This window comes from Streptomyces sp. NPDC058092 (assembly GCF_042884935.1).
Taxonomy (GTDB): Bacteria; Actinomycetota; Actinomycetes; order Streptomycetales; family Streptomycetaceae; genus Streptomyces.
Genome location: NZ_JBHVSY010000001.1, coordinates 428,392 through 651,552 on the forward strand (window position 1 = coordinate 428,392; position 223,161 = coordinate 651,552).

Below are 223,161 nucleotides of genomic sequence, written 5' to 3' on the forward strand. Positions count from 1 at the left end.
GCAGCCCATCAGGCTCCAGCCCAGATAGTCACCGAAGACCTTGGAGGCGGACTGGAACTCCGGGAGCTTCGCCCGGGTCTGGTCGACGGTGAACCGCTGCTTGGAGTCGGCGCAGTTGATGGCGGCGTTGGCGGCCATGGAGTTGTCGTAGCGGCCGTCCTCGGAACGGCCGTTCAGCGAGTCCGCGAGGGCGAGGAGCAGCGCGCCGTTCCCGCCGTCGGCCTCGTCCACTCCCTGCTCCAGCAGAGGCCAGGTTTCCTTGGAGTAGAGGGCGGTCGCGATGCCGGTGGTGGCCAGGGTCTGCGTCAGCTGCCGGGTCCCGAGCCCAGGGATCGACTTCTTCTCCAGCCGGGCGAGAAGGCCGGAGATGCCCTGCTCGACCTCCTTCCCGGTGGAACCGGGAAGCTTGCACGCGGCGCCGCGGTCCGCGCAGTCCTTGGTGAAGTTGTCCAGCGCGAGCTGGAACCCCTTGGCCTGGCCGAGCGAGGCCTGTGCGGAGTCCTGGGTCGGGTCGATGACCGCGTCCAGCACCGACCTGCCGACGTTCTTCGGGAACAGGTGGGCGTAGACGCCGCCCAGCTGGGTGCCGTACGAGATGCCGAAGTAGTACAGCTTCTTGTCGCCGAGCACCTGACGCATCAGATCCATGTCGCGGGCGGCGTTGGTGGTGCCGACGTAAGGGAGCTCCTTGCCGGAGTTCTTCTTGCAGGCCAGCGCGAACGTCTTGGTGTCCTTGACGAAGGCGTTCACCTCGGCGCGGGTGTCCGGGGTGCCGTCGGTCTCGTAGCGGGCGTCGAGCTGCCGGTCGGTCTCGCACTCCACGCCCGCGCTGCCGCCGACCCCGCGCGGATCGAAGCTGACCAGGTCGTAGCGGGTGCGGAGCTTGTCGTAGTCGGTGCCGAAAGCGGGCAGGGTGGAGACGCCGGAGGCGCCGGGACCGCCGAAGTTGAAGATGAGGGAGCCGATCCGTTTGTCCAGGTTCCTGGCCCTGGCCCGGATGAGCGCCAGTTCGATCGTCTCGCCGCCGGGCTTCGCGTAGTCGAGCGGGACCTTCATGAAGGAGCACTCCCAGGGCGTGCCGCCGGGCAGGGGCGACGGGGCCTTTCCGCTGCCCTGCTCGGGGGACGGGGCGGGGCAGGGCTTCCACGTCAGCTTCTGGGAGGCGAGGTCGCCGGAGCTGCTGCTCGCCTCGACGGCGTTCGCGGCGAGCGGGGAGCTCTGCGGCCCGTCCGGGCCGCCCTTGTCGCCGCTCTCCGAGCAGGCGGTGAGGGGAAGGAGCACGGTGACGGTGGCGGCGAGAGCGGCGGCACGCAGGGCGGGGGAGGTCCTCATGGCCCCATCGTGCGGCGGGAACCGGACCGTTGCACGGGCACCGGTCCAAGCGGGTGGCCGGGGGGCGCCCGGATCGCCCGACCGGCCTCACGGGCGGCCGACGACCTGAGGAAGAGCTCTCAGGACGGCTGAGGACCCGTCAGAGCTCGTCCGCGGCCGTACGCGCGTCGGAGTCCGTCTTCGTCCTGCGGGTCAGAGCTCGCCCTTGCGGGTCAGATGGTTGAAGCAGAGCCAGCCGGGAAGCACCGGCAGCCACAGCGTCAGCAGCCGGTAGAGCAGAACGGCCGGTGCCGCGACCTCCTTCGGCAGGCCGACCGCGATCAGCCCGAGTGTCAGCGCGCCCTCGACCGCGCCCATGCCGCCCGGTGTGGGCGCCGCCGATCCCAGCGCGTTACCGGCCAGGAAGACCACCGCGATGCTCGCGTAACTGAGATGCGGCACATCCGGGCCGCTGAACGCCCGGACCGACGCGTCCAGACACATCACGAACAGGCCGGTCAGCAGCAGCATCCCGCCGATGCCCGTCAGCAGCTTCTGCGGCCGCTGCACCACGTCGAGCATGCGCGGTACGACTCCGGCGAACAGCGACCGCACCCGTGTCACCACGAACTTCCGCAGGAACGGGACCGCCGTCACCACCAGCACCAGCACGGCGACCGTCAGCAGCCCGGCGATCACGGTCCTGGAAGGCGTGAGCGAGGACGGGGTCCTCTCGGTACCGGTCAGATAGCCGAACGCCGCCAGCAACAGGATGTGGCAGCCGAGACCGAACAGCTGCGAGGCGCCGACACTCGCCACGGCGAGCCCCGGGCGCACGCCGGCACGCTGGAGGAAGCGGGTGTTCAGTGCGACACCGCCGACCGCGGCCGGGGCGACGATCTTCACGAAGGACCCGGCGACCTGCGCCAGCACGGTCTTGCCGAACGGCACCCGTTCCGGCACGAAGCCCAGCAGGCTCATCGCCGCCGCGACATAGCTGAGGGCCGAGAAGCCGACCGCGGCCGCCACCCAGCCCCATTCCGCCTGCTCGACAACCGCACCGAAGTCCGCCTGGGTGACCTGCGAGATGAGGAAGTACGCGGCGATCGCGCCGGCGATGCAGCTGAGCAGGGTGCGCGCCTTGATGCGCTCCAGCCGGACCGGTTCGACCGGTGCCTGCGGCCGGATCAGCAGCACCTGCTGCCGCATCTGGGAGAGCAGATCCTCCTCGCGCGCCTCTTCCAGGGCGTCTTCCATGGCCCGCTTCTCGGCCTGCTTCTGGATACGGAGCGACTTGCGGGCGGCCTTGCGGGCCGCCTTGTGGTCGGTACCCGCGGCGGCGGTGGCGGGCTCCTGAGCCGCTGCCCCGTGTTCGAGTGCCCGGGCCCGCTTGGCCGCGTCCGACGCGTCGAGCACCGCCTCGCGCTCGCGCTGCGAGCGTTCCCGGGCGAGCCGGCGCAGGGTTGCCCGGGTGGAGCGGCTCAGCGCGATCGGCTGGAGCAACGGCAGACAGTCCGCTACGGCATCGGGCCCCAGCACCTCCAGCGCACCGGCCACGGCCCGCTCGGCGCCCACCCGCAGACCCGTGGTGGTCAGCAGCTGGGCGACGTCCATCCGCAGGACCAGATCCCCGGCCGCGATCTCGCCGCCGCGCAGATCGGTGACGAACACTTTGCCGGAACGGTCCACCAGGATGGCGTCACCGGTGAGCCTGCGGTGCGCGATCCGCCGCGACTGGAGTGCCTTCACCTGACGCCAGGCGCCGCGCACCAGCTCGTCGGTGATCTCCGAGTCCTCCAGTGCGTCCAGGGAACGGCCGCCGATGTGCTCGTACACGAGCATCACGGCGTCGGGCCCGAGTTCGGAGGTGGCGATCAGCTTGGGAGCGTTGGCTCCGGCGGCGATCGCCGCGTACGCGAGCAACGCCTCCTGCTCCAGCGCCTGGCGCAGCGACTGGATGGAACGGCGCTGGGTGATGCCGCGCAGCGTGAGCCTGCGCCACACCCGGTAGAAGAAGCCCTGGGCCTGCTGCTCGCGGTCGACGACCGTCACGTCGAGCGGTGGCCCGTCCTCCAGGGTGACCAGATAGCGGCGCCCCCGGTCGTTCTGGTCGCCGGAGTCGGGTGCGTCCTCGGCGCGCATCGCGGTGACCGGGTGGAAGCCGACATGGCGCAGACCGGCCATCAGGTGCTGACCGGTCGGCCGTACGTTGGGCGAGCCGACCGCGTACAGCGTGCCGTACGCCACGGTCCAGCCGATCAGCACGGTGAGGACGATCGAGAACGGGGTCGTGTAGCCGCCGACCAGCATGGCGAACGCGTCGAGCAGCAGCACCACCCACAGCACGACCCGCCAGCGCGGCCGTCTCGCCATCCCGACCGCCGTCATATAGGCGATCACGGGGGCGAGATAGCCGTGTACGGGATCGGTGAGCGCGTCACCGGGCTGCGGCTGGGTCAGGGCGTCCTGGATGGTGCCGGGGGCGGACTTGGCTACCCAGAGGTCGGCGGCGAGCGTGACACCGTGCGCCAGTACGGCGGCGAGCACGCCGTCCGCGATCCGTAGCCCGTCGCGTTTGATCAGCCGCTCGATGGCGAAGGCGACCGGAACGAGCAGCACGGCGATGCTGGATACCAGCCCGGCGATCTTGATCAGGATGTCGGGCGCCTGGCCGGTGCCCTTGTTGATGTCCTGTTCGAGGCCGGTGGTCGTGCCGTGGGCGAACGCGGCGATCGCGAACAGGATGACGATCGCCAGGACGCCGATGAGGAGCCGCATGAGATCGGAGGGGCGGTGCACCCGGGCGGGGAGCAACGGCTCGTCACCCGAGACGCGCTCGGCCTGCTCCGCCGCGGCGGCCGAGAGCGTCGAGCCGGTCAGGTGCTCGGGGACGTCCTGCCGCCCGGCACCGGGCGTTGTTTGCTGCGCGCCGGATGCGTCTTGCTCCGCTTGCTCCGCGCCGTGCTTTGTTTGCTCCGTACCCGGCGTACCTTGCTCCGCACCGGGCGTACCTTGCTCCGCGCCGGGCTCTTCTTGTTCCGCACCGGGCTTTTCGGCGGGCCCGTCCGGCACGTCCGAGTACGGCTCGGCGTCAGGGGCGTCCGCCGCCTTCGGTGGCTGCACGCCCTGCTCCTTCGTCGCCTCTGATTGGTCTTCGTGTTCTCGTATCACCGGTCACCGCCCGCACGATGGTGGCACGGCCCGGCGACAGAGGAGGGCATCAGGGTGCACTGCGCGGACACGCGAAGCGCAAGATACGCCCCTTTGCTTCCGCACGCACACCCCATGAACGGGCGCCCGCGGACCGGGCCGGGCTGTCGGTGGTGTACGGCAGGATGGGTCGGATGAGCCAACACCGGACGAGCGGCAACGGGACGAGCGACGACCGGGCGATCGACGAGCTGCCGGAGTACGCGGAGCGGGTCCTCGATGTCGCCGAGCTGATCCCGCCCGGCCGTGTCATGACGTACGGAGATGTCGCCGAGTGGCTCGGCGACGGCGGCCCGCGCCAGGTCGGCCGGGTCATGGCGCTGTACGGGGCCGCGGTGCCGTGGTGGCGTGTGGTGCGCGCCGACGGGGCGCTGCTGCCCGGCCACGAACTGCGGGCGCTGGACCACTACCGCGAGGAGAGCACCCCGTTGCGCGAGGCGTCGCGCCGTGCGGAGGGCCATCTGCCGCGCCTCGACATGAAGCGGGCGCGGTGGGACGGCGTCACCGGTCGCGCGGTCGCGGACGCGGACGCGGACAGGGACAGGGGTGGAGGTGCTCACATCTGACAGCTTCGGCCATTCGGGTGACCAATGGGCGGCGCCCGGCCCGGTGCGTGATGCGGAACACGACGCGTTGCGCGACGGCACTCCCGAGACGCGTGGTACCCGCGAGAGGTGTGGCACCTGCGACGCCTGTGGTACCTGCGATATCTGTGACACCTGCGACACCCGTGCCCCCGAACGTGACGAGGCACGCAGCGGACTCGCCCCGTACCGCGTCCCCGCTGGCGTAGCGTCGTCAGTTCCCAGCACGCACCGCACTCTCATCACCAGTACACCCGGTACGCGCACGCACAACCCGCGTGCACGCACGCACAACCCACGTACATCCAGTACACCCGACACGTACACCCAGTACACCCACCAGGACCGGCGACCCACGTGAGCTCCTCCTCCACCACCCGGCACAGTCCGCACCGTCAGGCACGGCAGCGGACCGCGGGCGCGTACCGACTGGTGCGCACCCCGCCCGGCTCCGTGGACCCCCCTCTCCTGGACGCGGCGCAACGCGCGGTGGTTGATCACCCCGGCGGCCCGCTCCTGGTGCTCGCCGGACCCGGCACCGGCAAGACGACCACGCTCGTCGAGGCGGTCGCCACACGTGTGACCTCGGGCACCGACCCGGCCCGCATCCTGGTCCTCACCTTCAGCCGCAAGGCCGCCGTGGAGCTGCGCGACCGGATGGCCGCCCGGCTCGGTGCCGCCCGCGGTCCGCAGGCCACCACGTTCCACTCCTTCTGTTACGCGCTGGTCCGCGCCCATCAGGACGCCGACCTCTTCGCCGAACCGACGCGGCTGCTCTCCGGGCCGGAGCAGGACGTGACCGTCCGCGAGCTGCTCGCAGGCCAGCTCGAACTGGAACGGGACGGCTTCCCGCGCATCCGCTGGCCCGACGAGCTGCGGGCCTGCCTGACCACGCGCGGTTTCGCCGACGAGGTACGGGCGGTGCTCGCCCGCAGCCGCGAGCTGGGTCTGGGCCCGGACGCGCTGGCCGACTTCGCCCGCCGCACCGGCCGTCCGGACTGGGGCGCCGCCGCCGCCTTCCTCGCCGAGTACCTGGATGTGCTGGACGCGCAGGGAGTGCTGGACTACGCGGAGCTGGTGCACCGGGCCGTCCTGCTTGCGGAGCGCCCCGAGGTGTCGGAGCTGCTGGCCGGGCGATACGACGCGGTGTTCGTGGACGAGTACCAGGACACGGACCCGGCGCAGGTACGGCTGCTGCGTGCGCTGGCCGGCAACCGGGGGAGCGCTCCGGGCGCCGGGGGCGGCCGGGAACTGATCGCCTTCGGTGACCCGGACCAGTCGATCTACGCGTTCCGGGGCGCCGATGTGAACGGCATCCTCGACTTCCCGGACATGTTCCGGCGGGCGGACGGCGCCCCGGCCCCGGTCGGCGTCCTCACCACCTCGCGCCGTTCCGGCGGACAGTTGCTGGCCGCCACCCGGCTGCTCACCCGCCGGATGCCGTTGACCCGGCTGCCCTCGGCGAAGGTCCGCGCCCACCGGGAGCTCGCCGCGGTCCGCGAGGGCGGCAGCGTGGAGGCGTACACCTATCCGACCGCCTCCGCCGAGCTGGACAACATCGCCGATCTGCTGCGCCGGGCGCATCTGGAGGACGGCGTCCCGTGGCAGGAGATGGCGGTGCTCGTACGGGCCGGAGGCCGCATGATCCCCTCCGTGCGCCGGGCCCTGACGTCGGCCGGCGTGCCCCTGGAGGTCGACGGCGACGACCTCCCCCTGCGCCACGAACCGGCGGTGGCCCCGCTCCTGACAGCCCTCCGCGCGGTCGCCACAGCGGCCCTGCGCCGGAGCACGCCGGGCGCGGAGGCTCCCGTTCCCGACCGGGAATCCGACCGGGAATCCGACCGGGAACCCGACCGGGAATCCGACCGGGAACCCGACAACCAGGAACCTGACGGGGAACCCGACCGCGATCTCGACGGGGAACCCGACAACCAGGAACCTGACGGGAAACCCGACCGCGATCTCGACGGGGAACCCGACCAGGAACCCGGCAGGCCCACCGGGGAACCCGACCAGAAACCCGGCAGGCCCACCGGGGAACCGCCCGCCCCCGAAGCGCCCTCCTGGCTGGACACCGAGACCGCCCTGACCCTCCTCACCTCCCCTCTCGGCTCCATGGACGCGGCCGACCTGCGCCGGCTCGGCCGGGCCCTGCGCGACGAGGAGCGGGCCGCCGGGAATCGCGTACCGGCGCCTTCCGGAGACCTGCTGGCGCGTGCGCTCGCCGAGCCCGAACGGCTTGTCGCCCACGATCCGGCGTACGCCCGCGGCGCCCAGCGCCTCGGCGCGCTCCTGCGCAAGGCGCGTGAGCTCCTCGAAGGCGGCGGCACCGCGGAGGAGGCTCTGTGGGAGCTGTGGGCGGGCACTCCGTGGCCGGGGCGGCTGGAGCGTGCCGCACTGCGCGGGGGCGCGGGCGGCCGCAATGCCGACCGCGACCTCGACGCCGTCTGCGCGCTCTTCGACACGGCGGCCCGAGCCGAGGAACGTACCGGCGGACGGGGCGCGCTCAACTTCCTGGAGGAGGTCGACGCCCAGGACATCGCCGCCGACACCCTGTCCAGGCGCGCGGTGCGCCCCGAGGCCGTACGGCTGATGACCGCGCACCGTTCCAAGGGCCTGGAATGGCGCCTCGTCGTCGTCGCAGGCGTGCAGGAGGGGCTCTGGCCGGACCTGCGCCGCCGCGGTTCGCTGCTCGAAGCGGACCGGATCGGCCGCGACGGCCTGGCCGAACCGCTCACCCCCGGTGCCCTCCTCGCCGAGGAACGCCGCCTCTTCTACGTCGCGGCGACCCGGGCCCGCGAACGTCTCGTCGTCACCGCGGTCAAGGCACCCGCCGACGACGGCGATCAGCCGTCCCGCTTCCTCACCGAGCTCGGCGTCGAACCGCGCGACGTGACCGGCCGACCGCGCCGCCCGCTCGCCGTCGCCGCGCTCGTCGCCGAACTCCGCGCCACCACCGTCGACCCCGACGCCTCCGACGCCCTGCGCGAGGAAGCCGCCCACCGCCTCGCCCGCCTCGCCGCGCTCACCGACGACGAGGGCCAGCCGCTCGTACCCGCGGCCCACCCCTACCGCTGGTGGGGCCTGTACGAGCCGACCCGCTCCACCGTCCCGCTCCGCGACCGGGACCAGCCCGTGGCCCTGTCCGGCAGCGCGCTCGACCAGCTCGCCAACACCTGCGCGCTCCAGTGGTTCCTCGGCCGCGAGGTGAAGGCGGACGCCCCGGCGACGGCCGCCCAGGGCTTCGGCAATGTCGTCCACGTCCTGGCCGACGAGGTGGCATCCGGGCGCACCCCCGCCGATCTGGCCGTCCTGATGGAGCGGCTCGACTCGGTCTGGGACGGCCTCGTCTTCGACGCCCCCTGGAAGTCCCAGCAGGAGAAGGAACAGGCCAGGGGCGCCCTCGAACGCTTTCTGCGCTGGCACGTCATGGACCGCGCCGGGCGCACCCCCGCCGCCAGTGAGCACGACTTCGACGTGACGCTGGAGGCGGGGGAGTACGAGGTACGCATCCGGGGCTCCATGGACCGCGTCGAACAGGACGCCGATGGCCGGGCGTACGTCGTCGACTTCAAGACCGGCAAACAGTCCCCGACCAAGGACGAGGTCACCCGCCACCCCCAGCTCGCCGTGTACCAGCTGGCCGTACGGGAAGGGGCGGTCGACGAGATCTTCGACGGGCGGCGCCCCGTGCCCGGCGGCGCCGAACTCGTACAGCTGCGCCAGCCCGCCCCCAAGAAGGAGGGCGGCGACGCCCTTCCCAAGGTGCAGGCCCAGGAGCCTCTCTCCGGTGAGTGGGTCCCCGACCTGCTGGCCACGGCCGCCGGACGGGTCCTGGACGAACGGTTCACGCCCACGACCGGCCAGCACTGCACGCACTGCGCCTTCCGCGCCTCGTGCAGCGCACAGTCGGAGGGCCGGCACATCCTGGAGTGAGACATTTCCTGTGGCTTGTCTTTGTCGGTGACGTCTCTTCGTCGGTGACGTCTCCGGTGGCCGTCTCGTCCGTCTCGTCCGTCTCGTCCGTCTCGTCCGTCTCGTCCGTCTCGTCCGTCTCGTCCGTCTCGTCCGTCTCGTCCGTCTCGTCCGTCCCGTCCGTCTCGTCCGTCTCGTCCGTCCCGTTTTCCCCGGACCGGTCCGGGGCGTGATCCGGATGCCCGTGGTGGGCGGGTGCGGGCCACCGGCCGGCCCGGACCGTCCGGCGGCCCCGGCACGTTGTCAGTGCGTCCGGTTAGCCTCGGTCGGGTGTCCTCACCTATCACTGATCCCGAGCAGCTGAAGGAGCTCCTCGGGATCCCGTTCACCCCGGAGCAGACGGCCTGCATCACAGCGCCGCCCGCCCCGCAGGTGATCGTGGCCGGAGCCGGGTCGGGGAAGACCACGGTGATGGCGGCGCGTGTGGTGTGGCTGGTGGGGACGGGGCAGGTGGCCCCCGAGCAGGTCCTCGGACTCACCTTCACCAACAAGGCGGCGGGCGAGCTCGCCGAGCGCGTCCGCAAGGCCCTGGTCGCGGCCGGGGTCACCGATCCGGACGCCATCGACCCGGACAACCCCCCGGGCGAGCCCAGCATCTCCACATATCACGCCTTCGCCGGCCGGCTCCTCACCGAGCACGGACTGCGCATCGGCCTCGAACCCACCACCCGCCTCCTCGCCGACGCCACCCGCTACCAGCTCGCCGCCCGCGTACTGCGCGAGGCGCCCGGCCCCTACCCGGCCCTGACCAGGTCGTTCCCCACACTGGTCAGCGATCTGCTGGCCCTCGACGCCGAGCTGGCCGAACATCTCGTACGCCCCGAACAGCTCGCGGAGTACGACACCGACCTGCTCCGCACGCTCGAATCGGCCCGGCTCACCAACGCCGAGCTGCGCAAGATCCCCGAGACGGCCCAGGCCCGCCGAGAGCTGCTGCAACTGACCCGCCGCTACCGCGAGGCCAAGAAGAGCCGCGACCTCCTCGACTTCGGCGACCAGATCGCGCTCTCCGCCGAGCTGGCCCTCACCCGCCCGGAGGTCGGCGCGATCCTGCGCGACGAGTTCCGCGTCGTGCTGCTCGACGAGTACCAGGACACCTCGGTCGCCCAGCGCCTGCTGCTCTCCGCCCTCTTCGGCCGCGGTCCGGAAGGTGGCGGCCCCCACGGCGGCGGCCCCGAAGGCGCAGCGGCCACCGGGCACGCCGTCACCGCCGTCGGCGACCCCTGTCAGGCGATCTACGGCTGGCGCGGTGCCTCCGTGGCCAACCTCGACGACTTCCCGCTCCACTTCCCACACGCCGACGGCACCCCCGCCACCCGCTACTCCCTCAGCGAGAACCGCCGCAGCGGCGGCCGGCTCCTCCACCTCGCCAATGGCCTCGCGGCCCCCCTGCGCGTCATGCACGAGGGCGTCGAGGCCCTGTGCCCCGCCCCTGGTGCCGAGCGCGACGGCATCGTCCGCTGTGCCCTGCTGCGTACCCACACCGAAGAGATCGACTGGCTGGCCGACTCGATCGCCCACCTCGTCACCACTGGCAAGGCGCCCGGCGAGATCGCCGTCCTGTGCCGCACCGCGGGCGACTTCCCGGAGATCCAGGCGGCGCTGGTGGCCCGTGACATCCCGGTCGAGGTCGTCGGCCTGTCCGGGCTGCTGCACCTGCCGGAGGTCGCCGACCTCGTCGCGGTCTGCGAGGTCCTTCAGGACCCCGGTGCCAACGCCTCCCTGGTCCGGCTGCTCACCGGCCCCCGCTGGCGGATCGGCCCCCGCGACCTGGCGCTCCTCGGCCGCCGCGCCCGCCTCCTCGTCCACCGCGCCGCCCACGGCGACGCGGACGACGCCGACCCGGACCGCCGCCTCGCCGAGGCCGTCGAGGGCATCGACCCGGCCGAAGTGATCTCGCTCGCCGACGCGCTGGACACCTTCCTCGAATCGGGCGGCGGCGTGGACGACGGGCTTCCGTTCTCCACCGAGGCCCGCATCCGCTTCGCCCGCCTGGCCGCCGAACTGCGCGACCTGCGCCGTTCACTGGCCGACCCCCTGATGGACGTGCTGCACCGCGTCCTCGCCACCACCGGCCTGGAGGTCGAGCTCTCCGCGTCGCCGCACGCCCTGGCCGCCCGTCGCCGCGAGACCCTCGCCAACTTCCTCGACGTGGCCGCCCGCTTCGCTGCCGTCGAGGGCGAGGCCACCCTCCTCGCCTTCCTGGGCTTCCTGCGGACCGCCGTCCAGTACGAGAAGGGCCTGGACAACGCCCTGCCCGGCGGCGAGAACACGGTCAAGGTCCTCACCGCGCACAAGTCCAAGGGCCTGGAGTGGGATGTCGTCGCGGTGCCCGGCCTGGTCACCGGCCAGTTCCCGAGCAGCCAGTCCCGCGACGCCTGGACTTCCCAGTCCAAGGTCCTCCCGCACGCCCTGCGCGGGGACACGGCCACCCTCCCCGTCCTCCACTCCTGGGACGCCAAGGGGCTCAAGGGCTTCAAGGAGGAGATGAAGGAGCACCAGCACACCGAGGAACTCCGCCTCGGATACGTCACCTTCACCCGGCCCCGCACCCTGCTGCTCGGCTCCGGCCACTGGTGGGGCCCGAGCCAGAAGAAGCCGCGCGGCCCGTCCGGCTTCCTGCACGCGCTGTACGAGCACTGCGTGGCCGGACACGGCGAGATCGAGGCCTGGGCGGACGAACCGGCCGAGAACGAGGAGAACCCGGCGCTCGCCGAGAGGGAGGCCGACCGCGCGTGGCCGCTTCCCCTCGACGACACCGCGTTGACCCGCCGCCGGGCCGCCGCGGACACGGTGATGGCGCATCTGGAGGCCCTGGCCGCGGCGGGCGGTGCGCTGCCGGATGCGCACGAGGCGCTGCCCGACGCCCCGGACCCGTGCGACGGCTCTGACGACGCCCCGTACGACGACGACCTGTTCCCCGGCGACGCCACGTTCCCCGGCGACGAGGCGTTCCCCGACGAGGCCGACGACTGGGACGCCCTGTCGACGGAACCCCCGCCGTCCCCGGCCCCCGCCCCCACTCCACACGCCCCCACTCCACACGCCCCCACTCCGCACGTCCCCGCGGCCCGCACCCCCGAACCCGCCGGGAAACGCACCCTCACCCCGGAAGAATCCCGCACGCTCGCCTCCTGGGACCGTGATCTCGACGCCCTCACCGGCGAACTGCGCCGCGCCCGCGCCACCGTGCGCGACGTCCTCGTGCCCGCGTCGCTCTCCGCCACCCAGCTGCTGCGTCTCGCCGACGATCCCGACGGCTTCGCCCAGGAGCTGGCCCGCCCGATGCCGCGGCCCCCGCAGCCCGCGGCCCGAAGGGGCACCCGTTTCCACGCCTGGGTGGAGTCCCGCTTCGAGGAGCTGCCGCTGCCCATGCTCGGGCCGGACGAGCTGCCCGGCGGCGACGGGAGCGACGCCGAGATCGCCGACGAGCGCGACCTCGCCGCACTCAAGGAGGCCTTCGAGCGCACCCCGTACGCCCGCCGCACCCCGTACCGCGTGGAGACACCGTTCCAGATCACGCTGGCCGGCCGGGTGATCCGGGGCCGTATCGACGCGGTGTACCGCACCGGGGACACGTACGAGATCGTCGACTGGAAGACCACCCGCACCAACACCGCCGACCCCCTCCAGCTCGCCGTGTACCGCCTGGCCTGGGCCGAGCTGCACGACCTGCCGCTCACCGCCGTGACCGCCACGTTCCTGTACGTACGCAGCGGAGAGACCGTCCACCCCACTCGCCTGCCGGGCCGGGCGGAACTGGAGCGGATCCTGCTGGACGAGCCACCTCCCACGGGGCACTAGGCTCAAGGCCATGAGCGAGACCCCGGACAGCGCCGTCCGTACGTACACCGAACAGCACCGCGCAGCCTTCCTCGACGACCTCGCCGACTGGCTGCGCATCCCGTCCGTATCCGCCCAGCCGGTCCACGACGGGGACGTACGACGCAGCGCCGAGTGGCTGTCCGCAAAGCTCAAGGAGACCGGTTTCCCGGTCACCGAGATCTGGGAGACGCCCGGCGCTCCCGCGGTCTTCGCCGAGTGGCCGTCCGACGACGCGGACGCCCCGACCGTCCTCGTCTACGGGCACCACGACGTGCAGCCCGCCGCCCGGGAGGACGGCTGGGACACCGACCCGTTCGAGCCGGTGATCCGTGACGGCCGTATGTACGGGCGGGGCGCCGCAGACGACAAGGGGCAGGTGTTCTTCCACACCCTCGGCGTCCGGGCCCACCTGGCCGCCACCGGCCGCACCGCCCCCGCCGTCAACCTCAAGCTGCTGATCGAGGGTGAGGAGGAGTCCGGCTCCCCGAACTTCCGCGCCCTGGCCGAGGAGCGGGCCGCCCGGCTCACCGCCGACGCCGTGATCGTCTCCGACACCGGCATGTGGGACGAGACGACCCCCACGGTCTGCACGGGCATGCGCGGCCTCGCCGAGTGCGAGATCGAGCTGTACGGCCCCGAACAGGACATCCACTCCGGGTCGTTCGGCGGTGCGGTCCCCAACCCGGCGACGGCCGTGGCCCGGCTCGTCACCGCACTGCACGACGCGGACGGCAGGGTCGCGGTCCCCGGTTTCTACGACGGCGTGACGGAACTCACCGACGCCGAGCGCGCGCTCTTCGCCGAACTGCCCTTCGACGAGGCGACCTGGCTGCGTACCGCCAAGTCCCGAGCGGCGTCGGGCGAGGCCGGCTACTCCACGCTGGAACGCATCTGGGCCCGCCCCACCGCCGAGGTCAACGGTATCGGCGGTGGATACCAGGGCGCCGGCAGCAAGACGATCATCCCGTCCTCCGCCCTGGTGAAGATCAGCTTCCGGCTGGTCGCGGGCCAGGACCCCGACCACGTCCAGCAGACCGTCAGGGCCTGGGCCGAGGCGCAGGTTCCGGCCGGTGTCCGGCACCGGATCACCTTCGCGCCCGCCACCCGCCCCTGCCTGACGCCGCTGGACCACCCCGCCCTGCAGGCCGTGGCCCGCGCCATGGGACGGGCCTTCGGCCAGAAGATCCTCTTCACCCGCGAAGGAGGCTCGGGGCCCGCCGCCGACCTGCAGGACGTGCTCGGCGCACCCGTCCTCTTCCTGGGCATCTCCGTACCGTCCGACGGCTGGCACGCGCCCAACGAGAAGGTCGAACTCGGCCTTCTGTTCAAGGGTGTGGAGACAGCGGCCCACCTCTGGGGCGAACTGGCCGCCGCACTCCGCTGAATCCTCTGAACACCCGATCCATCCGGGGGAGTAGGAAGCACCTGTGAGCACCTTCGACAACGCCACCACAGACCGGCCCATCGGTCTCACGGCGCCCAGCGGCATCGACCGGGCGGCGCACCACCGCCTCGACGAGGCCTGGCTGTCCGCCGCGTGGAGCCACCCGACCACCCGTGTGTTCGTCGTCTCCGGCGGACAGGTGCTGATCGACGACACGGCCGACGGCGGTACGGAGATCGTCATGACCCCGGCCTTCGAGGCCCCGGTCACCGAGACCCACCGCTACTTCCTCGGCACGGACGAGGACGGCATCAGTTACTTCGCGCTCCAGAAGGACTCCCTGCCCGGCCGCATGGACCAGCCGGCCCGTCCGGCCGGCCTGCGCGAGGCCGGGCTGCTGCTCGGCCCCCGCGACGCCGGCCTGATGGTGCACGCGGTGGCCCTGGAGAACTGGCAGCGCCTGCACCGCTTCTGCTCGCGCTGCGGCGAACGCACGGTCATCGCGGCGGCCGGCCACATCCGTCGCTGCCCGGCCTGCGGCGCCGAGCACTACCCGCGTACCGACCCGGCGGTCATCATGCTGGTGACGGACGACCAGGACCGCGCGCTGCTGGGCCGCCAGGTGCACTGGCCCGAAGGCCGCTTCTCGACGCTCGCGGGCTTCGTCGAACCGGGGGAGTCGATCGAGCAGTCCGTGGCCCGCGAGGTCTTCGAGGAGGCGGGCATCACGGTCGGCGAGGTCGAGTACATCGCCAGCCAGCCCTGGCCGTTCCCGTCCAGCCTGATGCTCGGTTTCATGGCCCGCGCGACCTCGTCGGAGATCGACGTGGACGGCGATGAGATCGAGGAGGCCCGCTGGTTCTCCCGCGAGGACCTGACGGCGGCCTTCGAGTCGGGCGAGGTCATGCCGCCGTTCGGCATCTCGATCGCGGCCCGCCTGATCGAGCTCTGGTACGGCAAGCCGCTCCCGAAGCCGGGCACGGCCGGCTGACGTACGGCTCACGGCATACGCGAACGCCCTCTCCGGTCGAGCAGCGGAGAGGGCGTTCCCGTGCGGCGTTCCCGTACTGCGTTCCCGTACTGCGGGAGTTACCGGATCAGACGGCGAGCGCCTGCTTCACCTGGGCCAGGGACGGGTTCGTCATGACGGCCTCGACACCCGTGGAACCGATCACCAGGACGGTGGGAACGGTCTGGTTGCCCCCGTTGGCCTTCTCGACGAAGGCCGCGGACTCCGGGTCCTGCTCGATGTTGATCTCGTTGTACGCGATGCCCTCGCGGTCCATCTGGCCCTTGAGCCGACGGCAGTAGCCGCACCACGTGGTGCTGTACATCGTCACAGTGCCCGGCATGTCTTCGCGCTCCTCTGTCTCGTCAGTCCGTCTCATCCGTCTCATCCGCCATGCGGAGAAGCTGGAAAGTGCGTCACCGCACGGAAGGGGAACGTACGTGAGGCAACCACCATTCCCGCGGCCACCCCCGTATCGGGCGGCAGGCCACCCTCGTATCGGGCCGCCCGCCCCGCATTAGTACGACAGATGCGGCCCCCCTGTGGACAACCTCCGCACCGGCCTCTTGCGACCTGGCAGCATGGCGGGGTGACAGCAGCAACGCATTCCTCCCTCTTCCCGCAGGTCCCCGAGTCGGCCGATGCCGTGCTCGACGGCCTGGACCCCGAGCAGCGCGAGGTCGCCACGGCCCTGCACGGCCCGGTGTGTGTGCTGGCCGGAGCCGGTACGGGCAAGACGCGCGCGATCACGCATCGCATCGCCTACGGGGTGCGTGCCGGAATACTCCAGCCGACGAGCGTGCTCGCCGTCACCTTCACCAACCGGGCCGCGGGCGAGATGCGGGGACGGCTGCGCCAGCTCGGCGCGGGCGGGGTGCAGGCGCGGACGTTCCACTCCGCCGCCCTGCGCCAGCTCCAGTACTTCTGGCCGAAAGCGGTCGGCGGTGACCTGCCGAGGCTGGTGGAGCGCAAGGTCCAGCTGGTCGCCGAGGCCGCGGCCCGCTGCCGCATCCGCCTCGACCGCAACGAGCTGCGCGATGTCACCAGCGAGATCGAGTGGTCCAAGGTCACCCAGACCGTGCCCGCCGACTACCCGGCCGTGGTCGCCAAGACCCAGCGCGACGCCCCGCGCGACCCGGCCGAGATCTCCCAGATCTACGCGATGTACGAGCAGCTGAAGCGCGACCGCTCGGTGATCGACTTCGAGGATGTGCTGCTTCTCACCGTCGCCATCCTTCAAGACCGCCATGACATCGCCGACCACGTCCGCCGTCAGTACCAGCACTTCGTCGTCGACGAGTACCAGGACGTCAGCCCGCTCCAGCAGCGGCTGCTCGATCTCTGGCTCGGAGACCGGGACACCCTGTGCGTCGTCGGCGATGCCAGCCAGACGATCTACTCCTTCACCGGAGCCACCCCCGACCACCTGCTGAACTTCCGCACCCGCCACCCCAACGCGACGGTGGTCAAGCTGGTCCGGGACTACCGCTCCACCCCCCAGGTCGTCCATCTGGCCAACGGGCTGCTCGGCCAGGCCCGCGGCCGCGCCGCCGAGCACCGGCTCGAACTGGTCTCGCAGCGCGAGCCCGGCCCCGAGCCCGTCTATACGGAGTACGCGGACGAGCCCGCGGAGGCCGAGGGCACCGCCCGCCGCATCCGCGATCTGATCGCCGCGGGTGTCCCGGCCGGCGAGATCGCCGTGCTCTACCGGGTCAACTCCCAGTCCGAGGTCTACGAACAGGCCCTGGCCGACGCGGGCGTGCCGTACCAGCTGCGTGGCGCCGAGCGCTTCTTCGAACGGGCGGAGGTACGGGAGGCGGGCGTCGCCCTGCGCGGTGCGGCCCGCGCGGGGGGCAACGACTCCCTGCTCGACGACGCGGAGGGGCTGTCGGCTGAGGTGCGCGCGGTGCTCTCCACCAAGGGGTGGACCACGGAACCGCCCGCGGGCTCCGGCGCGGTGCGCGACCGCTGGGAATCCCTGGCAGCCCTGGTCCGGCTTGCCGAGGACTTCGAACAGGCCAAGCCGGGCGCGACGCTCTCCGACCTGGTGGCGGAGCTCGACGAGCGGGCCGCCGCCCAGCACGCCCCCACCGTCCAGGGGGTCACTCTCGCCTCGCTTCACTCGGCCAAGGGACTGGAGTGGGACGCCGTGTTCCTGGTCGGTCTGACCGAGGGCATGATGCCGATCACCTACGCCAAGACCGACGAGCAGATCGAGGAGGAGCGTCGGCTGCTGTACGTAGGTGTCACCCGGGCGCGCCTCAACCTCTCGCTGTCGTGGTCGCTGTCCCGCTCGCCCGGTGGCCGCGCGGGACGCCGTCCGAGCCGGTTCCTGAACGGACTGCGCCCCGGCTCGGTGGCCCTCGGCGCGCGTAACGCGGCGGGTGGCGGCGGCGGGATCGAGCGGGGCCTCGGACCGGTCGCCAGGCGCGGCACACGCGGCCCTGCCCGGTGCCGGGTCTGCGGCAAGACCCTCACCGATGCGGGCGAGATGAAGCTGATGCGCTGCGACGACTGCCCCTCCGACATGGACGAGGCGTTGTACGAGCGGCTGCGCGACTGGCGGGCGGTCCGGGCGAAGGAGATCGGTCAGCCCGCGTTCTGCGTCTTCACGGACAAGACGCTGATGGCGATCGCGGAGGCGGTGCCGGGCAGCGCGGGCGAGTTGGCCGGGATCTCCGGGGTCGGCGCGCGGAAGCTGGACCGGTTCGGGACTGCGGTACTTGCCATTTGCGCAGGTGAGACGGTGGAGGAAGGGGTCGGGGACGCTGTTGACGAGGTGTGAGAAAAACTCGTCGAAAAAATAGTTTGCGCCCGCCCCAGTCATCACCATAGGTTCTTAACCACGGGAACAGCGACTTCTCTGAAGCCCTGGCCCTGTGCTGTACTTATACGAATACGTAGGACCGGTTGGCCGGTCCGCCCGAGACGCCGAGAGGAGGCGATTGAAGTGATCAGCATCATCGAGACCAACAAAGTGACCGATCTCTCGGTCGTCTCCGCCTGCTCGCTCGGCCTCGCCTGCTCTTCCGAGTCCTCCCTCCGTGGCACCGGTATGTCCGGCATTTCTGCCGCCAGCCCGCTGTCCCTGGCGAGCCTCCCCGTGCGGGAGCGCAATGAGCGACCGATCCAGGCACCGGCAGCAGCAGTAGCGAAGGGACAGGCCCAGGCCTATGCCTTTGCGGCCGTCGGTGCGGGAGCGGAATCCGGCGCCAAGAAGCAGATGACGCACCACCACACGATGTGGGCCTTCCGTGGGCCTGAACCCTGGAGTGATCCAGCCTGATTCACCATCAGGCCGGCGCCTTCAGGGCCGCGGAACCCCACTCGGGATCCGCGGCCCTTTTGTTTTGTCCAAACGGACGAGACAACCCGAAGGAGCCTCGGGACAAGCAGCACCCGGTACCAGCCGCCCCCCGGCCAACAGGCCGGAACGACCAGACGAGGACACCACCCACCGTGCAACTCGAAGCGCACGCCCCGTCCGTACCGCCTTCCGACACGATCCCGCCGCCCGGCCTCACGGAGGACTCCGCCTTGATCCCCCTCACTGCGCTCACCGCGCTCGACGACGCCATCGAGAACCTCGGCGTGCCCGTCCCCTGCCGCTCCTATGACCCGGAGGTCTTCTTCGCCGAGTCGCCGGCGGATGTCGAGTACGCCAAGTCCCTCTGCCGCACCTGCCCGCTCGTGGAGGCCTGCCTCGCCGGCGCCAAGGAGCGGCGCGAGCCGTGGGGTGTCTGGGGTGGTGAGCTCTTCATCCAGGGCGTCGTCGTCGCTCGCAAGCGGCCGCGTGGTCGTCCGCGCAAGAACCCGGTCGCGGCGTGACCGCCGTGCTGGGGGTCACGGCCCCCAAACCCATGAAGCGCCCCGGAACCATCGACCGTCCCCACACCCACGATCCCCGAAATCAGGCTCCAATGTCCGTCCCCACGAATGAGCCCGTCGGCTCCGCAACACCGAACGTCACGATCATCGGCGCGAACGACTCGCGTCAGAACAGGACCCGCGAGATGCAACTCATCCCAGAAGCCCTGGCTCGTGCGCATATGCACGACCGCCTGAGGGAAGCCGACACGCAACGCCAAGCCGTCCGCCTGGTCACCGCGCGCCGGATGCAGCGTCGGGCCGAGCGCGCCTCGATGCGCGCCCGCCGTGCGCTGGCCATGGCGGTCATGCACTAGTCAGGCCGGACACCAGCAGCACCCGCTGCCCGGCAGCCGCTCTGCCCGGGAGCAATCAGTACCCATAGTGAGTACCCCTTCCGCGGGGCCGGTCCGTTCGGACCGGCCCCGCGGTCGTGCTGTTCGGCCGTGCTGTGCGGTCGTGTTGTGTGGTGCCGCGCGGCACGGCAGCGACGGAGTTATCGTCACAAGGTGAACGAGGAGACTCATCACCGGATTCAGCAACCCCCGCAGAGGGACGCCGCAGTGGTCGCGTGTGCCCTGTGCGGCACCTCCGCCGACAGCGAGACCGCACCGCCGACCTGGATCTGTTCCGTGGAGAACGGCAGACGCCAGTACTTCTGCGAAGAGTGCGCCCGCACCCATATCAGGGCGATCGAGAGCCGTCTCGACTCCGCCTGGTGGTGACGCCCCGGGTGTGACGGCCTGGGACGTGACGGCCCGGGGTGTGAGGGTTCGGGCGTGACGGTCCGACCTCGGTACCTGGCCTGAAGGCCGGCTGCCCTATGCGCCGGCGGCCGCGTCGCCCGCCAACTCCTGTACCACGGGCTCCTGCTCATCCGCCGCAAGGAACCCGGGTACCCAGGACTCGAGTTCGTCGCGCAGCCGCACCGTCGCACCCAGCTGACACAGCACCCCGATCGTGCTCAGCGTCACCCGGTGTATCAGCAGATAGGCGGGCGGCAGATTCAACTGCTTGCCCAGCTGATGAGCGGGCGAGCGAGGATCCGCGATCCGCGCCGCCTGATTGCGCATCCAACTCCGGGTGAAGGTGAACTCCTCCACCTGCGCCGGTTCGATGATCGGGAGGAGATAGTCGAGCACCGCATCAGGGCCGAGGTCGATCGATTCCTTGACGAAACCCTCCTCGCGCAGCAGCTCGTACACTGCCTCCGCGTCACCCGCCAGCGCCAGCCGCAAGGAATCACCGATGGTCTGCGGCAGACCACCCGGCAACCGGTCCACCGTGCCGAAGTCCAGCACCCCGAGCCGCCACTGCCCGGCTTCGCCGGCCTCGTCGGTCACGCCTGTCTCACCGATTTCGCCGGTCTCGTCGTCCGGGGACAGCAGCCGGAAGTTGCCCGGATGCGGGTCCGCGTGCAGCAACCCGGTGCGCGCCGGCCCCGAGAAAAGGAAACGCGCCAGCAACTGACCGGCCCGGTCCCGCTGTTCCGGCGTGCCCTCCGCGATCACATCGGCCAGTGGAACACCGTCCATCCACTCCGTCACCAGCACCTGGTCGGACTGGTGCACGACACCGGGGATCACGACATCCGGATCGGCCGCGAACTCCTCCGCATGGACCCGCTGCGACCGTGCCTCCTGTTCGTAGTCCAGCTCCTCCGAGACCCGGTCACGCAGCTCCGTGATGAGCGGCTTGATGTCCATTCCCGGGATCAACGGGCCGAGCAGCCGGGCGAACCTGCTGAGCTGGGTCAGATCCGAGAGCAGCGCCTCTCCGGCGCCCGGATACTGCACCTTCACCGCCACATCCCGCCCGTCGTGCCACACCGCCCGGTGGACCTGACCGATCGAGGCGGCGGCCGACGGCTTGTCATCGAATGCGAGGAACAGCTCCCGCCAGTCCTTGCCGAGCCGCTCCTCCAGCACCGCGTGCACCGTGCCGCTGGGCAGGGGAGGCGCGGCTTCCTGCAGTTTGGTGAGCGCCGCCCGGTACGGTCCGGCGACCTCCTCGGGCAGCGCCGACTCGAAGACGGACAGGGCCTGACCCAGCTTCATCGCCCCGCCCTTCAACTCCCCCAGGACCTTGAAGAGCTGATCCGCGGTGCGCTGCTGGACCTCCCGGGCGACCAACTCCGCGGACTTCCCGCCGATCCGCTTGCCCAGGCCCCACGTGGCGCGGCCTGCGAAACCCAGTGGCAGGGCGGCCAACTTGGCGGTACGGGTGACCGCTTTCCGGGGTAGATCAGACATGAGCCCCTCCAAATCCCAGACTGCCGTACCGCGTGCGACGGTTACCCGGCCATTGTGTCGTGTACCGCGTCGGCCACGGAGGCGCGCTCCCCCTCAGTGTGCCCAGCCGCTCCGCAGCAGCAGCCGAGATGCGCCCCGATCCGCTCGGACCGCCAGTCCAACAGCGGCAGCGCGGCCTCCCAGCGGGTCCCCGTACTGGCCGGCAGCTCCCCGTCCAGAAAGGACAGCGCGTGGGCGGCCGCCAGACCGGCCACCGCCGCCGCCAGTCCCAGGTCGCAGGCCTGGACAGCGTTCCGCCGCCCGGACTGCCACTGCGAGAGCATCCTGGACCAGTCCTTGTCCCGCTCCGCACGCGTCAGCGCCAGACATCCCGCGCACGCCGTGCCCCCGGGCAGAACCAGGGGCCCGACCACTCCCGTCGCCTCCATCACTCCGGCATAGAGATGGGGAGTCCCCGAAGCGATCCACGGTTCCGCCGGGCGCGGGTCGGGGGCGTACACCGCGAGACCGTCACGAGGGGCGACCACGATCAGGGACAGCCCCGGCTCGCCACCCGCCGAGGCCTCAGCCGTCTCCGCCGTCCGGGGAGCCGAACCGGCAGCGGATCTGCGCACCAACTGCCGGGCCGCGGTGGCTCTGCGCTCCCCGACGGCTGTCGGTGGAAGCCCACCGGGTGAGACGTCCCACGGCTCGGTGCACCCGCCGTCCAGGACCTCCACCCTGCCCACCCCGGATCCGGACAGCACCGCCGCGATCGTGGCACCGACCCGCCCGGCACCCCGCACCTGTACCCGCATCGCCCGGCGGGCCGCCAACCGCCGCATCCCGCCACCCGGCTCGGGATGGACGACGGAGAGCGACGCCAGATCAGGGCGGTGCCGCTCCATGGCATCGGGCCGGTTCCGTAACGCATCGGTCTCCGGGCCGGCGGCCCGCACATCGTCGATCAGGCCGGCCTCCATCAAGCGGCCGACCAGTGTGTCCACTTGATGGTCCGACAGATCCAGTGCCCGGGCCTCTTCACGCAGCAGCGGCAGGCCGCGCGTACCGTCGAGCAGTTCCAGAAAACAGCCCATGGCGATATCCATCGGGCCGAGCTTCACCGCATGAGCGGCGGTCACCCCGAATTGCACGGTGCCCTGTCTGCACCACGCGCGGCGCAGTGCGGGCTTCAACATCGGATACACGCCTTCCCCCCGGTCTGTGTTCCATGATCTCTGTGCGTGGGCTGTGGCCCGGATCTCCGCGAGATCCGTTGCCAGAATGCAGGTCGGCGGCGAAGTGTGCAGAAAGTTATCCACAGGCATGGGGTATTAGTCGTTCAAATGGTGCATGGCGTGGAGTGGATCGCGCGCGAACCGTCCCGGAGGCGGGACTTCCCCCACTGCCACCGGGTAACGTCATGGCGTGCCCGCCGACCCGTCACCCGGACTCGCCGGGGAGACCCCCGCGCGCAGTGCCGGAACCCCTCAGCGCAGCGTGGTGGACCGTCCGCCCCGCGCCTCGGCAACGAGCGCGGTCGAGGTCCGCAGGAGCACCCGCCGCAGCAGAACGGTCTCCGCTTACCGGGAGGGTGACCGCACCATCGTGCTCATCCCCGCCCGGATGTCCGAGGCCGAGGAGCAGCGCTGGGTGAACGTGATGCTCGACAAGCTCGCGGCCCAGGAGAGCAAGCGCATCCTCGGCGACAGCGAACTGACCGAGCGCGCCGAGCGGTTGTCCGCCCAGTATTTCGAGGGCCGGGCCAGACCCGCGTCCGTGCGATGGGTGACCAATCAGAACACCCGATGGGGGTCCTGCACCCCGGCTGAGGGCAGCATTCGCCTGTCGCACCGGCTGCAGGGCATGCCCGAGTACGTCGTCGATTACGTACTGGTCCATGAGCTGGCCCATCTGCTCGTCCCCGGCCACGGTCCGCGCTTCTGGCGGCTGCTGGAGGCATATCCCCGCACCGAACGGGCCAGGGGATACCTGGAGGGTGTGGTGGCGGCCGACCGGCTGCCGCATCTGCCCGCCGCGCGCGGTGAGTGACGGTCAGCGGTTCTGTACCGGGTCTGTACCGACTTAGCTCAATGCCGGAGTTTGCGGTTAGCCTGGCGCGACGCATTCACATTCGGGATGGGGGACGGTCGTTACGCATGGCGAGGGAATTCCAACGCGGCCACAAGGCCAAGATCAGCGATCTCACACCGGGGACGGACCTGTACGTAGGTGTGCAGATCGCCGGCCCGGGACTGACCTTTGACATCAGCTGCTTCGGCCTCGATGCCAATGAGCAGCTCTCCGACGACCGGTATTTCATCTTCTTCAATCAACCTAAATCGCCCGAGGAGTCCATTCAGCTCCTCGGCGCCCAGGCCGGTGACACCGAGTCGTTCCGTGTCACGCTGGACCGCATCCCGGCGAACATCCACAAGCTGTCGTTCACCGCGACGGTCGACGGCGCCGGACAGATGTCCCAGGTCGGCCCCGGCTACATCCGGATCGTCGCGGGTGGCGAGGAAGTCGTCAGGTACGCCTTCAGCGGTTCGGAGTTCACCACCGAGCGTGCGGTGATGCTGGGCGACTTCTATCTGAAGGACGTCTGGCGGTTCGCCGCCGTGGGCCAGGGATTCGACGGCGGCCTCGACGCGCTGCTGAAGAACTTCGGCGGCGAGGTCGCCGAAGAGGCGCCCGCCGCACCTCAGCCGCAGGCCGCCGCCCCCTCGTTCGCCCCGCCCGCCCAGGCGGCCGCACCGGCACCCGCCCCGTCCTTCGGTGCCCCGGCCGCGCAGGCCCCGGTTCCCACGCCGCAGCAGCAGATGCATGCCGCGCCGACGATAGCGGCCCCGATGGCACCGCACGGCGGCATGGTGCCGCCGCCCGCCCCCGCCCCGGCTCGCTACGGACAGCCGCCCCAGCCGCCCCAGCAGCCGCAGTTCGGGCAGATCCCCGGTCAGCAGCCCGCGCCCGTCGCTCCGTACGGCCAGCAGGCTCCTGCCCCGTACGGCCAGCAGCCCCCCGGAATGCAGCCCCCCGGTATGCCCCAGGGCGTTCCGCAAGGGGTGCCGCAGGCCGGGGCCGGGCTTCAGGCCGCGCTCCAGCCGTACAAGGAGACGGCGACCGGGCAGCGTTGGACCCCGCAGAACCAGCAGCTCATGCGGGTCGACCTCACCATGGGCGGTACGCCCGTGCTCGCCCGTCAGGGCAGCATGGTGATGTACCAGGGCAAGGTCGACTTCGGTTACAAGGGCGCCGGTTTCGCCGGCCGCATCGTCGGCAACGCAACCGGCCAGGAAATGCAGCTGATGCGCTGCACCGGTCGCGGACAGGTCTTCCTCGCCGAGGACGGCTCCCATCTGCACGCCATCGAACTGCAGGGCGACGGCATCTGCGTCTCGGCGGAGAACGTCCTCGCCTTCGACGAGTCGCTGCAGCACGAGGTCCGCAGGATCGAAGGCCACGGCATCCCCGGCGGCGCCCTGTTCACCATGCAGTTCCAGGGCACCGGCACGGTCGTCGTCAAGACTCACGGCGTCCCCGTCGTCCTGCCCGTCACCCCGACCACCTTCGCCGACTGCAACGCCGTCGTCGCCTGGTCGTCGGCGGCCCAGGTGATCATCTCGAGCCAGGTCCGGCTGCGCCGCAACGCGTACCCGGGACACAGCGGCGAGACCGTGAACCTTCAGTTCCGGGGCGCCCCCGGCAACTTCATCGTCGTCCAGCCCTACGAGGTCTGAGGGAGCCCGTCATGAACCAGCAACTCGCGGGCTACGCCCCGACCCCCGTCACGGCCCGTATGGAGAACCACGGCCGCACGATGCTCAAGGTCGCCATGGCCACCGGCCAGGACCTCTACGCCCGTACCGGCTCGATGGTCGCGTACGAGGGCTTCATCCAGTACGAACCCAACCCGCCGGCCGTCCGTCAGATCGCCTCCCAGTGGATCACCGGCGAGGGTGCGCCGATCATGAAGTGCTCCGGCGACGGACTGCTCTACCTCGCCGACTACGGCGCCGATGTGGTCGTCATCAACCTCAACAACGACTCCCTCTCGGTCAACGGCACCAACGTCCTCGCCTTCGACGGCCATCTCACCTGGGGCGTGGAGCGGGTCAAGGGCCTCGCCAAGTTCGCCGGTCAGGGCCTGTGGAACGTCTGCATCTCGGGCACCGGCTGGGTCGCCATCACCTCGCGCGGCACCCCGATCGTCGTCGACTGCGGACGCGGCGAGGACGAGACCTACGTCGACCCGGACGCCCTCGTGGCGTGGTCCCCGAACCTCAAGGTGAAGGGCAAGCGCAGCTTCAAGGCCTCCTCGCTCATCGGGCGGGGCAGCGGCGAGGCGTACCAGATGGCTTTCTCCGGTCAGGGCATCGTCGTCGTACAGCCGAGCGAGGACAGTACCGACCGCCTGCGGATCCGGGACTGAGGGGGAGGGAGAACACACCATGCAGAGTCCGCTTTTCAGTTACACGGAACAGCAGTCCCAGGACCGGTACACCGTCCAGAACCCGCAGCTCCTGCGGGTCTCGCTGACCGGCCACGACGACGTCCTCGCCCGCAAGGGCGCCATGGTCGCCTACCAGGGACTGATGGAGTTCGACGGCGAGTACCAGTCGCACGGGCAGCGTCGCGCCCGCGCGAGTACCGGCGAGGGCCTGGAGCTGATGCGCTGCTCCGGGCAGGGCACCGTCTACCTCGCCAACCTCGCGCAGCACATCCACGTCGTGGACGTCGACCGCGACGGCATCACGGTGGACAGCGCCTACGTCCTGGCACTCGACTCCTCGCTGCACACCGAGGTCATCGCGGTGGACAGCCAGTACGGCATCTCCGGCACCGGCAAGTACCAGCTCAACATCTCCGGCACCGGCAAGGTCGCCCTGATGACCTCGGGTCAGCCGCTGATGATGCAGGTCACGCCGGACAAGTACGTCAACGCCGACGCCGACGCGATCGTCGCCTGGTCCAGCTCGCTGCGCGTGCAGATGCAGGCCCAGACACACTCCTCGGGCGTCTGGCGGCGGCGTGGCAACACCGGCGAGGGCTGGGAGCTCAGCTTCCTCGGCCAGGGCTTCGCCCTGGTCCAGCCGAGCGAGGTGCTGCCGCCGCAGAACCACGAGATCGGCCAGGGTGTCCGGGCGCAGTACGGCATGGGCCAGCACGGTGCCCACGGTCAGAACCAGAACAACGCCTGGAACTGAGCCGCCGCGCACCCGTACCACACCGGTAAGGGGCGGCCTCCCTGGAGACCGCCCCTTACCCGTGCCGCATGTCGTGCCTACTGGCGCTGCTCCAGCGCGGCGCGGGCACGCGTCATCAGGCGTACGACCGATGTGTCGGCCACCGACGCGACCTCGTCGTACGCGAACCAACGCAGGTCCAGCGACTCGTCACTGATCTGCTCCGTCGCGCCCGACGGCGCCAGCGCCGCGTACTGCACGTCCAGGTGCCAGTGACAGGGCGCGGGGATCCGGTGGCGGTCCAGCTTCACCGGTCCGCCCGCGAGCAGGGTCAGGCCTCTGATGCCGGACTCCTCGGTGGCCTCCCGCAGGGCCGCGGCGGCCGGCGTCGTGTCCTGCGGTTCGCAGTGGCCGCCCATCTGCAGCCACATCTGCAGCTTGCGGTGCAGGGTGAGCAGAACCCGGCCCCGATCCGGATCGATGACCAGTGCGCTGGCCGTCAGGTGTCCGGCTTCGCAGGCCTTCCACATGCCGTCGGAATGCTGAGCCAGGTGATCCAGATAGACCTGGCGCAGTTCCTCCTGGGCCGGGTCCACCGGGTTCTCGTACCCCTTCAGTACGAGAACGGCTTCGTCGTACAGGCTCACTGGTCGGTGTCGCCCTTGCCGTCGCCCTCGCTCTTTCGGTCGTCCGTTCCTCCGGAGCCCGACTCGCTCGTGCCGCCCGCTGCGGCCTCGGGCTTCTGCGGACCCTTCGCGGCCTCGCCGAGCATCTTGTCCAGCTCGGAGAAGTCCAGCTGCTCGTGGTGCACAAAGCCGTCCGGATCGTCCAGGTCCTGGGCGGTCGGCAGCATGTCGGGATGCTCCCACAGGGCGTCGCGGCCGTCGAGACCGCGGGCGTCCGTGAGCGACGCCCACAGGCGCGAGGCGTCACGCAGCCGCCGCGGACGCAGCTGGAGGCCGATGAGTGTGGCGAACGTCTGCTCGGCCGGCCCGCCGGAGGCGCGGCGCCTGCGCATGGTCTCGCGCAGCGCGTCAGCCGAGGTCAGACGGGACTTCGCGGCCTCGTGCACCACGGCGTCCACCCAGCCCTCGACCAGTGCGAGCGCCGTCTCCAGCCTGGCAAGGGCGGCCTTCTGCTCCGGGGTGTCCTCCGGCTGGAACATGCCCTGCTGAAGTGCGTCCTGCAGCTGCTCGGGCTGCGACGGGTCGAACTGGCCGACCACGTCCTCCAGCTTGCTGGTGTCGACCTTGATGCCGCGCGCATACCCTTCGACGGCGCCGAACAGATGCGAGCGCAGCCACGGAACATGGGCGAAGAGCCGCTGGTGGGCGGCCTCGCGCAGGGCGAGATAGAGCCGCACCTCCTCCTGCGGCACGCTCAGGTCCTTGCCGAACATCTCGACGTTCAGCGGAAGGAGCGCGGCCTTGCCCGCCGGGCCGAGCGGCAGCCCGATATCGGTCGAGCCGACCACCTCGCCCGCCAGCACACCGACCGCCTGGCCGATCTGCTGGCCGAACATCGCGCCGCCCATCGACCGCATCATGCCGATCAGCGGGCCCGCCATCGCCTGCATCTCCTCGGGCAGCACGTCACCCATGGCCAGACCGACGCGCTCGGCCACCGGGTCGACCAGCTTCTGCCAGGCGGGGAGGGACGCCTCGACCCACTCCGCACGGCTCCACGCCACGGTCGAGACCGAACCGGAGGGCAGCGACGTCACCCCGTCCAGCCAGAGATCGGCCAGCCGCAGCGCCTCGTCGACCGCGGACCGCTCGGACGGGCCGACGCTCACGTCCTTGGTGCCGTCCGGCGTGCCCTGCGAGACCGTCTGGCGGGCGATCTGCTTGGCCATGTCCCAGTTCACGGGACCGCCCTCGTAGCTCAGCATCTGGCCGAGCTGCTGGAAGGCCGCCCCGAGGTCGTTGGGGTTCATCGTGCCGAACATCGCCGCGAACGGGTTGTCCCCGCCCGCGCCGGGCCCGAAGCCGAACGGGTTCGCCGGCCCGCCCGAACCCTGCCCACCTCCGGTGGGGTCCTTCTTCTTGCCCTCGTCGCCGTTTTCCGGCTCCTCCGGCGGAAGGCCGAATCCGAATGGGGTGTCACTCACGGGTTTCCTCGGCTCGTAGGGCCGCCGGCTCGAACCGACGGCGACTGCCCGACATCACCATCCAGCGTAGACACCATAAGTCCGCTTGGGGCCTCAGTGCTCCGCCTGCTCCCGGCCTGCGGCAGGATGGACGCCACCTGGTACGTACGCGTCATTCGGGTACGTACTGAAGACAACCGCTGGAGACGCCCGGTGAGTTCCCCAGATCCTCAGGTTCGCGCAGCGCGAAACCTGTCCGACCCCTCGACCGAGAACAAGTCCGCAAAAAACCGCTCCAGGAGCCGTGGCCCCGTCGTCGCGGTCACCGGAGCCGCGGGGGGCGTCGGTGAGCTGCTCACCGCGCGCCTCGCGGCGTCCGAGGAGATCAAGCAGGTCATTGCCATCGATGAACGCCGCGGAGAGGTCTCCGAGGCGACCTGGCACATCCTCGACGTCCGGGACCCCGCCATCGCGGAGAAGCTGCGCGGCGCGGATGTCGTCGTGCACCTGGCACTCGATCTCGACCTGGAGACCGACCCTGCGGCCCGCACCGCCTACAACGTGCGCGGTACCCAGACCGTGCTGACGGCAGCCGCGGCCGTGGGGGTCCACCGGGTCGTCCTGTGCACCTCGGCCATGGTCTACGGGGCGCTGCCCGACAACGACATCCCGCTCGCCGAGGACGCCGAGCTGCGCGCCACGGCCGAGGCCACCGGCGTCGGCGACCTCCTGGAGATCGAGCGGCTCGGCCGACGCGCGCCCCGCGCCCACCCCGGACTCAACGTGACCGTGGTCCGGCCGACCGTCCTGGTCGGCGGTACGGACACCGCGCTGACCCGCTACTTCGAGTCGCCGCGCCTCCTGGTCGTCGCCGGATCGCGCCCCACCTGGCAGTTCTGCCATGTCGAGGACCTGGTCACGGCCCTGGAGTTCGCCGCGCTGGAGAAGATCGACGGCGAGTTCGCGGTCGGCTGCGACGGCTGGCTGGAACAGGAGGAGGTCGAGGAGCTCAGCGGCGTCCGCCGGATGGAGCTGCCCTCCGCCGTGGCCCTCGGCGCCGCCGCCCGGCTGCACCGGATCGGCCTCACCCCGTCCCCGGCGGGCGATCTCGCGTACACGATGCACCCCTGGGTGGTCAGCGTGAGCCGGCTGCACGACGCGGGCTGGCGCCCGGGCTGGACCAACGAGGAGGTGCTCGCGGCGCTCCTCGAAGAGGTGGAAGGCCGGCACACCGTCGCCGGACGCCGCCTCGGCCGCAAGGACGCGACCGCGGCAGGCGCCGCCGGTGCGACCGTGGCGCTGCTCGGCACGGCCGCCCTGGTCCGCCGGGCCCGCAAGGCCCGCCGCCGCATCTAGGGCCTTTCGTGTGGATCATGCCGGGCTCGCGTGCCCCGGCACCGCGCCGCGCCGCGTTGTCGTCGGTCTTCCCCAGCTCTCGGCTCCGCTCGACCAGGGGGAGACCCCATCGGGCTCCTTCCTCCGCCTTGCGATGCACGGCACCACGGTGACATCAGCCGCTCCGCGGCGGACCGCTCCCTGATCCGGCCTGATCCGAACGAAAGACCCTGAGGTCCCGGCAGACCGCGGACGTCCGCGGACCGCGGGACGTCTGTAGGAGACTCCAAGGCCAGGGTCGGTCCGCCGGTGGAAAACGCTATTCCACGATGTCGGTGCCGTACGGCACCATGGGCCCATGGCTCCCACCCACGACCACCCCGGCGAGCGGGCGGCAACCGACCCCGTCCGGCTGCTGGCGATTCGAGAGACGCCGCTGTCGGTCGACGAGATCTTCCGGGCCGTCGGGGACGACGCCGCGGGCGGCACGGCGCTCTTCGTCGGCACGGTGCGCAACCACGACGGCGGTCAGGACGTCGGTGCGCTCGGGTACTCCTGCCACCCCTCGGCGCAGGACGAATTGCGGCGGGTGGCCGAGAAGGTCGCCGCGGACTTCCCGGTCCGGGCACTGGCCGCCGTCCACCGTGTGGGTGATCTCCGAGTGGGCGACCTCGCCGTCGTCGTCGCCGTCTCCTGCCCGCACCGTGCGGAGGCGTTCGAGGCGTGCCGCAAGCTCATCGACGACCTCAAGCACGAGGTTCCGATCTGGAAGCACCAGCGGTTTTCGGACGGCACCGAGGAGTGGGTCGGCGCCTGCTGAGTGCAAGCCGATCGGGTGGTCGTCCGCCCCGATTTGCGTAACCGCACCCCTGCCGTGAGCGTTGGTCCTGCAGATGGTTAATCTGCTGATCGGTCAGTTGCGGTCGCTCACGGGGTAGGGAGGTCGTAATGGCAGCACTTGCCTGGTTGTTGATTCCGCTTTTCGCTGCGTTCGGCGCTGCGATATGGGGAAGCTGGGCCACCCGTAATCGTACGGCCGGTGATGTTTCAGAACTCGCCGGGTATGCCCGGTTCCGTGAGGCGATGGAGAAGTCGCACTCCGGTTCCGACGTCCTCTGACTTTTCAGCCTTTTCAGCGAACGTACGCAGTCGCCAATCCGCCTCGTGGCGCCGACTGCCGGCGCCCTCCGGCACGGCGCCATCCCCCATTCCCCGCCCCGTCCGGACCGGCCCCGACGGTGCACTGACAGACCCTTCCCGTACTGTCGTTCCATGCCACGCCGCACCGCGACGATGCTCGCCTCCACCCTCATCCTCATCGCGCTGCTCTGCGCAGGCGTGCTGATCAAAGTGCCGTATTCGGAGATGTCTCCCGGGCCGACGGTGAACACCCTCGGCAAGATCGACGGCGAGCCGGTCCTGCAGATTTCCGGGCACAAGACGTACCCGACGTCCGGCAACCTCAACATGACGACGGTCAGGGTCACCGGTGCCGACTACAACATGAACCTCGTCGAGGCCGTGTACGGCTGGCTGGCCCACGACAGCGTGGTGGTACCGCACGACACCCTGTACCCCGGCGGCAAGACCGAGCAGCAGTCGACGCAGGAGAACGCCGAGGAGTTCAGTCAGTCCCAGGAGAGCGCCAAGGTCGCCGCCCTGACCGAGCTGGGCATCCCGGTGTCGTCACGCGTCGTGGTCTCCACGGTCATCAAGGGCAGCCCCGCCCAGGGCGAGCTGCACGCCGGCGATGTGATCAAGCAGGTCGACGGCACGGCGGTGGAGCAGCCCGGGGACGTCGCGAAGCTCGTCACCCGCCACAAGCCCGGCGAGGACGTCACTTTCACGATCATCCCGGCGAAGACGGCACAGGAGGCCGAGAAGGCCGGCAAGGAGCCCGAGGGCACCCGGAAGATCGTCATCACCACCGCGAAGGCCCCCAAGGAGAACCGCGCGATCGTCGGTATCCAGGCCGGGACGGACCACACGTTCCCGTTCCGGATCGACATCAAGCTCGCCGATGTCGGCGGCCCGAGCGCCGGCCTCATGTTCTCCCTGGGCATCATCGACAAGCTGACGCCCACCGACCTCACCGGCGGGAAGTTCGTCGCGGGCACCGGCACGATCGACGACAAGGGCAAGGTCGGCCCGATCGGCGGCATCAACATGAAGCTGGTCGGCGCGCGTGACGCGGGCGCCAGGTACTTCCTGACACCGGACGAGAATTGCAGGGCCGCCGCCTCCGACACCCCGAGCGGACTCACGCTGGTGAAGGTGAAGACGATCGACGACGCGAAGAAGTCGCTGGAGAAGATCAAGGCAGGGGACACGGCCGGCCTGCCGAGCTGCTCGGCGGGCTGACCACGCCCTTCAGGTCCTGTCCGGCCGATCAAGGCCGGACAGGACCTCGGCGGTGACGCGGTGGGGTCAGGCCTCGAAGGTCGCGGCCAGTGCGTCGGCCAGTCCGGGCACCAGGCCGGCGCCGGTCCGCACCTCGCTCGGGGAGTCTTTCTCGCGAAGCCGTACGGCTGCCTCGCGCGTACCGTCCCTGAGGGCGGCCACCGTCATCCGCACCTCCTGGCGCTCCGGGTGCTTGGCGACCCACTTGGTCAGCTGGGCATCGCTGAGTCCCTCCGGTACGGAGGCCTCGGCGGACGGCGGCAGCATCAGCCGCTCCACCGTCATCGCGCATCCGACCACCGAGTCGGGCCAGGCGATCGTGGCGAGGAATTCGTCCAGGGCGGTGCCCGGCGGAAGCTCCTCCTGCTCGATGGGGGTGAGTGAGGTGGTCGGGGAGTCGGTGCTGTCGAGACCGAGCTGGGCGGCGAGGCCGGGCTCCTGGGTCCGCAGCCGGGCTGTGTCGACGAGAGCGAAGAGCCGGGCCGGCTGGTCCCAGCCGAGACCGGAGATGTACTCGTCGATTTCGAGTACGGCGACGGTGAGGGGGCTCGCGGCCATCGGGGGGCCTGAGGGGGAAACGTTGGGCATGGCCAACATCCTGCCTCCTTCCGCCCCGGGAGCGGGAACTAGGTAAAGCCTCAGTAAGTTGGATAGGTGGGCTCTACGATCGCTGGGCCCGCTTCACACGACCCGCGAACTTCGAGGTGCGCACGTTGGCTTTCCAGATGCCGGACCGCGGCGGAGGCCCGACCGGGCCACGGATCAGAGTCGGCCGCCCGTCCCGGCGCGCCCGTACCCTGCTCATGACACTTGGCGTCCTGGCGGTTCTCGCCATGGCGTTCGTCATGTTCGCCGGGTTCTGGACGGACTGGCTCTGGTACCGGTCGGTCGCCTATTCGTCCGTCTTCACCACCACCCTGTGGACCAAGATCGGGCTGTTCCTCGTCTTCGGACTGCTGATGGCGATCGCCGTCGGTCTGAACATCTGGCTCGCGCACCGGCTCCGGCCGCCGCTGAGCGCGATGTCCCTGGAACAGCAGAGCCTGGACCGCTACCGGATGAGCCTGGCCCCGTACAAGAAGTGGGTGCTGCTCGCGATCACCGCGCTCGTCGGACTGATCGCCGGAGCGTCCGCCTCCGGTCAGTGGCGTACCTGGCTGATGTATGTGAACGGCGTGGCGTTCCACCAGAAGGACCCCCAGTTCCATCTGGACGTCTCCTTCTACGCCTTCGACCTGCCCTGGTACCGCTTCCTGCTGGGCTTCGGCTTCGCGGCCACGGTGCTCTCGCTGGTTGCCGCCGCGCTGACCCACTATCTCTACGGCGGGCTCCGCATCACCAGCCCCGGCGCGCGGGCGACCGGCGCGGCCACCGGCCATCTGTCGGTGCTGCTCGGCGTCTTCGTCTCGCTGAAGGCCGTGGCGTACTGGCTCGACCGATACGGCCTGGCCGTGAAGTCCAGTGACTTCAAGGCCACGGACAACTGGACGGGCCTGCGGTACGTCGACGCCAACGCCTACCTTCCGGCGAAGACCATCCTGTTCTGCATCGCCGCGATCTGCGCCGTGCTCTTCTTCGCGACGCTCTGGCGCCGCACCTGGCAGCTCCCGATGATCGGCTTCGGTCTGATGGTGCTCTCGGCGATCCTGATCGGCGGGCTGTACCCGGCGATCGTGCAGAAGTTCCAGGTCCAGCCGAACGAGCAGGCCAAGGAAGCCCCGTTCATCCGGAAGAACATCGAAGCGACGCGTGACGCGTACGACATCGACAACGCTCAGGTCGACGACTACTCGGGCAAGAGCACGACGAACGACGACGCCAAGCTGCGCGCGAGCGCGGATACCGCCGCCAGTTACCGGGTGATGGACCCCAACGTCGTCTCCCCGGCCTTCCAGCAGCTCCAGCAGAAGAGGAACTACTACCAGTTCCCCAAGACGCTGGACGTGGACCGCTACAAGGACGCCGCCGGCAAGGACCAGGACACGGTCATCGGTCTGCGCGAGCTCAACCTCGACGGCATCCCCAAGCGCAACTGGATCAACGACCACTTCACCTACACCCACGGCTACGGCGCCATCGCGGCCAAGGGCACGACGACCGGCAAGAACCCGAAGGGTTCACCGGACTTCACCGAGTCCGGTCTGCCGACCTCGGGTGAGCTCGGCAAGTACGAGCAGCAGATCTACTACGGCGAGAAGACCGAGCAGTACTCCATCGTCGGCGGGCCCCAGAAGGAGCTCGACTACGAGGAGGACGGTGAGAAGACCACCAGCTACCAGGGCGACAGCGGGGTCAGTCTCTCCAACGCCTTCAACCGCGCCGCGTACGCGGTGGCGTTCAGCGAGCCGCAGATCCTCTACTCGGGGGCCATCGGCGACGGTTCGCGGATTCTCTACAACCGCACGCCCAAGGAGCGCGTCGAGGCGGTCGCCCCGTGGCTGACCATCGACGGCGACGCCTACCCGGCCGTGGTGAACGGCCGCATCCAGTGGGTCGTCGACGCGTACACCACCACCAACGGCTACCCGTACGCCTCGCGTACGACGCTCGGTGACACCACGGCCGACTCACTGACCACCAACCAGCGTGCGGTCGTCGCCCAGCAGAACCAGGTCAACTACATCCGCAACTCGGTGAAGGCCACCGTCGACGCGTACGACGGCAAGGTCAAGCTCTACGAGTGGGACACCGAGGACCCGGTCCTCAAGACCTGGCGCAAGGCGTTCCCGGGGACCGTCCAGCCCAAGGCGGACATCCCGCAGGAGCTCAGGGAACATCTGCGCTACCCGCAGGACCTGTTCAAGGTGCAGCGCGAGCTGCTCACCCGCTACCACGTCACCAACCCCGCCCAGTTCTACAGCGGCAGTGACGCGTGGCAGGTCCCGGACGACCCGACCAACAAGGAGTCCGGTGCCGTCCCGCCGTACTACCTGAGCATAAAGATGCCGGACCAATCGGCCCAGAAGTTCTCGCTGACGACGACGTTCACCCCGAAGGGGCGGCCCGACCTCGGGGCGTTCATGGCGGTGGACGCCGACGCGGCCAGTAAGGACTACGGCACGATAAGGCTGTTGAGAGTCACCACCACGGTGAAGGGCCCCGGCCAGGTACAGAGCGAGCTCAACGGCAACGACGACGTCGCCGAGTTCGTGAGAAACCTCAAGGGAACCGACTCCGACATCGAGTACGGCAACCTGCTGACGGTGCCCCTCGAAGGGGGCTTCCTCTACATCGAGCCGGTGTACACGCGCGGTGGCACGCAGAACTACCCGCTGCTGCGCAAGGTCGCCGCCTCGTACGGGTCGAAGACCGTCTTCGAGAACAGCCTCGGGGAAGCGCTCAATGCGGTCTTCGGGGTGACGGGCCCCGGCACCACCCAGCCGCCCACGGAGACCACCCGGCCACCGGGCGAGACGACGCAGCCGCCGGCCACTGGTGACGCGGCGCTGAAGAAGGCGATCGCGGACGCGCAGAAGGCCTATGCGGAAGGCGAGGCAGCCCTGAAGAAGCAGGACTGGAGCGCCTACGGCAAGGCCCAGGCGGATCTGCAGGACGCCCTGCAGCGTGCGGCGGCTGCCCAGCCCAAGTCGGGCAGTGAGAGCAGCGCCGGCGGAGCGAACAGCGCGAGTAATGCGAACAGTTCGCACGTTTCGGACAAAGCGTCCGAAGTTGGTAGTGGTGGCTGAGTGACTCGGTAAAGGCTCACCCTCGCACCGTGGTACGGTTTGAACACAACGGCGCGGGGTGGAGCAGCTCGGTAGCTCGCTGGGCTCATAACCCAGAGGTCGCAGGTTCAAATCCTGTCCCCGCTACTGAAAGACGAAGGCCCGGATCCTTTCGAGGATCCGGGCCTTCGTCGTGTCGCGGCGACATTCTTGTGCGGTGTGTGTGAAGGGCGGTTCGTGGGGCGCGAGTTGGGCCCGGACGTGTTTGACTTATCTCTCTGTGGGCATGTCGACAAAACGCTGAAGTGACCTCACTGGCCGCGATATACCAGGTGTACGCGGGTTACAGGTGGTGCGACGATGGTATTTATGGGGGACAGGGCAACTCTGTTGGAGACAGGGCGGTTTGTGCAGCACCGCGCTCATCGGCCGGATAGCGTGATGAATGCGGCTTTTGGTGTAGCCGCCGCGGAGAACGACGAGACCGCTGAGAACACTGGGGCCTCCGGGAACACTGAGACTTCTGGGATCATTGGGACGACCGAGACCGCCGAGACTGCGGGGTGTGCCGCGACCGTCGAGAGCGCAGAGAACACGGAGAGCACGGCGAGCGCCGGGGCCATGGAGGCTGCGGAAGGTTCCGGGCCCCAGGAGACCCGGGAGAGCCCGGAGAGCGCCGAGAGCGAGGCGCGCCACCGTCGCGCGGCCGACGCCGGGGACACCACGTCGATGAGCGTCCTCGGGGCCCTGCTGCTGCGCCGCGGTGATCTGGACGGCGCCGAGCCCTATCTGCGGGCGGCCACCGCCGACGGGGACCGGGCCGCGGCCAACAACCTCGGCGTCCTCCTCCACCAGCGCGGTTACGTCGACGACGCGGCCGGCTGGTGGCGTATCGCGGCCGTCGCGGGCTCCGCCGCTGCCGCACACGCCCTCGGTCGCCACTACCGGGAGCGCGGCGACGAGCCCGGTGCCGAGTACTGGCTGCGGCAGTCCGCCGAGCAGGGCCACGCGCTGGGCGCGTACGCCCTCGCGGACCTGCTGGAACACCGCAGCGACGTCGGTGCCGAGCGCTGGCTGCGCGCCGCCGCCGAGCAGGGACACCGGGAGGCCGCGTACCGCCTCGCGCGCATGCTGGACCGCAACGCCGCCGACGACCCGCACGACGCCTTCGGCCGCCCGGGGCTGGGCCCCGGCCTCGGCTCCGGGGCAGGCACGTGCGCCGCCGATCGTCCGGGTGTCGCCGGCCGCTCCGCGGCGCGCAGGGACGACGGCCCCGTGGCAGGTCCGGCGACCGGGCGCGTGGGCGAGGCCGAACAGTGGTACCGGCAGGCCGCGGCGCGCGGCCACCGGCGTGCCGCCCTGCACCTCGGCGCCATCCTCGAGCGGCGCGGCGAGCCCAGGGAGGCCGGCCGCTGGTACCTCATCTCCGCGAAGGCGGGCGAGGCACGGGCCGCCTGCGCGCTCGGCTTTCTGCTCCGTGACGCGGGCGACGAGGAGAGCGCTGCCGTGTGGTGGCTGCGCGCCGCCCAGGACGGCGACGGGAACGCCGCCAATGCCCTGGGTGCCCTGCACGCCGCCCGTGGCGAGCAGCAGACCGCCGAGCGCTGGTACCGCGCCGCCATGGACGCGGGTGACGTCAACGGCGCCTACAACCTGGGGCTGCTCTGTGCGGCGCAGGACCGTACGCCGCAGGCCGAGCAGTGGTACCGCCGCGCCGCGTACGCGGGCCACCGCGAGGCCGCCAACGCGCTGGCCGTACTCCTGCTCCAGGCGGGCGACGCGACCGGCGCCGAGCCCTGGTTCTCCAAGGCCGCCGAGGCGGGCAGCGTGGATGCGGCCTTCAACCTCGGCATCCTGCATGCCGGACGCGACGAGGACCGTGCGGCACTGGTCTGGTACGAGCGCGCCGCGGCGGCAGGCCACACCGAGGCCGCCCTCCAGGTGGGCATGGCCCTGCTGCACCGCGGCGAGGAGCAGGAGGCCGAGCGTCATCTGCGCTGCGCGGCGGGCGGCGGCAGCGCCGAGGCGGCCTTCCGGCTGGCCGGGGTGCTGGACTCGCGGCAGCCACCGCCCGGCCCTCCCGCGCTCGGCGAGCCGATGCCGGAGAAGACCGAGTGCGAGGAGTGGTACGAGCGGGCCGCCGAACAGGGACACCGCCGTGCCCAGGTGCGGGTCGGCATGCTCGCGGCGGCCCGTGGCGACGTGGACAGCGCGGCCCGCTGGTACCGCGAGGCCGCCGAGTCGGGCAGCCGCAACGGCGCTTTCAACCTCGGGCTGCTGCTCGCCCGAGAGGGCAGCGAGCGCGAGGCCGCGCTGTGGTGGAGCCGCGCCGCCCGCGACGGGCATGGCCGGGCCGCCCTGCGCCTGGCTCTGCTGGCCGCCCGCCGTGGCGAGCTCGCCGAGGGGCAGCGCTGGTGCGCGCGGGCGGTCGAGTTGGGCCCGGCAGAGGTCGCCGAGCGCGCCGCCCGGCTGCGCGAAGCGCTGCACCAGGAGCTCACCGCGTAAGGCCGAGCGATCGAGGCTGCGCGAGGCCGAGCGGCAAGGCCGGGTGACTCGGGCCGGTGCGGCCAGGTGGGTGAGCAGTGGGGCTCGGCGCGGGGCGGGGAGGCGGTCCGGCGCTTCCATGACGCCCCGTGCCGGACTGCCTCCCCGCCCCGCGCCGGAACTGATTTGCGCTGGTCCGGAGCGGTGACGTACTGTGGGGATCACAACGACGCGGGGTGGAGCAGCTCGGTAGCTCGCTGGGCTCATAACCCAGAGGTCGCAGGTTCAAATCCTGTCCCCGCTACTGAACGCAGAAGGCCGGATCCTCCAGAGGATCCGGCCTTCTGCGTATGCCCGTGCATGCCAGTCAGCGCGAGTGGCCCACCGCCTCCGTGTACATCGCCCGGTCCACGGCCTTCGCCTCCGGCACCGGGGCGCCTTTCGAGACACCCGCGTCCGCGTACGCCTGCTGCAGCCGGTCCGTCGTGCCCTTCCGAATCTCCCAGTCCATCCGCATCGACGGGGTCGACCGCAGCGTGGCCTCGTCGGTCTTCATCAGCTTCGCCAGTTCGGCGACGAACGCGGGGTCGGCCTTGTACGCGTCGGCGAAGTAGGTGTTCACCGTCCGGATGTAGGCGCGGAGGAAGGCGACGCCGGCGTCCGGGTCCTTGTTCAGCAGCGTCGGTCCGAAGAGCAGGCCGCCGAGCGGTTCGCCGAGCGGCTGGCCGCCCAGGAACGCGTACCTCTTGTCGCCGTCCACCTTGCGCCAGACCGGGTCGAGCAGCCAGGCGGAGTCCACGCCGCCGTTCTCCAGCGCGGTCAGCACGTCCGCGGAGCCGAGCTGTTGGAAGCCGATCTTGTCGAGGCCACCGCCGTGCGTCTTCAGGGAGGTGTCCATCGGGTAGGCGATGACCGAGCCCTTGCCGATCATCGTGCCCATCTTCCGGCCCGCCATATCGACGTGATCGGCGCTCTCGCCGTCCTTGAGACGCACCCACAGGCCGCTCTTGGAGGTGGGGTCGGGCGAGAAGTTCCCGGCCACCCACCTGATGTCGAAACCGCCGTTGATGCCGTTCATCACGGCCGCCTCGGGAGCCGCCCACTGGGCGTCCACATCGCCTTTGGCGAGCAGCGGCAGGGCGTCCGGGGTGGGCAGCACCTTCAGCTCGACGTCCAGCCCTTCCTTGGCGAACTCGCCCTTCGCCACCGCGACCTGGAGCGGAGCGACGTACTCCGCGCTCAGGGTGCCGGTGGCGACGGTGATCTTCCGCTTCTTCGCCAGGGGCCGGGCCGCCGGGGCCCCCTTGTCACAGCGGGCCGGTTTCCGGTCGGGGGCGAGGTCGGCAGGGTCGCTCCAGCTGCCGGCGCCGCAGCCCGCGACGGGTGTGACGGTGCGCGGCGCGGCAGCGGCGCCGTCGTCGGCGGAGTCCTTTCCGGCGCAACCTGCCGTGCCGAGCAAGGAAACCGTGATGAGTGCGACGGTGCAGGTCAAGGGGGTACGTGTACGCACAGTGCCTCCGTACGAAGAACGTGGGGTGAGCTGTTCAGGACTGGCCGCGGCCGCGGTCGCGCGGGGCCCACGGGGTGAGCAGCCGCCCGGCGATCCGCACCACTTCGGAGAAGACGACACCGAGGACCGCCACGCACACGATGCCGACGAACATCACGTCGTTCTGGAACAGCGCCCGGGAGTCGAAGATCAGATGGCCCAGCCCGTCGGCCGCCGCGATCTGTTCGGAGGCGACGATGACCAGTACGGCCACCCCCGCCGCGATCCGCGCCCCGACCAGGACCGCGGGCAGCGACGCGGGCAGCAGCACGTGCCGGAACATCTGCCAGGGCGAGGCGCCGAAGACCTGACCGGCGTCACGGTGGCCGACCGGGACGGCCAGCACGGCCGCCATGGTGGAGATCCAGACGAAGAAGAAGACGGTCGCGGCGACCAGAGCGATCTGCGGCCCCTCGCCGAGGCCGAACATATTGAGGAAGACCGGCAGCAGGGCCAGCTTCGGTACGACGTACAGGGCGTCGAGCAACGGCTCCAGCGCCGCCCGTACGAGGGAGAGCGAGCCCATCAGCAGCCCGAGCGCGTATCCCGCGACGGTGCCGATCGCATAGCCGCCGAGGACTCGCTTGAGCGTGGCCCACACATCCGGCCACAGTTCACCGGCGCCCGCCCGGTCCCAGCCGTCCGCCAGAATGGTCGAGGGGGCGGGGTAGACCCGTTCGTCGATCCAGGACTGTGCCGCGGCCAGCTGCCAGAGCAGCACGAGCAGCAGCGGTACGGCGACGGCGAGCGTGATCTCCAGGGCGCGGCGCCTGCGGTGGGTGCGCACCGGATGCAGCTCCTGCGGGCCCGGCCTGCGGATCAGCACCCCGTCGTCGGGTTTCGTGGCGTGCACGGTGGTGCTCATGCCGGAACCGCCTCCCTCCGCACCTCGCCGCGCAGCAGTTCCCACAACTCGCTCTTCAGCGCGGTGAACTCGGGCGCCGACCGGACCTCGCCGGTGCGTGGCCGGCCGAACGGCGGGCGGCGCTCGGCGATGATCCGCCCCGGTCTGGCGGACATCATCAGCACCCGGTCCCCGAGCACGATCGCCTCCTCGAGGCTGTGGGTGATGAAGAGGGTGGTGGTACGGGTGGTCTGGGTGAGGTCGAGCAGCTCGTCCTGGAGGATCGTGCGCAGCTGCGCGTCGAGCGCCGCGAACGGCTCGTCCATCAGCAGCATCTCGGGTTCGACGGCGAGGGCGCGGGCGATCGCGACCCGTTGCCGCATTCCGCCGGAGAGGGCGGCCGGATACGCCCCGGCGAAATCGGAGAGCCCCATCCGGGCCAGCCAGTCGCGTGCCCTGGCATCGGCCTCCTTGCGCGGTACGCGTTGGATGTCGAGGCCGAACCGGACGTTGGCCAGCACGGTCTTCCAGTCGTAGATCCCGTAGTCCTGGAAGATCATCGCCGCCGGGCGGGGCGATGCCGTACGGATGGACAGCTCGCCGGAGCTGGGGCGGAGCAGTCCGGCGGCGATCCTGAGCAGCGTGGACTTGCCGCAGCCGGAGGGGCCGACGAGGCAGGTGAACTCGCCCGGTGCCACGGAAAGATCGACGGGGCCGAGGGCGGGCAGGGCCTTCGCGCCGCGCCCGAAGGAGCGGGTGAGCGCGTCGGCGCGGAGTTTGGGACGGGTGGCCGAGGCGGGCGCCGGGACCGGAGCCGGAGCCCGGCCAGGGGTCGGGGCCGGCGCTGTGGGTGGGGTCGGGTGCGGATCTCCCACGGGTCTCTCCTCGCGCGTATCGAGGTGCGGATCCGCCGCGGGGCGGACGTGATCGCCGCCGACGATATGACGACCCATCAGATTCGGGAAGGGGGTGCGCGCGTGGTGGGCTCGGGGGCGGGTGTCACCCCCCGTGGCTGTTCATGCGAAAGGCCCCGGTGCGCGTGATGCTCGCACCGAGGCCTTCCGTGGCAGAACTCAGCTCGTCGCGGCGCAGTTCGGGCAGATGCCGCGGTAGGTCACCTCGACATTGGAGACCGTGAATCCGAACCGCTCGTCGCTCGGCAGATCCGCCAGCGGGTCGCCGGCCGGGTGTACGTCGCGGATGGTGCCGCAGCGCGCGCAGACGAGGTGGTGGTGGGGACGGTGCGCGTTCGGGTCGTACCGCTTGGCCCGGCGATCCGTGGAGACCTCTATGACCTCACCGAGCGTCACCATCTCACCCAGGGTGTTGTAGACCGTGGCGCGGGAGATCTCGGGCAGCTTGGCAACGGCGCGGGCATGGACCTCGTCCGCCGTCAGGTGCACGTGGTCCCCGTCGAGGACCTCGGCCACGACGCGCCGCTGGGCGGTCATGCGCCAGCCGCGTCCGCGAAGTCGTTCCAGCAGGTCACTCATAAGCACAAGCCTAACAGTGGGGGGACCAGGTCCCGAACCGATGTGACTTTGGATGTTCGCTTGACTTGGACAATGTCCATTGTAGGATCGGGAGCGGCGCAGGCCAAGGGACAGGCTGTGCAGGACATGACGAATGTGCAGGAATGACGCAGGAGGCGCACGTGACGCAGGGACCGCTCACCACGGAGGCCGGCGCGCCGGTCGCCGACAACCAGAACAGCCAGACCGCTGGCGTCGGCGGTCCCGTGCTGGTGCAGGACCAGTCGCTGCTGGAGAAGCTCGCGCACTTCAACCGTGAGCGCATTCCGGAGCGCATCGTGCACGCCCGCGGCGCCGGCGCGTACGGCACGTTCACGCTGACCCGCGACGTCTCGCAGTGGACGCGGGCGAAGTTCCTCTCCGAGGTCGGCAAGCAGACCGAGACGTTCCTCCGCTTCTCGACCGTCGCGGGCAACCTCGGCTCGGCCGACGCGGTGCGTGACCCCCGCGGCTTCGCGCTGAAGTTCTACACCGAAGAGGGCAACTACGACCTCGTCGGCAACAACACCCCGGTGTTCTTCATCAAGGACGCCATCAAGTTCCCTGACTTCATCCACACCCAGAAGCGCGACCCGTACACCGGCTCGCAGGAGGCGGACAACGTCTGGGACTTCTGGGGTCTGTCGCCCGAGTCCACCCACCAGGTGACCTGGCTCTTCGGCGACCGCGGCATTCCGGCCACGCTGCGTCACATGAACGGGTACGGCTCGCACACGTACCAGTGGAACAACGAGGCCGGCGAGGTCTTCTGGGTCAAGTACCACTTCAAGACCGACCAGGGCATCAAGAACCTCACCCAGGACGAGGCCAACAAGCTCGCCGGTGAGGACCCCGACAGCCACCAGCGCGACCTGCGCGAGGCGATCGAGCGCGGCGACTTCCCGTCCTGGACGGTGCAGGTCCAGATCATGCCGGCGGCCGAGGCGGCCACGTACCGCTTCAACCCGTTCGACCTCACCAAGGTGTGGCCGCACGCGGACTACCCGCCGATCGAGATCGGGAAGCTGGAGCTCAACCGCAACCCGGAGAACATCTTCGCCGAGGTCGAGCAGTCGATCTTCAGCCCCGCGCACTTCGTGCCGGGCATCGGTCCGTCCCCCGACAAGATGCTCCAGGGTCGCCTCTTCGCGTACGGCGACGCCCACCGCTACCGCGTCGGCATCAACGCCGACCACCTGCCGGTGAACCGCCCGCACGCCACGGAGGCGCGCACCAACAGCCGCGACGGCTACCTGTACGACGGCCGCCACAAGGGTGCGAAGAACTACGAGCCGAACAGCTTCGGCGGCCCGGCCCAGACGGACCGGCCGCTGTGGGAGCCCACCCCGGTCACGGGCGAGATCGGTACGCACGAGGCCCCGAGCCACGCGGAGGACAGCGACTTCGTGCAGGCCGGAAACCTCTACCGGCTCTACTCCGAGGACGAGAAGGCCCGGCTGATCGACAACCTCGCCGGGTTCATCGCCAAGGTGTCGCGCGATGACATCGCCGAGCGTGCGATCAACAACTTCCGCCAGGCGGACGGCGACTTCGGTAAGCGTCTGGAGGCCGCGGTCCAGGCCCTGCGCGGCTGACCAGGACGCCTGTCGTCGGCGGTGGGCCGGTTCCCTCTTCGGAGGGGGCCGGCCCACCGGTCGTTCACGGGGGTCAGCCGACGAGTTCCGCGTGAGGCCGGCGCTTGGCGGGCGTCCAGCAGCGCAGGATGTCACGGACCGAGACGATACCTACGGGCCCGTGGTCGTCCAGCACGATCAGGTGGCGGAACCCACCGTGCGTCATGGCCTCCGCGGCCTCTGCCAGGGTCCAGGTGGGTGCGGCGAAGACCACGTCGGTGGTGGTGTGGGCGGAGGCGGTCTCGACATCGGGATTCCGGCCCGAGCCGACCGCGTTGAGGATGTCGCGCTCGGTGAGAATGCCGACCCCGCTGGTATCCCGGTCGAGAACGACCGCGGCTCCGACGCGCCGGACCGACATCAGCCGGGCGGCCTCGCGGAGCGTATGGGCGGGTCCGATGGTGAGGACCAGCGTGCTCATGGCGTCACGGACGAGCATGAAAAGAGCCACCTCCTTCGTGAAGCGACTGTGTGAGTCGATTCACAAGTTCACAAGCGGGGGGACTCTCAGAGTTGCATCGATGCGGGACCGGGACAAGGGGGGACGGGATCATCCGAGGGGCGTGCGGTGGTGCGCACCCCCCGGGGGGCGTGATCCGGATCAGTAGCGCTGGTTCAGATAGCCCAGCAGCTCGTGGTGGAGCAGCCCGTTCGAGGCCGCGGCGTTACCGCCGCCGGGGCCGGACACCCCGTCCAGGCTGGTGAACTCCCCGCCCGCCTCCTGGACGATGATCGCGTTGGCGGCCATGTCCCAGAGCGAGAGCTCCGGCTCCGCGCAGATGTCGACCGATCCCTCGGCGACCATCATGTACGGCCAGAAATCCCCGTACCCGCGAGTGCGCCAGCAGGCCCTGGTCAGATCCAGGAACCCGTCGAGCCGGCCCTGCTCCTCCCAGCCGCTCAGCGACGCGTACGCGAACGAGGCGTCCGCGATCCGCTCCACCTTCGACACCTGCAGCCGGGTCGCGGAGGTCAGGCTGCGGCCGGAGAACGCGCCCGCGCCCTTCGCCGCCCACCAGCGCCGGTTCAACGCGGGCGCCGACACCACGCCGACCACCGGCCGGAAACCTTCCTCACCGGCCTCCATCAGCGAGATCAGCGTCGCCCAGACCGGCACGCCGCGCACGTAATTCTTGGTGCCGTCGATCGGGTCGACGACCCAGCGACGCGGGCCGGTGCCCTCGATCCCGAACTCCTCGCCCAGGATCGCGTCGCGCGGGCGGGCCCGATGGAGGTGACCGCGGATCAGTTCCTCGGCGGCCTTGTCGGCCTCGCTCACCGGCGTCATGTCCGGCTTGGTCTCGACCTTGAGGTCCAGAGCCTTGAACCGGTCCATCGTCGCCGCGTCGGCGGCGTCCGCCAGCACATGGGCGAAGCGCAGATCATCGTGGTAATCGGGCATGCCGTCACAGTATCGACCGCAGGTGAACAGGGCTACCGGACCTCGGGCCGCGCGGACCATTGACAGTCCACGGGAGCGCGTCGACGCTGGGACGCGGAGCCCTTGGCGCGGGAGGCGACGATGCCCACGGCGCGAGACGCATTGCTGGACGCCGCCCTCACGGCGCTGGCCACCCTGCCCTGGTCGGCGGTGCGCATGGTCGATGTCGCGTCCGCCGCCGGGGTTTCCCGGCAGAGCCTCTACAACGAGTTCGGCAGCAAGGACGGTCTGGCCCGCGCCCTCGTCCGGAGCGCGGCCGACGGCTATCTGACCGGTGTCGAACGGGCGCTGGGATCAGCGGGCGGTACGGGGGACAGGCTGGCCGCCACCGCCGTGTGGACCGTCCGCGCCATCCGCGCGAACGCCCTTGTCAGGGGATTGCTCACGGGCTGCTGGGGCGACCGATTACCCCGTCCCGTGCGCCCAGCCATGCCGACCGCCTCGCGCGTGCCCGCCCAGCGGCGCGCCGACGCCGGGACGCCGACGCCCGCCGAACTGCTCGGCGAGGTCCAGGAACGCGCGGTGGCCGCCCTCGACGAGGGACGGCCCCCGCCCGACATCGAGGCACTGGCCGCGACCTGCGAGATCGTGCTCCGGCTGGCACTCGGCTACGCACTGGTGCCGGCCCTCCCGGGGACGGAGGCCGGGACGGGGCCCGAGTGGGAGACAGCGCCGCTGGTGCGCGAGCTGGTGGAGCGGCTGCCCGCCGGGTGAACACCGGTCGGGCCCGGGGCCTGACCACGAGGTCAGTGGGACGAGCCCGAGAGCTGCAGCCCGATCACACCGATGATCACCAGGGAGATCGAGATCAGCTTGAGGGTGGAGACCACGTCGTCGAGGAAGACCATGCCGTAGATCGCGGTGCCCGCGGCGCCGATGCCCGTCCACACGGCATAGGCGGGCCCCACGTCGAGCTTCTTCAGCGACAGCGTCAGCAGACCGAAGCTGCCGAGGGCGAAGACGCAGAACGCGATGGTCGGCCAGAGCCGGGTGAACCCGTGAGAGAGCTTCAGACAGACGGCGAAGCCGGTCTCCAGAAGCCCGGCGACCACGACCAGCAGCCACGCCATCGTCAGTGCCCTCCCACGTCGGTGACCGCCATGCCTCGCTGGGCGTGATTATGCACTTACCTGCGGCAGCAGATCGCAAACGTGCCGGGGTCAGTCGCCTTCGCGTCGTTCCCGGGTGGAGAGCAGCCGCCGCAGCGAGTCCAGCCGCGCCGGATCGGCGTGGCCGTCCGCCACCCAGGCGTCCAGCGCGCATTCCGGTTCATGGCCGTCGTGGGTGCAGCCGCGCGGGCACTCCTCGGTGCCGGGCTCCAGGTCCGGGAACGCGTGGATCACCCGGGACGGGTCGATGTGGTTGAGCCCGAAGGAGCGCACACCCGGGGTGTCGATCACCCAGCCGCGGTAGTCGGGCAGCGGGAGCGCCAGCGCCGATGTGGTGGTGTGCCGGCCGCGGCCGGTGACCGCGTTGACGACCCCCGTCGTACGGCGTCGGTCCTTCGGCACGAGCGCGTTGACCAGCGTCGTCTTTCCGACGCCGGAGTGCCCGACGAAGGCGGTGACCCGGTCGTGCAGCTGCTCGCGGACCCGCTCCGCCGCGTCGCCGTTCTCCAGCTCCTCGCGGCTGGTGACGATGAACGGGACGCCCAGCGGGGTGTACGCCTCCAGCAGCTTGTCCGGGGAGGCGAGGTCGGACTTGGTGAGCACGAGGAGCGGGGAGAGCCCGCCGTCGTACGCGGCGACCAGACAGCGGTCGATCATCCGCGGGCGGGGTTCCGGATCGGCCAGCGCGGTGACGATCGCCAGCTGGTCGGCGTTGGCGACGACCACCCGCTCGAACGGATCGTCGTCGTCCGCGGTCCGGCGCAGCACCGAGCGGCGCTCACCGATGCGGACGATGCGGGCGAGGGTGTCCTTGGCGCCGGACAGATCACCGACGAGGGAGACGGTGTCACCCACCACGGCGGCCTTCCGGCCCAGCTCGCGGGCCTTCATCGCCATGACCGTACGACCGTCGACGAGGCAGGTGAGGCGGCCGCGGTCGACGGTGAGGACCATGCCTTCCTCGGCGTCCTCGTGCTTCGGACGGGTGTGCGTACGAGGGCGGTTGCCCTTCGGGTTGGGGCGGGTCCGGATGTCGTCCTCGTCGGGGTTCTTGCCGTAGCGGCGCATCTCTCAGGCCCCGAGCATTCCGGTCCACATCTGCGGGAAGTCCGGCAGGGTCTTGGCAGTTGTCGCCACGTTCTCGATCTCCACTCCGGGGACGGCAAGGCCGATGATCGACCCCGCGGTGGCCATCCGGTGGTCGTCGTACGTATGGAAGGTACCGCCGTGCAGCGGTCGCGGGCGGATGTGGAGCCCGTCGGCGGTCTCGGTGACGTCGCCGCCGAGCTCGTTGATCTCCTTGGTGAGTGCGGCGAGCCGGTCCGTCTCGTGCAGCCGCAGGTGGGCCACGCCGCTCAGGGTGGACGGGCCGTCCGCGAGGGCCGCGACCGCCGCGATGCCCGGGGTGAGCTCGCCGACCTCGCCGAGGTCGACGTCGATGCCGTGGACCCGGCCCGAACCGGTGAAGGTGAGCCCGTGCTCGGTCAGCTCGCAGCTGCCACCCATCGCGGTGAAGATCTCCCGCAGTGCGTCGCCCGGCTGGGTGGTGCGCTCGGGCCAGTCGGGGATGGTGACCCGGCCGCCGGTGACCAGCGCGGCCGCGAGGAACGGCTGGGCGTTGGAGAGATCGGGCTCGACGGTCAGATCACGGCCGAGCAGGGCGGAGTGGGAGACCCGCCAGACGTTCGGCTCGCCGCCGGTCTCCGGCTCGTCGACCTGGGCGCCGACGGCCCGCAGCATGTCGACGGTCATCCGGATGTGCGGCATGGAGGGGAGCCTGGCGCCGGTGTGGCGCACCTCCACGCCCTGGTTGTAGCGCGGCGCCGACAGGAGCAGCGCCGAGACGAACTGGGAGGACGAGGAGGCGTCGATCGCCACCGCTCCGCCGTCCAGCGCACCGCCGCCGTGCACGGTCATCGGGAGCGAGCCGCGTCCGTCGTCGTCGATCCGGGCGCCGAGCACCCGCAGCGCGTCGATCACACCGCTCAGCGGGCGCTCGTACGAACGGGAGTCGCCGTCGAAGTGGACCGGTCCGTCGGCGAGGGCCGCGACCGGCGGCAGGAAGCGCATGACCGTCCCGGCGTTGCCGACGTCGATCGTGGTGGGGCCGTGCAGTCCGGCCGGGATGATCCGCCAGGCCTCGCCGGAGCCGTCCGGGCCGCCCGCGACGGTGGAGCTGGACGACACCGTCTCCTCGATGCCGACGCCCATTGCGCGGAGCGCCTCGGCCATCAGCAGGGTGTCGCGGGAGCGCAGCGGGCGGCGCAGCCAGCCGGGCTCGGCGGCGAGAGAGGCGAGGACGAGCGCGCGATTGGTGACCGATTTCGATCCGGGCACGGTGACGGTCGCGTCGACGGCTCCACTCGCATGCGGGGCGGGCCAGAGGGCGGGGTGCACGGAACTTTCGGTCATGGACCTCACTTTAGACCGACCGGCAAATGGGGGGCGGCGTCGCGGGGCTGGGCACGCGCTCCCCCAAGGCCTTAAGGGCCAGGGGGGACCCCCTCCGGCGTTGTCGTCAATCACCATGGCTCCTTCCCCAAGCTCTCGGCTTCGCTCGAGCAGGGGAGACCCCATCTGCCTCAGTCCTCCGCCTTGCAGCTGCACGCACCCAGCCCCGCTCCTTCTCCCACCCCCCATTTACCGGTCGGTCTTCGTGGTTCACCGCAAACCCGAATCTCGACCAAATGGGATGAAATCGTGATGTAACGCAAGTGTGGTATGACTCGCCGGGCCGCGCCGGCCCCTCCGCGGCCGGAGTTCACATGCCCAGCAGCCAGCGCCCGCCGCCGATCAGCGAGCAGAGCGACACCGCGTGGAAGAGGAACAGCCAGAGCGCGGCCGGTACGTCCGTCAGCCGCGACAGCTGGTCCGCGTCCGAGTCCGGCGCACCGCCGTGCCGCCGCTTCGACTGGAGCTCGAAGGCCGGGCGTACGCCGCCGAGCAGCAGGAACCACACCACGGTGTACGCGAACAGTGACTGCACGGCCGGCGAGGCCAGCCAGGACACCAGCAGGAAGGCCGATCCGGTGAAGATCACCGCCAGCGCCCCGTACACATTGCGGATCATCACCAGCATCACCGCGAGCAGCGCGGTGGCCAGCCACAGGAACAGCGTGATCCTGCCGTTGACCAGCAGCCACGCCCCGCCCAGGCCCAGCAGCGGCGGGGCGGTGTAGCCCGCTGCCGCGGTCAGGATCATCCCGATGCCGGTCGGCCTGCCGCGGCTGACCGTCAGCCCGCTGGTGTCCGAGTGCAGCCGGATGCCGGACAGCTGCCGCCCGGTGCACAGCGCGATCAGCCCGTGGCCGCCCTCGTGCGCGATGGTGATCGTGTTGCGGGTCAGCCGCCATATGAAATTGGGTACGACGGCGATCAGTGCGAGCGTGCCGGTCACCACCACCAGCCACTGCTCGGGGAGGGGCTGGGTGCCGAAGACGCGGTCCCACAGATTGCCCAGATCGGTGCTGTCCATGGTGGGGGCGGCTCCTTGCGGTATCGGCGTCCTGCCGGCGTGACGGTCGTGGCAGTCTGGCACTTATGTGCGGACGGTATGCAGCGAGTCGGCGGCCCGAGGATCTGACCGGACTCTTCCAGGTCGAGAAGTGGGAACCGGCGGAGACTCTGGCGCCCGATTGGAACGTGGCGCCGACCAAAGAGGTCTACGCCGTACTGGAACGTCCATTGAAAGACGCAGACGATCAGCGTCCGGTTCGCCAGTTGCGTGCCCTGAAATGGGGGCTCGTGCCGTCCTGGGCGAAGTCCCCCGAGGGCGCCGCACGCATGATCAACGCCCGTGCGGAGACCGTCCACGAGAAGCCGTCCTTCCGCCGCCCCTTTGTCTCCCGGCGCTGCATCGTGCCCGCCGACGGCTACTACGAGTGGGTCACCGGCGCGGATGAGCGGCAGCTGGAGGAGAAGGGGAAGAAGAAGCGGCCGCGGAAGCAGCCGTACTTCGTGACACCCGCCGACGGATCGGTCTTCGCGATGGCCGGGCTGTACGAGTTCTGGCGCGACCGGACCCTGCCGGACGACCACCCGATGGCCTGGTGGGTGACCTGCTCGGTGATCACGACCGAGGCGGAGACCACCCCGCTCGCCGTCGCCCCCGCCGACGGCCCCGCCACGCTCGCCGACATCCACCCCCGGATGCCGCTGATGCTGACCCCGGACCGCTGGGACGCCTGGCTCGACCCGTCGCGCACCGACATCGAGGAGCTGAAGGGGCTGCTCGCGCCACCGCCGGGCGGGCTGATGCGGGCCTATCCGGTGGCCACGGCCGTCAGCAACGTCCGCAACAACGGCCCCGAACTGCTGGAAGAGCTGGCCGCGCCGGAGGTGAGCACGCTCTTCTGAGCTCTCGGCGGGGAGGATGGGGTACGTGAGTACTACAGAGACGGGCCGCCGGTCCGAGGCGGCCGAAATGGTCGACACCGTGGCCGGGCCGGCCAGGATCACCTGGTTCCCCGCGACGGGTACGACGAAGACCGGGAGCGCCCGACTGGTGCTCGCCGTCAGCCACGGCGCGGGCGGCGGCGTCGAGACCCGTGACCTCCGGGCCCTGGCCGCCGCGCTGCCCGCCCACGGGGTGACCGTCGCCCTGGTGGAGCAGCCGTGGCGGGTCGCCGGCAAGAAGGTCGCGCCCGCCCCGAAGACCCTGGACGCCGGGTGGCGGGGCCTGTGGCCCGCGCTGACCGCCGCGGGGCTGCCCGTCGTCGCGGGAGGGCGCAGCGCCGGGGCGCGGGTGGCCTGCCGGACGGCGACGGAGCTCGGCGCCCACGCCGTACTCGCGCTCAGCTTCCCGCTGCACCCACCGGGAAAGCCGGAGAAGTCCCGCAAGGACGAGCTCCTCGGGTCCGGCGTACCCACGCTCGTCGTCCAGGGCGGCAACGACCCGTTCGGGCGGCCCGCCGAATTCCCTCCGGGGGAGTACGAGCTCACCGAGGTGCCGTACGCAGACCACGGGTTTGCCGTACCGAAGAAGTCCGGCCTGACCGAGGACCAGGCCATGGAAATCCTGACCACCGCCGTGACCGGATGGCTGTCCGCCCTCGCGTGACGCACCCCTGACGCACCCCCCGGGAATGTTGAGCCAGGGGCCACTGTTGTGGGTGTCATCGGTACATCAACGTCGTATGTGGAGAGGGAGTCCGTCGCATGGGTTCGACCATCTGCCCGCGTCGCTCGAACGCCGCTGACCTGGAGTGGACGGTCCTGCATGCGGCGAAGACCACTCCCGAGCGGGCACTGAGCGGATCGGATCGACAGCCCGCCTCGAAGCAAGGTCGACTATTCTCCGATTCGAGCGGGTCCGGTTTCGGCTCCGCCACAGCGTTGGAGGAGGTGGGTCCGGTCACTGGGACCGACACAGGGACCGACGACGGCCGCGCGCAGGAGACGACCGCCGAGCGCAACGCGCGCTTCGAGCGGGACGCTCTCGGTTTCCTCGACCAGATGTACTCGGCCGCGCTGCGCATGACGCGCAACCCCGCGGACGCCGAGGACCTGGTCCAGGAGACCTATGCCAAGGCGTACGGCTCCTTCCACCAGTTCCGCGAGGGCACGAACCTCAAGGCGTGGATGTACCGCATCCTCACCAACACGTTCATCAACTCGTACCGCAAGAAGCAGCGCGAACCCCAGCGCAGCGCCGCCGAGGAGATCGAGGACTGGCAGCTGGCGCGCGCCGAGTCGCACATGTCGACCGGTCTGCGCTCCGCCGAGTCGCAGGCGCTCGACCACCTGCCCGACTCGGATGTGAAGTCCGCTCTGCAGGCGATCCCCGAAGAGTTCCGCATCGCTGTGTATCTCGCCGATGTAGAGGGCTTTGCCTACAAGGAGATCGCGGACATCATGGGGACTCCCATCGGTACGGTGATGTCCCGACTGCACCGGGGCCGCCGCCAACTGCGCGGCATGCTGGAGGACTACGCCCGTGAGCGCGGGCTCGTCCCGGCCGGTGCCGGAGAGTCGGACGATCGGAAAGGCTCGGGCTCATGAGCTGCGGAGAGCCGCACGAGACGGACTGCTCAGAGGTCCTCGATCATCTGTATGAGTTTCTCGACCACGAGATGCCCGACAGCGACTGCACCAAGTTCGAGGTGCACTTCGAGGAGTGCTCCCCGTGCCTGGAGAAGTACGGTCTGGAACAGGCCGTGAAGAAGCTGGTGAAGCGCTGCTGCGGCCAGGATGACGTGCCGAGCGATCTGCGATCCAAGGTGATGGGCCGGATCGACCTGATCCGCTCGGGGCAGGCGGTGCCCGAGCAGGACGTGACGGCGTCGGAGTCCGGTCAGCCGACCGCCGCCAAGGAGTGATGCCCGGCGGGCGCCCCGCGTAGCGGCGCCCCCGGTATCAACCGCGTCTCCGCCACATCACCCGAACGTGCTAATCGGGCTCGTTGACCGCCGGTCGGACGCACAACTCGCTAGCGTGGCGCCTCCATTGAGCATGTGGGGGAGGCGGGCGGCGGTTGAGAGCCACACGGGGGGCGGCGCGCGCGTACATCCTGGCGGCCGTGGTCGGCGCCCTGTTCTGTGTGGTCCCCGCGCTGCGCCCCGGCGCCGGGACCCCGTGGGTCACCGTCGGACTGCTCGCCGGCCTCTATCTGGTCTGCGAACTCCCCGGGCGCTGCCCCTTCTTGGGCAGCTCCGTGCCGATCCGTGCCGGATCGTTCTTCCCGCTGCTGCTGGCCGCCGCCTTTCTGCTGCCGCCCGCCGCGGCCGCCCTGGTCGCGATACCCGGCTCGCTGGCCGGCCGGGTGGAGACCCCGCCCGCCACCGCACGGCGTGTCTGGCGGGCCGCCCAGCTCGCCGTCACCGTCTGGGCGGCCTCGTCCGTCCACGGTCTGCTCGGCGGAACCGCCACGCTCGGTGCCGCAGGCAGTGGCTCCGACCGGCTCCCCGACCTCCCGTACGCCCTGCTGCCCGCCTGCGCCGCCGCCCTGGCGTTCAGCCTCGTACTGACCGCGCTGGACGGCTCGATCCTGGTCGCCGCCGAACGGCTGCCCGTCCGGCGCGCCTGGAGCGGACTGCCGACCCGCTCGCTGGGACCGCATCTGGTGCACGGACTCGCCGGGCTGATGATGGCCGTCCTGTGGCGCGGCCCGTACGGACCGCTGTCCGCGCTCATCGTCCTGCTGCCGATGTACATCTCCTGCTGGGTCTTCGCCCAGTACCACCGCGAGCACGCCGCCCACCGCGCCACCATCAGGGCCCTGGTGCAGGCCGTCGACATCAAGGACACGTACACCCGCGGTCACAGCGAACGGGTCGGTCGGGCCTCCGTCCTCATCGCCCGCGAACTGGGCATGGACCAGGGCCGCCTGGAGGTCCTCCGGTTCGCCGGGATCCTGCACGACGTCGGCAAGCTCGGCGTCCCGACCCGGGTGCTCCGCAAGGACGGACCGCTCACCCCGGAGGAACGGCGGGTGATCGAACTGCATCCGGAGTACGGTCACGAGATCGTCCGCGGGATCGGCTTCCTCGGCGAGGCACGGGCCGCGATCCTGCACCACCACGAACGGCTCGACGGCAGCGGCTACCCGTACGGGCTCAGCGGGCGGGAGATCCCCGAGTACGCCCGGGTCGTCGCGGTGGCGGACGCCTTCGACGCGATGACGTCGACCCGGTCGTACCGGCGGGGGCGGCCGGTGCCCGCCGCGCTGGAGGAGCTGAAGCGGTGCGCGGGCACGCAGTTCGATCCGCGGATGGTGCGGGCGCTGGTGCGGGCGCTGGACCGGCACGGCTGGTCGGCGGCGACGACCGTGGTCACGGCGGACGAGGCGATTCCACGGCCCCGGCGGGAGGGGGTGCCCGGCCCCGCGGCTCCCGCCGACGGACTCGGCCGCGCCACCCCGGGCCCGCAGCCGTCCGCGGACCGTCCCCGGTGACCCGGGCCGCCCGAGGACGGCGGACGGCGCTGCCCCCCGCCGTCCTCGCCGTCCATGGCGCCGCCGCCGTGCTCGCCGCCGCCGGGCTCGGCCACACCCTCTGGGACGGCGTCCACGAACCCGGCCACGCCCTCGCCTTCGGAGTGCTGATCACGGTCGGCGAACTGGCCCGCTGGGGCGCGCTGCCCGGCGAGCGCGAGCCCGCACCCCTCGGGGCCGCCGGAGCACTCGCGTACGCCCTCCTCGGCCGCAGCGGCGGCGCGCCCACCACCCACGGCGTCCTCCAGGTGATCGCCGTCCTCGCCGCGGCGCAGCTCGTCGCCTGCGTCCCCCAGGTGGCGCGCGGCAGCGGACCCGCGCCCGACCGGGTGGCCCGCCGCATCCTGACGGTCACCTTCGCCGCCGTGTGCTTCCAGCCGCTGCACAACTCCGGCCGCATCCTGGACCGGTTCGGCGAGGGCCCGTACTTCGTGCTCTTCATGCTCCTGCTCCTCGCCCTGACCGCCCTGTGCGACGCCGTGCTCGCCGCCCTGCTGCTGCGCTCGCGCACCGGCCATCCGTACGGGCCACTGCTCCGCGACGAACTGCGCGCGCTCATCGGCATCGGCTCGGCGGTCTGCGCGACCGGGGTCGTGATGGCCCTCGGGGTCGCCGTCGCCGGCCTGTGGGCGCTGCCCGTGCTGTGCGTACCGCTGCTGCTGACCCAGGTCTCGTTCCGCCGGTTCGTCGCCGTGCGCACCACCTACCGGCAGACGATTACCTCGCTCGCCCGGTCCACCGAGATCGCCGGGTACACCCCGCCCGGGCATGCCCGCAGGGTCGCGACGCTCTGCACCGCCGTCGGCCGTGAACTGGGGCTCTCCGGGAGCGAGCTGACCGTGCTGGAGTACGCGGCCCTGATGCACGACATCGGCCAGCTCTCCCTCGTCGACCCGGTCCCGGACGGGGCGACGGCCGCCCTGCCCACCGCCGAGCAACGCCGGATCGCGCTGCTCGGCGGGGCCGTGGTGCGGCAGACCGGGGTGGACGCCGAGGTCGCGGTCGTGGTGGAGCGGCAGGCCGACCCCTACCGCGAGCAGCCGCTGTCCGCCAGGATCGTCAGGGCCGTCAACGCATACGACGACCTCTGCGGGGAAAGTCTCATCGGGCCGCTGGGTGCGCTGGAAGAACTCAGGCTCGGGACCGGTCACGACTACCAGCCCGAGGTCGTGGAATCACTGGCCCGAGTCCTGGCCCGGGGCGGTCTGACCCCCGTCCCGCCCGGGTAACCCATGGGTAATGAGCGGGCGTCCGGCCCGGCATGGTTGGATGCGAAGAAGAGCGGAAAACGAGGGTGTCCAGTCGGGACAGGCGGGAATCGTGAGGATCTTCGGGAAGGTACGGCATCGGCCCTCCGCCTCTTGGCGGCAGGCCACGGACCGCGCGTTCACGCTGATCGGCGACGGCCGGTACGAGGACGCGGGCGCGCTGCTGACACGTGCGGCGGACCTGGAACCCTGGCTCTCCGAGTCATGGTTCAACCTTGCGCTGCTGCACAAATTCCGGCATGACTGGGAACAGGCGAGAGCCGCCGGCCTCAGAGCCGTCGCGCTGCTCGACAAGGAATCCGGCGCTCCCGACTGGTGGAACGTCGGGATCGCCGCCACCGCACTGCAGGACTGGCCGCTGGCGCGCCGCGCCTGGCAGGCGTACGGCCTGAAGGTGCCGGGCACCGGCCAGCACACCTCGGCGGCCAACAGCGAGCCCGTCGGCATGGAGCTGGGCAGCGCCGCGGTACGGCTGTCGCCGGAGGGCGAGGCCGAGGTGGTCTGGGGGCGCAGGCTCGATCCGGCCCGGATGGAAGTGCTCTCCATCCCGCTGCCGTCGTCCGGCCGCCGCTGGGGCGAGGTCGTCCTGCACGACGGGGTGCCGCACGGCGAGCGGGTCACCGCGGCCGGGCCCTCGTACCCCGTCTTCGACGAGATCGAGCTGTGGGCCCCGTCCCCCGTACCCACCTGGGTGGTGCTGCTCGAAGCGGCCACCGAGGCGGACCGGGACGCGCTGGAGCAGCTGGCGTCCGACGCCGGGTTCGCCGCCGAGGACTGGTCGTCCTCCGTGCGGCTGCTCTGCCGGGCCTGCTCGGAGAGCCGGATGGAGAGCGACGAGGGCGACGGCGAGCACCTCGATCCGCACGACCACAGCGAGCCGGGGCATCCGGGCCCGCTGGGTCACCGCACCGCAGGTGAGCTGTGGGTGCCCGAGCGCGAGTGCGGGATAGCGGCACCGGCCGGGCTGGTGCGCGGACTGCTGGACGGCTGGGTCGCGGACAGCCCGGACAGCCGTGAGTGGCGGGATCTCGAAGAAGTCTGCTGATCGGTGCCCGTAGGCTGTACGGGCACCGATCGCGGTGCACGGGTGCCCGGGCCCCGGACCTTCGGATGCCCGGGTTTCAGGTTTTGAGGAAGGCGTACGGCGGACATGGCGCAGCAGGAGACGGACGAGCAGATCAGGGTCGACGACGAGGGTTTCGTCGTGGACACGGAGGACTGTGAGGCGCGCGAGGCGGCCTGTCGCGAGCGCGGCACCTCCCGTCCGATCACGGTCGTGGGCAACCCGGTGCTGCACAAGGAGTGCCGGGACGTCACCGAGTTCGACGACGAGCTGGGCCGGCTGATCGACGACATGTTCGCGAGCCAGCGGACGGCGGAGGGCGTGGGCCTGGCCGCCAACCAGATCGGCGTCGACCTGAAGGTCTTCGTCTACGACTGCCCGGACGACGACGGTGTGCGGCACGTGGGTGCCGTCTGCAACCCGGTGGTGGAGGAGCTGGCCCCCGAGGACCGGGTCCTGGACGACTCCAACGAGGGCTGCCTCTCCGTCCCGACGGCGTACGCCTCGCTGGCCCGCCCGGACTACGCCGTGGTCCGCGGCCAGGACGCCAAGGGCAACCCGGTCAGGATCCGGGGCAACGGTTACTTCGCCCGCTGCCTCCAGCACGAGACGGACCACCTGTACGGATATCTGTACATCGACCGGCTCTCGAAGCGCGACCGCAAGGACGCGCTGCGGCAGATGGCGGAGAACACGCCGCGCTACGAGATCGTGCCGAACGACTGAGCATCCGGCCGCTGCCGCCGGGCGGGCCCGGTCTCCCTTGCGAGGGCGACCGGGCCCGCTGGTTCTCCCACCTCGACGGATCGTCAACCGCCGTTCGCTCGTGTGCAGTTGACGCGCGTTGACTCGTCCGACAAGCTCTCTCACCACATCTTCGTCATGATAGGGAGCCCCCACATGCTCAGACGCGCCGCACGACTCCTGCTCGGCCTTGTCATGACCATGGCTTTCGCCTGCGGTGGTGCCGTGGTCACCGCCGGCACCGCACAGGCCGACGGCTGCTACACCTGGACCCGCACACTGTCCCCCGGCGCCACCGGCAACGACGTCGTCCAGCTCCAGATACGGGTGGCCGGCTACCCCGGATACAACTCCGTACTCGCCGTCGACGGCTCCTACGGACCGGCCACCACCGCCGCGGTCAAGCGCTTCCAGGCCGCCTACGGCCTCGCCGCCGACGGCATCGCGGGCCCCGCCACCCAGGCCAAGATCTATGAGCTCCAGGACAACGACTGCACCCCGATCCACTTCACCTATGCCGAGCACAACCAGTGCAATGCGACCTGGGCCGGTGGTGCCGTCGCGGCGGGCACGGCGAAGGCCAACGCCCTGAGCACCATGTGGAAGCTGGAGGCGCTGCGGCACGCGCTCGGTGACCAGTCGATCCGGATCACCAGCGGCTTCCGCTCCTCCTCCTGCAACAGCGCGGTCGGCGGCGCGTCCAACAGCCGCCACCTGTACGGGGACGCGGCCGATCTCGGAGCCGGACCGCACGCCCTGTGCACCCTCGCCAAGGAGGCCCGCAACCACGGCTTCAACGGGATCCTCGGCCCGGGCTACCCCGACCACGGCGACCACGTCCACGTCAACCAGGGCCCCAGCCACTACTGGTCGGCGCCGAACTGCGGAATCTGACACACGAGTGCCCCGTACGGCGCGCATCGGCGGCCGTACGACTGTCACGCGCCCCGGCCGGTCAGCGTGAACTCGCCGTCGCCGGCCTGCCATTGCCGCAACGAGGGCAGCACTTCCGGCGGGGCAGCGGCGGCGAGGGCGTCGTCGGCCGAGGCGCTCTGCCAGGGCAGCAGCGCGGCGGCGAGTGCAGCCACCACAGCCCCGATGGTTCTTCGTCTTGCCATCCGCATCCTCATGCGACCGACCCTCTTGGGACACGATGGCCGCGGTCCATGGACAGATGTGGTGAACGGTTCGACGAATGATTGGACGTCAGGCCTGTTGCAGATCAGGCCACTGCGGACATCGCACCCGGGCCGCGGAAGGTCCGCCGGTACGCGTTCGGCGTGGTGCTCAACGACCGTACGAACTGATGACGCAGGGCGGCGGCCGTTCCGAAGCCGGTGCGCCCGGCGATCGTATCCACCGTTTCATCGGATGTCTCCAGCAGGTGCTGTGCCAGCAGAACCCGCTGGCGGAGCAGCCAGCGGTACGGGGTGGTGCCCGTCTCCTGCTGGAAGCGGCGGGCGAAGGTGCGCGGCGACATGTGCGCCTGCGCGGCCAGCTGGTCGACGGTCATCTCCTGGTCGAGGTGGCGCTCCATCCAGGCCAGCGTTTCCCCGACCGTGTCGCACGGGGTGCGGGGCAGCGGCCGCTCGATGTACTGCGCCTGGCCGCCGTCGCGGTGCGGCGGGACCACCATGCGGCGGGCCAGCGTGTTGGCGACATCGGGGCCGTACTCCTGCCGGACCAGGTGCAGACAGGCGTCGATCCCGGCCGCCGTGCCCGCCGAGGTGATGACCGGGCCCTCGTCCACGTACAGCACATCGGGTTCGACGACGGCCCGCGGGAAGCGGCGGGCCAGCTCCGCCGTATGGCGCCAGTGGGTGGTGCAGCGGCGCCCGTCCAGTAGCCCGGCCGCGCCGAGCACGTACGCGCCGGAGCAGACGCTCATCACGCGCGCGCCCCGGTCCACGGCCCGGCGCAGGGCGTCGAGGACCTCCTCGGGGTAGTCCCGCCGCGCGAAGTCGCTGCCGGCCGGTATGGCGATGAGGTCGGCCTCCTCCAGGCGGTCGAGGCCGTGCGGCGTGCTGATGCTGAACCCGGCGTGGGTCCGCAGCACGGGGCCCTCGGCGGAGACCACGGCGAAATCGTGCACCGGCAGGCCCACGTCGCTGCGGTCGAGGCCGAAGACCTCGCACAGCACGCCCAGTTCGAAGGGATGCACCTCGTCGAGCAGCAGAGTGGCGACATTGTTCAGCATGGAGTCAGTGTGGCAGTAATTCGATGCTCCATGGCAGTCCTGCCACTGCCGGATCGGGTCCGCGCGGACGAGAGTGGAGTCATGAGCACATTCATGAACCTCCTGGGCATAGCCGCACTTTTCGCTCTCGTCCTGCTCCCCGCGCTGCTCGGACTCGCCCGCGAACGCCGCATCGACCGTCGGCTGCGGGAGGCGGAACGGGGGCGGCGGGCGGAGCCCCCGGAAACGCAGGCCGCACCCGTTGCGCGGCGCCCGTACGTGCGGGGCTGGGCGAGGATCTAGCCCGGTACCTCAAGCGCCGGACGGGCTCGCCCCGGCGAACCTTCTTGGGGTCATGGGCGCCCGAGGGAGGTTCGGGCATCGCACAGCGTTACCTCCAAGCCGAGCCGTCGTTCATATGACTGTGAGTCGAACGATGGCACGTGTCTGTGGGGGTTGTGAGCTGTTGTCGGTTTGCTGCGTTGAAGTGCTTTGTAGTGAGCAGGAGTGAGTCCTGCCGGCGGGTTCGTTGGGGTGGGAACGGGGGTTCTGGGGCCGAATGGGTGACCTTGGTGGCTGGTGCTCGTTGGGCTGGGTAGTGCGTGTCCGGTCTTGGGGGAGGGGGGGTGTGGTGGGTGGTGTGCGGGAGTTGGCGGCGCCGTTCGTGGTGCCCGGGCCGTGCGGGGTGGCGGTCCGGGACCGTCTCAAGCACGTCACCCCCCAGGACGAGAAGGTTCTGCGTGCAGTCGGTGAGCACCAGGGGCGTCTGGCTTCGCGTGATCTCAGGGCGCGTTGTGCGGATGGTCTGGAGCACAGCGCGGACACTTGGGCGTCGCGTAAGAGGGACCTGACCGCGCAGTCGTCGTCGCGGATCGCGGGTGCGATCACCAAGGCCACGCACGATCAGTGGGCGCTGGCGCGCCGTTGCCAGGCGGCGTATATCCGGAATCTGGAGGCCGGGATCGGAACGCTGCGGCACCGCCTGTCCCTCCCGATCGGGCAGAAGGGCACCAAGCGGGCCGGGGGTGGCTACCGCTCCCGGGGTGAGTGGTTTCGCAAGTCCCGCCGTCTCGCGGCGCTGGAAGCCCGGCACACCGCCGCCGTTCGTGACCGGCAGGCCGGACGCGTCCGGGTGGTGCGGGGCGGCAAGCGCCTCCTCAACACCCGCCACCACCTCACCCAGGCCCACCTCACCGAAGAGCAGTGGCGAGAACGCTGGGAAGCGGAGCGCTGGTTCATCGCCGCCGACGGCGAGTCCGGGAAACGGTTCGGGAACGAAACGATCCGCGTCACCCCGGACGGCGAGGTCAGCATCAAGCTGCCTGCCCCGCTCGCGCACCTGGCCAACACCCGGCACGGCCGGTACACCCTCATCTCGACCGTGGCGTTCGCGCACCGGGGCCAGGAGTGGGCCGACCGCATCGAAGCGAACCGGGCCGTCGCCTACCGCATCCACCTCGACGTGGACCGTGGCCGCTGGTACCTCACCGCGTCCTGGCAACGCCCCGTCGTCCAGACCATCCCGCTGGAGACGGCCCGCGCCCGGGGCATGGTCGGCGTCGACACCAACGCCTACCACTTCGCCGCCTACCACCTCGACCCACACGGCAACCCCGTCGGCGACCCGCACCGCTTCCCCTACGACCTGTCCGGCACCACCGCTCACCGCGACGCCCAGATCCGCCACGCCCTGACCCGCCTCATCAACTGGGCCAAGCAGGCCGGTGTCACCGCGATCGCCATCGAAGACCTCGACCTCACCACCGAGAAGACCCGCGAGAAGCACGGCCGCAGGAAACGGTTCCGGCAGCTGATCTCCGGCATCCCGACCGGCAAACTCAAGGCCCGGCTCGTCTCCATGGCCGCCGAACAGGGCCTGAGTGTGGTCGCGGTCGACCCGGCCTACACCTCGATGTGGGGTGCCCAGCACTGGCAGAAACCGCTGGCCACCCCGCACCGCAGAATGTCCCGTCATGATGCCGCCGGCATCGCGATCGGACGACACGCTCTCGGACACCCGGTCCGGGATGGGGTATCCCCTGCTCGAACGTAGTTGAGAGCTTGGGGAAGGACGGCACCGCCCCCACACGACCAATGGGGTATCCCCTGCTCGAACGGAGTTGAGAGCTTGGGGAAGATCGTGCGGGGCATCGGACCGCCCAGGCCCCACCGGGCACCCGGGGGCGTGACGGAATCCGCCCACCTGCAACGGACCACGCCCCTGGAGACGTGCTGCCGAGCGGGAAGAGAAAGCGGGGACCGAGTGCATCCAACACCGTTCGGGATGCGCCCAGTACACAGCGGTGGGTCCAGGACCCACTCATGCACACTGGCTAGGAACGGTGCTGTCTCTGCAGTCGTCAAGGAGATAGTGGTCCATCCTCTGCCCAAGGGGCGCCCCCGGAACGCACCCTTCGATCCCGCGTTCATCGAAGTGGTACTCCGGGGCGACGGCTGATCCCGGCGGGCTGTCCTCCGAGATATTGCGAAGGACAGCCGACCAGATGGTGCGATCAGAAGTCCTCGTCGAAGTCGACCTTGCCCTCGACGGCCACCTGGTACGCCGACGGACGGCGCTCAAAGAAGTTCGTCAGCTCCTGGACACCCTGCAACTCCATGAACGAGAAGGGGTTCGACGATCCATAGACCGGAGCGAGACCGAGCCTACGGAGGCGATCGTCGGCCACGCACTCCAAGTACTGCCGCATGGAGTCGGTATTCATTCCAGGCAGGCCGTCACCGCAGAGGTCGCGGCCGAACTGGAGCTCAGCTGCGACCGCTTCCTCGAGCATCGCGGAGATGTCCTTCTCCAGCTCCTCGTCGAAGAGGTCAGGCTCCTCCTTGCGGACCGTGTCGACCACCTCGAATGCGAAGCTCATGTGGCAAGTTTCGTCCCGGAAGACCCAGTTCGTCCCCGTGGCGAGACCGTGCAGCAGACCCCGCGAGCGGAACCAGTAGACGTACGCGAACGCGCCGTAGAAGAACAGCCCCTCGATGCACGCCGCGAAGCAGATCAGGTTCAGCAGGAAGCGACGGCGTTCGGCCTTCGTCTCAAGACGCTCGATCTTCTCGACCGAATCCATCCACTTGAAGCAGAACTGCGCCTTCTCACGGATGGACGGAATCTCCTCGACCGCGTCGAACGCGGCGGAACGGTCGTCCGGATCGGGCAGATAGGTGTCCAGCAGCGTCAGATAGAACTGGACGTGCACGGCCTCCTCGAAGAGCTGCCGCGAGAGATACAGCCGCGCCTCGGGGGAGTTGATGTGCTTGTACAGCGTCAGCACGAGGTTGTTGGAGACGATCGAGTCACCCGTCGCGAAGAACGCGACGAGCCGGCCGATCATGTGCTGTTCGCCGGGGGACAGCTTGGCGAGGTCGGCGACGTCGGAGTGCAGATCGACCTCCTCCACCGTCCAGGTGTTCTTGATCGCGTCGCGGTAGCGCTCGTAGAAGTCCGGGTAGCGCATGGGCCGCAGGGTCAGTTCGAAGCCCGGGTCGAGCAGGTTCTTGTCGCGCGCGGTCTTCTCGGAGTTGGTGGAGCTCATTACTGACAGGCCTCGCAGGACTCGGGGTTTTCGAGAGAGCAGGCGATCGCGTCGGCGTCGGGCGCCGAGGCCTGCTGTACGGGAATGGGGACGGTGGCCGCGGCCCGGCCGGAGGCCGCACGGGCGATCCGGGTCGCCGGGCGTGAGCGCAGGTAGTACGTCGTCTTCAGCCCCTGCTTCCAGGCGTACGCGTACATGGAGGAGAGCTTGCCGATCGTCGGCGTCTCCATGAAGAGGTTCAGCGACTGGCTCTGGTCGAGGAACGGGGTACGGGCCGCCGCCATGTCGATCAGTCCGCGCTGCGGGATCTCCCACGCCGTGCGGTACAGCGCCCGCACGTCAGCCGGGATCCAGGCGAAGCCCTGCACGGAGCCGCTCGCCTCGCGCAGCGCCTCACGGGTCCGCGCGTCCCACACGCCGAGCTGCTTCAGCTCCTCCACCAGATACGCGTTGACCTGGAGGAACTCACCGCTGAGCGTCTCGCGCTTGAAGAGGTTGGAGACCTGCGGCTCGATGCACTCGTACACACCCGCGATCGAGGCGATCGTCGCCGTCGGCGCGATGGCGAGCAGCAGCGAGTTGCGCATCCCGGTCTTCGCGATCCGGGCGCGCAGCGCGTCCCAGCGCTCCGGCCAGTTCAGCTCGGTGTCGTAGTGGTCGGGGTGCAGCACACCGCGCGCGGCCCGCGTCTCGGCCCAGGCCGGCAGCGGACCCGACCGCTCGGCGAGCTCGCAGGACGCCTCGTACGCCGCGAGCATGATCCGCTCGGAGATCTGTGTGGAGAGCGCGCGGGCCTCGGGGGAGTCGAACGGCAGCCGCAGCCGGAAGAAGACGTCCTGCAGGCCCATGGCCCCGAGGCCGACCGGGCGCCACTTCGCGTTGGAGCGGCCGGCCTGCTCGGTCGGGTAGAAGTTGATGTCGACGACCCGGTCGAGGAAGGTCACGGCGGTACGGACGGTGGCGTCCAGCCGCTCCCAGTCGATGGAGCCGTCGGCGACGAACGCACCGAGGTTGACCGAACCCAGGTTGCAGACGGCCGTCTCGCCGTCGTCGGTGACTTCGAGGATCTCGGTGCACAGATTCGACGAGTGGACGACGCGGCCCGGCTCGGCGGTCTGGTTCGCGGTGCGGTTGGAGGCGTCCTTGAACGTCATCCAGCCCTGGCCGGTCTGCGCCAGGGTCCGCATCATCCGGCCGTACAGCTCACGGGCCGGCATCGACTTGCGGGCCAGCCCCTTGGCCTCGGCGGCCCGGTACGCGGCGTCGAACGCGTCGCCCCACAGGTCGACCAGCTCGGGGACGTCGGCGGGCGAGAACAGCGACCAGTCGCCGTCCGCGTCGACCCGGCGCATGAACTCGTCCGGGATCCAGTGCGCCAGGTTGAGGTTGTGCGTACGCCGCTGGTCCTCGCCCGTGTTGTCGCGCAGCTCCAGGAACTCCTCGATGTCCGCGTGCCAGGTCTCCAGGTAGACGGCGGCGGCGCCCTTGCGCCGGCCGCCCTGGTTCACCGCGGCGACCGAGGCGTCGAGCGTCTTCAGGAATGGCACGATGCCGTTGGAGTGCCCGTTGGTGCCACGGATCAGCGAACCGCGGGCGCGGATGCGGGAGTACGAGAGACCGATGCCGCCCGCGTGCTTCGAGAGCCGTGCCACCTGGTGGTAGCGGTCGTAGATCGAGTCGAGCTCGTCGAGCGGGGAGTCCAGCAGATAGCAGGAGGACATCTGCGGGTGCCGGGTGCCGGAGTTGAACAGGGTCGGCGAGGACGGCAGATAGTCGAGCCGGCTCATCAGCCCGTACAGCGCCGCGACTTCGTCCAGGGCACGCTCCGAGTCGTTCTCGGCGAGCCCGGACGCGACTCGCAGCATGAAGTGCTGGGGTGTCTCGATGACCTGGCGGGTGTGCGGGTGGCGGAGCAGATAGCGGCTGTGCAGGGTCCGCAGCCCGAAGTAGCCGAAGCGGTCGTCGGCGCCGTCGGCCAGCGAACGCTCCACCAGCGAGTCGAGGGCGGCCGCGTGCAGCGCGACGAACTCGGCGGTGCGGTCCGCGATCAGGCCCTCGCGGTGCCCGACGGCGACCGAGGCGGAGAAGGAGACGGCGCCCTGGCCGGCGGCCTCGTCGGCGATGGCGAGGGTCAGGAGCCGGGCGGCGAGCCGGGAGTAGGCGGGGTCCTCGGAGATCAGCCCCGCGGCGGCCTCGGTGGCCAGCGCGCGCAGCTCGGCCTCGTCCGCCCGGGCGCTGCGGCCGCGCAGCGCGGCGGCGGCGACGCGACCGGGGTCGGTGTCGGGCAGATCGACGGTGAGGTCGGTCAGGGTCCGCAGCAGTGCGGTTCCCGGTCCGTCGTGTGCGGTTGCCTCGGACTCGGCCGCTTCGGACACGGCGGCTGAAGCCGGATCGGCTGGCGCGATGGTCACGTGGTGCTCTCCCTCGCTCGGCTCGGGGCCGGCGGGGAACGGGGCGGCCGGACAGAGGCGGGCCCGGGTCTGGGCAGCACTCCGTACGGCGTCCACCGGCCCAACCGCGAGGCCCGGACGTCTGGCATCCGGTTCGGTCGAGCCGGATGCGCTGTCGGCAGGTCCTCGGACTTACTCGGGGGTGCGCAAAAGCGCACCGAACACACCGTTGCGGGACAGTTCCGGATTCGCACCGGATTCCCCTGCGGCGACAGCGAGCATGAGCATACATGTGGGGGCCGCCCGATGAGACAGCCCCCACATGTTGTGTCGCGCAACGGAATTCGGGACGCGCGTACGGCCCGCCGCTGAGGGCAGGGGCGGCCCGCCGCGCCCCGCTGAAGGGGGCTCGACGGGCCGTCGTACGGCTGTGGGAGCGGCCGTCAGTGGCCGCCGCGTGCCCCTGCTGTGGCCGGTGGGAGCTCCACCTGGACGCCCCGGTCGCCCGCGTCGGCCGTGTAGTCGGCCGGCGAGGTCTCGTCGACCCCGACGGGCGCCTTCACGGCGTTCAGGACGAAGGTGAGCACCACCGTCACCACCACGTTCAGCACGAACGCCGTGAGACCGATGTAGCCGATCTCGCCGATGCCCGGGATCTCCTTGGACGACCCGCCGAAGTGCGCCTGGGTCGGGCTGGCGACGCCGTACGCGGCCACCGTCCCGTACACCATGCCGACCGCCCAGCCCGCGAGCAGCGCCCAGCGGTGGAACCAGCGGGTGAACAGGCCGCCGACCAGGGCCGGCATCGTCTGGAGGATCCAGATCCCGCCGAGCAGCTGGAAGTTGATCGCGACCGTCTTGTCCATGGTGAGGACGAAGGCGAGCGCGCCGACCTTCACCAGCAGCGACACCAGCTTGGAGACCTTGGTCTCCTGCTCCGGGGTCGCGTCGGGCTTCAGGAAGTCCTTGTAGATGTTGCGGGTGAAGAGGTTCGCCGCGGCGATCGACATGATCGCGGCGGGCACCAGCGCGCCGATGCCGATGGCGGCGAACGCGACGCCCGCGAACCAGTCCGGGAACATGTTCTCGAACAGCTGCGGGATGGCCAACTGCCCGTTGTCGACCTTGATCCCGGCGGCGATCGCCATGAAGCCGAGCAGCGCCAGCAGGCCCAGCATCAGCGAGTACAGCGGCAGGATCGTGGTGTTGCGCCGGATCACATTGCGGCTGCGGCTGGAGAGCGTCGCCGTGATCGAGTGCGGATACATGAACAGCGCCAGCGCCGAGCCCAATGCCAGGGTGGCGTAACCCCATTGACCCGCCTCGCCCGGTGCGAGCGCGCCGCGCGGCTTGCCGGTCGCCGGATTGGTCTGCGAGAACGCCTCGCCGGCCTTGGCGAAGATGTCGTCGAAGCCGCCGAGCTTGATCGGGATGTAGATGATCGCCACCGTGATGACCAGATAGATCAGCCCGTCCTTGACGAAGGCGATCAGCGCGGGCGCCCGCAGACCGGACGAGTAGGTGTACGCGGCGAGCACCGCGAACGCGATCAGCAGCGGCAGGTCCTTGATGAACCAGTGGGTGTTCTCGCCACCGCCGACGCCCATCACGTCCAGCACCGCCTGGATGCCGACGAGTTGGAGCGCGATGTACGGCATCGTGGCGAGGATGCCCGTGACGGCGACCGCCAGCGAGAGCCCCTTCGAGCCGAAGCGTCCGCGGACGAAGTCCGAGGTGGTCACGTAGCCGTGCTTGTGCGAGACCGACCAGAGCCGCGGCAGGAAGGTGAAGATCAGCGGGTACACGAGGATCGTGTACGGCACGGCGAAGAAGCCGGCTGCGCCCGCCGCGTAGATCGCCGCGGGCACGGCGACGAAGGTGTACGCGGTGTACAGGTCGCCGCCGAGCAGGAACCAGGTGACCCAGGTGCCGAACGACCGTCCGCCCAGGCCCCATTCGTCGAGGCTGGCGTCGTTCTCGGCCTTCCGCCAGCGTGCGGCCAGGAAGCCCATGACCGTGACGGCCAGGAAGAAGAAGATGAAGACGCCGAGTGCGACGCCGTTCACGCCGTCCTTCATGCCGACGCACCCCCCTTGCGGGCGCGCTGGTCACGCTGCCACAGCTTGTACGCGATCATCGTGAGCGCGGTGGAGATCAGCACCCAGAGCATCTGGTACCAGTAGAAGAACGGAATGCCGATGAAGGTGGGGTCCACCTTCGCGTACGAACTCACCCAGAGCATCGCCACGAACGGCGCGATGAGACAAAGGGCGATGACCACCCGCACCGGTGTGACGGTCGGTGGTTTTCCTTCTGGGTCTGCTGGCATGCGGCGACTCCGTCCCCTCGCTGATCACCTGGTGTAATGCGCAGGAAATCTAGGGGAGGCTTCTGGTCACCGTCACCCCCTGTCCGCATTGCGGTCCGGCAACAGTCTCGTGAGCGGGCGCGAATGTTCGGAATGTTGCCAAACGTACGAGAGTTGGTCCGGATCAAGGCGTGCGAACGGCCCCCGTGGAGTGACGGATTCCACGGGGGCCGATGCGGCTGTGCGTACGGGGTGCGGTGGCCGGAAGCAGCCGGTCGCCGTGGCGGGTTCAGTCCGTCGGCCGCTTCAGGCGGGCCACGAACTTGTACCGGTCGCCGCGGTAGACCGAGCGCACCCACTCCACCGGCTCGCCCCGTCCGTCCAGCGAATGCCGCGAAAGCATCAGCATCGGAAGGCCCACATCCGTACCGAGCAGCCCGGCCTCGCGCGGTGTGGCGAGCGAGGTCTCGATGGTCTCCTCGGCCTCGGCCAGCCTGACGTCGTACACCTCGGCGAGCGCGGTGTAGAGAGACGTGTACTTCACCAGCGAACGGCGCAGCGCCGGGAAGCGTTTGGCCGAAAGGTGCGTGGTCTCGATCGCCATCGGCTCACCGCTGGCGAGCCGGAGGCGCTCGATCCGCAGTACGCGGCCGCCGGTCGTGATGTCGAGCAGCCCGGCCAGCGTGTCGTCGGCCGTGACATAGCCGATGTCCAGCAGCTGGGAGGTCGGTTCGAGTCCCTGGGCGCGCATGTCCTCGGTGTACGAGGTGAGCTGGAGGGCCTGGGAGACCTTCGGTTTGGCGACGAAGGTCCCCTTGCCCTGGATGCGCTCCAGCCGGCCCTCGACGACCAGTTCCTGGAGGGCCTGGCGCACGGTGGTGCGCGAGGTGTCGAACTCGGCGGCCAGGGTCCGCTCCGGGGGCACGGGAGTGCCCGGCGGCATGGTGTCCGTCATCTCCAGGAGATGTCGCTTCAGCCGGTAGTACTTCGGGACGCGCGCCGTCCGCGTGGTCGCGCCCGTCTCGTTCTCCGTACTGCCCCCGTCGGCACCCATGGCCCGCCTTCCCGACTGCTGCGTTGCTGCCGTCACCGGCTCCTCCGTCTGTCGCGGCTCACATGGTGGCACGGTCCGGTCACGGGTCGTCGCCCTCCCTTAGATGTCGGTCCTATAACGGACGCGAGTGCACTTCTTATACACCCTTGACACCCCTAAAGGTCTAGGCCAAGCTCCCGGTACTGGTCTAAACCATTAAAGACCAGGTCCAGCCCCAGCAGTACTCGTCGAATGTCTTCGCGGTGGGCGGGGTTGCAGTATCCCTGAGGAGGGTTTGGCGTGAAGCGCAAGCTCATCGCGGCGATCGGCGTCGCGGGCATGATGATCGGCCTGGCGGCGTGCGGGTCCGACGACGGCGGTAGCGACAACGTTAAGAAGACGAGCGCCGGCAGTTACGAGGGCCAGACCCTGACTGTATGGACGATGTCCGGCTCGAACCCGCCCGGTTGGACCAAGACGGTCACCGACGAGTTCGAGAAGAAGACCAAGGCCAAGCTGAAGATCGAAGTCCAGGACTGGAACGGCATTCAGCAGAAGGTCACGACGGCCCTCTCCGAGTCCAACCCGCCGGACGTCCTGGAGATCGGCAACACGCAGACCCCCGCGTACGCCAAGACCGGTGGCCTCGCGGACCTCGGTGACTTGAAGAAGGAGATCGGCTCCGCCTGGGCCGACGGCGTCAACCAGCCCTCCGTCTACGACGGCAAGCAGTACGCCCTGCCGTGGTACGTGGGCAACCGCGTCGTCATGTACAACAAGAAGGTCTTCAAGGACGCCGGTATCACCGAGACGCCGAAGACCCGTGCCGACCTCTTCAAGGCGTTCGACGCCATCAAGCAGAAGGGCGACGCCGAGCCGATCTACCTGCCCGGCCAGAACTGGTACTTCTTCGACGGTCTGCTCGTCGGCAAGGGCGTTTCGCCGGTCAAGAAGGAAGGCGACAAGTACGTCTCCAACCTGGCCGACCCGAAGGTCGCCGAGGCCATGGACGTCTACAAGCAGTACCAGTCCTACTCCAAGGCGCCCAAGGACAAGGACGAGGCCACCCCGCAGCAGGCCGAGGTCTTCGCCAAGGGCAAGACCGGCGCCATCATCGCGATGGGCTACGAGGCCGGTACGGCCATCAAGGCCAACCCGAAGCTCAAGGACGACATCGGCTTCTTCACCATCCCCGGTGAGACCGCGGACAAGCCCGAGGGCGTCTTCCTCGGTGGCTCGAACCTCGCCGTCGCCGCGGGCAGCAAGAAGCAGGATCTGGCCAAGGAGTTCCTGAAGATCGCGCTCTCCGAGGCGAACGACGGCGCGCTCATCAAGGAGGCCGGCTGGTCTCCGAAGAACGACGCCATGCAGAAGTACACCGTCGGCCAGCCCGCCGCCGAGGCGGCCGGCCCGGCCGCCGCCAAGTCCGGTGGCACCACCCCGCTGATCCCGGAGTGGGCGCCGGTCGAGAACCCGCCGAACCCGATCAAGACCTACATGACGCTGGTCCTGCAGGGCAAGTCGCCCGCCGACGCCGCCAAGAAGGTCGAGGGCGAGCTCAACAAGCGCCTCGGCCAGCAGCAGTAGTCGCAGTAGCGCGTTCCGCGCCGGGGCGGCGGGTCTCGACCCGCCGCCCCGGCTGTACGCACCGTTCCGTGTAGGGCTTTGTTGGAAGAGATGGCGAGCATGGCAGTGCAAACCGAACCCTCGGATGTGGCCAAGACGGCCGCAGCCCGCGGGCAGGACGGGAAAACACCCGTCGGGCAGCACGGGGGCAGCAAGCGGAAGGTGGGTATCGGCGCAGCGCCGTACCTGTTGATGGTTCCCGCGCTCGCGGTGACGGCGATCTTCCTCGGGTACCCCCTGGCGAAGAACGCCATGCTGTCGTTCCAGAACCTCAACATGGGACAGCTGATCCAGCATGTCACCGAGTGGAACGGCTTCAAGAACTACCAGGAGATCCTCACCGGTGAGGACTTCTGGAAGGTCACGGTTCGCACGATCGTGTTCACCGGCGTCAACGTCGTCCTGATCATGATCATCGGCACCCTGGTCGGCCTGCTGCTCGCCCGTCTCGGCAAGAAGATGCGTCTCACCCTGATGGTCGGCCTGGTGCTCGCCTGGGCCATGCCGATCGTCGCCGCGTCCACCGTCTTCCAGTGGCTGTTCGCCTCGCGCTTCGGCGTCGTCAACTACGTGCTGGACAAGCTCGGCTGGCACTCGATGGCCGACTTCAACTGGACCGGATCACAGTTCTCCACCTTCTTCGTCGTGACCCTGATGATCGTCTGGCAGTCGATCCCGTTCGTGGCGATCAACCTCTACGCGGCGACCACCACCATCGCCAAGGAGCTGTACGAAGCCGCGGCGCTCGACGGCGCCGGCGTCTGGAAGAGCTTCACCTCGGTGACGTTCCCGTTCCTGCGGCCCTTCCTCTACGCCACGACCTTCCTCGAGGTCATCTGGGTCTTCAAGGCCTTCCCGCAGATCTTCACCATCAGTGAGGGCGGCCCCAACCGCCTCACCGAGACACTGCCGATCTACGCCTTCGTCGAGGGTGTCGGAAACCAGCACTACGGCATGGGCGCGGCGATCTCGCTGCTGACCATCCTGATCATGCTGGGGCTGACCTCGTACTACCTCCGCATCGTTCTCAAGCAAGAGGAGGACGAGCTGTGAAGCGCTCACTGCTCGGCCGCATCTGGCCCAACGCAACGGCGATCGTCCTCTTCGCCGCACTGGTCTTCCCCGTCTACTGGATGTTCAGTACGGCGTTCAAGCCGACCGGCGACATCATCACCGAGGCACCGGTCTGGTTCCCGACCGACGTCACGTTCGAGCACTTCAAGACGGCGTACCACGCACCGAACTTCCTGACCCTGGTCAGGAACTCGCTCACCGTCACTCTGCTCGCCGTGATCTTCTCGCTGATCATCGCGCTCTTCGCGTCGTTCGCCCTGGCCCGGATGCGGTTCAAGGGCCGCAAGGGCATGATCCTGGTCTTCATGATCGCGCAGATGGCGCCGTGGGAAGTCATGGTCATCGCGATCTACATGCTGGTCCGCGACGCGGACATGCTCAACAGCCTGGTCCCGCTGACCCTCTTCTACATGGTGATGGTGCTCCCCTTCACGATCCTGACGCTGCGCGGCTATGTTGCCGCGGTGCCCAAGGAGTTGGAGGAATCGGCCATGGTCGACGGCTGCACCCGCCCGCAGGCGTTCGTCAAGGTGATCCTGCCGCTGCTGGCCCCCGGCCTGATGGCCACCTCGCTCTTCGGCTTCATCACGGCGTGGAACGAATTCCCGCTCGTCCTGATCCTCAACAAGGACCCCGAGGCCAAGACGCTGCCGCTGTGGCTCTCCCAGTTCCAGAGCCAGTTCGGCGACGACTGGGGTGCCACCATGGCCGCGGCCTCGATCTTCGCCATCCCGATTCTCATCCTCTTCGTCTTCCTGCAGCGCAAGGCCGTCAGCGGCCTCACCGACGGCGCCGTGAAGGGATAACGCACCTCCATGACCACCCTGATATCCACCACGGACACCGTCACCCGCGACGCCCTCGCCGTCCTGCAGCCCGGATTCACCGGCACCACCGCCCCGGACTGGGTGCTGCGCCGGGTCGACGAAGGCCTCGCCTCCGTCGCGCTGTTCGGCCGCAACATCCGGACGGCCGAGCAGGTCGCCGCGCTCACCGCCCAGCTCAGGGCCGAGCGCGAGGATCTCCTCGTGGCGATCGACGAGGAGGGCGGTGACGTCACCCGCCTGGAGGTGCGTACCGGCTCCTCCTTCCCCGGCAACCTCGCGCTCGGCCACGTCGACGACGTGGCGCTGACCCGCGCGGTCGCCCAGGAGCTGGGGCGCCGGCTCGCGGAGTGCGGCGTCAACCTCAACTGGGCGCCGTCCGCGGACGTCAACTCCAACCCGGGCAACCCGATCATCGGCGTACGGTCCTTCGGCACCGACACCGAGCTCGTGGCCCGGCACACCGCCGCGTACATCGAGGGCCTCCAGGCCGCCGGAGTCGCCGCCTGCACCAAGCACTTCCCGGGGCACGGCGACACCGCGATCGACTCGCACCACGCGATGCCGCGCATCGATGTGGACCTGGAGACGCTGCACGCCCGTGAACTGGTGCCCTTCCGGGCGGCCGTCGCGGCGGGTTCCCAGTGCGTGATGAGCGCGCACATCCTGCTGCCGGCCCTCGACCCGGACCGCCCCGCGACGGTGAGCCCGCAGATCCTCACCGGTCTGCTGCGCGAGGAGATGGGCTACGACGGCCTGATCGTCACCGACGCCGTGGAGATGCAGGCCATCGCCGGGACGTACGGCATCGAGCGCGGCTCCGTCCTCGCGATCGCCGCGGGGGCCGACGCCCTGTGCGTCGGTGGCGGCCTGGAGGACGACGGCACGGTGCAGCGGCTGCGCGACGCGCTGGTCGCGGCGGTGCGCAGCGGTGAACTCGCCGAGGAGCGGCTCGCGGACGCGGCCGCACGGGTACGCGCCCTCGCGTCCTGGACACGAGGGGCCAAGGGGGCCGGTTCGGGGCCGGGCGCGGCAGCGCAGGAGGGGACCGGGCCCGGCACCGGAATCGGCTCGGACATCGGCCTGATCGCCGCCCGCCGCGCGGTGAAGAGCACCGGCTCCGCGGGGCCGCTGACCGAGCCGGCGTACGTCGCGGCGTTCACCTCCGCCTCGAACATCGCGGTCGGCGACGAGACCCCGTGGGGCGTCGCCGCGGAGCTGGGCCGGCTGGTGCCGGGCACGGAGACCGACACGTACAGCGGCGAGACCGTGGAACCCGCGGCCGCGGTGCTGAGGGCCGCGGGGGAGCGGCGCATCGTCGTGGTCGTCCGCGACGCCCACCGCCACGCCTGGATGGCAGGGGCCCTCGACGCCCTGGTGGCGGAGCGACCCGACACGGTCGTGGTTGAAATGGGCGTCCCGCAGGCACCGCCCAGGGGCGCCCTGCACATCGCCACCCATGGCGCGGCGCGCGTCTGCGGCCTGGCGGCAGCGGAGATCATCGCCAGGGGCACGGAAGCCCGCGGGGCCTGAGCCCCGAGGCCCGGGAGCGGGGCGTGACGCGGCACGAGGGGCCACGTCACCCCCGCCTCGGGCCAATCGAGCCCGTCGCTTCCGCCTCCGGCAAGTCAGGCCCGCAACTTCCGCTTCGGGCCAATCGAGCCCGTAACTTCCGCCTCCGGTAAATCAGGCCCGTAACTTCCGCCTCGGGCCAATCGAGCCTGTCGCTTCCGCCTCCGGTAAATCAGGCCCGTCACCCCCGCCTCGGGCCAATCGAGCCTGTCGCTTCCGCCTCCGGTAAATCAGGCCCGTCACCCCCGCCCCGGCAAATCAAGCCCGTCCGGCGATTGAGGACAAACCCCGTCTCCCGGGTGGGGATGCCTCCCCGTGACGCGGGTCCGAATCAAGCCCGTCCGGCGATTGAGGACAGAGCGCGTCCCAGGACGCGCCACGGCACACGAGAGGGCCCGCGGCACCCACCACAGGTGCCCACGGCCCCCTCGCCGCGTCCGGGACGGCTACAGCCCCTGCCACAGCGGCTTCGCCGCATACGTGGCGCGGAAATAGTCCGCCAGCCTCAGCTTCGACGCCGCGGCCTCGTCCACCACTACCGTCGCGTGCGGATGCAGCTGCAGCGCGGACGCGGGCACGATCGAGGCCACCGGTCCCTCCACTGTCTGCGCCACGGCGTCCGCCTTGCCCTCGCCGGTGGCGAGCAGGATCGGGTGGCGGGACTCCAGGATCGTGCCGATGCCCTGGGTGATCACGTGGTGCGGCACCTGCGTGATGTCGTTGTCGAAGAAGCGCGCGTTGTCGATCCGGGTCTGCTCGGTGAGCGTCTTGATCCGGGTACGGGACGCGAGCGAGGAGCACGGCTCGTTGAAGCCGATGTGCCCGTCGGTGCCGATGCCGAGGAGCTGCAGGTCCACGCCGCCGGCCTCGGCGAGCGCCTTGTCGTACGCCTGGCAGGCGGCCAGGACGTCCTCGGCGGAGCCGTCGGGGCCCATGAAGGACGCCTCGGACAGGCCGAGCGGTTCGACGACCTCGCGCAGCACCACGGAGCGGTAGGACTCGGGGTGGCCCGCCGGCAGCCCGACGTACTCGTCGAGCTGGCAGATGCGGGCGCGCGAGGCGTCCACGGCGCCGGAGCGGACCTTGGCCGCCAGCGCCTGGTAGATGGGCAGCGGGGTAGAGCCGGTGGCAACGCCGAGAAGGGCGTCGGGCTTGCGGCTCAGCAGTGCGCCGATGGCCTCTGCGATGAGTTCGCCGCCTGCCTTGGCGTCCGGGACGATGACAACTTCCACGCGGGGCCTGCCGATCTGAAGAGTCGAGCCAATGTGGTATAGACCAATCGCGGTCCAATCTAGCAGAACCAGGTATCACGGACACGGCAGCCTTGCCCGCCCCGGCCGCACCCCGCCGGCGGGTGCCCGGATTCCCGTGGCCGACGGGGCGACGGGCGTTCCTGACGCACCGGAACGCTTCCCCCGGGGCCCCGGAATCCGCAGGTGGGTGCTCGACGCGTCCGCCACGGTCTCCGCCAGGGAAACGGTCTCCGCCAGGGAAGGCGAGCAGCCGGGCCCGATCATGTCCGGCGAGATGCCCGAACAGGATGCCGCGCCGTGCCGCATCCTCGGCCGGGGCGCGCCCGGGAGCCGCGAGGTGGCCACCGGGATCGCGGCGAAGAGGCCGCACTTCGCCCCCTTGCCGCCCGCGGTATGCCGGACGACGCAGCGCTCTGCGCCAAGTGCCTGTGGGAGATCCGGCTCGGCCTGCCCTGCGGTCCCGCCTCGATGTCCATGTCCACCACGACGGCGTACGGCGCCGAGCCGGACCTCCGGGACGTCCTGGTCATCACGGTCGGCCGGTCCGGCGTCGACCCTGCCCGGCCCGTGGAAACACCCGCGGGCCGCGGCGCCAGAACGGGACCCTCGGCCCGTACGGCACCGCAGCCCGGAGTAGGACCGGCCACCGCCTGGGCGCCGGACGGTCCGCTCGGCCGGCGGTGTGCGGTGCCCCCGGCCGGGGAGAGGTACCTGCGCGGTCAGGGCAGAGAGCGCGGGTACCTCGATCCACTCTCCTGTGCGGGGAGAGCGGAAGCTCTGTCTTGAGCATTGTGGACTAGACCATTCGCCCGTGTCCATCCGTAGGAGCACCGCAATTTCCCGTGCTCATACTCCTTGCACGTACGGCCGGGCCGCTCGGTTCGGAACCCGTACCCATCCGCGGGTACGCTCGCATACGTGCCCTCCATGAACGACCTCGTCCGCCAGCACACAGCCCTCAGTGACACCGACCTGGAGTGGCTGCATCTGCTGGTCTCGGAGTGGCAGCTGCTCTCCGACCTCTCCTTCGCCGACCTTGTGCTGTGGGTCCCCACCCGCGACGGCACCCGCTACGTCTCCGTGGCCCAGATGCGGCCCAACACCGGCCCCACCTCCTATCAGGACGACATGGTCGGCCACTTGGTGCCGCGCGGCCGCCGTCCGTTGCTCGACGCGGCGCTGGACGAGGGCCGGATCGTGCGCGAGGGCGACCCGGAGTGGCGTGAAGAGGTTCCGGTACGCGTCGAGTCGATCCCCGTACGCCGTGAGGGCCGGGTTCTCGGCGTCATCGCCCGCAACACCAACCTCCTGACCGTACGGACGCCGTCCCGGCTGGAGCTCACCTACCTCCAGTCGGCCTCCGACCTGGCCCAGATGATCGCCGCCGGGACCTTTCCGTTCCCCGGCCAGCAGGTCGACATGGACGCGTCGCCGCGCGTCGGCGACGGGCTGGTCAGGCTCGACGCCGAAGGGGTCGTCCAGTACGCCAGCCCCAACGGCCTCTCCGCGTACCACCGCCTCGGCCTCGCCTCCGACCTGGTCGGCCAGCACCTCGGCGGGATCACCGCCGAACTGGCCCCTTCCCGCGGCCCGGTCGACGAGGCCCTGGTCAAACTCGCCAGCGGTTACGCGCCCCGCGAGTTCGAGGTCGAGTGCGCGGGCGGGGTGATCCAGCTCCGGGCCATCCCGCTCAAGCCCAAGGGAGTCCGGATCGGGTCCCTGGTCCTCCTCCGGGACGTCACCGAACTGCGCCGCCGCGAGCGGGAGTTGATCACCAAGGACGCCACCATCCGGGAGATCCACCACCGGGTGAAGAACAACCTCCAGACCGTTGCGGCCCTGTTGCGGCTCCAGGCCCGCCGGATGGACTCGGCGCAGGGCCGCGAGGCGCTCAACGAGGCGGTACGGCGGGTCGGTTCGATCGCCATCGTCCATGAGACGCTGTCCCAGAATCTGGACGAGCGGGTGGAGTTCGACGAGATCGCCGACCGGGTGATCGCGATGGTCGCCGAGATCTCCCCGGGCAAGGTCACCTGCCGGCGTACGGGCCGCTTCGGCATACTCGACGCCGAGGTGGCCACACCGCTCGCGATGGTGCTCACCGAAGTTCTGCAGAACGCCCTGGAACACGCGTTCACCCTCGCCGAGTCCGGCACGGTGGAGGTGTCGGCGATACGCGGAGGTTCCTCTGTCGAGGCGCGGCTGCTGATCACCGTTCAGGACGACGGCTGCGGTCTGCCCGAGGGTTTCGACCCGCAGCGCGCCGGCAATCTGGGGCTCCAGATCGTCAGGACACTGGTGGAAGGCGAGTTGGGCGGGACCTTCGGTATGGTCCCGGCCCCCGAGCGCGGCACCCAGGTCGTCCTCGACATCCCGGTCCGCACGGAGAAATAGCCCCGGTGGCCGGCCGGCCGACGCGAACACAGCAGTGAGCCCGGACCGTCGATCACGGTCCGGGCTCACTGTTCATGCATGCGCTTCGGGGGTACTGCGCGCTGCGACTCGGGGGGCGGGGTTGTGCGTACGCTCTGTACGCGCCGCCTGGCTGAGGCTCGTAGCGGTGGCGTCGGATCAGGCGCTGGCGTTACGCGCCCGGTTGCGAGCCGCACGGCGCTTCATTGCGCGGCGCTCGTCCTCGCTGAGGCCACCCCAGACGCCGGAGTCCTGGCCGGACTCGAGCGCCCACTGCAGGCACTGCTCCATGACGGGGCAGCGACGGCAGACGGCCTTGGCTTCCTCGATCTGCAGCAGCGCAGGACCGGTGTTGCCGATGGGGAAGAACAGCTCGGGGTCTTCCTCACGACAAACGGCGTTGTGACGCCAGTCCATGGCTGCTACCTCTCCTTGGTATTACATCAGTTGCTTGTGAATGTGAACGCTTTCACGAATCCCCCCGCAGGTGAAGGGCCGACGCCCAGATGAACTGGTTGTGGTCCTGTGAAGTGAGGAGGGGTTCTGGCTCTCAGTGGAGGCCGTTGTTGCGGGCCGTCCCGATCGCCATGTAGAGATTCGCAAACCTCAGCGGCGGATACAACCCCTTCTGGAAAGTTTTTTTTGATTCCTCGGTGTCGACTAGGTCACAGCCGTACTTCTATGGGGTGGAGTCCAGCCCAAACGTTCGAGTTAAAGGACTTTGGTCCCTTCCACTCACACAATCACACGCAGTGCACGGCGTACGCCTGTGAACGTCACGCTGGTACGTACTCCCAGGTGGTCGCCGTCCATCTGGAAGGGCAGTGGCGCCTTTGAATGCAAGGTGAAGTCCGTGAGGTCATGAAGTGAAACGGCATGCTTGCCGCGCGGGCCCTTGTCGGGGCTCGAAGTGAGCAGCTGGGTGCCGTAGCGGGCGACCGCCGGAGCGGACAGCCGCTTCAGTCCGAGCACGTCCAGACCGGTGTCGAAGGTGGCCTTCGGGGACGCGAACATGGGGCGATTCCCCAGGTAGGTCCAGGGGGCCGTGTTGGAGATTATGGACAGCGCGAGGTCCGTGACCGGTTCCTGTCCGGGCGTCTCCAGTGTCATCAGCCCGTGCCGCCGGTGCGGCTCCTCCAGGAATTGCCGGACCACCTGGCGTACGTACAACGCGTGTGTCGAGCGCTTGCCGCGTTCGCGCTGCTGTTCGACCCGCCCGACCACGCCCGCGTCGAATCCGAGTCCGGCGCAGAAAGTGAACCAGCGCTCGGGGACCGACTCGTCCTGTGTACCGGGGGTGCCGGCCGCCAGTCCGAGACCGACCGTGCGTTCGGTGCGGTTGGCGAGCGCGTCCAGGATCGCGCCGGTCGCCTCCACGGCGTCGTTGGGCAGGCCCAGGGCGCGCGCGAAGACATTGGTGGAGCCGCCGGGAACCACCGCGAGGCTCGGCAGGTTGTCCAGGTCGGGGCCGTTGTGGAGCAGACCGTTGACCACCTCGTTGACCGTGCCGTCGCCGCCGAGGGCGACCACCAGGTCGATCTCGGCGGAGTCCGCGGCCTGCCGCCCCAGGTCCCGGGCATGGCCCCGGTACTCCGTGGTCACGGCCTCCAGCTTCATCTCGCTGGCCAGCGCGTGGATGAGCACGTCACGCGTCCGCGCACTGGTGGTGGTAGCAGCTGGATTGACCACAAGAAGTGCGCGCATGACGGCCAGACTACCTACCGCGCGGTACAGCTCTGAAGTCCTGCCTCATGACCTTCACGCTCGGTGACGGCCCGGGCGCGTTCCCACCCCGGCTTCGCTTTCGCGGCGCCGGGATGCCAACCTGCATGGGTGAGTACTCAGCAGAACACGCCTTCCTCGTCGTCGCCTTTGCCGTCGGTCGAACCGGCGAAGCCGAGCAGGATCACACTCGTGGCCGGACTCACCGCCCTGGAGGGGTCGGCGCTCGTCCTCGGCGGGATCTACATGCTGGTCATGGGACTGCTCGGCCGCCCCGAGAGCCCGCAGCAGGCGGAGATGGGCGGCCTCACGCTGATCGCGCTCGGCCTGATCCCGCTGATCGCCGCGCGCGGCCTGCTGCGGCGACGCAGCTGGAGCCGGGGCCCCGCGCTCATCACACAGATCATCGCGCTCCCGGTGGCCTGGACGCTGCTGAGGTCCCACGGTGCGCTGATCCCGGCCGGGATCGTCCTCGCCGCGGTGGTCCTGACGGCGCTCTACCAGCTGGTCAGGCCGACGACGATCGACGCACTCGGCATCCGCCGCCCGGGCACCTCCTCGGAGGCCACGTCCGGCGGCACCACACCGGACGCCTGAGCCGGGACCCGGGTGAGGCGGCCCTCAGAGGCTGTCGGGTGACCTCTGACCGGGCGGCCACGCCCTGGCACGCACGCTTCCCGCGTTGTCGTCGGTCGACGACGCTCCGCGTCGCCTCCCTCCTCCGCCTTGGAATCGCACGCACCAGACCGCGTCCGCTTTCCGATCCGAGGTCACCCGACAGCCTCTCAGCCGCCGCCGACCGCCCGGGCCGCACGGGCGTTGACGCTCCCGTTCTCCCGCGCTCGCTACGGCCCTTCGCGCTACTCCTCGACGAGCAGCCGCTCGCGCAGCTGCGCCAGTGTGCGGGCCAGCAGCCGCGAGACGTGCATCTGCGAGATGCCGACCTCCTGCGCGATCTGCGACTGGGTCATGTTGCCGAAGAAGCGCAGCAGCAGAATCCGCTTCTCGCGCGGCGGCAGGTCCTCCAGCAGCGGCTTGAGCGACTCCCGGTACTCGACGCCCTCCAGCGCCTCGTCCTCGGAGCCCAGCGTGTCCGCGACCGCCGGGGACTCGTCGTCCGTGTCCGGCACGTCCAGCGAGAGCGTGCTGTACGCATTGGCCGATTCCAGGCCCTCCAGGACCTCTTCCTCGGAGATGCCCAGCCGCTCCGCCAGCTCGTGCACCGTCGGCGAGCGGCCGTGCTGCTGGGAGAGCTCGGCGGTCGCCGTGGTGAGCGAGAGGCGCAGCTCCTGGAGCCGGCGCGGCACCCGGACCGCCCAGCCCTTGTCGCGGAAGTGGCGCTTGATCTCGCCGACGACCGTGGGCGTCGCGTACGTCGAGAACTCGACGCCGCGGTCCGGGTCGAACCGGTCGACCGACTTGATCAGGCCAATCGTGGCGACCTGGGTCAGATCGTCCAGCGGCTCGCCGCGGTTGCGGAACCGGCGGGCCAGATGCTCCACGAGCGGCAGATGCATCCGCACCAGCTGATTGCGCAGCTCCGCCTTCTCGGCCGACCCGTCGGGAAGCCGGCGCAGTTCGATGAACAGCGCCCGCGCCCCGCTGCGGTCGTGTGGATCGTGGTGCCCGTGCTCGCTCATCTGGCCTGCCCGCTCCGCCTGCGACTGCTCCACCGCGATCGTACGGCCCGCAGGCCCGTCCGCCCCGTCCTCCGGATGGGGCAGGGCCTGCTGCTCCGGGATGCCTGCTGCGCGCACCACCCCTGGTCGCATCGTCTCGTCCCGCACAGGACCGTCCCCGTTCCCGTTGCTCACGCCGGCCCGGGTCCCGCGCCGCGCTGTTTGTACAGGCTGATGCTGACCGTTCGGTCGTCGGCCACCGAGGAGTCGACCTTTCCGGCCAGCGCGGAGAGCACCGTCCACGCGAAGGTGTCGCGCTCCGGCGCCCGGCCGTCGGTCGTCGGCGCCGACACCGTCACCTCGAGAGAATCCTCGACGAGCCGGAAGACGCAGCTGAGGACGGAGCCCGGCACGGCCTGCTGAAGCAGGATCGCGCAGGCCTCGTCGACCGCGATGCGAAGATCCTCGATCTCGTCGAGAGTGAAGTCCAAGCGCGCTGCGAGACCGGCCGTGGCCGTACGCAGCACCGACAGGTAGGCACCCGCAGCGGGCAGCCGGACCTCTACGAAGTCCTGATTCCCGGGCTCGCCTGCGATCTGGGACACCCTCACCTCCAAGGTGGCACAAACTCATTCGAGGATCCGGGAAGGGTGCCCCGGAGCCATGCGGTACGTCTTCGGTTCTGGCCCGGCGACGCTATCGCGATCCATGATGCCGTGTCGCCAGGCCCCAACCCATGACTGTCACTCATGGTAAGCCCATGAGCACACACGGTGGGTAGGGGTCTGCAGCGGTCAATTACGAACAACCGGCGCCGGTTTGACGTACCCAGACGTCAGACGATCGAACCGTCTTCGAAGCACCAGCGCCAGCTTTCGCCCGGTTCGAAGCTCCGCATCACCGGATGGCCGGTCTCCTTGAAGTGCGCCGTGGCGTGCTGCAACGGTGACGAATCGCAGCAGCCGACATGGCCGCAGGCCAGACAGAGCCGCAGCTGAACCGGGTGGCTGCCCGCCGCGAGGCAGCCGAGGCAGGTCTCGCTGAGCGGGGCCGGTTCGGGTCGCGGCAGCTCGGACACGTGCGGGCATTCACTCATGATTGTCAGGTTACGACGGATGCGAGGACCGTGAAATGGACGCATTGCCGCTGGTGGCACTGGTCGCTGCCAGTGCGGCTGTGGCGGGGGCCGCCCGCCGCACCCCCGTACCGGCCCCCCTGCTGCTGGTCGCGGCGGGGCTGATCGCCTCATATCTGCCCGGGGTGCCGACGTACACCCTGAACGCGCACGTCGTGCTGCCGCTGCTGCTGCCGCCGTTGCTGTACACGGCGGCCGTCGACAGCTCGTACCTCGATCTGCGGGCCAATCTCCGGCCGGTCGCACTGCTCTCCGTCGGTTACGTCCTGTTCGCGACCGTCGCGGTCGGGTGGCTGGCGTACCGCCTCGTGCCCGACCTGCCGCTCACGGCCGCGCTGGTGCTGGGCGCGGTCGTCGCCCCGCCGGACGCGGTCACGGCTGCCGCGATCGCCCGCCGGGTCGGGCTGCCCGGCCGCGTCACGACGATCCTGCAGGGCGAGTCCCTGGTGAACGACGCCACCGCGATCACCGCCTACAAGGTGGCGCTCGCCGCCGCCGTCGGCGAGGGCATGAGCTGGGGCGCCGGGATCGGCGAATTCCTCCTCGCCGCGGTCGGCGGCGTCGTGGTCGGCCTGGCGCTGATGGTGCCGCTGCACTGGCTCCGTACGCACCTCAAGGAAGCCCTGCTGCAGAACACGCTGTCGCTGCTCATTCCCTTCGTGGCGTACGCGGCGGCCGAACGCGTGCACGCGTCCGGGGTGCTCGCCGTGGTCGTCGTCGCGCTCTATCTGGGCCACCGTTCCTGGCAGGTCGACTTCGCGACCCGGCTGCAGGAGGCGGCCGTCTGGAAGATGGTCGCGTTCATCCTGGAGTCCGCGGTCTTCGCGCTGATCGGACTTCAGCTGCCCTTCGTACTGAAGGGGCTCGGGACGTACGCGGTGGCGGACGCCCTCTGGTACGCGGTGGCCGTGTTCCTCGCCGTCGTCGTGGTCCGCTTCATCTGGGTCTATCCGGCGACGTATCTGCCCCGGTGGCTGTCGAAACGGATCAGGAAGCGCGAGCCGGAGACGAACTGGAAGGCGCCGCTGATCGTCGGCTGGGCCGGCATGCGCGGGGTCGTCTCGCTCGCCATCGCCTTCTCCATCCCGTTCGTCACGACCGACGGGCACGCCTTCCCGGCCCGCAACCTGGTGCTGTTCCTGACCTTCACCACCGTCATCGGCACCCTCGTCGTCCAGGGGCTCAGCCTGCCGCTGCTGGTGCGCGTCCTGAGGCTTCCGGGGCGCGACGCGACGGCCGAGACGCTGGCCGAGGCGCAGGCGCAGAGCGAGGCGTCCACGGCCGCCGAGACGCGCCTGGAGGAGCTGCTCACCGACCGGCGCAACTCTCTGCCGGGCCCGCTCACCGACCGGCTCCGCACCGTCCTGGAGCGCCGCCGCAACGCCGTGTGGGAGCGGCTGGGCGCGGCCAATCCGGTGACCGGGGAGTCGGTGGACGACACGTACCGGCGCCTGGCCAGGGAAATGATCGACGCCGAGCGCGAAGTCTTCGTACGGCTGCGGGACGAGCGGCAGATCGACGACGAGATGCTTCGCACGCTGCTCAGACGGCTCGACCTGGAGGAGGCGGCGGCCTACCGGGAGGAGTCGGGCGCACCTTAGGGATGTGCCTTCAGCGCATGGTGCTCATAAGGGGTGACCACGGCCGGCCCGTGATGACGGCCGCGACCGTGGTTCCCGAAGGGAACGTGCCCTCCTCGGCCAGTGCGGTGAGCGCGTAGAGCAGCTTGGCGACGTAGAGCCGCTCGACGGGCAGTCCGTGCCGCTGCTCGAAGTCGTCCGCGAAGGCGTGCAGCTGCGGGGTCGTACGGGCGTAGCCGCCGAAGTGGAAGCGCTCGTCCAGGGACCACGACCCGGCCGGTCCGCCGAACGCCTCGTACTGCAGTTCCCGTACCGCGTCGCCGAGGAAGCCGCCGCGCAGCACCGGGATGCCGAGGGCGCGCTGCCCGGGTGCGAGACCGGCGGCGAGACCGGCCAGCGTGCCCCCGGTGCCGCAGGCCACGGCCACCACATCGGCGCGGCCGCGCAGCTCGTGGCCCAGCTCCGTACAGCCCTGTGCGGCCAGGGCGTTGCTGCCGCCCTCCGGGATGACGCAGCACTCCCCGAAGGCGCTCAGCAGCCCCGCCAGGACCTCTGGATCGGCCTTCGCGCGGTACGTCGTGCGGTCCACGAAACGCAGGGTCATCCCGTCGGCGGCGCATCGGGCGAGCGAGGGGTTGAGGGGGCGGTCGGCCAGTTCGTCACCGCGCACGACCCCGACGGTGGGGAACCCGAGCAGTCGGCCGGCGGCTGCGGTGGCCCGCAGATGGTTCGAGTACGCGCCGCCGAAGGTCAGCACGGTGCGCCCGGCGGCGGCCCGCAGGTTGGGGGAGAGTTTGCGCCACTTGTTGCCCGGAAGATCGGGGTGGATCAGATCGTCGCGCTTGAGCAGCAGCCGTACGCCGTGGCGCGCGAAGCGGTCGTCCTCGGCCGGCTGCAGGGGCGAGGGGAGTACCGGCCGCAGGCGGGAGAGGTCGAGCGTTTCGGAAGGGGGCATGCCGCAATTGTCGCCGTGCGGTGGCGTGCCGTGCTGTGCGGGGAGGGGCGGGTACGGATGGGGGCGCGCGGGTCATTTCAGGCGGTCGTGGATCCGGTTCCTCATGAAGTCCATCGAAAAGCCGCGGGGGTCGACCTTGCCGGGCTGCCACTCCTTGTGGCCGATCACCGAGCGGGATGTCCAGCCGTGGTGGCGGAAGATCGCGGCAGCGGCCCTCTCGATGGCTTCGAGCTGGGCGGCGGGCCAGGGGTCCTCGGCGGCGCCGAGATTTTCGCACTCGAAGCCGTAGAAGTGCCTGTTTCCGTCGGTATTGGCCTCGTTGTCGGACGGGAGGCGCTTCTCGGCGACGACGGCGCGCAGTACGTCGTCGTCGCCGAGCCCGGCGTGGTTGGCCCTGCCGCAGCCGACCGGATGGACCGTCCCGTCCTCGGCGATCGTCCCGTGGCAGAGCGGACCGGGCAGCTCCGGGTAGCCGTTGCGGCAGATGCGGACGGTGGAAGCGGTGCCCTTGGTGACCGTGTGGTGGATCATCACGCCGTTGACCGGATCCCAGGGCCCTTGTGGTCGCGGTTGTGGGTACGCCAGTCGCCGACCTGGACGACGGTGAGCCCCTCGTCCGTCAGGGCTTCCAGGAATGTGCTCGCGGACATGGGTGACGGCATGGCCGACTCCTTGTGCGCGTGGGGGGATCGGACCTTCATCCGCTTGTACCGGAATGTCGGCGTCCGGACCATTCCCAAAGGAGTTGTTCGAGCCGGGTGCGAGCCGGTCCGGCCAATTCCGCGAGCAATGAGGGGGGCTCAGCTCTGGGCGAGCCACAGGTCGGGGCCGAACACCTCGTAGTGGATGTCGGCCGCCGGGACGCCCTGGGCCAGCAGCTGGGTGCGTACGGCACGCATGAAGGGCAGTGGGCCGCAGAGGTAGGCGTGGGTGCCGGGGGCGACCGTGAGGCCGCTCAGGTCGACCCGTCCGGTGCGGTCGGCCCGGTGGCCGGGCTCCGGGTCCTCGTACCAGAAGTGGGCGGTGGCGTCGGGGAGTTTGCCGGTGAGCTGGGCGTGGTCGGTGCGCATCGCGTGGTCGGCGGGGGAGCGGTCGCCGTGCACGACGGTGACCGGGGCGCGGTGTCCGGTCGCCGCGAGGTGTTCCAGCATCGAGAGCATCGGGGTGCAGCCGATGCCCGCGGAGGCGAGCAGGAGCGGGGCGTCCGCGGAGTGGAGCACGAGATCGCCGTACGGGGCGGAGACCCGCAGCCGGTCACCGGCCCCGACCTCGGTGTGCAGGTGACGGGAGACCTCGCCGTCGGGCGAGCCGCCGCCGTGCACCCGCTTGACGGTGATCGAGCGCAGCGGCGAGCCGGGGGCGCTGGAGAGGCTGTACTGGCGTATCTGACGGGCCCCGTCGGGGAGTTCCACCTGTACGGAGACGTACTGGCCGGGGCGGAAGTCGGGGGCGGGGGCGCCGTCGGCCGGGCGGAGCTGGAAGGTGGCGACATCGGTCGTCTCCTCGATCCGGGCGGTCACCTCCCACTCGCGCCACACATCGCCGGCGACGACGCCCTGCTGTGCGTACAGCCGCTCCTCGATCGAGATCAGGGCGCCCGCCATCAGCCAGTAGACCTCGTCCCAGGCGGCGGCGACGTCCGGGGTGACCGCGTCGCCGAGCACCGCGGCGATGGCGGCGAACAGATGGGTGTGCACGATGTCGTACTGCGCGGCGGTGACGCCGAGCGAGGCGTGCTTGTGGGCGATCCGGCCGAGCATCACGTCGGGGCGGGTGTCCGGGTGCTCGACCAGCTGGGTCGCGAAGGCGGCGATGGAGCCCGCGAGGGCCTGACGCTGGGCGCCGGAAGCCTGGTTGCCGCGGTTGAAGAGGTCGCGCAGCAGCTCGGGGTGGGCGTCGAAGAGCTTGCGGTAGAAGAGATCGGCGATGTCTCCGATGGCCGCTCCCACGGCGGGGAGGGTGGCACGGACGGTGGCGGTCGACGACTCGGAGAGCATCGGTGACTCCTGGTTCTTGAATTGGTATGTGAGATTCGTATTTTTGGACAGTGAGAAACGGGGCGATGGCGCCCGTGGTGTGGGCGGGGGTGTGTGGTGGTTCGGCCTCGGCTCAGCCGGCGGCCGGGCGGCCCCTGCTGATGCCGATCAGCAGCGGCCCCGTGGGGGAGGTGACGAGTTCGGCGACGGTGATCGGATCGAGCGAGGCGTAGAAGGCCTCCTCCGCCTGGCGCAGGGCGCCGCGCAGCCGGCAGGCCGAGCGCAGGGGGCAGGGTGTGGCGCCCTCGCACTCGACGACGTCGCCCGGCCCCTCCAGCTCCCGGACGAGTTCGCCGATCGAGGCGGACCGGCCCGCTCCGGTGAGGCTGAGCCCGCCGCCGCGGCCCCGGCGCGCCTCGATGAGGCCGAGGTGCTGGAGCTTGGCGACGACCTTCGCGGTGTGGGTGTACGGCACCTGCATGGTCGCCGCCACCTCCCGGGTGGTCGGCGGGTCCTCGTTCTCCACGACGGCGAGGCGCATCAGTACACGCAGCGCCACGTCGGTGAATCTCGTCAGCCGCATGACGCTCACGCTAGATAATTTGCATTGAGGATGCAAATTAAAGCTGCCCGCGGGCACCGGGTGGGCATTGCTGAGCGTCGTGCCCAGCCCAAAGCCCGAATAGTCACACTCTTTTGTGTAATGGCGTGCCGACTCTCCGTACTGAAAGGCTTCTTCGTGCAGGTCAGCCGATGATCGAGAGGACGTCAGATGTCCGTTGGTGAAGAGGTTCAGAACGCGCCGGTGCCGCCGCAGCAGAGTCTGGGCACGGCGGCGGCGCGGAACCTCGCGACGACCACCAAGTCCGCTCCGCAGATGCAGGAGATCACCTCACGGTGGCTGCTGAAGATGCTGCCATGGGTGCAGGTGCAGGGCGGCGCGTACCGGGTGAACCGCAGGCTGAGCTACTCGGTGGGGGACGGCCGGGTGACCTTCGTGCAGACCGGTGACCGGGTCTCGGTCATCCCTGCCGAGCTCGGAGAGCTTCCCGCCCTGCGGGAGTTCGGCGACGAGGAGGTGCTCGGTGAGCTGGCCCGCCGGTGCGAGCAGCGTGAAATCGCCGCCGGGCAGGTACTGGCCGGCGCCGGGGACGCGGCGGACCGTGTCTTCCTGCTGGCACACGGCAAGGTCGAGAAGGTCGGCACCGGCCCGTACGGGGACGAGACGGTGCTCGGGATCCACGCCGACGGGGCCTACTTCGGCGACCACGCCCTGATCGACGGCGACGCCGTCTGGGAGTACACGGCCCGTGCCGTCACCGCCTGCACGGTGCTGACGCTGAGGCGGGCCGACGTGCTGAATCTCGCCGAGCGCGCGGATTCGCTCCGCACCCATCTCGCCGGGCTGCTCAGTGTCCCGCAGCAGCGCACCAACAAGTACGGCGAGGCGGAGATCGACGTCTCCGCCGGTCATGTCGGCGAGGCCGTCGTCCCGCACACGTACGTCGACTACGAGGCGGCGCCGCGCGAGTACGAACTGAGCGTCGCCCAGACCGTGCTGAAGGTCCACAGCAGGGTCGCCGACCTCTACAACCAGCCGATGAACCAGACCGAGCAGCAGTTGCGGCTCACGGTCGAGGCGCTGCGTGAGCGCCAGGAGCACGAGCTGATCAACAACCGGGAGTTCGGCCTGCTCAACAACTGCGACTACGGGCAGCGCCTCCAGCCGCACGACGGGGCGCCCAGCCCCGACGACATGGACGAACTGCTCTCCCGTCGCCGCGGCTCCAAGCTCTTCCTCGCCCACCCGCGGGCCATCGCCGCGTTCGGCCGCGAGTGCAACAAGCGCGGTCTGGTGCCGGAGAGCGTGGACGTCGGGGGACACCATGTGCCGGCCTGGCGGGGCGTACCGATCTTCCCGTCCAACAAGATCCCGATCACCGACGCCCGGACCACGTCGATCATCTGCATGAGGACGGGTGAGGCCGAGCAAGGCGTCATCGGACTCCAGCAGACCGGCATCCCCGACGAGATCGAGCCCAGCCTGTCGGTCCGCTTCATGGGCATCGACGAGCAGGCGATCATCTCCTACCTGGTGACGGCCTACTACTCCGCGGCCATCCTCGTACCGGACGCCCTCGGCGTACTGGAAAACGTCGAGGTCAGCCGCTGGCGGTAGCCGCTCGGGGGCCCGGACGGCAGAGTCCGGGCCCCGTCAACCTCCGCCACCGGGCAGCCGTGCCCGGGGCGGCATCGGGAGGACGCCCCAGTGAAGACCCACCACGCACTTCAATCACCGACACCCCGGGCCCCGGGTGACGACGACCCGGCCGCCCTCGCGACCCGGGGCAATGAGGCCCCGGCCCTCCTGGAACAGACCCGGACCCTCGTCGATCCCGAACTGCGCGCCGCGGTCGACTCCTTGCCCGGATCGATCCGCCGCGTCGCGATGTACCACTTCGGCTGGCAGCAGGCAGACGGCACCCCGTCGTCGGGACAGGCGGGCAAGGCGATCAGGCCCGCCCTCGTCCTCGCCGCCGCCCGCGCGCTGGGCGGCGACCCGCAACGGGCGGTACGGGCGGCCGTCGCCGTGGAGCTGGTCCACAATTTCACCCTGCTGCACGACGACGTCATCGACGAGGACCGGACGCGTCGGCACCGGCCCACGGCCTGGGCGGTCTTCGGCATCCCGAATGCGGTCATCGCCGGCGACGCCGTGCTCGCCCTCGCCCAGCGACTGCTGGCCGAGGACACCGGCCCGGCCTCGGCCGGCGCTTCGGCACGGCTCTCGACCTGTGTCATCGAGCTCTGCGCGGGCCAGCAGGCCGACTGCGCCTTCGAGGACCGCGATCCGGACGAGGTCTCGCTCGACGAGTGCCTGACCATGGCCACCGCCAAGACGGGCGCCCTGCTCGGCTGCGCCTGCGCGCTGGGAGCGCTGTACGCCGGCGCGGGGGAGCGGGCCGTCGGCGCGATGGACGGATTCGGCCGGGAGGCGGGCCTCGCCTTCCAGCTCATCGACGATCTGATCGGCATCTGGGGGGATCCCGCACAGACGGGGAAGCCGGTCGGGGCGGATCTCGTCGCCCGCAAGAAGTCCCTGCCCGTGGTCGCCGCACTGACCTCCGGCACCCCGGCAGCGGCCGAACTCGCCGCGCTCTACCGGGGAGCCATGAACACCCCCGGCGAGGTGAGCCGCGCCGCCGATGCCGTCGACCGGGCCGGCGGCCGGGACTGGGCGCAGGTCTGCGCGGCGGACCGGATGGCACGCGCCGTCCACCACCTGTCCCGGGCGGTCCCCGACCTGGCCCCGGCGGGCGACCTCCTGACCCTGGCGGAGTTCGTCACCCGCAGGACGCACTGAGCCCGGAGAGGAGGAAGCGGTACCGGCGGCGGCAGCGGGACCGGAGGGGGCGCGGAGAAGGGAGCCGAGAGTCCGGAGCCGAGAGTCCGGAGCCGAGAACGGTGAAGGGGGCGGAGGAAGGGAACGGCGGAAGAACAACCGAGCACGGGGAACGGGGAACGGGGCAAGGGCAACGGCAGAAGGAGAACGGAGGAAGAGGAACGGGGCAAGGAGAACGGAAGGAGGAGAACGGGGCAAGGTGCCGAGGTCACAAGGCTCGTGAGGCGAAGAGGAGGGCGGCAGAGCGACTGTCATCGGCACGGGCTACAGTCCGTGCCCATGACAGATGAGTCATGGGCAGGGTGGTACCGGGACCGACAGGGTTCCGACGCCGTCATCCTCACCACCGACGGACAGCAACTCCGCCTCCGGATCAGGGGCATCGACTTCGAGGGCGAAAGCTTCGACAGTCTTGCCCCGGTGGCCGGCACGCCGCCGGCCGACGGCCTGTTCGCCCTGGTGGACGGCGCCTTGGGCGACTGCGTCCTGGAGTGGGACCTGCCGCTCCCGGTCCTCTGGGACGGAGCCGTCCATCAGGCCACGCTCAGCTGCCTGTTGTCGCTGCGCCGCCCCGATCCGTATCTCTACCTGGAGCTGCAGTTCGGCGGGGCCGCGTACAGATCCCACCGCGCCGAGAGCGACTTCGCCTCCGCGCTCGCCACGATCCAGCGCGTCCTGCCACCGGGGGTGCGCCTCCAGACCTGCATCGCCTGCGCCTTCTCCGACTACTTCCCGGCCCCCGGCCGTGGCCTTTCCGGCGGCCTCGCGTGCTTCCGGGGCGCCAAGGACGCCTACCGCGGGGCGGCCGGTGAGGGAGACGTCCTGGACCTGTGGGACCGGCGGACCGGATTCGTCCAGGAGGTCTGGAGCTGCCGCGAGTACGAACCCCGCCCGGACCGGGGTGCCGGTACGGGGCATCGGGGCGCGTTCCCGCTGGAACTGGCCTGAACATACCGGCCCGCCGGAGCGTTGCCAGTCGGCCGTATAGGCCCAGTCGGTCGGCAGGCCCAGCAGGCCCAGCAGGCCCGAATCGGCATGCGCGCCGAAGCCTGGCCGGCTGGCTGGCCGGCTGGCCAGGCACCAGCATGCCGACAAGGTTTTGCTGTAACTCCATTGTTCTACTAGCATGCAAACAATGGAGGTTTTCATGATGCGTAAGAACCTGGGCAGAGCCACCGTCGCCGCCCTGCCGTTCCTGCTCGCGCTCGTCGCCGATCTGGTGCTGCTCGCCGTCTTCCGGGACCGGCTTCCCGAACGACTGGCCAGCCACTTCCAGGCCGACGGCCGGGCGAACGGGCACATGGGGCAGGCGTGGTACGCCGTGGCCAACGTCCTGCTGTTCGCCGTGACCGGTGTTCTGTGGGCCCTCACGGTGGTGCGGGGAAAGTTCTATGGGCGGGCCTACCGCTGGCTGATCGCCGGTGGGTATGCCTTCGCCGGATTCCTCGGCTGGATCATGGCTGCCGTGCTGCTCGCCAACGTGGATGCCGGTGACGGCGCGAAGGGGGAGGCGCAAGGTGCGTCGTTCCCGATGTGGCAGCTCGCCGTCGCCCTGGGCGTCGCCGTGCTCGCCGCAGGGCTGGGGCTGGTCCTGGCCGCGCTCGGTCCCGTACCGGAGCAGCCGGCTGCGACCGGGCAGGCCGGGGACGGGGCGCGGATCTCGCTCGGCGACGGGGAGGTCGCCGGATGGGCGCGCAGCGCCGGGGGCTGGTGGCGGCCGTTGATCGCCCTCGTGCTCGTGGCCGGCGGGGTGGTGCTGCTGTTCGGCTCGGGCTGGGTGGTCGCGTTGCCTCCGCTGATCCTCGGTGTGCTGCTGGCCGTGTTCGCCCGGCCGTACGTGGTGGTGGACCGGCGCGGCATCACCATCTCGGGGATGCTCCCCTGGCCGCGTCTCAGGGTGCCGCTCGACCGGATCGAGACCGCGACCAGCCGCGACATCAACCCCCTTGCGGAGTACGGTGGCTGGGGCTACCGGATCCGCCCGGGGCGGAGTGGTCTCATGATCCGCTCCGGTGAGGGAATCGTGGCGACACTGGCCGGCGGCCGGGTGTTCGCGGTGACCGTCGACGACTCGGCGACCGGGGCCGCGCTCCTGAACACCCTGATCGACCGGCGACAGGCGGGGCGCTGACCATGCTCTTCCGGGTCGATCCCACTTCCACCGTGCCGCTCGGTGATCAGATCGCGGCGTCCGTGCGCCGCGCTGTCGCCGAGGGGACGGTGGTGCCGGGCGAGCGTCTGCCCGCCGCCCGCATGCTTGCCGAGTCCCTCGGGGTCAACGTCCATACGGTGCTGCGCGGTTACCAGCAGCTCCGCGAAGAGGGGCTGATCGAGCTGCGCCGGGGGCGCGGCGCGGTCGTCACCGGCGGCGCGTCCCCGCACCGGGCCCGGCTGCAGGAGCGCGTGCGTGAGGTGGTCGCGGACGCACGCGAGTTGGGGCTGACGGAGGACGAACTGCTGGCCCTCGTCCGTACCGCACTGGGCAGCTCGTAGGCCGGCGCGGGCCGTCCCGGATCCAGTGCGGCGGGCGTTCGGCCGCCCGTCAAAAGCGCAAGGGGCCACCCCGTCCTACGAGGTGGCCCCCGGTGCCGCTGAGCGGCCGGACCGCGGTCAGGAGGCGTTGCCTGCCAGTGCGGCCGCGAAACCGTTCTGCCACAGGTAGTTCACCTGGCTGCGCTCGCTCGCGTTGGGGTACGGGTTGGTGCACGACGGGCCGGGGCCGCCCCCCGACATCAGCTCGCTGCACGGACCCGAGTAGTGGTCCGGAAGACCGAGCACATGACCGGTCTCGTGTGCGGTGACGCGGGTCGAGTTGTACTGCTGGTTCTGTGCGTAGTCGAGGAAGATGTACCCGTTGCCGTGTCCGTCGGTGCTGGCGTACGAACCGCTCGGGTCGTTGCCCTCGTAGTAGGCGAAGTCGGCGTTCGAGCCTTGCTGCAGCCGGACGTTGGAGACCGAGCTGTTCCAGATCTGCGCACTGTTGGCTATCTGGGTGCGGAAGCTCGGCGCGTTGGCGGTGCTGTAGACGATGGTGACCGACCGGGTGCCCGGGTTCGCCGCCCGCTTCTTGGCGACGGACTTGGCGACCGCCTCGAAGAACGCCTTGTTGGCGGCGGCGCTCTCGTGCGACCCGGAGTGGGACGTGTAGCCCGCGTGCGCCTCCGAAGCGGCGGCGGGCGGTGCGGCGGATGCGGGAGAGGAGGCGATGGCGGGTGCGGTGCCCAGTGCGGCCGCGAGTCCGAAGCCGAGGCCGACCACGGCCGACATGACGGTCCTGGGGTGTCTCATGGGGTGTCTCATGGGGGGTCTCCTACCGATTGCCTGTCCGATGAACCCGTCCGGTCATCGGACTCGGACGGGTGCGGTACGGAGAGAGTGTCGGGGAGTAAAAGCCGTGGCGGATGATGTCAACCGGCGATAGCGCCGCCCTATCGCCCTTCCCGTACGGCGTTCGAACTCTCCGTCAACTCCCGATGAATTCACGCCCTTTGGTGGGATTGTGGCGTCTGGTGCGAGGGCTGCCCGCCGCCCTACGCTCGACGGTATGGAGCTTGAGGTGAGGCACCTCAGGGTGCTGTGCGCCATCGCCGACACGGGCAGCCTGCACCGAGCCGCCCGCAGACTGGGCGTGAGCCAGCCCTCCCTGACCACCCAGCTGCGGCGGATCGAGAACGCTCTGGGCGCCGAGTTGTTCTGCCGCGAAAGAACCGGCTGCCGCCCGACGTTGCTCGGTCGCGCCGTCCTGAGCCGGGCCCGCCCCCTGGTCGACGGAATGGCCGCCCTGGTCAGCGACGCGAAGGAGGAGGCCGAAGCGGTCCGCGCCTCCGGCCCCCGGCTGCGCATCGGTTGCACCGCCAGCCGGGTCATCGGCGGCTGGCTGCGCAGGCTGCGACTCCGGCTGCCCGATACGGACATCTCGCTACGGGTCGACGTATCGGCCCGCGCACTGCTGCGTACGGTCGAGGCGGGCGGGCTCGACGTCGCCTTCGTGCACGAGGTCGAGGGCTGTCCGCTGGCCGTCCCGGAGGGCCTGTCGCAGCGCGTACTCCTTGACCGTGAACCGCAGTTCATCTGCATGGCCAGGGACCATCCGGCCGCCTCCCGGCCCGTGGTCGACCTCGGCGACCTGGCCGCCGACCGGTGGATGGTCGACCCCACGGTGGACGGCGAATGGGACGGGCTGCGCCGGGTGTTCGGCGAGGCCGGGCTCGCCCCGACCGTCCTGCACGGCGACTACCTCACCGCCGCGTCCCTCGTCGTCCTCGGCGAGGCGGTCGCCCCCTGCCAGCCCACCTCCGGGCCGCGCGACGACATGGCGATCCGGCCGCTGCGCGACGACCCCCTCGCCGTCCGGCTGCTGCTGGTGTCCCGGCCGGGCGCCGACATGGCGACGGTGTACGGGGAACTGGAGGCGGCCTACCGGGAGGCGGCCCAGCGGGCGGCCGGGTACCACCAGTGGCTGCTGCGCAACCGCAGCCCGCTCGCCCGTACGCCGTGACGGGCCGGCATCCGGTTCCGCGGCGAACGAGGAAGGGTCGCCGCCCTCTTACGCCGAGAGCGAGAACCGGTACCTGCCCGGCCGCCCCTCGGGCAGAGTCGGTCCCATGAGGCTTCTGATGCTGGGTGGTACGGAATTCGTCGGTCGCGCCGTCACCGAGGCGGCGCTCGCGCGCGGCTGGGAGGTCACGGTGTTCCACCGCGGCCACCACGCGCCCCTGCCGGGCGTGACGCAACTCCTCGGCGACCGCACCACCGGCGAAGGCCTTGCCACGCTGGCCGAAGCGGCAGCCGCAGCCGCCGGACGCCGCGCGGGTGCGTACGCCTGGGACCTGGTCGTCGACACCTGGAGCGGTGCCCCCACGGCCGTACGGGACGCGGCCCGTCTGCTGGCCGGCCGGGCCGGGCGGTACACGTACGTCTCCAGCCGCTCCGTGTACGACTACCCGGCCCCGGCCGGCCTGCCCGAGGACGGCCCGCTGGTGGCCGGTGCCTCGCCCGACGCGGGCGGGGACGTCCCGTACGCCGTCGCCAAACGCGGCGGCGAACTGGCCGCGCTCGACGCCTTCGGGGACCGGGCCCTCCTCGCCCGCGCGGGACTGATCCTGGGCCCCTGGGAGAACGTCGGCAGGCTGCCCTGGTGGCTTTCGCGGATCGCCCGCGGTGGGACCGTACCGGCCCCGGGCACACCGGATCTGAAACTCCAGTACATCGACGCCCGTGACCTGGCGAACTGGCTCCTGGACGCGGCCCGCGGCGGACTGTACGGACCGTACAACCTGGTCAGCCGTCCGGGCCACGCCACGATGGGGCAGCTGCTCGACGCCTGCGTACGCGCCACCGGCTCCGACGCCGCGCTCCGCTGGATCCCCGCCGAGGTGATCCTCGCGGCAGGTGTGGAGCCCTGGAGCGATCTGCCGGTCTGGCTGCCGCCGGGTGAGCTGTACGACACCCTGCACCAGGGCGACGTCAGCAAGGCGTACGCGGCCGGGCTGTACTGCCGGCCGGTGGAGGAGACGGTCGCGGACACCTGGAAATGGCTGGAGGGACTGGGCGGCGAAGCGCCGCACCGGCCCGACCGGCCCGCGGTCGGCCTGGACCCACGGGTGGAGGCCGGCCTGCTCGCGGAAACGGCCTGACGCGCGCCCGCTGTACCCCGACACGGCCCCCGAGTGTCCCGGTGTATCGGGCTGAATCGCTGACGGACCCGCCCACACCAACACCCACCCCGACCCCGCGGACACCACACCCCCGCCCAAGCCCACCCCGACCCGCACCAGGCCGCACAAGCCTCACCCCGGCGGACAGCTCCCGAACGCGAGTTCCCATGGCGGCGAATGGATTCTCGGCAGTATCGCGGCGGTTCTGCTCGCCGCCGGACCGGCGGCCACGCTGATGGCCCGTAGGACGCGTCGACGCAGCTAGCGTTGGCCCATGGCCGAACTGTTGCTGCACCTCACCGAAGGCCCCCTGTGGGAGGCGGCCCGCGGGATCGGGACGTACGAGATGTCCACCCGCGGCCGCACCCTGCACGAAGAGGGCTTCATCCACTGCTCGCTGCCGCACCAGCTCGACGGCGTGGCCGAGATGCTGTACGGCGCCGGGAGCCGGGCCGGGGCACCCGACCAGGATCTGGTGGTTCTCGTCATCGATCCCGCCCGGCTCCCGGTACCCGTACGGTACGAGCCCGCCACGCCCGGCGGCGAGGAGTTCCCGCACATCTACGGACCCGTCCCGGTGGACGCGGTCGTGGAGGTACGCACCTGGCCGCGCAAGGAAGGCGACCGCGCATGAATCCCGCACCCCCCACAGGCCCCACGGACCAGGCCGCCCCGATCGTCGCCGTCACCGGCGCCGGCGGTGCGGTCGGCGGCCGTGTGGCACAGCGCCTCGTGCGTGCCGGAGTACCCGTGCGACTCCTGGGCCGCGACCCGTCCCGGCTGCCGGAGCTGCCCGGCGCCGTCGCCGCACCGCCCGCCCCCTACGGCGACGGGGAGGCCATGCGCCGCGCCCTCGCCGGGGCGCACACCCTGTTCCTCGTCTCGGCGCACGAGAGCCCCGACCGGGTGCGCCAGCACACGACGGCCGTGGACGCGGCGGTCGCCGTGGGCGTCGAACGGATCGTGTACCTCTCCTTCCTCGGAGCGGCGCCGGAGGCCACGTTCACCTTCGCCCGGGACCACTGGCACACCGAGGCGCACATCCGGGTCGCCGAGGTCCGCTACACCTTCCTGCGCGACAGCCTGTACCTCGCCGGGATCCCGGCGATGACCGGCGCCGACGGGGTGCTGCGCGGTCCCGGCGGCGACGGCCGGGTGGCGGCGGTGGCGCACGAGGACATCGCGGACGCCGCGACCGCCGTGCTGCTGGCCGACACCGAGACCGACAGCATGCGCCACGACGGGGTCACGTACGACCTCACGGGCCCCGAGGCGTTCACCCTCGCCGAAGCGGCCGAGGAGCTCGGCAGGGCCACCGGCCGGACCGTCACCTACGTACCGGAGACCCGCGAGGAGGCCTACGCCTCACGGGCGCACTACGGCGTGGAGGACTGGGAGGTGGCCGGCTGGGTGACGTCGTACGAGGCCATCGCCACCGGCGAGATGTCCACGGTCTCGGACGCGGTACCGAACCTCACCGGGCATCCGGCGATGAGCCTGGCCACGTATCTGAGGGAGCATCCGGACAGCTGTCGTCATCTGCTCAAGACGGACTGACCTCCCGCCGGGCGACCCCGGAAGAGGAGGAGGGGCGAGGTGAGAAAGGGAGCAGGCAGCCGATGCGCACGGAGACCCCCTGGGGCCCCTGGGACCCGCCCCCGCTCGAAGAGGCCGCCCGACTGTTCGCCCCGCTGCGCGCCCCCTGGTGGATCGCGGGCGGATACGCGGTCGAACTCGCCGTGGGCCACACCTTCCGGGACCACGGCGACATCGACGTACTCCTGCTGCGCCGCGACCAGCTCACCGCCCAGCAGATCCTGGCGGACTGGGAATGGTGGGCCGCCGACCCGCCCGGCACCCTGCGCCGCTGGCTCCCCGGCGAGGTCCTGCCGCCGTACGTCCACGACGTCTGGTGCCGCCCCGGCCCCGCCGAACCCTGGCGCATCCAGCTCATGCTCGACGAAGCGGAGGGCGCCGACTGGCTGTTCCGCCGCGACCCCCGCATCCGCCTCCCGCTCGACCGGCTCGGCCGGGTCTCGACGGACGGCGTCCCGTACCTCTCCCCGGAGGTGCAGCTCCTGTACAAGGCCAAGTCCCCGCGCCCCAAGGACGAACAGGACTTCGCGGCGGCGCTGCCGGTCCTGACCGCGGACCAGCGCGCCTGGCTGACCGAGACGATCACTCTGGCCCAGGGCGCCGGCCATCCGTGGGCGGCGCGTCTGCGCGCCCACCCGGCAGGCTGACGCGGCGGGCGCGTGGGGCGAGGCCGACCGACCACCCCCGCCTCACCTCACGTACGCACCCGCCCGGGCCGCCGCCGCCGCGGCCTCGGCGGCACGGTCCGCCGCGGTCTCGTCGAGCGGATCGCCGCTGGCCAGCAGCCGGTAGTAGAGGGGGGCCGATACGGCGCGGATCACCTCGTCCGCGTCCGTGCCGGCGGGCAGCTCCCCGCGTTCGACGGCCTCGGTGACACAGTCGGACCACTCCTTGATGCGGATCGCGTAGAAGCGGTGCAGCGCCTGGGCCGTGCGCGGGTCGCAGGTCGCCGCGGCGATCACGGACTTGAAGAGGGCGCCCTGCCGCGGGTCGGTGAGGGTGGTGACCACCAGGCGGGCATTGGCCCTGAGGTCCTCGGCCAGCGAGCCCGTGTCCGTACGGGGTGAGGACTGCTCGGCCATGTCGTAGAGCAGGTCGGCGATCAGGCCGGTGGGGGTGGCCCAGCGCCGGTAGACGGTTGTCTTGCCGACATTCGCGCGGCGCGCGACATCGGCGAGGTCCAGGCGGTCGAAGCCGTGCTCGGCCAGGGCGTCGCCCGCGGCCCGCAGGACCGATTCACGGACCCGGGCGGTACGGCCACCGGGGCGGACGGTGCCGGGCTCCACACCCTCAGACGCCATAACGGGCCTCCAGTTCCATTAATAAGCCTTCCCCTGCTACGGTGCCTTCCATATTAACGGAACCACAGTCCCGTTAAAGCCTCTCCTTGAGGAAGGTCAATCATGTCCGCACCCGGCCGGGCCCCGTCCCCCGACATCGCCGAAACGGCTCCTCCGCCCGCCCCGTCCTCGAAGACCCGCATGACAGGACGGCAGAAGCTGGTCCTCGCGCTTCTCCTCGGCGCCCAGTTCATGATCGCCGTGGACTTCTCGATCCTGAACGTCGCACTGCCGGTCGTCGGCGAGGGCCTCGGCTTCTCCCTCTCCCATCTGCAATGGATCGCCACCGCGTTCGCACTCGCCGCCGCCGGCTTCACGCTGCTGTTCGGCCGCGTCGCCGATCTCGTGGGCCGCAAACGGCTGTTCCTCGGCGGCATGGTCGTCCTCGGCCTCTCCTCCGCCCTGGGCGGACTGGCCACCTCGCCCGAAGTCCTGCTCGTAGCCCGGGTGTTGCAGGGTCTCGCCACGGCCGCCGTCACCCCGGCCGGACTCGCCCTGCTGACCACGGCCTTCAGGGAAGGCCCGCTACGGGAACGCGCGCTGGGCCTCAACGGCGCACTGATGTCCGCCGGATTCACCGCCGGGGCCATCCTCGGCGGCCTGCTCACCGATCTGCTCTCCTGGCGCTGGGCCTTCTTCATCAACGTGCCCGTGGCCGCCCTGGTGGTGGCCCTCGCCCCGGCCGTCATCACCGACTCGCGCCCCGTGCAACGCCCCCGGCTCGATGTCCCCGGAGCCGTGACCGTCACGGGCGGACTGCTCCTGCTCGTCTACGGTCTGACCCAGGCCGGTGAGTCCGGCTGGACCACGCCCACCACGCTGGCCGCACTCCTCGCGGGACTCGCGCTCCTCCTGGCCTTCCGGTCCGTCGAGAAGCGGGCCGCGGCGCCCCTGGTTCCCGTACGCATTCTGAAGCGGCGCAGCGTCATCTGGGGCAACACCGCGGGCCTGATCGCCTTCGTCACCGAGACCTCACTGGTCTTCCTGCTCACCCTCTACCTGCAGGAAGTCCTCGGCTACTCACCGCTCGCCACCGGTCTCGCCTTCGGTGTCCTGGGCATCGGCACCGTGATCGGCGGCGCGTTCGGCGGCCGTGCGGTCGGCCGCTTCGGCAGCCGCAGGACCATCGTCACCGGCGGCGTCATCCAGGCCGTCGCCACGCTCTCCCTGGTGGCGCTCGGGACGTCGGCGTCCTGGATCTGGCTCCTGCTGGTGGCCACTTTCATCGGCGGCATCGGCAACATGCTGGTGATCGTCGGCTTCATGGTCACCGCGACCTCCGGACTCCCCGACGAGGAGCAGGGCCTGGCCACCGGCCTCGCCACCATGACCCAGCAGGTCGGCATCGCCATGGGCATCCCGGTGATGAGCGCCGTCGCCACCGCCCGGATGTCCGCCCTCGGCGACACCGGCCCCGAGGGTGTCCTGTCGGGAGTCTCGGTCGCGATCCTGGTCGACTCCGCACTGGTCCTGACCGGCGCCCTGCTCGCCGGCGCCTTCCTCGGCCCGCGTCGAGCGAGCGGTGGCGCGCGACGCTGAGCACGGGCCCACCCGCCGATGACGCGAGGACGCCGGACGGACCAACCGCCGTCCGGCGTCCTCGCCTCGTCAGGCCTCGTCGTGCGCTTTTTGCAGCGCGGCGATGTCCAGCTTCCTCATGGTCATCATCGCCGCGGTGGTCCGCGCGGCCTTCTCGGCGTCCTGATCGCCGATCAGATCGATCAGCACCTCGGGGACGACCTGCCAGGAGACCCGGTATCTGTCCTTCAGCCAGCCGCAGGGCCCCTCTTCGCCCCCGTCGGTGAGACTGCTCCAGTAGTAGTCGACCTCGTCCTGGTCCGAGCAGCGGATCTGGAACGAGATGGATTCGTTGAACGTGAACTGCGGCCCGCCGTTCAGCCCGACGAACTTCTGGCCGTTGATCTCGAACTCGACCGTCATCGCCGATCCGGCGGGCCCGGGCCCTGCTTCGGTGTAGCGGCCGATCCTGCCGAGGCGGGAGTTCTTGAAGACCGAGAGGTAGTACTCCGCCGCCTCCTCGGCCTGCCCGTCGAACCACAGACATGTGGTGAAGCCCTCGGTGGTCATCGCTGTCTCCTGTCGTGAGCGCATGTCCCGTCGTGTGCGCATGTCCACCCATACCGACTGATCCCGTCCCGGAAACTCATCGGTCGCATATGGGGGGAATCGGCACCGGCGTCGTGGCCGGCAAGGGGAAGGCGGGGGAGTCAAGCCCCGCACCGGGCAAACGGCCGTGCCCCTGCCGGGTGTTGACTTTACGCTGATCGGAACGCAGGTCTCCCGAAGGACCTCGGCAACGCGGAAGGGCCCGACCGGTCGAAGCGGTCGGGCCCTTCTGATCACCCGTCCGGCCTGCGGGGTGCCGCGGCCGTCGGGGTGGGGCGATCAAGCCTTCTTGGTCTCCCAGAAGATCTTGTCGATCCAGCGGGACGCTAGTCGGGTGGGGTGCCGACCTGCGGATATGGCGCTGACCTGCGGATACATGCTCTGCCTATCTTGCAGCATCTCGCAGTATCTAGCAGGTCAATGCAACGACTCCTCTTGATCATCTCCCAATCTTTCTCCCACGTCTCCCAGCCCGCCCCGGGCACAGGAAAGACCGCCCGCTCGCCGGGGGTGCTCGGCGAACGGGCGGCCGTCCTGGATCATGATCACAAAAAGCGACACATGAGTCGCTGACACGAGATCACGCAGGTCACAGGTTTGTCGAGTGCCCCGAGACCAACCCGACCTGAACTCTGAACAGCTCCGACTGTTCGGGGACCGCGTACGGGACCTCCGCATGCAGGCCAACCTCACGCAAGAGGCTTTCGCGGAGATAACCAATATCAACCGGCGCACACTCCAGCGCATCGAACGCGGCACCAGCGATCCGTCTTACAGTGCGCTCGTTCGTATCGCTGCCGCACTTCGAATGCCGCTTGCCGACCTCGTACGCGAGTGAGCCCCGGCCGCGAGTGTGGCCGGGGCTCCGGGCAGTGCTGCCGCGTCAGCGCGAGCGGGAGGCGGTCCACCGATACGCGGGCCCGTTTGCCTTGGCGGCGGCAAGCGCGGCGAAGTACCCCTGAGGCTTTCCGGTCTCAGTAGCGAGCCGATCCCAGTCGCCCTTGTCTACCAGCGGCCAGCACCGGCTGCAGGCGAACCACGGCTGAGCGGCATGACGGATCTCTTGGATATCGCCGTCTGCCGTGATCTCCCGCGGAAAGTCCACCTCTCTCACGGGGTAGGCCCAGGAGATCTTGGGGTCCCCGCACGTATTGCAGTCTCGGGCGGGCCAACTCATCTCATACGGGGATTGCAACGGCGTGTAGTCGTAGTAGCCCATATCGGGAGGGTAGCGCTCGGCGGTCAGCCAGGACACGGGGTCGCTCCAGTGGGTGACGGGTGAGTAAGCCAGTCGGCAATGGCTTGCGAGATCGGGGCACCCGTGGTGATCTCCACGAATCCGAACTGTCCGCCCTGGTTGGCTTCGAGGAACCAGAACTCGCCCGAGATGTCGATGGCGAAGTCGAGCGCCGCGTACACCAGGCCGGCCGTCGCCATGTACCGCTGTACCGACGCGCGCAAGGCCGCAGGGATCTCCTGTATGGCCCACGTGCATTCCTCGGCCGGAAGCCACCGCCAGTCCAACGTCTGGCCGTCCTCCGGCTCGATGACGCAAGGGAACATCTGCTCCCCGACCACCGTCAGACGCAAGTCGCTGGTCTTGGCCACCTCTCTTTGCAGGCACGTCGCGGACGCTTCGACTCCGGCGAAGTCAGCGCCCGGCTCCACGCGGCACGTCGGCAGGGTGACCGGCGGGTCCTCGGGATGCCGGCCGCTGACGGACTTCACGATGACCGGCCCGTCGGCCGCGAACTTCTCGGCGGCGGCCGGGACGGTGGTGAAGATGGTGTCCGGAACGTGCATGCCCACCTGGTGGGCCGCGCGCAGTTGCCAGGGCTTGTAGCGGGACCGATTCACCGCGTCCGGGTGGTTCATCCAGGGGGCGCTGCTGGCCCGGAGAGCGCCGTAGAACGCCCGCTCGGTCTCGGTGGCCACCCATTCCGCTTGCTCGGTGGCTCCGGCCCCCGGGCGGCCGGGACGGCGCAGCCAGATGGACCGCACGTCGCCGAGGGCCAAGCACTGGCGGTCAGTGGTGATGCGCCCGGCCACCCCACCGCCCGCACTGATGCGGGCGGTGAGGGCCACACGGCCGGGAATATCGGCAGGATCCACCCGCAGGACGGGTGTCCCCTGCTGGACAAGGCGGTGGACCACCATGTCCGCGGTGACGTCTTCCTCGGACGTGAGGATGAGGACGGTCATGTCAGTCGTCGTCGTTGTGGGTCGCGCTGCCCGCCGTGGAGGTGGTGCTGGCCGTACTCATGAGGACGGGGTAGTTCACCGCGGCCAGCGTCCCGTCAGGGCAGGTGTTCATCTGGCTGGCGGGGTCGAAGGTGTAGGGCGCCGCCGGTTCCGACGGGCGGGGGGTGGCGTACGGGAGAGCGAAGGGTGTTGTCACTGCTACCTCCGTGGTTGCGTGGCTTCTGACTTCTCTCTGTGCAGCCCGCTCCGGTCAGCGCATCGGCCGGGGCGGGAGTTCTTGGGCGTGCGAACGTCAGCACCGGGCGGGCCATGATTGGCCCGGCTGGTTCCACGGCGTCGTATGCGGGGTGTAGTGGTCGCCGTCGTGCTCAGGCTCCAGGGTGCAGCGCGCGCTGGTCTTCGGGTCCATGTCCCAGCAGCAGTGCGTGATGCTGTAGGTCGACTCGGTCTTCATCGGCGGGCCTTCCGCATCGGGCCGCGGGTTTCCCGCCAGGTGCGGCCGAGCTGTACCGCTGTGGGGCAGGACGCCCCGGCGCGGCAGGTGGCGCAGCTGTAGGTGTGGCCGATCAAGGCGCGGTACGCGGCTTCCGGCGCGGCGACCGGTTCCGGCGCGGCGACCGGTTCCGTCTGGGCGGTCACGGCTGCTGGGCCTTGCACTGGTCGCACTCGCAGGCCGGGAACGAGGTACGGGGTTCTACGGTCTTGAGCGGGGTGACCTCGGCCTCCGGGCGGATGACGCGCGTTCGGCCGTAGCGGTCCACCTCGTACACCTTGATCGTCATCACGGGCGCTCGTCCCCCCGGTCGTTTGAGTGATGCTCAGACCGTAGGGGCGCGCACAGCAAACGAGGGGCAGGAATCCTGCCCCTCGCTCATGGGTTCGAACTAGGCCGCGAGCAAACCGAGTTGGTCAGCCAGGGCCGCAGCACGCTGCCGCCGGGCGGGGACCCTGGATTCCGTCTCCTCCAGCACGATCCGCCGTGCGTACCCGTTGTACTTGATCGTCTCGGGGGCTGCCTTGTGTGCCTTCTCCAGCGTGGCGAGCGCGGTCTCTGCTTGGCCGTCGAGCTGGTAGGCGCGGGCCTCCTCGATCCGGTGTCGGGCCAGCCGCGGCCGGGACGGGATCGTGGCCGTATCCGCCGCGATGACCTGTCGTACGGACTCCCCGCCGGCCCGCAGCTCCACCGCTACCGTCACTGCGTGGGCGCCCATGATGGCCTGCGAGAAGCTCGTGATCGGGTGGTAGTAGCCGGGGCTGAGCCTGCTAGAGGTGGCCTTTGCCTTGTCCCACCACCCCCATGCCGCCCCCTTCTCGCCGCGTCGGGCGGCGGTGTATCCGGCCTCGAACTGGAGGGCTCCGGTGATGGCGCGCACACGGTCGTCCGCGTCGGGGAGGAACCTCTCGAGGTAGCCGAGCGCCTCCATGGTCATGGCGTCCGCAGCGTCGAAGTGGTCGCGACCGGTATCGCGGTGAGCCTGCGCGGCCAGCCACGCGGCCACGCCGATGGCGTGCGGGTCCTCCGACTCCTGCGCCGCGACCATGCCGCGCTCGGCCACGCGCCAGAGCAAGGCGCTGTCAGGCTGGTACGCCACGAAGAACTGCGACAGCGAGTAGACCTCGGAGAGCACGGCCTGGGCCGCGCGCCGATCCACCGCCGAGTCCGACTGCCGCACAGTCAGTTGGGAATCACGGATCAGGTCGGGCAGCAACTCGCCGATGACCTCACGGTGGTTCGCCGCCTCGTGCCGGGCCGTCCATGCCTTCTCGAGCCTGGCCGCCATGTGCTCAGCCGAAGGCGCCTCCCGATCCGTGCGCAGGGCCAGCGCGTTGACCGCATCTCGGACTGCCGGCAGTCGGGAATGGCCCGGACCGATGAACAGATCCACGGGAGCGGACTGATCGCCAGTCAAGTCGGAGAGGTCCCGGACACGCAGCAGCTCGGCGATACGCAGGACCATCGGGAGCTTCGGCATGCCCATCTGTCCCGTCTCCACCTGCTTCACCCACGAGGGGGACATGCCCAGCAAGCCAGCCACCACCGGACGGGACATGCCGCGCTTCGTACGGAGAATCTGCATGCGTTGACCGAATGCCATGGGGTCGGCGTACGGGTCCGGGGTAGCATCATCTGGCATGGCCTTGCCCCTCTCTGAACAGCTCGTCACTGTCAGGGTATGGGGCAGGGCCCTTTTTGTGGTGCCCGTCACCTGATCCCAGACGCACGAAACCGCCCCCCGCGCCGGCCGAAGCCGGAACAGGGGGCGTTGTTCATGAGCGGCGGCGGTCCGCGGGAAGACCGGCCACGGTAGGGCTCGACGAGGGGGCAGGGTCCGGGTTGGACGGCGTGGTCCGGCGGCAGACGAGCGCGTCCGGGTCGCCTGGCGGTGGCTGGAGGCTGTACCCGGCCGGGCAGGTCTGCCCGTTGGCGCCATCGCGGCCGTTCGTACCGTCCTTCCCGCTCGCGCCGTCCTTTCCTGCGGGGCCGGCAGGACCAGCAGGCCCGGTGTCGCCCTTCGGCCCGGTCGGCCCCGGGACGGTGGAGTCAGCCCCAGCCTGCCCGACCTGCCCAATCGGCCCGACCTGCCCAATCGGTCCGGACGGTCCGGACGGTCCCGACGGTCCGGGGACGGGCGTAGCGGCTGGCCCGGCCGGTCCGCGGTCGCCCTTTGCTCCTGCCGGCCCCGGCGGGCCAGGGATCGGTACGGGCACTTCGGCTCGGGCGGGTAGGTCGTCGACGGCTTGCTCGGGATCCGGCGCTGCAGGGGTGTCGCCGCGCGCCTTGACCTGTGACCGCAGGGTCCGCACGTCGGTGGCCAGTGTCGTGACCGCGTTGCCGCGCCGGTCCGCCTCGGCGGCCAGGCGGTCCGCGCGGCTCTCCGCCTGATCGATCTGGAGGAACGCCACCGCGAGGCCACCGCCGAGGAAGAGGAGCGCGGCCACGATCCACAGCAGGTAGCGGCGCCGGTAAAAGAGGCGCTCGGCCCGCGTCATGGCGTGCCTCCCAACTGGGTGACCAGCAGCCGCAGACGGGCGCTCTCTGCCCGTTCCGCCGCGAGGTCACTGCGCAGTGTGGCCAGCTCGGAGCGCAGTTCTTTCCGTTCCTCCTGTAGCTGGTCGGTCAAGCTGTTGAAGCCTGTCAATGCTCCGCCCTCCCGGGTCGCCCTGGTCGCGCCCCGGGAGCCGTACATGGCCGCTGCCGCTGCTACCGGCGAGGCCAGCAGTGCACCCAGCGCGGTCAGCATGGCAGCGTCCACACGGTCCTCCAGTGCGCTCAGACGGCAGCTCAGACGCCCCGGGCGAGGGACGCCGGGTCGGCGGCTGCGGTCAGCGTGGACGCGGTGCCCTTCCTTCCGAGTCGTCCCGCCACCCAGCCCTTCGCCGAGGACAGGGCCAGGGCCAGCGGGGCAGCCCACCACGTGGGGAGGTCGGCGAGCTCCACGACGGCCAGGCCGAGCGCGGCCTGCGCCCCGGTCCAGCCCGCGCGCTCGCCCAGGTCCAGCAGCAGCTGCTTCGTCACGGTCAGGACTCCTTCTTCAGGATGGCGACGTCGGCGCGCAGGGCGCGGACCTCCTCGAGGATGTGGGCGAGGAAGTAGCCGGCGCCGTGCTCGACTCGGCCGGACGAGGTGCCCTTCGCGGTGGTGCCGATCTCACCGATGGCGAGGAGGTTGGCGTGCAGGGCCTTCACGCGATCGTCCGTCGACGGCGCGGGGGCCGGGGCCGGCGTGGTCGGCTTCGGGGCCGGGGGCTTCTCCGGCGCGGGGGCGGTCTTGGTCGGTGACCAGCTCGCGGGGTGCTTGAGGCGCTCGGCAACGTCGGCACGGAGCTGCGCCATGGTGAAGCCGCGGGGGTCGACCTTGTCCGAGCTCCACTCCAGGTGGCCGATGACGCTTTTCGCTGACCAGCCGTGAGCCCGGCAGAGCGCGGCCTGGACGCGGACGATCGCCTGGTACTGCGCCTCGGGCCAGGGATCTTTGCCGTCGCCGAGGTTCTCGCACTCCCAGCCGTAGAACCGGGAGTTGCCATCGGTCCCGTTCGCGTTGCCCTTCGTGGGCGGGGTGGGGCGGGTGCCGTAAGACTCGGCGATGACCTGCGCGAGGACGGCCGGGTCACCGCCGCCGGCGTGGTTGGTGCGGCCCCAGCCGACCATGTGCACGACGCCGTCCTTGCCGATCATTCCGTGGCACAGCGGGCCCGGCAGGGACGCGTACCCGTCGCGGACCATCGCGACGGTGGACGCGGTGCCCTTCGTGACCGTGTGGTGGACGATCGACCCGTTGAGCGGGCCCCACGCGCCGTGACCAGCGCGGTTATGGGTGCGCCAGTTGCCGACTTCGACAACGCGAACGCCCTCGGCACGGAGCGCGGTGAGGACCACCGAGGCGGACAGGGGAGTGGCCATCAGGCCTCCAGACATGAGAAAAGCCCCGGCCGGGCGGCGCGGGGCAGTGGACGGTGCAGTGGTGTCAGGTCGGCATCCGGGCAACCCAGTGAACAGGGATGTTCGCCCACGTGTCGGGGCCCTCGGCTGCGTCGGTGAGCAGCGCGAAAAGGGTCCATCCGGTGGCCGTTACGCTGATCGGCCGGACCTCGAAACGGCCAGTAGTACCGGCCCCGGACGCAATCTCACAGTTCATGATCGGCACGACCGGGAACGGCTCGGCGAAGGTGAAGTTCTGTGTGTAGCTGGTCAGGTTGGTGAAACTGATGTTGACGACGCCGGCTTGATAGTCCTTCGCCGCGAGGCGCAGCGCGGTGATCCGCATACCGGGCTGCCACGGGGTGGCTGGTACAGCCATGGGCGCAGCTCCTTACAGGGCGACGATGGTGGGCTGAGCGAGCCGGACGTTAGTGCCCGTGGCCTGCGGTTTGATGATGCCGTTGACGGCTCGGGTGACAGCGAAGGTTTGTACGGTGCTGGCCCCGTCGAAATCCCCCCAGGACGCCACGGTCGGAAGCGTCCCGGTGTAGGCGGTTGACAGGATGGCGCGCATTCCCACCTGCCCCGTGCCTGTCAGGTCCGTATCCGTGGTCTCCAGCTGCCACGCGGTCGGCTCCGGCGCGGTGGCGGGCCAGACGCGGGCGCGGAGCGTTGTCCCTGTCACCTGGAGCCGAAGCCCGAAACGGCTGGCCGCGGTATGGGTGAGGCCGGTGGTGTTCTGCACCAGCAGCGTTTCCGTCCCGGCGAGCCGCTTTCGGAGCGTCAGGATTACCGTCTGCGTGGACGAGAACTCGACGCGGGCCACGTAGCAGTTGTTCGTGTCGGTGGCGCGAGCCACGAAGGCGAGGAACTGCCCACCTCCCGCAGCGAGCGAGGTTGTGCCCACCGTGGCAGACAGGTTGACGTTTGAGCTCGGCCCCGGCATTAGCGCCCACCGCGAGGAATTGACGGTGCCCATGGTCATCAACCCGCGACCCATCAGGGCGGCACGAACGGCCGAGGCGTACCGGTAGAACTCGGCGGTACGGGCGCCGGAATCCCGCACGGCCTTTGTGTTCTCCCCGCCGGGGAAGAAGCTGTTGCGGAGCGCGCGGGACATTTCCAGCTGCACCCCGCCGCCGCCGCTGGTGCGGTTGCAGATGTTGAGCGGGTCAGTTCCCGCGATCTCGCTCGGGGCGGTGGTAACGAGGAACCCGGCGGCCGTCAACGTGCCAGCGAGCCGGGCGACCAAGTCGGCATCGAGTCCGCCGATCGCGGTCTCGGGCACACCATCGGTGCCTACGTATCCATGGAAGGACAAGCACCGTCGCACCGCAGCCACAAGGGATTGCCCCATCGGCTCATCGAAGCGCGTCGAAGTGATGTGCAACGAGACGTTGTTGCTGGCCTTGAGCCCGGCGAACTCGTAGTACGCCATGCGCGTACCAGCTGCCGAGATCTCGCGGGCCAACTCCCCCGACCCGCCCTCGATCCCGCCACCGTGAATGGCTATTGCCGCCCAGGTCGCGCCCGCTGGGGCGACCGCGGTTCGGCGCCACGCGGTGCCCTCCTTTTCAGCTGCGGCCAACTGCGCAAAGTTGCTGTACGTGTCAGCCACGTCATCCCCCCTGTACTGCGTAGTCAGAGGCCGCGCCCCCGGTAATCGTCCACGCCTGGCCCGACGTGGCCGTACCCCAACCGTCGACCACGGACCGGTCGAAGCGGTCACCGCGGACACCGATGATGTCGGTCACGGTCATGACCTCACCACCGGCCTGGACGTCGAACGGCAGCTCGGCGAGATCCTGCGTCCATACCGGCCCTATGGGCGTTGCCACTCTGATCAAGGCGGCCGTGGCGCTGAAATCGCCCGAGACCGTCGACCCGTCCGTATCCGCCCGGCCCAAAATCGGGTCCTCGACTACGCCGACCTCCCACGGGCTGGCGGGCGTGCCGTTCATCGTGAGCGACCACGTGTACAGGTCCAGTACCTCGGTGTATCCGCGCATGTGCTGGTCGATCAGGCCCGGCGGCAGCCACGCAGGCGGGGTGCTGATCGTGATGCGGTCGCCGATGTCGAGGGCGAGAACGTCCTTGATGAGGTGCGGAGCGGCGTGCAGCCACACGGTGATCGCCGGATACCGGGCCTCGTCCACCGTACCGAGGTGTACCCGCCAGGCCGCGATCTGCTCGGGCTGGCCATCGTCGTAGAGGGACAGCGTCACGGACTCGTCGTAGAGACCCACCCCGACGGGCGGTGGAGCCACCGACAGCGGCCCCACAGTCTCGACCACGCGCCCGGACGATCCGCCCGAGCGGCTGACCGTCACGTCATTTCGGATGCGCTGGTCATCCTCGGCCGGTTCCAGCGGCGGCGGGACCTCCCCTTTTGCCGTGTAGTTGAGGGCCAGGCGCACCGGCTGGTTGTACAGCGACGCCCGGTCCCGGTACACCAGGGCCGCACGGTCCAGGCGCTCGTACAGGATCCCGCCGTCGGTGTCCTCGGCCTCCATGAGCAGGTCCAGGAGCGTGGCCGGCCGCTGCGGTCCCATGCGCTCCGAGGATGCGGAGGCGTCCCCGTCGAGCCATGTCAGATTGACCTGCCCGGATTCCTCGTTCGCGAGACGCGCCATCCGGCTCAACGCTGTCTCTCCGTTGAACCCGTTGTCGGCACCGGAGAAGACGAGCGATCCCGGGGGCGCGGTCGGCGACGCGGACGCGGCCGGGACATTGAACACAGCGAGGTGCCCGAGCGCCATGCCCTCGGTGGCCGCGCCCCAGCCGCCTGTGATGCTGCTGACACGCCCCATCGTCGCGGTGACCTGGGTGTAGGCGTAGTAGTAGACATCCGAGGAGACGTCACGCCACCGCGCGAGCAGGTTCGTCTTTCCCGAGCCCGCGTCGGCGGTGTAGATCGCCAACCTGTTCCACACCCCGGTGAACGCGGCGAGAGCGGCCGCGTTCGTGAACAGGACGAACGCCAGCACGATGTCGTCATCGTCGCGGGCCTCCACGCGGATGCCGCCCGTGGACGCGTAGACGACCGCGGTGGTCATGGCCGATCCGGTGACCTTGACGCGCAAGATCTCCGTCTGGGTGGCGGGCATGGCCGGCAGGTTGTACACGAACTCGACCTGCCATCCCGCGGCCGTCGTTCGCGGAACGCGGGCCGACAGGGTGGCCGGGTTCTTCAGCTTCGGCAGAGGAGCAGACCCACCGAGCGTGTCTTCCGCGGCGAAGTCGAAGCCGGTCGTAGCCAAGGGAGAGACCCCGGGCAGCGGCGAGTACGCGGCAAAAGTGCCCTGGTCGTCCTCCATCGGCCAGTACGCGATCAGGTTGCGGTCCGACGGGATCCGGCGCCGCAGCGTGCTGTCGAGTTCCTTCTTCCCCTGCCCCATCCTGCGCAACACCCCGCCGGCCTCGATCGGCACCCACACGTCCCGGCCTGACACGTCCCACCGGGTCGGCCATGAGCTCACCTCTCCGGTGAACCGGTACTGCCGGTTGCTGATTTCCGCGGCTCCGGTAATCGTCCAGGCCCGGCCGGCAGCGTCGGTGAACCCCGTTGTGCCAGGGACCTGGGTGCGGACGTCCGGGGCGGCGACCGCGGTTCCGTTGATGCCGGACCGAACCTCGGCCCGGTGGATTCGCCCGTTGATCGGCAGCCAGTTCGGGACGATCGTCGTTGTCGACGGGGCGAGCAGCAGCGGGGCAGTCGACGCGAAGATGCTGGTCGTGCCAGTGGCCATCAGGTCACTGCCCAGTTGCGTCCACGGGCCGTCGAGGCCGGTTGCCCAGTACAGGCGGGCAGTCCACCCCCCAGCCCCGTTGTCGACATCGAGGGTGGCGCGGAGCGCGGCCCGGGCAGGGAGGGTGGGCAGAGCCAGGCCCGCGAAGAGGGATCCCGTCCCGGTCGGGGAGAACCACAGCTGGAGCGCGCCATCGGCGAGCGCCAGCATCCAACTGCGTTGGGCAGCCGCGGAGTTCCACTTCCCGATGAGTACCTGTGTCCCGGCCGCGTACCAGTCAGCGGTTGCCTCCACCCGGATATCGATATCCCCGGTGATGTCGAGGGCTGCAGTACCTGGGGTGCTGGCCGTGCTGGCCGAGGTTCCATCGAGCGCCAGGTAGGACTCCGGGCCCTGCACCGATACCCGGATCGGGGTGTTGCGGCCGATCAGCCCGTAGTACGGCGACATGGGGTTGCGCGGGGAGTACTTGCCGTCGCGGTTGTTGAGGGTCAGTGAGCAGCGTGACGGATCAACGCCGTTCCCTTCGTCCTTCGCGCCGCGCTCGATGGTGATCGGGGAGCGCGTGTAGACGTCACCCGTGATGTCTGTCCATGCACCGGCGATCTGCAGCTCTGTACGGACATCGAGCGGGGTCTGAGGAAACGCCACCGCTATCCCCCTGTTCCGAAGGCGGCCTGAACGGAGCCGCGGCCGTCGATCCGCACCATCTTGCGGACCATCTTCTTGAAGTCGCCGTCGCCGCCCTGGACATCGACGATGACGCGTACCGTCTGCACACCTGCCGGGGAGGAGGTGAGCAGGCCCCCGCCTGCCATCTGCCGCCCGACGCCCATGGCTGTGGCTGCGGACGGAGGCTGGATGAGGGTGGACATGGTCCGGTCGAGGACACCCTGGCCGGACTCGATGCCCTGGACGATGCCGGCAGGAATCCACCGGCCGACCACGTTGGCCATGACCTTCGACGGGGACGCGATCCCGAGCGCTTTCGCGATCGGCCCGGGTACCAGATTCCTCGCGAACGAGGTGAGCTGGCCCTTAAGCCACGACCCCATGGACTGGATGCCCTTCCACAGGCCCTCGACAATGTTTTTGCCCTTGTCGTACAGCAGCGACCCGAGGTTGCCGACGGCGCCCTTGATGCGGCCGGGCAGGCCGCGGACGTAGGCGATGATGCCGACGACCTTGTTGGCGAGTCCGGTTTTGATCTGCGTCCAGTGGTTCAGGAAGAACCGGACGATCGGCAGGTTGGTGATGAGGCCGACGATCAGTGCAGCAACGCCCTTGATCTTGCCCCAGAGCCAGTCCCACGCCGCGCCGGTCTTCTCCTTGATCGTGTCCCAGTTCGCAATGATCAGCGCCACCAGGCCCACAACCGCGGCGATGACCCAGCCGATCGGGCCCATCGCGATCAGCCACTGAGCGGCCATCGTCGCCGCCCACACAACCGCCCGGGCGGCCATCAGCAGGAACTGTGCGGCCGCCGTGACACCGGCCCGGACCACCGCGGCGATCCACGTACCGATGGAGATAAGCGCGCTGCCCACCCAGGCCGCCGCCGTGGCGGTCGCCGAAGCAACCGCACCTGCGGCGATGCGCGCGTAGGCCATCAGCCCGACTGCCATCATGCGGGTCCACCCGGCGATGGCCCTGAATGTCGCCGTGTTCTGCAGGTTCGTGGCCGCCGTGGAGATCGCGGTGTACGTGGCGTACAGCTTCTGTGCGACCGATACGGCCATGACGACACCGGCCAGGGTGCCCATGGTGTACATGAGCGGCACCATGGCGCCCTGGTTCGCCATACCGAAGTTGATGAATCCGGCGGCCACGTCCGCGAGTTCGGTCAAGGCCGTGTTCTTGAACTTCTGAAGGGTGTGTGTGGCGGTGCCATCGACCCGGTCGACCAGGCCCTGCGTCGCGCCGGCAGCGTCCTGAAGGCCGATCTTCGCGAAGCCTCCAGCCTGACCCAGGCCGATCAGGGACGTCTTGGCATCCTCGCCAGGACCGCCCATCAGCGCGGCCGCGAGCCGGGTGGCGTCGGTCTGGTCCTTCACCCCGGCCAGCGCCACCACAATCTCGTCGAACGCCTGCGTGCCCTTGCCCGTGTTGACAAGCTTCTGAATGTCCGCGACGTCCAGACCCAGTTCCTTCAGCGGCGCCGCGACAGCACCACTGTCCGCGATGCGTAGGTTGAACTCCTTGACCGCGTCGCCCAGTTTGTCGATCTCGAACAGGGGGTTCTTCGCGGCCTCGGTCAGTGCCCCCATCATCTGCGGGCCCGAAACGCCCAGCTCGTCGAAGAAGCTGGCGTACTCGGTCACCATGGCCGGGATCTCGGCGGCCATCTGCGCGGGCAGTTTCTGCGCCGCCGCCGTCATGAGGTCGAACGCCTCAATGCCGTCCTTCGCCAAACCGGCCTTCATCAGGGTGCCCGCGGCCTGCGTCGCCTCGTTCACGTCGTAGTCGAACGTGTCGGCCAACACCTTGGCCTTGGTGGTCAGGTCCTGCAGCTCGGCGGAGCTGATGTCACCGACGTCGACCATGGAAGAGGCGACCCCACGCAGGGCATCGTTGACTTCATCGACGCTCTGCCCGAACCCGTCAGCAAACACCGCGCCGGCCACATCACCAACCCGGGCGGCCTCAGCTTCGTTCAGCCCCAGCTGGTTGGCCAGCTTGGCGTTCGCTTCATCCATGTTCAGGCTGGTGGCCACCCCCACACCGAGGGCGACACCGATGCCCGCGCCGATCGTCGCGGCCGCTGCGGAGAACCGCTCGCCCATCCGCTCCACTACCCCAGAGGCCCGGTCGCGAGCCACCAGGTTGAAGACCAGGCTCGTGTCTGCCATGGGTCACCTCTTCAGTTGTTCCGCGGCCTCATCGTTGGCCTGCTTGTAGGCGTCGAGCCAGTCCAGGGCGGCGTCTGTCTGCTCCACGGTCATGAGGTCCCACTCCCATGGGCGGATGCCGAGGAGGTGAGCGGCGTTGCCGAGCTGCCTTAGCCGGCGATCGGCAGCTGGGCTTTTCCCCCGGCCTCGACGTCGTCGAACGCGTCTTCCAAGTTCTTGTCGATCGAGGACAGTGCGGCGGCCAGCTCGTCGCCGTGCAGGGACTCCAGGACGCTGGCACGCATCGCCTGAAACTCCTGCTTGCTGTACTCCAGCTTCAGCTCGCCCCACCCGAAGTCGACGTCCTCGAACTTGGTCTTGGGGTGCTCTCGCCGCAGGTAGGTGAACAGCAATGCCCGGCGGCACAGGCTGTTGCCCTGCAGCACATCCTGCGTGAACTGGGCGAAGTTCCGGCCAGTGCGGCGCTCGATGTCCTCGCGCTCCACGCTCATGAGCTTGAGGTAGTCGTAGCGCCAGCGGGTCGGCTCGGCGTCACTTTCGCGCTGCAGTACCAGAAACATGGGGTTCTCCTATCGGGCCCGCGCCGCAAGGCGTCGGGCCATGTCTTCCATCGCTTCATGGACCGCGGCCCGGTAGGCCGCGGCGTCGTTCTCGAACGCCTCGTCGAACCAGTGGCGTTTACCGACCTGGGTGCGCCACGGTTCGTGGCCGTAAGTGAGGGTGCGCCACCCGCCATTGCGGCGGTTCGTGCGCTTCGGGGCGTTCGCGAAGCCGCGAAGCCCCGGCGTCTTGAACGCCTTGACGCGGGCACCGGTCCACCGCCCGCCGAGCTTCACTTCGGGGCGGATCTTCTTCGCGATCCCGGCCCGGAGCCCGGCGCCCATGCCGGTGCCGGCCGACGGCATGGCCATGATCCCGGACTTCGCCATCGCGGCACCGGGGCGCAGGGCATCGCGCATGTTCTTCGCGAGTTCCTTGCGCAGGGCCTTGCCGTCGGCCTCGCGGCGGATTGCCCGGACCAGGGCGTCAAGCCCTTCGTGGGTGACCTGGAGGTCGAACGGGGGGCCTCCGGAGGCCATCAGGCGACCGCGCGGACCACGGCTCCGGACGTCGGGTAGCCGACCGACACGGACGCCTCGTCGCCGACGGATCCCTCGATCGGGTTCCAGCCGTTGATGAGGACGCTGCCCGACCACTGCGGGTTCGACGGTCCGGCCGGCGCGTTGTCGAGGCGGACGACGAACGGCACGACGGTGCCGAGCAGCGGCCACATGATGCTGTCGACCTTTGTGGCGGCGACGTCTTGCAGGAGCTCCAGCGACAGCTCAGCGGACTTGAGCCCGCCGAGTACTTCTTTCCACCCGAGCGACGCGTAGGTGGTGACTTCCTTGTCCTCCACCTCCACCGACAGTTCGGCCTTGCGGGTGTACGAGGAGAGGTCGGTTCCGTTGATGCTGACGAACGCCGCCAGCAGGACCATCTTGGCCATGGCTTGATCACCTGATTCCGAGAGAGACAGCGAACATGAACGACGGGCTCGTGCCGGTGACGGTCCAGGCGACCCGGTAGTGCGTATCCGTGACGGCCGTGCCGTCGCCGCGCAGAATCTGCCCGCCCGGTGCGGTCGCGGCGCCGAACGTCAGCCGGGTTGTCGGAGACGCAAACGCAGCGTCCCCGGATTCGATCCGGGCCGTGATCGACGGGGTGGTGCCGGCCGCCGAGAGGACATGCAGCGCGGCGTAGAGACGCTTGCCTGCAGGGATCGCACCCAGCTGCAGCGCGGTTCCTGTCCCGGTTGTGGTGCGGGCCAGGCCCGGGGGGTGGGCGATCTGCCCGCGCACCAGCGGCCACGACGACTTGACGGTGCCGGTCCACGGTGCGATCTCGCCGACCGCGTCGCCGATCGTGTAGTCGGCGCGCATCCCGGACGTGATGTACGCAAGTGCGCCCACTACTGAGTCGGTGGGGCACACCGTGTACGGGCCGATGCCCCCGAGCGTGGACCATGATGCGTCGTCGACCTTGGAAGGGTCCCCCGCTTCCCACTGGCCCTCGCCGGAGATCTCGGCCGAGCCGAGTCCGCCGATGATTTCCTTCCACCCGTTGCTGCGGTAGTTGGTGGTCTCCTTGTCCTCGATCTCCGAGGTGAGTTCGATCTTGTTGGAGGCGCCGGACAGGTCGGCGCCCGGTGCGAACAGGCGGGCGTCGAACAGCACGAACTTGCCCATCAGGCGCTCCCTTCTCCGATGACGGTGATGACGAGTTCGGCGCCCACGTACTGGGTGCCCTGGTGCTCGTACCAGCGGTATCCCTGCACCCGCTTGACGTGCAGGTCGTGCGCCAGGCCGCCCAGCGCGTAGTCGCCGGGCGCGCCGCGGGCCGCTTCGATCGCCTGTTTCAGCGACGCCGGGCCAGCGCCGGACAGCAGGCCATCGAGAGTGACCTGTGCGCTCTTGTCGTCGGCCCGGCCCACCAGCACACGGCAGGTGAGCTCGACTTCGTCGAGGCCGCGGCCCATCGCCTTGTCGAAGTCGACGGTGTACTCACCGACGAAGAAGTGCGGAGCCGTCACCGCGTCCGGCACGTACCCGGTCGACGTCAGCTTGCCAATCCCGGGCGGCAGGACAACTAGGCGGGCAGCGTCGGCGATTGCCTCGCGTACCGCGGACATCTGCATGGGGTTCCTCCTATCCGAAGCCGGGCAAGACGAAGTGCTCGATCAGAGCCCACACGTCCGGGTCGCGGCGCGACAGCCGCACCACACCCCACTCAGCGGACCCGGTCACGCCCTCCGGCGAGTCCTTGCGCCGGTAGAGGCGGGCGGCCTGGATGAGCGTGGCCTCGGAGATCTCGTCGGGCACGGTCGGCCAGCCCCACCGCGCGGTGACCCGCACCCGAGGGCCAGCACCCCACCCGCCCGAGGCGAGCGCCAGCGCGGTGACGGGGCGGCCACGCACGATGGCGTTATCCGGGGCTGTGTCGTAGCCGGTGACGGCTGTCCACGAGGTGCCGGACCCGGTCTCCACCGTGGTCGGTGCGATGCCCATGTCGTCGACCAGCAGCCGCTCGCCGCCGTCACGGCACAGCACCCGGCCCGCCAGCGTGAACGTTCGGGCGGTCGCGTCCGTGTCGAGCCAGAAACGGCGCCCGGTGGTTCGGTCGATCCCGCGCGACGCAGCAGCAAGAGCGCCGTCGAGAAGCGTGTCCCGGCTGGTGTCGGCCGCCTCGATGTTCAGCCGCTCTTTGAGCGTGGCCCGGTTGGCGTACTCGTTGGCCATGTCAGACCTTGTCGCTGGTGCCCTTGACCGGAGCCTTACGGGCAGCGGGGCGCTTCTCCGCCGTGTCAGGGGCGGTAGCCGTCTCCACCTCCGGCTCGCCCTGGACCTCGTCCTCGTCGCCGACCTCCTCGGCGATACCCGACGCCACCAGGTGCTGCGCCTCGCCGGTCGGGACATCCGCGATTTCGCCGGCCGGGGGCCACGGCTCGCCGTTGCGGGTGCCGGACATGGTCTGCTTCATACGGATACGCATGGGTGCTGTCCTCTCTGCAGAAGGGCCCGGCCCGCGCGGGTGCGGGCCGGGCAAGGAGTGGGGATCAGGTCGCGGCGCCCGCGAAGTACTTGATGGCGCCGGTGGTGTCGACCTGGTCGCCGTCGCCGCGCAGGATCGCCCGGTACGTGATCAAGTCGGTGTTGAACGCGTAGTCGTCCGACCGCTCGAACCGGAGCGATTCGACCTGCCGCACGAAGTACGTGGAGAAGTCGCCGAAAAGAATCGACTTCGCCGAGAGCGCCGCTGCGGGCATGTTCGGGTCGGTGTACAGAGGCTTGCCCAGGATCGAGTCCGGGGTGCCCGCCTGCAGGCCCGGCTGCCACAGGTAGTTGCCCGTACCAGCGCCACCCGAGCCGTCCTTGAGCTTGCGCACCGAGGCGACCGTGGCATCCCGCATCAGCCAGCTGCAGGAGCTGCTGTTCCGGTACGGGGCGATCACGCTGTAGAACAAATCGATCAGGTCGTCACCGGACGCCGCGCCCACAACCCCCGTGGCGCCGGCCTTGCCGAGCGTGGACGCGGTCAGGACGCCGTTCGGCTGGGACGTGCCGGTCCCGGTGACCAGGTGCGCGCCGAAACCGTTACCGAGCGCCCGGCCCGCCTGCATCGCGAGGTAGCCGAGCAGGTCGACGGCCGTGTCGTTCGCGAGCTCGTGCGAGACCTGCAGGAGGAACCCGTACTTGTACGCGTCCAGGGCAACCTGACCGAACGCGGGCTCGTTCGGGGTCATGGCCCCGGCCTCGGCCACGATGCCCGCCGACGCGCTGTGAGCGGTCGTCTTCGGGATCTGCATCTGCTCGCCGGTCGCGGTACGCAGCACGGTCGGCCCGGTCGCCAGGACACCGGAGTTCTCGATCATGTGCTGAACGAGCCGGTTGTAGAACGAGATGGGCACGGTGTTCGCGCCCGCGGCCGCAGTCAGCTTCGACAGGGCGCGCGAGTCGAGCGGCATCGGGCTGTCGGGCCGGATGTCGAGCGACCGGGAGCCGGACTGGCCGGTGAGCCAGGCACGCACGCGGTCGGCCTCGCCCTTCGCGGCGCCCTTGCGGGCCTCGGGGGCAGGCTCCTGGTCGAGCAGGGACCGGAACGCCGCGGCGGCGTCCTTGGTGCGCTGCTCGGCCTCGTGCAGCTCCTTGGCCCGGGCGTCAATCGCGTCCAGATCGGCATTCAGCCGCTGGTAGGTGGCCTCCTCCTCGGCGGTCAGCTTGCTGTCCTCGCTGCCGCGCTTCTCGGCCGCGTCCAGAAGCTCCTTAGTCTGCTCCCAGATGTTGGCCCGGCGCTCCTTGAGGCGGCGGATGTACTCGCTCATGTGCCCTCCCAGGGCATGACGACGACACCCGCAGCCGGTGGCTGGGGCGTCAGTTGGCTGGAGTGTGCGAGGTGGGTGTCGCCCTGCCTCAGAAGGTGAGTTCGCTGCGCTGGTTGAGCTCGGCGCGCAGCTGCCGGAGCACCGTCAGCGGGTGGGTTTCGCCCTGCCCGCTGGGTGCCATGTCGATGACCACGGCCGGGGGTCGGCCGAGGAAGCGTGAGAGGTCGCCCGCGTCGGCGGCGGCCCGTACCTCTTCCAGTTCAGCGCCCGCCTTGTCGGCGAGGGATCGGAGCCCGGTCGATGTGTCCATGTACGCGGGGCTGTTCACCGGCGCGACGTCGACGAGCGCACCAGAAAGCAGGGTCCGCAGCGGGAACCCATCCTCGGTCTGCGACCAGTCGTCGGAGAACGTGCGGAACGCGAACGAGCTGCGGCGGACGTCGCCGCGCTGCACCAGCTCCATCACGTCCTCACGCGACGCGGGCACATCCACGGTGTAGTCCAGCCCCGTCCCGTCAACAGCAAGCCGGAGCGTTCCCGCCTCACTCGTGCCCAGCAGCCGATTGTCGTCGTGGTTGTAGCGAGCCAGCACGTCCGGCCAGCCGTCGCCCTCCGACTTCGCGAAGAACCCGGCGTCGATGCGCTCAACGAACCCGCCAAGGTTCTGGGACAACTTGTTGAACTTCGCGGCGTACCCGCCGATCTGCCTACCGGTGTTGCCGTCAGCGGCGCGGACCTGGACCAGGCCGCGCGTGAAGCGGCGCTCAGCGTCGCCCATGAGTAGACCTCCAGGTCTCAGGTGCCCGCGGCCGGCGGCGCCGGTGCGGTAGTGCCCACGTGGAACTCGTCGCCGCCCTGGTCGGGCGGAAGCGGGGCCAGGTTCTCCAGAGCGCGGATCTCGTTCCGGCTGCGCCAGCCCTGAGCCAGTGCCATGCCGTGCGCGTTGTACCGGTCCAGGACGCTGGTGCGAAGCATCGCGTCGATGTTGAACCGGACGTACTCGCGTCCCGGCATGAGGCGGGAGAACGCGGACTCCAGCCGCACCAGCCATGGGCGCAGCGTCGTGTTGATCAGGTCGAGGCTGTTCATCTCGGCGGTGGAGTAGGTGAGCGATCCGCCGGAATCCCCGCCGACCTTCTCGGGTGGCACGCCGTAGATCGTGGCGATCTGTGTTGCGTTGAGGCGCATCGACTCGATGAACTGCGACTCCTCCGGTGACACGGACAGTGCGGTGAAGTCCCAGTCCGAGCCGAAGACAAGCGGCTTCCGCGACCGGATCCGGGCCGACAGCCGGTCTGAGATCTCCTCGGACTCGTCCTGGGAAACGGTCTTCTGCGCGTTCTTCAGCACCGCAGGCGGTGTGCCGCCGTTGATGAACCAGGACCGCCCGTACTCCGTGACGGTGAGGCCGGCGCCGATCGTCTGCGCGAACAGGGCGATCGGGGACAGCCCGACGACGTGTCCGGGCAGGACCACCCACGGAATGTGGACGATCTGATCACGCGGCACGACGCGGCCCTGCCAGTAGAAGACCGGACGAACCGGGTTCTCCTCGTCCACCCAGACATCGTCCGGGTTGAGCCACTCAACCATCGTCGGGAAGCCAAGACTGTCCCGCTGGGTGATCAGGCCGTAGGCGTTGCCCCGCAGGGCCATGGACAGCACGCACTTGTGGAGCCACGTGAACAGATCGCCCTGCATGTCCGGTACCCAGAACAGGTCCGGTACGAAGCTGATCGGCTCACGCGACGAGCCGTCCCGGCGGAACAGCTGCAGCGGCAGAGACGCCACGTTGTCCGCGATGATCCGCACCGACGCGAACACCGGCACCAGAGACATCGCTGACGTTGTCGAGACCGCCGTCGAGGTCGGCCCCCCAGAGCTCCACGGAAGGGACGTGATCGCCCGTACCGTTGCCTGGCCGAACCGGCGAAACGGAGCCGCCAGGACCCGGGGCCACCGTGACATACCGCCACCTCCTCACATGACGCTGTTCAACAGGTCGTAGTCGTCGAGCACGGCCGGGCCGCGCGTCATCAGCGCCCACCGGGCGAAGGTCACAGCCACCAGCGGAGACACATCCACCATCGACTGGGTACGGTCCAGCACCCAGGCATCGCCCACGCGCCGCGTCCGCGCCCCGTTCACCGCGGCGGTCAGCGGGGGCTGGTCGCGGTGCCGGTCGGTGCCCTGGTTCATGGCGTCGGCCAGCTGCCCGCACGCCTCGGTCACGTCGTTCGACCGCATGACCGCCAGGTGCCCGCGGTGCGGCCGGTCCTTCTCCTTCGTCGCCGGGGCTATGATGCCCGCCTTCACGATGTCGTCGATCAACGATCCGGCCGGCGAACCGGATGAGGCGATGGCGACGACCAGCGGGTTCCACAGGGACTTGAGCCGCACCAGGGCAGGCACCACCCAGTCCGTACCGGCCCGCCGGTCGATGAGCTCCAGGTGCACACGGCCGTCCGCCCGTAGCGACGCCACACCGATCGAGGCGTGGCCTCGGTCCTGAGAAACATCCACTGCAATGGCCAGATCGGTGCCCGGCCTCGACTCGGGGTCGGCCAGCCCCGGCCACGCCTTCTTGGGCACGTTCGGGTCGTCCGGCGGCGTCGACTTCCGTGTCCGGTTCAGGTAAGCCCGGTCGAACTCGGCCGGATCCATCTTCTCCAGCTCGGCCCGGATGATGTCCTCGGTCACCGTGTACCCGAGCGCGGGCAGGCAGGCCCGCCACGTCGCCGGATCATCCCGAGGCATGTCGTCCGGAGCGAACCACTCGAAGTACGCCACCGACGGGCGTTCGCCGGTTTCCCACATCCGCTCGATGTGCTCCCGGCCTGCCTGCCTCTTCTTGTTCAGCCACACGGACTTCTCCGTGCCGCCCGCGGACGCCCACCACAGCTGCGCCATCGGACGAGTCAGCATCGCCGGGCTGAACGCCTGCTCCAGCCGGTCATCCTCATGCGCGAACGCCTCGTCGATGATGCCGAGATCGAGCGGCGGCCCGTGGCCGGCCTTCTCGGTGTTTGCCGTGATGCCCATGAGCGACCGGGTCTTGGACCAGATGATGGCCTCGTTGCCGTTGCTCTTGCGGACCCGGATCTGTCTTGCCAGCCGCGACGACAGGATCGTCTCGGCAAACTCGTCCTCCCACCGGGTCCGGGCCATGCCGCGCGTCTGCGCCGCGTACACCACCCGCTGCCGCGGCCACGCCGCGATCCGGTGAACCTGCACACCGAGGATCTGCTGCGTCTTGCCCTGCTGCCGAGACACCGACAGCCCGACCTCACGGTGCGCGAACCGACCCGTCGCCGGATCGATCTCCAGCGCCACGTCCATCACGTACTTCTGCCACGGCATCGGCGGATACCCGAGCCGCTCCATCACCGCCCACGCCTTCGGCCCCAGCGACGGGAACTCCGGCCGCCGCGGTGTGCCCCACCGAGGTGGGCACGTCAGCCCGTACAGGTCCAGGCACTGCGCGGCGAACTCCGGCGGCGGGGACCATGTGTCAGACAGAGCCGAGGTCGCCGAGGTCGTCATCGTCATCGTCATCCACGGCCCGCCCCTCCACCAGCGCGGCCACTGTTGCCCGCAACTCCTTCGCCAACTGCGGCAGCAGACGCGGATCCGACGGCACATCCACCGCACACCCGCACTCGTCGCAGGACACCGGCCGCTGCCCGTCCATCTGACGGGCCAGCCGGTACGCCACCTCGGCCAACGTCGGCTCCATGCCCGACAGATCACCCAGCGCCTCGATGTCCTCGGTCAACGCGCCCTCCACCGGGCCCGCCTCGGCCGAGCGTGCCGGTACCACAACCACGGGGGCCGCAGCCGGAGCCCGCCGCCCGTCGTCGGGCAGCAGCGCCGCCACTGAGACGTCCAGCACCGCGGCGAGTGCCACCAGGTCATCCACGTCCACCCGCCGGACCCCGGCCTCGATCCGGCTCACGATCGGCTGGGACATCGGCCTGCCCGCCGCGGCCAGGCGCTGGGTGAGTTCCTGCTGGTCCCACCCTCGGACCTCCCGCGCACGGGCCACGGCCTGCCCGACATGGGCGCCAGCCGGACCGATCTCCAGAGGCTTCGCAGCCATGGCATACCTCCCGCCGCAGGGGTCCAGGGATCGCATACGTGCAGGTCAAGGCCGGGGGGAGAAAAATAAAAGCTGGGCGCGGGGCTGGGATGACGATCTTCCAAAAAATCTTCCCGAAATTTTTCAGATCAGATCAAGATGATCAGTCGGATTCGTACCAGTCTCGCGATGTGTTCAGGCTCTTCACCTGCGTGTTTGAGCCCTTCTCGCCGTTGCAGTTGCGGCCGCAGGTGGGGCAGCGGGTGACGCCATGTGCGGGTGCCCAGTTGTCTTCGTCGCGGGGGTCTACACCACGTGCGACGGGGTTGATGTGGTCGATGACGTTGGCGGCTGGGTGGCCGCAGATGTGGCAGACGTCGGACTCAGCGAGAAAGCGGGCGCGTGCCTTGCGGTAGCCGTAGGCGGTGAGGTCGGAGCGGCCGGCCACTGGCTCACCTCCAGGCGTGATTCGGCCCGGCTGCCACGGGTGGCACAGCCGGGCCCGGTGGGGGGTGGGGGGTGGGGGGTCAGAAGTCGGGGCAGAGGTGCTTGTGCGCTGCTGCGTTGATCTTCTCGGCGGTCGCCTGGGTGCGGCCTTCCGGGTGCGTCGGACTGGTGAACCGGCGGGTGGCCAGGTCGACTTGCTTTGCCTCGTCCTTCGGCCAGTCGTGGATCGTCTGACACTGGCTCCGGCCTCGGCTGGCTGCCTTGTCTGCCTTGCCGTGGGCGATGTCCTTGTCGATCGCGTCGAGAGCTGCGACGAACGCGGCTTCTTGCTCCGGCGTCGGGTCGGGCAGGCCGGCCGCCGCCCGGGCGCTGGCGCGTTGTTCGGCGCTGAGTGTCGGCGGGGTGCTGGGCTTGTCCGCTGTGTCGTCGCTGCTGCTGCATGCGGTGAGCGTGGCGAGCAGGCCGGCCGCTATGAGTGCGGCGGTGGTGGTGCGGGTGCGCATGGTCCCCCCTGGGATGGCGTGGTGAAGGGGGATCGTGTCATGCGCGTGCGGAAGGTGTGGGGGATATGCAAAGACCCGCCTCGGTGGGCGGGTCTGTGTTTGTCCGGGCATGCCGAACGTGGGGCCATCATGCGGCACGGTGTGGGGGTTTTGCAACTGGGTGCTCAAGGGTGAGGCCCCACCCGGCGCTGTCTGGGTGGGGCCTCGTTGGTCCAGCAGCGCCGCAGCCATGAAGCGCGGATAGATGCCACCACGGTACGGGTCGGGACTGACAACGGGGTGCGGTCAGTGGCTGTGTGCGGGGTAGTGGCCGCCGCACTGCGGGCAGTAGGGGAGTTCCTGCTGCTCGAACCCGAGCAGGGCAAGGAGGGTGCGGATCATGATCCGTTCACCTCCTCCCGGACTGGGTGGATGGTGCACATAACCCCTTCCGGGGAGCGAACCACTCTCGCGATTTCAGTGCTCTCATCTGTGTAAACGTCGCCGGAGGGGGCAACCCCTCTCGGTGGGGGAGTGGCGGACGAATCGGGCATGCGGCGCCGTGCGGACCGGGCGAGCGCTGCTGTGCCGACAGCCCACACGGTGAGGATCCCGGCTGTCGGCGACACCGCGTACACGACCGCCAGAGCGCCGACACCGAGGACTGCGAGGACGCATCCGCCTACCAGGGGGCTGCTCATGCGAAGGCCGTGTAGACGTTGGTGCCGAGCCAGTTCACGCCGACCGCGAGCGGGACCGCGGCGAACCCGGCGACGCCGGCGGAGGTAGCGAGGCAGATACCGCACCAGGCGCCGCGCTTGAGTTCGCTGCCGTAGCGGGACTTTTTCACGGCGGCGAGGAGGGCAACGGTCAGGATCAGGACCACGGCGAGGCCGGGGCCGGAGAGGGGGACGAACGTGTGGCGTGCGGCCAGTTCTCCGGCGGTTCCGCCGACGCCCCAGACCAGGGCGACGTCGCCGAGCCAGTTGGACAGGCCAAGCACGGTGCCGGAGACGAGTCCGACCAGGCCGCCGACGCCCAGTGTGGTGAGGGCGCCGTACGCCCACGACAGCAGGAACGGGGCCAGCGTGGCCGCGTGCTTGGCGGGGTCCTTCATGAGGGCCTTGCGGCCGGGCCACCAGGTGACGAGGTGGTGGATTAGGAGGCAGAGGCCGACGGTGACGCCGCCGAAGGTGACGTAGTTCATGGGGTCCTCAGTGGAGGAGGGCGGCGCCGAGGGCCGCGATGGTGACGATGAGGGCGACGGTCCCGAGGGTGCGGGGGATGTCGGACAGCGCGACGGCGCAGAGGCCGGCCAGCGCGAGCAGGGTGGTGCCGACGAAGAACGCGGCGAGCAGCATGAGACGGGTGGGTGTCTCAGCCGGTTGAGGCGACCGGGGGGAGCGTCTCGGGGTCGTAGAGGTTGCCGCGGCGGGGGTCTTTGAAGGCGCGGTTGATGGTGCCGCGTTCGAGCCAGGTGCCGACGGTGGACATGGTCACGCCGTAGAGGTCGGCGACTTCGCGGGTGCTGAGGAACCGGTCCCGCTCGGGCTGCTCGGGGAACAGTTCGTCGTCCTGCTCGGTCGGCTCAGTGTCCGGCTCACCCTGCTCGTCTACGGCGGGGGGCTGCTCGTTGCCCTGCTCGTCGTGCGTCTCGCGGTCCTGCTCAGCCTGCTCGGGCTGCGGCTCGTCCTCGGCCACGGGCTGCTCAACCGGTGCGGGAGCAGCGGCGCGTACAGGGGTTGCGGCGAGGTGCAGGATATGGCCGAGCACCGGCGCGGGGACGCATGAGACGACGATGACGAGCCACAGCGGGGTGCGGGGCTCGGCGGTGAGCCACCCGGTCACGAACATGTGGGACACGGGCTGGGCGGCCATGGCGAGGGCGAGGGCGAGGCCGGCGCCGATTACGGCGGTCCAGTGGCCGGGGGTTCCGGTGCGGCGCTCACCGGCGAGGAACGCGGCCATGCCTGCGTATCCGGCGAGGAGCGCTGCCATGCCCCATGCGAGGCGGTCATCCCAGCCTGCGAGGCGCGCAAGGTGGTGCTCGCCGGGGGCGCACATGGTCATGACGACGACGACGGCGAGGGGCTGTCCGCCGCGGACGAAGACGCGGGCCCACCAGGGGGCGGTGGGGCGGGGGTGAGCAAGGGTGTCGCCGGTGTTGTCACGGCGCGCGAGACGCGAGATACGATCACGCATAGCCACGAGGAGACCTCCGAGTCTCTGAGTGGTAGCCGGAGACGCAGTTGATGCTGCGTCTCGGTCAGGCCCTCGTCTGGTGCTACCAACACCGGGCGGGGGCCGTCTTTTGTTGTCTAACGCGGGACTATAGCACGGTAGTTGATGGTTGGTGCTGGTTTGTGGTGGCTGAGTTGGTGGGGCAACTCAGCCCCGTCTCAGGCGAGTCAGGCGACGAGCTGACCTGAGTGGTAGCGGCCGCAGCGTGAGCAGATGAGGTGGGGGAGGGCGCCGTCGCCGCCGTGGAGGAGGATCCGGCCGCCGCAGGAGCACGGGGTGTCGATGGCGGTGGTGAGTCGGGTGAGTTGCAGGGCTCGTTCGATGCGGCTCAGGGCGTCTCGGGCGGTCGTCTCGATGAGCAGCAGGCTGCGGTCCGGGAGCGGCCGGAAGGGTCCGGGGGCGCCCTGGACGCGGCCATACAGCCAGAGCGCGGTGTACTGCGGCTCAGGCCGACGGCCGGTCCATTTCCAGCGTCTCGGGTTGTGCCGGTCGCGCATCTCGGTGAGCGGGTCCCCGGCGGGGGCGAGCTGGACGACTTCGGCGACGGCGTCCGCGGTGTCGAGCAGTTGCTCGTGCACGGCCTGCATGGTGTCGATGATGTCGATACGACACGGGGCGGGGCTTTCCCCGGTGCCGGTGCCGTCGCGTGCGCCGCGCTGCGGGGTGTCGTCCAGGCCGCGGTCGCGGATGTGGGTGGTCATGCGGCCGGCGGGGGGCCAGGTGTCGCCGCTCTGGGTGGTGAGGGCGTCGTGGAGCTGGGGCCAGGTGGTGATGATCGAGTGCAGGTCGTGCGCGGCGGTCACGGTGGCTCCTGTGGTGCGGCGGGTCAGGTGGTGGGCTGCTGCGGCTGGTCGAGGGTGGCGCGGATGCGGTTGGCGAGGTCGCGGTGGTTGGCGGTCCAAGGGGCGCCGGCCTCGATGCGGTTAGCGAGGGCCCGCACGCGTTCGATGGCGCCCTCGGCCCGGTCGGCGCGGGTGACGGCTTCGCAGGTGCGGTCGCTGTGGTCGGCCGCTGCGTCGGCGTCGGCCAGGGCCTGGTCCAACGCGGTGATCCCGTCGGCCAGGGCGTCAAGCTCAGCGGGGAGGATGGTGCCGCGGCGGGCGCGGTCGACGAGGTGGAGCAGCTGGGCGCGGTCGCTCATCGGGCCGTCTCCTCGGTTGTCGTGAGCAGCGGGGCCCAGACGGCTCGGACCGTGGCGGCGCACTCGGTGAGCCAGGCACGCACTGCGGGTTCGTCGTGCTCGGTGATTGGCATCTCGGCCGAACAGGCGATGGCCTTGCGCTGGAGGATGAAGTACAGGCTGAGGGCCTCGGCGCCGTCCCAGTCGGCGTGTCCGGGCTTCCGCCAGTCCCAGCGGTAGAGGAGGTTCAGGTCCCGGTCGCCGTCGTAGAACGTCGTCTCGGTGAACTCGGTCCAGGACTCGAACCGGTTGTGTAGCCCGGTCTTGTAGTGGTTGCCCTCGGCCGCGTAGTACGGGTGCTCGGCTTCCCAGAGCGGGATAACGGCGGGTGTGGTCATGTCGTGCTCCTGTGTGTGGGTGGCGGGGTGTGGTGTGCTGGTGGCGGACGGCCCCGTTACCGGCGGGGCCGTCCAGCTGTGCGTCACGGGGTGGGGGCAGTCACGGGCAGCAGGGGCAGGAGTCGGTAACCCGGCACCCGTGCTCGCAGCTGCTGGCTTCCGCAGCGGGTCGGCCGTCGCCGGTGATGTAGTACGCCGGGTAGCGGCGCACGTCGGACGGGGTGACCTTGCCGGGCTTCTTCGGACGGGCGGGAACGGTGGCCATGGGGTGCTCCTGTGTGGGTGGTGGGAACGGGGATCAGGCGATGTCGAGGACGAGCGCGGACAGTCGTCGCGCGGCGTCTTCGCAGTACCGTTCGTCCGCTTCGATGCCGATGGCGCGGCGGCCGGACTGGCGGGCGGCGTCCAACGTGGAGCCGCTACCGGCGAATGGGTCGACCACCAAACCGCCGGGCGGGCAGGCGTAGGTCAGTAGCGGCGTCAAAATTCCGAGCGGCTTCTCGGTCGGGTGCAGCGCTCGCCCGTGCATGGAGCGGACTTTCAGCACTGAGCGGAGCAGGCGTACCCCGTCGGAGCCGTCCCAGGTTTTCGAGCCGATGGCGCCGGTGTGCTCGCGGGCGGTGGTAGTGGCTCGCATGCCGCCTTCACCCCCGCCGCGACGTCCTGACCTCTCGGTCGGTACGTCGTGGTGCAGCCCACGCCAGTCGCCGGTGTACCAGTGAGTGGCGATCTCGTGGACGCGCTTGAACCGGTCGCTCGCGAACCCGGATCCGTTGTGCTTCTCCCACACGACGTCCTGGGAGAGCTTCCAGTCGGCGAACTCATCGCGCTGCTGGAGGAACATGCGCATCGATCCGAAGCACCACATCGACAACGCGGCGGTCGCAGCGAGCGTCGGCCAGCCCTTCGGCCACCGGTCCCAGGCGAGGGACGTCTCGGCGTAGGGAGGATCGGTCAAGACCAGGTCGGCCTGCAGGTCCAGTGCGGGCAGGACTTCGCGCATGTCGCCCAGGTACAGGGCGATCCCTGCGTCCCGGTCTTCGAAGTACGGCTCCATCAGAGGCTCCAGAGGGTGGGTTGGTGGTGGACGAGCGGCAGTTCGTCTTGGCCGGGTACGTGGTCGGCTGGTGGCGGGGTGGGGATGCGAACGGCTGTGCGTCCGCGTGTGCGGCTCCAGCAGACGGGGCCAATGCGGCGGGCCCGCCACTTCTCCGAGCGCAGGAGACGCCCGCACACCCGGCAGGACGGGTGCGTCACGTGGCGGGCTCCCGCACGTGGGGGGTGCCGGAGCCGGGGCAGGGCTGGTCGGCGTCGCCATGGCGACGTATCCGCCCGTCCCGGTTGACCAGCTGCAAGGTGTGGCAGCCGGGGCAGGAGCGGCGGGTGCCGGTGCGGTTCCGCGGGGGGATGTGGACGGCCCACCCGGAGGCGACGAGGTATTCGGCCGCGCGCCGGGCGGCTTCGTGGGGGTTCTGCTCATCGGGCGGGGTGGTGAGGCGGTAGTCGTCGAGGCCGGCAGTGAACGCAGCGAGCGCGGCCGGGGGGAACGGGTCGGGGTTCATGCGCTGGCCTCCTTGGCGCGGGCGGTCTCGTAGCGGGCGCGCGCGGCAATGAACGCCTCGTCGGTGCCACCCCGGTCGGGGTGGGCGTCCGCCATGGCCGCCTTGAGCTCCGGCAGGGAGGGCGGCTTCGGCTGGCCGGGGATCTCCGGGGGCGCCAGGTGCAGGAGGCGCCGGGTGTAGCCGTGACGGATCTCGCCATCAGCTTCGATGCGCTGGCGGTCCACGAACCCCGGGTGGCCGTTGCGATCGAAGTAGATCCGCTTCGGCGTCTTCTTCGTGATCTCCCAGCGGAGGACCTGGTAGTTGCCGAGGGGGCCGTCGTCCCAGTTGGCGTCCCACAGCTCGTACAGGTACTCGACCTTCGCAGGGGTGCTCATGCGGCTGCACCTCCTCGGCGGCGGTCGGTGCCGGTCATGGCGACGACGCGGGTGTCTTCGGAAAGGCGAGACACGATGCGTTCCCCGAGCGCGCCGGTGAGGTCGCGGCCGTCGGCGGACTTGGCGGGGAGGTTGCTGGTGTAGAGGGTTGGGCGGCAGGCGTTGTACCGCTCGTTGATCAGCCGACCGGTCACGTCTTCGGTCCACTCGGAGCTCTTCGCGGCGCCGAGGTCGTCGAGGAGGAGGAGCGGCACCCTGACCAGCCGCCGCAGCTCTTCCTCTGCCCCGCGGTCGGAGCCCTTGGGGCGGAGCAGCCCGTACATGTCGGCGGCGGTGATCGCCCGGATCTCGTACGGGTGGATGCTGCCGGCGGCGGCGATGCGGCGGAGCGCTCCGTACGCCTGGTACGTCTTCCCGGTGCCGGTGGTGCCGGTGAGAAGCAGCGATCCGGCGGTCTCGGGGTCGGCGGCCACCGCGTTGGCCCATGCCTGGACGTCGGGCAGTGTGGCGTCGGAGCGGCGGTAGCGGGGCGGTGTCGCGGTCTCCCAGCGCTTCAGGGCCCATTCGGCGCGGCGGCGGCGGTGGTACTCGGGGTGGCCGGGCTCGTCGGGTGTGGGTGCGTCGTCGACGGGGCCGGGGCTGATGCCCTGCTGCTGGAGTTCGGTGACGCCAGCCATGATGCGGGCGAACGCAGACGGTCCGAGGCTGCCAACGGTGGTGGGTTCCATGGTCAGAATCCGTTCGAGTACGCGGAAACATCAACGGGATTGGTGTAGGGCTGCCAGCCACCGGCAACGGCGCGCAGCGTGGGGCGCTCGGTGCCAGGGCGGGGCAGTGGCGGCAGCTCGGCCCAGCCGCGGAGGAAGTACTTCGCGGAGTCGACGTTCGTGCGGGCTGCGGCACGGACTGCGTAGTCGACGAGGGCGGGGACGCCGCTCTTCGTGATGAGCGCCAGGATCGGGAACCACTGGTCGCCCTTGAAGGGCCAGCGAACGTTGACGCCTGCTGCGGTGATGCCTTCGACAAGGGGCAGTGCGGCTTCTGGATAGCCGTAGCTGAGCCGGTCGTCGGCGGGCTCCTCCTGCTTGCTAGCTGAGGGGGTAGTAGAGGAGGGGTGAGGGGTAGGGGTCAGGGATTCCCTGACACTGACGTCCGGGATTTCCTGACACTGAGACGGTTCAGTGTCCGCATTCTCGGGACACTGAGCGTTTTCGTCAGTGTCCGGGATTCCGGGACACTGAGAGGTGTCAGTGTCAGCAATTCCGGGACACTGAGGCGCCGCGAACATCGGGATCTTGTACTTCGCTGCGGCGTTCTTCTGGCCGGCCGTCAGCCTCTCCAACGCCCCCTTCGTGGCGAGGGACTTCAGCACGGCGTACAGCTGCGCGCGGCTGAGCTTTGCGCCGCGCAGCACCTCGGGGCGCTCAACGCTGTTCCACGTGATCCGCGTGTCGTCGTTGGCGTCCTCGGCCAGGACGACGAGGAGCAGCTTCTCCCGGTGCGTCAGGGCCTCGGGTGCGCTGGTGAGCACCTCAACGATCAGGCGGATTCCCACGGATTGTCTTCTCTCGTTCGTGGTGGTGCGGGTGGTGGCCCGGGGCACGGTGGCCCCGGGCCGGGGGTCACGCGGTGCGGCCGGTCATCTCGTTGAGCGACACGACAGCCATGTCGAACAAGGCCCGGATGCCGTCGGCAAAGGCGGATGCAGCGGCCTCGGTGCCGGGGCTGACGAGCGCTTCGAACAGGGCGTAGGCGGTGTCCCGGTCGTTGTTGCCCCACGCGGTGCTGAACTGGGCGGCGAACCGGATGCCGACCGGAAGCTCGTTGATGTCGCCGCGTTCCCCGGTGTCGGCGTTCAGGACGAGGAGCCCGAACGTGCCGCCCTTCGGCAGGGTCTTGCGGGGCCCGATGGCGGACATCTCGGCGAGGGCGGCGCAGAGGCCGACTGCGGTGGCAGGCCCGCCTTCGACGAACGGGCGGAACAGGGGGATGGCCTTCTCGGGGTGGCCGTCCATGCCGTGGGCGAGGGCGGCCATGATGGTCTCGCTGGGGTCCGGCTGCGGCTCGGTCGGGATCGGGTGCGTCATCAGCGCTATCCGTTCTGGGAGGCGGTGGCGAGCTGCTGTTCGTACGCGTCGGATGCGGCCTGGCACGCGGCGTCGATGGGCTCACCAGCCATCAGGTGCTGGTAGTACGTCGCGGTGGTGCCGCACGGGTCGGGCTGCTTCCGCGCCCGTGCCCGCTTGGCCGCGTCCCGCTTCTTCCGGTTCCACCGCTGCTTGGACGTCAGCCCGCCACGGATCCCGAACATGGACTGCTGGCCGCGGCCGGCCTCTTCCTCGCTGGCTGCGGCCAGGCACGCATCGCGGGCGGGGCAGTGTCCGCAGATGGTGGTGGCGGTGCGGACTTGGCTGCAGTCGCTGTCGTCGGCGAACCAGAAGTCACGGATGGGCAGGTACCGGGGGTCGGCGCACGCGGCCCGATCACGCCAGTCTTCGGCCCGGGGCAGTGTGTCGGGTGCGTAGCTCACGCCGCCGCCTCCTTCTGCTGGTGGGCGGCCTTGACGCGGGCCACGGTGCGGTCGGAGACGCCGAGCCGTGCGGCGACTTCCTTGGGCGTCATGCCGCGGTCGGTCATGTGGATGATGTGCTGGTCGCGGTCGCTGACCAGCGGCTTCCCGCCCTGCCGGGCGCGCTCGCGGGGGGACTGGCCGCCCCATGCGCCGTGCCGGTAGCCGTAGGACAGGTCACCCTCCAGCGCGGCCGCGTGCTCCCCGCACTCGGCCAGCACCGGGCAGGCGGCGCAGACCTTCTTGGCCTGGTGGTTACTGCGTCCTGACCCCTCGGGGAAGAAAAGGTCAGGGTCGGTCTGGGCGCACAGCGCGGCGTCCATCCAGGCGAGGGACTTCACTGCTCGTCCCCTTTCGTGGTGCCGCACACGGTGCAGGTCCAGGTGCTGCCGGTCGGGGTGTGGCGGCGGGTGAGGTGGGCGCAGGTGGTGGTGTCGCAGACCAGCCACCGGGCGCCGTCGAGGACACCGACCGGACTAAACACGGCAGCGGCCGGGGCCAGGGCCGGGCGGCGGCGGAAGAGACGGAGCTTCACGACGTCACCGCCGATCCGGCGTCCGTGATCTCGTCGGCCGTCACCCGCGGGGCGGGGAACTCGTCGTCGACGGACACCTCGCCCTGCTGCACCGACCGGAAGATGACGAGGAGCTGTGCCACGTCGTGCTCGGTCCACTTCCCGGACTGCCGGCCGAGCTTCGTTTCGATCCGGTCCGTGGTGACGCCGATGCCCTCGAACGCTTTGATGGCGTCGGCGACTCGGATGTTGAGGGGCTTGCCGCCGCCGTCGCGGAGGGTCTTCGCGCAGAGCTCTTTGGCCTCTTCGACGAACCACGGCGGGAGGATCGCGAAGATTGCCTCACGGACGCGGCGGGCGCCGTTGTTGGCGTTGTTCTCGTAGATGTCGCGCATGTCCGTGAGCTGCTTCGGGCCGCCCTTTTGGTCCCTCTTGTGCGGGACGATGAAGGTCGAGGAGTTCCGGCTGTTCTTCTGGACGTCCCAGGCGAACGCCTGCATCTCCGACTCGCCGTACTCGTCGTCGCGCCGCAGCTCGGCGAGCCCGTACTGGACGTTGCCCCAGCAGCGGGCGAGCTCGCGGGCGAGGTGGACGGACGGGCCGGACACGGTCTGACCGGCGCGGGGGAACCGGTAGAACGCCTTGTCCGCCAGGTACGGCTGGGTGCAGGACTGCCGCATCTCGGCGATGGCGGCGCTGATGTCGCGAGGGCACTGCTGGGCCACGACGATGGCGGCCTGCACCTCGGCGACCGCGCGGGACTGTTCTACGGCCGTTCCCTGGCCGACGCGGGCCGGGGCCGCGGCGGGGGTCATGCGCTCGATCTGTTGGTAAGTCACAGGTACTCCACGGAGTCTCGGGTCTCGGCCCAGGCAGGCAGGGAGAGGTAGGCGATGTCGTCGGCGTAGCCGGGCCAGTGCCCGGTCTCCATGCAGCGGGCGTACGTCTCGATCGCCCGGCGGTTCTTCGCGGCTCCGATACGGAGCGCGGTCGCGTCGAGCTCGATCACGGTCACGAGGTACGGGGCCGTCTTCTCCTGGCAGACGAAGACGAACGCGGTGTGCTCGTTACCGATCCCGAGAGCGCGCGCCCCGGAGCGGTACCAATCGGCCTGCTGGTGGTAGCCGTATTCGTCGACCGCACGGGCGAGCGCGGTCGGGTCGGCGGACCGGCAGGTCTTGTAGTCCGAGATGATCAGCCGCCCGTTGCGCGGGTCGGGCAGCCAGTCGAACCGGGCCCTGCGCATGACACCGGTCTGGTGGTCGCGCCAGAACAGCGACTGCTCCGGCCGGCCACTGTCGGGTGCGAACAGGGCGCTGGCGACGGGGTGTCGGCGGATCGCGTCGGCCATCGCCTGCACCTGGTCGTACTCGGCGGCCAGCAGAGCCACACCACCAGCGGCACGAACCTCGTCGCGCTCCTCGCGGGCGGCCTTCGTACGCCAGTCGTCCGCCTCGACAGCGACCAGCTCGGGCCCGTCACCGAGGACGACGCGGTGAGCGGCGGTTCCGAAGTCGAACACCTGCTTGTGCGGCTGCGAGTGGTCCTGCTCGTACCGGAACCGGGCCGGGCAGCTGGGAGCCAGCAACTTCCGGGCACCGCTGGAGGACAGCGACCCGCGGTCGCCGTGGTACGCCTCCATCGGCAGGTCGGGGTAGATGCCGGGCTCGATCCCGAGGCCGGCGGCCGGGGCCGAAGCCCCGGCCAGCGCGGTGTTCGTCATCAGGCGCTCACCGCCATCGGGGTGGCCTTGAACTCGCGGCGGTAGCGCCACTGGAGCGTCCTTGCGTGGGTGTTCTCGCGCCACTCGATCGGGCCGTGGCACTTCCGGAACGGGTTGTGGAACCACTTGCGCCGCATGGCCTGCTCGCCGCAGTCAGGGCAAGCGATCTCCGGGCCGATCGGGGCACCGGTCAGGCTCCCGCGCTGCCACCGGTCGACGCGGCGGATCTCGAACCCGCCGTCGATCGCCTGCTCGCCGTCCACGTCGGGGTACTCGTCACTGTCAGCCCAGTACTTCAGGGCCTCGTCCTCGGTCGCCCCTGGCGCCTTGATGACGTAGACGCTGGTGACCTCGACGACGATCGGCCACTTCACCTCGTCCAGATCCCACGCGTGGCTTTTGCGGGCGGCCCGCTCGATCAGGTCGGCGACGTCGGGGTCCGGCTCGGCCGGCACGGGGCGTGCCCACGTTGTACCGAAGTACTCGTGGTCACGAGTGTGGCCAAGGTCGAGCTGGCATTCCTGGTAGGTGCCGTCGGGGTGCTGCTCTTCGCACTTCATGCGATCACTCCGGTGGTGGTCAGGGCGGCGATGATGGCCAGCCCGAGGAGGGGGAGGGCGAGGATGAGGAGGCAGGACGCTCCGGCGGCGGGGGCCTGGTCGAAGCTGGCCCGGTCCCGCAACTCCCGCTGAGAGCGGCCGACGCCGCTGTGGTCGGGGCGGGTGTGGAGCCCACCGAACGTCTTGCTCATCGGGCTCCTGCCTTCGCGTGGTTGAGGCGGTAGCAGTGGCGCCCGGGGTCGGTGGTGTCGTGGACGAGCCACCCCAGCGCGGCCAGGGCGTGCAGGTCCTTTCGCGCGGTCGCACGGAAGGGGGCCCCGGCGGAGTTGTCGCGGTACAGGCGCTGAGTGCGCTTCGTGGTCCACTCGCCGCCCTGCTCCTCGATGTGCGCGAGGAGCATCGCGAGCCGGGACTTCAGCGGCGGCCGGGCAGACTCGCGGGTCTGCTGGAGGGTGTGCCGGGCGTCCTCGAACCGGGCCAACTGCGCGGCGTCGGCGGTCTCGTCGGCCATGCGGCGGAACGTCTCCAGCGCGGCCTCGTCCTCCTCGGTGAACCCGTCATGACAGGCCATCTTGTCGGCGGCCAGGTCGAGGGCGAAGGTGAGGAACTGCCGCTCGGCGCTGTTGAGGTCAGCGGGCATCGGTGCCTCCGTCGTGCGGGGTGTCGGTCAGGTACAGGGCGGCCCACGCGACAAGCGCGGCCGCGGAGAAGGCGAGGAGTCCGATCAGCCAGATCACGAGGCCACCGCCCACGGGGCGTTCGGGTGGGTGCACGATCCGTCGTGCCCTCCGTGGCAGCCCTTCCGGCAGGCGCCGCAGTCCGGGCACCAGGCCGACGGGGCGTCGCCGCACGCGTCGCAGGAGCCGGGCTCGCGCGTGTCCTTGTCGGGCGCCATGATCTTGGCGAGCAGCGCGGCCTCCGCACCCTCGGCCGCGAGGTGCTCCAGCACGTGATCCAGCGGGTCGATGAGGTGCCGCTGCTCAGCCAACTCACCCAGCGACGGGGCGGCCGACAGGCCGACCTCGACGGCGTCGGAGTACCCCTCCCAGTTGTCCATCCCAGCTGCCTTAAGAGCGGCGAAGATCATGGCCTCTTCTGGGCTCAGGGCGGGCTTGTCCTTCCGGACCGGCTGCACCGAGGCGGCCTGGTACGAGCGGACCAGCTCGTGGATCTGGTCGATCGCCCCGTTCATCGGCTCGTACTCCGTCGCAGACCCGAGTGCGATCAGGAAGTTGTCGAGGGACTTCGCGTCGAGGTCCTCAGCCCACGCGAGCGGCGCCGCCTCCAGCTCGGCGACCCGGGCCCGCAGCTTGTTGACCTCGGCGAGGAGGGCCAGCTGCTCGGCAGCGGTCTCCGGCGACTGCAACAGGCCAGCCGACTCCAGCGCGGTCGCGATCCCCGGCGCCTGCTGCCCGCGGCCGATAGCGGCACGAACCACACCAGCCGCCGCGCTCACCCGACGGGCGCTCATGCCGCCACCAGCTCAGCAACAGCAGCCTCAACCTCGGACGGGGTGCCGTACCCGGTCAGAACCACAGCGACGTCATCGACACGGCCCTCCGTCGACAGCCACGACACGGTCGAGCCGCCGCCCTGCGACGGGAGACCGAGCCCGAGCGCGGTACGCCACTCCTCGAACGCCGTCAGCGCGGGCACCTCACCCGGAACCGACCGGTGCAGGTGAATGTGCAGCTCCGTCGGGGCGTGCCCGTGGATGGTGAAGCTGGGGGCGGTGAGGTGGCTCATCTCCTTGTGGAGGTAGGCGAGGAGCAGGATCGGGGATCCCTGCGCCTGCAACGTCTGGGTAGTCTTGTCGTTCACGGTGTCCTCGATTTCTGAAGGGGTTGAGGGTGCCGAGGGGTCGTCCGGATTGCCGTCCGGGGCGGCCCCGTTTTGCGTTGGTCAGGCGGCGCGGGCGCGCAGTCGACGTGCCGGCCGGGCGGGGATGCGGTGCATCTCGGCGATCTCGGCGCGGTCCTGCGGGCTGAACATCAGCCGACGGCCCATGCGGTGGGCCGGGAAGCCGCCGTGGTTCACGCCGTCGCGCAGTCGGCGGGCGCCGATACCGAGGCGGCGGGCGGTCTCGGCGACGTTGGTGAAGTCCTCTACGACCGTGGCAACGGACATTGGGTCACCTCATTCGGGGTTGGTCTCGCCGGTGGCGAGGAGCTGCGTGTCTTCGTGGGGCACGCCCAGTGCGGTGCGGAGCGCCACGTAGGCGGGGGGCCGCATGTGGCGACGAACGCCGATTTCCAGCCGCGTGAGATAGCTGCGGCTGATGCCTGCGGTACGGGCGAGGTCGGCGATGCGTATGCCGCGTGACATGCGGAGCTCTCGGATTGCCGCCCCGTCCACTTCGAAGGTGGGTTGGGGTGCCTTCATGGAGAGAAGCTAACAGTTTCTACTAGCAACATCTAGCAGTACTGTGCAGTAACATAGAGATGCTGGTAGATACTGGCATCTCTTCTTCAAGGAAAGTTCAAGAAGTGGTGGTGGGGATGTGTAGGCCGAAACGTGTTCCTGGCGGTACCTGGCAGTTCCTGGGAAGATCTGGCTATGGCCACCACCGACGCCGACAGAGCGCGCCTCAAGCGCATCGTGATCCAACGCCGAGTTCAGCTCGGCTGGCACAAAGCCGACGCCGCCACAGCCGCCGACCTCACGATCACCACCTACATGCGAATCGAAAAGGGGCTGTCCGTCCGGGACGTCACCTACGCCAAGATCGAGCGCGCCTTCGGATGGGCTCCAGGCGCCTGTGAAGCGATCCTCGAAGGTGCCACCGAAGCCCAGATGGCCGGCGAAGTTGTCGAGGGCGTTCGGTATGCCCCGGTCGCGGATGAAGACGGCGCGCGCAGGGCTGTGCAGGACGCGGTGATGGCGACGATGCCCGAGGTGACCGCTGGGCGGATGGCTGAACTGAGTGAGGCCGTGGTGGCTGAGCTCCGGAAGCGAGGCATCGTCAGTGGCGAAGATCCAAGCCGCTCGTAGCGCAACTGTTTCTGTGTAACTGGATCGTTACGCTGCGTTCGATGGCATATTCAGGTAATCCCTATTCGGTTACGCGTTCGATATGTAAGGCTCGTCTCTCGGGTCTTCCGAACGCACCGAAAGGGAGGGCCATGCAGCACGAGTTCATCACCTTGGATCAGGGGCCGGACTTCATCGGCCTCGTAGGTCAAGTAGGCGAGACGACCGTGTGTGTTATGACGCCCAAAGTCCTCAACGACGAGTCAGCCAGACGCGCCGCGAGGACACTGGTGAAGCGCCAAGGAGGCAACTGTGCCTCCTGCGTCTGCCAGAGCTGCCCGCTCCGGTAGCCGTCACAGGCGCTGTCCTGAAGATGTACGGCAGTCAGGGGTGCCTGCCGTCATCAGCACACCGAGGGGATGAACGTGGCGTACGCGGAGAAACGCGGGAAGAGCTGGCGGGTCAGGTACCAACTCCCCAACGGAAAGTACGACTCGGAAAGCGGATTCGAGACCAAGCAGGATGCGCTCGACTGGGGCCGCGCCCAAGAGACCGACGTCCAACGCAAGGTCTTCGTCAACCCGTCCGACGGGCGCAAGCTCTTCGGCGAATGGGTCGACGAGTGGCAGCAGGTCATGGACGTCGGCGAGATGTCGCAGCAGACCTACGGCAGCCGCCTGAACGCGGTCATCCTCCCGAAGTGGAAGAACACCCCCATCGGCGACATCACGTCGATGAGCTACAAGGCGTGGCGGGCCCAGCTCGTGGACCAGTACAAGAAGAACTACGTCGACGCCATCGAGGGCCTCATGCGCATGCTCCTCGATGACGCGGTCGACGAGAAACTCATCCCCTTCAACCCCATGCCCGCCGGATCCAAGCGCAAGCGCGGCCGGCACATCCCCGTCGAGACCGGCGACGAGTACGTATGGCCAACGCCCCGACAGGCTCGGCTCCTTGCTGAGAACGCCCGCACTCTGCGCGGCTTCCAGTGGTACGTCATGGTCCTCACCGTGGCCTACACCGGCCTGCGCATGGGGGAAGTGGCCGGACTTCGGCGCGACCAGCTCCACCTCCTGGGGCTGGAGTACGGCAAGTCCCTGCGCGTCCAGTGGCAGGGGCAGTGGCTCACCGAGCCCGCCAAGCACACTGTGGCAAAGGGCGAAACGCTGGAGTCGATTGCAGCCCTACGGCATGCCGACCCGAAGCGGGCCGCGGACATCGCCAAGGCGAACGAGATGGAGACCGGGGCCAAGCTGCGCGCCGGCCAGAAGGTGCAGCTGGCGAAGGGGTTCACGCTGCTGCCGCCGAAGTACAGCTCCTATCGGACTTTGATCCTGCCGCCGTTCCTCGGCGACCTGCTGTCCGAACTCCTCGCAGCGAACAGCCACGAGTACCTCGTGTTCCCGTCCCAGCGTGGCCGGCCGCTCCGGGTCGACGACCAGTTCTATGGCCGCTTCTGGCACCCGATCGTCGAGGGGCAGGGCGAGGAGCCGTCCAGGAAGGGGCGCCGTGCTCAGGCCCCGCTTCCGGCCGTGGACGGCATCTCCGAGATGGTGCCGCACGGTCTGCGTCACGGGCACAAAGTCTGGTTGGACGGGCAGGGGCACCCCCGGGTGGCGGTCGAGGAGCGAATGGGGCACAAGCTGCAGGGCGTTGAGGGGACGTACTCGCACACGTCGCCCGAGATGGAGCTTGGCATCGCCAAGGGGTTGCAGAAGGCGTGGGAGAAGTCGCTGACTGATGCAGCCGATGAGACGGCCGAGTGGCGGGAGAGGCGCTCTTCCTGACCTTGTCTCCCAAACGTCTCCCAAATGATCTACAAAAGACAGAAGGGCCCGACCGCTCGAAGCCGTCGGGCCCTTCGGATTCCTGCTCTGACCTGCGATCCAGCCTGGGGCTGAACGGCGGGCCGATCAAGCCTTCTTGGTCTCCCAGAAGATCTTGTCGATCTGAGCGATGTAGTCCAGCGCCTTCTGGCCCGTCGCCGGGTCCGTGGAGGCCTTCGCGGCCGACAGCGCCTTCAGGGCGTCGTTGACCAGCTGGTGCAGCTCCGGGTACTTCTCGAAGTGCGGGGGCTTGAAGTAGTCGCTCCACAGCACCGAGACGTGGTGCTTGGCGAGCTCGGCGCGCTGCTCCTTGATGACCACTGCGCGGGCCCGGAAGTGCGGGTCCTCGTTGGCCTGGTACTTCTCCTGGACGGCCTTGACGGACTCCGCCTCGATGCGGGCCTGGGCCGGGTCGTACACGCCGCAGGGCAGGTCGCAGTGGGCGCTGACCTTCACCTTGGGGGCAAACAGGCGGGAAAGCATTGAGCTGTCCTTCCTCGTGATCGTCTTCTCAGGTGGGACATTACTCCGTGAGTGACGGGTTTTAGCGGCTGCCCCCATGGGCTTAGGCCAAAAGTCCGGGGTGAGGATGGGACCGGTGGCCGAATGTACGAAACGCTGTGCGGGACGGTGTACTGGACGGACCGGGGAGGTGCCGGAGAGATGCGGGAGGTGCCGGAGGTGCCTGAGCTGACGCAGGAGCAGCGGGGGCGAGGGCTGTCCGGGCGCGTGCCGTTCCAGGTGGTGGAGGTGACGGGGCCGTCGATGGTGCCCACGCTCCATCACGGGGACTGGCTGCTCGTGCAGTACGGGGCGACGGTGCGCCCCGGGGACGCGGTGATTCTGCGCCATCCGTTCCAGCAGGATCTGCTGGTCGTCAAGCGGGCCGCCGAACGCCGCCGGGGCGGCTGGTGGGTGCTGGCCGACAACATCTTCGCCGGCGGCGACAGCACGGATTACGGGACGGTGCCCGAGGAGCTCGTACTGGCCAGGGTCCGGGCGCGCTACCGGCCGCTGAAGAAGGATCAGCGGTCGGTGTGGGGTGTGGTGACCTGGGCGGTCTCCGCGCTGCGGCCGGTCTCGGCGGCGCGTTCCGTCTCAAGGCGCTTGCGGGCCCGGTAGGCGGCCACGTTGGCGCGGGTCGCGCAGCGGTCCGAGCAGTAGCGGCGGGAGCGATTGGTCGAGGTGTCGAGGTAGGCGTTACGGCACGGCGCCGCCTCGCACACGCCGAGCCGGTCCACACCGTACGAGGTGAGATGGAAGGCGAGGCCCATCGCCGCGATGGCGGCGTACCCGGCCGTCGCGTTCGACGGATGGTCGGCCAGGTGCATGTGCCAGTCCGGTTTGCCGTCCTCGTCGCGGAAGTCGTGCCCGGAGATCTGCGGGCTGACCGGGAACTCCAGCAGCAGTGAGTTGAGCAGGTCGACGGCGAGCGTCTCGTCACCGCCGTCGGCCGCCTCGAAGACCGCGCGCAGTCGTGCCCGTACGGACCGGAAGCGGGTCACATCCGCGTCGGTCGCCCGCCGGGCCGCCTGTTGGTTGACGCCGAACAGCTCACGGACCGCCTCGACGGAGGTGAGGGAGTCCTTGTTGCGGGTCGGCTCCTCGGTGTTGACCAGACGCACGGCATAGTCCGAGTAATAGGCCAGTTCCACTTGTAGTCCTTACGGCGTCGGTCTAAAGTCGGTGCAGCGAACGATGTAATGGGCTTTTACCGTTCCAGGGTATTACATGGGAGGTTCCTCGTGGCGGAGACAACGACAGGTACTGACTGGGCGGCCTGGCAGGAGAGCTGGGACCGGCAGCAGGAGTGGTACATGCCCGACCGTGAGGAACGGTTCCGGGTGATGCTGGACATGGTCGAGGCCGTGGTGGGGCCCAGGCCGAGAGTGCTCGATCTCGCATGCGGTACGGGAAGTATTACGGACCGGCTCCTCAGGCGGTTCCCCGAAGCCACCAGCACGGGCGTCGATCTCGACCCGGCGCTGCTCGCCATCGCCCGTGGCCACTTCGACGGCGACGAGCGCGTCACCTTCGTCACCGCCGACCTCAAGGACCCCGACTGGGCAGGACAGTTGCCGTACGAGTCGTACGACGCGGTCCTCACCGCCACCGCCCTGCACTGGCTGCACACCAAACCGCTCACCGCGCTCTACCGGCGGATCGGCGGACTCGTCAGGGACGGCGGCGTGTTCATGAACGCCGACCACATGATCGACACCGAGACGCCCCGTATCAACGCGGCCGAGCGCGCCCACCGGCACGCGGCCATGGACCGTGCCAAGGCGGCGGGCGACCTCGACTGGGCGGACTGGTGGGCCCTCGCCGCGAAGGACCCGGTCCTCGCCGGGCCGACCGCCGAACGGTACGAGATCTACGGCGAGCACGCGGACGGTGACATGCCGTCCGTGCGGTGGCACGTCGACACCCTGCACGAGGCGGGGTTCGGCGAGGCACGCGCCGTCTGGGCGTCCCCGTCGGACAGCCTGGTGCTCGCCGTGAAGTAGCGGCAGCATGCGCAGGAAGGGGCGGTGCGGGCCTGGGCCCGTACCGCCCCTTCTTTTTCTGTCTTCTGCTGCAACCCGCTGTGCGTCCCGCCGCACTGGAAGGGTGAGACGGTCCGCACCCGCGGACCCGGAGAGGGGCGCTGACGATGCGGATCGATGACGATGCCGCGCTGCACGCCTTCGTCGAGGGCAGACGTACCGCACTGTTCCGCAGTGCGTATCTGCTGTGCGGCGACCGGCACGAGGCCGAGGACCTGGTCCAGACGACGCTGGTCAAAGTGGTGCTCGGCGGACGGCGGCACGGGCGGCTCGACAACATCGAGGCGTACGCACGCAAGACCCTGGTCAACACCTTCATCGCGGCCCGCCGCCGGTTCTGGCGGCGCGAACAGTCGTACGGCGAACTGCCCGACCGCGCGGGCCACGCGCCCGACACGGACACCGGCCTCGCGGTGCGGACGGCCCTCGCCCGGCTCACGGCCAAGCAGCGAGCCGTACTGGTGCTGCGCTACTGGGAGGACCTGAGCGTCGAGGCCACGGCCGAGCTGCTCGGGATGCGGGAGAACACGGTCAAGAGCCATGCGGCTCGGGGGTTGGCGGCGCTGCGCGCCGAGATGGCAGAGGAATTCGTATGAACGACGTGCATGAGCTGCTGGGCCGGGCCGCCGCGGACGCGGGGCAGCCGGTCATCTCCACCCAGGCGGTGTACGCCGGGGCCGCCGGGGTGCGCCTGCGGCGCCGGGTCACCGTGTCGGCGGCCGCGCTCGCCGTCGCTGCGGCCGGCGCGGTCGTGGTGCCCGGCCTGGCTTCGGACACGAAACCGAAGGAGTCGTCGGTGGCGGCCCCGGCCGAGCTCGCGGGGAACAGCGGCAGGGTCGAGCAGCTGGTCGAGCTGCTGCCCAAGGATGTGGGGAGCGTCGAACAGGTCTCGCTGGCCGTCATCATCAAGAACGCCACCCCCGAGCAGGCCAAGGAAAACCCGGTGGGGCCGCTGGACGGGCAGTACGCCGTCCGCAGGGACGGCGGCGTCGGCTATCTCACCGTCAGCATGATGGCCGCGGAGTCCGTCGCGAAGAAGTTCGGCGGACTCGATCCGGCTGCGGATCTGTGCAAGCCGAACCGTGGGGAGCATCGTCCGGCGGACTGCGTACGCGAGGAGCTCCCGGACGGGCGGGTGCTGACCATCTGGAGCGACCCGATGAAGTACGGTGGCACACCCCTGTGGGGGCCCGAGCTCGTCGGCCGGCTCACCCTGAAGGACGGCGGACTGCTGGCCGTCCGCAGCAGCACCGGTCTCAAGAGCGCGCAGGCGCAGGGCCCGCTCCTCAAGACCCCGCCGCTCACCCGCGCCCAGATGCGGACCCTGATGGTCAGCCCGGAACTGATGCCGAAGAAGTAGAGAACAGAAAGCAGGGGGCAGGGGCAGGGGCACGGAGAGGAGGGCGATGCGGACCCGGATCGGTCCGTACCGCCCTCCTTCTGCGCTCTTAGAGCACCTTCGACAGGAACGACTTCGTCCGGTCGTGCTGCGGGTTGGTCAGTACGTCGCGCGGGTGGCCCGACTCGACCACCACACCGTCGTCCATGAAGACCAGCGCATCGCCGACCTCACGGGCGAAGCCCATCTCATGGGTCACGACGACCATCGTCATGCCGTCCTCCGCGAGACCGCGCATGACGTCCAGGACATCGCCCACCAGCTCCGGGTCGAGCGCCGACGTCGGCTCGTCGAAGAGCATCAGCTTCGGCTCCATGGCCAGGGCGCGGGCGATGGCCACCCGCTGCTGCTGGCCGCCGGAGAGCTGGGAGGGGTAGTTCTTCGCCTTGTCGGCCAGGCCCACCCGGTCCAGCAGCCGTTCGGCCCGGGCCCTCGCCACGGCCTTCGGCTCGCGCTTGACCTGGACCGGGGCCTCCATGACGTTCTCGATCGCCGTCATGTGGGGGAAGAGGTTGAAACGCTGGAAGACCATGCCGATGTCCCGGCGCTTCAGGGCGACTTCGCTGTCCTTGAGCTCGTAGAGCTTGTCGCCCTTCTGCCGGTAGCCGACCAGCTCGCCGTCGACGGACAGCCGGCCGGCGTTGATCTGCTCCAGGTGGTTGATGCACCGCAGGAAGGTCGACTTGCCGGAACCGGACGGACCGATCAGACAGAAGACCTCGCGCGGAGCGACCTCCAGGTCGATGCCCTTGAGGATGTGCGCGGCGCCGAAGGACTTGTGGACGCCCTCGGCCTTCACCATGGCGGTCATGCCATGCCTCCCTTCGGGCGGCCCAGGGACAGCAGATTGGCCTTGACCTTCTGCAGCGGAGTGGGCGGCAGACTGCGGCTCGACCCGCGTGCGTAGTACCGCTCCAGGTAGAACTGGCCGATGCTCAGCACCGAGGTCATGATCAAGTACCAGGCCGCGGCCAGGAAGTACATCTCGACCGGGGCTCCGGACGATTGCCCGATGTCCTGGGCGTACTTGAACAGTTCGTAGAACTGCACGGCCGCCACCAGCGACGTCGTCTTGAGCATGTTGATGACTTCGTTGCCCGTCGGCGGCACGATCACCCGCATCGCCTGCGGGATCACCACGCGCCGCAGCGTCTTGCTGTGGCTCATGCCCAGCGCGTGCGACGCCTCCGTCTGGCCTTCGTCGACCGAGAGCAGCCCCGCACGGCAGATCTCCGCCATGTAGGCGGCCTCGTTGAGGCCCAGGCCGAGCAGCGCCGTCAGCAGCGGCGTCATGAAGCTCGACCAGTAGTCCTTGTAGATCGGTCCGAGGTTGATGGTCTCGAAGACCAGCCCCAGGTTGAACCAGACGAACAGCTGGACCAGGACCGGGGTGCCGCGGAAGAACCAGATGTAGAACCAGGCGATCGACGAGGTCACCGGGTTCCTCGACAGCCGCATGACGGCCAGCAGGACGCCGCCGACGATGCCGATCACCATCGACAGGGCGGTCAGCAGCAGGGTCTGGCCGACGCCCTTGATGATGCGGTCGTCGAAGAAGTAGTCGGGGACCGCACCCCAGTTGATCTTGCCCTGGCTGAACGCGTAGATGATCGCGACGAGCGCGGCGATGGCGACGACGGCCGAGACGTACCGGCCGTAGTGCCGTACCGGAATGGCCTTGATCGCCTCCGGACCGGTCGACGGGGCGGGGGGGATGGGCGGCCGGTCGGCCGTACCCGTCTTCTCTATGTCAGTCACAGGAACAGCCTTTCAGCGCCGGATCCTTGTCAGGATCCGCCGTTCAGCTTGGCCTCGGTGACCGCGCCGGCCTCCACGCCCCACTTGGCGATGATCTTCCCGTACTCGCCGCTCTTGATGAGCGCGTCCAGGGCCGCCTGGACGGCCTTGGCCAGCTGGTCGTTGCCCTTGGCGACGGCGATGCCGTACGGGGCGGCCTCGACCTGCTCGCCGACGAGCTCGAAGTCCTTGCCGCCGCCCGAGGTCTTCACCGCGTACGCGGCCACCGGGAAGTCGGAGGAGCCCGCGTCGGCGCCGCCGCTGCGCAGCCGGGTCTGGGCCTCCAGGTCGTTGTCGAACGTCTCCATGGCGATCTTCTTGCCACCCGTGCACTTCTTCGACTCGGACTTGGCGAGGTCGTGCGAGACCGTGCCGCGCTGGACGGCGATCTTCTTGCCGCAGAGGTCCGCCCAGGTCTTGATGCCCTGGTCGTCGCCCTTCCTGGTGTAGATCGAGACACCGGCGGTGAAGTAGTCGACGAAGTCGACCCCCTCGCCGACCTTCTTCTTGGTGTCGGAGTCGACGCCCTCCTGGCGGTCCTTGGTGTCGGTCATCGCCGACATCGCGAGGTCGTAGCGCTTGGAGCGCAGGCCGGTGATCAGCGTGTCGAACGTGCCGTTCTCGAACTGGAACGTCACGCCGAGCTCCTTGCCGAGCGCGGCACCGAGATCGGGGTCGATGCCGACCGTCCTGCCCGACTTGTCCTTGAACTCGACCGGCGGGTACGCGATGTCGGAGCCGACCTTGATGACGCCCTTGGCCTTGATCTCCGGCGGCAGGAGGTCGGCGGCCGTGGAGCTCTTCGTCGAGTCGGAGCTGTTGTTCCCGCTCTTGGTCTGGTCGCCGCAGGCGGTCAGCAGCAAGGTGCCGGCGACCGCGATGGCGCAGACCGCTGCAATCCGGGACTTCGCGGTCGTACGGCGGGTGGTGCTTGCGGTCATGATCAGGTTCCTCCGGCAGGTGAGGGCTGTGTTGCCAGGCGGTGGATGACACGCGTCATCGGGTGTCGCCGCCCTGTGCGATTACGGCATCTTGCCATTCGGATTTGCCCAAACAGTGGGCCAGTCATGTCAAAATCGGGTAACGGGCGATTCCGAACCTCAAGCGGCCGGTACACCAAGGCCGGACCATCTGTGGGGATTTCATCTTCACGCCGCAGGATCTGCGGCGCGTCTCGACTGGTGGACGCCATTTCGCTGGTAGGCCGACTTGTCCAGATATTCGACTATGAGTCACATCACCGCGTCGAGATGGACTCGTCGGTCACGTGGTCCGTCGGGTAAAAAAGACCTTTACACCCCTCATCCGGGGCTCAGGACGCGTGTGCGGCGCGTCCGCGCGTATGTATCTCTCCCTGCCGGGGCGGGCCAACCGCCGACGCGGGGAACGTACGCGGTGCCCGCCCACCCCTCCTCAACCAGGAGTGGCCACCCTCAAACGATGAAGACTTAAGGGGTCAACACCATGGCAGCGGAGATCGTCAATCCTCGCAGCGACAGCACCACTGACAGCACCACGGAAAGCACCACCGATGCGCCGTTCGACCCGGCCTTCGCGCTCCACCGCGGCGGCAAGATGGCTGTGCAAGCCACCGTGCCCGTCCGTGACAAGGACGACCTGTCCCTCGCGTACACGCCCGGCGTCGCCAAGGTGTGCAGCGCCATCGCCGAGAATCCCGAGCTGGTCCACGACTACACCTGGAAGTCGCAGGTCGTCGCCGTCGTGACGGACGGCACCGCGGTGCTCGGCCTCGGTGACATCGGCCCCGAGGCGTCCCTCCCGGTGATGGAGGGCAAGGCGATTCTGTTCAAGCAGTTCGGCGGCGTCGACGCGGTGCCGATCGCGCTCGCGACCACCGACGCGGACGAGATCGTGGAGACGGTCGTCCGGCTCGCGCCGTCCTTCGGCGGCGTGAACCTGGAGGACATCTCGGCGCCGCGCTGCTTCGAGATCGAGCGCAAGCTCCAGGAGCGGCTCGACATCCCGGTCTTCCACGACGACCAGCACGGCACCGCCGTCGTGACGCTCGCGGCCCTGCGCAACGCCGCGAAGCTGTCCGGCCGGAGCCTCGGTGACCTGCGCGCCGTGATCTCCGGCGCCGGTGCGGCCGGGGTCGCCATCGCCAAGTTCCTGCTGGAGGCGGGGCTCGGCGATGTCGCCGTGGCCGACCGCAAGGGCATCGTCAGCCGGGACCGCAAGGACCTGACGGACGTCAAGCGCGAGCTGGCCGAACTCACCAACCGGGCCGGGATCTCCGGTTCGCTGGAGAGCGCGCTGGCCGGTGCGGACGTCTTCATCGGCGTCTCCGGCGGTACGGTGCCCGAGGCGGCCGTCGCGTCGATGGCGCCCGGTGCGTTCGTCTTCGCCATGGCCAACCCGAACCCCGAGGTCCACCCCGACGTCGCGCACAAGTACGCCGCCGTCGTGGCGACCGGGCGGTCGGACTACCCGAACCAGATCAACAACGTGCTGGCCTTCCCCGGCATCTTCGCGGGTGCGCTTCAGGTCCGGGCCTCCCGGATCACCGAGGGCATGAAGATCGCTGCGGCGAACGCGCTGGCGGATGTCGTGGGCGATGAGCTCGCGGCGGACTACGTGATTCCGTCGCCGTTCGACGAGCGGGTCGCGCCTGCGGTGACGGCCGCTGTGGCCGCGGCGGCGCGGGCGGAGGGCGTGGCCCGGCGCTGAGTTCCGGGGCGGGGCGGGGTGCGAATGCCCGGGTGCGGGGTGTGTGCCCGCGGGTGATCCGGTCGCGGGTGCGCCTGCGGCGGGCCTGTTACCCTCCCCGCCCCTTCCTTCCTTGTCCGGGGGTGCTGCCCCCGGACTCCCGCTCCTCGGTCGCCGGAGGGGCTGATTCTTTCGCGGTGCGCGTCACACCCGTGGCCGGTTACGCCGGTCCGTGCCCCGGCCTATCGTCGAGGCCATGTTCGCCGCCTACGCATCCCGTATCGACCGCGACCAGCCCCTGAACGGCCTTGAGCTGGGTGAGCGCCCCGCCCCCGAGGCGCGTCCCGGCTGGACCACCGTCAGTGTCCGGGCCGCCTCACTCAACCACCACGACCTCTGGTCCCTGCGCGGCGTCGGCCTCGCCGAGGACAAGCTGCCGATGATTCTCGGCTGCGACGCCGCCGGGATCGACGAGGACGGCAACGAGGTCGTCCTGCACTCCGTCATCGGGCAGACCGGGCACGGCGTCGGCCCGAAGGAACCCCGGTCCATCCTCACCGAGCGCTACCAGGGCACCTTCGCCGAGCAGGTCACCGTCCCCAGCTGGAATGTGCTGCCCAAGCCGAAGGAACTCACCTTCGAGCAGGCCGCCTGCCTGCCGACCGCCTGGCTCACCGCGTACCGGATGCTCTTCACCAACGCCGGGGTGCGCCCGGGCGATTCGGTCCTCGTCCAGGGCGCGGGCGGCGGCGTCGCCACCGCCGCGATCGTGCTCGGCCGGGCCGCCGGGCTGCGGATCCACGCCACCAGCCGCGACGAGGCCAAGCGCAAGCGCGCCGTCGAACTCGGAGCGGTCGAGGCGTACGAGCCCGGCGCGAGGCTGCCGGAGCGTGTCGACGCGGTCATCGAGACCGTCGGCGCCGCCACCTGGTCCCACTCGGTGAAGTCCCTGCGCCCCGGCGGCACGCTCGTCATCTCCGGTGCGACCAGCGGCGACCGGCCCTCGCACGCCGAGCTGACCCGGATCTTCTTCCTGGAACTGAAGGTCGTCGGCTCGACCATGGGGTCCAAGGACGAGCTGGAGGACCTGCTGGCGTTCTGCGCGACGACCGGCGTACGGCCCGTCATCGACGAGGTGCTGCCGCTGGACCGGGCCCGCGAGGGGTTCGAACGGCTGGCCGCGGGCGACCAGTTCGGGAAGATCGTGCTCACCTGCTCCTGAGGCGCGCGGCCGAGTCGGTCACCACAGACCTCTCATGTCAACCATGGTTGACATGAGAGGTCATGTCAACGTAAGTTGACATCATGACCGAAGCAACGGATCTCGCCGCGCGCGCCGGTGACCGCGACCCCCGGGTGGGGTTGCGGGCGGTCGCCGCACTGCGGCGGCTGCTGGAGCAACTTGAAGCCGTACAAGTCGCAAGCGCCCGCGCGAACGGCTGGTCGTGGCAGGAGATTGCCGCCGAACTGGGCGTCAGCCGACAAGCCGTGCACAAGAAGTACGGGAGGCATTGATGTTCGAACGATTCACCAAGAGCGCCCGGGCGACCGTGACCGGCGCCGTGACCCATGCCGAACGGGCCGACGCCGAATCGGTCACCGAGGAGCATCTGCTGCTCGCCCTGCTGGATCAGCACAGCGGCCGGGCCTCCTTCGCCATCGCCTCGCTGGGCCTCGCCGACCGCCGCGCGGCGGTCGAGGCCGATCTGGTCACGGCGCGCCGCCGCGGCGGGCTGACCCGGGCCGATACGGACGCGCTCGCCGACATCGGCATCGACGTCGCCGAGATCGTCGCCCGGGTCGAGGAGATCCACGGGGAAGGCGCGCTGGACAGGGGCCGGCGGCGCGGGCCGGGACGTCGCCCGTTCACCCGCGGGTCGAAGGACGTTCTGACGAAGACGCTGCGGATCGCGGTGGGGCGCGGAGACCGCTTCATCGGCGACGAGCACCTGCTGCTGGCACTCACCGCCTGCCCTGGTGTGGTCGCCGACGTACTCGCCGTCCATGGCGCGACGTACGAAACGGTGAATCGCGCGCTGTACGGGGACGGGGACGGGGACGGGGACGGGGACGGGGACGGCACCGTTCCGTCCGGCGTTTGAGGGCCGGGGGCCGAGAGCCGAGAGCCGGTGAGCCGAGAGCCGGGGCGGGGCGGGGCCCCGGTTCACCTTTCCCCGCCGTCGTCCTTCCTCAGCAGTGCCTCGATGTGGGCCGCCGCCGTGGACAGCCGGCGGCGGGCCTCCGTCAGTTGCTCCTCCGTGACGCCCCGGTCCCGGGCCGCGTCGCGGATGTCGTCGCGGAAGCGGTCGAGCAGGCGGTCCAGGTCGCGGGCCGGGTCGCCGGTGCGGGCGGTGTCCTTGCCCCATTCCGGGTCGGCGTCGGCGGGCTCCGGCTTGATGTACGGGGGCCAGCTGCCCGTCCTGGCGAAGTTGCCCAGCTGGCCGGTGATCTCGGCCAGCCCTTCCCGTACGCCGGAGGGCCAGTCGCCCCGCGCGAAGTGCTCCTGGACCTGGCGGGCGGCGTTCTGCATCTGCTCGCGCGCCTTGTCCTGGGCCTCCTTGGCCTGCCGGCGGGCCTGCTGGGCGTCCTCGCGGGCGCGGCGGGACTCGTCCTTCGCCCGGCGGGCCTGCTCCTTCCACTCCTGTTTGGCCTTGCGCAGCTCCTCCTTCGCGGCCCCCCACGACTCCTTGTCGCCGAAGTCCGTGAAGTCGCCGAAGGGGAAGTCCCGGTCGCCCCGGGCGCCGGTGGAACCGGTGGAGGTCTGCCTGGTCTCGTGCGCCGCGGCCCGCATCTCGCTGCGCAGCTTCCCGGCGGCGCCGCGGACGTCGTCCCGGATCTCGGCGGCCAGTTCGGAGACGGATTCCCTGATCTCCAGTTCCAGATCGGCCAGCTCGCCCGTGCGGCCCGCCAGCTCGGCGCGGCCGGCGTCGGTGATCGAGTAGACCTTGCGGCCGCCCTCGGTGGCATGGGTGACGAGGCCCTCGGCCTCCAGTTTGGCCAGGCGCGGATAGACCGTGCCCGCCGAGGGCGCGTACAGCCCCTGGAAGCGCTCCTCCAGGAGCCGGATCACCTCGTAGCCGTGGCGAGGGGCCTCGTCGAGCAGCTTCAGCAGATAGAGGCGGAGGCGGCCGTGGGCGAATACGGGGGCCATGTCAGAGCACCTTTCCGGTCGGCTCGGCGTCGTACGGATCGTCTTCGGCCGGTGGGCGGCGCAGCAGGGCGATCGAGCCCGAGAGGGTCGTCGCCCGCAGCTGCCCGGTCCCGGCGCCCAGCGTGCCGGTGATCCTCTTCGCCCCCCACTGGCCGCTGACCCGCAGATCCTCGAAGCCGTTGGAGAGGGTGCCGCTCGTGGTGTTCGCCTCGACCGTCGCGTCCGCCGGGTGCGGCAGCCGGATGGCGACCTCGCCGGACACCGTGTTCAGCCGGATGTCCGTGGGCTTCCCGCTCGGGTCCAGATCCAGCACCATGTTCCCGCTGACCGACTCCGCCCGTACCGAGGCCCCGGCGCCCTCCACGACCGTCAGATCGCCCGAGACCGTCTGGAAGCGCAGCTCGCCGGTGACGGCCTGGGCCTCCACGCTGCCGGAGACCGTCTCGGCCCGGACCGGACCGGCGAGCCCGACGAGCGTGGAGTCGCCGCTGACGCCCCGTACGTCCGTACGCCCCCGGATTCCGGACACGACGGCCCCGGCGCCGACCACGCCGACCGCCACCGCCGACCCGGCGGGCACGGCGAGCGAGACGACCGCGCTGCGGTGCCAGCCCTTGCGGTCGAACCACTTGAGGAAGTCGTTCCAGGGCAGGCCCTCGTACGCGACCGTGAGGGTGCCGCCCTCCTGGGTCACGATCAGCGGCGGGCCCTCGATCGCGGAGACCTCCAGCCGGGCGGTCGGTTCATCGGTGCCGACGACATTGACCGCGCCCCCGACGATGCGCACATTGAGCGACGTCACGGGATCGTCGAAGGTCAGCTTCCGGGGCTCGGCGATGGCCCATGTCGACACAGGCATGGATCTGACCTCCAGGGGAGTGTCGAATGACGCAACATATCGCGTCTCTTAGGGAACACGATATATCGCGGATCGGCGAAGTCAAGGGGCGCTGTGGTGGCTTCGCTGATCAGGAGGGGGCAAATGCATCGGACATGGATGAATTGCCCTAGCGTGTGAGGCATGAACGCGACATCCCCCGCCGGAGCGCTGCTGTTGTGCCGTGCCGAACCCGAGACCGTACGGCCGGTGGCCCGTCTGCTCCGCGAACGGATGCTGCTCGCGCCCGCCGGAGACGGGTGGTCCGTGCTCGTGCCCGAGGGAAAGCCCTGGCGGGACGGTGGCGCCGGGGGTGCGGACGCGGAGCCGGTCGACCGGGTCGTGGCCGGCTGGGCCGCCGCGCTCGCGGTCGGCTCGACCTGGCCCGTCCTCGCCCTGTGGTGGGACGGCGACCGGGCCGGTCACACGCTCGCGTCCGGTTTCCGCCGCCCGGTCGGCTACGTCTGGCTGGCGGACGGCACGCCGGCCGGTGAGGACGAGGCGATGCGTACGTTCGCCGAGCGGCTGGGCCTCGACCCCGTACTGGACGTCCAGGCGCTCGACGAGCTGATCCGCCCGGACCCGGACGCCGATGCCCGGGTCCGGCTGCGCGGGCTGCTCGCGGTCCTCACCCGCATCGGACTGGACCTCCCGCCCGGTCTGGACCCGGAGACGCCCGGCGACCGGCTGTACGCGGCGGCCGACGAACGGCCCGAAGCGGAACCGGTCGTCTGGACCGGCTGGCGCGCGGCGATGACGGCCGAACTCGACGTGGTCGAGAACAGCCGTCTCGGTCCCTGGATGCGCGGCCCCAGGGCCCGTGCGCTGGGCGGCGCCCAGGTGGCGGCCGGATTGCCGCTCGCCCTCTGGGGGATCGGGCGCCGCAGCGGTGGCTGGGCCTTCGCGGGGGCGCTGCTGGTGGCGCACGGAGCGCTCGGCCTCGCGTACGACCGGTTCAGGGCCGACGGGGTCGAGGGGGTCGACGGGGCCGAGGACGTCGGGCCGGTCTGACCGGTCGTCCTCCTGTTCCTGTTCCTACTCGTCTTCGTCCTCGTCGTCGAGGCGGGCCAGCCAGGTGGCGAGGCGCTCGACCGGCACCTCGAAGTCGGGATTGAGATCGACGAACGTACGGAGCTGCTCGGCGAGCCACTCGAAAGTGACCTCTTCCTCGCCTCGCCGCTTCTCCAGCTCCTCGATACCGCGGTCGGTGAAGTACATGCGGAAAAGCCTAATGCCTGGTGACAGCTCCGCGGTGGCCGGTGGTGCGGTCCGCGACGGACGTGCGAACCGGCCGAGAACCGGTCGGCGGGGTGGCGGCGTCATGGTCCATGTATCTCGCGTCGGCCGCGTACTGCCGTTAGCCTGCGGGTAGTTGGGGAACGGGGGGTTTCATGGGTGACAGCGGGGCCCGTATCACGCGCATCGAGATGCCGGACGGCACACCGGTCTGGGCGCGGATCTCCGGGGCGGAGGAGCTGGCGAAGCCCGCCCGGGGTCCGGCGTTCACGGACATCGGGTACGGGGACTTCGCCGAGCAGGTGCAGGCCCGGGTTGAGAGCCTGCAGGCCGTCGTGACCAGCGTCGCGCGCTCGCTCGCCGAGCCGCTGCGAGCGGTGCGGCCCGACGAGGTCAGCGTCGAATTCGGCATCGAACTCACCGCGAAGGCGGGCAAGGTCGTCGGCCTCCTCGCCGACGGCGAGGCCAAGGGCGGCATCAAGGTCACCCTGACGTGGAACGGCGGGGGCCCGCCCGCCGACCCGTCGATCCCGGCGCAGAGCGGGGCGCGCGGGGCGGGACGGACAGCGCCGGATCACGGTTCCGGGGCGCGGGCCACCGGGCACCCGGCGGGGTCGACGCCACCGCACCCCGCCCCGCACATGCCGCCCCCGCCCTCCTCGCCGCCCGTGCACCCGCCCGCACCCACGACGTCACCAGCGGCGCCCCAGGCGTCCCCGGACGCCGGCGCGTCCGCAGGGAATCCGGGCGCCGACGCGTCCGCAGGCACTCCGGACACCGGCGCGTCCGCAGGGAATCCGGGCGCCGGAGCATCCACCGGCGCACCGGCGCGTCCGGACGGGGCCGGGCCCGGCGCCGGAAGCGGGTCATGACGCAGCCGCCGGGCAGGGGCGCAGGGGGCGGCTCGGCGGGTGCGTACCGTGCGCTGGTGGGCCTCGTGATGGCGGCGACCGTACGCATCCATCGGCCGGAGCCCGGGTATGCCCCGGACGGATCCGACAGAGGCTTTCTGGGGAGCGGCTTCTTCATCGCCCCGAGCTGGGTCCTCACGTGCGCGCACGTGGCGATGGAGGGGGAGGGGCGTCACGTGAACGTGGTCTTCAAACCGGACCCCGGCAGCGCCGAGACCGCGGTCGAGGGCACCGTGGTCGCCGCCCTGCCCGAGAGCCGGCCCGGCGCGTCCGGGGCGGGCGGCTGGCCCGCGCCCGACCTCGCGCTCATCCGGCTGCTGCGGCCCGTCGCGCACCCCTGTGTGTACGTCACCGAGCGCCCGGCGGGCATGTTCGGCGGCGGCTCGGTCCTCTACGCCGGCTGGACCGACGGCGGGTCGGGGCAGCTGACCCGGTTCAGCGGGCGGTGCCAGGTGATGGGCACCTTCGGCGACTGGGCCGAGGACGACGAACAGATGCGGCTCGACGGCGACCGGATGTATCCCGGCCTGTCCGGCGGACCCGTGGTGGATCTGGCCCGTGGCGAGGTCGTCGGCGTACTCAAGTCGCGTTCCGACGGCGCGACCGGCGGGACCTCGATCGGCGTCGAGCGGCTGCGTACGCTGCCCGTGCCGCCCGGCGCGGTCGCCGCCGAGTCCGACGACCCCTACCAGGCGGTGTTCCACGCCCACGACCGCTATCACGCCGACCGGCACATCAGCTCCGTCGGCACGGAGCGGACCTGGGCCGATGTCCAGCGTGAACTGGGTGCCGGAGCCGGGCTCGCGCTCAGCCCCCAGCAACGGGTCGACCTGCTCGGCCGGCTCGCCGAACTCCCGCCCCCGCTCAGCACCCGCAGCCTCCTCGGCCTCCTGGACCGGCTGCCGGACACCCACCCGGCCGAGCACCACGCCGCCCCGCGCGGCTGGCGCGACGGCCTGGGGGCGCTGTACGACGCCCCCGGCGGCGACGGCGCACTGGAGCTGATCCTGCGTTACTGCATGAGTGCCATTTCCGCCGAACGTCCCTACGTCCTGCCGTCCACCCAGGACGCCGAGGCGTCCCTGTGGGACTGGGTGAAGCGGATGGCGGAGGAGCGGCTCTCCCGCAAGTTCCGGCACGAGCTCGCCGGGCTCCGGTACAACGACCGGCACGCACCCGGCCGCGAACACGTACACACCCCGGCGCCGACGCTCGAACCCGCCAGGACCCGCAGCGCCCCGTTCGTCCTGCTGGAGCTGGAGCCGCGCGGCTGGGAACCGGACCGCTACGACTGGCGGATCGGCGTCGACCGGCACGCCGGGGACGTCCTGCCCGTCGCCGAGGACAGCCGGGGCACCGCACTGGACGCCCTCCCCGCCCGGCTCGCGGGCCCGCTGGCGGAGGCGTTCCGGCGGTGCGACGAACCCGACAGCCCCGCCGTGCTCCAGGTCGTCGTGGACCGGAGCCTCGTGGACCTGGAGGTCGACGCATGGCGGGTGCCGCCCGACGGGCGGCCGCTCGGGGTGCTGCGCCCGGTGGTCATCCGCTGCCCGGACCGCGGTCAGCTGCCGGCCGACGACGGGATCGACGAGCGCGAGGCGCGCTGGAACCGGACCGTGTCCGCCGCGATGCGGGCCGCCGTCGTCGATTGCGAGGACGGAATGCGGGTACCCGTACCGGTGGTGGAGGAGCTGCGCGGACTGGCGTACGAGACCGTCCCGGTGCTCTGCCGTCATGGCGACCCGGCCCGTCCGGAGGCCGCGGCCGGTCTCGGACGGGTGCTCGACGCCGGTTTCGGAGTGGCCCTGTGGCGGCGCCGGGCGGCCGAACCGGCCGCGGTCTGCATGGAATTCCACCGGAGCGCCGCCCGATCCGTCACCGAGGCCGGCACGGCCGATCAGCTGCCGCGGAAGATCCATCGGCTGAGGCAGGGGGTGCACGCGGGGCGTACGGAGATGTTCTGGTCGGACGGCGTCGCCCTGCTCTACCAAGATCCACATCATCCGTTGCCCGGCTCCGGCGACGAGTTCTTGGAGGCGCCGTGAACGACCGGGCCGGCCGGCCCCTTACGGGGCATACGGCGGATCGCTACCGTGATGCACGTTCGACTGCTGCCCCTGGCGGACGAGTGACGACGAGGAACACGCTATGAGTGAACCCAGCGAGTGGCTCATCTACCGAGGGGCCGGCGAGCCGCACGAAGGCATCGAGCAGTTGCCGCCCCCGCCGCCCTGGCGGGATTTCGCGGGCCGCGGCGCCCCGGCCCCCGGCGAGCAGGACGGGGACGGATCCGCCGACCGTCGTCTCGGCGGCTACCGGCACATCGCCGAACTCCACCGGCCGGGCGCCGAAGAGCTCGAAATGATCAATGCCGCGCTCTATCTGCGGCGTCCGCTGCTGGTCACCGGCAGTCCCGGCGCCGGAAAGAGCACGCTGGCGCACTCCGTCGCCCACGAGCTCGGGCTCGGCCGGGTCCTGCGCTGGCCGATCGTCAGCCGCTCGGAACTCCAGGACGGCCTCTACCGCTACGACGCGATCGCCCGGCTCCAGGACGTGCAGATCGCCGCGCACGGCGCGGCGGCCGGGGCGGCCGGCGCCGCATCGGCGGAGAGCGTCGGCAGCTACATCCGGCTCGGGCCGCTCGGCACCGCGCTGCTGCCCTCGGACCGGCCGCGCGTCCTGCTCATCGACGAGCTCGACAAGAGCGACATCGACCTGCCGAACGACCTGCTCAATGTGCTGGAGGAGGGCGAGTTCGGCATTCCCGAGCTGGAGCGGATCGCCGACCGGCTGCCCGGGGGAGAGGCGGAGGTCCTCGACGACGACGGCAACAAGGTGAAGGTGAGGGGCGGCCGGGTGCAGTGCCGGGCCTTCCCGTTCGTGGTGCTCACCAGCAACGGCGAGCGGGACTTCCCGGCGCCCCTGATGCGCCGCTGCATCCACCTGGAGCTCGGACGCCCCGACCACCAGCGGCTCGCGACCTTCGTACGCGCCCACCTCGGCGACGAGGCGGCGCGTTCCGGGGACGATCTCATCGCCCACTTCCTGGAACGCTCCCGGAGCGAACTCCTCGCCACCGACCAGCTGTTGAACGCGATCTACCTCACCGACGCCGCCGCCCCGGCCGGCCGCGACCGTCTCGCCGACCTGCTCATCCAGCGACTCGACAGGCCGAGGTGATGCGCTGATGTCCAGGGGCGCGCCACGCCACGGACCGGACGAGGAGGGCGGCCACGACAGCGGCGCGGGCGAGGCCCCGGAGCCTCGCGACCACGACGTCCTGGACGGGGCCGGTACGTCGCGCGACGCACCGGCGGCAGGAGACACACCGGCGGCGGGAGGCGTACGGGTTGCGCGCGACGCACCGGCGACCGGCGACACATCGGCGACGGGTGACGCACCGGTTGCGGAAGCCGCACCGCCGTACGACGGAGGCATGCTGCCCGCGTTCGTCGCCCGGTTACGGGAGGCCGGGCTCGACCCCGACGTCGAGCAGCTCTGTGACGCCCTCTGGCTGGCCCGTTGGACCCGCGACCCCGACGCGCCGGACGACGAGAGCGACGAGGCCGCGCCGCCGCTGCCCGCCGACCCGGCCCGGGAGGGCCGGCCGGGCGGACGCCCCGCGCAGCCGGAGGCCGGGGGCGACGAGGCCCCGGACCCCGCACCGGACGGCGACGACGCCGTGCGGCAGCAGGACCCCGGGGACGCGGACCGGCGGATCGCCCTCTACCCCGTACCCCGTACCGGGCCGTCCGGCGGCCCCCGCCCGGACGGCCCCGCAGGGCGCGGACGGAGCACCGGCCGGGGTGGCCGGGCGAGCGCCCTCACCCTGGGCGTGCCCGCCGCCCCCGCCCTGCCCGCACCGCTCGAACTCCAGCGAGCCCTGCGCCCGTTGCAGCGCTATCGCCCGGCCGCACCGCCACTGCGCCGCACCCTCGACGAGACGGCGACCGCCGAGCTCAGCGCCCGGGCCGGCGGGGTGATCATGCCGGTGTTCCGGGGCGCGTCCCGGGGCGAGGCGCTCCTGCAGTGCGTCATGGACGCCTCGTCCTCGATGCTGGTGTGGGACCGGATGTTCGGTGAACTCCAGCAGATCTTCGGCCAGTTGGGCGCCTTCCGGGATGTTCAGGTCCGCTATCTGCACCAGGGGCCCGACGGCGCGGCGGCGGTGAGCCGCAGCCCCGATCCGGCCGCCGCGCCGCTGAACTCCGCGGACCGGCTGAGCGATCCGACCGGCCGGCGCGTCACTGTCCTGGTCAGCGACTGCGCCGGTCCGCTCTGGCACAGCGGCCGGGCCCACCGGCTGCTGCACCAGCTGGCCGGGCAGGCCCCGGCCGCCGTGCTCCAGCCCCTGCCGCAGCGGATGTGGAACCGGACCAGGCTGCCGGTCACCTACGGTTCGCTGTCCCGGGGCGAGGGGCCCGGCGGAGCCGCCGTACTGAAGGTCACGGAGCACGCCGGATCGGGGCCCGCCGTGCACCCGGGCGCGCTCGCGATCCCCGTACTCCCGCCGGTGGAAGGCGCGTTGGCGGCCTGGGCGAGACTGCTCTCCGGCACCGGCGCGGGGCAGATCTCCGGCGCCGTCGGCTGGGTACGGGCCGATCAGCCGGCGGCGGCCGCGCAGCGCCCCGGCGACGGGCTGTCCTCGCTCCAGCTGGTCAGCCGCTTCCGTTCGGCGGCCTCCCCGGCCGCCGGACAACTGGCCGTCTACCTCGCGGCGGCCCCGCTGTATCTGCCGGTGATGCAGCTGGTCCAGCGCACGATGCTGCCGAACTCGGGACCGTCCGAACTCGCCGAGGTGCTGCTGAGCGGACTGCTGACACGGAGCAGGAGCCAGGACGGGAACGGCGCCGGCGAGGACGGCGGCCAGTGGTACGAGTTCGCGCCCGGCGTCCGCGAGGCGCTGCTCGGCCCGCTGGGCCGGGACGAGGCACTGCTCGTACTCAAACACTGCTCGCAGTACATCGAGCAGCGGTTCGGGAAGGGCGGGCCGAATTTCCCGGCTCTGGCCTTCGCCCAGCTCGGCGAGGGCCGGTACGGGCCGTCGCGGACGACCCCCACCACGGACACCCTGACGAACGGCGCGCCCGACGAGGACATCGAAGAGGGTGACGAGAACGGGGAGAGCGGCGCAAGCGGCGGGCCGCGCGTCCCCCACCCCTTCGCCGAGGTCGCGGTCCGCGTACTGGAGCGATTCATGCCCCTGCCCGAGCAGTTCGTCGTCCAGGCCGACCGGGACGGACACCGCAGCCCCGTCCAGACACCGAACGCGGCGGTGGAGAGCGCCCGCGTCCTGCTGCGGCACTTCGAGTCGGACCACATGGTGCAGTACCTGATGGACGCCGTGCAGCTGCTGCGGGGCGCCACCGAGCGCGAGGAGCAGCCGGACGCCGACCCCGAACTGTGGGCGGAGTACTCGCGCTGCGTCCTGCGACTGTGGGAGGTCCAGGGCGACGCCGAACTGCTCCGCGAGGCCGAGTACGCCGCCGAACGGGCCGCCGCACACCCCGGCGCGGTACGCGAACGGGCCGTACTGGCCAAGGTGTTGCACGCCGCGGCCGACGACCGTCGGCGCCGCGGCGACCGGCGCGGCGCACTGGAACTGCTGCGCCGCGCCGACCGCGAGTACACGGCCGCCTGCTCGGACCCGGGTCTGGAGCCCGCCGAGGCCCTCCGGCTCACCCTGGAGCGGGTCCGGGCCCTGGAGGCGCAGTGGCGGCTCGACGGCGACACCGCCCTGCTGCAGGCCGCGTGCGGCATGCTGGAGGCATTCGCCGACGTCTGGCCCGACCAGGAGAACCGCCCCACCACCCTGCCCCTGGCGCACGGCCGTACGCTCCTGAAACTGGCCGGCGCCACCGCCGACGCCGAACAGTCCCGCGTCTACGCAGGTCAGGCGGCGCGCTCCTTGCGTACCGCGTTCGAACAGGGCGGCGGCCGGCACACCATGGGCACCGAGGTGCGCATCCTGCTGGACCTGGTGGACGCCCTGCTCGGTTCCGGTGAGGAGCCGGACGAGGCGGGGGCCCTGATCGAGCAGGCCCTGGAGACCGTACGGGAACAGCGGCTGCGCGCCTCGCTCCGGATCCGGGCCGCCCGGGTCCGTATCGCCCGCTACGAGCACACCGGAGATCCGGACGAACTGGTGGCGGCGGCCGACTGGTTCGCCCGCGCCGCGCGCGGCGTCCCGCGTGACTCGCAGGCCCACGCCGATCTGCTCGCCGAGTGGGGCGGCACCCTGCTGCGCCGGGCCCAACTGCGCGACGGGCGCGCGCACATCGGTGCCGCGGTACGGGTGCTGCGCGACTGCCGTACGGAGACGGCGGCGGGCGGCAGACGCCTGGCCGAGCGGCTGCTGATGCTGGGCCGGGCGCTGATGCTGCGGCACCGGGCCACCGAGGACCGGGTCGACCTGCGGGAGGCCGAGCACCTCTTCGGCCTCGCGGCCCAGGAGGCGACCGACCCGCTGACCGAGGCGCGCTGCTGGCTGGAACTGGGCCGGTCCCACCTCGACGCCTCCCGGGTGCTGGAGCGTCCGGCCCGGCTCGACGAGGCAGCCGGGGCGTTCTTGGGCGCGGCCGCGGCGGCCGGGACGGCGGAAGCGGAGCTGGACAGTCCACAACAGGTCCAGCAGGCTGTCGAGTTGGGTGCTACAGCCAACCACTGGCGGGGTATGACATACGAGAGGGCGGGCCGCCCCCGGGCCGCACGCGAGGCGTACCGGGCGGCCGTCCGGCAATGGAGCAAACTGCCGGACGGCGGCGGCTCGGCGGGCGAGTCGAGCGCCGAGCGGCTGGCGGAGCTGGAGCGCTGACTGCCGGGCGGCGAGCGTCCGGGCGGAGCGGCTCCGGGTGTGATGCGATCCGGGCGGTGCGCACCGCGTACGACCGGTGTACGACCGACGCCGGTCGACGGCGGGCTCAAGAAGGCGTATGTCGGCTTGTGCGGGGCATCGGTACAGAGGTAACCGGTGCGGGCGGCGCGGCTCGCGCGGACCGCGCGGCTGCGCGAGCGGAGATGCGTGTGTCAGGGACGTGGGCTCAACGGGATGCGCTCAACGGCGAGCGGGTGACCGCGGGCTCGCTGCGGCAGTACACGGTACGGGGAGGCGTGATGAGCGAGTCGATACGCGACGGCGGTCCGGGCGGCGGGGCGTCCGGCGGGCCGGATGCGTTGCCCGATCTGCTGGAAATCGATCTGGAGGCGCTGCGGACGATGGACCACCCGGTGCTCAGCGAGGTGGTCGCGGACCTGCGCGGCCGGGCCGAGCAGCCACGGGAGATGCTGTGGGGATTCCAGAGCGCCTTCTGAGGCGGGGTGCCCCGCAGCTCCGCAGGACGGGGCCGCAGCCGCACGATTTCGGTCCGGGTCCCGGTTGAACAGGACATCATGGCCCTGGACGGGTTTGCCCGCACGGCAGCCAAGGGATACTCGCCTCGGGCCGGCAACGGGGGCTGTCCCGGCGGACGTGCGGCACGGGGGTGCGGGAGTGTCTCGACAGACGACGCCGCACACGCCCCGGCGCGCCGGCAACGGTGCCCCCGGCCGGCTCCCCGTCCCCTTCGGGCAGTTCATCGTCAAGATGCACGGCCGCTGCAATCTCGCCTGCCGCTACTGCTACCTCTACGAGGGCCCCGACCGGACCTGGCGGACCCGCCCGGCCGCCGCCGCACCGGCCGTCCTGAACCGCACCGCGGACCGGATAGCCGAACACGCGGCAGCCCACGGACTGCGGGACGTCGCCCTCGTCCTGCACGGCGGCGAACCCCTTCTCGCGGGCGCCGCCCGGCTGGCCGCCTTCACCGACCGGGTACGCGGCCTGCTGCCCGACGGCTGCACCCTCCACACCACCGCGCAGACCAACGCCACCCTGCTCACCGACACCCGTGCCGCCACCCTCGCCCGGCACGGCATACGCATCGGCATCAGCCTCGACGGCGGTCTGGCCGCCCACAACACCCAGCGCACCGACCACGCCGGACGCCCCTCCTGGCCCGCCGCCTCACGCGGCGCCCGGCTCCTCGCCGACCGGCACCCCGACGCGTACGCGGGCATCCTCACCGTCGTCGACCCGCGGACCGACCCGGTCGAGCTGTACGAGTCGCTGCTCGCCCTGCGCCCACCGGCCCTCGACCTGCTGCTGCCGCACGGCAACTGGACGAACCCCCCGCCGGGACTCGCCGCCGCGCAGACAGCCCCCACAAAACCCGGACCGGGGCGCCCGACCCCGTACGGCGACTGGCTGACCACCGTATTCGACCGCTGGTGGCAGGCCGGCCGGCGGGAGACCCGGATCCGGCTCTTCGAGGAGTGCATCGCCCTGCTGCTGGGCCTGCCCGCCGCCACCGAATCCCTCGGGCTCGACCCCGTCAACGCGATCGTGGTCGAGACGGACGGGACGATCGAGCAGGTGGACTCCCTCAAGTCCGCCTACGACACGGCCGCCGCCACCGGACTCGACATCTTCCGCCACACCTTCGACGACGCCCTGCACCACCCCGGCGTCGCCGCCCGCCAGGCAGGAGCCGACGCGCTCGCCGCCACCTGCCGCGCCTGCCCGCTGCTGACCGTCTGCGGCGGTGGCCACTACGCGCACCGCTACCGCGCAGAGAACGGCTTCACCAACCCGTCCGTCTACTGCGCCGATCTCGATCGGCTGGTACGCCACATCGCGGGCCGGCTGTCCGACGCAACCGCAGGAGCACACCGATGAGCCCCCCACCCGGCCCCCCACCCCACCCCCCGCTCCCGGACCCCATGCTGCGCCAACTCGGCCGCACCGAAGGCGACGCCGACACCCTCCGCGTCCTCGTACGCGACCAGGACACCCGCCGGCTCCTCCTCCTGCGCGCTCTGCTCGACGCGGCCGAGGCCGCCCCCACGACCGTCTGCCCGCCCCGGGCACTCGACCGGCTGCACCAGGACTGGGCGCTGCTGGAGACGGCGGAGCGCGCCGGCCGGACCGCCGTGCGCACCGTCCTGTTCCACCCCTTCACCGGCCCCTGGGCCCAGCGCTGCCTGCGCGCCCTGTCCGGTACCGTCTCCGGCCCCGGACTCCGGGCCGGCCTCGACCACTTGAGCGGCCTCGCCGCCGCGGCCGCGATCCGCGCGGGAGTCCCGTTCACGGCCCGGCTCACCGCACACGACGGGCTGGTGCCGCTGCCCACTCTGGGCGCCCTCCGCACCGTCCCGGACCAGGTCGACATCGCCTTCACCGACGGTGAAGTGACGGTATGCGAGACAGATGGCCGGCCGCTTCTCACCGTACGTACCCAACCGGACGGAACGGCCGGTTCGGCCGACCCGCGCTGGCTGCCCGTGCTCGCCCTGCCCGCCGTACTGCCCGGCGCCGGTCCCGTACCCCTGGACGATGTCGACCCGTACCGCACCGAGGGCGGCGGCCTCCGGCGCCACGGGCTGAGCGCCGCCATCCGCATCGACGACCACGAACGCAAGATCTGGGCCGAGTTCTGGTCCGGAATGGAGCCCCTGCTCCGCATCGGCGGCGAACACCGCCTCACCGAAGCAGCCGTTCTCCTGCGCTGTCTGGTACCGCTCGGCCCGCCACCCGGCTCCGGGCCCACCGGCGAGGGCGCGGCCCACTGCAGCGGCACCAGGCGCGAGGCGTTCGGCGCCGTCCTCAGCAGCAGACCGGCCGCCGCCGCCTACTTCGCCGCCACGCTCGTCCACGAGCTCCAGCACACCAAACTGGCCGCGCTCGGCTCCCTCGTACCGCTGCACCACGAGGACACGACACCACGTCACTTCGCCCCCTGGCGCCCCGACCCCCGGCCCTTCGACGGCCTCCTCCAGGGCGCCTACTCGCACCTCGCGCTCGCCGACCACTGGCAGCGGTTCGCGCTCGGCGCGCGGCGTGTCACCCACCGCGACCTGGCCTGGTCCGAACACGCCCGCTGCCGCGAACAGGTCGGGGCCGTACTGCCGGTGCTGGCCGGATCGGCGGCACTGACCCGCGAAGGCCGGGTCCTCGTCGACGAGATGATCACGGTCTACCACCGTCTGGACGATTGTCCGCCCCCCACGGGGCATCTCGCGCGCGCGCAGGCGTACGTGTCCACCGCGAAGGTGATATGGCAGCAGAGGAACGGCTCGCGCAGGCAGTGAGCGACCCCGTGATATCGATCGGAGCGACCATGCTCCGGTGTATGTTGACAAGGCTCGTACCGAAGCAGGGAGATGGTTGAATGCCCGGAACGCGTAAGCAAGTTGGGGCAACCGGGGCGCAGACCGTCACCATCAGTTTCGCCGGTTTCAACCGCGCCTGGGCGGCGTGGATCGCGGACCGTCTGGAGCGACGTGGCGTGACGGTCGTCCAGCAGCGCTGGGACCCCCCGGTGGAGCTCCCGCTGGAGGAGGCCCTGCGGGATCTGACGCTGTCGCGCGGCCGTGTCCTGGTGGTCCTCAGCGACTGGTACTTCCAGCTCGGCCCCCGCAGCCACGACGAGTGGAACAGGGCGCTGCGCGAGGTCGTCGCCCCCGACCCCGACCGCTTCGCCGCCGTGTCCGTCACCACGTCCGCGCTGCCCGGTGCCACCTCGGTCCTCGGCGCCGCCGACCTGACCAACGTGGGCGCCGACGAGGCCGAGCGGCGGCTCCTCGTCCGCCTGGGCCTGGGCACCGAACCGCTGCCCCATTCCGCGGAGACCAGGCCGGGACTGCGGTATCCGGCCGACACCCCCGAGGTGTGGGGCGGGGTGCCTCGGCGCAACACCCGGTTCACGGGCCGCGAGAAGCTGCTCAGCAAGGCGTACCGGGCGCTCCAGGACGCCGGACCGGGCGCCGGGGTCGTGACCCTGCACGGCATGTCCGGTGTCGGCAAGACCCAGCTGGCCGCCGAGTACGTCTACCGCTTCGGCTCCGAGTACGACGTCGTCTGGTGGGTGCCCGCCGACCGCCGCGCCCTCTACCGCCAGAAACTCGCCGAACTCGCCCCCGAACTGGGCCTGTCCACCGGCGCCGAGTACGGCGAACGGCTGCGCGCGGTACGGGACGCGCTGCGCCGCGGCGAACCGTACTCCCACTGGCTCCTCGTCCTCGACGGCGCCGACGAACCCGAACACATCTGGGACCTGGTGCCGACCGGCCCCGGACACGTCCTGATCACCTCCCGCAACCCGGAGTGGAGCGAGCACAACAGCAACCTCGTCGAGGTCCCGGTCTACGCCCGCAACGAATCGGTCGCCTTCATCCGCCGCCGGGCCCCGCGCCTGACCCCGTCCGAGGCCGACCAGCTCGCCGAAGCCCTCGAAGACCTCCCGCTGCTCCTCGACCAGACCGCCGGCTGGCTCAACGACTCCGACATGTCGGTCGACGAGTACATCGATCTGCTCGAAGGGGGCATCGACCAGGACGTCGTCAAGGTCTCCGCGGACTTCCCGCTCGCCTTCCAGACCGCCTGGTCGATACTGCTGAACAAGCTCAAGGACACCGTCCCCGAATCCGTCGACCTGCTGCGCCTGTGCAGCTTCTTCGCACCCGGCTCCATCCCCGTACGGCTGTTGAAGGAAATGCCCCCCGGCGAACTGCCGGAACAGCTCTCCGGCCTGATGAACGACCCGCTGCTGTGGAACAAGGCCATCGGCCAGCTCCGGCAGTACTCCGTGGTCCGCCTGGAGTCCCACGAATCGGTCGTCGACGAGGCGTCGTCCGGCGAATCGCTCTACATGCACCGCATGGTCCACCAGATCATCGGCAAGGACATGCCGGAACGGGACCGCCAGGAGTTCATCGACGTGGTCCGCCGGGCCCTCGCGGCCGCGGATCCGGGCCGGCCCACCGACACCCGTCTGTGGCCCGCCTACGCCGAGATCACCCCGCACCTGAAATGGGCCGACGTCCTCAACAGCACCGACCCGGCGGTGCAGACCCTGGTGCTCCACTGCCTGCGCTACATGTACCTCTCCGGGGAGTACCGGGCGGGCATCAAACTGGGCGCACGCGCCATGGATGCCTGGCAGGAACTGCTGGGCGACGACTACTCCAGGGTCTGGGACCTCAGGTACCACTACGCCAACCTGCTGCGGGCCGTCGGCGACTACGCCGGCACGGAAGCCATCGAACGGGCCGCCGTCGAGCATCTGCGCGCCGAACGCGGCCCGCAGGACCTGGAACACCTGCGTGCCGCCAGCGGTCTCGCCGCAGACCTGCGGGGCCTCGGCCGGTACGACGAGGCGCTGGAGATGTCCGGCTGGATCCTCGGCGCCTACCGCGAACTGCTGGGCGACCAGGACTCGCGCACGCTCAACGCGCAGAACAACCTGGGTGTCTCGCTGCGTCTGCTGGGCCGGTACGAGGAGGCCCTCGAACTCGACCGGCGCACCCTGGACGCCCGGCGCAAGCTGTTGCGCCCGCGCCACAGCTGGACGCTCTACTCCGAGATCAACTACGCCACCGACCTGCGCCTGCTCGGGCGGTACGGCGAAGCCCTGTCGCTCCAGAACCCGAGCGTCGCGCTGCACCGGCGGGTCATGGGCCAGGACAACCCGCAGACCCTGCGCGCCGAGCACAACCTCGCGCTGTGCCAGTACCGCTCGGGGGAGCGCGCCAAGGCGGCGGACCTGTTCACCCGGGTTCTGGAACGCTCCGAGCGGGTGCTGGGCGAGAACGACCCGCTGACGATGATGTTCGCCGCCAGCCAGAGCTTCTTCGCCCGGGAGAACGCCGACATCGACCAGGCCAGGGACATAAGCGAAAAGGTGGTCGGCGGCTACGTGGACATGCTCGGCGAGGGACACCCCTATGTGGCGGGGACCCGGGCCAACCATGCGCTGATCCTCCGCAACGTGGGGGAGCGGGACCGCGCGCACACCCTCCTGGAGGAAGCGCTCGCCGACATGACGGAGGCCGTGGGCGAGAACCACCCCTGGACCCTCGGCTGCGCGGTCAACGCCTCGGCGCTGCGCAACCTGGTGGGCGACCCGGAATCCGCGGCCGCGCTGACGGACTCGGTCGTCGTCCGCGCCGCCGAGGTTCTCGGCCGGACCCATCCGCTGACGCTCTCCGCCCGGATCGCGCACGCCGCGGACCTGCGCGGCATCCGCGACCGGCAGCGCGCGGACAAGGTCGAGACAGAGGCGTTGGAAGACCTGAAGGCCACCCTGGGCGACCAGCACGTCCACACGGTCTCGGCGCGCTCCCGCAACCGTCCGTACTGGGACTTCGAACCGCAGATGATCTGACGCGTCCCGAGCGCACACGCCGAAGGGCCCGCTCCCGCGATCATCTCGCGGGAGCGGGCCCTTCGGGTTCGTGCGTACGGCGACCGGTCAGGCGTCGAAGACCTCGGCGACCAGCTGGGCCTGCTCGGCCTGGTGGCGCTTGGCCGAGCCGACCGCCGGGGACGAGCTGTGCGGCCGCGAGATGCGGCGCAGGCGCTCACCGTGCGGGACGTCGGCGCCGACGGCCAGGTCCAGGTGGTCGATCAGGTTCAGGGCGATGAACGGCCAGGCACCCTGGTTGGCCGGCTCCTCCTGGGTCCAGAGGTACTTCTCGGCGTTCGGGTACTTGGCGATCTCGGCCTGCAGCTCGGCACCCGGCAGCGGGTACAGGCGCTCCAGGCGGATGATCGCCGTGTCCGTGTCGCCGCGCTTCGTACGCTCGGCCTCCAGGTCGTAGTAGACCTTGCCGGCGCAGAAGACGACCTTGCGGACGTCGTTCGCGTTCACCGAGTCGTCGCCGATCACCGGGCGGAAGCCGCCGGTGGTGAACTCCTCCACCTTCGACGCGGCCGCCTTGAGGCGGAGCATCGACTTCGGGGTGAAGACGATCAGCGGCTTGTGGTGCGGGTTGTGCACCTGCCACCGCAGGAGGTGGAAGTAGTTCGACGGCAGGGTCGGCATGGCGACCGTCATGTTGTTCTGCGCGCAGAGCGTGAGGAAGCGCTCCGGGCGGGCGGACGAGTGGTCCGGGCCCTGGCCCTCGTAGCCGTGCGGCAGCAGCAGCGTGACGCCGGAGGTCTGGCCCCACTTCTGCTCGGCCGAGGAGATGAACTCGTCGACGACGGTCTGCGCGCCGTTGACGAAGTCACCGAACTGGGCCTCCCAGATGACCAGCGACTCCGGACGGGCCAGCGAGTAGCCGTACTCGAAGCCCATCGCCGCGTACTCGCTGAGCAGCGAGTCGTAGACGTTGTAGCGGGCCTGGTCGTCGGCGAGGTAGAGCAGCGGGGTGTAGTCCTCGCCGGTCACCTGGTCGACGAGGACCGCGTGGCGCTGGCCGAAGGTGCCGCGGCGGGTGTCCTGGCCGGCGAGCCGGACCGGGGTGCCCTCCATCAGCAGCGAACCGATGGCCAGGGTCTCGCCCATGCCCCAGTCGATCGTGCCGTTCTCCACCGAGGTCGCGCGACGCTGCATCTGCGGCATCAGGCGGGGGTGGACGGTGATCCGGTCGGGGATGCTGACCTGGGACTCCGCGATGACCTTCACGACCTCCTGGGAGACCGCGGTGGTCACGGCGACCGGGAACTCGGGCTGGACCTCGGGGGTGTGCGTCGGAGCGGGCAGCGAGGTGGCCTCACGGACCTCCGCGAAGACCTTCTCCAGCTGGCCCTGGAAGTCCTGGAGCGCCTGCTCGGCCTCTTCCAGCGTGATGTCGCCGCGACCGATGAGGGACTCGGTGTAGAGCTTGCGCACCGAGCGCTTCTTGTCGATCAGCGTGTACATCTGCGGGTTGGTGAACTCCGGGTTGTCGCCCTCGTTGTGACCGCGGCGGCGGTAGCAGATGAGGTCGATCACGACGTCCTTGTTGAACGCCTGCCGGAACTCGAAGGCGAGCCGGGCGACCCGGACGACGGCCTCGGGGTCGTCGCCGTTGACGTGGATGATCGGCGCCTCGATCATGCGCGCCACGTCGGTGGCGTACATCGAGGAGCGCGAGGACTCCGGGGCGGCGGTGAAGCCGACCTGGTTGTTGATCACCACGTGGACCGTGCCGCCGGTGCGGTAGCCGCGCAGCTGCGACATGTTGAGCGTCTCGGCGACGACGCCCTGGCCCGCGAAGGCCGCGTCGCCGTGGAGCGCGACGGGCAGGACGGTGAAGTCCGTGCCGCCCTTGTTGATGATGTCCTGCTTGGCGCGGGCGATGCCCTCCAGGACCGGGTCGACCGCCTCCAGGTGCGAGGGGTTGGCGGCCAGCGAGACCTTGATCTGCTCGCCGTCCAGACCGGTGAAGGTGCCCTCGGCGCCCAGGTGGTACTTCACGTCGCCGGAGCCGTGCATCGACCGGGGGTCGAGGTTGCCCTCGAACTCGCGGAAGATCTGCGCGTACGACTTGCCGACGATGTTCGCCAGCACGTTCAGCCGGCCGCGGTGGGCCATGCCGATGACGACCTCGTCGAGGCGGGCCTCGGCGGCGGAGTCGATGACCGCGTCGAGCAGCGGGATGACGGACTCGCCGCCCTCCAGCGAGAACCGCTTCTGGCCGACGTACTTGGTCTGCAGGAACGTCTCGAACGCCTCGGCGGCGTTCAGCCGGCGCAGGATGCGCAGCTGCTCCTCGCGCTCGGGCTGCTGGGCGCGCGAGCGCTCCACCCGGTCCTGGAGCCACTTGCGCTGCTTCGGGTCCTGGATGTGCATGAACTCGATGCCGGTGGTGCGGCAGTACGACTCACGCAGCACACCGAGGATGTCGCGGAGCTTCATCATCGACTTGCCGGCGAAACCGCCGACCGCGAAGTCCCGCTCCAGGTCCCACAGGGTGAGGCCGTGCTCGGTGATGTCCAGGTCGGGGTGCTTGCGCTGGCGGTACTCCAGCGGGTCGGTGTCGGCCATGACGTGGCCGCGGACCCGGTAGGAGTGGATCAGCTCGAAGACCCGCGCGGCCTTGGTCACGTCGTTGTCGTGCGAGGCGTCGATGTCCGTGAGCCAGCGGACCGGCTCGTACGGGATGCGCAGCGACTTGAAGATCTCGTCGTAGAACTCGTTCTCGCCGAGCAGGAGCTGGGCGACGATCCGCAGGAACTCGCCGGAGGCGGCGCCCTGGATGACCCGGTGGTCGTACGTCGAGGTCAGCGTCATGACCTTGGAGATGCCCAGCTTGTTCAGGGTGTCCTGGGAGGTGCCCTGGAACTCGGCGGGGTAGTCCATCGCGCCGACGCCCATGATGAGGCCCTGGCCGGGCATCAGGCGGGGCACGGAGTGCACGGTGCCGATGCCGCCGGGGTTGGTCAGCGAGGCGGTGACTCCGGTGAAGTCGTCCATGCCGAGCTTGCCGTTGCGGGCGCGGCGGACGATGTCCTCGTAGGCCTGCCAGAACTCGAAGAAGTTGAGCGTCTCGGCCTTCTTGATGGCCGCGACGACCAGCTGGCGGTCGCCGTTCGGCTTCACCAGGTCGATGGCCAGACCGAGGTTGACGTGCTCCGGCTTGACCAGGGTCGGCTTGCCGTCCTTCACCGCGAAGGAGTGGTTCATCGCCGGCATGGCCTTGAGGGCCTGCACCATCGCGTACCCGATGAGGTGCGTGAAGGAGATCTTCCCGCCGCGGGCGCGCTTGAGGTGGTTGTTGATGACGATGCGGTTGTCGAAGAGCAGCTTCACCGGAACGGCGCGGACGGACGTGGCCGTCGGCAGCTCCAGCGAGGCGTTCATGTTCTTCGCGACGGCGGCCGACGGGCCGCGCAGCGTCACGTACTCCGGGCCGGCCGGTGCCTCGGTGGCCGGAGCCGCCGCAGCCTTCACCGGGGCCTCGGCGGGCTTCGCGGCCGGCGCGGCCTTCGCCGGTGCTGCCGGGGCAGCGACGGCGGGAGCGGCCTGTGCGGGCGCCGGAGCCGCGGGCGCCGGAGCCGCGGGCGCCGGGGCCTGCGCGGCCGGAGCCGGGGCCTGCGCCGGAGGGGCCTGGAGTGTGGTGGTCGGTGCGGTGGCGGCCGGGGCCGGGGTCACCGCAGCCCCCGCGGCTGCGGCGCCGGGAACGGGCTTGTCCGCCGTGCCGGACGTACCCGGCTTGTAGTCGGCGAAGAAGTCCCACCAGGCGCGATCGACCGAATTGGGGTCCTGGAGGTACTGCTGGTAGATCTCGTCGACGAGCCACTCATTGGGGCCGAAGGCCGCAGCCGGGTCGGAACCCGGGCTGGCTTGGTCGGTCGAGATGCTCGAGTTACTGGGGGACTGAGACGACACGGCGGCAACCGCCCTCTTCCGCTTCACAAGGTGATGGACAGCGGAAATCAAGGCTACGCCTCCCCAGCCGTTCCATGCAGGCCGGGCCGGTCTTCGTCGTGCAAGTCACATCGGAAGGCGGGTTTCGGCGCAGGAATTGGCGGGAAACAAGCATGGTTCCGCTGCACTTCGGGTACGCAGGGCCGAAGCTACGGCCCCTTGGACCGTACCCCTGAAAGAGAACACGCAGAACGTGCCCTTCCGGTTCGAACCCTATGTCAACCTCGCGGTTGCGGGATCCCCGGAAGAGTGACCTGGATGCGGCAGCCGCGTGCGGATTCGGCCACACCGATGCGGCCGCCGTGCAGATCCACCGCCCAGCGGGCGATCGCCAGGCCCAGGCCCGTACCGCCGTCGCTGCCGGGACCGTGCGGGGACGGCACCTCGCCGCGGTTGAAGCGCTCGAAGACCCGGTGCCGCTCGGACTCCGGAATGCCCGGACCCTCGTCCAGGACCTCCAGCGCCAGGGACTCCGGCCCCGCCCCACGCCGGGCCAGGACGGTGACCCGGCCGTGCGGCGGGCTGTGCTTGACGGCGTTGTCGACGAGGTTGGCCACCACCTGGTGCAGCCGTTCCGCGTCCGCGTGCGCGGTCAGCTCGGGCGGTGACACGTCCAGATGCAGATGGACGTCCTTGCGGGTGTGGTTCCCGGAACCGGAGGGCAGCCGGCGGTGCGAGGCGGCGAGGTTCGCCTCCTTCAGCACGCCCGAGAGATACGGCCACACCTCGAAACGGCGGGCCTTCAGCGTGACCACACCGCTGTCCAGACGGGACAGGTCCAGCAGCGTCTCCACCAGCCTGCCGAGCCGCTCGGTCTGCTTCAGGGCCGTGCGCATGGTCTCCGGATCGGCCGAGGACACCCCGTCCACGACGTTCTCCAGCACGGCTCTCAGCGCCGCGATGGGTGTCCGCAGCTCATGGGACACATTGGCCACCAGCTCCTTGCGGTGCCGGTCCACGGCCTCCAGGTCGTCCGCCATGAGGTTGATCGTCTGGGCCAGGTCGCCGAGCTCGTCACGCCGGCCGGCGCCGCTCACCCGTCTGGTGTAGTCGCCGTGCGATATCGACCGGGCCACGGTCGTCATCTCGTCCAGCGGCGCCGTCAGGCCGTGCGCCACGAACTGGGTGATCAGCAGGGTCGCGATCACCGAGAACACCGTGATGAAGCGCAGCTCCGTCCTGGTACGCAGGGCCACCATCAGCAGCCCGGTGGTGATGAACACCGAGACCACCACGAGCGTGCCCAGTTTGGCCTTGACCGAAAAAGGACGCAGTCCGGAACCGGGCCGGGTCATGGCGCCGGGGTCTCCAGGGCGTAGCCGACACCGTGCACGGTACGGATCCGCTCCGCACCGATCTTCCGGCGCAGCGCCTTGATGTGGCTGTCGACGGTACGGGTGCCGGAGGCGTCCGCCCAGTCCCAGACCTCGGCCAGCAGCTGCTCCCGGGAGAGCACCGCGCGCGGCGTATTGGCCAGGCAGACCAGCAGATCGAACTCGGTCGGCGTCAGGTGGACGTCGTCGGCGCGCACCCGGACCCGGCGCTGCGCGTGATCGATCTCCAGCTCACCGAGGCGCAGTATGCCGCTGCGCGGAGTGACCGCGGCCAGCGCCGCACGCTCGACCCGGCGCAGCAGGACATGCACCCGGGCCGCCAGCTCGCGCATCGAGAACGGCTTGGTCATGTAGTCGTCGGCGCCGACCCCGAGGCCGACCAGCATGTCGGTCTCGTCGTCCCTGGCGGTCAGCATCAGCACCGGCACCGGCCGCTGGGCCTGCACGCGGCGGCAGACCTCCAGGCCGTCGAAGCCGGGGAGCATGATGTCGAGCACCATCAGATCGGGCTGCCACGCCTCGGCCGCGTCCACGGCCGCGGGCCCGTCGAGTGCGGTCTGCACCAGAAAGCCCTCGGCCCGCAGCCGGGCGGCAATGGCATCGACGATCGTGACGTCGTCCTCGACCACCAGCACCCGGCGCTGCGCGCCCGGGGTGGCCGCGACACCGTTGTGGGTGGTGTGTGTCTGTTCCATCGCCCCGCCCCTGCCCGTTCTCACGGGGGCCATTCCCCCGGACGCACGGTCTTCGCTTGTGGATGTCATGGGTGATCCCGTCACCGGTCAGCAGCGTAAAGGCAGCGGACTGCTCTCGGCTACGCAGGGTGTAACGGCTTGGGTGCGACGAAGTGGCGGAGTGTCGGCCTTGTGGCGCTTGGCCCCGGGCGTCCGGGGGCCGTGGATACCCGGTGGGGGCTCTCAGTCTGTCCGAACTGCGAGATGCACCACGTCGGGAACACCTCGGGCAACACGGATCTCTTCGGTCCGTACCCCACCGAATCCGGCATTCCGCAGGCTTTGTTCGAAGTCGGCGGACGGTTGTGCGGACCAGACCGCGAGAACGCCGCCCGGCGTCAGCCGCTCCCGGCAGTCCGCCAGACCGGCGGGGGAGTACAGGCTCGTGTTGTCCTCGGTGACGGTCCAGTCCGGCCCGTTGTCGATGTCCAGGCACAGGGCGTCGTAACGGTCCGTAGTCGTGCGCAGATACGCGACGAGATCCGTCGTCAGGACCGCGGTCCGCGGATCGGCGAGCGCCGCACCGGAGATCCTCGCCAGCGGCCCCTCCCGGTGCCAGTCCACGACCGCCTGCTCCCGCTCGACGACGGTGATCCGCCCCCACCGCGGCTCGGTGGCGGCCCGCACGAGCGAGAACCCGACGCCGAGCCCTCCGATGAGCACCGCCGGCGCCGTCCGGCCCGCGGGCAGCGCGGCCAGCGCCGCGTCGATCAGCAGCCGCTCCGACCGCCCGTCCGAGGTGTCCATGAGGAAGCATCCGTTGGCGATGATCTCGAAGCCGTCACCCCGCTCCCGCAGGACGACCTCGCCGTACGGGCCTTCCCGGCGGTCGAGCGTGACGGGGGCGAGGGTGTCGAGGCCGTGGATCACGGGGCTGTGGAACGCGGGGCCATGGATTTCGGGCATGGTGCGGGTCTCCGGTGGATGACGGATGCGGTTGTATGGACGGGGTCCCCGCCATCCTGGCCGGTCGGCGCGGCCGGAGGCCAGCGGATTGCCGGATCCGCCCGATCCGTTCCCGTCTGTCCTGGGGCGTGCGACGTCGCGCGTTACGCGCCCTCCGGGCGTGCGCCGCGCACCGCGAGGAGGGCCGCCCCGACCGCGTACGCCGTCAGGGCCACCATCCACGCCCCGGCCTGCGGGCCCGGCTGCATCGGCCAGGCCCACACCGCCGCCGCGCCGCCGGGGGTGTGGGGTGCCGCCAGATAGACGGCACCGCCGTAGACCGTCATCGGCAGCCAGCTCAGCCGGGCACCGATCAGCGCGGCGGAGGCCACGGCCACCCCGGTCGCGCCGAGCGCGTTGCGCACCATGGCCGGCCCGCCGAACGCCTCCGGGTGCCCCGGGACCGCCAGCGCGAGCGCCCCGGTCGTCAGCACGGTCAGGACCAGCAGATGCAGCAGCCGGCGCGGCCACCACCGGCGTACGCCGGTCCGGTCCAGCTCGTCGCTGTGCGCGTGCAGGCTGGTGCCGATCGCGGCGGAGGCGAGCAGCGGGGCCAGTACGACGACCGGGATGCGGGCGGTGTGGTCGAAGTACGGCCTGGTTTCCAGCCAGTGGGCCGCACCTGCGGCCACGAGAACGATGCCGGCCAGGGCGACGGCGGTGAGGGGGAGGGCGCGGGAGCGGATATAGAGGACGGGGACGGGCGGTGCGGAGTGGATCGGTCGATGGCTCACAGGACCGGGACCTCCGCGGACGTGCAGTCCGCCGGGACGGCCAGGTAACGGCCGAGCCAGACCTTGCGCTCGGCGTCCGGCATGGCCTTGAGGCGGGCGAGATGGCGCGAGTCCGGATTCCACAGCGAGTCCTCGCCGCTCAGCCAGCTGATGACCGCGTCAGCCGTGCGTGCCATCTGCTCACCCTCCTTCCGGCCCTTCTCGTCCGGGCCGGCCGGGCAGTCACGGTTCACCAGACCGAGGGCGGTCTCCTGGACGTACCGGTGGGGATCGGTCAGCCGATTCCGGGTGATGCCCCAGCCACGCCCCACGTGTGCGAGAGCGGCTTCGCCGTCCTTCGGGGCGGTCCCGTTGTCCACGTATCTGACCGGTGCGCCCGGGACTCCCTCCAACCGCGTGAACATCCCCCGCAACGCCTCGGACGCCTGGGGGAGCACCGGGGCGTCGACGGCTCTCACGCAGATCTGCGGCGTGCCGGGGGCGGCCTTCGTGCAGACGCTGCGTGCCACGGCCGGATCCTCCCGGAACAGGTCCTCGCCCGTGTGCGCGATCACCGTTGCGGCCGTGATCGCCAGGGCGAGGGGAACAACGGCCAGGTGGCGGCGCCGCGCCGCGTACCCGAGCAGCACGGCGACGGCGATACCGCCCGTCCACGTCACCAGAACCGGGGCGAACCACCACACCGGTACGGATCTGTCCAGGAAGACCTCCTGTGCCGGGCTCAGGAATCGGGCCGACGAGTCCAGATAGCCCGGGAACCCCAGGACGACGTACGCGCACACCGCCGACACCGGAGCGATCAGCCGCCAGCGCACCAGCCTGCCGACGACGAAGCCCACGAAGCCGATGGACATCAGGAAGCCGAGATCCGCGGCGACGACCGAGACGGAGGGACCGCCGGCCGCCGTGTACGGGGCGGTCGCCGCGAACGCTGCGGCCAGCGCGACCAGATACCCGGCCGCCGCCCACAGCACGATCGGCGCCGCGGCCGTCGTCACCTGCGCGAGCCGGCCGCGCGGCACCGAGAGCAGCAGCTCGGCGGTGCGGCGGCGGTGCTCCCGGCCGCCCTGCCAACAGGCCGCTGCGGCGACCAGCGGACCGCCGAGCAGCGCCGCCGCCGAGTGCAGCTGGTTCTGCGTCTCTCCCCAGCTGCCCTGCCACTGGGGCGCCTTGCCCCACAGCGGAACGAGGACGGTGAGGGCGAGCGCGAGTCCGGTCCAGGGGGCGATCCCGCGCCGGAGCTCGGCCAGTAGCGCGGTGTGCGCCGGACGGCGTGCGGGTGTTCCGGAGCCGGTCATCGGTGCGCCACCGCCGCCCGGTGCGCCCGGAGCGCGGCGGTGTAGCCGCGCTCGATCGGGTTGCCGTCCGGCCCGCCCGCGCCGGTGTCCTCGCCGCCGAGCGCCGTCAGCTCCCGCGTCGTGCCCCGGTACGCGATCCGCCCGGCCTCGATCAGCGTCACATCGGTGCAGGCCGCGGCGACGTCCTCGACCAGGTGGGTCGAGACGATCACGGTGGACGCCCTGCCCAGCTCCCGTATCAGCGCCCGGAATTCGACCCGCTGCTCGGGATCGAGACCGGCGGTCGGTTCGTCGAGCAGCAGCAGGTCCGGATCGTTGACGATCGCCTGGGCGATGCCGACGCGCCGCACCATGCCGCCCGACAGGGTCTTCACCCGCGCGTCGATCCGGTCGGTCAGACCCACCCGGTCCACCGCGCGCTCCACGGCCTCCGGGGCCGTCGCCGCGTCCATCTCCTTGAGCCAGGCCACATAGGCGACGAACTCGCGGACGGTGAAGCCCGGGTAGTACCCGAACTCCTGCGGCAGGTAGCCGAGCCTGCGCCGGACCGCCGCGCGGCTGCGGTGGTCGGACTTCGCGCCGACCTCGTTTCCGAACAGCTCCACCCGGCCGCCGGACGGCGCGGCGACCGTCGCGAGCACCCGGATCAGCGAGGTCTTGCCCGCTCCGTTCGGCCCGAGGAGTCCGTGCACACCGGGGGCGAAATCGAGATCGACGGCGTCGAGCGCGGCCTTTTTGCGGTGCCGGACGGTCAGCCCCCTGACCGTGACGGTGCTCATGACAGTGGTGTCGCTCATGCGTTCACGCTCACAACGTCTCCAGATGGTCGAAAGATCTACGGCGTACGACGAGCAGCACGGCGCACCCCAGCGCCCCGGCCGCCCAGCCGCCCTGTGCGGCGGGCCCCGCGAAGTACCGCGCGGCCTCGGCCGCCGGGGTGGCGATCCCCGGCGCGGAGGAGGTGGCGAAGGCGGGCAGGAGCACGGCGGCCGCCCATGCCACGGCGACGGACGAGGCGCCGTTGCGGCAGCCGACGTACGAACCGAGGGCGAGCGCCGCCAGCGTCATCGCCAGCCCCGGCAGCAGCCAGGCCGCCGGGCCCGGCCCGCCGGCGGACGGGGGCAGCGCGGCCCCGGCGAGGGTGAGCGCCGGAATGCTCGCGCCGAGCACCGCGGCGGTTCTGGTCAGCAGCAGCCGGAGCCCGCCGGACGGGGTGGCGGCGGCGATCTCATGCATCGGGTCCGAGTGCCGTCCGTAGGAGACGACGACCCCGGCGAGCGGCAGCACCGGCGCGATGACGAGGAGCAGCGGCCGCGTGGCGGCGCCGAGCCCGGCCCCGTACGCCAGAGCGAGGGCCCCGACGGCGACCAGCACCAGCGCCAGCAGCCACGCACCGCGCAGCGCGGGCCCGGCGGCCCACAGCAGACGCCCGGTGCGGGAGGCGGACGCGGGGAAGCGGACGCGACGGTTCGGGGCGGGCCTCCTGCACGGAACGCCAGTGTCCCTCCGGGCGGGCCCCTGCCCAGGAACGTCCGTGCCGCTCCGGGCGGGCCCCTGCCCAGGAACGTCCGTGCCGCTCCGGGCGGGCCCCTGCCCAGGAACGTCCGTGCCGCTCCGGACATGCCTCCTCTCCGGACGCACCTCCGACGCGACCGCGGCCAGCACTCCCGCCCGCACCCCGTCCAGCAGTGCCGCCGACTCCCGCCGCGCCCGTACCGCCGCAGAGACCCGTGCCGCGCACCCCCCGCACGTCTCCACGTGTTTCTCCAGGGACCAGGCGTCCGTCTCCGCCGCCGAACCGGCGGCGTACCGCCCGGCCAGTTCGGCGCCCACGTGCCAGTGGGGCAGTCCGCTGCCTCTCCTCATGCCGTCGCCTCCCGTCGTCATGCCCTGCCTCCCAGCGGTCCGGCTTCCGGCGCCAGCAGTTCCAGCGCGGCGCGCAGCTCGCGTCTGGCCCGCATCGCCCGGGTCTTGACCGTGCCTTCCGGTATGCCGAGGAGCCGGGCCGTCTCGCGGGTCGTGAGTCCGTCGACGACCGTCGCGCGCAGGACCTCGCGCAGCTCGGGCGAGATCCGGTCGAGTGCGGCCCCCACATGCCCGTACTCCAGACCGGCCAGCACCCGCTCCTCGGCGGACGGCACCGCGGCCGCCCACTCCTGGCTCCCGGCCCGCTCGGCCTGTGCGGCGAGATCGGTGCGGGCATGGACCCGCTGGGCGTCCACCAGCCGGCGCGAGGCGATCACCCAGAGCCAGCCGCCGATCCGCGCACCGCGGTGCGAACCGGCGGAGCGCCAGGCGGTCACGAAGGTGTCCTGGAGGACTTCCCGTACGGTCTCGGGGTCCGGGCACCGTCTGCTCAGCCGGGCGAGCAGCCAGCCCGCGTGCCGGTCGTAGAGCGTCGCCAGGGCCGCCGTATCCCCCTGCGCGACGGCGCGCAGCAGGGCGTCGTCGTCATTTCGGTCCTCCCCCGAGGGGCGCAACAAACTCACACCCCTCTATCGGGCACCGGGCCCGGGTCGGTTCATACGCCGCTCATGTGGCTCAGGCCATGGACGGCGTGGGGGACGATCACGGAGGGTGGGACGTTGTTTCGGGGGGCTTGTACGGAAAGGGGCCTCACGCGGTGCATCAGGGTACGGACAGGACGGTTCGGGAAGAGCACCGCGCGGCGCCACTGCCCGACGCCATACCGCGTCAGCGCCTTACGGGCGAGAGCGCCGCTCCTCCGGCCCGCGAGACCCGCGAGACCCGCGAGGTCCGCGAGGCCCGCAAGACCCGCGAGGCCCGCCGGTGGCTGCGGCTGCTGCCGACGCCCCTGGGTACCCCGTTCACCTTCGGGTATCTGCTGGTGCTCGTCGCCACGTCCCTCTTCATGGAGTACGCCGATCCGGCCACCGTCTCCGCCGTGCTGCGCGAATCGAGCACGGATGTCGCGCACCTCGGCGATACCCTGCTGCTCGTCCTGGCCGCCAGCGCGCTGTGGGTCGTCGGCGGGCTCAGCTCCCCGTACGTCTTTGGCTTCGCTCTCGTGCTGACCGCGCTGGAACGCCGCATCGGCGGATGGCGCACCGCCGGGGTGTTCCTGCTCGGTCATGTCGTGGCGACGCTCGCCACGGAGATCCCGGTCGGGCTGTCGGTGGTGGCCGGTCATCTGCCGGAGTCCTCGCTGCACCGGCTCGACTACGGCATCAGCTTCGGGCTGATGGCGAGCGTGGGTGCGCTCGCCGGACTGCTCACGCCGTGGCTGCGGGGGCTGGTGCTCGGTGGGGCCGGCGCGATGCTGCTGCGCGATCTGTTCGAGCTCAGCAGCCCCCTCACCAACTGAGGGCATCCACTGGCGCTGCTGCTCGGTGTGGCCTGCTGGCCACTGCTGCGCAGGGCCGGTGCCGCCCGGGGCTCGGACGGATCAATACGGACGCGCGCAGGGATCACCGCTGCGTGCATGCACGCAGGACCGGACCCGGCCTGCCGGGCGTGCGCACAGCGTTCAGTTGATCGCTCACAGCGAACATGCTCCGGGGAACAATGAGCGGCTCATGAGCATTGAGTCTTCATAACTCAACTTGACTGCCGAAGGGGAGATCATGGCTACCGAGTCCAATGCGGTCACTCCGCTCGCCCTGCCCGTGCTGCCGCTGGACGACGAGGTCGTGCTGCCCGGGATGGTGGTGCCTCTGGACCTGTCCGACACCGATGTACGCGCCGCCGTGGAGGCCGCACAGGCCGCAGCCCGCGAGGGCGGCGGCAAACCCGAGGTGCTGCTTGTGCCACGGGTCGACGGGACGTACACCGGCACCGGTGTCATCGGCACCGTCGAACAGGTCGGACGGCTTTCGGACGGGGATCCGGGCGCGCTCATCCGCGGCCGTGGCCGGGTACGGATCGGGGCCGGGACCAGCGGACCGGGCGGGGCGCTCTGGGTGGAGGGGGCACGGATCGACGAGGCCGTCCCCGATCCGCTCCCCGGGGCCGCCGCCGAGCTGGTCAAGGAGTACAAGGCACTCGCCACCAGCTGGCTGAAGAAGCGCGGCGCCTGGCAGGTCGTGGACCGGGTCCAGCAGATCGAGGACATCTCCGCGCTCGCCGACAATTCCGGTTACTCACCCTTCCTCACCACCGCCCAGAAGGTGCAGCTCCTGGAGACCGTCGACGCGGTCGCCCGGCTGAAGCTCGCCATCCAGTGGCTCGGTGAACACCTCGCCGAGCAGGACGTCGCCGAGTCCATCGCCAAGGACGTCCAGGAGGGCGTCGACAAGCAGCAGCGCGAATTCCTGCTGCGGCGCCAGCTCGACGCCGTACGCAAGGAGCTTGCCGAGCTCAACGGCGACCCGGAGGACGAGTCCGACGACTACCGGGCGCGCGTCGAGGCCGCCGACCTTCCCGAGCACGTCCGCGAGGCCGCGCTCAAGGAGGTCGACAAGCTGGAGCGTTCCTCCGACCAGAGCCCCGAGGGCTCCTGGATCAGGACCTGGCTCGACACGGTCCTCGAACTGCCGTGGACGGAGCGGACCGAGGACGCGTACGACATCCGCGGCGCCCAGCAGGTCCTCGACGCCGAGCACGCCGGCCTGCAGGACGTGAAGGAGCGGATCACCGAGTACCTGGCGGTCCGCAAGCGGCGTGCCGACCGCGGCCTGGGTGTCGTCGGCGGGCGGCGCGGCGGTGCCGTGCTGGCGCTGGTGGGGCCTCCGGGCGTGGGCAAGACCTCGCTCGGTGAATCCGTCGCGCACGCCATGGGCCGCAAGTTCGTCCGCGTCGCGCTCGGCGGGGTGCGGGACGAGGCGGAGATCCGCGGCCACCGGCGTACGTACGTCGGCGCCCTGCCGGGACGTATCGTCCGGGCCATCAAGGAGGCCGGTTCGATGAACCCGGTCGTCCTGCTCGACGAGATCGACAAGGTCGGCTCCGACTTCCGGGGCGACCCGGCGGCCGCCCTGCTCGAAGTCCTCGACCCGGCGCAGAACCACACCTTCCGCGACCACTACCTGGAGGTCGAACTCGACCTCAGCGACGTCGTCTTCCTGGCCACGGCCAATGTGCTCGAAGCCATCCCGGAGGCGCTGCTCGACCGGATGGAACTGGTCAGGCTCGACGGCTACACCGAGGACGAGAAGGTCGTCATCGCCCGTGACCACCTGCTCCCGCGTCAGCTGGAGCGGGCCGGTCTGGCGAAGGACGAGGTGACGCTCGACGAGTCCGCCCTGCGCAAGCTGGCCGGCGAGTACACCCGCGAGGCGGGCGTACGGAACCTGGAGCGGGCCGTCGCCCGGCTGCTCCGCAAGGTCGCGGCCCAGCACGAACTGGGCGAGCGGGAGCTTCCGTTCACGGTCACCGAGGCGGAGCTGCGCGGTCTGGTCGGACGGCCGCACCACGTCCCCGAGTCCGCCCAGGACCCGGCCGAGCGCCGCACCGCGGTGCCGGGCGTGGCCACCGGGCTCGCGGTGACCGGTGCGGGCGGCGATGTGCTGTTCGTGGAGGCGTCGCTGGCCGACGCGGAGACCGGGGGGTCCGGACTGACCCTCACCGGTCAGCTCGGCGACGTCATGAAGGAGTCCGCGCAGATCGCGCTGAGCTTCCTGCGGTCGCACGGCGCGGAGCTGGAGCTGCCGGTCGCGGATCTGAAGGACCGCGGCGTGCACATCCACTTCCCGGCGGGCGCGGTCCCGAAGGACGGCCCGAGCGCCGGCATCACGATGACGACGGCGCTGGCCTCGCTGCTCTCCGGACGGCTGGTCCGTACGGATGTGGCGATGACCGGTGAAGTCTCGCTGACAGGGCGGGTGTTGCCGATCGGCGGCCTGAAGCAGAAGCTGCTGGCCGCACACCGGGCCGGAATCACGACCGTGGTGATCCCGAAGCGGAACGAGGCGGATCTGGACGACGTCCCGGCCGAGGTACTGGACACCCTGGAGGTCCACCCCGTGACGGATGTGCGCCAGGTGCTGGAGATCGCCCTCGCCCCGGCCTCCGCGGCCAGGCCCGAGGAGAGGATCCCGGCCGCGGCGTAGCGGCCACGGCGTGACGGACGTGGCCCCACGTGCGTACCGGTACGGACGGCCCGCCTTCCCGGCAACGGGTGGGCGGGCCGTTCCCGTGTTCCGGCCGTGCGGGTCCGGGGCGGGGCGTCTGCCGCCTTCCATCCGCACGGATCCGGCCGGGAAGCGCGGATCAGGGGCGGTAGATGGTCCCCGGGACCGGCTCGGCGGGTGCCATCAGCTGCGGGACGGTGACGAAGGTGTAGCCCTGCTTCTTCAGCGCGTCGATGATGCCGGGCACGGCGGGCACCGTCCCCTTGTAGATGTCGTGCAGCAGGATGACGCCGTCCCTGCTCGCCTGGTCCAGGATGCGCTTCTTGATCAGCGCCGAGTCGTTCGTGGAGTAGTCCTTGGCGGTGGCGCTCCACAGGACCTGGGAGAGTCCCAGGTCCTTGCTGATGTCCGAGACGGTGTCGTCGGTGCGGCCCTGCGGCGGGCGCATCAGACGCGGCTTCCTGCCGGTGATCTCCGCTATCGCGTCCTGCGTCTTCTCCAGCTCGGCGCGTATCTCGGCGGGCTTCCTGTCCGTCAGGATCTGGTGGGTCCAGGTGTGGTTGGCCACCTCGTGTCCCTCGGCGGCGAGCCTGCGCACGGTGTCGGGGTACTTCTTGACGTGGTTCTTGCCGAGCAGGAAGAAGGTCGCGTGCACCTTCTTCTCCTTGAGGATGTCCAGCAGATGCGGGGTGTCCTCGCCCGGTCCCGCGTCGAAGGTCAGCGCTATGCACTTCGCCTTGCGGCAGTCCACCGGGCCGAAGGAGCCCTTGGCGTCGGAGCCCGCGTCGCCGCGCGCCGAGGCCGGCGCGGTGGTCTGCATGGAGCAGCCGCTCAGCGTCAGGGTGAGCGCCGTCACAAGGGCGGCGGCCAACCCCGTACCGATCGACTTCGTCTTCATGGACAAGGCGGGTCACTCCTCCGTGGCTGAACAAGGCACGCGATGTGCGGCAGGGAAGGACTATACACACGGGGTATACACCGGGTGTATAAGGGGCTTCGGTGTCAGCTCGGAGGGTGAAGTTCCTGGTCAGGAGTGCGAACAGGGTAGAGCCCCCGGTGACGGGGGTGCGTCACCGGGGGCTCTACCGTGCGACGGGGGTGACCGGCGCGGGCGCGGCGGGGCGGGCTCAGCCGTTGGCGAGCGCCTGTACGCGGTCGAGGGCGCCGTTGAAGTGGTTGTGGTCGCCGACGTAGGGGCCGGACGAGGTGTACTGCCAGATCGTGTAGTAGCCCCAGCCGGCCGGGAGTTCGCCGACCGTGGAGTTGTAGCGGGCCACCCACAGCGGGTTGGTGGTGCCGAAGCCCGCGTTGTTGCCGGTGCAGGTCTGCCACCAGCTGGTCGCGGTGTAGATGACCGCGTCACGTCCGGTGCGCGCCTTGTACGTGTTCACGAAGTCGCGGATCCAGGACACCATGCCGGCCTGGGTCTTGCCATAGCACTGGGCGCCGTACGGGTTCCACTCGATGTCCAGGACGCCGGGCAGTGTCTTGCCGTCCCGCGACCAGCCGCCCCCGTGGTCCACGAAGTAGTTGGCCTGGGTGGCGCCGCTCGTGGTGTCGGGGGTCGCGAAGTGGTACGCGCCCCGGATCATGCCGACGTTGTACGAGCCGTTGTACTGCTGGGCGAAGTAGGGGTTCGTGTAGTACGTCCCCTCCGTCGCCTTGGTGTAGGCCCACTTCACGCCGCTGTTCCAGAGCGTCGCCCAGTCGACGTTGCCCTGCCAGCCGGAGACGTCGACGCCTTCGGTCTGGGCGGCGAGGGTTTCGCTCGGCAGTCCGCCCTGGCCGTCATGGGCGACGACGCCCATGCCCATCGTGGCCGTGCCCCGGGCGGGCTTCTTGGCCGCCGCGGCGGTGTCGTGGGTGCCCGCGGCGCTCGCCGCGCCGGGCAGGGTGAGGAGGAGGGAGAGGGCTGCGAGCAGAGTCCCGGCGGCCGCGAAGCGCGGGCGACGGGATGTTCTGGAAGCGGATCTGAGCACCGGCATGTGAGTGCCTCCGAGGCCTTGGTGGGGGGACGTGCTGATCCCAGGGGCACGGGGAGTACCCCTGTCGGCATGACATGGTGTGAACATGCCATGCATGACGCTACGCACGTAGACCCGTGCTGCGGAAGGGGGCCTTGGCGCTGCCGTTGGTCTACGCCTGCGAAATACTGGCCGAGCTGCGGCGATGGCCGGCGGTGAAAGAAACTTTCAGCGGCAGGAAAGCTCATGAGGGGTGTTGACGTGCACGGGAGCGAAAGTACTGGTGAACCCGGCGCGACCGGAGAAAGTGGTGTGGACCACGCATTCCTTGCCCTGGAACGGGAGTTGGCTGTCTTTCTGCGCCGGGCGCGGGCCAACTCCGGCGAAATGGCGCGCGAGGTCCACCCCGAACTGGAGGCCGCCGCCTACGGACTTCTCGTACGGCTGGAGTCGGCCGGGCAGCAGCGGGCCACCGATCTCGCGGCCTACTTCGGGGTCGGCAAGGCGACGATGAGCCGTCAACTGCGGGCCCTGGAGAACCTCGGACTGGTGGCACGCGAGCCCGATCCGGCCGACGGCCGGGCCTCTCTCGTCCACCTCACCGCCGAGGGGCTGGCCCGCTACCGCAGCGTCCGCGACGCCCGCCGCGACCGCTATGTGCGCAAGCTCGCCGACTGGGACCGGGCCGAGGTGGCCGAACTGGCCCGGCTGCTGCACCACTTGAACGCCCGCGCGGAGGACTGACGCCCGGCCCCGGCTCTGTCCCTTTCCCCGGCTGCGTCCCCGTCACACCAGCGCGTAGACCGCCGTCGCGTCGTCATGCGTCTTGCCGCGGCGCAGAAACGTGCGTTCCGTGTCCGCGTCCTCAAGTGCCCTGACCCGGTCGATCAGCCCCTGCGTCCCCTCCTTGTGGAGCACCCCGAGGCAGTCCGCCCAGTCGCCCTTGCGGAACATCTCCGTCCAACGGGCCGCCCCGTCGGTCATCGCGGCCAGCGCCCGCACCCGGTCGAGCGGGGTGCGTCCGGTGACCGCGCGGGCCGCCACGGCGGGATCGGCGGCGGCCGTGAAGAAGCCGCCCTCCTTGTTCCGCACCGTGGCATCGGCGATCGCGTCACTGGCCAGCGAGCCCGGCGGCAGGCGGTTCAGCCGGTCGTCGAGGAGGGGGTGCACGGTCCCGTCGGGAGCTTCGAGCAGCAGTACGGAATCGGAGAGCACCAGGTGTTCGACCTCGCGTTCGTCCCAGCGCGCCATGACGACCGTTGCCTGCGGCGTCCGCACGTGAGAAAGGTCACACGTGGAGCGGTGTGCGCCGGCGGTGCGCCGGATGGACTCGGCCAGTATCTCCTGGAGGGTCAGATCCCGTCGCGAACCAGACAGTTCGACCAGCGAGCCACCCAGTCGTGCGGTGAACCAGGGGACCGAGTGCACACAACCGTCGTCACCCGGTGGCGGAGTCACTCCGTCGAGCAGGACCAGCGTCCCGCCCTGGCCGGAAGCGGGCAGGGCGGTCGCGGCCCAGTCCTCGTTCGGGCGGTCGGGGGCGCCGGGGGCGGTCGCGAGTTCCATGCGCATACAGCCAGTCTGCACGACGCCTTCACGAGCCCTGCACGGTCCGGTGTTGGCCTGTACCAGCAGGTCAGGCGGATGCCAGGAGCGGAAGGAATGGCTCCGTACGGCATGCGGGCGGGCATCCTGCCAAAGCCCGGGCGGAAGTTCCAGCCGACGGGCCAGGTGTGCCGGGCGCGCCCCGAGGGGAGACTTGTTCGTCAACTCCGGAGTGATGTTCACTCGTTCAGGTGGCGGAGTGGTTGATGCGCGCCCCCCTCTCAAAAGCACTGGAATGGTCAGAAGCCGTACCAGCGGTCGGGGGCGCTCGTTCATATGTGACCGTGCGTCACCTCTGCTTCAAGGGCGGACGAGTCAAGATTGCGAGCACCGGTGCAGAAAAAGCGGCCTCGGAGCAAGGGCAGTAGGCACAGCGGTTCCGGGCTGACGCCTCCGGCACCCGCCGAGAGCGAGGGCACCCGTCGCGCGGTGCGCGTACGCAGTCGGCTGGTCGCCGGTGTCGCGGTCGTCGGTATCACCGTCATCGCCGCGGGAGCGCCCGCGGCCCTCAGTGCCTCCGCCGACCTGAACGACTCGCAGCGGCTGGTCACCCTCGCCGAGCTGAACCAGCAGGCCATCGCGCTGGCCCACGCCCTCGCCGACGAACGTGACGAGGTCACCGCGTACATCGCGGCCGGCCGTGACGAGGAGTCCGGCCCGGCGGGCGAGGGCAAGGGCGACCCCGGCAGCCGGAGCGCCCGCGTCGACCAGCGGGTGGACGAGATCAGGGGCGCGGCCCCGGCCGCACTGCGCCGCGACCTCTCCACCATCCCCTCCCTGCGCCGCGACGCGCTCAGCGGCAAGGGCACGGCGCTGGCCGCCCATCAGGCGTACTCCGAGGTCATCGCCAAGCTCCAGGACCTCGCCGACGAACTCGCCGAGAAGACCCCGCCGCGCGCCGCCGAGGCCACCCGCGCCCCGCTCGCTCTCGGCCGGGCCACCGAGCAGGCCTCCGCCACCCGCGGGCTGCTCCTCGCCGCGCTGTCCGTACCCCGCAAGGTCACGACCCCGCAGTTCGACCAGATCACCGGACTGCCCGTCCAGACCCAGGACCAGGGCAGCAGCAAGGACGACCGCACCCGTGACGAGCTGAGCGCAGCCGCCCAGCAGGCCCGGGTCCGCGAACTCGCCTCGCTCGCCGACTTCGACCAGGCCGCGGGCTCCACCGCCCGCGACAAGCTGTCGTCCACCGTCACCGGGCCCGAGGTCAACAGCGCGGAGAAGTACCTCAACTCCCTCACCGACCGCCCCGAGCTGTCCGAGTCCGACCAGCGGACCAGCAGCAAGAAGGCCGAGGCGGCCCTCTCCGCCCGGATCGACCGGATGCGGGGCGTCGAGTCCGCCCTCGGCACCGCACAGGTCCAGCACCTGGAGCAGCTCCGCGACGACGACGTCACCGCGCTCGAACTGCGGATCGCGCTGCTCGGCGGCTGCCTGCTGATCGCCATCGGCGTCTCCACCGCCGTGGCCCGTACCCTCACCCAGCCGCTCGCCGTCCTGCGGATCGGCGCCGCCCGCCTCGTCGCCGAGCCCGACAACGCCGAACCGGTCCGCTACACCGGCCGCAACGACGAGTTCGCCCAGGTCGTACGGTCCATCAACGCCCTGCACGGCAAGCTGCACGGACTGCTCCACGAGTTCAACGGCCGCTTCGAGAGCCTGGAGACCGAGCGCGGCGAGCTGATCGCCGGACGCGAGGCGCTCACCCTCCAGCGCGCCGAACTCCAGGTCATGGCGTCCGACCTCACCGCCCAGCTGGAGCGGCTGAAGAACACGGTCCACCACACCTTCGTCAACCTCTCGCTGCGCACCCTCGGCCTCGTCGAGCGCCAGCTCGGTGTCATCGAGAACCTGGAGGAGCGCGAGCACGACCCGGAGCGGCTGGCCACCCTCTTCAAGCTCGACCACATGGCCACGGTCATGCGCCGGCACAGCGAGAACATGCTGGTCCTCGCGGGCGCCGAGCACGGGCACGGGCACGCGGGCCCGATCCCGCTGGTCGACGTGTTGCGCGCGGCCGTCTCCGAGATCGAGCGGTACGAGCGGGTCACCATCCAGTCCCTGCCGCCGCACGCCCAGATCGCCGGTTTCGCCGCCGACGACCTCAGCCACCTCGTCGCCGAACTCCTGGAGAACGCGACCTCCTTCTCCCCGCCCGACTCCCATGTCCAGCTCTCCGGCTGGCTGCTGGAGACGGGCGAGGTGATGCTCTCCGTCCAGGACGAGGGCATCGGGATGTCGGCCGTACGGATGAGCGAGCTCAACACCCGGCTCGGCGACCCCACCTTGTTCGATGCGGGGGAACGGGACGACAAGGCGGCGTCCGGTGCCGGGCTCGGCCTCCAGGTCACCTCGCTGCTGGCCGCGCGCCACGGCGTACGCGTCCAGCTGCGCGACCACAACGGCAGCGGGGTCACAGCGGTCGTCGTCCTGCCCCAGGCCCTGCTGCCGAAGGCGCCACCGGCCGCCACGCCGCCGCCGCTGAAGGTCCCCGGCGACACGCCCGCGCTGAACCTTCCGGGGTCGGTCGCCGAGGCCAACTCCAACGCGCTGCCGGCGCGCACGCTCGCCCTGCCCGGCGACCCGCTGATCGCCGCGGCCGAGCAGACGATCCGCGAGTCCGGGGCGGCCGTTTCCGAGCCGGTCTCCGAGCCGGTCTCCGAGCCCGTTTCCGAGCCCGTTCCCGACCCCGGGCACACGGTGGACAACGCCCCGGCCGCCGCCGAGGCCGAGGCCGAGACCACGATGCAGGTCCGGCTCCCGGTGGTGCCGGAGTTCGCCGACGTCCCCGAGTTCAGGGCTCCCGACCCGTACGCCATCGGCCCCGACCGCCACGAGCGCACCGCCGACGAGTCCCCGGCCCCCGCGCCCGTCGCCGACGCCCTGCCCGGCCCCCGCAAGGCGGAGCCGCAGCCCCAGCAGCAGGAGCGCATCACGGACAAGGGGCTGCCCAAGCGCACCCCCAAGGTCGTCAAGCCCACCACGGAATCCGGCACGGAGCGCAAGGGCAGCCTGGACAAGGAGGCGCTGCGCCGTCGGCTCGGCGGCTTCCACCAGGGCGCGAAGAACGGCCGCCGGGACGTCGAGGCGGAGATCGCCGAGATCACGGCGACCCAGCCGTTCCCCGGGGCCGCGGTACACGCCGGGCGCCCCGCACATACCGAGCCCAGTGACCCGGCCGACCGTAACGACGGCCGAACCGATGAGACGGGGGACACAGTCGAGGAGGCACGCAGTTGACTGCGCCCAGCACATTCGGGCTGAGTACCGAAGCCCGGAATCTTCACTGGTTGCTGAGCAATCTGGTGGAGGAGGTGCCAGGGGTCCACTCGGTCACCGTCGTCTCGTCCGACGGACTGATGCTGCTCTCCTCCGACCCCGGCCATCTGATCACCCACGAGGCCACCGGCCGGCAGGACGGCCCCAGGGGCTCCAGCGCCGACCTGGCCACCATCGTCTCCGGCATCGGCAGCCTCACCGTCGGCGCCGCCAAACTGATGGACGGCGGCGGCGTCAAGCAGACCATGGTCGCCATGGACGAGGGCAGCGTCTTCGTCATGTCGATCAGCGACGGCTCGCTGCTCGGTGTGCACGCCACCCCGGACTGCGACATGAGCGTCATCGCGTACCACATGGCGCTCTTCGTCGGCCGAGCCGGACACGTACTCACCCCCGAACTCCGCAGTGAATTGCGCAAATCGATGGAGAGCACCCAGTGACGCCCGCTGCTGAACCCGCCCGCAGGCTCCCCGTCCGCGGGTCCGACCGAAGGCCCGCACGGGTCCGCCCGTACTCCCTCACCGGCGGTCGTACCCGCTTCGGCCACGTCCTGCTCGTCGAGACGTTCGTCGCCGCGCTCGAAGCGCCCGAGGAGCGCCGCGAGCTGACCAACGGCAACCTGTCCACCCGGGTCATGCCGGAGCTTCAGGCCATCGTCGAGATCTGCCGCCGGATGCGTACGGTCGCGGAGATCTCCGCACTGCTGAAGATGCCGCTCGGCGTCGTCCGGGTGCTGATCAGCGACTTGGCCGACCAGGGAAAGATCCGCGTGTACGGGACCGGTCACGGCACCGGCCAGCCCGACCGCGCACTGCTCGAAAGGGTGCTCAATGGACTCCGCCGTCTCTGAGTCGCCGCTCTTCGCCCCGCGCCAGCCGGGAGCCAGGGACCAGGCCGAAGAATCGCTGCAGGCCTGGCAGTTGGACCACACCAGGGCCCCCATCGCCACGAAGATCGTGGTCGCGGGCGGGTTCGGCGTGGGCAAGACGACCTTCGTGGGGTCCGTCTCCGAGATCACCCCGCTGCAGACCGAAGCGATGATGACCCAGGCCAGCGAGGAGACCGACGATCTCTCCGCGACGCCCGACAAGCTCACCACGACCGTCGCGATGGACTTCGGCCGGCTCACGCTCGACGACGACCTCGTGCTGTACGTGTTCGGCACACCGGGCCAGCAGCGCTTCTGGTTCATGTGGGACGACCTGGTGCGCGGCGCGATCGGCGCGGTCGTGCTCGCCGACACCCGGCGGCTCGCCGACTGCTTCCCCGCACTCGACTACTTCGAGAGCTGCAGCCTGCCGTACATCGTTGCCGTCAACCACTTCGAGGGAACGCCGGGGTTCGAGCCGGAGGACGTCCGGGAGGCCCTGACTGTCCCGCCGCACGTGCCTGTTGTGATCATGGACGCGCGTAACAAGATCACCGTCGTCGAGTCGCTGCTGGCCCTCGTGGGCCACGCCCTCGACGCGACCCCGGCATAGCTCGCACGCAACACGTAACGGAGAACCGCGATGCGGAAGATACTCATAGTCGGAGCCGGCCAGTCCGGTCTCCAGCTCGCCCTCGGACTGCAGTCCAAGGGGTACGAAGTCACCCTGATGTCCAACCGCACCGCCGACGAGATCCGGTCAGGCCGGGTCATGTCGACCCAGTGCATGTTCCACACCGCGCTCGAGTACGAACGCGACTACCAGCTCAACTTCTGGGAGTCCCAGGCCCCGCGCATCGAGGGCCTCGGCGTCTCGGTCGCCGCGCCCGACTCCTCGCGCGCCGTCGACTGGGTCGGCAAGCTGGACGGCTTCGCCCAGTCCATCGACCAGCGCGTGAAGATGGCCGGCTGGATGGAGACCTTCGCCCAGCGCGGCGGACAGCTCGTCATCCACGGTGCCGCCGTCTCCGACCTGGACTACTTCTCCCGTACGTACGACCTGGTGATGGTCTCCGCGGGCAAGGGCGAGCTGGTCTCCATGTTCGGCCGGGACGCATCCCGTTCGCCGTTCGACGCCCCGCAGCGCGCCCTGGCCGTCGCGTACGTCCACGGAATGGGCCCGCGCCCCGAACACCCCGAGTTCGACGCGGTCCGCTGCAACCTGGTCCCCGGCGTCGGCGAGCTCTTCGTGATGCCGACCCTGACCACGTCCGGCCGCGCCGACATCCTGTTCTGGGAGGGCATCCCGGGCGGCCCGCTCGACGCGTTCCAGGGCATCAAGGACCCCTCCGAGCACCTCGCCAAGACGCTGGAGCTCCTGGAGCGTTTCCTGCCATGGGAGTACGCCCGCGCCACCAAGGTCGAACTGACCGACGCCAACGGCACCCTGGCGGGCCGTTACGCCCCGACCGTCCGCAAGCCGATCGGCCGGCTGCCCGGCGGCGGTCTGGTCCTCGGCGTGGGGGACGTGGTCGTCGCCAACGACCCGATCACCGGCCAGGGCTCCAACACGGCCTCCAAGTGCGCGAACTCCTACCTGAACTCGATCATCGAGCACGGCGACCGCGAGTTCGACGCGGAGTGGATGCAGGCCACGTTCGACCGGCACTGGGAGACCACGCAGCACGTCGTGAAGTGGACCAACGCGATGCTCGGCGTACCGCCGGAGCACGTACTGAACCTGATCGGCGCCGCCGGCCAGCTCCAGCCGGTCGCCAACCGCTTCGCCAACGGCTTCAACAACCCGGCGGACTTCGAGAACTTCTTCTTCGACCCCGAGAAGACGAACGCGTACCTCGCCGAGGTGTCCGGCGCCGCGTCGGCCGCCTGACCGCAGCAAACGGGCCGAGTCCCGTCGGGAACCCGACGGCACTCGGCCCGGCTGTCATCCACGGCCTCCGTCGCCCGGGGCCTACCCCTGGGGCGCCGAGGACGAGCCGTACCCCGCGTCCGATCCCGCGGACGCCCCCTGCGGAAGCTGCGGCGCCTCGTACGCGGACAGCGGCACGCCCTGCGGATCCGGCCGTACGGCGCCCAGCAGCGGGTTCGACGCCAGCGGCGAGACCTTCACCTGCGCGCCCGGCCGGGGTGCCTGCACCACCAGACCGTTGCCGACGTACAGCGCCACATGGGTGGCCTTCGGGAAGTAGATCACCAGGTCACCCGGGCGCAGCGTGTTCAGCGGCACCTTCGGCAGCTGCCGCCACTGCTCCTGCGAGGTCCGCGGAATGACCCGGCCCGCCTTCGCCCAGGCCTGCGAGGTGAGCCCCGAGCAGTCGAACGAGTCCGGCCCCTCCGCGCCCCACACGTACGGCTTGCCGACCTGCCCGATCGCGTACCTCACCGCCTGGCCGCCTGCCTGGGACGGCGGCTTGACCGAGGACAGCGCGCCCGAGGCGGCCAGCGCGCCCTGGGCCTTCGCCGTGCCCTGCTGCTCCAGCCGGGCCAGCTCGGCGAGCTGAGCGGCGGAGAGCCTGGCCAGCTTCGCCTCGACGACCTTGAGCCGCGACTGCACGGCGTCCCGCTGCTTCTTCCGCTTCGCGGCCAGCACCTGCTGCCGGCCCAGCACCTTGCGCGACTCGGTCGCCAGCTCGTCCGCGCGCTTCTCCGCACCGGCGAGCCGCTTCACGGTCGCCGCCTGCCCGGTCGCCGTCCGCCGGATCACGTGCTCCTGGTCCAGGAAGTGCTCGGGATCGGGGGCCAGCAGCAACCGCAGGTACGACGACAGGTCCGACCGCCCCTGGTACTGCTCCCGGGCCAGCTCTCCCGCCGCGTCCCGACTGCCGGCCAGCGCGACGCGGGCGGCGCCGAGCGAGGCACTGAGCTTCTTCGCCTGCGCCGTACGCTTCTTCAGCTCCGCCGCGGTCCCGTTGTACGCCTCGGTGGCCTCCTCGGCCTGCTGGTACAACGTCTGCAACTCGGTCAGCAACGATGCGACGCCCCTGCCCGCTGCCGCGGGGGCCGGGGCGGGAACGGCCGTGGGCGCGACGGACGGCTTCGCGGCACCGCTCGCCTCCGGTCCCGGCTCAACGGGTGCGGCGGCTGCCGGCGAGGCTACGACGATCGTGGCCAGCGCCGCGGTGCAGACCACGCTCAAGACTCCGCCTGACACGACATCACCTCCGGTGACGGGGCGAATCACGGAACTACCCCATAAGTGAGCGCAACGAATCAATACGGTCACCCGGTGTCAGGAGATTCAAGAACCCTGCGGTGTGGCGACAGACGGATTCGCCCGGAAGGCGGTGAGCGGGTGCGGATGCCGGGGGCTTCGGCTACGGCCTGTCCGGCGGATCAGGGACAGGGTTGCGGTCCTCTCGTAACGGGTGGCGAGGCAGCCCCGCTGGTTCGGACTCGATGGACCTCGAGCGTGCCCCTGCGGGCCCGGGGCCGGTGCCGTCGAGTGGAGCGGCGCGGAAGGGCGCACCATGGTAGGACGCGAGCACGACATGGAGTACCTGCCAGGAGTTCGCCGGTGGCACGTGGACAGTTGCGGATCTACCTCGGGGCGGCCCCCGGGGTCGGGAAGACGTACGCCATGCTCGCGGAGGGGCAGCGGCTGCGTTCACTGGGCGCGGATGTCGTCGTGGGCTTCGTCGAGCCGCACGGGCGTCGGCCGACCGCGGCCATGGCCGACGGTCTGGAGACGATTTCCCGGCGTACTCTGGCCCATCGTGGTGCGGCGTTCTCCGAGATGGATCCGGACGCGGTGCTGGCCCGCCGCCCTCAGGTCGCGCTGGTGGACGAGCTGGCCCACTCCAACGTTCCGGGGGCCCGCAATGCCAAGCGGTGGCAGGACGTCGAGGAGCTCCTCGACGTCGGCATCGACGTCGTCACCACGCTCAACGTTCAGCACCTGGAATCCCTCAACGATGTGGTCCGGCAGATCACCGGGGTCAGGCAGCGCGAGACTCTGCCCGACGAGGTGGCGCGTCGCGCCGATCAGATCGAGCTGGTCGATCTGCCGCCCGAGGTGCTGCGCCGCCGTATGGTGCACGGCGACATCTACCCACCTGACCGCATCGAATCCGCCCTCACGCACTACTTCCGGGTCGGCAACCTGACCGCACTGCGGGAACTTGCCTTGCTGTGGCTCGCCGACCGGGTGGAGGAGGGGCTGCAGCGCTACCGGGCCGAACACGGCATCTCCGTTCCTTGGGAGACCCGGGAACGGATTCTGGTGGCCCTGAGCGGTGGCCCGGAGGGCGAGACGCTCATCCGCCGCGCCGCGCGGATCAGCGCTCGTACGCCCGGCACCGAGCTGCTGGCCCTCCACGTGGTCCCGGAGGACGGGCTCACCGGCGTCGACCCGGCTGTACTGAACGCGCAGCGCACCCTTCTGGAGTCGCTCGGCGGCAGCTACCACCAGACCACGGGCGAGGAGGTTGCCGATGCCCTGCTCCAGTTCGCCGAGGCGGAGAACGTCACTCAGATCGTGCTGGGCGCGAGCCGGCGCGGCCGTCTCGCCTCCTTTCTGAGAGCAGGGGTGGGAGAGCGGACGGTCAAGCGGTCCGGCCCCATCGACGTGCACATCGTCACCCACGAGGAGGCGGCAGGGACCGCGGTGCCGACGCTTCCGCGGCCGAGTCGTGGCACGGGCCCACGGCGGTACTGGACCGCGCTGGCCGGTGCCGTGGTGCTGCTGCCCGTACTGACGCTCCTGCTGATCGCGCTCCGTGGCCACCTCGGCCTCGCCGGCGACCTGGTGATCTATCTGCTTGCCGTGGTCGGGGCCGCCCTGGTCGGCGGTCTCTACCCCGCACTGTTCGCCGCGGTCGCCGCGGCGCTGCTCGCCGATTACTACTTCACGGCACCGGTGCACTCGCTGGCCATCGAGCGCGCCGACGAGATCGCCGCGCTCGTGGTCTTCATCGCCACGGCCGCTCTCGTCGGCACGGCAGCCGGAACAGCCGCACAGCGTACGCATCAGGCCGTACGCGCGACATCGGAGGCGAAGGCGTTGAGCCGCCTGGCCACCGCCATGATGCGGGGGCAGGAGCTGCCGGCGCTGGTGGAGCAGATCCGGGAGAACTTCGGCCTCAGGGCGATCAGCCTGCTCGAAAGGGATCCCAGAGCATCCCCCGTGCCCCGCTGGTACGTGGTCGCCAGCGCCGGGGAACGGCCGCCGGAAAAGCCCTACGAGGCGGATGTGGAAAGCCCGGTCGACGACAACCTCACACTGGCCGCCTGCGGCAAAGGACTGAGCACGGAGGACCAACGCGTCCTCGCAGCGTGCGCGGCCGAACTGGGGCTGGTCCACGACCGGGGGCGTATCGTCGGGAGCGGCGGTGCCACGGACGCTCTCGCAGCCGCCGAACGCACCCGGGCATCTCTGCTCCTGGCAGCAGGCCGCGATCTGCGTGCTCCATTGCGCACTGCCCAAGAGGCGCTCCAGCGCTTGCGGCATCGGCGTGCCGGCGAGCCGGTTCCCGAGGAGGCGCAGCTTCTGGACGCGGCCCGGGCGGCCGTGCACCGGGCGGCGCAGTTGGTCACCGATCTCGACGATCTGAGCCGTCTGCATGCCGGGGCCCTCGACCTCTACCTCCGCCCGGTCGACCTCGGCGAGGCACTGGGCGCCGCCCTGGACGACCTCGGGCCCGGTGGGCACTCGATCGTTCTGCGCCTGCCGGAACAGCTGCCTGACGTGATCGCCGACGCCGCGCTCCTCACCCGCGCCCTGACCGCCCTCGGGGCCGACGCACTGCGGCACAGCCCGCCGGACCGGCCCCCCGTCTTCACCGCCGAGGCCCGGGGCGACCGCCTGGTGATCCAGGTGAAGGACGGGACGCACGGCCCGGGCCCGGAGCCGGGCACAGCCGCCACCAGGGCATCGAGTACCCGGGGTGACAGTCTGGCCCTGCGGCTGTCGCGCGACCTCACCGAAGCCATGAACGGTGTCCTGGAGACGACCGTCGAGGACGGCGGGGCCGCCTTCTCGGTGGCGCTCACTCTTCCGAGCGCCACGCCCGGCGGCAGTGTGACGTTCGGCCGTGCCGGGTGAGTACCCACGCTTCACGTTCACCTGATCGGCCCGCGGAGCGTCAGGTCACTCCCGAAACAAACTGATATAGCGTCAAAAATGAGCCTTCGCGCCATATTCCGGCCAGGGTGAACAGTCCCGCCTCTGATGCCTCTGCGAGGTGCTTCGCGTATGCCGGACGTAGCATTCATCGGCCTCACGGTCGTGGTGTTCGCACTCATTGGTCTGATCGCAAAGGGGGCCGGACGTCTGTGAGCGCGGAAAACATCGTGGGCTTGATCGTTGCCGTATGCCTCGTGATCTACCTGGTCGTCTGCCTGATTTTCCCCGAGAAGTTCTAGGCGGAGAGGCCGGATGAACGACACTCTCGCGGGATGGCTCCAAGTACTCGCCCTGGCGGTCGCGCTGGGACTCTCCTTTCGGCCGCTGGGCGGCTACATGGCCCGCGTCCTGACCACCGATCACCATGGGCGGGCGGAACGTCTGATCTACCGGGCAGGCGGAGTGAACGGCGACGCCGACCAGACGTGGCCGGTCTACCTGCGGAGCATCCTGGCCTTCTCCGCAGTGTCGGTGGTGTTCCTGTACGCATTCCTCCGCCTGCAGAACCATCTCCTGCTGTCTCTGGGAATGAAGCCGGTCAGCGCGGACCAGTCGTTCAACACCGCGGCATCCTTCGTCACCAATACCAACTGGCAGTCGTATTCCGGCGAATCGACCATGGGTCATCTGGTCCAGATGGCGGGCCTCGCGGTGCAGAATTTCGTTTCGGCGGCTGTGGGCATCGCCGTCGTCGCCGCACTGATCCGGGGCTTCGTCAGGAAGAAGACCGATCGCGTCGGAAATTTCTGGGTCGACCTGACTCGGATCGTGCTTCGCGTTCTGCTGCCCCTGGCGTTCGTCTTCGCGATCGTTCTGGTGGCCGCCGGTACGGTTCAGAATTTCCACCCGATCCACGACATCACCACCATCGCAGGCGGACACCAGAGCATGACCGGGGGCCCCGTCGCCTCCCAGGAGTCCATCAAGGAACTGGGCACCAACGGCGGTGGCTTCTACAACGCGAACTCCGCGCACCCCTTCGAGAACCCCAACGCCTTCACCAACCTGATCGAGATCTACCTCATGCTGGTCATCGCGTTCTCGCTGCCGCGGACTTTCGGGACGATGGTCGGCGACAACCGACAGGGCTACGCGATCGTTGCCGTGATGGTACTGATCTGGGGTGCGTCGGTCGCCCTCGTGACCGCCAACGAGCTGCACAGCGTCAGCAGCACGGCCGGTCACGCGGCCGGCGGAATGACAGAGGGCAAGGAGACGCGGTTCGGGATCTGGGCCTCCGCCCTGTTCGCCGCATCCACCACCCTTACGTCGTGCGGAGCGGCCAACTCCTCCCACGACTCGTACACGCCGGGCGGCGGCGGAATGACGATCTTCAACATGATGCTGGGGGAGATCGCGCCCGGCGGCACCGGATCCGGGCTCTACGGAATCCTGATCCTGGCGATCGTCACGGTCTTCGTCGCCGGACTGATGGTCGGCCGTACGCCCGAGTATCTGGGCAAGAAGCTCCGGGGCCGGGAGATGAAGCTCGCCTCGCTCTACATCCTGACCACACCCGCGCTCGCCCTGGTCGGTGCGGGGCTGACCATGGCGTTACCGGGGGAGAGGGCCGCCATGCTCAACTCCGGACCGCATGGCTTCTCCGAGGTCCTGTACGCCTTCGCGTCGGCCGCGAACAACAACGGCTCGGCGTTCGCGGGGCTGAGCGCGAACACCGTCTGGTACAACACCGCACTTGGTGTGGTCATGCTCGTCGGCCGGTTCCTGCCGATGGTGTTCGTCCTGGCGCTCGCCGGCTCGCTCGCCGGGCAGCAGCCCGTTCCGGTCACCGCGGGCACCCTGCCCACCCACCGGCCCCAGTTCGTCGGTCTGCTGACCGGAGTGATCCTCATCGTCGTCGGTCTGACGTACTTCCCCGCGCTCGCACTGGGCCCCCTCGCGGAGGGTCTGCACTGATGTCCACGACCGCCACTTCCGCTCCCACCCCGCCCGGCGGCGGGCGTCGCCGGCACCGGGTCTCGGGCGGGCTGCTCGATCCCAAGCAGCTTCTGACGTCCTTCCCCGAAGCCCTGCGCAAGCTGGATCCGCGCTCGATGGTCCACAACCCCGTCATGTTCGTGGTGGAGATCGGAGCAGTCCTGACCACGCTGTCGGCCATCAGGACACCCGGTGTCTTCGCTTGGGTGATCACGGTATGGCTCTGGCTGACGTCCGTCTTCGCCAACCTCGCCGAAGCCGTGGCCGAAGGACGCGGCAAGGCCCAGGCGGAGACTCTGCGCCGCACCAGGACGACGACGACCGCACGCCGTCTCACCGGCTGGCGGCCCGGCGCGATGGACGCAGCAGAGGAGGAGGTTCCGGGCGTCGACCTCCGTCCGGACGATCACGTCGTCGTGGAGGCCGGGCAGGTCATCCCCGGCGACGGCGATGTGGTCGAGGGCATCGCGAGCGTCGACGAGTCGGCCATCACGGGCGAGTCGGCACCGGTGATCCGCGAGTCGGGCGGCGACCGGTCGGCGGTCACGGGCGGTACCAAGGTGCTCTCGGACCGGATCGTCGTGAAGATCACCTCGAAGCCGGGGGAGACCTTCATCGACCGGATGATCGCACTCGTGGAGGGGGCCGCGAGGCAGAAGACACCGAACGAGATCGCGCTCAACATCCTGCTGGCATCCCTCACGATCATTTTCCTGATCGCGGTGGCGACCCTGCAGCCCTTCGCCGTCTTCGCAGGGGCCGAGCAGACCATCGTCGTCCTCGTCGCCCTCGTCGTTGCCCTGATCCCCACGACGATCGGCGCGCTGCTGTCGGCGATCGGCATCGCGGGCATGGACCGGCTCGTGCAGCGCAACGTGCTGGCGATGTCCGGGCGCGCGGTGGAGGCCGCCGGCGACGTCAATACTTTGCTGCTCGACAAGACCGGCACCATCACCCTCGGCAACCGTCAGGCCGCCGAGTTCCTGCCGGTGGACGGGGTGACCACCGAAGAACTCGCGGATGCCGCCCAACTGTCGTCGATCGCCGACGAGACGCCCGAGGGCCGCTCGATCGTCGTCCTCGCCAAGGAGCAATACGCGCTGCGCGGCCGTAGTGAGGGTGAACTGGCCCAGGCACATTTCGTACCCTTCACCGCTCAGAGCCGGATGAGCGGTGTCGACATCAGTGATCCTCAGGACAATCGGTCCTTGCGCAAGGGAGCGGCGACGGCCGTGATGCGCTGGGTCCGTGACAACGGCGGCCACCCCACGGCAGAGGTCGGCGCCATCGTCGACGGAATCGCCGCGAGCGGCGGCACTCCGCTGGTCGTCGGCGAAGTGACTCGGCATGGCGAAGCGCGCGGCGCCCGGGTCCTCGGCGTCATCCACCTGAAGGACGTCGTCAAGGAAGGCATGCGCGAACGCTTCGACGAACTGCGCCGCATGGGCATCAGAACCGTCATGATCACCGGCGACAACCCGCTGACCGCGCGCGCCATCGCCCAGGAGGCAGGGGTGGACGACTTCCTTGCCGAGGCCGCGCCCGAGGACAAGATGGCCCTGATCCGGCGCGAACAAGAGGGCGGCAAGCTGGTCGCGATGACGGGCGACGGTACGAACGACGCGCCCGCGCTCGCCCAGGCCGATGTCGGCGTGGCGATGAACACCGGTACCTCGGCCGCGAAGGAGGCCGGGAACATGGTGGACCTGGACTCCAACCCGACCAAGCTCATCGAGATCGTCGAGATCGGCAAGCAACTGCTGATGACCCGCGGCGCGCTGACGACCTTCTCGATCGCCAACGACGTCGCGAAGTACTTCGCGATCATCCCGGCGATGTTCGCGATGGTCCACCCGGGCCTGGACAAGCTCAACATCATGCGCCTGCACAGTCCGACCTCGGCGATCGCCTCCGCGATCGTGTTCAACGCGCTGATCATCATCGCGCTGATCCCGCTCGCGCTGCGCGGTGTGCGCTACCGGCCGTCCTTCGCCGCGAAACTGCTCAGCCGCAACATCTGGATGTACGGGCTCGGCGGGCTGGTACTGCCCTTCGTGGGCATCAAACTGCTCGACCTCCTCATCCAGTTCATCCCCGGACTGCGCTGACAGACGTCCCGACGACAGAAGAAGGCGATCCCACGGTGCGCACCCACCTTCCCCCCGTACTCCAGCACCATCTGACCGCCTTGCGGATACTGCTGGCGTTCACCCTGCTCACCGGCATCGCCTATCCGCTGCTCGTCACCGCCATCGCCCAGGCCGGTCTCTCCCACCAGGCCGACGGCTCGCTGCTGACGACGAACGGCAAGCCAGTGGCCTCCTCACTGATCGGCCAGAACTTCACACTGCCGAAGAAGAATCCCCAGGACGCGCAGGAGCCGCTGCGCCCCGACCCCACGTGGTTCCAGCCCCGCCCGTCCACGGGCGGCTACGACCCCATGAACTCGGGCGCCTCCAACCTTGGACCGAACAACACCGATCTGATCGGGACCGTCCAGGACCGCCTTGCCGCCGTCGCCGCCTTCGACGGAGTTCCGTTCTCGTCCGTCCCCCCGGACGCCGTCACCGCCAGCGGCTCCGGCCTCGACCCGGCGATCTCCCCGGCGTACGCCTACGAACAGGTCGACCGTGTCGCGAAGGCGCGCCACCTCGCGCCCGCCAAGGTCAGGATGCTGGTCGCCCAGCACGTCCAGGGACGTGTTCTGGGCTTCCTGGGGCAGGAGCACGTCAACGTAGTCGCACTCAACCACGATCTGGCCAAGCTGGTGTGACTCAAACATGGCCCGCCAGGACCTCGCACTCGTCCGGTTTCGGGTTCGCCGGCGCCCACAGTTCGTCGTTCACGCCACGGTCTCGGATCCTCTGTTCGCCGTTCCCCGAAGCGCCGTCAGGCGGCGCCGCTGCTCGGGCCCTCCGCTCTTCCGGTCTCCCGTGCAGCCAGACCGAAGACGAGTCCACCGATCAGGAACCAGGGATTCCACAGCAGCAGCGTCCATAGCCGCTGTTCCGGGCTTACGGCTATCTCCTGGCCCGCAGTGTCGGTCAGCAGCAGCACCTCGACAGTGATGCCGCGCACCAGCAGCACAGCGCAGACACACCAGCCGAGGGTTTTGACCACCCGCCCTGCCAGGCCACGAGGCCGCGGCCTGGCGAGAAGCCGTCCCAGCACACCGCCGACAAGGCACAGCAGTCCCACGCCCCACAAGCCCACCGCCACGAACCAGCCGGGGCGTTCCTCGGCCAGGGGCCCCGCCGAGACACTGAGGCCCCAGCTGCCGCCCAGCGCCCAGTAGAAATGAAGCACGGCGAAGGCGACCGCCCAGGCACACGCGATACGTCCCCACGACCCCGACGTCGGCTTTTCCTGCGGATCTTCATCCATAAGCGAGGAGCATGCCACCACCGTGGCACGCCGCCGCCGGCATCGCTGAGAAACCAGCACGCCCACCATCCGGTCGGCCACCACATGCCACCGGACACATCGGACTTGACCGGCTAGGCGACCGGGAACGCGTAGAAGATCCTCTCGCGCTGGATGACAGCGGTCGTTCCGGACGCCAGCACCCGGTACGGGGCGGTGACCGCGGGGCCCTTCGGGTCCTGGGAGCCGATGTCCTGGAACTTCCACAGCCGGCGTCCGTCCTGTGCCGTGAACGCGGTGACCTGGGACGCGTCCGCGGCCAGCAGTGTCCTGCCGGTCGTACTGAGGGTCACCGCGGGGGCGGCGGTGCCGGGGGCGGCCTCCGTGGAGCGTCGCCAGCGCAGTCGGCCCGTCTCCCGTTCCACCGCGCCGACCTCCTGGTTGCGGTTGGTGGTGTGCAGCAGCGTGCCGGTGGCCACGGGGGTTCCGTACGGGGTCCCCGTGGTGCCGTTCAGCGTCCACTTCGGTTTGCCCGCGGGGAGTTCGAACGCCTGGAGGTCGTCGCCCACCGCCGCGTACAGCACGTCCCGGTCGTCGCCCAGAGCCGCCGCGTCCGGTGCGACCGCGCCGAACGACCGGCTCCACAGCTGCTTCCCGGTCTTCTGGTCGAAGCCCCGGAAGACGGCCTTCCCCTTGGCGGCCTGCACGTCGCCGGGGGTGAGCGAGGCCGGGCTCTGGCGTACGACGAAGTCGTCCTGCCCGGTCGCGATCAGCCGGTACACGGGGGCGGCGGGGCCGCGCCCGGTGGGTACGGGGGTCCGCCACAGTTCCTTGCGCCGGAGTACGTCGTACGCGAAGAGGTACGACCTGACGACCTGGGTGTCCTTGCCGCGCTTCTTGCCCTTCTTCGGGGGCGGGGCCTTGACCGTGACCTTGTGGGACCCGGTGAACCAGACCACCGGGCCGAACGTGCCGACGATGTGCGAGACCGCGAGGCCCGGCGTCCCGGTGAACTGGTCCGCGTAGCCCGCCCGGTGCACGACCTTGCCGTCCTTCGGCGACAGCCACAGGAACTCGGTCGGACCCGCGACGAAACAGAGGTCCTTCCCCGCCGGCAGCGCGGCGCGCCCCTTGGCGGCGTCCGCGCTCTCCCAGACCCGGCGGCCGGTACGCAGATCGATGCCGGCCGCCTTCTGCTCGCTGGTCACGACCAGCAGCCGGTCGTTCCAGGGGGTGGCGGTGAGCGGCGGCGGTTCGGCCGCCGGGTGCCGGTACACCCAACGCGGCTGCGGCGGCAGCCCCGCGACGGCGGCACCGCTGTGGCTCGGTGCGGGCTTGGGATCGTCCGTCGTGCCTCCGTCCCCGGACCCGAACGCAAGCACCCCGCCTCCGCCGACCACCAGCCCGGCGGCCCCGGCGGCGAGCCCGATGAAGAGGCCGCGTCGATCGAGCGTGGGGGAGGCGGGGGACGGTGCGGGAGTTACGGGGGCCGGAAGCGGGCGGGGCGGCATGGGCGCGGCGGGCGGGAACACAGCAGGGAGCACGGCGGAGGGACCGGCGGACGGGCCGGCAGGCGGGCCGGTGAGCTCGCGCGGGACGGACAACTGGGTCGTCCGCCGGTCGGTCGTCGGTACGTGGCGCCCGATGTCCCCGAGCTGAGTGGTACGGGTGTCCCCGGCGGGTGCGGGGGAGGTGGTGGTCGCGGGTTCCAGGGCGACTGCGCCGACCGGTGCCCCGGCCGATGGGCCCGACGGTGCGACGGCGGGGGCGTCGGTCGGCTCATCGGCCGGGGCCGCGTCCACGGGTCCGTCGACGGGTCCCGCGGCCGGCTCGCCGACGGCCCCCTCCGTCGGGCCGCTCACCGGCGCATCCACCGGATGCCCCGCCTCGGCCAACTCCCGTACCCATACCCCCTGTTCCATCACCGCGGTCGCCAGCCGCTCCGGCAGCCAGCCGCCCTTCGCCAGGCCCGCCGCTCCCTCCAGGGCCAGCTCCGCCGCCACCGTTCCCGCGGTCGGCCGGTCGGCCGGGGCCTTCGCCAGGCAGCGGGCGATCAGCTCGCGCAACTTTGCCGGGACCGCGCCGAGTTCGGGGTTCGTGCGGGCGATCCGTTCGGCGCCCTCGGCGGCCGGGCCGTCGGCGAGCGGGGTCGTACCGGTCGCCGCGTACGCCAGCAGCAGGCCCAGCACGAAGAGGTCGGAGGCCGGACCGGGCTCCTCGCCCTCGACCTGTTCCGGGGTGAGGTAGGCGAGCCGTACGGACAACTGCCCGCCGGGGCGGGCGTCGGCGGCGGCCGCGGCGGCCAGCGGGCCGAACGCGGTGAGCCGCGGCCCGTCCTCGGCCAGCAGCACCGTCCGGGGCGCCAGGCCCTGGAGTACGGCTCCGGTGGCGTGCACGCGGGAGAGGGTCTCGGCGATGCCCGCGCCCAGTATCCGCACGGCACGCTCGGGAAGCGGGCCCATGACCTCGATCGCCTCGGAGAGCGTCAGCGCGGGTACGTAGGGGCCGGCCGTCCACAGCAGGCCGTCGTCCGCGTCATCCGCCGGGGTGTCCAGGTGCGGCTGGACCCAGCCGCCGGCCAGCCGGTCCGCCGTGCGGGCCTCCGCCTGGAAACGGCGCCGGAAGGCGGGCAGCGCGGCGAGTTCGGGACGGGCGACGGTGAGCAGCACGGGCCGGCCGGTGGTGCCCCCGTCCCTGCCGGTGGCCGCGTCGTGTGCGACGTACTGTACGGCGCTCGCGGTCTCGCGGAACCGCGCCAGCGCGGTGTACGGACCGATGCGGCGTGGATCGTCCTGACGCAGCGCCTCCATGGCGCACCCCCTTGCTGACCGTGCCCGGCACCAGAGCGTCGATCTTAGACCGGCCCCTCGGCCGCACCGGGCCCCGTACCCTCAGTCAGGCTTGGACCAGGGCCACTTGGGGCTGTGCCGCACACGGCCCTCGGGGGCGTACTCGTACACCCAGCCGCGCGGAATTCCCAGCCGCTTGGAGTGACCGGCCGGGACTCGGCGGTACGCGTACACGGTGGCGGGCCCGCCGTCGGCGGCGGGCACCGGGACCTCGTACCACTTGGGCGGATGGCCGGTCGGGCCGACGAGGACGGGCAGTACCCGCCCGTCCAGCGGGCCGCCGGTGAAGGGGGTGTTCTCGCTTTTCACCGCGCCAGTCTGACCGATCAGGCCTCGGGCAGCAGATGGGCCGCTCCGCCGACGACCGGGATCAGCCGCTCCGCCAGTCGTCCGGCCGGACCCGCCGCGGTCTCCAGCGGCAGCAGATCCGCCACGGCCGACGCGGTATCCGGGTCCGTCGCCGCCGTCGCGGCCAGCAGCGCGATCAACTGGTCGACGAGCCAGTCGCGCAGATCGGCCGCGGCGGGCTGCTTCCCCTCGTCCAGCCACATCAGGGACGCCGCCTCGACGGCTGCGATCCAGGTGCGCACCATCATCCGCAGCCGGGGCCCGGCCCCGTCCCCCGCACCCGCGTCGCCCCGGCCCAGGTGCAGCAGGATCTGCTCGGCCGCCGCCCGCCGTACCTCGTCGACGATCGCCGTCGTACGGGAGGTCTCGACGACGCTCCCGCCGCGCAGCAGTGCGCTGAAACCGGTGTCGTGCTCGTCCACGAACGCGAGATAGCGGTCGAGCACGCGCAGCACCCGCTCGGTGGGCGGGCCCACGGGCGGCTCGCTGAAGCACAGGATCAGCTTCTCGGCGGCGGACCTCAGCGCCGCCTCGTACAACTGCTGCCGCCCGCCGGGGAAGTAGCGGTACACGAGCGGGCGGGAGACCCCGGCGACCGTCGCCACCTCGTCGAGCGAGACCTCGTCGGGGGCCCGGTGCGCGAACAGGGTGAGGGCCGCGCCGAGGAGCTGGGTGCGGCGCTCCTCGACGCTGAGCCTTCGGTACGCACGGGTCGGCGGCGCGGCAGTGGTCATGCCATGAAGCCTAAGTGCTCCGCCCGAACGGGCAACGGGGCGTCGGCTCAGGCGAGGAGACCGGAGCTCTTCCACAACCTGCGCCCCACCCCGTTGAGTACCCCGATGTCGTCGAAGAAGTCCGTCAGCCGCTTCGCGCCGCTCTGCATGACCTCCGCCCGGTGTCCGCTCGCCCTCACCTGGGCGACGGCCTCGCGGCGGTCCAGGCCGACGTTCTCGTACACCTGCGGGTTGACGAAGCAGACGGAGAAGACCCGGGCCGCCTCGCCGCAGCTCACCCGGGTGAGCTCGCGCTCCCAGCGCGGGGCGGTCACCATCTGGCGGCGCAGCTCCTCGCGGGCGTACCGGACGTGCCGCGCCTCCTCGACGACATGGATACGGGTCACGCCGCGCACCAGCGTCTGGACGCGCTCGTCCGGGAACGTCAGCCGCTGCATCCAGTCGAGGATCTCCTCGCCGAGCAGCGTCGCGGCGAACGAACCGGGCGTGGTGGAGACGGTCTTCAGCACGCGTGCGAGGTTGTGATAGACGCGCGGTACGGGGTAGTCGGGCGAGCCGCCCCACTTGATCATGCGGGCGAACATCATCGAATGCCGGCACTCGTCGGCTATCTCGGTGAGCGCGTAGCGGACGTGGTTGCTGGTCACCCGCTTGTCGTAGATGTGGCGGACCAGCAGCTGCATGAGGATGATCTCGAACCAGATGCCCAAGGAGGCCAGCGACGCCGCCTCGTGCCTGGACAGGTCCATCCGCTGCTCCTCGGACATCCGCCGCCACAGCGGGGTGTCGTAGAGCGAGACGAGCTCGGGCGGCCAGAACCACGTGCCGTCCTCGATCGCCGCGTCCCAGTCGAGTTCCTTGTCCGGGTCGAAGGAGTGCTTGGCCGAGGACGCGAGCAGCCGCTCGGCGATCTCCTCGCGGTCCCGGAGCGGGCCGAGTGCGTCACGGAGCAACTGCACGTCGCGTTCGGTCACTGTCGTCATGGCTGGAGGCACCTCACCCAGGGGTTACCGGCGGTCACTCCTTATGAGACTCCCTGTCAGCAATGCCGTCAATCCCTTGTGCGCGACTTGTTGACCCGGTGTCTACCAGCGTGTGAACCTGCCAACTGACGCAACTGCCACGGAACTTGTCGGAGCATGCAGGCGAAAAGGAGCCGTCCGTGTCGACACACGACCTCTACACCACCGCCCCGGACACACCGCTCTGGCAGGTGCCCGCCTCCGGCGCGGCCCGCTTCAGCTGGGATTACGACGACGGCCGCGAACGCCTGCTCGCCCTCTACCAGAAGGGCAAGGACAAGCAGTGGGACGGCAACAAGCGCATCGACTGGTCCCTGGAGGTCGACCCCGCCGACCCGCTCGGAACCCCGGACGACGTCCTCACCCTGTACGGCACGCCGCACTGGGCGAAGATGACCGAGAAGGACCGGGGCGATCTGCGCACGCACTACACCGCCTGGCAGTTCAGCCAGTTCCTCCACGGTGAGCAGGGCGCCATGGTCTGCGCGGCCAGGATCGTGGAGTCCGTCCCCGACCTGGACGCGAAGTTCTACTCCGCGACCCAGACCATGGACGAGGCCCGGCACGCGGAGATCTACAGCCGGTTCCTGCACGAGAAGATCGGGATGCTCTACCCGGTCAACGACAACCTCCAGGGGCTGCTCGGCGACACCCTGCGCGACTCCCGCTGGGACATGCCGTACCTCGGCATGCAGGTCCTCATCGAGGGCCTCGCCCTGGCCGCGTTCGGCATGATCCGCGACACGACGACCAAGCCGCTGCCCAAGCAGATCCTCGCGTACGTCATGCAGGACGAGGCCCGGCACGTCGCCTTCGGGCGGATGGCGCTGCGCGACTACTACAAGCAGCTGAGCGACGCCGAACTGCGCGAACGCGAGGAGTTCGTCATCGAGGGCTGCTATCTGATGCGCGACCGGCTCAGGGGCGTCGAGGTGCTGGAGAACTTCGGCATCGGCAAGCGCGAGGCCGAGGAGCTCTCCGAGCAGTCACCGTTCCTGCAGCTCTTCCGCAAGCTGCTGTTCAGCCGGATAGTGCCGTGCGTCAAGGACATCGGCCTGTGGGGCGCACGGCTCCAGAAGGCCTACGTCGACATGGGCGTCCTCGAACTCGGCGACTCCAGCCTGGACCTGCTGATGGCCCAGGACGAGGAGCTGGCCGAGCAGCTGGACCGGGACCGGTTCGCGGCGGAGGAACAGGCCAGGGTCGCGGAGGTCGAAGAAGCGATGGCGCAGGGCGGGGCCGGCGCGTCCGGGGACTGAGAACAGAGCGGCCGTCCGGCGGGGACCCGGGGGACTCACAGCCGGGCGACGAATCCCCGCACCAGCTCGGCCACCCGCTCCGGAACCTCCAGCAGCATCGCGTGCGTCGCCCCGATGCCCTGGACCGTGACGCCCGCCCGCTCCGCCGCCAGCTCCGCCAGATCCCGGGCCAGGCCCTGCCCGTACGCCTCCAACAGCTCGTCCAGCCACTCCGTGCCGGGCATCGGCGGTACCCGATGCAGGGCCCGGACCAGCAGCAACGGGCAGGGGACACGGCGGAACAAGGCGAACAGATCGAGGGCGTCCAGAGCATTCAGCATCTCCAGCGCGCACTCCCGCTCCGGCAGCAACTGCCACCCGCCGTCATCGAGTTCCCGCACACTCGCGCGAAACGACGCCTCGGCCCGCTCGTAGGGGATGCCCAGCCCCATGCTGTACGTGGCCTGCTGCTCCACGTACTCCGCGGGCATTCGCTGCCCCGCCGACGCCCGGGCCGAGCTCCCGATCTCGGCCAGCCGCCGCGTCACCTCGCCCGCGTCCAGCCCCGGGTATTGCGCGGGCGTGCCCCACCAGAAACCGTCCAGGTTCACCGCCCCCGACACCCGGTCCGGCCGCTCGGCGGCGTACAGCGCGGCGACCATCCCGCCCAGCGAATGCCCGACGGGGACGACGGCGCCCGAGACCCCCACGGCGGCGAGGGTCTCGTCCAGGTCGCTCAGCACTGAGTCGAACGACCACGACGCAGCGGCGCTGCGGCCGTGCCCGGGCAGGTCCACGGCGAGCACCCGGTGGCCGGCGGTGAGGTGCGGGGCGACGGCATCCCAGTCGGCGAGGGAACGCGAGGCCGCATGGAGCAGAAGAAGGACCGGCCGGCCACCACCGTCGGGGCCGCCGTGGTCGCGTACATGAAGAACGGTCATGCAGTCACGGTAGGGCGCGAAAAGCGGCTCGAGATCGTTCGACAGCACGATGGAACGGGGCACTTTCCAGGGCCATAATGGATGTACGCCGTTCGCCGGTCCCGGAAGGATGGCGCGTATGACGACTCCGCCCCCGCCCCTCACCGCAGGCTCCGCAGCCGCCCGCCGAAGCCTTGAAGGACTGGCCCTGGGCGATGCGTTCGGCGAGCGGTGGTTCCCGCTCTTCCGCGAGCCCCGGCAGGCATTCGATGAGATCAGGGCGCGTCGCACCCCCGAGGAACCGGTCTGGCACTGGACCGACGACACCGCCCTGGCCCGCGCCCTGCTGCGCGTCATCGACGAGCACGGCCGGGTCGAACAGGACCGCCTCGCCCTCTGCTTCGCGCTCGCGTTCGAGGCCGATCCGGCCCGCGGCTACGGCCACGGCATGCACATCCTGCTGCCCGAACTGCTGACCTCACCGGCCGACTGGCGCACGCTGGCGCCCGAACTCTTCGAGGGCGGCAGCCTCGGCAACGGCGCCGCGATGAGGGTCGCACCGCTCGGCGCGCACTTTCACGAGGACGTCCCTCACGCCGCCGAGCAGGCCGCGCTGCAGGCGGCCGTCACCCACGCACATCCGGAGGGCATCGCGGGCGCGGTGGCCGTCGCGGTCGCGGCGGCGCTGTCGGTCCGCGGCGAGTTCACCCTCGCCGCGGTCGCCGACCGTACCCCCGAAGGGCTCGTACGCGACGGCCTGCACCGAGCCCTGGACGTGCCCTTCGCCACCGAGCCGTGGAAGGCTGCCGATCTGCTGGGCAACGGACAGCGCATCCGCGCCGACGACACGGTCCCGTTCGCCCTGTGGACCGCGGCCCGGCACCCGGACGACCTGGAAGCGGCCCTCTGGGCAACGGCCGAGGGCTTCGGTGACGTCGACACGACCTGCGCCATCACCGGCGGCGTCGTCGGCGCGGCCACCGGGGTCGGCAAAGTGCCCGCACAGTGGCTGCGACGCCGGGAGCCGCTGAACTGAGCCGTCAGCCCTTCGCGGCCGGCGCCGCCCGACCGCCCGGTCAGCCCGTCGCGGCAGGTGCCGGGAAGGACTTCCGCAGAGTGAACGCCCGCTCCGTGGGCCCGTGTTCACGCAGATGGAGCAGGCGCTCCTCGGCGTCCCGCACCGTTGGGCGGACGCCCGCCGGTACCCACCACAGGGCCGTCATCGCCTCCTCCACCCGCTCGAACCACTCGCGGCGCCGGGCGAGGAGTTCGCGGTGCTGCCCCTGGTACATGAACGCCGTCAGCGCGTCCGTGTCGCGCCACACCGACATGTTCATGATCAACCGACTGTCCCCGAAGACCGGTACGTCGGTGGCGTTGCCGGTCTCGCTCTGCAGCCGCCAGACGAAGCCGGGGGCCCGGTCGGCCACCGCGTTCACCGGGTCGAGGGCGTCGACGAAGTCCTTCAGCTCGGGGGAGTCCAGGGGGAATCCGAGGCGGGCTATGTTCACCTGGGCCAGTTCGTGGCCGGTCTGCGGGTCGCTGTGTGTCATGGCCGCACGGTAATCAATGCGTTCTCCACACCACGGGCCGTTCCGAGCAGCGAGACGTCCGCCCCGCGCTCCGCCACCAGCTGGAGCCCGACCGGGCAGCCGTCCGCCGTGAATCCGGCGGGCACACTCGCGGCGGGATGGCCGCTGAGGTTGAACGCCCAGGTCAGGGCGGTCGAGTAGAGCTCGCCCGGACCGTCGTGGCCGTGCGGGCGGTTGGGGGTGGTCGGGGTGAGCAGCAGCGGAGTACGGGCGAACAGGGCGTCGAGCCGGAGGTCGTTCTCGCGCCGGATCTCCGCGGCGGCCGGGAACGGCTCCCCGCTCCGGACCGCCTGCCACGCCTCTCGCGGGTCGAGCAGCTCGCACGTACGGTCCACGAGCCGCACCACCCGGGCGGCAACGAGCCGCCGCACCGCGTGCCGGACGACCGACTCGACTTCCGGGTCGACCCGCGCGTACCCCAGATCGGGGCTGAACACGGCAGGGAGCGGAAGGTCCGCCGTTGCCGGGACGTCCGCCGTCGCCGGTTCACAGCCGTCCAGGACGCAGCGCAGATAGGTCTCGGCATGAGCCGCCGAACGGGCCAGCACCCCGGCGGACGCGAGGCCGGACCGGTCGGGGGAGGGCAGCAGGCCGTTCGTCGTCTTCAGCCCGAACACCCCGCACCACGCAGCCGGAATGCGTACCGACCCCGCCCCGTCGCCGCCGGTCGCCAGCTCCACCAGATCCGCCGCGACCGCCACCGCCGAGCCGGCCGAGGAGCCGCCCGGCGTGCGGTCGGGGCGCCACGGGTTGACCGTACGGCCATGGGCACCCAGCCCCCAGGTCTGCCAGGGCGTACCGGGGCCCGGCACCGAGGTCGCGCCGACCGGGACGCCACCGGCCGCGATCAGCTGCCGGGCCGCGTACGAACGGATACCGGTCCGTCCCTTGACGGCGAACGGCATCCCGCCCAAGGGGAGGTGACGGGCCCGCTCCGCGTCGGCGAGCGCCCTTGTGGGCCACACCTCGATGAACGCGCACAGGCGCGGATCCGCCCGCCCGATCCGCTCCAGCGCCCGGCCCGTCTCGCCCGCATCCGCCACGCGGTCAGTCTCGCAGGGCCGCCTCCATGACGGAACGGGCGATCGGGGCCGCGCTGCCGCCGCCACTGATGTCGGCCCGGTTCGCGGCGGCGTCCTCGACGACCACGGCGACCGCGACGGCCGGCTGCCCCGCGTTCGGCGCCTGCGCCCAGGAGATGAACCAGGCGTAGGGCCTGCCCGAGTTGTCGATGCCGTGCTGTGCGGTGCCGGTCTTGCCGCCGACCGTCACCCCGTCGATCGCGGCGTTGGACCCGGTGCCCTGCTCCACGACGTCGACCATCATCCGCCGCAGCTGCGTGGCCGTCCGCGGGTTCATGGCCCGGTGGTAGGTGCGCGAGCCGTTCCGGTGGACGGTCGAACCGCTTCTCGTGGTCGTACGGGCCACCAGATACGGGTACTTGAGGTCGCCGCCGTTCGCCACGGCAGAGGCGACCATCGCCATCTGGAGCGGTGTCGCCGACGTGTCGAACTGCCCGATCGACGAGAGCGCCAGCTGGTCGTCGCTCATCTTCGTGTCGAAGTTGCTCTTCGCCACCCCCGACGGGATCTTCAGCCCGGTGTCGTTGAAGCCGAACTTGCGCACCGCGTCCACCATGCCCTTCAGTCCGACGCGCACCCCGAGTTCCGCCATCACGGTGTTGCAGGAGACCCGGATCGCCTCGGCGAGCGGGGCGTTCTCGCAGCCCTCCGCCTCGTTGGGGAGCGTGGTCGTCGTACCCGGCAGCACATAGGGGGACGGGGTGTCGGTCTCGGCGTCGGGATCGGTGACGACGTCCGCGTCGAGCGCCGCCGCCGCCGTCACGATCTTGAAGGTGGAGCCCGGCGGATACGTCTGCCGGATCGCCCGGTTGAGCATCGGCCGGCTCTTCGCCGCGTTCAGCCGCAGCCAGGCGTCGGTGACGGACGAACCGGTTCCGGAGAGCCGCCCGGGATCGTACGAGGGGGTGGAGACCAGCGCCAGGATTTTGCCGGTCGACGGTTCGACGGCGGCGACCGCGCCCCGGCGCCCGCCGAGCCCGTCGTAGGCGGCGCGCTGCATCGAGTCCTTGATGGTCGTGACGACATTGCCGCCGGGCTGCTGGCTGCGGGTGATCTCGTTCCACAGCGGGAACGGGGCGAGCATCGAGTCGGTGCCGGACAGGATGCCGTCCTCGGCGTGCTCGATCAGGGTCGTGCCGTACGTCTGCGAGGCGTAACCGGTCACCGGCGCGTACAGCGGGCCGTTCTTGTACGTGCGCTCGTACGTGAGCTGCTCGCCGGTGTTCCGGGAGCCCGTGACGGACTTGCCGCCGACCAGGATGTTGCCGCGCGGCTGGTGGTAGCGGGCGATCGTGAGGCGGCGGTTGGCGGGGTTGTTGTCCAGGCTGTCGGCGTCGAGGACCTGGACACGGGCGGCGTTCAGCAGCAGCGCCACGAGCAGCAGAAGCAGGAGCGCGGCGGCCCGGCGGATGTAGCGGATCACGGCCTGACCTCCGGGGCTCGTGACGGGTATGACGGGTACGACGGGTACGACGGGTACGACGGGTACGACGGGTACGGGAGCACGGCGGGCCGGCGCGGGGTCGCGGCTCGCGCGTACGAGGCCACGGTTCGCGCGTACGGGATCGAGGGCGGCGCGCCGGGGGTCACAGTTCGTCCTCCGTCATCGGCGCGATGACTCCGGTCTCCACCTGGCCGGGGTGCGGTCTGCGGGCCTGGTCGCTCACCCGGATCAGCAGCGCCACGATGATCCAGTTGGTGACGACGGACGAACCGCCCTGGGCGAGGAACGGCATCGCCATGCCCGTCAGCGGGATCAGCCCCATCACTCCGCCCGCGATCACGAACACCTGGAGCGCCAGGATCGAGGCGAGACCGATCGACAGCAGCCGTCCGAAGGGGTCGCGCAGGGCGAGCCCGGCGCGGTAGCCGCGGGCGACGAGCAGCGCGTACAGCAGGAAGACCGCGGTCAGCCCGGTCAGACCGAGCTCCTCGCCCGCCGTCGCCAGAATGAAGTCGGACTTGGCGGCGAAACCGATGAGGATGGAGTGGCCGAGCCCCAGCCCGGTGCCGAGCATCCCGCCCGCGGCGAACGCGAACAGCGACTGGGCCAGCTGGCTGGGGCCCTGACCGGCTTTGATGGAGGCGAACGGATCGAGCCAGTCCTGGACCCGGCTGTGCACATGCGGTTCGAAGGAGCCGACGACGAACGCGCCGACGGCGGCGAGCAGCAGACCCACCGCGATCCAGCCGGTCCGGCCGGTCGCCACGTACAGCATGATCACGAAGAGGCCGAAGAAGAGCAGAGACGTGCCCAGATCGCGTTCCAGGACCAGTACGCCGACGCTGAGCAGCCAGATCGCCACGATCGGGCCGAGCACCCGGCCGGTGGGGAGCTGGAGCTTCCAGATGGTGCGGCCGGTGTAGGCGAGGGCGTTGCGGTTCGCGGCGAGATACGCGGCGAAGAACACCGCGAGCAGGATCTTGGCGAACTCACCGGGCTGGAAGGAGAATCCGCCGACCCGGATCCAGATCTTGGCGCCGTTCACCGCGGGGAAGAAGATCGGCACGATCATCAGGACCAGGGCGGTGGCGACCGAGAGATAGGCGTACCGCTGGAGCACCCGGTGGTCGCGCAGGAGGACGACCACCGCGATGAAGAGCGCCACGCCGAGCGTGGACCAGATCAGCTGGGTGGGGGCCGCCTGGTCCTTCGGGGTCTCCAGGTCGAGCCGGTAGATCAGCACCAGGCCGAGACCGTTGAGGAGTACGGCGATGGGCAGCAGCAGCGGATCGGCGTACGGGGCCCGTAACCGGACCGCGAGATGGGCGACGAGGGCGAGCAGCCCCAGGCCGGCGCCGTAACCGGCCACATCGGGCGGGACCGCGCCGTTCCGGGCCAGGCCGACGGCGGCGTAGCCGTAGACGGGGATGAGGACGGCCCCGATGAGGAGCAGGAGCTCGACTCCGCGCCGCTTGGGCAGACGTAGATCGGGCGGGGGTGCGTCCGCCGTCGTTGCGGTCATGCCACGCAACGTAGCAAGAGGTGGTGTCTATTTCCCTTATGTCATAGCGGGTATGTCCATCGGGAGGACGGGCCGACAACTGATGCCGACATGCTTCGCCGATGTGCTTGTGCGGGCCGTCCGGCGGCGGGCATCGGCGGACACGTGACATTGACACACCGTCACCTCAGTGCTGCCGCCCGGATCCCCGATCGTCCCGGCGCTCCGCCGCCTCGTCGTCCGGTCGTGCGTACGCGGGGAGCGTCAGCCGGGCCACCGCGCCGCCGTCCGGGGCGTTGCGGAAGACGAGGCCGGCGCCGATGGCCGCCGCCTGCGCGACGGCGATGGTCAGCCCGAGACCGTGTCCCTTACCGACGCCCTCGGTACGGAACCGCTGCGGGCCGTCCTTCAGCAGATAGTCCGGAAAGCCCGGTCCGTGATCGCGTACGGTCACCGTCGGCCCGTCGACCGTCAGTACCACCGGGGGGCGGCCGTGCCTGTGCGCGTTGGTGATCAGATTGCCCAGCACCCGCTCCAGGCGCCGCTTGTCGGTCTCGACGCGCACCGGCGCCGGTGGTCGCCCCGGGACGGTGTCCCCGAAACGGATCTCGGTGTCCGTTCCGGACGCGCGCACCACGCGTTCGACGAGCGGCGCCAGTTCGTGCACATCGAGATCGACCTGTTCGGTACGGGCGTCCAGCCGGGAGATCTCCAGCAGGTCCTCCGTCAGCGCCCGCATCGTCCGGACCCGGTCCCGCACCAGCTCGGACGGGCGCCCCGGCGGCAGCAGTTCGGCGGCGGCCGACAGTCCGGTCAGCGGGGTGCGGAGCTCGTGCGCCACATCGGCGGTGAACCGCTGCTCGGTCAGCAGCTTGCGCTGGAGCGTGGACGCCATCGTGTCCAGCGCTCCGGCGACGATCGCCACCTCGTCCTGCGGGCGCGAAGGGTCCGCCGTACGCGGGTCGTCGACGCGGGCGTCGAGGTCGCCCGCACTGATCCGGCGTGCCACCCGGGCCGTCTGGTGCAGCCGCCGGGTGACCCGGGTGACGGCGAACGCGCCGACGAGGACGGTGGCGCCGGTGGCCAGCAGGGAAGAGCCGATGATCGCCCCGTCGAGGTCGTTGATCGTGCGGGCGCTCTGGCTGTAGTCCACCTGTGTGGCCAGTGCGCGGCCGTCGGCCGGAGTCGCCGCCCACATGGCGGGACGCCCGTTGTGATCGGCGACGAGCGTGCCGCGCCGGCCGTGCGCGGCGAGCGCGCGCAGGGAGGCCGGCAGCCCCGGCGGATCGATGCCGGAACCCGGCGGGAGCTCCTCGCCCGCCTCGTACGCGGCGCTGACGTCCGCCAGTCGCGACAACGCCTCCTCGCGGGCCTGGCCGACGGTCGCACGGGTCACCTCGGTGTGGACCAGCACGCTCAGCAGCGCGGCGAGGGCGCAGCACATCACGGTGATGAAGACGGCCGACTTCCAGGTGAGCGTCGCGGTCCAGGAAGGCATCCGCGGCCTGCGCCGCTCCCTGCCCTGCTGTCCGGGCCCGCCCTGTTCCCTGCCCTGCTGTCCGGGCCCGCCCTGCTCCGCCCCCTGCCGCCCGGTCCGGTGCCGTCTCATCGGCGCTCCGCGGACACACCGGCGGACGGGGTGGCGGCCGGCCGGGTGGCAGTGGGGCGCGGCTGCGCGGCCCGGGTCGGAGGAATCCGCAGGATCTCGTCCCGGGTGGGCAGCATCGCGCGCTGCCGGTCGTCCCAGGACCAGGCGGTGCGGTACTCGTATCCGGTGATGGCCGACGGCACCCGCATGATCAGGTCCCGCCCGGCCAGCTGGACGCTGATCACGGCGTCCGCGGTCGACAGGATCCGGGTCAGGCCGCCCGCCTCCGGCGTGTAGACCCGCACGGAGAGCTGGTGGTCGGCCAGCCGGATGCCGAGCACCAGCTCGTCCTTGCCGTCGCCCGTCAGGTCACGGTAGTAGGGCCGCAGTACGGGACAGGAGGCCGGCTCGGTGCGGCACGCGTCGATGCGCCGGACGGTGTCGGCGGGGAGGTCGGCGGTGCCGCCGGCCCGGTTGGGCCGGGCCTTCAGGCCGGCCTGCACCACCGCGACCGGGTCCAGACGGTGCACATCGCCGTGCGGCACCTTGATTCCGGGGATCCGCGCGGTCTCGCCCTCGCCGTAGTCGTACGGAGCGGCGGAGGCGGGCGGCAGCTCGGGCCACAGCCGGGCGGGCCCGACGGCGTTCGGGGCAGGTCCGGTGCTCCGCAGTCCGCCGGCGACGCCACAGCCGGCCAGCAGTGCTGCGCCGACGACGACCCCGAGGGCCGCCGCCGTGCGGCACCGCATCCGGCGTTGCGGACGCATGACAGCTCCCTTCCCACGGTCCGTACCTCATAGACCTTATTCGGAAGGAAGTCTGTTATGCCTATTTAGTGCCCGGTGGTGCTGGTCAGTGCTGGTACGGGTTCTGGCCCTGTCCACCCGGCGCGTACCCCGGCTGCCCCTGCGCCGGCCCCTGCTCCTGCCCCTGCCCGAACGGGTTGCCGTTCTGCGAGGCGGCATGCTGCGCCAGCAGCTGTTCGGCCGCCTCCTTCGGGATCTGCTGCTCCCCGCCGCAGAACGTGCACTGCGTCGCGAACTTCGTCGAGAACGGGAACAGCGGCACGAAGAACAGCGTGAACTTGGTGACGCGCTTGCGCAGTGTGTGCGCGGCCGGATTGGCGCACCAGCCGCAGACCATCGTCAGGATGGCCAGTTGGTACAGATAACCCCGCGTACCGAAAATGATCATGTTGTGGGTCCCTTCCCCGTATCACCCAGAAGAGCCTGCCGGCAGAGCGCCAGCAGCTTTTCGTCCTCGTATGTGTCGTGGCTGCCGTATCCGCCGTCCATCGCGTTGTGACGGCGTACGGAGGCGAGTTCGGCGCGCAACGCGTGCGCCACGTCCGACCCTGCACCAGCGACCCCCGTCCGCGCCAGGGATTCCGCCACCCGGACCCGGACATGACGATGCTGCTCCCAGGCCGTCAGGAGCACCGGCACGGACTCGTCGGTCCGCCCGGACACGTCCCACAGCGCGACCGCCGCATCCACCCGCAGCCATGGCTCCTCGTGCCGGAGCAACGCGCGCAGCCGGGGCGCGGTCACCGCCGCCCGGGTCCCGAGCCTGCCCAGCGCGTTCACCGCGGAGCGCCGCTCGTGGACGCGCTCCGCCTGGAGGCCCTCGATCAGCACCGGCAGCACGGCGTCGGCATCCCCGTCGACCGCCCACAGCGCCTGAGCCGCCTCGGTCGCCGAGGTGGACCCGGGACGGCGCAGCAGCGTACGCAGCTCCGGTACGGCACTGTGTGCGGCGGGCCCGAACGAGCCGAGCGCCCGCAGCGCCGCCGTACGCAGCCACTCGCCCCGGTACTCCGGCGCGCCGCGCAACACCCGAAGCACCTCCGGCGTCGCCTCGTCCGCCCGCAGCGCGGTCAGCCCCGCGAGGAGCGGGCCCGCCCGGTCGTACGCCGCCTCATCGAGACGGACCTCGCCGAGCCTGCGGCGCAGTGCCGTGGCCAGCGGGGCCGCCGCCGCGCCCAGGTGGCCGATGGTGAACCCCACATCGTGCGGCACCTCGGGCCGCTCCAGTGCCGCGGCCAGCGCGGGCACGGCCCGCGCATCACCCAGCCGGGCCAGCGCCTTCACCGCGCTGCCGAGCCCCGCGGGGCCGCTCGGCCAGTCCTGCACCCAGGCACCGGGGTCCGCCGCCACCCGCGCGGCCAGCGCGTCGGCGGCGGGCGCGGCCAGCCCGAAGAGCTCCTCCAGCACATGCGCGGCGGTCCCGGCCAGCTGTGGCTCCGGCGTGGCGAGCTGCTCGCCGACGAGCCGGACCAGCTCCTCGTACGAGCCGCGCCAGACCCGGATCAGCCCGCTGCTCATCCGCAGCGCGTCGATCCGCTGCCGCCGGTCTGGGCTGCGCAGCTGGTCCGACAGCAGCGCCGTCCGCTCGGCGACCCGGTCGTCGAGCCCGATATGCAGCGTCCGCAGCAGATCCGCGGTCCAGGGGGCGGTGTGCCCCGAGGTCTCCTCGTCGGACAGCGCCCGCAGCTGCCCCACCAGAGTCACCGGCGCGGCCCGCTCCTCGGCGGGCGGCTCCCCGGCCCCGGCCGGCTCGGGGTGCGCGTCGACGGCCGCGACCGCCTCGGCCGCACCGGCCTGGGTACCGGCCGCCTTGGCCTGGGTACCGGCCGCGCCGGTCCGATCGTCGGTCGCGGGGGCCGCCCCGGACCGGCGCGCGGGCGCGGAGCGCAGCTGCCGCAGCAGCCCCGCCACCACCCGTACGACATCGCCCGGCAGCGCGTCCGGCGCGCACCGCGCCAACTGGGCCAGAGCGGCGAGCCGCAGCCCCGCCGGGAACCCCTCACCGGCGAGCCGGGACAGCCAGCCGGCCGTCTGCCCGGCCAGCCCAGGGTGCCGCAGAGCGACCCGCCCGGCGGCCTCGACCAGGGCGAGCCGCACCTCCTCGGCCGGCTCCACCGGCAGCCGCTCCCGCAGCAGCGCGAGCACCCGCGCCGGGCGGTTGTGGAGGGTGGCGAGCGCCAGGGGAGCGCTGAGCCGCACTCCCGGGTCCTCGTCGGCCATCAGCTCGCAGAACACCCCGGCGCCCGCGGTGACGGCGGTCGCCGCCATCGCGTAGTTCGCCGCGCCCTCGATCTCCTCCTCGTCGATCTCGTCCTCGTCGTCCCCGTCCAGATCGATGCCGCCGATGCTGGTGAGCAGCTCGACGACGCTGCCCCGGTCCTGAATCCCCGGATCCACGACCAGCTCGAACAGAAAAGGTATGCAGGCCAGCGTGCAGGCGTACACATCGCCCTGGTGGTGAACGGCCCCGTACATACCGTCCAGCGCCGCCTCGCGCTCCGCCGGATCGTCGGACGCGAGGCCCCGCAGCATCGCCGGCACATCATCGGCAGGCCCGTAGGCATGCTCCATCGAGGCCCAGTCGACCTCGTCGATTCCTGCGAACACGCCATCGCCTCCCCACGCAACTCCACGAAGCAGTGTCTGCGAGGAGTGTGCACCACGGTTCGGACGCTCCGCCCTCCACATGCGGTCTTTTCCATACGGACATGACAAGGTCGTCCGACCTGCGTCATGCGGCCGCGGGGACGAATTCCGGCCGTCCCGACGGCCTGTACGACACGCCACCCGCCCCGGCCCCGAGCCCCGGGGCAGACCACCCACGCCCGCTTCCCCGACCGCCGCTGCCGCGGACCACCGCTACCGCGCAGCCGGCAGCGGTCGCGCCCGGTCCGGATCGATGAGCGGCCCGAGCAGATCCCCGTACCGCTCCAGCCGCGCCGCCATGTCGCCGGCCAGGAAGACCAGCGTCCCCGGCGTCCGGCACGCCTCGATCTCCGCCCAGGTGACGGGCGCCGAGACGGTCGGTTCGGGCCGGGCGCGCAGCGTGTAGGGGGTCGCGGTCGTCTTCGCCGCCGCGTTCTGGCTGAAGTCGACGAACACCTTCCCCGGCCGCAACGCCCGCCTCATCCGGTGCACGGCCTGCTCCGGAAGCTCCTGTTCCGCCTCGACGGCCAGCCGTTTCGCGTACGCGGACACCCGATCGGCGGGGGTCGGCTCCAGCGGTACGAGCAGATGCAGCCCCTTCGACCCGGAGGTCTTCCCGTACGCGGGCAACCCGTCCGCCGCCAGCCGCTCGCGCAGCCACAACGCCACCGCACAGCACTCCACGACGGTCGCGGGCGCACCGGGGTCCAGGTCGAACACCATCCGGTCGGCGATTCCGGGCACCTCGGCCCGCCACTGCGGAGTGTGGAATTCCACCACCAGATTGGCCGCCCACATCAGCGCGGCCAGATCCTCCACGACCACCTGACTGGCCTGCTTGTCCTCCTGGTGCGGCACCGGGGTGGTCCGTACCCAGGACGGCGTACCGGGCGGCGGATTCTTGGTGAAGAAGAGCTGCCCGTCCGGCCCGTCCGGATAGCGCAGGAAGGACACGGGCCGGTCGCGCAGATGCGCCAGCAGGGCCTCCGCCGCGGTGGTCGCGTAGTAGTGGAGCACCTCTCCCTTGGTGGTTCCCGTGGCCGGATACAGCACCTTGTCGAGATTGCTGAGCGCCAGCCGCCGCCCCTCCACCTCTGTGATCGGCGTCATACGATAAGAATCACATGTTTCATGGATCTATAGGCATCTATGCGGATACAAGGGGTGAACGGTGAGGTCCATTTGGAACGGCGCCATTTCCTTCGGGCTGGTCAGCATCCCGATCAAACTGGTCAACGCCACCGAGAACCACTCGATCTCCTTCCGTCAGATCCATCTCGCCGACGGCGGCCGGATCCGCTACCGGAAGGTCTGCGAGATCGACGAGGAGGAGGTCACCGCGGCCGAGATCGGCAAGGCGTACGAGGATGCCGACGGCTCGGTGATCCCGATCACCGACGAGGACCTCGGCGCGCTCCCGCTCCCCACGGCCAAGACGATCGAGATCGTCGCCTTCGTGCCGGCCGCCTCGATCGATCCGCTCCAGATGGACGCCGCGTACTACCTCTCCGCCAACGGAGTCCCGGCGGCCAAGCCGTACATCCTGCTGCGTGAGGCGCTGAAGCGGAGCGAGAAGGTCGCCCTGGCGAAGTACGCGCTCCGCGGCCGCGAACGGCTCGGCATGCTGCGGGTGGTCGACGATGTGATCGCCATGCACGGCCTCCTGTGGCCGGACGAGATCCGCAGCCCCGAGGGTGTCGCCCCGGACGCGGACGTCAAGGTCCGCGACGCCGAACTCGACCTGGCCGACGCGCTGATGAACACACTCGGCGAGGTCGACATGGACTCGCTCCACGACGACTACCGCGAGGCGGTCGAGGAGCTCATCGCGGCGAAGGCGGAAGGCCGGAGCGTGGCGCCGGCGGAGGCGGCGGAAGCCGGCGGCAAGGTCATCGACCTGATCGCGGCGCTGGAGAGCAGCGTCCGGGCGGCGAAGGAGGCCCGGGGCGAGGCGCTGGCGGCGGAGTCCGAGGAAGAATCGGGGAACGCCCCCGTGGCCGAGGTCACTTCGCTCACCGGCCGCAAGAAGTCGGGCGGAACCGGAGCGAAGAAGAAGGCCACGGCGTCAACCAAGACGACGGCCGCGAAGAAGTCGACGCCGAGCAGGGCGCCCGCCAAGAAGTCCGCCGCACGGTCGACGGCGAAGAAGCCGGCCGCCAAGTCCTCGGCGACTTCGGAGACTTCGAGGACTTCGGTGTCCGCGCCGTCCTCCGCGTCCTCGGCGAAGAAATCCACCGCGGAGTCGGACACCGGGTCCGGCACGAAGTCGACGGCGAAGAGGGCATCACCCCGCAAGCGGGCCTCGGCCTGACGGAGGCGCTGCACGCTCGTGGACACGGCCCTGTGCCGCTGAACCGCGCCTCCTGGTACTCCAGTTGCAGGCCGTGTTCTCGCTGATGGGGACGGTGCAACGCGGGTGCGGCGGCCATTGATCACCGATACGTGAAGGCAAACGATCACGGGTCCGCCGAGGCTCACGGCGGGGCGCGGGCAGGCTCCCCGTACTTGCTCCGGTGCGCCTTGCCGTCAACGGTCACCCTGTCATCGGCGGAGTCCAAACCCGGTCGCGCGGGTTCCGGTTGATGAGCGAGACTGACGCGCGATGAGTGAGCAGCCATGCGGCGTTGAAGCAGCCTTTCGGACGACGAGCGGCCGTGTCCGGGGCAGAGGGGCCGGCGACGGCGTCACCGCCGTGCTCGGTATCCCGTACGCAGCCGCGCCTTTCGGCGCCCGCCGGTTCCGGGAGCCGCAACCGGCGCCGGCCTGGGGTGGGGTCCGGGACTGCACGGCCTTCGGGCCCATCGCCCCGCAGTCGGCGGAGCTGCCCGGAGCGCCGGTGTGGCACCCCGAGGACGAGGACATCCTCACCGTCAATGTGTGGGTGCCGGAGCGTGCGGACGGCGGCGCGCTGCCGGTGTTCTTCTGGATACACGGCGGCGCCTACACGTTCGGCTCGTCCGCCCAGCCCGACTTCGACGGGACAGCCCTGGCCCGCGCCGGGTTGGTCGTGGTCAGCTGCAACTACCGGGTGGGCTTCGAGGGCTTCGGGCACGTGTCCGGCTTTCCCGGCAACCGCGGGCTTCTGGACCAGGTCGCCGCGCTGTGCTGGGTCCGGGAGAACATCGCGGCCTTCGGCGGCGACCCCGGGAACGTCACCGTCGCCGGGCACTCTGCCGGAGGAGGCTCGGTGGTCTGCCTGATGGCCATGGAGCGGACACGGGGGCTGTTCCGGCGGGCCATTGCCCACAGCGTGCCCCATGCCTTCTTCGCAGTCGAGCTCGCAGTGGCGGTCGGCGAACGGATCGCGGCGGAGGCCGGGGTTGCCCCGACGGCGGAGGGACTGCTGTCCGTGTCGCCCGAGGCACTGGTGGCCGCCTCCGACAAGGCTGCCGCGCACTGCGGGACCGACCCCGTGGCAGCGGTCCACGCCTTTGACCCGGTGATCTTTCAACCCGTCGTCGACGGGGAGGTGCTGCCCG

Annotated in this window: 215 protein-coding genes, 2 tRNA genes, 4 pseudogenes and 1 riboswitch (2 of these 222 cut by a window edge); of the genes and pseudogenes, 91 read left to right on the forward strand and 130 right to left on the reverse strand. The window is 70.5% G+C overall.

All coding sequences use genetic code 11. From position 1 onward, the window contains the following. On the reverse strand, positions 1–1,332 hold the 5' portion of the coding sequence (locus tag ACFVV1_RS02055) for an alpha/beta hydrolase (RefSeq protein ID WP_389983034.1). 276 nt of this gene lie to the left of the window's left edge; only the first 1,332 of its 1,608 coding nucleotides appear in the window; the start codon lies at positions 1,330–1,332; its stop codon lies beyond the left edge, outside the window. A 192-nt stretch (positions 1,333–1,524) separates the two neighbouring features. Beyond that, positions 1,525–4,434 (reverse strand): lysylphosphatidylglycerol synthase domain-containing protein, encoded by a 2,910-nt coding sequence (locus ACFVV1_RS02060; protein WP_389983037.1) that lies wholly within the window; start codon positions 4,432–4,434, stop codon positions 1,525–1,527. A 221-nt stretch (positions 4,435–4,655) separates the two neighbouring features. Between ACFVV1_RS02060 and ACFVV1_RS02065 the strand changes: the two genes are divergently transcribed. The 5 genes from ACFVV1_RS02065 (at position 4,656) to nudC (ending at position 15,280) form a co-directional block, all read left to right on the forward strand. Continuing rightward, positions 4,656–5,087 (forward strand): MGMT family protein, encoded by a 432-nt coding sequence (locus ACFVV1_RS02065; RefSeq protein ID WP_389983041.1) that lies wholly within the window; start codon positions 4,656–4,658, stop codon positions 5,085–5,087. 375 nt (positions 5,088–5,462) lie between these two features. Beyond that, on the forward strand, positions 5,463–9,041 hold the full coding sequence (locus tag ACFVV1_RS02070; protein WP_389983044.1) for a UvrD-helicase domain-containing protein: 3,579 nt from the start codon (positions 5,463–5,465) through the stop codon (positions 9,039–9,041). A gap of 309 nt (positions 9,042–9,350) precedes the next feature. Continuing rightward, the gene (locus ACFVV1_RS02075) at positions 9,351–12,884 is read left to right on the forward strand and encodes a UvrD-helicase domain-containing protein (protein WP_389983047.1); all 3,534 of its coding nucleotides are present in this window, start codon (positions 9,351–9,353) and stop codon (positions 12,882–12,884) included. A 10-nt stretch (positions 12,885–12,894) separates the two neighbouring features. Then, the gene (locus tag ACFVV1_RS02080; protein ID WP_389983050.1) at positions 12,895–14,289 is read left to right on the forward strand and encodes a dipeptidase; all 1,395 of its coding nucleotides are present in this window, start codon (positions 12,895–12,897) and stop codon (positions 14,287–14,289) included. Positions 14,290–14,332: 43 nt separating this feature from the next. Further along, complete coding sequence (gene nudC / locus ACFVV1_RS02085) at positions 14,333–15,280, forward strand: NAD(+) diphosphatase (RefSeq protein WP_389983052.1); 948 nt, start codon at positions 14,333–14,335, stop codon at positions 15,278–15,280. Between the two features lie 106 nt (positions 15,281–15,386). Here the strand turns inward: nudC and ACFVV1_RS02090 are convergent, their stop codons facing one another. Continuing rightward, positions 15,387–15,641 (reverse strand): mycoredoxin, encoded by a 255-nt coding sequence (locus ACFVV1_RS02090; RefSeq protein ID WP_389983055.1) that lies wholly within the window; start codon positions 15,639–15,641, stop codon positions 15,387–15,389. A 246-nt stretch (positions 15,642–15,887) separates the two neighbouring features. Between ACFVV1_RS02090 and ACFVV1_RS02095 the strand changes: the two genes are divergently transcribed. The 5 genes from ACFVV1_RS02095 (at position 15,888) to ACFVV1_RS02115 (ending at position 19,890) form a co-directional block, all read left to right on the forward strand. Then, positions 15,888–18,083, forward strand: coding sequence for an ATP-dependent DNA helicase UvrD2 (locus ACFVV1_RS02095; protein WP_389983058.1), 2,196 nt, complete (start codon positions 15,888–15,890; stop codon positions 18,081–18,083). A gap of 165 nt (positions 18,084–18,248) precedes the next feature. Beyond that, positions 18,249–18,584, forward strand: coding sequence for a hypothetical protein (locus tag ACFVV1_RS02100; protein WP_389983060.1), 336 nt, complete (start codon positions 18,249–18,251; stop codon positions 18,582–18,584). Positions 18,585–18,757: 173 nt separating this feature from the next. After that, positions 18,758–19,126, forward strand: coding sequence for a WhiB family transcriptional regulator (locus ACFVV1_RS02105; protein WP_389983063.1), 369 nt, complete (start codon positions 18,758–18,760; stop codon positions 19,124–19,126). A gap of 32 nt (positions 19,127–19,158) precedes the next feature. Then, entirely contained in the window at positions 19,159–19,482 is a 324-nt protein-coding gene (locus ACFVV1_RS02110; protein WP_389983903.1) for a hypothetical protein, read from the forward strand. A 192-nt stretch (positions 19,483–19,674) separates the two neighbouring features. Beyond that, entirely contained in the window at positions 19,675–19,890 is a 216-nt protein-coding gene (locus ACFVV1_RS02115) for a hypothetical protein (protein ID WP_389983066.1), read from the forward strand. 96 nt (positions 19,891–19,986) lie between these two features. Here ACFVV1_RS02115 and ACFVV1_RS02120 read toward each other — a convergent pair whose 3' ends face one another. Both ACFVV1_RS02120 and ACFVV1_RS02125 read right to left on the reverse strand, forming a co-directional pair. Continuing rightward, entirely contained in the window at positions 19,987–21,417 is a 1,431-nt protein-coding gene (locus ACFVV1_RS02120; RefSeq protein ID WP_389983069.1) for an ABC1 kinase family protein, read from the reverse strand. A gap of 41 nt (positions 21,418–21,458) precedes the next feature. After that, complete coding sequence (locus ACFVV1_RS02125; protein ID WP_389983072.1) at positions 21,459–22,604, reverse strand: ThiF family adenylyltransferase; 1,146 nt, start codon at positions 22,602–22,604, stop codon at positions 21,459–21,461. A gap of 220 nt (positions 22,605–22,824) precedes the next feature. On the opposite strand from ACFVV1_RS02125, the gene ACFVV1_RS02130 reads away from it, so the two are divergent. The 4 genes from ACFVV1_RS02130 (at position 22,825) to ACFVV1_RS02145 (ending at position 26,603) form a co-directional block, all read left to right on the forward strand. Further along, positions 22,825–23,448: a M48 family metallopeptidase gene (locus ACFVV1_RS02130; protein ID WP_389983075.1), complete on the forward strand. Its 624-nt coding sequence runs from the start codon at positions 22,825–22,827 to the stop codon at positions 23,446–23,448. A gap of 107 nt (positions 23,449–23,555) precedes the next feature. After that, the gene (locus ACFVV1_RS02135) at positions 23,556–25,136 is read left to right on the forward strand and encodes a TerD family protein (RefSeq protein ID WP_389983078.1); all 1,581 of its coding nucleotides are present in this window, start codon (positions 23,556–23,558) and stop codon (positions 25,134–25,136) included. 11 nt (positions 25,137–25,147) lie between these two features. Next, positions 25,148–25,828, forward strand: a complete 681-nt coding sequence (locus ACFVV1_RS02140) for an AIM24 family protein (RefSeq protein WP_389983081.1) — start codon at positions 25,148–25,150, stop codon at positions 25,826–25,828. A gap of 19 nt (positions 25,829–25,847) precedes the next feature. Continuing rightward, complete coding sequence (locus ACFVV1_RS02145) at positions 25,848–26,603, forward strand: AIM24 family protein (RefSeq protein WP_389983083.1); 756 nt, start codon at positions 25,848–25,850, stop codon at positions 26,601–26,603. A 77-nt stretch (positions 26,604–26,680) separates the two neighbouring features. Here the strand turns inward: ACFVV1_RS02145 and ACFVV1_RS02150 are convergent, their stop codons facing one another. Both ACFVV1_RS02150 and ACFVV1_RS02155 read right to left on the reverse strand, forming a co-directional pair. Next, positions 26,681–27,229 (reverse strand): NUDIX hydrolase, encoded by a 549-nt coding sequence (locus tag ACFVV1_RS02150; protein ID WP_389983085.1) that lies wholly within the window; start codon positions 27,227–27,229, stop codon positions 26,681–26,683. After that, positions 27,226–28,692 (reverse strand): zinc-dependent metalloprotease, encoded by a 1,467-nt coding sequence (locus tag ACFVV1_RS02155; RefSeq protein WP_389983088.1) that lies wholly within the window; start codon positions 28,690–28,692, stop codon positions 27,226–27,228. The genes ACFVV1_RS02150 and ACFVV1_RS02155 overlap by 4 nt, the downstream gene beginning before the upstream one ends. Positions 28,693–28,884: 192 nt before the next feature. On the opposite strand from ACFVV1_RS02155, the gene ACFVV1_RS02160 reads away from it, so the two are divergent. The 4 genes from ACFVV1_RS02160 to ACFVV1_RS02175 all read left to right on the forward strand — a co-directional run bounded on the left by ACFVV1_RS02160 (position 28,885) and on the right by ACFVV1_RS02175 (position 32,367). Beyond that, a complete protein-coding gene (locus ACFVV1_RS02160; protein ID WP_389983091.1) occupies positions 28,885–30,027 on the forward strand; it encodes an SDR family oxidoreductase in 1,143 nt (380 codons plus the stop codon). Between the two features lie 337 nt (positions 30,028–30,364). Beyond that, positions 30,365–30,826: a molybdenum cofactor biosynthesis protein MoaE gene (locus ACFVV1_RS02165; RefSeq protein WP_389983094.1), complete on the forward strand. Its 462-nt coding sequence runs from the start codon at positions 30,365–30,367 to the stop codon at positions 30,824–30,826. 128 nt (positions 30,827–30,954) lie between these two features. Continuing rightward, positions 30,955–31,125 carry a hypothetical protein gene (locus tag ACFVV1_RS02170; RefSeq protein ID WP_389983097.1) on the forward strand — a complete coding sequence of 57 codons (171 nt, stop codon included), beginning with the start codon at positions 30,955–30,957 and terminating at the stop codon, positions 31,123–31,125. Positions 31,126–31,278: 153 nt separating this feature from the next. Beyond that, positions 31,279–32,367, forward strand: coding sequence for a PDZ domain-containing protein (locus ACFVV1_RS02175; RefSeq protein ID WP_389983100.1), 1,089 nt, complete (start codon positions 31,279–31,281; stop codon positions 32,365–32,367). Between the two features lie 66 nt (positions 32,368–32,433). Here ACFVV1_RS02175 and ACFVV1_RS02180 read toward each other — a convergent pair whose 3' ends face one another. After that, positions 32,434–33,003 (reverse strand): PPA1309 family protein, encoded by a 570-nt coding sequence (locus tag ACFVV1_RS02180; RefSeq protein ID WP_389983103.1) that lies wholly within the window; start codon positions 33,001–33,003, stop codon positions 32,434–32,436. 128 nt (positions 33,004–33,131) lie between these two features. Between ACFVV1_RS02180 and ACFVV1_RS02185 the strand changes: the two genes are divergently transcribed. The 4 genes from ACFVV1_RS02185 to ACFVV1_RS02200 all read left to right on the forward strand — a co-directional run bounded on the left by ACFVV1_RS02185 (position 33,132) and on the right by ACFVV1_RS02200 (position 38,859). Continuing rightward, positions 33,132–36,092, forward strand: coding sequence for a UPF0182 family protein (locus tag ACFVV1_RS02185; protein WP_389983906.1), 2,961 nt, complete (start codon positions 33,132–33,134; stop codon positions 36,090–36,092). A gap of 52 nt (positions 36,093–36,144) precedes the next feature. Beyond that, positions 36,145–36,218: transfer RNA gene (locus ACFVV1_RS02190), tRNA-Met, on the forward strand. A 213-nt stretch (positions 36,219–36,431) separates the two neighbouring features. Beyond that, positions 36,432–38,576 carry a tetratricopeptide repeat protein gene (locus tag ACFVV1_RS02195; RefSeq protein ID WP_389983106.1) on the forward strand — a complete coding sequence of 715 codons (2,145 nt, stop codon included), beginning with the start codon at positions 36,432–36,434 and terminating at the stop codon, positions 38,574–38,576. 209 nt (positions 38,577–38,785) lie between these two features. Then, positions 38,786–38,859 (forward strand) — tRNA-Met (locus tag ACFVV1_RS02200). 63 nt (positions 38,860–38,922) lie between these two features. Here the strand turns inward: ACFVV1_RS02200 and ACFVV1_RS02205 are convergent. From ACFVV1_RS02205 to ACFVV1_RS02220, 4 genes are all read right to left on the reverse strand, one after another. Continuing rightward, positions 38,923–40,065, reverse strand: coding sequence for an ABC transporter substrate-binding protein (locus ACFVV1_RS02205; protein WP_389983109.1), 1,143 nt, complete (start codon positions 40,063–40,065; stop codon positions 38,923–38,925). Positions 40,066–40,099: 34 nt separating this feature from the next. Continuing rightward, the gene (locus ACFVV1_RS02210; RefSeq protein ID WP_389983112.1) at positions 40,100–40,969 is read right to left on the reverse strand and encodes an ABC transporter permease; all 870 of its coding nucleotides are present in this window, start codon (positions 40,967–40,969) and stop codon (positions 40,100–40,102) included. Further along, positions 40,966–41,676, reverse strand: coding sequence for an ABC transporter ATP-binding protein (locus ACFVV1_RS02215; protein WP_389983909.1), 711 nt, complete (start codon positions 41,674–41,676; stop codon positions 40,966–40,968). The genes ACFVV1_RS02210 and ACFVV1_RS02215 overlap by 4 nt, the downstream gene beginning before the upstream one ends. Before the next feature lie 345 nt (positions 41,677–42,021). After that, positions 42,022–42,441 (reverse strand): Fur family transcriptional regulator, encoded by a 420-nt coding sequence (locus tag ACFVV1_RS02220; RefSeq protein WP_266748423.1) that lies wholly within the window; start codon positions 42,439–42,441, stop codon positions 42,022–42,024. Between the two features lie 143 nt (positions 42,442–42,584). Between ACFVV1_RS02220 and ACFVV1_RS02225 the strand changes: the two genes are divergently transcribed. Continuing rightward, on the forward strand, positions 42,585–44,054 hold the full coding sequence (locus ACFVV1_RS02225) for a catalase (protein ID WP_389983116.1): 1,470 nt from the start codon (positions 42,585–42,587) through the stop codon (positions 44,052–44,054). 73 nt (positions 44,055–44,127) lie between these two features. Here the strand turns inward: ACFVV1_RS02225 and ACFVV1_RS02230 are convergent, their stop codons facing one another. Together ACFVV1_RS02230 and hisN are read right to left on the reverse strand one after the other, a co-directional pair. Continuing rightward, entirely contained in the window at positions 44,128–44,532 is a 405-nt protein-coding gene (locus ACFVV1_RS02230; RefSeq protein WP_389983118.1) for a cyclic nucleotide-binding/CBS domain-containing protein, read from the reverse strand. Between the two features lie 162 nt (positions 44,533–44,694). After that, the gene (hisN, locus tag ACFVV1_RS02235; RefSeq protein WP_389983121.1) at positions 44,695–45,495 is read right to left on the reverse strand and encodes a histidinol-phosphatase; all 801 of its coding nucleotides are present in this window, start codon (positions 45,493–45,495) and stop codon (positions 44,695–44,697) included. 120 nt (positions 45,496–45,615) lie between these two features. Between hisN and ACFVV1_RS02240 the strand changes: the two genes are divergently transcribed. Beyond that, positions 45,616–46,248 (forward strand): TetR/AcrR family transcriptional regulator, encoded by a 633-nt coding sequence (locus ACFVV1_RS02240; RefSeq protein WP_389983124.1) that lies wholly within the window; start codon positions 45,616–45,618, stop codon positions 46,246–46,248. Between the two features lie 32 nt (positions 46,249–46,280). On the opposite strand, the gene ACFVV1_RS02245 is transcribed toward ACFVV1_RS02240, so the two are convergent. The 4 genes from ACFVV1_RS02245 to ACFVV1_RS02260 form a co-directional block, all read right to left on the reverse strand. After that, positions 46,281–46,604, reverse strand: a complete 324-nt coding sequence (locus ACFVV1_RS02245) for a DMT family transporter (RefSeq protein ID WP_384457309.1) — start codon at positions 46,602–46,604, stop codon at positions 46,281–46,283. A gap of 90 nt (positions 46,605–46,694) precedes the next feature. After that, the gene (gene rsgA, locus ACFVV1_RS02250) at positions 46,695–47,711 is read right to left on the reverse strand and encodes a ribosome small subunit-dependent GTPase A (protein ID WP_389983127.1); all 1,017 of its coding nucleotides are present in this window, start codon (positions 47,709–47,711) and stop codon (positions 46,695–46,697) included. Between the two features lie 3 nt (positions 47,712–47,714). Then, a complete protein-coding gene (gene aroA / locus ACFVV1_RS02255) occupies positions 47,715–49,055 on the reverse strand; it encodes a 3-phosphoshikimate 1-carboxyvinyltransferase (RefSeq protein WP_389983130.1) in 1,341 nt (446 codons plus the stop codon). 349 nt (positions 49,056–49,404) lie between these two features. Beyond that, positions 49,405–50,118, reverse strand: coding sequence for a M50 family metallopeptidase (locus ACFVV1_RS02260; protein WP_389983132.1), 714 nt, complete (start codon positions 50,116–50,118; stop codon positions 49,405–49,407). Positions 50,119–50,183: 65 nt separating this feature from the next. Here ACFVV1_RS02260 and ACFVV1_RS02265 point away from each other — a divergent pair, with 65 nt between their 5' ends. The 9 genes from ACFVV1_RS02265 to ACFVV1_RS02305 all read left to right on the forward strand — a co-directional run bounded on the left by ACFVV1_RS02265 (position 50,184) and on the right by ACFVV1_RS02305 (position 58,542). Then, positions 50,184–50,999 (forward strand): SOS response-associated peptidase, encoded by an 816-nt coding sequence (locus ACFVV1_RS02265; RefSeq protein ID WP_389983135.1) that lies wholly within the window; start codon positions 50,184–50,186, stop codon positions 50,997–50,999. 67 nt (positions 51,000–51,066) lie between these two features. Next, positions 51,067–51,702 (forward strand): alpha/beta family hydrolase, encoded by a 636-nt coding sequence (locus ACFVV1_RS02270; RefSeq protein WP_389983912.1) that lies wholly within the window; start codon positions 51,067–51,069, stop codon positions 51,700–51,702. A gap of 284 nt (positions 51,703–51,986) precedes the next feature. Further along, the gene (locus ACFVV1_RS02275) at positions 51,987–52,643 is read left to right on the forward strand and encodes a sigma-70 family RNA polymerase sigma factor (RefSeq protein WP_189273941.1); all 657 of its coding nucleotides are present in this window, start codon (positions 51,987–51,989) and stop codon (positions 52,641–52,643) included. Beyond that, positions 52,640–52,960 carry a mycothiol system anti-sigma-R factor gene (rsrA, locus tag ACFVV1_RS02280; protein WP_362200685.1) on the forward strand — a complete coding sequence of 107 codons (321 nt, stop codon included), beginning with the start codon at positions 52,640–52,642 and terminating at the stop codon, positions 52,958–52,960. Before ACFVV1_RS02275 ends, rsrA begins: the two co-directional genes overlap by 4 nt. A gap of 155 nt (positions 52,961–53,115) precedes the next feature. After that, positions 53,116–54,534, forward strand: coding sequence for an HD-GYP domain-containing protein (locus tag ACFVV1_RS02285; protein ID WP_389983138.1), 1,419 nt, complete (start codon positions 53,116–53,118; stop codon positions 54,532–54,534). Beyond that, positions 54,531–55,802, forward strand: a complete 1,272-nt coding sequence (locus ACFVV1_RS02290) for an HD-GYP domain-containing protein (protein ID WP_389983140.1) — start codon at positions 54,531–54,533, stop codon at positions 55,800–55,802. Before ACFVV1_RS02285 ends, ACFVV1_RS02290 begins: the two co-directional genes overlap by 4 nt. A 91-nt stretch (positions 55,803–55,893) precedes the next feature. Then, positions 55,894–56,886, forward strand: coding sequence for a hypothetical protein (locus ACFVV1_RS02295; protein WP_360541706.1), 993 nt, complete (start codon positions 55,894–55,896; stop codon positions 56,884–56,886). A 105-nt stretch (positions 56,887–56,991) separates the two neighbouring features. After that, positions 56,992–57,630, forward strand: a complete 639-nt coding sequence (gene def, locus ACFVV1_RS02300; protein ID WP_389983142.1) for a peptide deformylase — start codon at positions 56,992–56,994, stop codon at positions 57,628–57,630. 174 nt (positions 57,631–57,804) lie between these two features. Continuing rightward, positions 57,805–58,542, forward strand: a complete 738-nt coding sequence (locus tag ACFVV1_RS02305) for a D-Ala-D-Ala carboxypeptidase family metallohydrolase (protein ID WP_389983143.1) — start codon at positions 57,805–57,807, stop codon at positions 58,540–58,542. A gap of 44 nt (positions 58,543–58,586) precedes the next feature. Here ACFVV1_RS02305 and ACFVV1_RS02310 read toward each other — a convergent pair whose 3' ends face one another. Both ACFVV1_RS02310 and ACFVV1_RS02315 read right to left on the reverse strand, forming a co-directional pair. Next, a complete protein-coding gene (locus ACFVV1_RS02310) occupies positions 58,587–58,739 on the reverse strand; it encodes a hypothetical protein (RefSeq protein WP_389983146.1) in 153 nt (50 codons plus the stop codon). Positions 58,740–58,870: 131 nt separating this feature from the next. Continuing rightward, positions 58,871–59,845: a GlxA family transcriptional regulator gene (locus tag ACFVV1_RS02315; protein ID WP_389983148.1), complete on the reverse strand. Its 975-nt coding sequence runs from the start codon at positions 59,843–59,845 to the stop codon at positions 58,871–58,873. Between the two features lie 81 nt (positions 59,846–59,926). Here ACFVV1_RS02315 and ACFVV1_RS02320 point away from each other — a divergent pair, with 81 nt between their 5' ends. Beyond that, positions 59,927–60,127, forward strand: coding sequence for a hypothetical protein (locus ACFVV1_RS02320; protein WP_389983150.1), 201 nt, complete (start codon positions 59,927–59,929; stop codon positions 60,125–60,127). 328 nt (positions 60,128–60,455) lie between these two features. Continuing rightward, positions 60,456–62,161: pseudogene (locus ACFVV1_RS02325) on the forward strand (IS200/IS605 family accessory protein TnpB-related protein). 176 nt (positions 62,162–62,337) lie between these two features. Here the strand turns inward: ACFVV1_RS02325 and ACFVV1_RS02330 are convergent. The 5 genes from ACFVV1_RS02330 to ACFVV1_RS02350 form a co-directional block, all read right to left on the reverse strand. Next, the gene (locus ACFVV1_RS02330) at positions 62,338–63,372 is read right to left on the reverse strand and encodes a ribonucleotide-diphosphate reductase subunit beta (RefSeq protein WP_389983151.1); all 1,035 of its coding nucleotides are present in this window, start codon (positions 63,370–63,372) and stop codon (positions 62,338–62,340) included. Beyond that, entirely contained in the window at positions 63,372–65,783 is a 2,412-nt protein-coding gene (locus tag ACFVV1_RS02335; protein ID WP_389983154.1) for a ribonucleoside-diphosphate reductase subunit alpha, read from the reverse strand. The genes ACFVV1_RS02330 and ACFVV1_RS02335 overlap by 1 nt, the downstream gene beginning before the upstream one ends. Positions 65,784–65,921: 138 nt before the next feature. Further along, a riboswitch (cobalamin riboswitch) is annotated at positions 65,922–66,057 on the reverse strand. 148 nt (positions 66,058–66,205) lie between these two features. After that, positions 66,206–67,840, reverse strand: a complete 1,635-nt coding sequence (mctP, locus tag ACFVV1_RS02340; RefSeq protein ID WP_389983157.1) for a monocarboxylate uptake permease MctP — start codon at positions 67,838–67,840, stop codon at positions 66,206–66,208. Further along, the gene (locus ACFVV1_RS02345; protein ID WP_266358086.1) at positions 67,837–68,091 is read right to left on the reverse strand and encodes a DUF3311 domain-containing protein; all 255 of its coding nucleotides are present in this window, start codon (positions 68,089–68,091) and stop codon (positions 67,837–67,839) included. The genes mctP and ACFVV1_RS02345 overlap by 4 nt, the downstream gene beginning before the upstream one ends. 268 nt (positions 68,092–68,359) lie before the next feature. Further along, positions 68,360–69,124 (reverse strand): GntR family transcriptional regulator, encoded by a 765-nt coding sequence (locus tag ACFVV1_RS02350; protein ID WP_327278037.1) that lies wholly within the window; start codon positions 69,122–69,124, stop codon positions 68,360–68,362. Positions 69,125–69,403: 279 nt separating this feature from the next. Between ACFVV1_RS02350 and ACFVV1_RS02355 the strand changes: the two genes are divergently transcribed. The 4 genes from ACFVV1_RS02355 (at position 69,404) to ACFVV1_RS02370 (ending at position 74,160) form a co-directional block, all read left to right on the forward strand. After that, positions 69,404–70,690, forward strand: coding sequence for an extracellular solute-binding protein (locus ACFVV1_RS02355; RefSeq protein ID WP_389983160.1), 1,287 nt, complete (start codon positions 69,404–69,406; stop codon positions 70,688–70,690). Positions 70,691–70,789: 99 nt separating this feature from the next. Further along, the gene (locus ACFVV1_RS02360) at positions 70,790–71,782 is read left to right on the forward strand and encodes a carbohydrate ABC transporter permease (protein WP_389983163.1); all 993 of its coding nucleotides are present in this window, start codon (positions 70,790–70,792) and stop codon (positions 71,780–71,782) included. Then, on the forward strand, positions 71,779–72,609 hold the full coding sequence (locus tag ACFVV1_RS02365; RefSeq protein WP_389983166.1) for a carbohydrate ABC transporter permease: 831 nt from the start codon (positions 71,779–71,781) through the stop codon (positions 72,607–72,609). Before ACFVV1_RS02360 ends, ACFVV1_RS02365 begins: the two co-directional genes overlap by 4 nt. Before the next feature lie 9 nt (positions 72,610–72,618). After that, the gene (locus tag ACFVV1_RS02370) at positions 72,619–74,160 is read left to right on the forward strand and encodes a glycoside hydrolase family 3 protein (RefSeq protein ID WP_389983169.1); all 1,542 of its coding nucleotides are present in this window, start codon (positions 72,619–72,621) and stop codon (positions 74,158–74,160) included. 485 nt (positions 74,161–74,645) lie between these two features. Here ACFVV1_RS02370 and nagB read toward each other — a convergent pair whose 3' ends face one another. Beyond that, positions 74,646–75,431, reverse strand: a complete 786-nt coding sequence (nagB, locus tag ACFVV1_RS02375) for a glucosamine-6-phosphate deaminase (RefSeq protein WP_389983172.1) — start codon at positions 75,429–75,431, stop codon at positions 74,646–74,648. Between the two features lie 283 nt (positions 75,432–75,714). Here nagB and ACFVV1_RS02380 point away from each other — a divergent pair. After that, positions 75,715–76,046: pseudogene (locus tag ACFVV1_RS02380) on the forward strand (glucosamine-6-phosphate deaminase); the annotation flags it as partial. Between the two features lie 333 nt (positions 76,047–76,379). Then, positions 76,380–77,846 carry a histidine kinase N-terminal domain-containing protein gene (locus ACFVV1_RS02385; RefSeq protein ID WP_389983916.1) on the forward strand — a complete coding sequence of 489 codons (1,467 nt, stop codon included), beginning with the start codon at positions 76,380–76,382 and terminating at the stop codon, positions 77,844–77,846. 177 nt (positions 77,847–78,023) lie between these two features. On the opposite strand, the gene ACFVV1_RS02390 is transcribed toward ACFVV1_RS02385, so the two are convergent. Further along, entirely contained in the window at positions 78,024–78,281 is a 258-nt protein-coding gene (locus tag ACFVV1_RS02390) for a WhiB family transcriptional regulator (RefSeq protein WP_003953983.1), read from the reverse strand. Positions 78,282–78,599: 318 nt separating this feature from the next. Next, the gene (locus tag ACFVV1_RS02395) at positions 78,600–79,568 is read right to left on the reverse strand and encodes a diacylglycerol/lipid kinase family protein (protein WP_389983175.1); all 969 of its coding nucleotides are present in this window, start codon (positions 79,566–79,568) and stop codon (positions 78,600–78,602) included. Positions 79,569–79,778: 210 nt separating this feature from the next. Here ACFVV1_RS02395 and ACFVV1_RS02400 point away from each other — a divergent pair, with 210 nt between their 5' ends. Continuing rightward, positions 79,779–80,183, forward strand: coding sequence for a hypothetical protein (locus ACFVV1_RS02400; RefSeq protein ID WP_389983919.1), 405 nt, complete (start codon positions 79,779–79,781; stop codon positions 80,181–80,183). Positions 80,184–80,446: 263 nt separating this feature from the next. Here the strand turns inward: ACFVV1_RS02400 and ACFVV1_RS02405 are convergent, their stop codons facing one another. The 3 genes from ACFVV1_RS02405 to ACFVV1_RS02415 form a co-directional block, all read right to left on the reverse strand. Further along, on the reverse strand, positions 80,447–81,400 hold the full coding sequence (locus ACFVV1_RS02405) for an RNA polymerase sigma factor SigF (protein WP_389983178.1): 954 nt from the start codon (positions 81,398–81,400) through the stop codon (positions 80,447–80,449). After that, on the reverse strand, positions 81,397–81,810 hold the full coding sequence (locus tag ACFVV1_RS02410; protein WP_148839137.1) for an anti-sigma regulatory factor: 414 nt from the start codon (positions 81,808–81,810) through the stop codon (positions 81,397–81,399). The genes ACFVV1_RS02405 and ACFVV1_RS02410 overlap by 4 nt, the downstream gene beginning before the upstream one ends. A gap of 230 nt (positions 81,811–82,040) precedes the next feature. Continuing rightward, positions 82,041–82,301 carry a UBP-type zinc finger domain-containing protein gene (locus ACFVV1_RS02415; RefSeq protein WP_384456628.1) on the reverse strand — a complete coding sequence of 87 codons (261 nt, stop codon included), beginning with the start codon at positions 82,299–82,301 and terminating at the stop codon, positions 82,041–82,043. 35 nt (positions 82,302–82,336) lie between these two features. Between ACFVV1_RS02415 and ACFVV1_RS02420 the strand changes: the two genes are divergently transcribed. Further along, the gene (locus ACFVV1_RS02420) at positions 82,337–83,941 is read left to right on the forward strand and encodes a Na+/H+ antiporter (RefSeq protein WP_389983181.1); all 1,605 of its coding nucleotides are present in this window, start codon (positions 82,337–82,339) and stop codon (positions 83,939–83,941) included. A gap of 10 nt (positions 83,942–83,951) precedes the next feature. Here the strand turns inward: ACFVV1_RS02420 and ACFVV1_RS02425 are convergent, their stop codons facing one another. From ACFVV1_RS02425 to ACFVV1_RS02440, 4 genes and pseudogenes are all read right to left on the reverse strand, one after another. Beyond that, complete coding sequence (locus ACFVV1_RS02425; RefSeq protein ID WP_389983184.1) at positions 83,952–84,875, reverse strand: 1-aminocyclopropane-1-carboxylate deaminase/D-cysteine desulfhydrase; 924 nt, start codon at positions 84,873–84,875, stop codon at positions 83,952–83,954. Positions 84,876–84,947: 72 nt separating this feature from the next. Beyond that, positions 84,948–85,537 (reverse strand): annotated as a pseudogene (locus tag ACFVV1_RS02430) (N-acetylmuramoyl-L-alanine amidase). Between the two features lie 138 nt (positions 85,538–85,675). After that, a complete protein-coding gene (locus ACFVV1_RS02435; RefSeq protein ID WP_389983187.1) occupies positions 85,676–86,872 on the reverse strand; it encodes a globin domain-containing protein in 1,197 nt (398 codons plus the stop codon). A gap of 112 nt (positions 86,873–86,984) precedes the next feature. After that, the gene (locus ACFVV1_RS02440) at positions 86,985–87,434 is read right to left on the reverse strand and encodes an RrF2 family transcriptional regulator (RefSeq protein ID WP_389983190.1); all 450 of its coding nucleotides are present in this window, start codon (positions 87,432–87,434) and stop codon (positions 86,985–86,987) included. Between the two features lie 189 nt (positions 87,435–87,623). Between ACFVV1_RS02440 and ACFVV1_RS02445 the strand changes: the two genes are divergently transcribed. The 5 genes from ACFVV1_RS02445 (at position 87,624) to ACFVV1_RS02465 (ending at position 92,747) form a co-directional block, all read left to right on the forward strand. Further along, complete coding sequence (locus ACFVV1_RS02445; protein ID WP_389983193.1) at positions 87,624–89,030, forward strand: family 2B encapsulin nanocompartment shell protein; 1,407 nt, start codon at positions 87,624–87,626, stop codon at positions 89,028–89,030. 189 nt (positions 89,031–89,219) lie between these two features. Further along, the gene (locus ACFVV1_RS02450) at positions 89,220–90,215 is read left to right on the forward strand and encodes a family 2 encapsulin nanocompartment cargo protein polyprenyl transferase (RefSeq protein ID WP_389983923.1); all 996 of its coding nucleotides are present in this window, start codon (positions 89,220–89,222) and stop codon (positions 90,213–90,215) included. A 318-nt stretch (positions 90,216–90,533) separates the two neighbouring features. Next, positions 90,534–91,202, forward strand: a complete 669-nt coding sequence (locus ACFVV1_RS02455; RefSeq protein ID WP_389983196.1) for a DUF6304 family protein — start codon at positions 90,534–90,536, stop codon at positions 91,200–91,202. 199 nt (positions 91,203–91,401) lie between these two features. After that, positions 91,402–92,385: a DUF1648 domain-containing protein gene (locus ACFVV1_RS02460; protein WP_389983198.1), complete on the forward strand. Its 984-nt coding sequence runs from the start codon at positions 91,402–91,404 to the stop codon at positions 92,383–92,385. A 2-nt stretch (positions 92,386–92,387) separates the two neighbouring features. Continuing rightward, complete coding sequence (locus tag ACFVV1_RS02465; RefSeq protein WP_389983200.1) at positions 92,388–92,747, forward strand: GntR family transcriptional regulator; 360 nt, start codon at positions 92,388–92,390, stop codon at positions 92,745–92,747. Between the two features lie 117 nt (positions 92,748–92,864). Here the strand turns inward: ACFVV1_RS02465 and snpA are convergent, their stop codons facing one another. Further along, on the reverse strand, positions 92,865–93,521 hold the full coding sequence (gene snpA / locus ACFVV1_RS02470; protein WP_389983926.1) for a snapalysin: 657 nt from the start codon (positions 93,519–93,521) through the stop codon (positions 92,865–92,867). A gap of 277 nt (positions 93,522–93,798) precedes the next feature. Here snpA and ACFVV1_RS02475 point away from each other — a divergent pair, with 277 nt between their 5' ends. From ACFVV1_RS02475 to ACFVV1_RS02495, 5 genes are all read left to right on the forward strand, one after another. After that, positions 93,799–94,752 (forward strand): LysR family transcriptional regulator, encoded by a 954-nt coding sequence (locus ACFVV1_RS02475; RefSeq protein WP_389983203.1) that lies wholly within the window; start codon positions 93,799–93,801, stop codon positions 94,750–94,752. A 118-nt stretch (positions 94,753–94,870) separates the two neighbouring features. After that, positions 94,871–95,890 carry an NAD-dependent epimerase/dehydratase family protein gene (locus ACFVV1_RS02480; RefSeq protein WP_389983929.1) on the forward strand — a complete coding sequence of 340 codons (1,020 nt, stop codon included), beginning with the start codon at positions 94,871–94,873 and terminating at the stop codon, positions 95,888–95,890. A gap of 295 nt (positions 95,891–96,185) precedes the next feature. Beyond that, positions 96,186–96,545, forward strand: a complete 360-nt coding sequence (locus ACFVV1_RS02485) for a DUF952 domain-containing protein (RefSeq protein WP_389983206.1) — start codon at positions 96,186–96,188, stop codon at positions 96,543–96,545. Beyond that, positions 96,542–97,468, forward strand: a complete 927-nt coding sequence (locus ACFVV1_RS02490; protein ID WP_389983209.1) for an NAD(P)H-binding protein — start codon at positions 96,542–96,544, stop codon at positions 97,466–97,468. Before ACFVV1_RS02485 ends, ACFVV1_RS02490 begins: the two co-directional genes overlap by 4 nt. A gap of 62 nt (positions 97,469–97,530) precedes the next feature. Further along, positions 97,531–98,154: a nucleotidyltransferase domain-containing protein gene (locus tag ACFVV1_RS02495; RefSeq protein ID WP_389983212.1), complete on the forward strand. Its 624-nt coding sequence runs from the start codon at positions 97,531–97,533 to the stop codon at positions 98,152–98,154. Positions 98,155–98,196: 42 nt separating this feature from the next. Here the strand turns inward: ACFVV1_RS02495 and ACFVV1_RS02500 are convergent, their stop codons facing one another. After that, positions 98,197–98,808 carry a TetR/AcrR family transcriptional regulator gene (locus ACFVV1_RS02500; RefSeq protein ID WP_389983215.1) on the reverse strand — a complete coding sequence of 204 codons (612 nt, stop codon included), beginning with the start codon at positions 98,806–98,808 and terminating at the stop codon, positions 98,197–98,199. A gap of 102 nt (positions 98,809–98,910) precedes the next feature. Here ACFVV1_RS02500 and ACFVV1_RS02505 point away from each other — a divergent pair, with 102 nt between their 5' ends. Further along, complete coding sequence (locus ACFVV1_RS02505) at positions 98,911–100,386, forward strand: MFS transporter (protein ID WP_389983217.1); 1,476 nt, start codon at positions 98,911–98,913, stop codon at positions 100,384–100,386. A gap of 69 nt (positions 100,387–100,455) precedes the next feature. Here ACFVV1_RS02505 and ACFVV1_RS02510 read toward each other — a convergent pair whose 3' ends face one another. Continuing rightward, entirely contained in the window at positions 100,456–100,935 is a 480-nt protein-coding gene (locus ACFVV1_RS02510) for a VOC family protein (protein WP_389983220.1), read from the reverse strand. Positions 100,936–101,578: 643 nt separating this feature from the next. Here ACFVV1_RS02510 and ACFVV1_RS02515 point away from each other — a divergent pair. Next, entirely contained in the window at positions 101,579–101,812 is a 234-nt protein-coding gene (locus tag ACFVV1_RS02515) for a helix-turn-helix domain-containing protein (protein WP_389983222.1), read from the forward strand. A 45-nt stretch (positions 101,813–101,857) separates the two neighbouring features. Here ACFVV1_RS02515 and ACFVV1_RS02520 read toward each other — a convergent pair whose 3' ends face one another. The 56 genes and pseudogenes from ACFVV1_RS02520 to ACFVV1_RS02795 form a co-directional block, all read right to left on the reverse strand. Continuing rightward, on the reverse strand, positions 101,858–102,229 hold the full coding sequence (locus ACFVV1_RS02520) for a hypothetical protein (RefSeq protein ID WP_389983225.1): 372 nt from the start codon (positions 102,227–102,229) through the stop codon (positions 101,858–101,860). Further along, on the reverse strand, positions 102,217–103,176 hold the full coding sequence (locus ACFVV1_RS02525; RefSeq protein ID WP_389983228.1) for an MvdC/MvdD family ATP grasp protein: 960 nt from the start codon (positions 103,174–103,176) through the stop codon (positions 102,217–102,219). Before ACFVV1_RS02525 ends, ACFVV1_RS02520 begins: the two co-directional genes overlap by 13 nt. A 1-nt stretch (position 103,177) precedes the next feature. Beyond that, positions 103,178–103,372: a putative ATP-grasp-modified RiPP gene (gene tgmA / locus ACFVV1_RS02530; RefSeq protein ID WP_389983231.1), complete on the reverse strand. Its 195-nt coding sequence runs from the start codon at positions 103,370–103,372 to the stop codon at positions 103,178–103,180. A gap of 96 nt (positions 103,373–103,468) precedes the next feature. Further along, the gene (locus tag ACFVV1_RS02535) at positions 103,469–103,630 is read right to left on the reverse strand and encodes a hypothetical protein (protein WP_389983234.1); all 162 of its coding nucleotides are present in this window, start codon (positions 103,628–103,630) and stop codon (positions 103,469–103,471) included. Then, entirely contained in the window at positions 103,627–103,815 is a 189-nt protein-coding gene (locus ACFVV1_RS02540; RefSeq protein WP_389983237.1) for a hypothetical protein, read from the reverse strand. The genes ACFVV1_RS02535 and ACFVV1_RS02540 overlap by 4 nt, the downstream gene beginning before the upstream one ends. Then, positions 103,812–103,958, reverse strand: coding sequence for a hypothetical protein (locus ACFVV1_RS02545; RefSeq protein WP_389983240.1), 147 nt, complete (start codon positions 103,956–103,958; stop codon positions 103,812–103,814). The genes ACFVV1_RS02540 and ACFVV1_RS02545 overlap by 4 nt, the downstream gene beginning before the upstream one ends. 102 nt (positions 103,959–104,060) lie before the next feature. Next, positions 104,061–105,311 carry a helix-turn-helix domain-containing protein gene (locus ACFVV1_RS02550; protein WP_389983243.1) on the reverse strand — a complete coding sequence of 417 codons (1,251 nt, stop codon included), beginning with the start codon at positions 105,309–105,311 and terminating at the stop codon, positions 104,061–104,063. Between the two features lie 133 nt (positions 105,312–105,444). After that, positions 105,445–106,167 (reverse strand): collagen-like protein, encoded by a 723-nt coding sequence (locus tag ACFVV1_RS02555; protein ID WP_389983246.1) that lies wholly within the window; start codon positions 106,165–106,167, stop codon positions 105,445–105,447. After that, positions 106,164–106,430, reverse strand: a complete 267-nt coding sequence (locus ACFVV1_RS02560) for a hypothetical protein (RefSeq protein ID WP_389983249.1) — start codon at positions 106,428–106,430, stop codon at positions 106,164–106,166. Before ACFVV1_RS02560 ends, ACFVV1_RS02555 begins: the two co-directional genes overlap by 4 nt. Before the next feature lie 29 nt (positions 106,431–106,459). Beyond that, positions 106,460–106,693, reverse strand: coding sequence for a hypothetical protein (locus tag ACFVV1_RS02565; RefSeq protein ID WP_389983251.1), 234 nt, complete (start codon positions 106,691–106,693; stop codon positions 106,460–106,462). A gap of 2 nt (positions 106,694–106,695) precedes the next feature. Then, a complete protein-coding gene (locus tag ACFVV1_RS02570) occupies positions 106,696–107,577 on the reverse strand; it encodes an N-acetylmuramoyl-L-alanine amidase (RefSeq protein ID WP_389983254.1) in 882 nt (293 codons plus the stop codon). Between the two features lie 64 nt (positions 107,578–107,641). Next, on the reverse strand, positions 107,642–107,974 hold the full coding sequence (locus ACFVV1_RS02575) for a hypothetical protein (protein WP_389983257.1): 333 nt from the start codon (positions 107,972–107,974) through the stop codon (positions 107,642–107,644). Positions 107,975–107,986: 12 nt separating this feature from the next. Beyond that, complete coding sequence (locus tag ACFVV1_RS02580) at positions 107,987–109,213, reverse strand: poly-gamma-glutamate hydrolase family protein (RefSeq protein WP_389983260.1); 1,227 nt, start codon at positions 109,211–109,213, stop codon at positions 107,987–107,989. Between the two features lies 1 nt (position 109,214). After that, positions 109,215–111,995 (reverse strand): hypothetical protein, encoded by a 2,781-nt coding sequence (locus ACFVV1_RS02585; RefSeq protein ID WP_389983263.1) that lies wholly within the window; start codon positions 111,993–111,995, stop codon positions 109,215–109,217. Positions 111,996–111,997: 2 nt separating this feature from the next. Then, a complete protein-coding gene (locus ACFVV1_RS02590) occupies positions 111,998–114,193 on the reverse strand; it encodes a phage tail tape measure protein (protein WP_389983266.1) in 2,196 nt (731 codons plus the stop codon). Positions 114,194–114,342: 149 nt separating this feature from the next. Continuing rightward, complete coding sequence (locus tag ACFVV1_RS02595) at positions 114,343–114,753, reverse strand: hypothetical protein (RefSeq protein ID WP_389983269.1); 411 nt, start codon at positions 114,751–114,753, stop codon at positions 114,343–114,345. Between the two features lie 9 nt (positions 114,754–114,762). Then, entirely contained in the window at positions 114,763–115,272 is a 510-nt protein-coding gene (locus tag ACFVV1_RS02600) for a hypothetical protein (RefSeq protein ID WP_389983272.1), read from the reverse strand. Then, a complete protein-coding gene (locus tag ACFVV1_RS02605) occupies positions 115,272–115,682 on the reverse strand; it encodes a phage tail tube protein (protein ID WP_389983276.1) in 411 nt (136 codons plus the stop codon). Before ACFVV1_RS02605 ends, ACFVV1_RS02600 begins: the two co-directional genes overlap by 1 nt. A 7-nt stretch (positions 115,683–115,689) precedes the next feature. Then, positions 115,690–116,421 carry a hypothetical protein gene (locus ACFVV1_RS02610; protein WP_389983279.1) on the reverse strand — a complete coding sequence of 244 codons (732 nt, stop codon included), beginning with the start codon at positions 116,419–116,421 and terminating at the stop codon, positions 115,690–115,692. Then, positions 116,421–116,870 (reverse strand): hypothetical protein, encoded by a 450-nt coding sequence (locus ACFVV1_RS02615; protein ID WP_389983282.1) that lies wholly within the window; start codon positions 116,868–116,870, stop codon positions 116,421–116,423. Before ACFVV1_RS02615 ends, ACFVV1_RS02610 begins: the two co-directional genes overlap by 1 nt. A 10-nt stretch (positions 116,871–116,880) precedes the next feature. Then, positions 116,881–117,471: a phage gp6-like head-tail connector protein gene (locus ACFVV1_RS02620; protein WP_389983284.1), complete on the reverse strand. Its 591-nt coding sequence runs from the start codon at positions 117,469–117,471 to the stop codon at positions 116,881–116,883. Position 117,472: 1 nt separating this feature from the next. Next, positions 117,473–117,724, reverse strand: coding sequence for a hypothetical protein (locus ACFVV1_RS02625; protein WP_389983287.1), 252 nt, complete (start codon positions 117,722–117,724; stop codon positions 117,473–117,475). 64 nt (positions 117,725–117,788) lie between these two features. Next, on the reverse strand, positions 117,789–119,054 hold the full coding sequence (locus tag ACFVV1_RS02630; RefSeq protein ID WP_389983290.1) for a phage major capsid protein: 1,266 nt from the start codon (positions 119,052–119,054) through the stop codon (positions 117,789–117,791). A gap of 88 nt (positions 119,055–119,142) precedes the next feature. Next, positions 119,143–119,832: an HK97 family phage prohead protease gene (locus ACFVV1_RS02635; protein WP_389983293.1), complete on the reverse strand. Its 690-nt coding sequence runs from the start codon at positions 119,830–119,832 to the stop codon at positions 119,143–119,145. 17 nt (positions 119,833–119,849) lie between these two features. Then, complete coding sequence (locus ACFVV1_RS02640) at positions 119,850–121,022, reverse strand: phage portal protein (RefSeq protein WP_389983296.1); 1,173 nt, start codon at positions 121,020–121,022, stop codon at positions 119,850–119,852. Positions 121,023–121,034: 12 nt separating this feature from the next. Then, on the reverse strand, positions 121,035–122,609 hold the full coding sequence (locus tag ACFVV1_RS02645; protein ID WP_389983299.1) for a terminase: 1,575 nt from the start codon (positions 122,607–122,609) through the stop codon (positions 121,035–121,037). Further along, on the reverse strand, positions 122,566–123,153 hold the full coding sequence (locus tag ACFVV1_RS02650; protein ID WP_389983302.1) for a helix-turn-helix domain-containing protein: 588 nt from the start codon (positions 123,151–123,153) through the stop codon (positions 122,566–122,568). The genes ACFVV1_RS02645 and ACFVV1_RS02650 overlap by 44 nt, the downstream gene beginning before the upstream one ends. A 142-nt stretch (positions 123,154–123,295) precedes the next feature. Further along, positions 123,296–123,580 (reverse strand): HNH endonuclease signature motif containing protein, encoded by a 285-nt coding sequence (locus tag ACFVV1_RS02655; RefSeq protein ID WP_389983304.1) that lies wholly within the window; start codon positions 123,578–123,580, stop codon positions 123,296–123,298. Between the two features lie 79 nt (positions 123,581–123,659). Beyond that, a complete protein-coding gene (locus tag ACFVV1_RS02660; RefSeq protein WP_389983307.1) occupies positions 123,660–124,082 on the reverse strand; it encodes a DUF732 domain-containing protein in 423 nt (140 codons plus the stop codon). Between the two features lie 676 nt (positions 124,083–124,758). After that, complete coding sequence (locus tag ACFVV1_RS02665) at positions 124,759–125,268, reverse strand: hypothetical protein (RefSeq protein ID WP_389983310.1); 510 nt, start codon at positions 125,266–125,268, stop codon at positions 124,759–124,761. A gap of 7 nt (positions 125,269–125,275) precedes the next feature. Beyond that, entirely contained in the window at positions 125,276–125,422 is a 147-nt protein-coding gene (locus ACFVV1_RS02670; protein ID WP_389983313.1) for a hypothetical protein, read from the reverse strand. Between the two features lie 16 nt (positions 125,423–125,438). Continuing rightward, positions 125,439–126,263: a hypothetical protein gene (locus ACFVV1_RS02675; protein ID WP_389983315.1), complete on the reverse strand. Its 825-nt coding sequence runs from the start codon at positions 126,261–126,263 to the stop codon at positions 125,439–125,441. A gap of 206 nt (positions 126,264–126,469) precedes the next feature. After that, positions 126,470–127,105: a hypothetical protein gene (locus ACFVV1_RS02680; protein ID WP_389983317.1), complete on the reverse strand. Its 636-nt coding sequence runs from the start codon at positions 127,103–127,105 to the stop codon at positions 126,470–126,472. Between the two features lie 23 nt (positions 127,106–127,128). Further along, entirely contained in the window at positions 127,129–127,443 is a 315-nt protein-coding gene (locus ACFVV1_RS02685; RefSeq protein ID WP_389983320.1) for a hypothetical protein, read from the reverse strand. Then, a complete protein-coding gene (locus ACFVV1_RS02690) occupies positions 127,440–127,820 on the reverse strand; it encodes a hypothetical protein (protein WP_389983323.1) in 381 nt (126 codons plus the stop codon). The genes ACFVV1_RS02685 and ACFVV1_RS02690 overlap by 4 nt, the downstream gene beginning before the upstream one ends. Positions 127,821–127,920: 100 nt before the next feature. After that, complete coding sequence (locus ACFVV1_RS02695) at positions 127,921–128,085, reverse strand: hypothetical protein (RefSeq protein ID WP_389983326.1); 165 nt, start codon at positions 128,083–128,085, stop codon at positions 127,921–127,923. Between the two features lie 33 nt (positions 128,086–128,118). Then, positions 128,119–128,877, reverse strand: coding sequence for a DNA-methyltransferase (locus tag ACFVV1_RS02700; protein WP_389983328.1), 759 nt, complete (start codon positions 128,875–128,877; stop codon positions 128,119–128,121). Next, complete coding sequence (locus ACFVV1_RS02705; protein WP_389983331.1) at positions 128,877–129,077, reverse strand: DUF6011 domain-containing protein; 201 nt, start codon at positions 129,075–129,077, stop codon at positions 128,877–128,879. The genes ACFVV1_RS02700 and ACFVV1_RS02705 overlap by 1 nt, the downstream gene beginning before the upstream one ends. Continuing rightward, positions 129,074–129,382, reverse strand: a complete 309-nt coding sequence (locus ACFVV1_RS02710; RefSeq protein ID WP_389983333.1) for a hypothetical protein — start codon at positions 129,380–129,382, stop codon at positions 129,074–129,076. The genes ACFVV1_RS02705 and ACFVV1_RS02710 overlap by 4 nt, the downstream gene beginning before the upstream one ends. Next, positions 129,379–129,759: a hypothetical protein gene (locus ACFVV1_RS02715; protein ID WP_389983336.1), complete on the reverse strand. Its 381-nt coding sequence runs from the start codon at positions 129,757–129,759 to the stop codon at positions 129,379–129,381. The genes ACFVV1_RS02710 and ACFVV1_RS02715 overlap by 4 nt, the downstream gene beginning before the upstream one ends. Further along, complete coding sequence (locus tag ACFVV1_RS02720) at positions 129,756–130,487, reverse strand: ATP-binding protein (protein ID WP_389983339.1); 732 nt, start codon at positions 130,485–130,487, stop codon at positions 129,756–129,758. The genes ACFVV1_RS02715 and ACFVV1_RS02720 overlap by 4 nt, the downstream gene beginning before the upstream one ends. A gap of 2 nt (positions 130,488–130,489) precedes the next feature. Then, the gene (locus ACFVV1_RS02725) at positions 130,490–131,314 is read right to left on the reverse strand and encodes a hypothetical protein (protein ID WP_389983342.1); all 825 of its coding nucleotides are present in this window, start codon (positions 131,312–131,314) and stop codon (positions 130,490–130,492) included. Positions 131,315–131,381: 67 nt separating this feature from the next. Continuing rightward, positions 131,382–131,846 carry a hypothetical protein gene (locus ACFVV1_RS02730; RefSeq protein ID WP_389983344.1) on the reverse strand — a complete coding sequence of 155 codons (465 nt, stop codon included), beginning with the start codon at positions 131,844–131,846 and terminating at the stop codon, positions 131,382–131,384. A 5-nt stretch (positions 131,847–131,851) separates the two neighbouring features. Continuing rightward, positions 131,852–132,289: a WhiB family transcriptional regulator gene (locus ACFVV1_RS02735; RefSeq protein ID WP_389983347.1), complete on the reverse strand. Its 438-nt coding sequence runs from the start codon at positions 132,287–132,289 to the stop codon at positions 131,852–131,854. Continuing rightward, positions 132,286–132,396, reverse strand: a complete 111-nt coding sequence (locus tag ACFVV1_RS02740) for a helix-turn-helix domain-containing protein (protein WP_389983932.1) — start codon at positions 132,394–132,396, stop codon at positions 132,286–132,288. Before ACFVV1_RS02740 ends, ACFVV1_RS02735 begins: the two co-directional genes overlap by 4 nt. A gap of 48 nt (positions 132,397–132,444) precedes the next feature. After that, a pseudogene (locus ACFVV1_RS02745) lies at positions 132,445–132,651 on the reverse strand (WhiB family transcriptional regulator); the annotation flags it as partial. A 14-nt stretch (positions 132,652–132,665) separates the two neighbouring features. Further along, on the reverse strand, positions 132,666–132,863 hold the full coding sequence (locus tag ACFVV1_RS02750) for a hypothetical protein (RefSeq protein ID WP_389983349.1): 198 nt from the start codon (positions 132,861–132,863) through the stop codon (positions 132,666–132,668). Beyond that, the gene (locus ACFVV1_RS02755; RefSeq protein WP_389983352.1) at positions 132,860–133,681 is read right to left on the reverse strand and encodes a hypothetical protein; all 822 of its coding nucleotides are present in this window, start codon (positions 133,679–133,681) and stop codon (positions 132,860–132,862) included. The genes ACFVV1_RS02750 and ACFVV1_RS02755 overlap by 4 nt, the downstream gene beginning before the upstream one ends. Beyond that, positions 133,678–134,565 (reverse strand): PD-(D/E)XK nuclease-like domain-containing protein, encoded by an 888-nt coding sequence (locus ACFVV1_RS02760; protein ID WP_389983355.1) that lies wholly within the window; start codon positions 134,563–134,565, stop codon positions 133,678–133,680. Before ACFVV1_RS02760 ends, ACFVV1_RS02755 begins: the two co-directional genes overlap by 4 nt. Next, positions 134,565–135,125 (reverse strand): hypothetical protein, encoded by a 561-nt coding sequence (locus ACFVV1_RS02765; RefSeq protein WP_389983358.1) that lies wholly within the window; start codon positions 135,123–135,125, stop codon positions 134,565–134,567. Before ACFVV1_RS02765 ends, ACFVV1_RS02760 begins: the two co-directional genes overlap by 1 nt. Beyond that, the gene (locus ACFVV1_RS02770; RefSeq protein WP_389983361.1) at positions 135,122–135,316 is read right to left on the reverse strand and encodes a hypothetical protein; all 195 of its coding nucleotides are present in this window, start codon (positions 135,314–135,316) and stop codon (positions 135,122–135,124) included. The genes ACFVV1_RS02765 and ACFVV1_RS02770 overlap by 4 nt, the downstream gene beginning before the upstream one ends. Then, positions 135,313–135,765 carry a hypothetical protein gene (locus ACFVV1_RS02775; RefSeq protein ID WP_389983363.1) on the reverse strand — a complete coding sequence of 151 codons (453 nt, stop codon included), beginning with the start codon at positions 135,763–135,765 and terminating at the stop codon, positions 135,313–135,315. Before ACFVV1_RS02775 ends, ACFVV1_RS02770 begins: the two co-directional genes overlap by 4 nt. Positions 135,766–135,858: 93 nt before the next feature. Continuing rightward, on the reverse strand, positions 135,859–136,596 hold the full coding sequence (locus tag ACFVV1_RS02780) for a hypothetical protein (protein ID WP_389983366.1): 738 nt from the start codon (positions 136,594–136,596) through the stop codon (positions 135,859–135,861). Next, complete coding sequence (locus ACFVV1_RS02785; protein WP_389983369.1) at positions 136,593–136,946, reverse strand: hypothetical protein; 354 nt, start codon at positions 136,944–136,946, stop codon at positions 136,593–136,595. The genes ACFVV1_RS02780 and ACFVV1_RS02785 overlap by 4 nt, the downstream gene beginning before the upstream one ends. A gap of 81 nt (positions 136,947–137,027) precedes the next feature. Next, positions 137,028–137,252 (reverse strand): hypothetical protein, encoded by a 225-nt coding sequence (locus ACFVV1_RS02790; protein ID WP_389983371.1) that lies wholly within the window; start codon positions 137,250–137,252, stop codon positions 137,028–137,030. 9 nt (positions 137,253–137,261) lie between these two features. Continuing rightward, a complete protein-coding gene (locus ACFVV1_RS02795) occupies positions 137,262–137,507 on the reverse strand; it encodes a helix-turn-helix domain-containing protein (RefSeq protein ID WP_389983374.1) in 246 nt (81 codons plus the stop codon). Between the two features lie 174 nt (positions 137,508–137,681). Here ACFVV1_RS02795 and ACFVV1_RS02800 point away from each other — a divergent pair, with 174 nt between their 5' ends. Next, entirely contained in the window at positions 137,682–138,116 is a 435-nt protein-coding gene (locus ACFVV1_RS02800; protein WP_389983377.1) for a hypothetical protein, read from the forward strand. 398 nt (positions 138,117–138,514) lie between these two features. Then, positions 138,515–139,885 carry a LysM peptidoglycan-binding domain-containing protein gene (locus ACFVV1_RS02805; protein ID WP_389983380.1) on the forward strand — a complete coding sequence of 457 codons (1,371 nt, stop codon included), beginning with the start codon at positions 138,515–138,517 and terminating at the stop codon, positions 139,883–139,885. Between the two features lie 126 nt (positions 139,886–140,011). Here ACFVV1_RS02805 and sodN read toward each other — a convergent pair whose 3' ends face one another. Further along, a complete protein-coding gene (gene sodN, locus ACFVV1_RS02810) occupies positions 140,012–140,407 on the reverse strand; it encodes a superoxide dismutase, Ni (protein ID WP_093899557.1) in 396 nt (131 codons plus the stop codon). A 180-nt stretch (positions 140,408–140,587) separates the two neighbouring features. Here sodN and sodX point away from each other — a divergent pair, with 180 nt between their 5' ends. Then, a complete protein-coding gene (sodX, locus tag ACFVV1_RS02815) occupies positions 140,588–141,046 on the forward strand; it encodes a nickel-type superoxide dismutase maturation protease (RefSeq protein ID WP_389983383.1) in 459 nt (152 codons plus the stop codon). Here sodX and ACFVV1_RS02820 read toward each other — a convergent pair. Beyond that, complete coding sequence (locus ACFVV1_RS02820) at positions 140,950–141,579, reverse strand: CGNR zinc finger domain-containing protein (protein ID WP_389983386.1); 630 nt, start codon at positions 141,577–141,579, stop codon at positions 140,950–140,952. The two genes, sodX and ACFVV1_RS02820, sit on opposite strands and share 97 nt — an antisense overlap. 48 nt (positions 141,580–141,627) lie before the next feature. On the opposite strand from ACFVV1_RS02820, the gene ACFVV1_RS02825 reads away from it, so the two are divergent. The 3 genes from ACFVV1_RS02825 to ACFVV1_RS02835 all read left to right on the forward strand — a co-directional run bounded on the left by ACFVV1_RS02825 (position 141,628) and on the right by ACFVV1_RS02835 (position 143,830). Continuing rightward, positions 141,628–142,431: a class I SAM-dependent methyltransferase gene (locus tag ACFVV1_RS02825; protein WP_389983389.1), complete on the forward strand. Its 804-nt coding sequence runs from the start codon at positions 141,628–141,630 to the stop codon at positions 142,429–142,431. Between the two features lie 146 nt (positions 142,432–142,577). Further along, on the forward strand, positions 142,578–143,066 hold the full coding sequence (locus ACFVV1_RS02830; protein ID WP_389983391.1) for a SigE family RNA polymerase sigma factor: 489 nt from the start codon (positions 142,578–142,580) through the stop codon (positions 143,064–143,066). Beyond that, positions 143,063–143,830: a hypothetical protein gene (locus tag ACFVV1_RS02835; RefSeq protein WP_389983394.1), complete on the forward strand. Its 768-nt coding sequence runs from the start codon at positions 143,063–143,065 to the stop codon at positions 143,828–143,830. Before ACFVV1_RS02830 ends, ACFVV1_RS02835 begins: the two co-directional genes overlap by 4 nt. Before the next feature lie 88 nt (positions 143,831–143,918). On the opposite strand, the gene ACFVV1_RS02840 is transcribed toward ACFVV1_RS02835, so the two are convergent. Genes ACFVV1_RS02840 through ACFVV1_RS02850 form a run of 3 tightly spaced genes read right to left on the reverse strand, consistent with a single transcriptional unit; the run spans position 143,919 to position 146,607 of the window. Beyond that, positions 143,919–144,680, reverse strand: coding sequence for an amino acid ABC transporter ATP-binding protein (locus ACFVV1_RS02840; RefSeq protein ID WP_389983397.1), 762 nt, complete (start codon positions 144,678–144,680; stop codon positions 143,919–143,921). Further along, positions 144,677–145,627, reverse strand: a complete 951-nt coding sequence (locus tag ACFVV1_RS02845) for an amino acid ABC transporter permease (protein ID WP_389983400.1) — start codon at positions 145,625–145,627, stop codon at positions 144,677–144,679. Before ACFVV1_RS02845 ends, ACFVV1_RS02840 begins: the two co-directional genes overlap by 4 nt. Positions 145,628–145,656: 29 nt before the next feature. Continuing rightward, complete coding sequence (locus ACFVV1_RS02850) at positions 145,657–146,607, reverse strand: ABC transporter substrate-binding protein (protein ID WP_389983403.1); 951 nt, start codon at positions 146,605–146,607, stop codon at positions 145,657–145,659. A gap of 523 nt (positions 146,608–147,130) precedes the next feature. Between ACFVV1_RS02850 and ACFVV1_RS02855 the strand changes: the two genes are divergently transcribed. The 4 genes from ACFVV1_RS02855 (at position 147,131) to ACFVV1_RS02870 (ending at position 150,435) form a co-directional block, all read left to right on the forward strand. Further along, on the forward strand, positions 147,131–148,354 hold the full coding sequence (locus ACFVV1_RS02855) for an NADP-dependent malic enzyme (RefSeq protein ID WP_389983406.1): 1,224 nt from the start codon (positions 147,131–147,133) through the stop codon (positions 148,352–148,354). Between the two features lie 235 nt (positions 148,355–148,589). Continuing rightward, positions 148,590–149,555, forward strand: a complete 966-nt coding sequence (locus ACFVV1_RS02860) for a zinc-binding dehydrogenase (protein WP_389983409.1) — start codon at positions 148,590–148,592, stop codon at positions 149,553–149,555. Positions 149,556–149,638: 83 nt separating this feature from the next. Next, positions 149,639–149,848, forward strand: a complete 210-nt coding sequence (locus ACFVV1_RS02865) for a helix-turn-helix domain-containing protein (protein WP_383755783.1) — start codon at positions 149,639–149,641, stop codon at positions 149,846–149,848. Then, a complete protein-coding gene (locus tag ACFVV1_RS02870) occupies positions 149,848–150,435 on the forward strand; it encodes a Clp protease N-terminal domain-containing protein (protein WP_389983412.1) in 588 nt (195 codons plus the stop codon). Before ACFVV1_RS02865 ends, ACFVV1_RS02870 begins: the two co-directional genes overlap by 1 nt. 62 nt (positions 150,436–150,497) lie before the next feature. Here ACFVV1_RS02870 and ACFVV1_RS02875 read toward each other — a convergent pair whose 3' ends face one another. Further along, on the reverse strand, positions 150,498–151,484 hold the full coding sequence (locus ACFVV1_RS02875; protein WP_389983415.1) for a helix-turn-helix transcriptional regulator: 987 nt from the start codon (positions 151,482–151,484) through the stop codon (positions 150,498–150,500). Between the two features lies 1 nt (position 151,485). Then, a complete protein-coding gene (locus ACFVV1_RS02880; RefSeq protein WP_389983418.1) occupies positions 151,486–152,343 on the reverse strand; it encodes a DUF4097 domain-containing protein in 858 nt (285 codons plus the stop codon). A 162-nt stretch (positions 152,344–152,505) separates the two neighbouring features. Here ACFVV1_RS02880 and ACFVV1_RS02885 point away from each other — a divergent pair, with 162 nt between their 5' ends. Continuing rightward, entirely contained in the window at positions 152,506–153,372 is an 867-nt protein-coding gene (locus ACFVV1_RS02885; protein WP_389983421.1) for a hypothetical protein, read from the forward strand. Between the two features lie 24 nt (positions 153,373–153,396). On the opposite strand, the gene ACFVV1_RS02890 is transcribed toward ACFVV1_RS02885, so the two are convergent. After that, the gene (locus ACFVV1_RS02890; RefSeq protein WP_003961784.1) at positions 153,397–153,579 is read right to left on the reverse strand and encodes a DUF6104 family protein; all 183 of its coding nucleotides are present in this window, start codon (positions 153,577–153,579) and stop codon (positions 153,397–153,399) included. Positions 153,580–153,752: 173 nt separating this feature from the next. On the opposite strand from ACFVV1_RS02890, the gene ACFVV1_RS02895 reads away from it, so the two are divergent. The 8 genes from ACFVV1_RS02895 (at position 153,753) to fxsT (ending at position 167,707) form a co-directional block, all read left to right on the forward strand. After that, entirely contained in the window at positions 153,753–154,469 is a 717-nt protein-coding gene (locus ACFVV1_RS02895) for a CU044_2847 family protein (protein ID WP_389983424.1), read from the forward strand. Then, complete coding sequence (locus tag ACFVV1_RS02900) at positions 154,466–156,553, forward strand: trypsin-like peptidase domain-containing protein (protein ID WP_389983427.1); 2,088 nt, start codon at positions 154,466–154,468, stop codon at positions 156,551–156,553. Before ACFVV1_RS02895 ends, ACFVV1_RS02900 begins: the two co-directional genes overlap by 4 nt. Before the next feature lie 103 nt (positions 156,554–156,656). Next, positions 156,657–157,688, forward strand: a complete 1,032-nt coding sequence (locus ACFVV1_RS02905) for an AAA family ATPase (protein WP_389983430.1) — start codon at positions 156,657–156,659, stop codon at positions 157,686–157,688. A gap of 256 nt (positions 157,689–157,944) precedes the next feature. Continuing rightward, on the forward strand, positions 157,945–161,322 hold the full coding sequence (locus tag ACFVV1_RS02910) for an SAV_2336 N-terminal domain-related protein (protein WP_389983935.1): 3,378 nt from the start codon (positions 157,945–157,947) through the stop codon (positions 161,320–161,322). A gap of 209 nt (positions 161,323–161,531) precedes the next feature. Beyond that, complete coding sequence (gene fxsA / locus ACFVV1_RS02915; protein ID WP_389983433.1) at positions 161,532–161,819, forward strand: FxSxx-COOH cyclophane-containing RiPP peptide; 288 nt, start codon at positions 161,532–161,534, stop codon at positions 161,817–161,819. 271 nt (positions 161,820–162,090) lie between these two features. Further along, positions 162,091–163,221, forward strand: a complete 1,131-nt coding sequence (locus tag ACFVV1_RS02920) for an FxsB family cyclophane-forming radical SAM/SPASM peptide maturase (protein ID WP_389983938.1) — start codon at positions 162,091–162,093, stop codon at positions 163,219–163,221. Next, a complete protein-coding gene (locus tag ACFVV1_RS02925) occupies positions 163,218–164,633 on the forward strand; it encodes an aKG-HExxH-type peptide beta-hydroxylase (RefSeq protein WP_389983436.1) in 1,416 nt (471 codons plus the stop codon). Before ACFVV1_RS02920 ends, ACFVV1_RS02925 begins: the two co-directional genes overlap by 4 nt. An 80-nt stretch (positions 164,634–164,713) precedes the next feature. Continuing rightward, entirely contained in the window at positions 164,714–167,707 is a 2,994-nt protein-coding gene (gene fxsT / locus ACFVV1_RS02930) for an FxSxx-COOH system tetratricopeptide repeat protein (RefSeq protein ID WP_389983439.1), read from the forward strand. An 87-nt stretch (positions 167,708–167,794) separates the two neighbouring features. Here the strand turns inward: fxsT and ACFVV1_RS02935 are convergent, their stop codons facing one another. From ACFVV1_RS02935 to ACFVV1_RS02975, 9 genes are all read right to left on the reverse strand, one after another. Beyond that, positions 167,795–171,640 carry a multifunctional oxoglutarate decarboxylase/oxoglutarate dehydrogenase thiamine pyrophosphate-binding subunit/dihydrolipoyllysine-residue succinyltransferase subunit gene (locus ACFVV1_RS02935; protein WP_389983442.1) on the reverse strand — a complete coding sequence of 1,282 codons (3,846 nt, stop codon included), beginning with the start codon at positions 171,638–171,640 and terminating at the stop codon, positions 167,795–167,797. Positions 171,641–171,897: 257 nt separating this feature from the next. Continuing rightward, complete coding sequence (locus tag ACFVV1_RS02940) at positions 171,898–172,974, reverse strand: ATP-binding protein (protein WP_389983445.1); 1,077 nt, start codon at positions 172,972–172,974, stop codon at positions 171,898–171,900. Beyond that, a complete protein-coding gene (locus ACFVV1_RS02945) occupies positions 172,971–173,708 on the reverse strand; it encodes a response regulator transcription factor (RefSeq protein ID WP_383755825.1) in 738 nt (245 codons plus the stop codon). Before ACFVV1_RS02945 ends, ACFVV1_RS02940 begins: the two co-directional genes overlap by 4 nt. 222 nt (positions 173,709–173,930) lie before the next feature. Then, a complete protein-coding gene (locus tag ACFVV1_RS02950) occupies positions 173,931–174,653 on the reverse strand; it encodes a spermidine synthase (RefSeq protein ID WP_389983448.1) in 723 nt (240 codons plus the stop codon). Between the two features lie 143 nt (positions 174,654–174,796). Continuing rightward, entirely contained in the window at positions 174,797–175,426 is a 630-nt protein-coding gene (locus ACFVV1_RS02955; protein WP_389983451.1) for a hypothetical protein, read from the reverse strand. Continuing rightward, positions 175,423–176,724 (reverse strand): hypothetical protein, encoded by a 1,302-nt coding sequence (locus ACFVV1_RS02960; protein WP_389983454.1) that lies wholly within the window; start codon positions 176,722–176,724, stop codon positions 175,423–175,425. Before ACFVV1_RS02960 ends, ACFVV1_RS02955 begins: the two co-directional genes overlap by 4 nt. Then, the gene (locus ACFVV1_RS02965) at positions 176,721–177,521 is read right to left on the reverse strand and encodes an ABC transporter ATP-binding protein (protein WP_389983457.1); all 801 of its coding nucleotides are present in this window, start codon (positions 177,519–177,521) and stop codon (positions 176,721–176,723) included. Before ACFVV1_RS02965 ends, ACFVV1_RS02960 begins: the two co-directional genes overlap by 4 nt. Before the next feature lie 10 nt (positions 177,522–177,531). After that, on the reverse strand, positions 177,532–178,611 hold the full coding sequence (locus ACFVV1_RS02970) for a zf-HC2 domain-containing protein (protein WP_389983460.1): 1,080 nt from the start codon (positions 178,609–178,611) through the stop codon (positions 177,532–177,534). Continuing rightward, entirely contained in the window at positions 178,608–179,213 is a 606-nt protein-coding gene (locus ACFVV1_RS02975; RefSeq protein WP_389983462.1) for an RNA polymerase sigma factor, read from the reverse strand. The genes ACFVV1_RS02970 and ACFVV1_RS02975 overlap by 4 nt, the downstream gene beginning before the upstream one ends. 134 nt (positions 179,214–179,347) lie before the next feature. On the opposite strand from ACFVV1_RS02975, the gene ACFVV1_RS02980 reads away from it, so the two are divergent. Beyond that, positions 179,348–180,049, forward strand: a complete 702-nt coding sequence (locus tag ACFVV1_RS02980) for a rhomboid-like protein (RefSeq protein ID WP_389983465.1) — start codon at positions 179,348–179,350, stop codon at positions 180,047–180,049. A gap of 259 nt (positions 180,050–180,308) precedes the next feature. Then, entirely contained in the window at positions 180,309–182,732 is a 2,424-nt protein-coding gene (gene lon / locus ACFVV1_RS02985) for an endopeptidase La (protein ID WP_389983468.1), read from the forward strand. A 160-nt stretch (positions 182,733–182,892) separates the two neighbouring features. On the opposite strand, the gene ACFVV1_RS02990 is transcribed toward lon, so the two are convergent. Together ACFVV1_RS02990 and ACFVV1_RS02995 are read right to left on the reverse strand one after the other, a co-directional pair. Then, positions 182,893–183,651 (reverse strand): polysaccharide deacetylase family protein, encoded by a 759-nt coding sequence (locus ACFVV1_RS02990; RefSeq protein WP_389983941.1) that lies wholly within the window; start codon positions 183,649–183,651, stop codon positions 182,893–182,895. Positions 183,652–183,880: 229 nt separating this feature from the next. Then, a complete protein-coding gene (locus ACFVV1_RS02995; protein WP_389983471.1) occupies positions 183,881–184,738 on the reverse strand; it encodes a lysozyme in 858 nt (285 codons plus the stop codon). A 225-nt stretch (positions 184,739–184,963) separates the two neighbouring features. Between ACFVV1_RS02995 and ACFVV1_RS03000 the strand changes: the two genes are divergently transcribed. Continuing rightward, positions 184,964–185,461, forward strand: a complete 498-nt coding sequence (locus ACFVV1_RS03000) for a MarR family winged helix-turn-helix transcriptional regulator (RefSeq protein WP_389983474.1) — start codon at positions 184,964–184,966, stop codon at positions 185,459–185,461. 42 nt (positions 185,462–185,503) lie between these two features. On the opposite strand, the gene ACFVV1_RS03005 is transcribed toward ACFVV1_RS03000, so the two are convergent. After that, the gene (locus ACFVV1_RS03005; RefSeq protein ID WP_389983477.1) at positions 185,504–186,289 is read right to left on the reverse strand and encodes a hypothetical protein; all 786 of its coding nucleotides are present in this window, start codon (positions 186,287–186,289) and stop codon (positions 185,504–185,506) included. A 366-nt stretch (positions 186,290–186,655) separates the two neighbouring features. On the opposite strand from ACFVV1_RS03005, the gene ACFVV1_RS03010 reads away from it, so the two are divergent. Genes ACFVV1_RS03010 through ACFVV1_RS03030 form a run of 5 tightly spaced genes read left to right on the forward strand, consistent with a single transcriptional unit; the run spans position 186,656 to position 192,360 of the window. Further along, the gene (locus ACFVV1_RS03010) at positions 186,656–189,562 is read left to right on the forward strand and encodes a nitrate- and nitrite sensing domain-containing protein (protein ID WP_389983480.1); all 2,907 of its coding nucleotides are present in this window, start codon (positions 186,656–186,658) and stop codon (positions 189,560–189,562) included. Next, the gene (locus ACFVV1_RS03015) at positions 189,559–190,041 is read left to right on the forward strand and encodes a roadblock/LC7 domain-containing protein (RefSeq protein WP_389983482.1); all 483 of its coding nucleotides are present in this window, start codon (positions 189,559–189,561) and stop codon (positions 190,039–190,041) included. The genes ACFVV1_RS03010 and ACFVV1_RS03015 overlap by 4 nt, the downstream gene beginning before the upstream one ends. Then, complete coding sequence (locus ACFVV1_RS03020; protein WP_383755846.1) at positions 190,038–190,451, forward strand: DUF742 domain-containing protein; 414 nt, start codon at positions 190,038–190,040, stop codon at positions 190,449–190,451. Before ACFVV1_RS03015 ends, ACFVV1_RS03020 begins: the two co-directional genes overlap by 4 nt. Next, entirely contained in the window at positions 190,432–191,082 is a 651-nt protein-coding gene (locus tag ACFVV1_RS03025) for an ATP/GTP-binding protein (RefSeq protein WP_389983485.1), read from the forward strand. The genes ACFVV1_RS03020 and ACFVV1_RS03025 overlap by 20 nt, the downstream gene beginning before the upstream one ends. A gap of 30 nt (positions 191,083–191,112) precedes the next feature. Beyond that, positions 191,113–192,360 carry a styrene monooxygenase/indole monooxygenase family protein gene (locus tag ACFVV1_RS03030; protein ID WP_389983488.1) on the forward strand — a complete coding sequence of 416 codons (1,248 nt, stop codon included), beginning with the start codon at positions 191,113–191,115 and terminating at the stop codon, positions 192,358–192,360. Between the two features lie 81 nt (positions 192,361–192,441). Here ACFVV1_RS03030 and ACFVV1_RS03035 read toward each other — a convergent pair whose 3' ends face one another. Next, positions 192,442–193,641 (reverse strand): NlpC/P60 family protein, encoded by a 1,200-nt coding sequence (locus ACFVV1_RS03035; RefSeq protein WP_389983491.1) that lies wholly within the window; start codon positions 193,639–193,641, stop codon positions 192,442–192,444. Positions 193,642–194,004: 363 nt separating this feature from the next. Here ACFVV1_RS03035 and ACFVV1_RS03040 point away from each other — a divergent pair, with 363 nt between their 5' ends. The 5 genes from ACFVV1_RS03040 to kdpC all read left to right on the forward strand — a co-directional run bounded on the left by ACFVV1_RS03040 (position 194,005) and on the right by kdpC (position 201,322). Beyond that, complete coding sequence (locus ACFVV1_RS03040; RefSeq protein ID WP_389983494.1) at positions 194,005–196,530, forward strand: DUF4118 domain-containing protein; 2,526 nt, start codon at positions 194,005–194,007, stop codon at positions 196,528–196,530. A 248-nt stretch (positions 196,531–196,778) separates the two neighbouring features. Next, positions 196,779–196,850 carry a K(+)-transporting ATPase subunit F gene (gene kdpF, locus ACFVV1_RS03045; protein WP_389983944.1) on the forward strand — a complete coding sequence of 24 codons (72 nt, stop codon included), beginning with the start codon at positions 196,779–196,781 and terminating at the stop codon, positions 196,848–196,850. Between the two features lie 13 nt (positions 196,851–196,863). Next, positions 196,864–198,528: a potassium-transporting ATPase subunit KdpA gene (gene kdpA / locus ACFVV1_RS03050; protein WP_389983497.1), complete on the forward strand. Its 1,665-nt coding sequence runs from the start codon at positions 196,864–196,866 to the stop codon at positions 198,526–198,528. After that, positions 198,528–200,657, forward strand: coding sequence for a potassium-transporting ATPase subunit KdpB (gene kdpB, locus ACFVV1_RS03055; RefSeq protein ID WP_389983499.1), 2,130 nt, complete (start codon positions 198,528–198,530; stop codon positions 200,655–200,657). The genes kdpA and kdpB overlap by 1 nt, the downstream gene beginning before the upstream one ends. A gap of 35 nt (positions 200,658–200,692) precedes the next feature. Continuing rightward, the gene (kdpC, locus tag ACFVV1_RS03060) at positions 200,693–201,322 is read left to right on the forward strand and encodes a potassium-transporting ATPase subunit KdpC (protein WP_389983502.1); all 630 of its coding nucleotides are present in this window, start codon (positions 200,693–200,695) and stop codon (positions 201,320–201,322) included. 116 nt (positions 201,323–201,438) lie between these two features. Here the strand turns inward: kdpC and ACFVV1_RS03065 are convergent, their stop codons facing one another. The 5 genes from ACFVV1_RS03065 to ACFVV1_RS03085 all read right to left on the reverse strand — a co-directional run bounded on the left by ACFVV1_RS03065 (position 201,439) and on the right by ACFVV1_RS03085 (position 206,826). Beyond that, entirely contained in the window at positions 201,439–201,933 is a 495-nt protein-coding gene (locus ACFVV1_RS03065) for a DUF3995 domain-containing protein (RefSeq protein WP_389983505.1), read from the reverse strand. A 113-nt stretch (positions 201,934–202,046) separates the two neighbouring features. Continuing rightward, positions 202,047–204,722, reverse strand: a complete 2,676-nt coding sequence (locus tag ACFVV1_RS03070; RefSeq protein ID WP_389983508.1) for a PQQ-binding-like beta-propeller repeat protein — start codon at positions 204,720–204,722, stop codon at positions 202,047–202,049. Between the two features lie 81 nt (positions 204,723–204,803). Then, positions 204,804–205,070 (reverse strand): hypothetical protein, encoded by a 267-nt coding sequence (locus tag ACFVV1_RS03075; RefSeq protein WP_389983511.1) that lies wholly within the window; start codon positions 205,068–205,070, stop codon positions 204,804–204,806. 17 nt (positions 205,071–205,087) lie between these two features. Further along, positions 205,088–205,843 (reverse strand): TetR/AcrR family transcriptional regulator, encoded by a 756-nt coding sequence (locus tag ACFVV1_RS03080; protein ID WP_389983514.1) that lies wholly within the window; start codon positions 205,841–205,843, stop codon positions 205,088–205,090. Between the two features lie 47 nt (positions 205,844–205,890). After that, positions 205,891–206,826 carry a diiron oxygenase gene (locus ACFVV1_RS03085; RefSeq protein ID WP_389983517.1) on the reverse strand — a complete coding sequence of 312 codons (936 nt, stop codon included), beginning with the start codon at positions 206,824–206,826 and terminating at the stop codon, positions 205,891–205,893. Between the two features lie 179 nt (positions 206,827–207,005). Between ACFVV1_RS03085 and ACFVV1_RS03090 the strand changes: the two genes are divergently transcribed. Further along, positions 207,006–208,124 carry a ferritin-like domain-containing protein gene (locus ACFVV1_RS03090; protein ID WP_389983520.1) on the forward strand — a complete coding sequence of 373 codons (1,119 nt, stop codon included), beginning with the start codon at positions 207,006–207,008 and terminating at the stop codon, positions 208,122–208,124. A 35-nt stretch (positions 208,125–208,159) separates the two neighbouring features. On the opposite strand, the gene ACFVV1_RS03095 is transcribed toward ACFVV1_RS03090, so the two are convergent. Then, positions 208,160–209,044 carry an alpha/beta fold hydrolase gene (locus ACFVV1_RS03095; protein WP_389983523.1) on the reverse strand — a complete coding sequence of 295 codons (885 nt, stop codon included), beginning with the start codon at positions 209,042–209,044 and terminating at the stop codon, positions 208,160–208,162. Positions 209,045–209,162: 118 nt separating this feature from the next. On the opposite strand from ACFVV1_RS03095, the gene ACFVV1_RS03100 reads away from it, so the two are divergent. Beyond that, on the forward strand, positions 209,163–210,059 hold the full coding sequence (locus ACFVV1_RS03100) for an ADP-ribosylglycohydrolase family protein (RefSeq protein WP_389983526.1): 897 nt from the start codon (positions 209,163–209,165) through the stop codon (positions 210,057–210,059). 40 nt (positions 210,060–210,099) lie between these two features. Here the strand turns inward: ACFVV1_RS03100 and ACFVV1_RS03105 are convergent, their stop codons facing one another. The 9 genes from ACFVV1_RS03105 to ligD all read right to left on the reverse strand — a co-directional run bounded on the left by ACFVV1_RS03105 (position 210,100) and on the right by ligD (position 220,792). Then, the gene (locus tag ACFVV1_RS03105; protein WP_389983529.1) at positions 210,100–210,576 is read right to left on the reverse strand and encodes a DUF3291 domain-containing protein; all 477 of its coding nucleotides are present in this window, start codon (positions 210,574–210,576) and stop codon (positions 210,100–210,102) included. After that, entirely contained in the window at positions 210,573–211,658 is a 1,086-nt protein-coding gene (locus ACFVV1_RS03110; RefSeq protein WP_389983532.1) for an amidase family protein, read from the reverse strand. The genes ACFVV1_RS03105 and ACFVV1_RS03110 overlap by 4 nt, the downstream gene beginning before the upstream one ends. Before the next feature lie 4 nt (positions 211,659–211,662). Beyond that, the gene (locus ACFVV1_RS03115) at positions 211,663–213,120 is read right to left on the reverse strand and encodes a penicillin-binding transpeptidase domain-containing protein (RefSeq protein WP_389983535.1); all 1,458 of its coding nucleotides are present in this window, start codon (positions 213,118–213,120) and stop codon (positions 211,663–211,665) included. Between the two features lie 163 nt (positions 213,121–213,283). Continuing rightward, a complete protein-coding gene (locus ACFVV1_RS03120; protein WP_389983538.1) occupies positions 213,284–214,663 on the reverse strand; it encodes an FtsW/RodA/SpoVE family cell cycle protein in 1,380 nt (459 codons plus the stop codon). Between the two features lie 166 nt (positions 214,664–214,829). Continuing rightward, positions 214,830–216,140: an ATP-binding protein gene (locus tag ACFVV1_RS03125; protein WP_389983947.1), complete on the reverse strand. Its 1,311-nt coding sequence runs from the start codon at positions 216,138–216,140 to the stop codon at positions 214,830–214,832. Between the two features lie 107 nt (positions 216,141–216,247). Continuing rightward, positions 216,248–216,997, reverse strand: coding sequence for a hypothetical protein (locus ACFVV1_RS03130; RefSeq protein ID WP_389983540.1), 750 nt, complete (start codon positions 216,995–216,997; stop codon positions 216,248–216,250). Positions 216,998–217,082: 85 nt separating this feature from the next. Next, positions 217,083–217,424, reverse strand: a complete 342-nt coding sequence (locus ACFVV1_RS03135; RefSeq protein WP_389983542.1) for a zinc-ribbon domain-containing protein — start codon at positions 217,422–217,424, stop codon at positions 217,083–217,085. Then, positions 217,421–219,643 (reverse strand): HEAT repeat domain-containing protein, encoded by a 2,223-nt coding sequence (locus tag ACFVV1_RS03140; protein ID WP_389983545.1) that lies wholly within the window; start codon positions 219,641–219,643, stop codon positions 217,421–217,423. Before ACFVV1_RS03140 ends, ACFVV1_RS03135 begins: the two co-directional genes overlap by 4 nt. Before the next feature lie 252 nt (positions 219,644–219,895). Next, positions 219,896–220,792 (reverse strand): non-homologous end-joining DNA ligase, encoded by an 897-nt coding sequence (gene ligD / locus ACFVV1_RS03145; RefSeq protein ID WP_389983548.1) that lies wholly within the window; start codon positions 220,790–220,792, stop codon positions 219,896–219,898. A gap of 61 nt (positions 220,793–220,853) precedes the next feature. Between ligD and ACFVV1_RS03150 the strand changes: the two genes are divergently transcribed. Both ACFVV1_RS03150 and ACFVV1_RS03155 read left to right on the forward strand, forming a co-directional pair. Continuing rightward, complete coding sequence (locus ACFVV1_RS03150) at positions 220,854–221,993, forward strand: Ku protein (protein WP_389983550.1); 1,140 nt, start codon at positions 220,854–220,856, stop codon at positions 221,991–221,993. A gap of 291 nt (positions 221,994–222,284) precedes the next feature. Further along, positions 222,285–223,161 carry the 5' portion of a carboxylesterase/lipase family protein gene (locus ACFVV1_RS03155; protein WP_389983553.1) on the forward strand. The gene runs 671 nt beyond the window's last position, so the window shows 877 of its 1,548 coding nt (coding positions 1–877); the start codon lies at positions 222,285–222,287; its stop codon lies off the right edge, out of view.

What these genes read in the sequence shown, in the direction of transcription:
- ACFVV1_RS03065 (WP_389983505.1), bottom strand. Translation starts at nt 201,933, where the DNA reads ATGGATGAAGATCCGCAGGAAAAGCCGACGTCGGGGTCGTGGGGACGT.
- ACFVV1_RS02895 (WP_389983424.1), top strand. Translation starts at nt 153,753, where the DNA reads ATGGGTGACAGCGGGGCCCGTATCACGCGCATCGAGATGCCGGACGGC.
- ACFVV1_RS02080 (WP_389983050.1), top strand. Translation starts at nt 12,895, where the DNA reads ATGAGCGAGACCCCGGACAGCGCCGTCCGTACGTACACCGAACAGCAC.
- ACFVV1_RS02350 (WP_327278037.1), bottom strand. Translation starts at nt 69,124, where the DNA reads ATGGGTGCCGACGGGGGCAGTACGGAGAACGAGACGGGCGCGACCACG.
- ACFVV1_RS02970 (WP_389983460.1), bottom strand. Translation starts at nt 178,611, where the DNA reads ATGACGACGGGAGGCGACGGCATGAGGAGAGGCAGCGGACTGCCCCAC.
- ACFVV1_RS02545 (WP_389983240.1), bottom strand. Translation starts at nt 103,958, where the DNA reads ATGACGATCAAGGTGTACGAGGTGGACCGCTACGGCCGAACGCGCGTC.
- ACFVV1_RS02370 (WP_389983169.1), top strand. Translation starts at nt 72,619, where the DNA reads ATGACCACCCTGATATCCACCACGGACACCGTCACCCGCGACGCCCTC.
- ACFVV1_RS02830 (WP_389983391.1), top strand. Translation starts at nt 142,578, where the DNA reads ATGCGGATCGATGACGATGCCGCGCTGCACGCCTTCGTCGAGGGCAGA.
- ACFVV1_RS03135 (WP_389983542.1), bottom strand. Translation starts at nt 217,424, where the DNA reads ATGATCATTTTCGGTACGCGGGGTTATCTGTACCAACTGGCCATCCTG.
- ACFVV1_RS02720 (WP_389983339.1), bottom strand. Translation starts at nt 130,487, where the DNA reads ATGGAACCCACCACCGTTGGCAGCCTCGGACCGTCTGCGTTCGCCCGC.
- ACFVV1_RS02120 (WP_389983069.1), bottom strand. Translation starts at nt 21,417, where the DNA reads ATGTCTGATCTACCCCGGAAAGCGGTCACCCGTACCGCCAAGTTGGCC.
- rsrA (WP_362200685.1), top strand. Translation starts at nt 52,640, where the DNA reads ATGAGCTGCGGAGAGCCGCACGAGACGGACTGCTCAGAGGTCCTCGAT.
- ACFVV1_RS02240 (WP_389983124.1), top strand. Translation starts at nt 45,616, where the DNA reads ATGCCCACGGCGCGAGACGCATTGCTGGACGCCGCCCTCACGGCGCTG.
- rsgA (WP_389983127.1), bottom strand. Translation starts at nt 47,711, where the DNA reads ATGCGCCGCTACGGCAAGAACCCCGACGAGGACGACATCCGGACCCGC.
- ACFVV1_RS02425 (WP_389983184.1), bottom strand. Translation starts at nt 84,875, where the DNA reads ATGCCCCCTTCCGAAACGCTCGACCTCTCCCGCCTGCGGCCGGTACTC.
- ACFVV1_RS02855 (WP_389983406.1), top strand. Translation starts at nt 147,131, where the DNA reads ATGGCAGCGGAGATCGTCAATCCTCGCAGCGACAGCACCACTGACAGC.
- ACFVV1_RS02210 (WP_389983112.1), bottom strand. Translation starts at nt 40,969, where the DNA reads ATGAGCACCACCGTGCACGCCACGAAACCCGACGACGGGGTGCTGATC.
- def (WP_389983142.1), top strand. Translation starts at nt 56,992, where the DNA reads ATGGCGCAGCAGGAGACGGACGAGCAGATCAGGGTCGACGACGAGGGT.
- ACFVV1_RS02135 (WP_389983078.1), top strand. Translation starts at nt 23,556, where the DNA reads ATGGCGAGGGAATTCCAACGCGGCCACAAGGCCAAGATCAGCGATCTC.
- ACFVV1_RS02710 (WP_389983333.1), bottom strand. Translation starts at nt 129,382, where the DNA reads ATGAACCCCGACCCGTTCCCCCCGGCCGCGCTCGCTGCGTTCACTGCC.
- ACFVV1_RS02605 (WP_389983276.1), bottom strand. Translation starts at nt 115,682, where the DNA reads ATGGCCAAGATGGTCCTGCTGGCGGCGTTCGTCAGCATCAACGGAACC.
- ACFVV1_RS02805 (WP_389983380.1), top strand. Translation starts at nt 138,515, where the DNA reads ATGAACGTGGCGTACGCGGAGAAACGCGGGAAGAGCTGGCGGGTCAGG.
- ACFVV1_RS02195 (WP_389983106.1), top strand. Translation starts at nt 36,432, where the DNA reads ATGGTATTTATGGGGGACAGGGCAACTCTGTTGGAGACAGGGCGGTTT.
- ACFVV1_RS02435 (WP_389983187.1), bottom strand. Translation starts at nt 86,872, where the DNA reads ATGCTCTCCGAGTCGTCGACCGCCACCGTCCGTGCCACCCTCCCCGCC.
- ACFVV1_RS02485 (WP_389983206.1), top strand. Translation starts at nt 96,186, where the DNA reads ATGGCCGAACTGTTGCTGCACCTCACCGAAGGCCCCCTGTGGGAGGCG.
- ACFVV1_RS03005 (WP_389983477.1), bottom strand. Translation starts at nt 186,289, where the DNA reads ATGCGCATGGAACTCGCGACCGCCCCCGGCGCCCCCGACCGCCCGAAC.
- ACFVV1_RS02495 (WP_389983212.1), top strand. Translation starts at nt 97,531, where the DNA reads ATGCGCACGGAGACCCCCTGGGGCCCCTGGGACCCGCCCCCGCTCGAA.
- fxsT (WP_389983439.1), top strand. Translation starts at nt 164,714, where the DNA reads ATGCCCGGAACGCGTAAGCAAGTTGGGGCAACCGGGGCGCAGACCGTC.
- ACFVV1_RS02690 (WP_389983323.1), bottom strand. Translation starts at nt 127,820, where the DNA reads ATGACCACACCCGCCGTTATCCCGCTCTGGGAAGCCGAGCACCCGTAC.
- ACFVV1_RS02940 (WP_389983445.1), bottom strand. Translation starts at nt 172,974, where the DNA reads ATGACCCGGCCCGGTTCCGGACTGCGTCCTTTTTCGGTCAAGGCCAAA.
- ACFVV1_RS02770 (WP_389983361.1), bottom strand. Translation starts at nt 135,316, where the DNA reads ATGAGCAAGACGTTCGGTGGGCTCCACACCCGCCCCGACCACAGCGGC.
- ACFVV1_RS02140 (WP_389983081.1), top strand. Translation starts at nt 25,148, where the DNA reads ATGAACCAGCAACTCGCGGGCTACGCCCCGACCCCCGTCACGGCCCGT.
- ACFVV1_RS02910 (WP_389983935.1), top strand. Translation starts at nt 157,945, where the DNA reads ATGCTGCCCGCGTTCGTCGCCCGGTTACGGGAGGCCGGGCTCGACCCC.
- ACFVV1_RS02640 (WP_389983296.1), bottom strand. Translation starts at nt 121,022, where the DNA reads ATGTCACGGTGGCCCCGGGTCCTGGCGGCTCCGTTTCGCCGGTTCGGC.
- ACFVV1_RS02550 (WP_389983243.1), bottom strand. Translation starts at nt 105,311, where the DNA reads ATGCCAGATGATGCTACCCCGGACCCGTACGCCGACCCCATGGCATTC.
- ACFVV1_RS02535 (WP_389983234.1), bottom strand. Translation starts at nt 103,630, where the DNA reads ATGAAGACCGAGTCGACCTACAGCATCACGCACTGCTGCTGGGACATG.
- kdpA (WP_389983497.1), top strand. Translation starts at nt 196,864, where the DNA reads ATGAACGACACTCTCGCGGGATGGCTCCAAGTACTCGCCCTGGCGGTC.
- ACFVV1_RS02110 (WP_389983903.1), top strand. Translation starts at nt 19,159, where the DNA reads ATGAAGCGCCCCGGAACCATCGACCGTCCCCACACCCACGATCCCCGA.
- ACFVV1_RS02670 (WP_389983313.1), bottom strand. Translation starts at nt 125,422, where the DNA reads ATGCTGCTCGCCGCGTTCTTCGTCGGCACCACCCTGCTCGCGCTGGCC.
- ACFVV1_RS03025 (WP_389983485.1), top strand. Translation starts at nt 190,432, where the DNA reads ATGGACTCCGCCGTCTCTGAGTCGCCGCTCTTCGCCCCGCGCCAGCCG.
- ACFVV1_RS02760 (WP_389983355.1), bottom strand. Translation starts at nt 134,565, where the DNA reads ATGACGAACACCGCGCTGGCCGGGGCTTCGGCCCCGGCCGCCGGCCTC.
- ACFVV1_RS02905 (WP_389983430.1), top strand. Translation starts at nt 156,657, where the DNA reads ATGAGTGAACCCAGCGAGTGGCTCATCTACCGAGGGGCCGGCGAGCCG.
- ACFVV1_RS02875 (WP_389983415.1), bottom strand. Translation starts at nt 151,484, where the DNA reads ATGGCCCCCGTATTCGCCCACGGCCGCCTCCGCCTCTATCTGCTGAAG.
- ACFVV1_RS02390 (WP_003953983.1), bottom strand. Translation starts at nt 78,281, where the DNA reads ATGGACTGGCGTCACAACGCCGTTTGTCGTGAGGAAGACCCCGAGCTG.
- ACFVV1_RS02645 (WP_389983299.1), bottom strand. Translation starts at nt 122,609, where the DNA reads ATGACGATGACGATGACGACCTCGGCGACCTCGGCTCTGTCTGACACA.
- kdpB (WP_389983499.1), top strand. Translation starts at nt 198,528, where the DNA reads ATGTCCACGACCGCCACTTCCGCTCCCACCCCGCCCGGCGGCGGGCGT.
- ACFVV1_RS02315 (WP_389983148.1), bottom strand. Translation starts at nt 59,845, where the DNA reads ATGCTGAACAATGTCGCCACTCTGCTGCTCGACGAGGTGCATCCCTTC.
- ACFVV1_RS02090 (WP_389983055.1), bottom strand. Translation starts at nt 15,641, where the DNA reads ATGCCGGGCACTGTGACGATGTACAGCACCACGTGGTGCGGCTACTGC.
- ACFVV1_RS02660 (WP_389983307.1), bottom strand. Translation starts at nt 124,082, where the DNA reads ATGCGCACCCGCACCACCACCGCCGCACTCATAGCGGCCGGCCTGCTC.
- ACFVV1_RS02415 (WP_384456628.1), bottom strand. Translation starts at nt 82,301, where the DNA reads ATGAGTGAATGCCCGCACGTGTCCGAGCTGCCGCGACCCGAACCGGCC.
- ACFVV1_RS02685 (WP_389983320.1), bottom strand. Translation starts at nt 127,443, where the DNA reads ATGAGCGACCGCGCCCAGCTGCTCCACCTCGTCGACCGCGCCCGCCGC.
- ACFVV1_RS02460 (WP_389983198.1), top strand. Translation starts at nt 91,402, where the DNA reads ATGATGCGTAAGAACCTGGGCAGAGCCACCGTCGCCGCCCTGCCGTTC.
- ACFVV1_RS03085 (WP_389983517.1), bottom strand. Translation starts at nt 206,826, where the DNA reads ATGACGACAGTGACCGAACGCGACGTGCAGTTGCTCCGTGACGCACTC.
- ACFVV1_RS02510 (WP_389983220.1), bottom strand. Translation starts at nt 100,935, where the DNA reads ATGACCACCGAGGGCTTCACCACATGTCTGTGGTTCGACGGGCAGGCC.
- ACFVV1_RS02610 (WP_389983279.1), bottom strand. Translation starts at nt 116,421, where the DNA reads ATGGGCAAGTTCGTGCTGTTCGACGCCCGCCTGTTCGCACCGGGCGCC.
- ACFVV1_RS02920 (WP_389983938.1), top strand. Translation starts at nt 162,091, where the DNA reads ATGCACGGCCGCTGCAATCTCGCCTGCCGCTACTGCTACCTCTACGAG.
- ACFVV1_RS02765 (WP_389983358.1), bottom strand. Translation starts at nt 135,125, where the DNA reads ATGAAGTGCGAAGAGCAGCACCCCGACGGCACCTACCAGGAATGCCAG.
- ACFVV1_RS02795 (WP_389983374.1), bottom strand. Translation starts at nt 137,507, where the DNA reads ATGAAGGCACCCCAACCCACCTTCGAAGTGGACGGGGCGGCAATCCGA.
- ACFVV1_RS02420 (WP_389983181.1), top strand. Translation starts at nt 82,337, where the DNA reads ATGGACGCATTGCCGCTGGTGGCACTGGTCGCTGCCAGTGCGGCTGTG.
- ACFVV1_RS02445 (WP_389983193.1), top strand. Translation starts at nt 87,624, where the DNA reads ATGTCCGTTGGTGAAGAGGTTCAGAACGCGCCGGTGCCGCCGCAGCAG.
- ACFVV1_RS02945 (WP_383755825.1), bottom strand. Translation starts at nt 173,708, where the DNA reads ATGGAACAGACACACACCACCCACAACGGTGTCGCGGCCACCCCGGGC.
- ACFVV1_RS02840 (WP_389983397.1), bottom strand. Translation starts at nt 144,680, where the DNA reads ATGACCGCCATGGTGAAGGCCGAGGGCGTCCACAAGTCCTTCGGCGCC.
- ACFVV1_RS02835 (WP_389983394.1), top strand. Translation starts at nt 143,063, where the DNA reads ATGAACGACGTGCATGAGCTGCTGGGCCGGGCCGCCGCGGACGCGGGG.
- lon (WP_389983468.1), top strand. Translation starts at nt 180,309, where the DNA reads ATGGCTACCGAGTCCAATGCGGTCACTCCGCTCGCCCTGCCCGTGCTG.
- ACFVV1_RS02885 (WP_389983421.1), top strand. Translation starts at nt 152,506, where the DNA reads ATGAACGCGACATCCCCCGCCGGAGCGCTGCTGTTGTGCCGTGCCGAA.
- ACFVV1_RS02650 (WP_389983302.1), bottom strand. Translation starts at nt 123,153, where the DNA reads ATGGCTGCGAAGCCTCTGGAGATCGGTCCGGCTGGCGCCCATGTCGGG.
- ACFVV1_RS02490 (WP_389983209.1), top strand. Translation starts at nt 96,542, where the DNA reads ATGAATCCCGCACCCCCCACAGGCCCCACGGACCAGGCCGCCCCGATC.
- ACFVV1_RS02700 (WP_389983328.1), bottom strand. Translation starts at nt 128,877, where the DNA reads ATGGAGCCGTACTTCGAAGACCGGGACGCAGGGATCGCCCTGTACCTG.
- ACFVV1_RS02330 (WP_389983151.1), bottom strand. Translation starts at nt 63,372, where the DNA reads ATGAGCTCCACCAACTCCGAGAAGACCGCGCGCGACAAGAACCTGCTC.
- ACFVV1_RS02475 (WP_389983203.1), top strand. Translation starts at nt 93,799, where the DNA reads ATGGAGCTTGAGGTGAGGCACCTCAGGGTGCTGTGCGCCATCGCCGAC.
- ACFVV1_RS02505 (WP_389983217.1), top strand. Translation starts at nt 98,911, where the DNA reads ATGTCCGCACCCGGCCGGGCCCCGTCCCCCGACATCGCCGAAACGGCT.
- ACFVV1_RS02715 (WP_389983336.1), bottom strand. Translation starts at nt 129,759, where the DNA reads ATGAGCACCCCTGCGAAGGTCGAGTACCTGTACGAGCTGTGGGACGCC.
- ACFVV1_RS02625 (WP_389983287.1), bottom strand. Translation starts at nt 117,724, where the DNA reads ATGCGTATCCGTATGAAGCAGACCATGTCCGGCACCCGCAACGGCGAG.
- ACFVV1_RS02360 (WP_389983163.1), top strand. Translation starts at nt 70,790, where the DNA reads ATGGCAGTGCAAACCGAACCCTCGGATGTGGCCAAGACGGCCGCAGCC.
- ACFVV1_RS03030 (WP_389983488.1), top strand. Translation starts at nt 191,113, where the DNA reads ATGCGGAAGATACTCATAGTCGGAGCCGGCCAGTCCGGTCTCCAGCTC.
- ACFVV1_RS03105 (WP_389983529.1), bottom strand. Translation starts at nt 210,576, where the DNA reads ATGACACACAGCGACCCGCAGACCGGCCACGAACTGGCCCAGGTGAAC.
- mctP (WP_389983157.1), bottom strand. Translation starts at nt 67,840, where the DNA reads ATGAAGGACGGCGTGAACGGCGTCGCACTCGGCGTCTTCATCTTCTTC.
- ACFVV1_RS02890 (WP_003961784.1), bottom strand. Translation starts at nt 153,579, where the DNA reads ATGTACTTCACCGACCGCGGTATCGAGGAGCTGGAGAAGCGGCGAGGC.
- sodX (WP_389983383.1), top strand. Translation starts at nt 140,588, where the DNA reads ATGCGGGAGGTGCCGGAGGTGCCTGAGCTGACGCAGGAGCAGCGGGGG.
- ACFVV1_RS02800 (WP_389983377.1), top strand. Translation starts at nt 137,682, where the DNA reads ATGGCCACCACCGACGCCGACAGAGCGCGCCTCAAGCGCATCGTGATC.
- ACFVV1_RS03100 (WP_389983526.1), top strand. Translation starts at nt 209,163, where the DNA reads ATGACGACTCCGCCCCCGCCCCTCACCGCAGGCTCCGCAGCCGCCCGC.
- ACFVV1_RS02635 (WP_389983293.1), bottom strand. Translation starts at nt 119,832, where the DNA reads ATGGGCGACGCTGAGCGCCGCTTCACGCGCGGCCTGGTCCAGGTCCGC.
- ACFVV1_RS02465 (WP_389983200.1), top strand. Translation starts at nt 92,388, where the DNA reads ATGCTCTTCCGGGTCGATCCCACTTCCACCGTGCCGCTCGGTGATCAG.
- ACFVV1_RS02170 (WP_389983097.1), top strand. Translation starts at nt 30,955, where the DNA reads ATGGCAGCACTTGCCTGGTTGTTGATTCCGCTTTTCGCTGCGTTCGGC.
- sodN (WP_093899557.1), bottom strand. Translation starts at nt 140,407, where the DNA reads ATGCTTTCCCGCCTGTTTGCCCCCAAGGTGAAGGTCAGCGCCCACTGC.
- ACFVV1_RS02500 (WP_389983215.1), bottom strand. Translation starts at nt 98,808, where the DNA reads ATGGCGTCTGAGGGTGTGGAGCCCGGCACCGTCCGCCCCGGTGGCCGT.
- ligD (WP_389983548.1), bottom strand. Translation starts at nt 220,792, where the DNA reads ATGACGCCGATCACAGAGGTGGAGGGGCGGCGGCTGGCGCTCAGCAAT.
- ACFVV1_RS02185 (WP_389983906.1), top strand. Translation starts at nt 33,132, where the DNA reads ATGCCGGACCGCGGCGGAGGCCCGACCGGGCCACGGATCAGAGTCGGC.
- ACFVV1_RS02145 (WP_389983083.1), top strand. Translation starts at nt 25,848, where the DNA reads ATGCAGAGTCCGCTTTTCAGTTACACGGAACAGCAGTCCCAGGACCGG.
- ACFVV1_RS03080 (WP_389983514.1), bottom strand. Translation starts at nt 205,843, where the DNA reads ATGACCACTGCCGCGCCGCCGACCCGTGCGTACCGAAGGCTCAGCGTC.
- ACFVV1_RS02925 (WP_389983436.1), top strand. Translation starts at nt 163,218, where the DNA reads ATGAGCCCCCCACCCGGCCCCCCACCCCACCCCCCGCTCCCGGACCCC.
- ACFVV1_RS02665 (WP_389983310.1), bottom strand. Translation starts at nt 125,268, where the DNA reads ATGAACTACGTCACCTTCGGCGGCGTCACCGTCGGCCTCTGCCTCCTA.
- ACFVV1_RS02225 (WP_389983116.1), top strand. Translation starts at nt 42,585, where the DNA reads ATGACGCAGGAGGCGCACGTGACGCAGGGACCGCTCACCACGGAGGCC.
- ACFVV1_RS02305 (WP_389983143.1), top strand. Translation starts at nt 57,805, where the DNA reads ATGCTCAGACGCGCCGCACGACTCCTGCTCGGCCTTGTCATGACCATG.
- ACFVV1_RS02555 (WP_389983246.1), bottom strand. Translation starts at nt 106,167, where the DNA reads ATGACGCGGGCCGAGCGCCTCTTTTACCGGCGCCGCTACCTGCTGTGG.
- ACFVV1_RS02220 (WP_266748423.1), bottom strand. Translation starts at nt 42,441, where the DNA reads ATGAGTGACCTGCTGGAACGACTTCGCGGACGCGGCTGGCGCATGACC.
- ACFVV1_RS02590 (WP_389983266.1), bottom strand. Translation starts at nt 114,193, where the DNA reads ATGGCAGACACGAGCCTGGTCTTCAACCTGGTGGCTCGCGACCGGGCC.
- ACFVV1_RS02870 (WP_389983412.1), top strand. Translation starts at nt 149,848, where the DNA reads ATGTTCGAACGATTCACCAAGAGCGCCCGGGCGACCGTGACCGGCGCC.
- ACFVV1_RS02950 (WP_389983448.1), bottom strand. Translation starts at nt 174,653, where the DNA reads ATGCCCGAAATCCATGGCCCCGCGTTCCACAGCCCCGTGATCCACGGC.
- ACFVV1_RS02615 (WP_389983282.1), bottom strand. Translation starts at nt 116,870, where the DNA reads ATGCAGATGTCCGCGGTACGCGAGGCAATCGCCGACGCTGCCCGCCTA.
- ACFVV1_RS03000 (WP_389983474.1), top strand. Translation starts at nt 184,964, where the DNA reads ATGAGGGGTGTTGACGTGCACGGGAGCGAAAGTACTGGTGAACCCGGC.
- ACFVV1_RS02675 (WP_389983315.1), bottom strand. Translation starts at nt 126,263, where the DNA reads ATGCGTGATCGTATCTCGCGTCTCGCGCGCCGTGACAACACCGGCGAC.
- ACFVV1_RS03120 (WP_389983538.1), bottom strand. Translation starts at nt 214,663, where the DNA reads ATGACCGCAACGACGGCGGACGCACCCCCGCCCGATCTACGTCTGCCC.
- ACFVV1_RS02995 (WP_389983471.1), bottom strand. Translation starts at nt 184,738, where the DNA reads ATGCCGGTGCTCAGATCCGCTTCCAGAACATCCCGTCGCCCGCGCTTC.
- ACFVV1_RS03125 (WP_389983947.1), bottom strand. Translation starts at nt 216,140, where the DNA reads ATGCCTTCCTGGACCGCGACGCTCACCTGGAAGTCGGCCGTCTTCATC.
- ACFVV1_RS02860 (WP_389983409.1), top strand. Translation starts at nt 148,590, where the DNA reads ATGTTCGCCGCCTACGCATCCCGTATCGACCGCGACCAGCCCCTGAAC.
- ACFVV1_RS02440 (WP_389983190.1), bottom strand. Translation starts at nt 87,434, where the DNA reads ATGCGGCTGACGAGATTCACCGACGTGGCGCTGCGTGTACTGATGCGC.
- ACFVV1_RS02790 (WP_389983371.1), bottom strand. Translation starts at nt 137,252, where the DNA reads ATGTCCGTTGCCACGGTCGTAGAGGACTTCACCAACGTCGCCGAGACC.
- ACFVV1_RS03070 (WP_389983508.1), bottom strand. Translation starts at nt 204,722, where the DNA reads ATGGAGGCGCTGCGTCAGGACGATCCACGCCGCATCGGTCCGTACACC.
- ACFVV1_RS02570 (WP_389983254.1), bottom strand. Translation starts at nt 107,577, where the DNA reads ATGGCCACTCCCCTGTCCGCCTCGGTGGTCCTCACCGCGCTCCGTGCC.
- ACFVV1_RS02780 (WP_389983366.1), bottom strand. Translation starts at nt 136,596, where the DNA reads ATGAGCGCCCGTCGGGTGAGCGCGGCGGCTGGTGTGGTTCGTGCCGCT.
- ACFVV1_RS02395 (WP_389983175.1), bottom strand. Translation starts at nt 79,568, where the DNA reads ATGCGCGCACTTCTTGTGGTCAATCCAGCTGCTACCACCACCAGTGCG.
- ACFVV1_RS02245 (WP_384457309.1), bottom strand. Translation starts at nt 46,604, where the DNA reads ATGGCGTGGCTGCTGGTCGTGGTCGCCGGGCTTCTGGAGACCGGCTTC.
- ACFVV1_RS02595 (WP_389983269.1), bottom strand. Translation starts at nt 114,753, where the DNA reads ATGTTTCTGGTACTGCAGCGCGAAAGTGACGCCGAGCCGACCCGCTGG.
- ACFVV1_RS02825 (WP_389983389.1), top strand. Translation starts at nt 141,628, where the DNA reads ATGGGCTTTTACCGTTCCAGGGTATTACATGGGAGGTTCCTCGTGGCG.
- ACFVV1_RS02480 (WP_389983929.1), top strand. Translation starts at nt 94,871, where the DNA reads ATGCTGGGTGGTACGGAATTCGTCGGTCGCGCCGTCACCGAGGCGGCG.
- ACFVV1_RS02695 (WP_389983326.1), bottom strand. Translation starts at nt 128,085, where the DNA reads ATGGCCACCGTTCCCGCCCGTCCGAAGAAGCCCGGCAAGGTCACCCCG.
- ACFVV1_RS02880 (WP_389983418.1), bottom strand. Translation starts at nt 152,343, where the DNA reads ATGCCTGTGTCGACATGGGCCATCGCCGAGCCCCGGAAGCTGACCTTC.
- ACFVV1_RS02180 (WP_389983103.1), bottom strand. Translation starts at nt 33,003, where the DNA reads ATGTTGGCCATGCCCAACGTTTCCCCCTCAGGCCCCCCGATGGCCGCG.
- ACFVV1_RS02265 (WP_389983135.1), top strand. Translation starts at nt 50,184, where the DNA reads ATGTGCGGACGGTATGCAGCGAGTCGGCGGCCCGAGGATCTGACCGGA.
- ACFVV1_RS02965 (WP_389983457.1), bottom strand. Translation starts at nt 177,521, where the DNA reads ATGAGCGACACCACTGTCATGAGCACCGTCACGGTCAGGGGGCTGACC.
- ACFVV1_RS02960 (WP_389983454.1), bottom strand. Translation starts at nt 176,724, where the DNA reads ATGACCGGCTCCGGAACACCCGCACGCCGTCCGGCGCACACCGCGCTA.
- hisN (WP_389983121.1), bottom strand. Translation starts at nt 45,495, where the DNA reads ATGCCCGATTACCACGATGATCTGCGCTTCGCCCATGTGCTGGCGGAC.
- ACFVV1_RS02320 (WP_389983150.1), top strand. Translation starts at nt 59,927, where the DNA reads ATGAGCACATTCATGAACCTCCTGGGCATAGCCGCACTTTTCGCTCTC.
- ACFVV1_RS02620 (WP_389983284.1), bottom strand. Translation starts at nt 117,471, where the DNA reads ATGGCCAACGAGTACGCCAACCGGGCCACGCTCAAAGAGCGGCTGAAC.
- ACFVV1_RS02850 (WP_389983403.1), bottom strand. Translation starts at nt 146,607, where the DNA reads ATGACCGCAAGCACCACCCGCCGTACGACCGCGAAGTCCCGGATTGCA.
- ACFVV1_RS02630 (WP_389983290.1), bottom strand. Translation starts at nt 119,054, where the DNA reads ATGAGCGAGTACATCCGCCGCCTCAAGGAGCGCCGGGCCAACATCTGG.
- ACFVV1_RS02990 (WP_389983941.1), bottom strand. Translation starts at nt 183,651, where the DNA reads ATGAAGACGAAGTCGATCGGTACGGGGTTGGCCGCCGCCCTTGTGACG.
- ACFVV1_RS02065 (WP_389983041.1), top strand. Translation starts at nt 4,656, where the DNA reads ATGAGCCAACACCGGACGAGCGGCAACGGGACGAGCGACGACCGGGCG.
- ACFVV1_RS02575 (WP_389983257.1), bottom strand. Translation starts at nt 107,974, where the DNA reads ATGGCTGTACCAGCCACCCCGTGGCAGCCCGGTATGCGGATCACCGCG.
- ACFVV1_RS02270 (WP_389983912.1), top strand. Translation starts at nt 51,067, where the DNA reads ATGGTCGACACCGTGGCCGGGCCGGCCAGGATCACCTGGTTCCCCGCG.
- ACFVV1_RS02740 (WP_389983932.1), bottom strand. Translation starts at nt 132,396, where the DNA reads ATGACCGACCGCGGCATGACGCCCAAGGAAGTCGCCGCACGGCTCGGC.
- ACFVV1_RS02385 (WP_389983916.1), top strand. Translation starts at nt 76,380, where the DNA reads ATGAACGACCTCGTCCGCCAGCACACAGCCCTCAGTGACACCGACCTG.
- ACFVV1_RS02230 (WP_389983118.1), bottom strand. Translation starts at nt 44,532, where the DNA reads ATGCTCGTCCGTGACGCCATGAGCACGCTGGTCCTCACCATCGGACCC.
- ACFVV1_RS02345 (WP_266358086.1), bottom strand. Translation starts at nt 68,091, where the DNA reads ATGCCAGCAGACCCAGAAGGAAAACCACCGACCGTCACACCGGTGCGG.
- ACFVV1_RS02525 (WP_389983228.1), bottom strand. Translation starts at nt 103,176, where the DNA reads ATGACCGTCCTCATCCTCACGTCCGAGGAAGACGTCACCGCGGACATG.
- ACFVV1_RS02175 (WP_389983100.1), top strand. Translation starts at nt 31,279, where the DNA reads ATGCCACGCCGCACCGCGACGATGCTCGCCTCCACCCTCATCCTCATC.
- ACFVV1_RS03130 (WP_389983540.1), bottom strand. Translation starts at nt 216,997, where the DNA reads ATGCGTCCGCAACGCCGGATGCGGTGCCGCACGGCGGCGGCCCTCGGG.
- ACFVV1_RS03095 (WP_389983523.1), bottom strand. Translation starts at nt 209,044, where the DNA reads ATGACCGTTCTTCATGTACGCGACCACGGCGGCCCCGACGGTGGTGGC.
- ACFVV1_RS02865 (WP_383755783.1), top strand. Translation starts at nt 149,639, where the DNA reads ATGACCGAAGCAACGGATCTCGCCGCGCGCGCCGGTGACCGCGACCCC.
- ACFVV1_RS02165 (WP_389983094.1), top strand. Translation starts at nt 30,365, where the DNA reads ATGGCTCCCACCCACGACCACCCCGGCGAGCGGGCGGCAACCGACCCC.
- ACFVV1_RS02900 (WP_389983427.1), top strand. Translation starts at nt 154,466, where the DNA reads ATGACGCAGCCGCCGGGCAGGGGCGCAGGGGGCGGCTCGGCGGGTGCG.
- ACFVV1_RS02455 (WP_389983196.1), top strand. Translation starts at nt 90,534, where the DNA reads ATGACAGATGAGTCATGGGCAGGGTGGTACCGGGACCGACAGGGTTCC.
- snpA (WP_389983926.1), bottom strand. Translation starts at nt 93,521, where the DNA reads ATGTCGGCCGTGGTCGGCCTCGGCTTCGGACTCGCGGCCGCACTGGGC.
- aroA (WP_389983130.1), bottom strand. Translation starts at nt 49,055, where the DNA reads ATGACCGAAAGTTCCGTGCACCCCGCCCTCTGGCCCGCCCCGCATGCG.
- ACFVV1_RS02260 (WP_389983132.1), bottom strand. Translation starts at nt 50,118, where the DNA reads ATGGACAGCACCGATCTGGGCAATCTGTGGGACCGCGTCTTCGGCACC.
- ACFVV1_RS02775 (WP_389983363.1), bottom strand. Translation starts at nt 135,765, where the DNA reads ATGCCCGCTGACCTCAACAGCGCCGAGCGGCAGTTCCTCACCTTCGCC.
- ACFVV1_RS02730 (WP_389983344.1), bottom strand. Translation starts at nt 131,846, where the DNA reads ATGACGCACCCGATCCCGACCGAGCCGCAGCCGGACCCCAGCGAGACC.
- ACFVV1_RS02600 (WP_389983272.1), bottom strand. Translation starts at nt 115,272, where the DNA reads ATGGCCTCCGGAGGCCCCCCGTTCGACCTCCAGGTCACCCACGAAGGG.